The sequence below is a fragment of the Pseudomonas fluorescens genome (genome assembly GCF_000730425.1).
Taxonomy (GTDB): domain Bacteria; phylum Pseudomonadota; class Gammaproteobacteria; order Pseudomonadales; family Pseudomonadaceae; genus Aquipseudomonas; species Aquipseudomonas fluorescens_X.
Genome location: NZ_CP008896.1, coordinates 2,057,088 through 2,287,263 on the forward strand (window position 1 = coordinate 2,057,088; position 230,176 = coordinate 2,287,263).

Here is a 230,176-nt window from a genome sequence, read left to right on the forward strand (position 1 = left end):
GCGACCCGCACCCTGGTTCGCCAGGAAGCTGCCGTCAAGACCGCGCCAGCCCGTGCCAATGCACCGGTACCGGCTGAAGCCGCTGCACCGGTTGCCGCGCCTGCCTCCCTGCCAGAGCCAAGCCTGTTCAAGGGCCTGGTGAAGTCGCTGGTCAGCCTGTTCGCCACCAAGGAAGAGCCTGCAGCTCCAGCCGTGGTCGAGAAGCCAGCTGCTGAACGCCCGGCACGCAACGAAGAGCGTCGCAACGGTCGCCAGCAGAGCCGCAACCGCAACGGTCGCCGTGACGAAGAGCGCAAGCCTCGCGAAGAGCGGGCACCGCGTGAGGAACGCGCACCACGTGAAGAGCGCCAGCGCCGCGAAACCCGTGAAGAAATCCCGGCCGTAGCCCGTGAAGAACGCGCACCGAGTGAAGAGCGTGCACCACGTGAAGAACGCGCACCGCGTGCGCCTCGTGCCCCGCGTGAAGATCGCAAGCCACGTGGCGAGCGTGAAGAACGTGTACGTGAACTGCGCGAGCCACTGGACGCCGCCCCAGCTGTAGCAGCCGTTGCGGTGGATGCCGCAACTGAAGAACGCCCGGCCCGCCAGCCCCGTGAAGAGCGTGCGCCACGCCCACCGCGTGAAGAGCGTCAACCACGCGCCGAACAGGCTGCCGCAGCCAGCGAAGAAGAACTGCTGACCAACGACGAACAGTCACAGGAAGATGGCCAGGACAACGCCGAAGGCGATCGTCCACGCCGCCGCTCTCGTGGCCAGCGTCGTCGCAGTAACCGTCGCGAGCGTCAGCGTGACGCCAACGGCAACGTGATCGAAGGCTCGGAAGAGACCGGCGAAGCCACTGAAGAAACCGCCAACAACGAGCCAACCAGCACCGAACTGGCTGCTGGCCTGGCCGTTACCGCTGCGGTTGCCAGCTCGGTCATCAGCGCTCCTGCCGAAGCCGAAGCCAACCAGCAGGCCGAACACGCCACCGCTGCCGTGCAGGAAACTGCCGTCGTCGAGGCGCCGGTTGTCGAAGCCACCACCGTGGTCGAAACACCTGCCGCTCCGGAAGTGGAAGTTGCACCGGTTCGCGAAGCCCAGCCTGAAGCCGAAGTCGTGGCTGCACCTGCGGTCGTGGTTGAGCCGCAGCCTGTGGTTGAAGCCGTTGTCGAAGCGCCAGCCGCCGAGCCAACCCCGCAAGTGCGTGAAGTTCGCGAAGAACAGACCGCCTTCCAGTGGACTGCCGAACCCGCCATCACCGCTGAAGCACCGGCACCGGCACCGATAGAAGCGCCAGCACCGGTTGCCGAAGTGGTTATCGTCGAACCTGCGGTGGTTGCAGAGCCAGTCGTGGTTGCCGAGCCTGCTGCGGTGGCCGTGCAAACCCCAGTGATTGCCGAAGTGGCCGCACCAGTGGTTGAAGCCCCTGCCAGCGCCCTTACCGAAAACGGCCGTGCGCCTAACGACCCACGTGAAGTGCGTCGTCGCAAGCGTGAAGCCGAGCGTCTGCAAAAAGAAGCCGAAGCAGCAGTGGCCACGGTCGTAGTCGAAGCAGCCCCGGCTGCACCGGCCATCGAAGCCGTAGTTGAGCACACTGCCCCGGCCATCGACGAGAACCTGCGTTCCGTTGACGAAGTGGTAGAGCACAACCCAAAAGCCCTGGAAGAAGAACACGAGCCTAAACCCCTCGCCTGATTCCAACGGCAACTAAAAAGCCCCGCCTGAGCAATCAGGCGGGGCTTTTTTATACGTTCTATCCAACGACAACGATCAAATGTGGGAGCTGGCTTGCCGGCGATGGCGGTAGATAGGGATGCGGTGATCTTGAGGTTGCCATCGCCGGCAAGCCGGCTCCTACAGGGGGTGTGGGAATGTGAGCATTTGCGGTACATCCACATCCCACAACACCCCGGGATCATCCACCGGCACTTCCCGCACATCAGCCTGGGCAAACAACGACCTGGCGCCACGATCCCCGGTCAGCCCCCTCAAGGCCGGACCCAGGGCCTGGCTGAATGCAACGGGGTGGCCCCATCGGCCAGCATGCACTGGCACACTGACTCCGTCCACGCGCTCGATCAGCCGCTCAATACTCGACGACCGAATAAAGGGCATATCCCCTAGAACCACCAGCCAACCCGCTGCCGGGACGCTGGCCGCCACCGCGGCGGCGATACTGTCGCCCATGCCAGGCGAATCCAGCAGTAGCACTTCGCAAGCGTATGCCCTGGCCAGGCGCATGACCTCGCTGCGCTCTGGTGTTGTGACGACCCAACGCCGGGTGATGCTGGCAGGCAAATTGACCAACACCTGCTCGAATACCGGCCGCGTCACCCCATCACGCCCCACGCAAGGGGCCAGCAGTTTGTCCTGGCCGTTCTGCGCGCGGAACCGGCTGCCGTGCCCTGCCGCCAGGACAATTGCAGTGATCGCGCTCGTCAACTGACCGCCTCCCCCACGGGCTTGGCTTGCAACAGCGCCACACCGTTCTTGATCGCAACAATGTGCGCCATCAACGACAAGGCAATCTCTGCCGGCGTGTGGCTGCCAATATGAATACCAATCGGGCCATGCAGCCGCGCAATTGCCTCGGCCGCCAGCCCCAACATCGCCAGGTTCTCCCGGCGTTTACGACTATTGACCCGTGACCCCAGGGCACCAATGTAGAACGCGCGGGAGTTCAATGCGGTCAACAGCGCCATATCGTCCAGGCGAGGATCATGGGTCAGGGCAACAATGGCCGTGCGCTCGTCTGTCTGGATAGTGAGCACCGCCTCATCAGGCATTCCCGGCACAAAGCGCCCATGCTGCGCCTCCCAGCCATGGACAAACTCTTTACGGGGGTCACAGATCAGTACTTCAAAATCCAGCAGGCGCGCGATGTCTGCCACGTAGCGCGACAACTGGCCCGCACCGATCAGCAGCAGGCGCCAGCGCGGGCCGTAGATGGCCCGCAAGCGCTCACCATCAAAACTGACAAGGTCGGACTGGCTCGCCGCACTCAAGCGCACGCCCCCCGTCGCCAAGTCCAACTCCCGCGCCACAATTTCATGGGCCTCGCAACGCGCCAGCAACTCGGCAACCCACCCTGGGTCACCCACCCGCTCCTCCGTCAGACGCAAGGTGCCGCCACAGGGCAGACCAAACCGCGCAGCTTCATCCCGGGTGACACCATAGGTCACCAGTTGCACCGGCGGCCCATCGTCAGGTAAACGGCCATCGTGCAGACGGGCGATCAGATCATCCTCGATGCAACCACCGGATACCGAGCCGATCACCACGCCATCGCCGCGCAAGGCCAGCATCGCCCCTGGCGGCCGTGGCGCGCTGCCCCAGGTCTGGACCACGCTGTACAGCACCACCTGCTGCCCTGCGCGGCGCCACTCCAGCACGCTGCGCAGGACATTCAGATCCACGCTGTCCATCAGGCCTTCGCCTCCTGCTGCCAACCCTGCAACTGATAACGCACTGGCAGACTACGGATGCGCTTGCCAGTGGCGGCAAAGATCGCATTGCACAGCGCCGGCGCAATCGGCGGTACGCCCGGCTCACCGACGCCGCCCAGGGGCACCTCACCGGGTGGCGTGACCAAATGTATGACGATTTCTCGGGGCGCCAGGGACATGCGCGCGACCTCATACATATGGAAATTGTCCTGCTGGACCTTGCCATCCTTGAAGCTGATTTCCCCCAGCACCGCATTACCCAGGCCCATGACGCAGGCACCCTCGAACTGCGAGCGGATGCGCTCCGGGTTGATCTGCGGGCCACAATCCACGGCGATATCGGCCTTGTGTACGATCAACGTGCCATCACCCTTGACCTCCACCTCGATCACCGCCGCCACATAGGTGACAAAACTGTAGTGCACCGCCAGCCCCAAACCGCGTCCCTTGGGCAGCGCTCGACCCCAGCCGGCAGCCTTGGCCGCCGTTTCCAGCACGCCACGCATACGCGCAGTATCAATCGGGTAACGCTCGGGAGACTCGCCGTAGTTCCATTCTTCACTCAAGGTTCGCGGATCGATCTGACGATCCGGGCCCAGCAGCTTGAGCTGATATTTCAGCGGATCCTGGCCAGCCTTGTGCGCCAGTTCATCGACAAAGCTCTGAATGGCAAAACCGTGGGGGATGTTCGACACCGAACGGTACCAGCCCACACGGGTGTGGGCGGCAGCTTCAGGGTTTTCCAGGCGCACATTGGGAATGGCGTAAGCCATGTTGGTAAAGCCCATGCCCAACTCGAACGCAGCCTCATGGTTCATGCCCGGCGCAAACAACGCGGTGATGCTCGGTGCCACGGTGCGGTGCAGCCAGCCGGAGGGCATGCCGTCCTTGTTCAGGCCAGCCTTGAGGTACTCGGCGGAAACGGTATGGAAGTAGGAGTTATGGATATCGTCTTCACGGGTCCACTGCACACGCACGGCCTTGCCGGGAAACTCCTTGGCCAGCACCGCGGCTTCAATGATGAAGTCCGGCTTGGACTTGCGCCCGAAGCCGCCGCCCAACAGGGTGACGTGGATCGTGACGTTATCGAACGGCAGGCCGAGGCGTTCGGCCACCCGCTCGCGCGTGACCTGCGGCGCCTGGCTCGGGGCCCAGGCCTCGCATTGCCCGTCTTGATAACGGGCCACGGCAACCATCGGCTCCATCGGCGACTGCGCCAGGTGTGGCAAGTAATACGCAGCGTCGAACGTGCTGTCGGCATCGCTCAGGGCCTGGTCGATGCTGCCGGTATTGCGCACCACTTTGCCAGGCTGAAGGGCCGCGGCTTCCAGGGTTTTGCGATAGTCGATGGAGTTGTAGCCAGCATTGGCGCCATCCTCCCAGACAATCTGCAACGCCTCGCGGCCCTTGATCGCCGCCCAGGTGTTGCTGGCCACCACTGCTACGCCGCCCAAAGGCTGGAATTCCGAGGGCAAGGGCCGGCTTTCGATTGACAGGACCTTGATCGCCCCGGGGACTTTCAACGCCGCGCTGGCATCGAACGACTTGACCTTGCCGCCATACACTTTGGGCCGCGCAATGGTCGCGAACAACATGCCGTCAAAATGCACATCGGCACCGTACAGCGCCCGGCCGTTGACGATATCGGCACCGTCGATGGCCTTGGTGGCCTCCTTGCCGATATAGCGAAATTCCGACGGCTGCTTGAGCCGCAGGCTATCGCGCGCTGGCACCGCCAGTGCACCGGCGGCGGCGGCCAGGGCGCCATAGCCCAGTTCGCGGCCGCTGGGCTGGTGAATCACTTTATGCAACTGCGCACGACATTCGCCCAGAGGGACTTTCCATTGCTCGGCAGCGGCCTGTTCCAGCATGCTGCGCACGGCTGCGCCGCAACGGCGCATCGGTTCGTACCAATGGCGCATGCTGCGCGAACCGTCGGTATCCTGGTTGCCGAAACGCACTTCATCGCCCGGCGCTTGCTCGACTTTGACCTGGGCCCAATCGGCCTCCAGCTCATCGGCCACCACCATGGCCAAGCTGGTACGAACCCCCTGGCCCATTTCCGAACGGTTGCAGATCACCGTCACGCTGCCGTCGGCAGCAATGCTGACGTAGACCTTGGGATCATCGATCACACCATTGGGCATCGCCTCGGCACCGTACTTCTTCACCTCTTCGGCAAAGGCACCCGGCACGCCCCAACTGGCGGCCACCACCAGGGCAGCGGTGGCGCCAATGCCCTTGAGGAAGCCTCGGCGACTCAGGTTGTTCAGGACGAAATTGCTCGGCAACCGGCTCATGCCTTGGCCCCCTGCAAGTGAGTAGCGGCCTGGCGGATCGCCGTTTTGATGCGGTTATATGTGCCACAACGGCAGATATTGCCGACCATGGCCTCTTCAATCTGCGCATCGCTGGGGTTGGGGTTGGTTTTCAGCAATGCCGTGGCCGACATGATCTGCCCACCCTGACAGTACCCGCATTGGGCCACCGCCGTATCCAGCCACGCTTGCTGTACAACCTGGCCGACCGGGTCATTGTGCAGGTTGTCGATGGTGCTGACGTTCTGCCCTTTGACCGAACCAATAGGCGTGATGCAACTGCGGGCCGGCGAGCCGTCGATATGAATGGTGCAGGCGCCACACAGGCCCATGCCGCACCCGAACTTGGTGCCGTTGTAACCCGCTACGTCGCGGATCGCCCACAACAGGGGCATGTCCTCGGTGACATCCAGCGGATGATCTTGACCGTTGAGTTTGAGAGTAATCATGGGCACGCCCGCATAGTGATTGGAGTATGGGGTCGAGCTATCTGCCGCTTTCAGGGGAGCGGAGTCGGTTCACGCAGATGGCTCAGGCTAATCGGGCTCTCTTGTGAAGACAGGTCTTCACCGGGCCTTTGATAAACAACATCTATCGAACGATAAACAGGCATCGTTAGCCTGCTAAGTTAACCCACCATTCACAAAAAAGCCCTGCAATGCAGGGCTTTTTTCAACACGCTAGAGCGTAGCTCAATAACGATTGGGCTCCATTTCCAGATCGACCTCGAAGCGCTCGGCGATATCACGCTGAATGCGTTGGGCCAGGCTGGAAATATCCAGGCCCGTCGCCGCGCCATAATTGACCAGCACCAGCGCCTGCAGACGATGCACGCCCGCATCACCGTCGCGAAAGCCTTTCCAGCCGGCCTTTTCAATCAACCAGCCCGCTGCCAGTTTCACTTGGCCGTCAGCCTGGGGATAGGCCACCAGATCGGGATATTGCAGCTTTAACTGCGCTGCCTGCACCTGGGACACCAGGGGGTTCTTGAAAAAGCTGCCGGCATTGCCCAAGACCGCAGGGTCGGGCAGTTTTTCACTGCGGATGCTGCAAATGGCCCGGCTGACATCGCTCGGCGTCGCCTGGGTAATCCCCTGTTCGGCCAGGCGTTGTTGCACCGGGCCATAGCCGAGTTTGAGGTGAGAGACGCGGCTCAGGGCAAAACGCACCCGCAGGATCAACCAGCGCCCCACCTCGTGCTTGAACACGCTGTCGCGGTAGGCGAAGTGGCACTCTGACAGGCTGAAATCCCGCAACTCGCCAGTCTGGCGGTCGAGGGCGGTCAGGCCCGCGAACACATCCTTGATCTCGACACCGTAGGCGCCGATGTTCTGCATCGGTGCCGCACCGACAGTACCGGGAATCAAGCTGAGGTTTTCCAGGCCGCAAAACCCTTGCTCAAGGGTCCACAGCACAAAGGGGTGCCAGGCCTCACCCGCCTCGGCTTCCACCACAACCTGCTGCGCATCCTCGTGCAGAATGCGGATCCCCTGGGTCGCCATACGCAATACCAGCGCCGGGATATCCTGGGTCAGCAGCAGGTTGCTGCCGCCCCCGATCACCAGCAATGGCAACTGTTGCGTGGCCGCGCAGGCCAGGGCCTCGCGCACATCCGCATCGCTGTGGGCCTCGGCGAACAACTGCGCGCGCACGTCGATGCCAAAACTGTTGAAGGCCTTCAGGGACACCTGGGGCCGTACATCCAGGCTCATAACCGCCCCTTCAATTCGATCACCAGCAAATCACAAGCCGCCTCGATCAGGTCCAGGACCTGCTCGAAACCCTGCTCGCTGTCGTAATACGGATCCGGCACTTCATCCACCAGACAGTCGTAGCGGCGCAGGAACAGGTCCAGCTCCGCCTTGCCCTGGGCCGGCTGCATGGCCTTGAGGTTGCGCAGGTTGCTCTGGTCCATGGCCAGGATCAGGTCATAGCGCGCAAAATCGGCGCGCGACACCTGCTGGGCACGCTGGGCCGACAGGTCGTAGCCACGGCGCAGGGCCGCGTGTTGGCTGCGTTTGTCCGGCGCCTTGCCGATATGCCATTCGCCGGTACCGGCTGAAGCCACCTCGACCCGGCCCGCCAGCCCGGCTGCCCGCAGTTTGTGGCGCAGGACACCTTCGGCGGTAGGCGAGCGACAGATATTGCCCAGACACACAAACAGGACTTCCATCAAACCCCCAGCAATCGACGCACGCGCTCAAGGTCTTGCGGCGTATCGACGCCAGCCGGTGGAGCTTCCATCGCATCATCGACATGGATCCGCACGCCGTGCCACAGGGCTCGCAACTGCTCCAGGGCCTCGGTGTCTTCCAGCCAGCACGGGCCCCAGCTGACGAAATCATGCAGGAAGCCGGCGCGATAGGCATAGATACCGATATGGCGGCGATATGGCACGCCGGCCGGCAATACCTCACGCTGCCTGGCGAACTCGTCGCGCGCCCAGGGCAGGGTCGAACGGCTGAAGGTCAAGGCCAGGCCGTTGATGTCGCTGACCACCTTGACCACGTTGGGGTTGAACAGCGTCTCAATGTCTTCGATAGGTTCGGCCAGGGTCGCCATGCGTGCCTCGGCATGGGCGGCCAGGTTGGCAGCGACCTGATCGATGACACACGGCGGGATCAGCGGCTCGTCGCCCTGCACATTGACCACGATGGCGTCCGGCGCCAGGCCCAGGTGCGTGGCGACTTCGGCCAGGCGATCGGTGCCGGAATTGTGATCTTCACGGGTCAGCACCGCTTCGGCGCCGAAACCCTTGCAGGCCTCGATGATCCGCAGGTCATCAGTGGCCACCACCACGCGCTGGGCGTTGCTTTTGCAGGCCTGTTCCCAGACCAGCTGGATCATCGGCTTGCCGCCGATCAACTGCAGCGGTTTGCCGGGCAGGCGAGTGGAGGCGTAGCGCGATGGGATGACTACAGTGAAGGCAGTGGTCATTTATCCAGGCGCTCGTCGGTCGTCAGGGTACGGGCTTCGCTTTCCAGCATCACCGGGATGCCATCGCGGATCGGGTAGGCCAGGCCGGCGCCTTTACTGATCAGCTCGGTCTTGTCGGCACTGAGCTTGAGCGGGCCTTTGCAGATCGGGCAAGCGAGGATATCGAGCAGTTTGGTGTCCATGGGGGGTTCCTGGATAAAAACGGTTTAAGGCAAAAGTCGATCAGGCAGCAGACGCATCAGTTGCGTGTCGAACCAGGCGATAAACGCCGGTGACGGTGCCGCATCGACTGCAAGGTACCACCAGTGTGCCTGGGCAAAGGCGCGGCACTTCACCGCGTCCTTTTCGGTCATGACCAGCGGCAGTGACGGCGTAAAATTCAGGACCTCGGCGCTGTAAGGCGCATGGTCGGCAAACGCATGGGGTATCGGCAGCCAGTGTAGCGTTTCGAGGGTATTGAAGAAACGTTGCGGGTTGCCGATGCCGGCGACCGCATGCACCCTTTGGCCCACGGGAAAATGGTCCAGCGGCTGGCGCTCACCGGTTAGCAGGTTGACCAGCGTCGTGGGCAGCAGACGGAAGGCGAAACCATCCTCACGATCCGCCCCGGCGCCGTTGTATAGCAGCGCATCGACACTTTGCAGACGCTCGACCGGTTCGCGCAGCGGCCCGGCGGGCAGGCAACGGCGATTGCCCAGGCCACGTGCATTGTCGATCAGTACCAGTTCCAGGTCACGGGCCAGGCGGTAATGCTGCAAGCCATCGTCGGACAGGATCAGGTCCAGGGTGTCGTTGGCCAACAGGGCCTGTACCGCACGGCTGCGATCAGGGTCGATCACCAGGGGCACGCCGCTGCGTTGCACAATCAGCAAGGGCTCGTCGCCTGCCACTTGCGCGCTATCGCTGGCGTGCACCCGCCATGGCAACTGTGGCGGCTTGGCTGCGTAGCCACGGCTGACCACGCCGACGCGCAGGCCACTGCGCTGGCAATGGTCGATCAGCCACAGGATCAACGGCGTCTTGCCCGTGCCGCCCACGGTGATATTGCCGACGACCACTATGGGCACCGGCGATTGGTAGATCGTCCCCTCACCCGCCAGGAACCGCTCGCGCTTGCGCTTGACCACCCGACGATAGAGCGACTCCAGCGGTTGCAGGAGCTTGAGCGCCGGATGCCCGTCATACCAGGCCTTGAGCAGACGATCGGACAGGGCCATCAGGGTTGCCCCGCCGCCTCGACGGTGGTCATGCGCAAATGGCTGAAGCCGAGCTTGCCGGCAGCATCCATCGCAGTGATCACGGCCTGGTGCGGGGTTTTGCCATCGGCGCTGATGGACAGCGGCAATTGTGTATCACCGCCAGACTCCTTCTGCAGCGCATCCATCACGCTGGCGACGTCGTTCTTCTCAAGCAACTGGTTGTTCACCGAAAACACCCCTTCGGCGCTAATGGTGATATCCAGTTGCTTGAGCGGCTGGTCTTCGGCTGGCGAGCCGCTGACGGCTTCCGGCAATTCGACCCGCAGTTGGGTTTCCCGGGTAAAGGTGGTGGTGACGACAAAAAACAACAACAGGATAAACACCACATCAATCAACGACGCCAGGTTGATATCGACGGTTTCCCGGGGCTTGCGGCGAAATTTCACGCTTTGCCCTCGACCAGGTCGACGTCACGATCGCCCTGGACCACTTCCACCAGCTTGATCGCTTCCTGCTCCATGCCTACCACCAATTCATCGATGCGACGCTGCAGGAACCGGTGGAAAAACACGGCCGGGATGCCGACCATCAGGCCGGCAGCCGTGGTGATCAAGGCCTTGGAGATACCACCGGCCAGTACCGAGGCGTTGGTGGTCATGCCCGAGCCGGTAAAAGCACTGAAGATATCGATCATGCCCAGCACGGTGCCGAGCAAACCGAGCAACGGCGCCATCGCCGCGATGGTGCCCAGGGCATTGATATAGCGCTCCAGCTCGTGGATAACCCGGGCGGCGGCTTCTTCAATGCACTCCTTCATGATCTCGCGACCGTGCTTGGAGTTGGCAAGGCCCGCAGCGAGAATCTCGCCCAGGGGGGAATTGGCCCGGAGCTCCTTGAGCTTTTCCTTGTCCAGTTGCTTGTCCTTGATCCAGCGCCAGACCTGCCCCAGCAGATGATCAGGGGTCACGCGACTGGCGCGCAGGGTCCACAAGCGTTCGGCAACGATGCCGAGTGCGGCGATGGAGCTCAGAATGATCGGCAACATCATCCAGCCGCCGGATTTGACCAATTCCCACACAGTGAATGCCCCCTCGAAAAAGTGCGCCACTCTAGCATATAGGCTGGCGAGGAAGGACCTGCCTGCCGACAGGCATCATGTCGCAGGCACTGGTCTTTGGTAACTGTCAATGACCGGCGCGCGCCAGAAACGGCGCTGGCTGCGCGCCGTCACCGGAGCCTGGAAAGCTCCCAGGCGCAAACGCACGGCGCCCTGTTCGGCGCTGTCATAAATGGCGCTGCGCAAATGTTGGTAACGCGCCAGCACCTGCGGGTGCGGATGGCCAAAGGAATTGCCACGCCCGCGGGAAATCAGCACTGCCTTGGGGGCCAGTTGCTGGACAAACGGCCACGACGATGAACTGCGGCTGCCATGATGGGGGGCTTGCAGCCAATCCGTGGCGACCGCCAAGGGCGTAGTGAGCAAGGCTCGCTCGGCCTCGCGATCGATATCGCCGGTCAGTAACAGCCGTTCACCATTGGCCTGGACCTGCAACACACAAGACTTCGCGTTGCCGTTGCGGGCATCCGCCCATTGCCACAGCCGGAACATTACGCCGTCCCACTCCCACTGTTCACCGCTGACACAGGCCCGGGTATCGAGAAACGCTGGCAGCCCCTGGATTTCCCCGCCCACTATCCGCTTGACCGGCAACCCGAGCGCTACCGCCACGGCGCCCCCTGCGTGATCAGCGTCGGCGTGACTGAGCAGCATCAAATCCAACTGGCTAACCCCCAGCTTGCGCAGCGCCGGCAATACCACACGCTCACCGAGGTCGAAATCCCCCTGCCGTGGCCCGGCGTCATACAACAGCGCATGGTTGCGGGTGCGTAACACTATCGAGAGGCCCTGGCCGACATCCAGTTGCTCCACCGCCACCTGGCCCAATGGGATCGATTCTCGGGGCGGGAACACCGCCAGCAGCAACATGGGCCAACCCAGCAGGCGAAAAGGAACGCCCTTGGGCATCAATAACAACAAAGTCCCCAACAAACTGAGCAACCAGTAGCCAACGGGCACCTCGGCAGGCATCCAGGCCGGTACACGCCCGGCCAGTATTGCCAACGCCTTGAACAATCCATCCAGCGCACCACCGGCCAGCCACAACAAGCCACTGCCCAGCCACGGTACCGCCAGCAACAGCGTGCCCGCCAGCGCCAGCGGCAGCACCAGCAGGCTGATCCAAGGCACGGCGAACAGATTGGCCAGCGGCGCAGTCAAGCTGATGGGCAGGCCCAGAATCAGCAGCAGTGGAAACAGCCCGATAGCGATCAGCCATTGGGCACGGGTCCAGGCCTGCCATGCACGCCATGGTCCCAAACGGCCGCCAAAGGTCAGCACCAACACGGCCACGGCGGCAAATGACAGCCAGAAGCCCGGTTGCAGACTGGCCAATGGTTCAAGGAGCAACACCGCATTCAGGGCCAGCAGCAGTGGCCACCAAACCCCCAGGTGGCGAAACCGCAGGCGCCACAGCAACACCAGCCCCACCATCACACAGGCCCGTTGCACCGGCACGGCAAAACCAGCCAGCAAGCCATAAGCCAGAGCCGCAGCAAATGCCAGGCCACAGGCCCAGGGCAGCCAGGGCAAGCGCCTGGGCCAGCAACCATAGCGGGCCATTGCGGCCACCAGCCCATAGATCAACCCCGACAACAGGCCGATATGCTGACCGGAGATGACCAATAGATGCACGGTGCCGGTGTCCTGCAAAATGCGCCAATCCCCGGCTGCCAAGCCGGAGCCGTCGCCCAGCACCAGTGCGGCCAGCCCCGGTTCGCGGCCCTGGGCGTCGACTGCCAGTAGCCGCTGGCGGATTCCGTCGCGCCAGGCATGCCGGGCCGGTGCCAGGCGCTGGCCGTCCTTGACCGAGCCGATCGCCCCCACACGCTGGGCCAATAGCCAGGCCTCCTGGTCGAAGCCATGAAAATTCAGCCGTCCAGAGGGGCGCTTGAGGGTAACGGCCAAACGCCAGCGCTCACCACTGCGCACTTGCGGGCCGCCCTGCCACGTCACACGGATACGCCGGGGTAGCCGGTCCCGGCGCGACTGGCTGTCGCTCAACTGAAAACGCACCACCCCATCGCCCTGCTGCACCAGCTCGCTGACGCGCCCTTCCAGCCAACGGGTCTGCCCATCCAGGGCCGGAGCGAGCCGGTCGTCCAGTGCCCGCTGCGCGCTGAAACAGGCCCACGCCAGGCCCAGCAGGAAAAACGCCAGCGGATAAGTACGAAACGGCAGCAACATCAACACCACCATCGGCAACACCAGCAACCAACCGACCGGCGGCAAGACGGGCAGCAGGCGCAACGCCAGCAGCCCCAACGCCAGCGCAAACATCCCTGTACGCATGGATCATTCCTTGAAAGTGATCCATTGAGTGTTAGCCGGTTGGTTCAGGGCGAACTATGATTTTTTGTCACAAAGTCTGAATTTCCCGTTCGTAGAATACGGGCATACTTGCCCCTCGAACTGATCTGGACCCCTTATGCCACGGCGCTTATTCAAACGGTACATGCCTGATCCGACCAGCATTCGGGAACACAAGTCCTTACGCTTTCTCGGCACGCTGCTCCATGACCCCAACCTCTGGCACCTCAATCGGCACTCGGTCGCCCGGGCCATGGCTGTCGGCCTGTTTGCTGCCTTCATTCCCATTCCCTTGCAGATGTTGCTGGCGGCTATCCTCGCCATCGCCGTGCGCGGCAATATGCCCATCGCCGTGAGCCTGGTATGGCTGACCAACCCGATCACCATGCCCGTGGTGTTTTTCTGTACCTATATGACCGGCACCTGGCTGATGAACATCCCGGCCCGCACCCTGCCCCATGAACTGACCTGGGAATGGATCAGCGGGCAACTTTCCACGATGTGGCAACCCTTCCTGCTGGGCTCGGTGGTGATGGGCCTGGTATTGGGCGCGCTGGCGTACTGCCTGACCATGGTCTATTGGCGCTGGTGGGTGGGTCATCAGTGGAAAAAGCGCCAGCAGCGCAACCGATAGGAGCCGGCTTGCCGGCGATGGTCGTCAACGATGACGGATGAATACCTGATCCCCCTGAGATCGCGTTACTGACGCCACCGCAGTGACGCGACGCGCCGAAAAGCCAGTTCCTCAATCCCCCCTCAAGCATCTTTTGCAAGATTCCAAGCCCCGCATATGGCTACACTGCGCAGGTGGCGCGGGCCGGATGCCTGCATAGAATGTCGACATCAGTGTGGTAGCGGGAGAGTGGCGTGCTAAGAAGAATGGGGATAAAAGGCCGCGTACTGTTGCTGACCTTATTGCCTACCAGCCTGATGGCATTGCTCCTGGGTGGCTATTTCACCTGGATGCAGCTCTCGGAGCTGCAAACCCAATTGCTCGATCGCGGCGAGATGATCGCTGAACAGTTGGCGCCCCTGGTGGCTCCGGCGCTGGGCAACAAGAACACCGACCTGCTGGAGCGCATCGCCACCCAGTCCCTGGAACAAGTCGATGTACGGGCTGTGTCCTTCCTGGCGCCCGACCGCACCCCCCTGGCCCATGCCGGCCCGACCATGCTCAATCAATCGCCCATTGGCAACAGCTCCCATCTGTTGCAGCGCACCGGCAATGATGCCACCCGCTACCTGCTGCCCGTGTTCGGCCGCCATCGCAACCTCGCTGGCGAGCTGATTCCCGATGAAGCCGACCGCCTGCTGGGCTGGGTCGAGCTGGAGCTGTCCCACAACGGCATGCTGCTGCGCGGCTATCGCAGCCTGTTCGCCAGCCTGCTGTTGATCGCCATCGGCCTGATCTGCACCGCGGCCCTGGCCTTGCGCATCAGCCGCACGATCAACTCGCCCATCGGCCAGATCAAGCAAGCGGTGGCTCAACTCAAGGATGGCAACCTGCAAACCCGTTTGCCGCCGCTGGGCAGCCAGGAGTTGGATCAGTTGGCGTCCGGCATCAACCGCATGGCCGACACCCTGCAAAACGCTCAGGAAGAATTGCAACACAGCATCGACCAGGCCACCGAGGATGTACGCCAGAACCTGGAAACCATCGAGATCCAGAACATCGAGCTGGACCTGGCCCGCAAGGAAGCCCTGGAAGCCAGCCGCATCAAGTCGGAGTTCCTGGCCAACATGAGCCATGAAATCCGTACGCCGCTCAATGGCATCCTCGGTTTCACCCACCTGTTGCAGAAAAGCGAGTTGTCGCCCCGTCAGTTGGATTACCTGGGCACCATCGAAAAATCCGCCGACAACCTGCTGGGCATCATCAACGAAATTCTCGACTTCTCGAAAATAGAAGCCGGCAAGCTGGTACTCGACAACATTCCATTCAACCTGCGCGACCTGCTGCAAGACACCCTGACCATCCTCGCCCCGGCCGCCCACGCCAAACAGCTGGAACTGGTGAGCCTGGTGTACCGCGATACCCCTTTGTGCCTGGTGGGCGACCCGCTGCGCCTCAAGCAGATCCTCACCAACCTGGTCAGCAATGCCATCAAGTTCACCCGTGAAGGCACTATCGTGGCCCGGGCTATGCTCGAAGACGAACAGGAAGACAGCGTGCAATTGCGCATCAGCGTGCAGGACACCGGCATAGGCCTGTCCAACCAGGATGTGCGGGCGCTGTTCCAGGCCTTCAGCCAGGCAGATAACTCGCTGTCCCGGCAACCGGGCGGCACGGGCCTGGGGCTGGTGATTTCCAAGCGCCTGATCGAGCAGATGGGTGGCGAAATTGGCGTCGACAGCACGCCGGGCCAAGGTTCGGAGTTTTGGATCAGCCTCAATCTGCCGAAAACCCGCGACGACATCGAAGACCTGCCGGCCCCGCCGCTGCTGGGCCGGCGTGTGGCGGTGCTGGAGAATCACGAGCTGGCGCGCCAGGCCCTGCAACACCAGTTGGAAGACTGCGGCCTGGAGGTCACCCCGTTCAACAGCCTGGAAAACCTGACCAACGGCATCACCAGTGCGCACCAGACCGAGCAGGCCATCGACCTGGCAGTACTGGGCATCACCGCCAACGATATTCCACCGGAGCGCCTCAACCAACATCTCTGGGACCTTGAACACCTGGGCTGCAAAGTCCTGGTGCTGTGCCCGACCACCGAACAGATGTTGTTCAACCTGTCGGTGCCCAACCCTAATAGCCAGTTGCAGGCCAAACCGGCCTGCACCCGTAAATTGCGCCGGGCGCTGTCCGACCTGATCAGCCCGCGACCATTGCGCAGCGAGCCGGGCGAGCCGTTGTCCAGCCGCGCGCCACGGGTGCTGTGTGTCGACGACAACCCAGCCAACCTGCTGCTGGTACAGACCCTGCTCGAAGATATGGGCGCCAAGGTCCAGGCCGTGGAAAGCGGCTATACCGCCATCGAAGCGGTGAAGAAGGAAGCCTTCGACCTGGTGCTGATGGACGTGCAGATGCCCGGCATGGACGGACGCCAGAGCACCGAAGCAATTCGCCAATGGGAAAGTGAGCGCCACGGTACACCGCTGCCGATTGTCGCGCTGACAGCCCATGCCATGGCCAATGAAAAACGCGCCCTGCTGCAAAGCGGCATGGATGACTACCTGACCAAACCCATCAGCGAACGGCAACTGGCCCAAGTGGTGCTGAAGTGGACCGGCCTGGCCTTGCGCAATCAAGGCTCGGAACGCGCAGTCGAAGGCCACGGTCCCGCCGCCCAACTGCCGGTGCTGGACCATGAGGAAGGCCTGCGCCTGGCGGCCGGCAAGGCTGACTTGGCCGCCGATATGCTGGCCATGCTGCTGGCGTCCCTGGAAGCCGACCGCGAGGCGGTCTGTATCGCCCGCGAAGCCAACGACAACAACGCGCTGATCGAACGGGTCCACCGCCTGCACGGCGCCACTCGCTACTGCGGTGTGCCGCAGCTACGCGCAGCCTGCCAGCGCGCCGAAACCTTGCTCAAGCAGGATGACGCCAAGGCCATGGCCGCCCTCGATGAGCTGGACATGGCCATTGCCCGCCTGGCCAGCGAAGCCCGGGTCAACGCCTGACACAGAACAACACGCCCGCCGCCAATGACGGGCAACCTAGCTGTAGGAGCCGGCGCCTACCGGTACCACACGCAATTTTGCAGGGAGCCCTTCGATGCGCATCATCCTCTTCAGCAGCCAAGCCTATGACCGCGACAGTTTCCTCGCAGAACCCTTGCCTGCAGGCATGGAACTGCAGTTCCAGCCCGCACGCCTGAACCTCGACACCGTGGCCCTGGCCGACAAGCATGAGGTGGTCTGTGCCTTTATCAACGACGACCTCAGCTCCCCAGTGCTCGAACACCTGGCCGCCGGTGGCACACGCTTGATCGCCCTGCGCTCGGCCGGCTACAACCATGTGGACCTGGCCGCCGCCAAACGCCTGGGCCTGACCATCGTGCGGGTGCCCGCCTACTCGCCCCATGCGGTGGCCGAACATGCCGTGGCCCTGGTGCTGGCCCTCAACCGCCGCCTGCATCGCGCCTATAACCGCACCCGCGACGGCGACTTCAGCCTGCACGGCCTGACCGGCTTCGACCTGGTGGGCAAGACCGTTGGCGTGGTGGGCACCGGGCAGATCGGCGCGACCTTTGCCAAGATCATGGCCGGTTTCGGCTGCACCTTGCTGGCCTACGACCCGTTTCCCAACCCTCAGGTCGAAGCCCTTGGCGCACGCTATGTCAGCCTGCCCCACTTGCTGGCCGAGGCGCAGATCATCAGCCTGCACTGCCCGCTGACCGCCGACAGCAAACACCTGATCAATACGCAATCCCTGGCCCATATGCAGCCAGGGGCGATGCTGATCAATACCGGACGCGGCGGCCTGGTGGATACCCCGGCGCTGATTGAAGCGCTCAAGGACGGGCAATTGGGCTACCTGGGGCTGGATGTGTACGAGGAAGAAGCCCAACTGTTCTTTGAAGACCGTTCGGACCTGCCCTTGCAGGACGACGTGCTGGCACGTCTGTTGACCTTCCCCAACGTGATTATCACCGCGCACCAGGCTTTCCTGACCCGCGAAGCGCTGGCGGCGATTGCCGGGACCACCCTCGCCAATATCCAGGCCTGGGCCACTGGCCAGCCACAAAACCTGGTGCACGGATGATCAACGGTCACATACCGCGCGCATGGTAAACAGACGAGCGTGATAGGATGCCGCGCCTATTTGGAGGATCCATGGCCGAACACGATTTCCGCTTCAGTTTGCTGAGCCCACAACACACCCTGATCGAATGCCGCGCCCTGGTGCCGGGCCGATACCAAGTCACCGGCAATGGTGGCTCGATCAAGCATGGCGATGTGCTGATCGTCACCTTGCGTGGAAGCAAGACCCTGTCGATGCGCCTCACTGTCGAAGGCGATGCGCGCTACTCCATCCGCCCGGCCGGGCAGTGGGTCGCCATGGCGCAAGGGCCGAAATTCGGCGAACTGGAGATCCACACCTGGAAGGTCAATTGCGACAGCTGCGACGCCGTGCTGGAGTTTGAGTTCTCGGTGGAAACCAAGCTGACCAAGGAACCGCTACAACCTGCCGCCACGGCGCGCATTGCCGAGTTGGGCTGGGCCACGATCGGCGACAAGCATCGTTGCCCGAAATGCCAGCAGGCCGCGCCATGAAGAGCCTGCTGATGGTCGCAGCGCTGGGCGTCGGCCTTGCCGGCTGCGCCAGCGATGAGGTCAGGCTCAAGCAGGATCACAGCTACATCGTGGAATGGATCGGCGAGCGTCCCCTGATGGACTACGCCCACCTGACCGTGACCCTCGGTGCCGATGGCCGGGCCTATGGCAATGGCGGCTGCAACCACTGGTTCGCGCCATACAGCCTGGACGGTGAAAAGCTCAGCTTCGGCAAGATCGGCAGCACCCGCAAGCTGTGTGCCGAGGCCCTGATGGAACAGGAGCACCGCTTCTTCAAGGCCCTGGAAACCGTGCAGCGCTGGGACATCTCTCCCATCGAACAGACCCGCTTCTGGCCTGCCGAGGGCAAGCCGCTGCGCTTGTGGCTGGAAGAAGGCTGATCGCCCTGCAGGAGCCGGCTTGCCGGCTCCTGCAAGGGGGCTAGCCGCGCAACTCTTTGAGTTTGGCCAATACGCCCGCCGCTGTCTGCTCACCCAACATCTGTGCCCGCACCTTGCCCTTGTCATCGATGATGTAGGTCACCGGCAAGGCTTCGCTGCGCGGGATATCAAAAATCGCCTCGGGGTTCTGCGCCAATACGGTGAACTTGATGCCCAGCTTCTCGCTGGCGCTCTTGAGCTCTTCCCCCTGCACATTATCGAAGTTGACGCCAAACACACTCACCGGCTGGCCCTTGAGCTGCTCGGCCAGGGCGTTGAGTTCGGGAATCTCAATACGGCAAGGGCCGCACCATTCAGCCCAGTAATTGATCACCAGCCATTGCTTGTCGATGCGTTCGGACGCGACTTTCTGGCCGTATTGGTCGACGCCATAGTCATTGCCGCAACCGCTGAGCAGCAGAGTGGTGATAACTGCCAGTGCGCCTATCAGTCGCCGTGTCATGGGGTAATCCTTAGCAAAAAAATGAACGTGGGCTGCGGCCGATCGCCTCTTACGGTTTAAGGACAAGCCGCAGCGCAGGTAGAATACCCGCCACCTTACGCAAGATGCGACCCGCACATGACCGATCTGACGCTTTATCACAACCCGCGCTGCTCGAAATCCCGCGGTGCGCTCGAACTGCTGCAAGCCCGTGGCCTGACGCCCGACGTGGTGCGCTACCTGGAAACCCCACTGGACGCTGCGCAGCTCCAAGCCCTGCTCGGCAAGCTGGGAATCAGTGCCCGGCAATTGCTGCGCACCGGCGAAGACGAATACAAGACCCTCAACCTGGCCGATACCCACCTCAGCGAAGCGCAGTTGATTGCCGCCATCGCCGCCCATCCCAAGCTGATGGAACGGCCGATCCTGGCCACCGCCGACAAGGCCGTGATCGGCCGTCCGCCGGAAAATATCCTGGAGATCCTGCCGTGAGCGCGCCCTACGTCCTGGTGCTGTATTACAGCCGCAACGGCTCGGTCAGCGAAATGGCCCGGCAGATTGCCCGGGGCATCGAGCAAGGCGGCCTGGAAGCGCGCCTGCGCACCGTGCCGGCGATCTCCAGCGAGTGTGAGGCCGTCGCCCCGAGCATCCCGGCCGAAGGCGCGCTGTACGCCAGCCTCGACGACCTGAAGAACTGCGCGGGCCTGGCCCTGGGTAGCCCGACGCGCTTTGGCAACATGGCCGCGCCGTTGAAGTACTTTCTCGACGGCACCAGCAACCTGTGGCTGACCGGCGCCCTCGTCGGCAAGCCGGCTGGGGTCTTCACCTCGACCGCCAGCCTGCACGGTGGCCAGGAAACCACCTTGATGTCGATGCTGCTGCCGCTGCTGCACCACGGCATGCTGATCACTGGCCTGCCTTACAGTGAACAGGCCCTGCTCGACACCCAGGGCGGCGGTACGCCCTACGGGGCCAGCCACCATTCCGGCGCCGACGGCAAGCGAGCCCTGGATCCCCATGAAATCGCCCTGTGTCGCGCCCTGGGCCTGCGCCTGGCGAAGACTGCGGCGAAGCTGGAGAGTGGCCGTGGCCAAGAAGCCTAAAGTCCTGCCGGCCCAGGCCTGGCTGGAGCCCCGGGTCAAGGTGGCACGGGCCTTGAGCCTGCTGGCGTTCCTGGGCCTGGTGGGGTTGCTCTGCGTCTACTACCTGCTGGTCGCCGACCTGCATGGCGCGCGTCCCTGGGTGATCCTGCTGATCGAACTGGTGCCGCTGCTGATCCTTGCGCCTGGCATGCTCATGGGCAGTGCGCGCGGGCATTCATGGATGTGCTTTGTGGTGAACCTGTACTTCATCAAGGGCGCCCTGGCAGCCTATGACCCGAATCGCCAGTGGTTTGGCGTGCTGGAAATGCTGGCGAGCCTGGCGGTGTTCTGCACGGCGCTGCTGTATGTGCGCTGGCGGTTCCAGTTGAACCGGCGGCTGGCGGGGGAAGGCCAGCCGGCCTGAGGGGGTTTGTGGGGCCCGTCAGGCCCCCATCGCTGGCAAGCCAGCGCCTACATTTGGAATGCATTCCCCTGTGGGAGCTGGCTTGCCGGCGATGGCATCACCTCGATCTCAATGATTGACCGTATAAGCCAGCATCATCGACAACTGGCACATCGGCCGCCCGCTCTCGACGTGCCACTGGTTGAATGCTGCCTGCACCGTCGCCAGGTCCCGCAGGCTGGTAGGGGCCTTGTCGACAATCTCCTGTGCATTGAGCGCCGCGACCACGTCATAGCTGGGCACAAACGTGTCCTTGCCCACCATGCGCAAGAAACGCGGCGCCGACAACCCGCCCAACTGGTGGCCGTGCTTGCTCAGGTATTTCCACAAACCGACGATATCGGTCACCGGCCAATCGGCAATCAGTGCACCAAAGCTGCCCTTTTCCTGCGCGACATCGAGGATCATCTGCGCATTGCGCGGCACGCTCTTGAGCTTGCCCAGATGACGGATGATTCGTGTGTCCTGCATCAGGCGCTCAAGGTGCTCGGCGCCCATCAACACGACTTTTTCTGGATCGAAGCCGAAGAACACCTGCTCGAACGCCGGCCACTTGGCATCCACCACACTGTGCTTGAGCCCGGCGCGGAACACCCGCAGCGACAGGGTCGACAGATAACGATCATCGCTGATCTGACGCAACTGCGCCGATGTCTTGGGCACTGGCAGATGGGCTTCCAGCTCGGCCGTCGAACCAAAGCGGTTCAGGCAGTATTCGTGCAGCCATTTGTAATCGCGCATGCCCTCTCCTACGGGTTGAAATGAAAACGGCGCCCATGAGCGCCGTCTGTCAGAGCCTGGAAAAGGCTCAGAGGTTCACAATGTTGACGAAGCGCGAAGCGGCGGTTTCGTCGATGCGCAGGCTGGTGAAGTCAAACAGATTGCGGTCGGCCAGTTGCGACGGGATCACATTCTGCAAGCTGCGAAAGATGCTCTCGCTGCGCCCCGGCGTCTTGCGCTCCCACTCCTGAAGCATGTCCTTGACCACCTGGCGCTGCAGGTTCTCCTGGGAACCGCAGAGGTTGCAGGGGATGATCGGGAATTGCTTGAAGTCGGAGTAGGCCTGGATGTCCTTCTCGTTGCAATACGCCAGCGGGCGGATCACCACGTTGCGCCCGTCATCGGCGCGCAGCTTGGGCGGCATGGCCTTGAGGGAACCGTTGAAGAACATGTTGAGGAAGAAGGTCTCGACGATGTCATCGCGGTGATGACCGAGGGCCATCTTGGTCGCGCCGATTTCATCGGCAAAGGTGTACAGAGTGCCACGGCGCAGGCGCGAGCACAGCGAGCAGGTGGTCTTGCCTTCCGGGATCAGTTCCTTGACCACCGAATAGGTGTCCTTCTCGACGATGTGGTACTCGATGCCCAGGGCCTTGAGGTAGGCCGGCAGCACATCCTCGGGGAAGCCGGGCTGTTTCTGGTCCATGTTGACGGCGACGATGTCGAACTGGATCGGTGCAACCTTTTGCAGGTGCATCAGCACGTCGAGCATGGTGTAGCTGTCTTTGCCTCCAGACAGGCAGACCATGACCTTGTCGCCCTCCTCGATCATGTTGAAGTCAGCGACAGCCTCACCGGCCAGGCGCCGCAGGCGTTTTTGCAGTTTGTTCTGATTGACGGTAAGGGTGCCCATGGCGCTTGGATCCGCGAAAAGGTATGTGACGAAAAGCCCGGTATTTTAGCGGTATGGAGCACCGAGTTCCAATGTGGGAGGGAGCTTGCTCCCGATGGCGGTGGATCGATCAATAAATCCGCTGCCTGACCTACCGCTATCGCGAGCAAGCCCGCTCCCACAGGGGACTGCATTCCACGTCACAGACCCAGGCGCGATTAAGCCCCGTGTTTACAGCGCAATTTGCTCTAAAGCCACACACTTTTTCCGATCATCACTTCCTATACTGCGACTTGAGGTCGCACATATATCCAGACCTTTCAGGCCACTTGGCCGGCGGGCGCTCCGCTTGGGGGGCGATGGTAATAACGACAGGAGTGACTGGCATGATCCATCACGTCGTGGGGCTTTTCACCCATCCCGACCAGGAATGGCGGGAAATTCGTGGCGATAAAGAAGAAAGCATCGGCCACATGTACCTCACTCACACGCTGATTCTTGCGGCGATCCCCGCCGTATCAGCCTTTATCGGCACCACCCAGGTCGGCTGGGTCATCGGCAACCGCTCCCCGGTCATGCTGACCCAGGAAAGTGCGTTGTGGATGACCATCATGTCGTACCTGGCGATGCTCGGCGGCGTTGCGGTAATGGGCGCCTTCATTCACTGGATGGCACGTACCTATGATGCCAATCCGAGCATGGCGCGCTGCGTCGCGTTCGCCACCTACACCGCCACGCCGCTGTTTATCGGCGGGCTGGCGGCGCTGTATCCGCATATGTGGCTGGGCATGGTCGTGGGCACCGCCGCCATCTGCTACACGGTGTACCTGCTGTATGTAGGATTGCCGACCTTCATGAGCATCGACCCGGACGAAGGCTTCCTGTTTTCCAGCTCGGTGCTGGCGGTAGGCCTGGTGGTACTGGTGGCAATCATGGCCTTTACCGTGATCGTCTGGGGCCTCGGCGTGGGGCCGATCTACACCAGCTGACTCGCTTTCAACCGCAGGAAAAGCCACCGCAAGGTGGCTTTTTGCGTTCTGCATGACCATTCGGCGCCTGGCGGATTCGGAAGTGCCCCTGGATGCGGCATACTGGATCTCTCTGGAGATATGTACAGCATGCCCGAGCAACTCAATACCCGCGTCGAAGATTGTTTCCTGCAAGCCGAATCCTTTTTCAAACGAAGTTTCAAACGCCCCCGGGTCAGCCTCAAGCTACGTGGGCAGAAAGCCGGTGTCGCGCATCTGCACGAGAACCTGCTGCGCTTCAACCCCCAGCTGTACCGAGAAAACAGCCAACACTTCCTCAAACAGACGGTGGCCCACGAAGTGGCGCACCTGATCGCCCACCAATTGTTTGGCGAACGTATCCAGCCCCATGGCGAGGAATGGCAGTTGATCATGCGCGGGGTCTACGAACTGCCGCCTGATCGATGCCATACCTATGAGATCCAGCGCCGGCGGGTGACCCGCTACATCTATCGCTGCCCGTGTGCCGACAGTGACTTCCCATTCTCGGCCCAGCGCCATGGGCTGGTGAACCAGGGGCGGCGGTATTTGTGCCGCAGATGTCGGGAGACGTTGGTGTTTACCGGGGAGACTCGGGTGGAGTGAGGTTTCTGGGTGCCTGTTCCGGCCCCTTCGCGAGCAAGCCCACTCCCACATTTTGATTTGTGAATACATTCAGAATGTGGGAGCGGGCTTACTCGCGAAGGGGCCCAAACAGCCACTATCCTACGACCTTGGCACCCCGCAGCTCGGCAATCCGCTGAGTGCTGAAACCCAACTCACCCAACACCTCATCACTGTGCGCCCCTACCGCCACCCCAATATGCCTCGGCTGCGGCAACCCCTCGGAAAATTTCAGCGGGCAGGCCATCTGCGCCTGGAACGAGTCATCCCCACACGGCACCTGGCTGACCAGCTCCCTGGCCTTTAATTGCGGATGCTCCAACGCTTCCCCAAGGCTGAGCACCGGTTCCACGCAAGCGTCTACCCCGGCAAACAACGTACACAGCTCCTCAAAACTGTGCCGCTCAAACTCAATCTGCAATGCCTGCTTGAGGGCCTTCTGCTGCCCAGGCTTGGGCGACAACCCCTTGGCCGCCAGTTCCGGACATCCCAGCGCAGCACACAGTTGCTGCATGAACCCCGGTTCCAGGCTGCCCACCGACAGCCAGCGCCCATCCCGCGAGCGGTAGTAATCGTAGAAGCTGCCGCCATTGAGTACCTGGTCTTCGCGCCCGGGCTCCACGCCACAGGCCAGGTAAGCTGCACCGGCCATGGCGTTGAGGCTGAAGGCACAGTCGGTCATGCTCACATCCAGGTATTGGCCCACCCCGCTGTGCTGGCGCGCAATCACCGCCGCCAGCAGGCCGACCACGGCGTGCAGCGAGCCGCCAGCCACATCCGCCACTTGTACGCCCAGGGGCAACGGGCCGCTGTCCTCGCGCCCGGTGTAGCTGGCGATGCCGGACAGTGCCAGGTAGTTGATGTCGTGTCCGGCGCGGTCCTTGTAGGGGCCGGTCTGGCCGTAGCCAGTGATGGACACATAGATCAGCTTCGGGTTGATCGCCTTCAACGCTTCATAACCCAAGCCCAGGCGCTCCATGACCCCTGGGCGGAACTGCTCCAGTACGATGTCGTAGTCCGCCACCAATTGCCGCACGATCTCCAGCGCCTCGGACTGCTTGAGGTCCAGGGCCAGGCTGCGCTTGTTGCGGTTGAGATAGGCATGGCTGGCCGACACGCCACGGTCGTGGGGCGGCAACACCCGCAGCAGGTCCATGCGCGTGGGGGACTCAATACGCAGCACCTCGGCGCCCATGTCCGCCAACAGCAGCGAAGCGAAAGGCCCCGGCAACAAGGTCGAGAAATCCAGCACTTTGAGGGACGCCAAGGGGCCTGACATGAGAGCTCCGATTCCAGTTCGATGGGGCACAGAGTAGTCAGCCTTGGGCGCCAGCGGCAATTACCACAAGCATCATCGACAGTGACCGTTGTGCTCGCCCGACCATAAAAAAACCCATCCGAAGATGGGTTTTTTAGAGCGCTTGAGCCTTTACTTGATCGCCGGGGCCGGGCCTTCGGCTACGCCCAGGTCGTCCAGTTCACGGGTTTCGGAGATACCGGTACCGCCGGAAGCCAGTTCGCTTTGCAGCTTGTCGGTGTCCAGCTCCTTGACCCACTTGGCGACAACGATGGTCGCCACAGCATTACCGACCAGGTTGGTCAGCGCACGCGCTTCGGACATGAAGCGGTCGATACCGAGGATCAGCGCCAGGCCGGCCACCGGCAGGTGGCCAACGGCCGACAGGGTCGCGGCCAGTACGATGAAACCACTGCCCGTCACGCCGGCAGCGCCTTTGGAGGACAGCAACAGCACCAGCAGCAGGGTGATCTGATGGGTGATGTCCATGTGGGTGTCAGTCGCCTGGGCGATAAACACGGCAGCCATGGTCAGGTAGATCGAAGTACCGTCGAGGTTGAAGGAGTAGCCAGTCGGGATAACCAGGCCAACCACCGATTTCTTCGCGCCCAGGCGCTCCATCTTGATCAGCATGCGCGGCAGTGCGGATTCAGAGGAGGAAGTACCCAGTACGATCAGCAGTTCTTCACGGATGTAGCGCACCAGTTTCAGGATGCTGAAGCCGTGGGCGCGGCAGATGCCACCCAATACGACCAGTACGAACAGAATGCAGGTGATGTAGAAGCAGATCATCAACTGGCCCAGTTGCACCAGCGAGCCAACACCGTAGGCCCCGATGGTGAACGCCATGGCGCCCAGGGCACCAATTGGCGCGAGCTTCATGATCATGTTGATGATGTTGAACATCACGTGGGCGAAGCGATCGATGAAGTCCAGCACCGGCTTGCCATAGGCACCCAGGCGATGCAGGGCGAAACCGAAGATCACCGAGAACATCAGTACTTGCAGGATATCGCCGTTGGCGAAGGCGCCGACGATGGTGTTGGGGATCACGTTGAGGATAAAGCCGACGATGCTCTGGTCTTTACCGGCGGTGACATAAGCGGCCACTTTCGACGCATCCAGGGTGGCGACATCGATGTGCATGCCAACGCCTGGCTGCACCACGTTGACCACGATCAGGCCAATCAGCAGGGCGATGGTGGATACGATTTCGAAGTACAGCAGCGCGTAGCCACCGGTCTTGCCCACCGACTTCATGCTCTGCATGCCGGCGATGCCGCTGACCACGGTACAGAAGATGATGGGGGCGATGACCATTTTGATCAGCTTGATAAAGCCGTCACCCAGGGGCTTGAGGGCCACACCGGTCTGCGGGTAGAAGTGACCGAGCAGGATACCGATAACGATGGCAACGATTACCTGGAAGTACAGGGTTTTGTAGAACGGCTGACGAGTCGTCATTGCAAAGTTTCCTCAAGAGTCCCGTGGGGCAAATATCCGCCATTGCCCACGACACTTGAATTGCGAACCCTCCTGCACTGGAGGGATTTGTTTTGGCGAGCTGCTGGCTGGCAGGTCTGTGCTCCCTATCGCAAACGGCGTGCCACTTTCCTGAAAAACCCCGTAACACCCAAGCCATGGGGGCTGACGACTATTTACAGCTGGTCCAAGGGCTGAAACAGATGGCGGATATCCGCCCGCCACTCCGATCTCGTCCTACAATTTGGCGGATATCCGCCTTGTCCACCCACCGCACGATGGCTACCATCGGCCACTCAATGGACGAGGCCCCTGCATGCGCGAACGCACCATCGCCAGTCATTACGCCCGCGCAGCCTTAGGCGGTGCGCACCGGGCCGGCTACGACTGCTCGACACTGTTGCAGCAACTGGGCATTACCCCGGAACTGCTGGCAGAGCCCCGCGCGCGCATCGCGCCGGAGCAGTTCACGGGGTTGTTGCAAATGCTGTGGCAGGCCCTGGATGACGAGTACCTGGGCTTCGCCGATGGGCCGAGCAAGCGCGGCACCTTCGCCATGATGTGCCACGCGCTGATTCATTGCCGTACCCTGGAAAAGGCGCTGGAGCGTGGCTTGTTGTTCTACAGCCTGTTCCCCCAGGGGCCGCGCTGGCGCCTGAGCCGTGAAGGCGACATGGCTCGCCTGAGCCTGGATGACTCGCAACTGTGGGATCCGGATCACTTTTTGAGCGAAAGCCTGCTGGTGATATGGCATCGCCTCGGCAGTTGGCTGGTTGGCCAGCGTATCCGCCTGGAGCAGGCAACCTTCAGCTACCCGATGCCAGCCCATGCCAGCGAGTACGACTTGCTGTTCCCCTGCCCCCTGGGCTTCGGCGCGGCCAGCAGCAGCCTGTTGTTCCACAGCCGCTACCTGAGCCTGCCACTGCTGCAGGATGAACGCACCCTCAAGCACTTCCTTGAGCGCTCCCCCGCCGACCTGCTGTCCCGGCCGGACGAAGGCGACAGCCTGAGCAGCCAGTTGCGTCGCCTGCTGAGCCGCGACCGCACCCCCTGGCCAGACCTGGAGGCCGTGGCGCAGCACCTGCACATCAGCCCACAGACCCTGCGCCGGCATTTACGCGAGGAAGGCACCAGTTTCCAGGCACTCAAGGATGAGTTGCGCCGGGATATCGCGATTTTTCATCTGGGGCGCGCGGATCTGTCGTTGCAGGAGATTGCCGAGCAGTTGGGGTTTTCCGAGCCTTCGGCCTTTCACCGGGCGTTCAAGAAGTGGACGGGGGTGACGCCGGGGGCGTATCGGGCGCAGGAGAATTAGGGCTTGCCGGCGATGAGGCCCATCAGTCCAACAAAGATCACACCGCCGGAAAATGAATCCTGAACGCCGCGCCCCCTAAAGGCGAATCCCCCAGGGTCAACCGCGCGCCGTAGCTTTCAATGATGTCCTTGACCACCGCCAATCCAATTCCCTGCCCCGGATGCTGGCGATCCAACCGCTCGCCGCGCTGCAGGATCCGCGCGCGCTGGTCGGCGGGCACGCCGGGGCCGTCGTCTTCGATGCATAAGCGCACGCCATCGGCACTTTCATCCAGGGTCACACGCACTTCGCCCAGGCACAGCCGGTAAGCGTTTTCCAGGAGGTTGCCGAGCAATTCCAGCAAGGCGCCCTGCTCGATGGGCACGTCGCATTGCTCCGGCAACGCGAAAGACACCCGCACACGCTTGTCACGGTAGACCTTGTCGAGGGTGTCGCACAGGCTTTGCAACACCGGGCGCAGGCGCACCTGATGGCGCACCAGGCCGCTTTTGCGCAGGCTGGCGCGCTGCAATTGGTAGCTGATCTGCTGGCTCATGCGCTCGATCTGCGACTGCAGCACCCGCGCCTGTTCAAGGTCCTGGGGACGCTGGGCCATGTCTTCACTCACGCCCTGCAACACCGCCAGCGGGGTTTTCAGGCTGTGGGCCAGGTCGTCCAGGGAGTCGCGATAACGGCTACGCTGCTCGCGCTCGCTGTGCAGCAGACGGTTGAGGGAGCCGGTCAGGCGCAGCAACTCCCGGGGGTGTTGCTCGCTGAGGCTTTCACGGGTGCCACCTTCGATTTCATCCAGTTCCTGGCTCAGCCGTCGCAGGGCCTGCAAGCCCCAGGTCAGGCCGATCCACAGCAGGCTCAACAACACCAGCAAGGCCGCGCCGAAGCCCAGGTAGAGGTTTTCCCGCAGGCCTTCAAGGGTCACCTGGTATTCGCGCACCGGCTGCAGGGCGACAATACTGAACGCCGCGCTCTTGCCCCCCAACAGCTTGACCTCGACGTCATAGACGAAGAATTCCTGGCCGTTGGCCTCGCGAATCTTCGCGAATTCGTTGCCGCGCCCATCGTAGCGCGGGCGGTAGTTGATGTTTTCTTCCTGAGTCGCCCGCGAACGCCACACCAGATGGCCTTCGCGGTCATAGATGTAGCCCAGCAGGCGGCTGTCGGTCAGGTTGAAGCGCTCGTCCGGCAGTTGCGCCGGCATCAGCAAGCGGTTGTTATCAACCCGCGCGGCAGAGATCAGCGTGGTCACATCCGACGCCAGGCGCTGCTCGATGGAGTCCTGCAACGCCAGGCTGAATGCCCCCTGCATCGCCGGCAACAGCCCTAGCATGAACAACACGGCCAGGGTGGTGGCCGCCAGCATCAAGCGCACACGCAGCGAACGGATCAACGGCAGCGCTCGTTAAACAGGTAACCCAGGCCGCGCACGGTATCGATGGGCTTGAACCCGGCCGGACCTTCTAGCTTGCGACGCAGACGGCCGACCAGCACTTCAATCACGTTCGGATCACGCTCGTCGTCATCGGGATAGAGTTGCTCCATCAACCGATCCTTGGCCACCACTTGCTGGTGGTGACGCATCAGGTATTCGAGGATTCGGTACTCATACGCCGTCAGCGCCAGGGGCTGCTCATCCAGGGATGCCTGTTTGCGATTGAGGTCGAGCAGCAAGGGGCCGGCGACGATGGTCGATTGGGTAAAGCCGCTGGAGCGGCGCAACAGGGCGTTCATCCGCGCCTCCAGCTCCTCGAACTGGAAGGGTTTGACCACATAGTCGTCAGCCCCGGCAGCCAGGCCTTCGACCTTGTCCTGCCAGTTACCGCGCGCGGTGAGGATCAGGATCGGGAAGGTCTTGGCCTGGGCCCGCAGTTGGCGGATCAAGCCCAGGCCGTCCATGCCCGGCAGCCCCAGGTCGATGATCGCCAGGTCATGATTGAATTGCCCGGTCTGGTACAGGGCCTCTTCGGCGTTGGCCACGGCTTCGACCACGTGGCCACTGTCGCCAAGACGGGTCAACAGGTGATGGCGCAACAACGCCTCATCTTCGACAACCAGCAATTTCATAACGCTCTCCAAGGCCAATCCACTGTCCCGCAGGGAAACATCATAGCGGCCCTGAAGGTATGCCTGCGCAGTTTACGGCCGTTGAACTGAACACTGTCTGAACCGGCGGGCTACCCAGGGGAGTGCCGCCCCGTGCAGAATAGCCGGTATGAACCCGATACCCGCCTGCTGCACCCCACTTGATGATCACTGGCCGCTGCCCACCACCTTGCCCGGCACGGTGTTCCTGAGCACCCGCTTTGAGCCCAAATTGCTGGAAGCCGGCGACTTCCAGCGCTGCGCCGTACCACCACCGGCGAGCATCCAGCGCTCAGTGGCCAAGCGCCAGGCCGAGTTTCTTGCCGGCAGGCTGTGCGCCCGCAGCGCCTTAAAACAATTGGCAGGCCTGGACTTCATTCCCGCCATCGGTGAGGACCGTGCGCCGGTGTGGCCCGGCCATATCAGCGGTTCGATCACCCACAGCACCGGGCATGCGGCGGCCATTGTCGGGCACAAGGCGCAATGGCGCGGGCTGGGCATGGACCTGGAGAACCTGTTGCCCCTTGAGCGGGCCGAGCGCCTGGCCGGGGAAATCCTCACCCCGGATGAAATGCAACGCATGGGCGCCGGGTCACGGGAGCAGATTGCGCAATGGGTGACCCTGACGTTTTCGGCCAAGGAAAGCCTGTTCAAGGCGCTCTACCCGATTGTGCAGAAGCGTTTTTACTTTGAGCACGCGGAGGTGGTGCAGTGGTCGGAGGCCGGCTCGCTGCGCCTGCGGTTGCTGACGGACTTGTCCAGTGAGTGGCGCCATGGCAAAGAGCTGGAGGGGCAGTTTGCGGTGCAAGAGGGGCAGTTGTTGAGCCTGGTGGCGATCAGCGCCTGATCCACTGCATATCCCTGTAGGAGCAGTCAGGTTTTGTCCTGGTCCCGGGGCCAGCTCAGGCTGAAACACGCGCCCCCCAGGTTGTTGCTCTTGCTGATCAACGCTCGCCCACCATGCCAATAGATAATCCGCCGCACAATCGACAAACCCAGCCCATGCCCGCCCGAAGCACGGGTACGGCTGTCATCCAGGCGCAGGAACGGGGTAAAGATCCGCTCCCAGGCACTTTCCGGTACGCCCGGGCCATCGTCTTCAACATCAATGCGGCAACGCACCTGGCCCACCTGGTAGCTGATCAGCACCCGTGACTGGGCATGGCGCATGGCATTGCTCACCAGGTTTTGCAGGGCACGGTGCAGGTAACGCGGCTCGGCGTCGACCCAGGCAGCGTCCAGGTGCGTCGATGACAGGCACACTCCCCGTGCCACCTCGATACCTGGCCGCAAAGGCGCCAGTTCGCTGATCACCTGGTCGAGCAAGGCACTCAGGTCGAGCCGCTGAAAGCTCAAGGCCGGCGACCCCTGCTCCAGGCGGGCATAGGTCAGCATTTCATCCACCAGGCCGTCGAGGTCCTGGATATCGCTGTCCATGCCTTCCATGTATTTACGCCGGGCTTCGGGCGTGGCGGCGTCGCCGATCATCTCCAAGCCAAAGCGCAGGCGCGCCACCGGCGTACGCAACTCATGGGACACCGCACGCACCAGTTCACGCTGGATCGCCAGCAGGCGTTGCAAGTGCTCGGCCATGCCATTGAAGGCCGCAGCCAGGCGCCCTACCGAGTCGGCACCGCGTGCCGGTACCCTGGCCTCCAGGTTGCCTTTGGCGATCCGCGTGGCAGCCGCTTCGAGCCCGCGCAGGCGGCGCTCCAGTTGGCGCACCAGCAAATACACAATCAGGCCGATCAGGGTCAGGCCAATCAAGGCAATCAGCACCAACCACTGCGCAGGATAAGGATTCATCTGGTACAGCGGGCCGATTTCCAACACCCACGGCGTGCCGACCATGCCGGCAAACACGCGGATCGAGTCGCCACCCTTGCCCAGGGCCATCACCGTATCGCCTTCGGCCACGCGACGCCGCTGGTCCTCGTCCATATCGGCGTCGTCAAGCTTGAGCAGATGCATTTCAAAGCCGAAGCCCTTGGCCTCTTTCAGGTCGGCCAGGCGTTGCGGCTGCTCGGCCACCGGAAAACGCACCAGTTCGTCAGCCAGCAAGTAAATGGTGGCCCGGGCCAATTGCTCACTGATCTGCTGTACCTCACCGGTGAGCAGCAGTTGCTCTGTTTCACTGACCAGACGCAGGACCCGGGCCGCATGGGGTCCGGTCTGCTCCACCAGGACCTGGCCGCGTTGCAGGCGATTGCGCTGGCTCAGGTCCAGGCGGGCATCCGCCACCGTCTGCAACTGCAAGGGAATCCCCAGCAAACGCTCCCATACCGCGAGGGCCCGCTTGCGCTCGATGCTGCTCATCGGTTGCAGGTTGTCCCCCATCAGGGCAAAGGTGCCGTGGGCCAGGTGCTCGCGATACTGGCCGCTGCGCACCTCATTGAGTAGGTGCAGGGCCAGTACGCCGAGCAGGGCGACCAGGATCAGCGCCGCACACATGCCGCCATAGATGCGCAGGAAGATCGAGTTCACGACAGCATGTCGGCGGCAGCTTGCGGGACGAACAGGTAGCCTTTGCTGCGGATGGTCTTGATCAGGCGCGGGTGGATCGGGTCGTCGCCGATTTTCGGGCGGATCCGCGAGATGCGTACGTCAATGGAGCGGTCCTGGCCGTCATAGCCGATGCCGCGCAGGGCGGTGAAGATCTCTTCCCGGGACAGGATGCGCCCGGCATTGGCCACCAATAGCCACAACAGGTCGAATTCGGCGCTGGTCAACTCGATGCCGCCGTCGTGCAGCCAGGCTTCACGCAGCGCATTGTCCACCACCAGCGGGCCGAACTGCAGGCGCCGCTGCTTTTCCGGGGCGGCGGGCTCGGTGCTTTCGCTACGCCGCAACAAGGCCTGGATCCGCGCCAGCAGCAGGCGCGGGCGCACCGGTTTGCACACATAGTCGTCGGCGCCCATGTCCAGGCCCAGGACCTGGTCCATGTCGTCGGTACGCGCGGTGAGCATCAGGATCGCCCCGTCGTAGCGCTCGCGTACCTTACGGCAGATGCTCAGGCCATCTTCGCCGGGCAGCATCAGGTCGAGAATTACCAGGTCCGGCTGCTCGGCAATGATCCGCGCCACCGCCAGGGCCCCGTTGCCTTCGATGGAGACCCGCAGGCCGTTGCTTTCCAGGTAGTCACGGGTCAACTCAGCCAGACGCTGGTCGTCCTCGACAATCAATACCTGCCAGGCTTCTTGCTCCACGGGGGGCCTCTTTTTTATAAGTCACTTGCCAGGACTGTGCAGTTTCAAATGTAGGAACGGGCAAGCCCGCTCCCACATTTTGATCTTCACCAGCCATACCTAATTTGTCATGCACAAAGGGCATAACAGTGTAGGAATAAAGGCCGATTGTAGCCATGGCCTGACCCTGCAACACAAGCCAGGAAATGCATTCGGTGATCATGTTTTTTTGTGATAGGGTTCGCGCCCGCAAAAATCCAACCAGGTGTTTTCAGCTTGGAATATTCGGTGACAAACGGTGCGATGCAGCAGTACTGCGGCCTACACGGCTGTTCCGCCTTTCATACACATTTTACCCACAGCGTTATCCACAGCTAGTGCGTTGCTAAGCCTCCGAAAACGCATTATCTTGTAGCTTGTCGCTAAAAAAAACCCTACATGTAGGGTTTCAAGCGAAAAGACCAAACACAAATCAGACAAGAAACTCAAGCGCTTTCTTGCTCCTGTTTGGTGGAACTTAAACCTTTTTCGAAAGCCCAAACCGCGCACGCGGATGGCTGCTGTTTTCCAGCCCGAACGGGAGAAAGCGGTACGGGTGTTGCAATACAAACGACACCCACACAGCAATACGGTAAAGAGCCCAGGGCTTGGAACCGAAGACTTCGGCATGGAAGCGGCGCGAACAGCTCCCTTCCTCCTGTCCCGAGGTTGTTATGCCAGGCCAAGGCCTGTTGTAAGTGCTTCAGGACGGAACGGTGGGCACCGTGATGGTGCCCAAATAAATATAGAATGTGGAGACAACCCCCCATGCAAACCGACACAACTCGCGAGAACCCGCAAGGCTCCGTGCCGCAGGGCGCTGATTCGAATATGGATCTGTCCGCCACCGCGCCCGGCCAATTGCGCGTGATCAAGCGTAACGGCACTGTCGTTCCTTACACCGATGACAAAATCACCGTCGCCATCACCAAAGCGTTTCTTGCAGTTGAAGGCGGCACCGCTGCCGCTTCGTCGCGTATCCATGACACCGTTGCCCGCCTGACCGAACAAGTCACCGCGACCTTCAAGCGTCGCATGCCATCGGGCGGCACCATCCACATCGAAGAAATCCAGGACCAGGTCGAACTGGCCCTGATGCGCGCCGGCGAGCAGAAAGTGGCCCGCGACTACGTGATCTACCGTGATTCGCGCGCCAAGGAGCGTGCCGTACACGCACCGGCCGCCGAAGCCGTGCAAGCGCACCCGTCGATCCGCATTACCCTGGCTGATGGTTCGTTCGCGCCGCTGGACCTGGGCCGCCTGAACACCATCATCACCGAAGCCTGCGAAGGCCTGGAAGAAGTCGACGGCGACCTGATCCAGCGTGAAACCCTGAAGAACCTGTACGACGGCGTGGCCCTGACCGACGTCAACACCGCACTGGTGATGACCGCCCGCACCCTGGTTGAGCGTGAGCCGAACTACTCGTTCGTGACCGCACGCCTGCTGATGGACACCCTGCGTGCCGAAGGCCTGGGTTTCCTGAAAGTCGCCGAAAGCGCTACCCACCACGAAATGGCCGACCTGTACGCCAAGGCCCTGCCGGCCTACATCGCCAAGGGTATCGAATTTGAATTGCTGAACCCGATCCTGGCCACCTTCGACCTGGAAAAACTCGGCAAGGCGATCAACCACGAGCGTGACCAGCAGTTCACCTACCTGGGCCTGCAAACCCTGTACGACCGTTACTTCATCCACAAGGACGGGATCCGCTTCGAACTGCCGCAGGTGTTCTTCATGCGCGTGGCCATGGGCCTGGCGATCGAAGAGAAGCACAAAGAAGACCGTGCCATCGAGTTCTACAACCTGCTGTCGTCCTTCGACTACATGTCGTCGACCCCGACCCTGTTCAACGCCGGCACCCTGCGTCCACAGCTGTCGAGCTGCTACCTGACCACCGTGCCGGATGACCTGTCGGGCATCTACCACGCGATCCACGACAACGCCATGCTGTCCAAATTCGCTGGCGGCCTGGGCAACGACTGGACGCCGGTCCGTGCACTGGGTTCGTACATCAAGGGCACCAACGGCAAGTCCCAGGGCGTCGTGCCGTTCCTCAAGGTCGTGAACGACACCGCCGTGGCAGTAAACCAGGGCGGCAAGCGCAAAGGCGCTGTCTGTGCGTACCTGGAAACCTGGCACATGGACATTGAAGAGTTCATCGAGCTGCGCAAGAACACCGGTGATGATCGTCGTCGCACCCACGACATGAACACCGCCAACTGGATCCCTGACCTGTTCATGAAGCGTGTCTTCGATGACGGCCCGTGGACCCTGTTCTCGCCATCCGAAGTGCCAGACCTGCATGACCTGACCGGCAAGGCCTTCGAAGAGCGCTACGAGTACTACGAAGCCCTGTCCCAGTACCCAGGCAAGATCAAGCTGTTCAAGACCATCCAGGCCAAAGACCTGTGGCGCAAGATGCTGTCCATGCTGTTTGAAACCGGCCATCCATGGCTGACCTTCAAAGACCCATGCAACCTGCGCAGCCCGCAACAGCATGTGGGCGTGGTCCACAGCTCGAACCTGTGCACCGAGATCACCCTGAACACCAACAAGGACGAGATCGCTGTCTGCAACCTGGGCTCGATCAACCTGCCGAACCACATCGTGGGCGGCAAGCTGGACACCGCCAAGCTGGAACGCACTGTCAACACCGCCGTACGCATGCTCGATAACGTGATCGACATCAACTACTACTCGGTACCACAGGCGCAGAACTCCAACTTCAAGCACCGTCCGGTTGGCCTGGGTATCATGGGCTTCCAGGATGCGCTTTACCTGCAGCACATTCCTTACGGTTCGGATGCGGCGGTCGAGTTCGCCGACAAGTCCATGGAAGCGGTCAGCTACTACGCGATCCAGGCTTCCTGCGACCTGGCCGACGAGCGCGGCGCCTACGAGACGTTCCAGGGCTCGCTGTGGTCCAAGGGCATCCTGCCGCTGGATTCGCAACAGATCCTGATCGAAGCCCGTGGCCAGAAGTACATCGACGTTGACCTGAACGAAACCCTGGACTGGGCGCCGGTACGTGCCCGTGTGCAGAAAGGTATTCGTAACTCCAACATCATGGCCATCGCACCGACCGCCACCATCGCCAACATCACCGGCGTCTCGCAGTCGATCGAACCGACCTACCAGAACCTGTATGTGAAATCGAACCTGTCGGGCGAATTCACCGTGATCAACCCGTACCTGGTCCGCGACCTGAAAGCCCGTGGCCTGTGGGACTCGGTGATGATCAACGACCTGAAGTACTACGACGGTTCCGTGCAGCAGATCGAACGCATCCCGCAAGAACTCAAGGAGCTCTACGCGACTGCCTTCGAAGTGGACACCAAGTGGATCGTTGACGCCGCCAGCCGTCGCCAGAAGTGGATCGACCAGGCCCAGTCCCTGAACCTGTACATCGCCGGCGCTTCGGGCAAGAAGCTGGACGTGACCTACCGCATGGCTTGGTACCGTGGCCTGAAAACCACTTACTACCTCCGTGCCCTGGCTGCAACCAGCACCGAGAAGTCGACCATCAACACCGGCAAGCTGAACGCTGTTTCCAGCGGCAACCACGGTGATGATTCGGTACTTGCCGCACCGGCCGGCCCGGCCCCCGTGCCAAAGGCCTGCGCGATTGACGAGCCGGATTGCGAAGCTTGCCAGTAGCAATCATAAGTTTTAAAACGTATACATCCTAAAAAGCAATACCCTCCAACCCCAAGAAAAACAAGGGGTTGGAGGGTTTACTTGCCGTATACCCATCCCTATACTCGCCGGCCTATCTAGCTCACAGGTCGGAAGCGTATACATTGGTCAGTTACTCCATCAGATCTTTCACTGCATCCGACGACCTGCCCATGGCTGTGCTCGTTGATCAGGAAGGTCGCCCCCTCTTCCTTCCCAATATCTATGTAACGCTCAGATATCGAGATGTAGGTCTTGCCGTAACCACAATTGAGAAAGTGCTCCGCTCGTTGGGTATGGCCTACCTGTGGGCAATTTCCCGGAAACTCGATTTCGACCAGATCCTTAAATCAGAGACGTTTCTATCGATTGAACAGTGTGAAGACCTAGCGTTCTTCCTTCGTCTTGATCGCGGTGCCCAAGACCAGATCGTTGAGGAGTCGCTGAATGCTCGACCACGCAAGATTGCGCGATTGGAGCAGGTGCGTAGTGGGGGTACTCCGAACGTACATAGAACAATGATTTCTGCTACGGAAGGTGGTTACCGCATCCGGACTGTGGCGAACTATCTAGAATTCAATCACGAGCGAATCAGCCCAAAGGCATCAGATAAGCCCCGCAAAGACCTCGCCACAGCGCGTGAAAAGGCCATAGCTGCCTTGCGAGCCCAAGAGCCCAGGGCGAAGACCGCCGAGGAAGGTGACGCCCCAGAGGGACTTTCTGAAGACGTGATGGATGCCCTGGACGCCGCGTTTGAGCCAGGATCCGAAACCAACCCATTTCAATCTGATTTTCATCAGTATCGGAATCACTTGATGTACCGGATTTTCTCTGAGACCGCGATCAGACGCAGTGAGCTTCGATACATACGAGTCGATGACATCAATCATGCAGCACGCCGTGTACGTGCCCGAGTATCGAAGACCGTTGCGCGGACGCTGCCCATATCTGAGCAAACCGCATACGACTTTCACGACTTCGTCATGAAGTACTGGAGCCATATTCCAGCTAGGGCGAGGAAACATGGCTATCTCTTCACCACCGCCGATGGCGACCATTTGTCCTTAGGGGCAATCAATCTCGCTTTCAGGGAGCTTCGCCGCAAAAATAACCTGCCCGCCAGCGTGGCTCCGCATGCTCTTCGACGTACGTGGAATGATCGTTTAAGCAGGAAGATAGACAGCCTTCCGCCTGAGAAACGGATGCAAGCGGGCGAAGAGAAGCAGATGAGGAACCGTTTGAATGGTTGGTCGAAAAAGTCTTCCATGGAAGCGCGTTACTCCAGCCGGCACATCCGGGAAAAATCGGACAAGATCGCTGAAAGCCTGGCTAACGAGTTGCGTGAAAAAAATAAAGGTGATTCGAAATGACCGTCACAAGTAACGCTGTCCATAAAGACGAACCGAATTCTAATGCGAAGACCGACAAAGTTGTATTACTCGATGGCCGGATTATCGAACTCAGCATAGGTCGGCTTCTCAAGGTTGTTGATCGCGACGGGAATCTTCGCTCTCTGAACTTCGATATTCTTTCGCTTGGAAACACGCTGCATGAAAGCATGTATCGGGCGATCAAAAACACGCTATCCACACACAGCCTTTCATATAACACCACCATTTTGAGTGCGGTGAGTAATTGGTTTCAACTGCCAGAAATGGCTCGTAAAACTCAAATTGACATTTCGGAGATCAATCGCCTTAACGAGATCTCAGCAAACTACCGACCTTTCGTAATCCCTTTGTTACGCCGAATATCAGCCTTGGGCATGCCCGGCCTGTCAGCTCAGGTCTGTGATTTTCTAGAGCACCCGTTTAAGTGGGAAGAACAAGGCACCGGCGCATACTTCGGGTTGCTCACCAATGATCCTGAAAGAGGCGCGCTCACCGAGCAAGAGATCCACAACATCCACCATCAACTTAATAGGGCATTTTCCAGCGGAGCCATCGACCAAGCCGACTACACAATCTGCTGGTTCTTCATTGGCACTGGCGTCAGGCCCGCCCAAGCTCACAGGATGAAAAAGAAAGACGTCATCATCCATGACAGAGATGGTATGGAGGTGACTCTCAGGGTTCCGTTGGCGAAGGGAGAAATGACCACGTCTCAGGAGTACTGGGTACGTCGAGCCCCTACGGTTCTAGCAGAATGCCTGATCAACTACCTAGATGCATATCCATCGGCAGATGATGCGGGCACCGATGATCCGTTATTCACCGAGCCTTCCTCCAATGCGCTGGGGCAGCGCATGAGCTCGATCATCCGAAAGCTGAATACCTACTCCGAGCGCCTTGGTACGAAGATCGCGATTACACCTTACCGCTTCAGGTACACCCTAGCTACCAGAGCTCTGGCTCAGGGGGCATCAGATTATGAGGTGGCTCGCCTGCTCACGCATCGAAGCACCTCCTGCATTCAGTACTACAGGGCGTCTATGCCAGAGCTTCAGAATCCTATCCGAGAGGCTCTTGGCAAGGAGATGAGCTACTTCGCAAGGGCGTTCCAGGGGAAGGCGATTTCCGGCCTCCATGAGGCCACTAGGGCAGGCGACCCTGATGCCGTAATCAGCGATTTCATGAGGCTCATGGGGATGCCCGTGGGCGCTTGCGGCACGCGCGCTGAATGCCACCAGAACGCCCCAGTTGCGTGTCTGGCGGGATGTGCTCATTTCGAGCCTTTGCTGAGCGCGCCTTGGGAGGCTTTGATGGCTTCTCTGGTGGAAGATCAAGAGCTCGAAACAGAGCCGAGGATCCGCCAAATCAATCACAGTGCAATGTCGGCAATCCAGCAGATCATTACCATCCGCGACACATCGGAAGAAGCAATTTAAATGGGCGAAATCGTACACTTCATTGGTAGAGATGAGCTGACCGCTCAGGAAAACCTGGATTCGTTCATTTCACACGCTAAGGCTAACTTTCCTTTCATCAATGTTATTTGGGAAGATAACAGCTGGGATATCTCGACCTTCATTATCGGAAGAGCCCAGGGTAAAACGAAGAAAATTGCACATTTCAAATCTCTGCGGGACGAATCTGGCAACAAATCAACCGTCCAGATTCCATTCGAGATCGATTTTTTACCATTCGCGAAATCCACATTTAGTGAGGTTATGCGCCGATTGCGCTTAGCCGAATTCAAAAGGCACTTATACGCACTACAGGCGATTGAACAGGCGTTAATTGATTGCAAGCGCAGACCGTGCATCACGCAACTTACTCCGATAGTGCTCGATAAGGCTGCTGACTTGTTGAAAGCCAGATTTACGGATGCTTGGGCGACGGCAAGGGTTCTCGAACGGATTGTGACTGAAGTGGTAAATCCTGCTCGCCTCACTCCAAATCTTTTGGAGTGGAAGAGTCCGATTGGTTACAAGGCACCTGTAAGGAATGACAGGGTTGCGACAAAAGAATCTGAAAAAGCGGTCGCCAGACTCCCTTCTCTCGAATCCATACTGGCATTGGCGGAGATTCATCACACCAGTAGCCATGTGTCAGACAAGCTGACAACCGCATTTGTCTCTCTTGCGATGTATGCCCCAAGCAGGTCGGCCGAAATTCTGAGCCTTCCAGTTGATTGCATCCGATCAGCAGACACCAAAGAAGGCCCTATCATGGGCATTGCCTGGGCACCCGCCAAAGGGGCGGGAGCAATGACGAAATTTGCTGCCTCCGATGAGTTCGAGGCGGTCGTAGAAAAGACAGTCAGTTATCTGGTGGATCTTGGCGCCCCCGCCAGAAAGGCTGCGGGCTGGTATACCGCAAACCCAGCGAAACTCTATCTCCCGCCTGGGACGGAACACCTGCGTAACCAGCCGATAACGCTTTACGAGGCCGCTATCATTTTGGGCAAGACAACCCCGATTCAAGGCTCTCACGCGACCAGATATGCCTTGGTAAAACGTGAGGATCGCACCACTGATAAATCACGAATGGGGCCAGAATCGCAGCAGGCTCGCTGGGTTGCGCTCTACGAATTTGAATCGCTTGAAAACTTCGTTCTGGCAAAGCTTCCAGACGCTTTTCCAATCTTGGATGGCCATACCGGCCTAAAGTGGCACGAGGCACTATGGGTACTGCCTGAAAACATCCTCCGGCCCAACGCCGAGCCTTTACTACATGTGCCTTCGCCGCTGTCGACGAATCAATTCAATAACCAGCTAGGGGCCAATCCTGGCGGGGTTACGATTTTCAGCCGAAACGGCAAGGTGAACTCAGATGGCAGCCCCATCGCGATCACCACACACGATTTTCGCCACTTGTTGAATACTCTCGCCCAGAGCAAGCACTTGAGCGAATCGCTCATTGCATTTTGGTCTGGGCGCAAGAGCGTCAAACAGAACGAATGGTATGACCACCTGCCTCAAGAGGCATTCATTGAGGCTTATCTCAAGCTCGGGGCCAATGAGCGCCCTCTCGTCATTGAAGGTCATCTCGAAGCCAAAGTGGACTCGATAGCCATTGCTCATGGGCTCACCCGCGAGCAGGCCCTTAAAATTGAGCTAGGAGCGACTCACCGCACCCGCTACGGCATTTGCCGTCATGACCATGCACTCACCCCCTGCCCGAAGGACAAGGACTGCGTGAACTGTGGAGAGCACACATTTACGAAGGGCGACAAACGTCATCATGACGAAGCTGAGTTCCAGTTTAAGCTGCATGAAAAAGCTGTAAGAGATGCAAAGAGCGCTCATGAACGAGGTGAGCCTGGGGCCTCTCGCTGGCTTAATCTGCACACTCCGAAGCTCGAACGCTGGCAGCTTGTTCTCAACAAGCTGAATGATCCGGCCATACCAGACGGGGCATTCATCACGTTACCTCCTCCCGAGAATTCGCAGTCGAAGGCCGGCTTGGCCCAGGCTGTCAGGATTATTAACCAAGACGTCCCTTCGCCTGCGCCATTCGTGGCGAGTGCGGATGTAGATTCGGACGCAGATGAGAAACTGTTACTAGATATGGGTTTTTTCTAAATGGGCGCACCAAAGCTAAACGACACCGGAATCGAAAAGGCAGTCCGCCTGCTGGATGGCTGGGCTGGAAAACTGACTTGGGATCGCTACCTCGCAATGCTAGAGGTCGATATTGGGCACAAGTACACCAAGGCGGCAATGCTCCGGCACCCGCGCATCAAATCGGCCTGGGATCACGCTAAGGAGCACGCAAAGGATGACAACGGAGTAAGCGTTTCTCGAAGCGCAGTTGAGACAACTAAGGCTTTGGAGCGCGTCAAGCTCCTGGAGACTCGGGTCGAACGCTTAACTCGTGAAAACAACGCTCTCTTGGAGCAATTTGTGCGGTGGAGCCACAACGCAGTACGGGGAGGTCTCACCCTGGATGACCTCGACCGGCCTCTGCCATATGCCAAGCCAAAAGAAATTCGGTAGCCTCGTTGACGGGAAGGTGTGTTCGCCAGTGAGTCTGCACCGCAGCCTAATGGCGAATAACAAGATCTATGGTAAATCAGACCGGGCCCGTTAATCGCTGGGGTTACAGACCAACCCGCTCCCAAGGTTCCGGTTACCGCCCCTGACATTCCGGCCTGACTACTTAACTATAACCACGCTTCGCAGAGCGTTTCAGCTTGGTTGAGAATCAGCTGAGCCGCTTCCTCGGCTTGATCCGGCGGGTATTTGTACTTGCGCAGAATCCGCCGCACCAGGATGCGCAGTTTGGCCCTCACGCTTTCACGGCTGCTCCAATCGACACTCACGTTGGCCCTTAAGCTAGCGGTCAGTTCGTGGGCAATTTTGGCCAAGATCTCGTCGCCCAGTTCACGCACCGAGGCCTCGTTGTTGGCCAAGGCATCGTAAAACGCCAACTCGTCATCGTTGAGCCCTAGCGCTTCACCACGCTGGCTTGCGGCAGCGAACTTCTTGGCCATTTCGATCAGCTCTTCGATGACCTGGGCGGTCTCGATAGATCGGTTTTGGTATCTTTTAATCACATTGGCCAGTAGCTCGGAAAACTTCTTCTCCTGTGCCAGGTTGGTGCTGTAACGGCTCTTGATTTCGCCTTCAAGCAAGCGCTCCAACAGCTCGACCGCCAGGTTCTTCTCGGGCAGGTTGCGCACCTCGGCGAGAAACGCGTCGTCGAGCAGGCCGATATTGGGCTTATCCAGGCCCACTGCCTCGAAGATGTCCACCACGTCGCCAGAGACCACAGCATTGCCGATGATCTGGCGAATGGCCAACTCACGCTCTTCGTCGGTCTTTTTCTGCTGACTCACTTCGCGCTTGATCAATATCACTTTGATCGCCTGGAAGAACGCCACTTCCTCGCGGACGGCTTTGGCTTCATCCAAGGTGCAGCACAGGGTGAAGGCCTTGCTCATGGCCAGCGCGGTGTCAGCAAAGCGCTTCTTGCCGTCTTCCAAGCCCAACACCTGATTGGCTGCTCCCGCCAGAAGCTTGTGTCCGCCGGTGAGGAAATGGCTGTAATCGAAACCATGCAGCAAGCTGCGCAGGACGTCGAGCTTTTCCTCCAGCACCGCATAGGCTTCATGGGCATCCACAGTTGGCCGCCCTTTGCCCTTGCTGCCGGTGTACTCCTTGAGCGCCGCTTTCAGCTCATTGGCGATACCGATGTAGTCCACCACCAGGCCGCCTTGCTTGTCCTTGAACACTCGGTTGACCCGAGCAATGGCCTGCATCAGGTTGTGGCCCTTCATGGGCTTGTCCACGTACAGGGTATGTACGCAGGGTGCATCGAAACCCGTTAGCCACATGTCACGGACGATCACCAGCTTGAGCGGGTCAAATGGATCCTTGAAGCGCTTTTCCAGGCGTTTTTTAAGCTGTCCAGAATAGATGTGCGGTCGCAGCAAAGCCTTGTCCGACGCGCTGCCCGTCATGATGACCTTGATGGCCCCTTTCTCCGGGTCTTCGTCGTGCCATTCCGGACGCAGGGCGACAATCTCGTTGTAAAGGTGCACGCAAATCTCGCGACTCATAGCCACCACCATGGCTTTGCCCGGCATTTGGCCCACACTCACCATGCCCTGATTACGCTCCTCGAAATGCTTAACCAGGTCGGCGGCGACGCTATTAATACGTGGTTCTGCGCCAACCACTTTTTCCAGTGCGGCCCAGCGACTTTTCAGGCGCGATTGCTGGTCATCTTCTTCGTCTTCGGCCAGCTCATCCACCTGATCGTCAATCGCAGGGAGCTCGCTGTCTTTCAAGGACAGTTTGGCCAACCGCGACTCGTAGTAGATGGCGACGGTTGCACCATCTTCAGTGGCCTGCTGCATATCGTAGACGTGAATGTATTCGCCAAACACCGAGCGGGTGTCACGGTCTTCGCTGGACACCGGGGTGCCGGTAAAGGCCACGAATGTGGCGTTCGGCAGTGCATCACGCAGGTGCTGCGCATAACCGACCTGATAACGGGCTTGGCTTTCGCCGGACTCGGCCCCCTCCGATGCCTTCAACTCGGCGCCAAAGCCATACTGGGTGCGGTGCGCTTCGTCGGCGATGACCACGATGTTTGAGCGGTCAGACAGCACGGGGAAGTTGTCTTCATCCACTCCTGGCATGAACTTCTGGATCGTGGCAAAGATAATGCCGCCACTGGGCCGATTGGCCAGCTTGGTGCGTAAGTCGCCGCGTGACTCAACCTGGATGGGCTGTTCGCGTAGCAGATCCTGCGATAGCGAGAACACCCCGAACAATTGACCATCCAGGTCGTTGCGGTCAGTGATGACCACAATGGTGGGATTCTCCATTGCTGCTTCCTGCATCACCCGAGCGGCGAAACAGGTCATGGTGATGCTCTTGCCTGAGCCCTGGGTGTGCCAGACAACCCCGCCCTTATGCGTCCCACCGGGACGCGAGGCACTAACCACCTGTTGAATGGCGGCGCGTACGGCGTGGAATTGGTGATAGCCCGCAATCTTCTTTACCAGTCGACCGTCATCTTCGAACAACACGAAGTAGCGTAAGTAATCGAGCAGCATCTTCGGAGCCAAAGCACCGCGCACCAAGGTTTCCAGTTCGTTGAACTGACCCAGGGGATCGAGATCTTGGCCATCGATGGTGCGCCAGTTCATGAAGCGTTCGGCATCTGCTGACAACGAGCCCATGCGCGCTTCACTACCGTCGGAGATCACCAGGATTTCGTTGTACTGGAACAGGTCAGGGATCTGTTCCTTGTAGGTCTGAATTTGGTCGAAGGCTTTGCCCAGGTCAGCCTTCACGTCGGCAGGATTCTTTAACTCCAGCAACACCAACGGTAGGCCGTTGACGAACAGGATAATGTCCGGACGCCGGGTGTGTTTTGGCCCCAAAATGCTGAACTGATTGATGGCCAGCCAGTCGTTGGCTTTCACCTCAACCCAGTCGATCAGGCGTACGAAATCGCCACGGGTTTCACCATCTTTTTGATACTGCACCGGTACGCCGCTGACCAACAGTCGATGGAACAGTCGGTTAGCCGACAGCTGTACCGGCAGACCCAGTTCGAGCACCTGTTTGAGTGCATCTTCGCGTGCGGCCAGTGGCACCTTGGTATTGAGCTTGGCTATGGCACTGCGCAGGCGCTCGACCAAGACCACTCGACGATAATGATCGCGCTCAGGGAATTCTCCATCATGGGCGATATCCGGCCCGTACAGGTGGGTATAGCCCACCTCCTTTAGCCAGCCGAGGGTTTCTTGTTCTAATTGGTCTTCGGTCATTCCACGTCACTTCCTGTGTTCAATCCACCAGCCAGTTTTTGGCTCAGGTCGCCTGCCAACCCATCATGCAATAACTTAAGTGTCATCATTCGCTGGCCACCCACTCCCTAGCCGAAACTTCACCGGTCTGGTGGAAGCGACGTATGCGACCGATGAACTCGGCGAAGTCGCCATTCTCTTCAGTCAGCCGATTACACATATCCCAATCGATTTCGCTACGTTCGCGAGCAGGGATCAGAATCTGGCTTTCCGTGGGACTCTGTACGTCTAGCTGAATCACACCAATGCCATGAGCTGCGGCGAGCATGCGTAACTCTTTGAGCGTGCCGTCGCCCTCCACTGTGGCTGCCACCAGGTAGCCGAAATGCGCCCAAGAGGAATTGGACACGGCCTGGAAGAAACTCTTGCGCGCATTGGAACGATTGAGCAGCAGCTTGACCTCGAACGACCAAAGCCGAGCACGACGCTCGCCCAACACACGGACACAGTCACGCAAATCAAGTTTCCAGTCGGCAGTCAGGTCTTCTAGGCCTACCAGATCCGGATGCAACCATTCGTTGCCACCGCTGCCAGCACGGTTGGACGAACGCTTTTCGTTGATCCGCATAGCGTACACACGCTGCTCGTCTGTCAGCAGGTATTCAGCCAAGAACGGATACAGCGCATGCTCCCGTAATGGCGAGGCCTCAGGCAGGCCTGACGGTACAAGCGTGCCCCCTTCAGCCGCCGCCACCTCAGCGTTGGCATCCATGTCCGACCAGTAATAGTGACGTGGCCGTCCTTCAGTGGTTTTCAGTTGATGGTGCATCTGCTGCCAGCGCGGGCGTGAACCAGAGATCTCTGCCACCAATTGCTGTACTAAGTCATTGTCGGTCTGGATGTAGCCGGCACTGCCCGCTTTCTTGATCGCGCATTCTGCAGGGAACTGCTCGAATATCCATTGCGCTAGTTCGCGAGCGCTCTGCTGAGTATCCGGAAGGCTTTGTAAGCGTTCGATGACACGTTGACGCAGATTCAGAGCCATATCAGACAGCCTCCGACAACATATTTTCGATGAAGGTGTCAGTTTCCGGTAGCCGCAGTTGCCCAGAGATCAGACGCGGCAACAGGGTGTCGCGGAGCTGGGTGAGCGTTTGGGCCTGCCTGTTTTTTTCCAGTATCCGTAAGTGGATCGCAGTAGCGATGGCCTCATAAGTATGAACGAGCTCTAGAGGAGGCAGTACGTATGGAAGACCATGGATATGATTACGATTAAGCGTTGGAACGGCTGAGCCTGCATTGAATGATGAGAAGTCCAGTAGCCTCAGGATCTCATATGCATAACAAGGCGTCGCACGTTTAAACTCCTTGACCCACAATGTTGTATTTAAAGGCCAGTAATCCTCCAAGGTCAAAAACACCTTTCCAAGCACCCCTGAACGCCCTGTTACTACCCCTGGGCCTTTCGCCATGGCAATGTTATGTGTACCGCTAGGGCCACTTGCAGCGATCAGAGGGTAGACACCCTCAGTACGCTTGGAGGCGGGAAGATCAAATCCACGCTGGAGTACTAGCAAATCTTGCAGTTCGCCAATCAGCCACCCCTTTGGCACCAACCCCAGTTCAGATTCTTCAAAACTATCGGGAAATAACGCGGCGGCGGTCTCGTCCATGCCTTCTGGTTCCAGCCCTTCCGCCTTGGCCCGCACCGGATCAAAATCGACAAACCAGGACTTAAACAGCGCTTGGGCAATAGCTTCCAAGGTTGTATTTGTTTCGCGTAGCAGGGCAATACGGTCATCGAGGGAGCCAATCAGCTCAATGATCTTTCCACGCTCATACTCAGGAGCCATGGGAACCGGAAGCGCCCGTAAGTCTTTCAGATTAATGGTTGTCTGAACGGTTGTATTCGCTCGGCTCCCAAGCAAATGCTGGGACAAGGGTGATCTGAGACAAAGGGCAAGCCAATTTGGGTCGACATCTTGGGGGTGGATCACTGCCACAGCTCTAGCTACGTTGAAGCCCTTGAGTGCCTCTGAAACTACAGCTACTTGGCCAACGCTACCAACAACCGTGAGCAGAACCTCGCCACCTTGCAATCGAGTTCGACCGTACTTGCTTTCAATCTCAGGCTCAATTCGCATGAGCTCCGATAGCTCAACACGGCCCTCTTTGAAGTTGTTCACTCGAACGATAGGAACACCATGATCAACGTGTGTACCTGGTTGCACGACACCGTAGGTTACGGAGTTTTTTTGAGCTAATTGTTCAAGAGGAACGTAGCTCCAGCCCTGTGGAAGAGTGGGAAGGTCAAAGCTCATACCCCAGCCCTCCCAGCTTCTGCCGGATCAACTGGTCGAGTTCCGCGCCTTTGGCCAACTGTTCACCCAGCAGCGCCGTGAGGTTCTGCATTTTATCGGCAAAGGCTTCGTCGTCATCTTCGACGGCCTCGGCACCGACATAACGGCCCGGGGTCAGCACATGGCCGTGCTCGGCGATTTCAGCGAGGGTAACGCTGCGGCAGAAGCCGGTAACATCGGTGTATTCGGCGATTTCACCACCGACATCAAGTGGTTCGCCACGCCAATTGGCCACAATCTGCGCGATGCGCTCAATGTCGTTGTCGAGCAGTTCGATCTGCACCCGACTGACTTTGGTACCCAGCTTACGGGCGTCGATAAACAGTACTTCGCCAGGGCGGGCGACTTTCTGCTTGGTCAAAAACCATAGGCAGGCCGGGATCTGAGTGTTGAAGAACAACTGGCCCGGCAGTGCGATCATCACTTCAACCACGTCGGCCTCAACCATGGCGCGGCGAATGTCGCCTTCAGTGTTCTGACTGGAGCTCATCGAGCCGTTGGCCAGGACAATGCCGGCACGGCCGCTAGATTTCAGGTGAAACAGCATATGTTGCAGCCACGCGTAGTTGGCATTACCTTGCGGCGGCGGGCCGTAAACCCAGCGCGGGTCACCTTCCAGGGTACGGTGCCACCAGTCACTTATGTTGAACGGCGGGTTAGCCAGGACGAAATCGGCGCGTAAATCGCTGTGCTGGTTGCGGATGAAGGTGTCCGCAGGCTCACGGCCCAGGTTGAAATCAATGCCGCGAATGGCTAGGTTCATCGCTGCCAGACGCCAAGTGGTGGGGTTGGACTCCTGGCCGTAGATGGAGACGTCGCCGAGTTTGCCGCCGTGGGCTTCGATGAATTTTTCCGACTGAACGAACATACCACCGGAGCCGCAGCAAGGATCGTAGACCTTGCCGTGGTGCGGGTTGAGTACCGCGACCAAGGTCTTGACGATGCTGGCCGGGGTGTAGAACTGGCCGCCTTTCTTACCTTCGGCACTTGCAAATTGGCCGAGGAAGTATTCATAGACCTGACCGAGCAGGTCGCGGGCATGGTGGGCGTCGCCGCCAAAGCCGATGATGGAAATCATATCGACCAACTCACCGAGCTTGCCATCGGGCAACTGGGAACGGGCATAACGCTTGTCGAGGATGTTTTTCAGACTGGAGTTTTCCGCCTCGATGGCGGACAGCGCCTCGTCGATGCGCTTGCCTATATCCACCTGTTTGGCGGAGGCACGGATTGACTCCCAGCGGGCTACTTCCGGTACCCAGAACACATTCACTTCTTTGTAATAGTCACGCTCTTCGAGTTCTGCGGCCAGATACGCCGGATCGTCACCTTCCAGGTAGTAGTCATCGCTGGCATCTGTAAAACGACGCTCCAGTTCGACACGGCGGCCTGCAAAGCTGTCGGAGATGTACTTAAGGAAGATCAGGCCGAGGACGATGTGCTTGTATTCGGCGGCGTCCATATTGGCGCGCAACTTATCAGCCGTGGCCCAGAGGGTTTTCTCAAGCTCTTGCAAAGTGCTACTGGACTGGCTGTTGGTGGCTTTGCGGCCCGCCTTTTTCTTTGGTGCGTCAGGTTCGGCGATGGCGACAGTTTCGGGCGCTAAGCGGGCGCGCGCGGCGTTAAGGGCTTGTTCGGCCAGACTGTTGGCGACCTGTTCGGAATCCTTTTGATTCGTCATGCACTGCTCCTGCATCCCACGCAGATGAATAGCGCGGTAAAAAAATGAAAACCCGACCACCGATGGCCTGGGTGAAGATGGGCTTCATGATAACGGGTCGATGGGTTTTCGTCTGACTTCCTCGGTGTATTGCTAGCGATTGGCCACTTCTGGTTTATTTATATGTTGGGTAATGCTTTATCACACTAGGAAGGGATCCCAGCATGAAGCCCGACAAAGACCTTGTGCGCGAAATTCTGCTGGCCATCGAAGCCAGCGACCTAACCCCTGACTCCTGGATCGATCTCACGCTTGGGCAAACCGAGTAGGAAAAATTATGGCTCAGCAATAATTATTGCTGAGCCATAATTTCGAATAATTTGGCCTTCATCGACGTGGTCACCCAGTCGTTGACGAACCGGGCTTCCCCAAGACGCAGGTCGAAGTAGGGCCACTCGGCGCGGAGAGGCGAACTGATATCCCGCACCTTCGATGGCCTACTGCGGAGCAATCATTCAAGACCGCCGTGCGAATTCGATGCCATCAGAGACTTGTGGGGTTGCAGCCGCAACTGAAGGACAAGGACGTGATTGCCCTACGCGCTGGCCTGGACGCATTGCCAAGGGCCATTACACGTCACAATATTGTTACCCCTCCACGAAAGGCACCAAGTATTCAATCAGCCTATCAGCACGTATTGGCGATCGCTCAATCAATTGCTGGCACTGCCCTTCAAGTTCAATGTCGGTGAGCTGAGACTCGCACAGTTCCCTAAGTAGCACTCGCGCATCGGCAACCAGCGCCGTTAGACGGTCAAGCGTTAATGCATGGCTGCCGTGAGCCGCTGCTGCAGCGGTCGCCTTGTTCGTCGGATGAATGACAACGCGCACGCTCGTATATCCATCGTAGTTTTTGTCGAACCATTGCTGGGCAACAAGCAGCTGACCGTGTTCCTCTTTGGTTAACGCGTTCTTGTCCAGCTTGCGACTTTTGGCTTCTAGGATCAGTGCAGTCTTGGTTGGAAGGAGCCAGAGTACATCCGGCCCTTCGCCGCCGTCGTCATGGCGCTCAGTTGACACGCCAATTAGGTCACCAAGGTCTGCCAACGCTTGTTCGAACTGATTGGCAGAAGCGTTGCCATTGAGCTTCGAGGCCACCTGTTCAAAGCGTTGCAGCAGGCCGCGTCGCATACGATACCCACGCAGTTGAGATGCAATAGCAGCACCCTGTGCACCTGGAATAGGCAGAGGTCGGTAAGGAGGGGTGATCCGCGGACGCAAAAGGTTTCGATTCGCGGCAAATGCTGAGCGTTGCAATTCGTCACTGCGCTCGGTTTGCCCCCAGTTGTTCGCTATGCGGCCCGCAAGTTGGAATAGCCAGCCGCGTGTTTGTTCGTCTGGAGCTTCCTGAGCATTAGCCACCTGATCTAACTTGGCTATCGCTTTGTCGTAATAGCCGTCAGCCCAATTGTTGAAAGCCTTACGTTCGGCTGCGGCCATATCAAACCGCTTGGGATCAGGTGCTTCTTGTATGACGTTCTCTGCAAGGGTAGCCGCGTGATATTCAACCCAGCCGGTGTCCCTGTTAATACTCAAAGTGATTGTATTCTCGAGATCATTGACGTCCTTCACTTCTTTACTGACCGTCGACCCCATTTCGAGCTGTGCGCGGGTCGCGCTCGTCAGTAGCTTGAAGTTTGCATCCTTGGCGATCCAACCAGCCAAATCCGAGCCAAGAAGCAGTACGACGCAGTGGTCACCCGCTCCACGAGCCCCGCGCCCGATGCCCTGTTCGATGCGCTGCGCTAGCATGCGGCTGATGGTTGCGCCGCCATAAAGGGTGGCCGCACGCAAAAGTTCATAGTCAGATGTACCGGCAGGAAGGCCCTCCATGATAAGAAGCCTGCACGAGTCCCCTGGTAAGTCGATGCCATCGTAGCGGTTTGCGAAAACAACCGGGCCGCTAGTCTTACGCGACTGCAATGCCTCGATTTTTTTCTCCACTTGATCCGAGCCTTCTGAGAATTCTGCGACGTCTTCCCAAGCCTTAGCCGCATAGTTGGCGTGTACGAGAACGACTGCGCCGAGGTTGTGATCTGCAACCTGCTTAAGAATTGCTTTCGTGACTTTATGTGCGTCGAAGTCGAACTTCATCAGGCTAGGGATCAGGATCATACGTTCGCTGATGCCCGCCAGCGATCTTGAAGTCAAGGCACTATTAACGTGTCGGGGGTCGGCGTCGAATGTACGTACTATTTCACTATCGTCCGCGATAGTGGCGGACATGTAGATTCGGCGCGGCGCATCCGCGAAGGTTGGGAAGCTGTTGACCAGGGGGAGCACAGCAGTAACAGTGAAAGCTTTGCTGCTAATAAGCGCGTGGCACAAGTGTAAATTGTCACGCAATAGGGGCCAAGCGTACGGGGTGTCCTCGCCGTCGCCTCGCAATACTCCTCGAACCGTATCGATTTGCTCATGCCAAGCCCAGTAAGGCACCTCAACTACGCCAGTACTGAGGCCCGAGACGGTATCATCAAAGGTGCCTAGTCGGTCTATCTCCCTGAACGCGGCTCGGAACAGCATACACAGCGCGTCGTACCTTTCCTTGTCGACTTCTGATGAAATCTCGAGCGTGAACGACTCGCGGACTACCGAGAATGCCACATGAGCGTCATCAAGGATTACGGCTCCTGCTTTGATAGGCATCCGTCCCCCACGTACACCGAACTTGCTGTAGCCGTTGAACAGTGCCTTGTAAGACGCCACCATGACGGCTTTGCCATTCACGAAATCGTCCGCCAACGGCTGTCCTCGGACGTAAGGTACTGCGGCAATTCCTAGCGATTGAGCCTTTTCTAAGGTCTGCCTGACCAGCTGTGTTGTCGGTGCCAGATAGAGCACCGGCTCTTTGAGTTCATTCAGCGTCGACTGCGCTATTAGCAGACCAACCAGCGTCTTGCCGCCACCGGTATGCAGTTTCACAATTGTGTCCCGCTCATCCTTGCGCTTGAACCATGCCTCCAGTACCTCGGCCTGGCTGGTATATAGATCATTGATGCCCTGAGGTTTGGGCATACGTCTAAAAATTTCCAGAGGATCTACAGGGGCCGGTCGCAGGGACTGCGACCTGAGTTTATTGAAGTCCACCATCCGTGTTTTCCTCACGTCGTCACTGAGTTTTCGAAGGCCCATGATCGTATGGTTCCTGCTCACCTTCAACGTGTACTTGCTCGGACTTCATATTCGAAGCTCAGAAAGAATCGGCCATTTCACTGCAGGTGTGGATTGCGGAGTTCCCCGCCGTGGTCGAAGCAAGCCTCTGTGCCCGCGTGCCAATCACCGGAGAGTGTTCGATGTAGTTGAGTCGTGTCGACTTCTAACTGGCATCGCAGCCCTATCTCAAACTGACCGTCCGCGAAGGGCAACTATGGGTTATAAAATGGGCACTACCCGACACAAGTCTTCAGGCGTTCAAAAGCATCCAATTTCTTGAACGTCGACCTACCCATCTGACGCTTGAAACTAGCCACGACGTACAAGCTGTTCAGCGTGGTCAGAACCCAGAACCGACCTTCTTTATGCATAGATAAAATGTGGGAGGTTCGAATCATATGCCCATCCTGAAACTGCTCACGAGGCCCTTTTCGTGAGTGATCAAAGACTATGGCGATGCATGTATTGCTTACGAACACAGCGTCGCTAAGGTATCCAGTGATCGGTGAATCGTAAGGCCACTGTTGGGCGCAAATGATCCTTTTGAGTTGAAAGTCAGTCAGGTGGCGGTCATGACGGCCTGCGTCGTTCGTGTCGAGCATGTTAGATCTCCATACACTTTAATGATCGGACGTGGCTGAGGTGTCTCGCCGAGCCAAGCTCTGGTGGCTAGGCGATCATTTCATCGATGCAGATGCACGTTACGAGATCAGATCAAAAAACCACTCTCATTCCTTTCAGGGAATGGACGTTGATTAGTTGTCCAGGCGCATCGGAATAAGCCTTTCCGTCATCTATGTTGTGAAGACAAACCCGACGCCCTGTGGAGTCATACCCCACCAGCAACCCCGAAAGCCCTTCCATAATCCATTTGCCGGCTTTGTTCATCCACCCGGGCGTGACGACCTGAATGTCCGTAACGACAAACTCGCTGGTTTGTTTGGAAAGTATTACTTCGAGCATATCGACGTCACTAATCATCATGGTGCGGGGCCATACCTTGCCCTCCAAGCGCTCTTCAAGGACGACGTGATACCAAGGATGAGCCAAGTGGCGTTCAAACATCCGCCAGTTCGAATACCCATCCCCAAAGATATTAGGAGTGCCCTCGGCAACGGTTTCATGACTTCTAAACATTTCGCATTCCCGTGGATCTACAGACCGCAGTTGCAGCTGACATCATTGATAAAGAGACAGTATCGCGGCGAGACTGGCTGACTTTTCGTCGCCGTCTCCCGCCAAAACGTACACAGTGTTTTTGGTTTCAAAGAGAAAGCCATCTTGGAATGAAATGGCCATGGTGCTGCGAACCCAATTTCCGTAATCGAAGCGTCCTCGGCTGTCTAGGATGACTTTTTCGGCGAAAACGAAGAGCGGCAGATGGCCATGAACGTGGATTTTGGTGAGATCCCCATCGCTCGCTATCGCGCGCACGATCGTCCACTGCTGGACGATGCAAAAGCCTTTGTTTGGGAAGCGGGTCTGCGCGATATGAATTAGCGCTTCTTGGCTTTCTCCAGATCCAGAGCGTGGCTCTCCGATGGTGGAGAGGAGCTCGCTGGCTGCCTGGATTTCTTCAAGTTCCAATCAAAAAATCCTCTGACAATACATGTGATATGTTCGGTGCTGAGTTCCGCTGAAACCGCTTGCTATCTGCCTGAAAACTCTCTTGAGCTTATGACTACGCACCATTGCCCTAAGCGGGCAGTGCTCGACAGTTCCGATACTAACAGAAATTTGGGTTTATCGGAACTGCGGCGTTATGGCTCTATCCTCGCTTTTAGGACAGATCATGTCGCTCAAGAATGAGATTGCCGGGGCGATCAGAGCAATCCGGAGTATTCGAGGCGTCGACTACGGGAACTTGGCAGACGTCATTGCAAAATCCAGTGTCGGCAACCTTGAGCAAGGAAAGCACAGCATCACGCTTGAAAAGCTGATCGAGCTTTCAAATTCACTTCAGTTCGATCCTGTCGCCCTGTTGGCCCTCTGCGTATCCATCCAGAATGACGAACCTGCTGATGCCACCATAGAGCGAGCAAGAGCTCAGTTAGCTTTGTTCAGAGCAGAGGGTGGAGAAGAGCTTTTTCGAAGCCAATTTGTCGGCAAAGAATTAAAGAAGCGGCCTCCAGGTAAGCCTAGGAACTCCAAGAATGCCGCAGCAGTCAGGGAGCTTAAAGCCTCGGGATTGAGTCAGGCAGAGATCGCGCACAAGCTCGGGTTGGCTAAATCAACTGTACATCGGTATTGGCAGTGAGCCCCATATTTCCCAGATCGGTGCTGCTCTTGGTTGTGTCGAAAAAGACATTATTAGTTGTCGCACATCGATGATTATTGGGAACGTATCCCACATGAGGATTTAGCATGATTTCAGTATCTCAAAGCCAGATCGATGACGAAGTTGCCCACGGTTACAAACCGCACGCTGTGGGTACTGGACGTATGCGTCCGGCCAACACACCTTCCTGACCCCGACGCCAAAGGCGATGGTGTCCACCTAATTTAAGTGGACACCATTTCTAGCCTTTTAAGCGGGTCTTTCCATGCAGCCACAACGCCGTTCCTACTCCAAATCCTTCAAGGCCCAGCTCATTCAAGAGTGTGCCCAGCCCGGCGCTTCGATTGCCAGCGTCGCACTCAGCCACAGCCTTAACGCGAACCTCGTCCACAAATGGATTCGAGTGCAAACGCAGAAAGCCATGGCGCTGCAACCTGCTTTCGTTCCGCTACCCTTGCAGCTAGCCGGAGGAAATTCGCAAGCTGCATCATCGAACATCTGCGTTGAAATCCAGCACCCGCGTGGCACCGTCAAAGTGAACTGGCCGACCGAAAGTGCTGCCGCCTGCGCCACCTTTCTGCGAGACCTGTTGCGATGATCCGCATCGACACCATCTGGCTCGCCACCGAGCCCATGGACATGCGCGCCGGCACCGACACTGCGATGGCTCGGGTGGTAGCAGTGTTCGGTGCGGCGCAGCCGCACTGTGCTTATCTGTTTGCCAACCGCCGTGCCAATCGCATGAAAGTGCTGGTGCACGACGGGCTGGGCATCTGGCTGGCGGCGCGCAGGCTGCATCAGGGCAAGTTCTTCTGGCCGGGTTCCCGGCACGGTTCGCAGATAGAATTGGGCTCCGAGCAACTGCATGCTCTGGTGCTAGGTTTGCCTTGGCAAAGGGTCGGGCCAGGCAACGCGATTTCCATCGTATAACTTCTGCCATGCCCCATCTGGCTGTGCAATTGTCCGATCAGCCTATCGTTGGTTTTGACCTGTTCTGGCAAAATCGGCGGCATGACTTCGCTCCCTGATCTCAATCACCTGACCCCTGAACAACTGCGCGCTCTGGCAGCGCAGTTGATGCAGCGTGTCGAGACGCTGGACCAACAAGTCGAAACAATGGGCAAGACCGTCGAGACCATGGGTAAGAGGATCCATCATGGTCAAACGGTGATCGAAAAGTTGAGCCACGAGATCGCGCAGCTCAAGCGCTTCAAATTTGCCAAGCGTAGCGAGCAGTTGAGTCCGGAGCAGGCCAGCTTGCTCGATGACTTGATCGATACCGATATCGCGGCGATTGAGGCTGAGCTTCAGGCCTTGCAAACAGCTCCAACTCCAACCGAGGCAAAGCAAAAGCCCAAGCGCGCTGCGTTGCCGCCGGAGTTTCCACGCACCCTGATCCATCACGAACCGGACAACACTCACTGCCCATGCGGCTGCGCCCTCAAGCGTATCGGTGAAGACGTCAGCGAGAAACTGGACTACACGCCCGGCGTGTTTACCGTGGAGCGTCACATTCGCGGCAAGTGGGTTTGTGATGACTGCGAAACGCTGATCCAGGCGCCGGTTCCGGCGCAGGTCATCGACAAGGGCATCCCCACCGCCGGGCTGCTAGCCCATGTGATGATCGCCAAGTTCGCCGACCATTTGCCGCTCTATCGCCAGGAGTCGATTTTTGGTCGAGCCGGTTTGGCCATCCCACGCTCAACCTTGGCCCAATGGGTTGGCGTTACTGGCGTGCAGTTACAGCCTCTGGTGGATGCGCTGCGCGATGTAGTGCTCGGGCAGCAGGTCATTCACGCCGATGAAACACCCGTGCAGATGCTAATGCCGGGCTCGAAAAAAACTCATCGTTCCTATGTCTGGGCCTACGCCACCAGCCAACTCTGCGAAACAGCGGCTGTCGTCTACGACTTCAGCCCCAGCCGCGCCGGTGAGCATGCTCGTAACTTTCTGCAAGACTGGAAGGGCAAGCTGGTCTGTGATGATTTCGGTGGCTACAAGGCCAGCTTTGAACTCGGCGTAACCGAAATCGGTTGCATGGCCCATGCAAGACGCAAGTTCTTCGAGCTACACGCCACCAACAAGAGCCAGCTCGCCGAGCAGGCCTTGCGCTACATCCAGTTACTTTACGAAATCGAAAGTGAGATCCGCGACCTTGAACCGGATTTTCGCCACCGAATACGGCAGGAAAAAGCTGTGCCGGTGATGGGTGCACTGCATGCCTGGATGATCGCCCAGCGCCTACTTGTGCACGATGGCTCGGCTATCAGCAAAGCACTGGATTACAGCCTGAAACGCTGGACGGCGCTGTCGCGCTATCTCGATGACGGGGCCGTACCCATCGACAATAACTGGTGCGAGAACCAGATCCGGCCATGGGCGTTGGGTCGCAAGAACTGGCTCTTTGCAGGTTCACTGCGCAGCGGCAAACGGGCTGCGGCGATCATGAGCTTGATCCAGTCGGCGCGGCTCAATGGGCATGATCCGTATGCTTATTTGAAGGACGTCCTCACGCGCCTGCCGACGCAGCGGGCGAGTGAGATTGCGGAGCTGCTGCCGCATAGATGGCAACCGGTTTAGTTGCGCAAGGCGGGATGCCCGGACGCATACTACTGGACTACCGATGTTGCCGCTGAACGAGCTCGGGGATCGTGAATTCGAGATGCTGGTGTACTCGCTGATAGAGGCAAGGATTCAGCGCAATGACTATGCGAGCTTCGACCAAGTTGTATTGATGAAAGGAGTGGGTGAGCGTGGAAGGGATTGCCTTCTGTACCGCCAAGGCGATGTGGCCGGGCTAATCCAATGCAAAAAGCTTCAGAAAAAAATGTCGCGACCAGAGGTGATGGAGGAAATAACAAAGTTTTTGATGTTTACCATCTCTGAAGAGGAATTGATGCCTTCGCCTGGGGCATTCGAATATCACCTTTACGCTAGCGGCGGTTACTTCGAGCCCGCTGCCACGCTGCTCTCATCGTTCAAGACTGAAAGCAAAAAGGAAGTTGAGTCCGGCAATGCACTCAGGATTATTCAGGGGCTGAAGGAAAAATACGCTACGTTCAAAGCCTATAACGAGCAGCAGGCACTTGAGCACGTAGCACGAGCGCTAGACGCGATGACGGTGAAGCCGTTTACCGGCGTTGACCTGAATCTTAGCTTGGCTAGCTTCCCAGTCGTGATGTCGAAATTTTTCAGGACGCTGCCAGTCTTGGATGTCACCAGCTTTGAAGAAATTCTTACTCAGAAGCTTGAGGAATCTGGCATAAAATTTCTGACAGATCAAAACCTGAGCGATCTGTACAAGCGTCTGTCTGCGGTGCCTCCTGAATTCCAAGTCGCTTTGGGTAACGTCGATCTCTTTGGTTACTCGGAAAATTATTTCAAGTTTCTTGGCAAAGAAGGCTTTTCTGAACTGATAAAAAAGGTTTCTGACGTACGCCTTTTTCTAGACATCAAAACTCACGACTACGCCGCCTCGCTCATCATGCCTGAAATGGTTAAAAAGCTCACAGAGCCTTACGTCCACACTGGGCGCGTGCTCCCGTTCACACTGAACGTGGTGGCCCAATATCTAAACAAGCGAATTCTGCCTAGTGTTATGTCCAGGGCGAGCCCTAGTGCGTCGCTTAAGCATATGCACCCTCAAATGGGGCTAACTAAGCAAACCTTGATGGATTCGATACTGGAGGAGTGTATTGAGAGCAGTCGGCGTTTCTTTGCCGGTGATTACAGCGGTTTTCCCGATCCCGATCCAGACAGGGAAAAACGTCTAGCACTGTTTGAAGGTATGCATGCCGGATGCAGCACCGATGCACAGCTAAAGGCTAGATTTCTAATCGACCTCCCTCTGATCATGCCAATTGTTGATGAGATTGAACGCACCATAATCGCATCGGTGCCCCAAGTGCGTACCGTGGTGATCAATGACATGGCCTACTTCGACGACCAGGAGAAACTTAAACGGATCCTCACGACCATCAAGGCGATTGAGTAGCGTACGGAGTGTCTGCCACAAAGAATAATTGCGCCCCAAAAATCGAGATAAAATGACTCGGGAAGAAAAAATTCCGGTGAGTGAATTGCCTCGTTTTTTCGTATACTTTCTCGGCTACACGGGGCGAAAAAACTGTAAATGTATACGTTTTTTTAATTGAGACGCGACAGAAAATCTGAAAAACCCTTATGTGTAAGGCGCTAAATCGATGTATACGCCCCTACACATAACGCTTTTGTCAATAAGCTGAGCCCGCCCTGGGTTTAACCACCCAGGGTTGAAAAGCCCCCGATATGCCTACGGTGTATCGGGGGCTTTCTTTTGCCTGTTAATTACTCCGGCGCAACCTAGAACAACACCGTTGCTATACCCGACTGAGGTACACCACCTCGTTTCCCCCACAACTCAATGCGGCCGTTGATCACAGCCATCGAATGACCGTTGTATTCCACCGTCCCCACCTTGCTGCTTCTCAAGTCGGCATCCGTCGCTGGCCGGTAATGCCCTTTCAAGCCCAGGCGATCCAGGCCCTCGCGCGCGACCTCACCATCATTGAGGCTGTCCATTGCTGCCATGAAATCGCGCCCTGCCGTGCCATCATTGTTTTCCATTTGCGCCCGCTTGGCACTGGCGGCGTACAAGAAGTTGGCATCGGTCATCATCGCCGGATCATCACCGTTGAAACGCGCCTGGGTGGCAGCCTGCCGCAGCTCGTCCCTGGACAAAGAAAGTTTGAAACCGTCGCGCATGGTCACTTCGTAACCAGTGCCCGTCTCCCTCACATCCTTGAAAATGTCGGTGGGCTTCTGGCCAAACTGCATCATTGCGGCCTTTATGGCAGAAACCGTTATGCAATTGCCATCAGGCCCCTGGCTGAAACCACTCCAGATATTGTCCGGCTTTTTCCCGGGATTGCTTTTGTCGGGCCTGTAGTTGAAATAGTTAGCGCCGCTGGTGATCGGCTTGTTGCTCATGCGCTCGGCAGGGCCGAAATCAGCGGGATTTACCCCACCACCACCACCACCACCACCACCACCACCACCACCACCTTTGGGTGGCAGTGGGGTAGGCGGCGTTACATCATTGGGGAACCACTCTGCCAATAGCCGTTTGAGAAATTCAAGAAACGCGTCATTCGCTTCCTGGATCAACTTGTTAAGCACTTCCTTGAACTGCTCATCACCCAATTTCTGGCGCAGATCATTCAACTTGTCGCGCAAATCCCGAACCGTCTGGGTCTTGGAGGTCTGCTCGGCCTCGAACAGTTGGTTGAGCAACGTCTTGACCGCAGACACTTCGTTGGCCAGCTCGATAGGAGCACGCTCTTGACGTGCAATAACGGGCACAAAAGCTATACGCCCAGTGCCTGGCGCGGACACTCCTGAGTTCCACATCCTCAGCCCCCCCCGTTGATCGATGCCCCTCTCGGGCTCTTGCCCCGATCAGTGGTGCGGCTGGATTGAAGCGTTCCTTCCCATGCATTTCAGTGCGTAACCCAATGCTGCACCGGTGCTTTTCCTGCACGCACAAAAAAGCCCCTCCTACGAGGGGCTTCTTGTACAGCGCTAGCGCATCAGGTCATCTGAATGATGGTCTGCATGATGGTGCTCTGGGTGGAGATGGTCTTGGCGTTCGCCTGGTAGTTGCTCTGGGCCTTAATCAGGTCCACCAGCTCATTGGTCAGGTTGACGTTGGAGTTCTCCAGGGAGTTGGCCACGATCGAACCCAGGGTGCCGGATTCCGGTGCATCGTAGCCTGGCTGGCCGGAGGCAAAGGTTTCTTTCCACGTGGTTCCACCAGCAGGCTGCAGGCCTTGCTCATTGTTGAAACTGGCCAGGGAGATCTGACCGATAGCCTTGCTTTGCTGGTTGCTGAAGGTGGCGAACAATACACCGCTGCCGTCGATTTTCAGCCCGGTGATTTCGCCGGTGGCGTAGCCATCGGTGATCGGCGGGTTACGGTAGCTGGCCGAGTTGTACTGAGTGATATCGGACATGTTGATCGCGATACCCCCTGGGTTGGCAGCAGCCCCGTTGTCAGGGTTCCACACACCATTTTCCATGACACCCGGCTTCCAGTTGCTGATGGTCAGGGTGGTATTGGACACGGTGCTTGGCGGAGTCACGATGCCCTTCAGGGTGCCTGAGGTATCAAATGTCACGGTGGAGGCTACCGGGGCTACCGCACCCGTTCCCTTGACCCGCGTACCGTCAGGGTTACGTCCATCGATCAGGGTGTAGGACTTCCAGGTATTGGAACCGGTTTTCACCATGTACTGCACCATCTCATGGGCATTGCCTTGAGTGTCATACAGCGTGGTGCCGTATTGCTCGGTAAACGAGGTCGCTACAGTCGGATCAAACGGATTGGTCGTCTGGTCGATCACCGGCTTGGAGGAGTTCAGGTTGCTGCTGGAATCAACCTTGGTCGACGCTTTAGGCGGCAAGTTGGACAGGTTGATCCGCAGGTCGGTCAGGCCGCTCTTGGAGATTTTGCCATCTTCGTCGGCGGCATAACCCTGCAGGCGCGAGGTGCCGGTGTTGTTGGTGATGTAACCGTCCTTGTTCGCCTGGAACGAGCCGTTACGGGTGTACTCCAGCGAACCGTCGCTGCCCTTCTGTACGAAGAAGCCGCCACCCTGGATGCCCATGTCCAACACGCCACCGCTGCCGTTGACTTCACCCTGGGTGAACTGCTGGGAAACCGCCGCCAGGTTCACGCCCGTACCGATGGTTTTATTGCCAGTGCCCAGCCGGGACGCCGCATAAATGTCGCCGAACTCTGCGCGGGACGACTTGAAGCCGGTGGTCGCGACGTTGGCGATGTTGTTGCCGGTCACGTCCAGTTGTTTGTTGGCCGCATAGAGGCCGCTAAGGCCGATATTAAAAGACATGTTTCTCTCCTCTTGCCGTATTTAGCCGGCTCTATGTACCGATAGTCTGAATTTGCGACAGCTTGATACTGCCCATGCCGCCAGAAAGATTGAGCAGCATTTCGCCGCCGGTCTGGCTCAAGGTCACGCTGGTGACCGTGGCCGGCAGCGAGGTTTTCAGGGCAACCGAATCACCGGCGTCATTCTTGGTGCTGGCCGCGAAGGTGTAGGTGCCAGAATCAAGCTGCTCGCCCGCGTCGTTTTTACCGTCCCAGATAAAGTCCGACTTACCGGCACTCTGGGGCCCCAGGTCGATGGTCTTGACCAACTTGCCATCCTTGTCGGTGACTTTGACGGTGACATTGCCCACCGACGATCCCACGGCGACCGAGCCCGTAAAGCTCTTGCTCGTATCCACCAGGGCCTTGTCGGTTTGAATAATCACCGAGCGCCCCACCAGCGAAGAAGCTTGCAGCGCCTGTGACGACTTGTAGTTGCCGGTGATGGTATTCACCGAGTCGTTCAACGTGTTGATGCCTTCCAGGCTGCTGAACTGTGCCAGTTGCGCCACGAACGCGCCGTTGTCCTGGGGCGACAGCGGGTTCTGGTTCTTCAGTTGGGTGACCAGCAGCTGCAGGAATGCATCCTTGCCCAGGGACTGGTTGCCCGAGGCCGCCTTGGCGGTATCGGCCAGGTTGCCCTGGCTGGACTTGGCATCCTTGACCTTGGAGTCGAACAGACTCTGGATCGTCGACTGACTCGACACATCGTTCGTGATGGACATTCTTTAGCGCCCCTTATCACTGACCGAGGGTCAGGACCTTCTGCATCATGGCTTTGGCGGTGTTCATCATTTCCGCGTTGGTCTGGAACGAGCGACTGGCGGAAATCATGTCAGCCATTTCCTCGACCACGTTGACGTTGGGGTAATACACGTAGCCCTTTTCGTTCGCGGCGGGATGATTGGGTTCGTAGCGCGCGTCGAGATTGCTCTGGTCTTCGACCACACCCAACACCTGCACACCCTGACCCGCTGCATCCTGGCTCTGGAACAACGAGTCGCTGCCGCCGTTCTGACCCGCCTGGAACATGGTGGCAAACACCGGGTGCCGGGCACGGTAGGTCTGGTCGATGCTCGACGACACCGTCTCGGCGTTGGCAATGTTACTGGCGACCGTGTTCAGACGCGTGGTCTGGGCGCTCATGCCACTACCGGCAATATTGAAAACACTGGATAGAGACATGGCTTACTCTCCGCGCAGGGCTGCCATCAGCCCTTTGAATTTGCTATTGAGCAGGGTGAAGCTGGCCTGGAAGTTCACCGAGTTCTCGGCGTAGTTCGATTGTTCCAACTGCGCATCGACGGTGTTCTGGTCGATCGAAGGCTGCATCGGCGTGCGGTACATCAGCGACTCATCGCCACTGCCCAGACCCTGCGCTTCGATATGACGGTTATTGGTCATGTTCAAGGCGAAGGCACCGTTCTTGGTCTTGTCGCTCTGTGCAGCGAGCACGGCGGCAAAGTCCAGGTCCCGAGCCTTGTAGTTCGGGGTATCGGCGTTGGCGATGTTGTTAGCCAGGACTTCGGCACGTTGGGCGCGGAAGCCCAGGGCTTGTTCGTGGATACCGAGCGCTTTATCGAAGCTGATGCTCATGGCGGAAACCTTTAGGGGCTGACCTGCTTTTCGTAACAGGGTTATAGCAAGCACCATGCCAGGTTTATCAAGCCCAATAAATCAAGGGGTTATGAAGATATTGCCGCCGGCAATGCCGGAAAAGCGGCAAGCGCTTTCCGCGAAACGCCAGTAAAGCGGCAATCGGGGTTGCCGCTATCGAAGGTGTCGCACAAACCAATGTGGGAGCGGGCTTGCTCGCGAAGGCGGTGTGCCAGCCAGGTATCAACCAACTGACCTACCGCCTTCGCGAGCAAGCCCGCTCCCACACAAGCCCGCTCCCACATTTTGTGGTTGGGTGTTATTTGGCCTGGTAGATGATGCCCGGGCTGCATTGCACCATCTGGTAATGATCCGGCAACCCGTTCAGCGCCTCGGATGCACCAAGGAACAAGTACCCACCGCGCTTGAGCGTGCCATGGATGCGCAACAGGATGTCCTTCTTCACTTCAGCCGAAAAGTAGATCAGGACGTTGCGGCAAAACACGATGTCAAACTTGCCCAGGCTGGCATAGCTGTCCAGCAGGTTGAACGAGCGGAACTCCACCCGGCTCTTGATCGGCGCCTTGACCGCCCAGCGCCCGGCACCCTTGGGGTCGAAGTAGCGCTGCAGCCGTTCCTGGGACAGCCCGCGCCCCAGGGCCAGGCTGTCGTACTCGCCGGTCTTGCAGTTGGTCAGCATGGTGCCGGACAAGTCAGTGGCAACAATTTGCACCCCTGCCTTCAACTGGCCCATGTTGGTCCGTTCGAACTCATCAATGGACATCGACAGCGAATAGGGTTCCTGCCCCGATGAACACGCCGCCGACCAGATGCGCAAGCGCTGGCCAGGGCTGGCCTTGATGGCCTCGGGCAATACCTTGTTCTTGAGCACCTCGAAGGGGTAGGTATCACGAAACCACAGGGTTTCGTTGGTGGTCATGGCATCGACCACCATCTCCTTGAGCCCGCTGCGTGGCTGGCCCTGGATGCGCTGCACCAGCTCGCCCAGGGACTTGATGCCCTGCTGTTCCATCAATTTGTTGAGACGGCTTGATACCAGGTATTGCTTGTTTTCACCAAGCAATATGCCACAGGCTTTTTCCAGGAATACCCGGAACTGTTCGAAATCCAAATTACCCGTAGACAATGAAACCGCCTCTTAACTCGTGTGACCGCCAGGGAGAAAGCCCCTAGCCGTGATCTGCAGATTTGATCCGGTCGACTACCCGGGATGCCAGGTCATCAGGACGGAATTTGGCCAGGAAGTCATCGGCACCGACCTTCTTGACCATCGCCTGATTGAATACACCGGACAACGAAGTATGCAGGATGATATGCAATTTTTGCATGCGTGGATCGTTGCGTATCTCGGCCGTGAGGGTATAGCCGTCCATTTCCGGCATCTCGATGTCGGAAATCATCATCAGGAACTCTTCTTCCGGCTTCTTGCCTTCGTCCACCAGCTTGCGCAGATAGTCCAGCGCCTGGCGGCCGTCATTGAGCGCTACCACTTCCACACCGACGGTCTGCAGGCAACGAGACACCTGCTTGCGCGCCACCGAGGAGTCATCCACCGTCAACACCCGCAGGGACACGGCCTTCTGCTGGGTCTGTTCATCCACCACACCCACCGAAATATGCTCCGAAGTCGGCGCCACTTCTGCGAGGATCTTCTCCACATCGATGATTTCCACCAACTGGTTATCGACCCGCGTCACCGCCGTGAGGTAGTGATCGCGCCCAGTGCCCTTGGGTGGTGGATGGATCTCTTCCCAGTTCATGTTGACGATACGTTCCACCGAGCGCACCAGGAAACCCTGGGTCTTGGTGTTGTACTCGGTGATGATCACAAACGGGCTCTCGCGGTCTTGCAGGCCGGCAGAACCCGTGGCCATCGCCAAGTCAAGAATCGGAATCGTCGAGCCACGGATGTTGGCCACGCCACACACCACCGGGTTGGACTTGGGCATTATGGTGAGCTTGGGGCATTGCAGCACCTCCCGCACCTTGAAGACGTTGATGCCATATAGCTGCTTGCCATCGAGTCGAAACAGCAATAACTCCAGGCGATTCTGCCCTACCAGCTGTGTGCGCTGGTTCACTGAATCCATTACACCCGCCATGCCCAGACTCCTACGCTACAAAACTTACGGGTACGACGCGCACCCAACACGAAACGGCACGCGCTTTGCTTTTTATTGGCCATGGACATCAAAACGACAGTTTCCCGACGCCTTCGTTCGCCACAGTACCGCAGATTGCTCTGTGCCTGGATGGCGTTGCTTGCCTTGGGCACAGGCCACCAGGCCCGTGCCGACAACGTCACCTTGCCTGATCTGCTTATCGGCGTCACTCAAGGCTTTCTTGAGTTCACTGTAGAAGATTATCTGGCGACCACCCAGACGCCGGGCCGGTATGAAATCCAGGTCAACCCGTTGGACCCGCGTTTGCGCATGCCTATGTGCGACAAGGAATTGACAGGCTCCCTGGAAAGCCCAGCCCAACCCATTGGCCGCGTGACCGTGCGCGTGCGCTGCGACGGCAGCTCGCCCTGGACCGTGTTCGTGCCGGCCCAGGTCCGCCTGTTTCGCGACGTAGTGACTGTCACTCGCCCACTCAAGCGCACTGGCATCATCGGTTTTGAAGATGTGGCCTTGCGCGAACGAGACATCAGCCAGATCAGCCAGGGCTACCTCACCTCCGTAGACCAGGCCATCGGGCAGAAACTGACCCGACCAATGGTCACCGACCAGGTCATCACTCTGGTTCATCTGGAACAGGCAGAAGTGGTGCGCAAGGGTGACCAGGTGGTGATATCCGCCAGCAGTGGCGGCCTGAACGTGAAAATGCCGGGGGAAGCCCTGGCCAATGGCGGGATGAGCGAACAGATTCGCGTAAAGAACCTCAACTCCAAGCGCGTGATCAAGGCCCGGGTAACAGCCCCTGGCCAGGTGGAGGTGGCGTTATAGATCACTGGCGTGGGGCGCTGGCTTTTCCTACACTGTGCGCACGATCACGCCGTGCACAGGTTTTATTGTCGATCGAGCCTAAAGTTTGCCCGGGTATGGCCGAAAACATGGCAAGCGTCCAAATACCCAGAGGTTTTTCAACATGGTCATTGATTTCAGCCGATTGAACAGCGCCCAGGCAACGCCCGGCGGTACGCGTACCAACGCGACCAAGGACAGCGTTGAAGCCAAGGCTGCGACACTGCCCGCCAAGGCAGAACAAACCGCCTCGCCCCAAAGTGGCGAATCGGTGCACTTGAGCAACGAGGCTCAACAGTTGCAGAAGATCACGGACTCGCTGCGCGATCAGCCGGTTGTCAATAAAGCCCGTGTGGCCGAGTTGAAGCAGGCGATTGCCGATGGCAGCTATCAGATCGACAACGACCGTTTAGCCGGCAAAATCATCAAAGCCGAGCGCTAGGCAAAGGCCTGCGCCAGGCTTTTGGACGCTTAAAACCCAAGGCCAGCCATGCACGACGAAAATCTGCTGCAACTGATCAATGAAGACCTGGTTCCCGCACAACAGTTGCTGGAGCTGCTTCAAGACGAATTCGTAGCCCTCTGCGGCCGCGACATGCGCCTGCTGGAAGACATCCTGGCACGCAAGCAATCGCTGATCATCCTGCTTGAACAACACGGCCAGAAACGCAGCCAGATCCTGCTCAGCCTGGGCCTGCCCGCTGATCACAGCGGCCTGGAACAACTGGCCAGCCATTCGTCAGTCGGCGACCAGTTGCTGACCCAGAGCGCAGCGCTCAATGAGTTGTTGATCAACTGCCAGCAAGCCAACGTGCTTAATGGCCAGTCGATCCAACTGCAGCAATCCACCACCGCCAACCAGTTGCGCATCCTGCATGGCGGCGAACCCCCAGCCCTGTACAACGCCCAGGGCTCCACCTCACGGCTGGTCAAGCCCAGCACCCTCAGCCAAGCCTGACGCCGGTTTATTGCGCGACCTATCAAGGCGCGCCACATGCTGGCAAAATGCCGGTTCTTGCGTGTAGTCGTATTTTGCCTGGAGATGGAAGAACCGTGTTCAACACCCTTAGCGCGGAAGATGCTCCGCAGCCACCCAAGGTCCTCACCACTCCTCTGGAAATTGCCAGCACCCTGCGGCTGCTGCAAGAAAGCCACGACCCGTTGATCATCACCTTCCACGAACGCAACCAGCGCTTCCAGAGCTACCTGGTGGATGTCGATAAAGACAGTAAGACCCTGAGCCTGGACGAAATGATCCCGCCCGAAGGTGAACGCTACCTGGAAAACGGCGAAGCATTTCGCATCGAAGGCTTTCACGAAGGCGTACGCGTAGCCTGGGAAAGCAATGGCCCCCTGACCATCGGCACCAAGGATGGCCACCGCATCTATAAGGGCAGCCTACCGGAGGAGGTGGTCTACCATCAGCGGCGCAATGCCTTTCGTGCGGCTTTGAAACTGGCGCAACTGGTGAATATCGAATTGGGCGGCGAGAAACTCAAGGCACCTATCAGCGGCAAGTTGCTGGATATCTCCGCCACCGGCTGCAAGCTGCGCTTTGACGGTGACATTTCCGAGCGCCTGCAACTGGGCCAGGTCTATGACCGCTTTATTGCCGCCCTGCCCTTTGGCAGCATGACCACCGCGGTGGAGTTGCGCTACCTGCACTTTGAAGAAAGGATCAACACCACCTTTGCAGGCGTGCGCTTTCACAACATGAGCGGCCTGGTACAGCGCCAGGTTGAGCGCTTTGTCTACCAGTTGCAGCGCGAAGCGCGACGGTTCGACAAAGATGACGACATGTAAGCGCCAAACCTCAGGCACAAAAAACGGGCAGCTCCTTTGGGAGCTGCCCGTTTTTTTGTGTCAGGGGCGGGCCCGGCTCAGGTCGTGCGGGTGGTCATCCGGGTCGGGGTGTTCCGACGGCTCGGACGCGGGCTGAGGCTCCAACTCAGGCTCAAGCTCAGGCTCTGCGTCAGGCGCAGGCTCTGGTGCGGCGGTTTGCATCTGGTCCTGGACCACCTGCCCATCCACACGCGGGTCAAGGGCTGCCACCAATGGAGAGCTGGACATGCTATCGGGCATCGCCACGTGATGCAGTGGTGCGTCATCCACCTGATGCAGGTTGGTCACAGCCTTGGGTCGAATGCGCCAGACGAGGATCAATGCGCACAGGCTGAAGAACGCATAGAGCATCTGGCTGCCAAACAGCTTCATCACCACACCCGCCAGCAAAGGCCCGATACTCGCCCCCACCCCGTAAGTCACCAGCAACATCGCCGTGAGCGATACCCGGCGATCCCCCTCAACATGGTCGTTGGAAAACGCCACGGCCAATGGGTAGAGGCAAAACTGCACCAGCGAGCACAGGAAACCGGCCACAAATAGCACTTCCAGCGGCACCTGGGTCATGATTGCCAGCGGCAATGCCGCCACGGCCAGACACAGAGCGAAACAGCGAATCAACAACGCACGATCATAGCGATCCGATAGCCAGCCCAGCGGCCATTGCACCAACAGGCCGGCAAAAATGCAGCTCCCCATGAACAGACCGACCTGCTCGGTGCTCAGCCCCTGTTGCGCCGCATAAAGTGGCGCCAGGCCGTAGAAAGAGCCGACGATCAGGCCAGCCCCCAACACCGTACTCAGGGACTGCGGCACACGCTTGATAAAGAAGCGCGGCTCCATCGGCGCAGGATGCAAAGGTGCGGGGTGAATGCGCCGGGTCATGGCGACCGGCACCAGGCACAGGGCAAAACACAACGCCACCAGCATCAGCAGCTCAAGCCCCAATTGGGGGTGCATGACCAGAATCAACTGGCCCAGCACCAACCCCAGGTAGGACGCGATCATATAACCGCTGAACACCACACCCCGCTGCCTGGCATCCGCCTGCTCGTTGAGCCAGCTCTCGATGACCATGTACTGGCACATCATGCCCAGGCCGACAATTATCCGCAGTACGATCCAGGCCGGTAGCCAATCCACCAGACCATGGCCCAGCACGGCGGCACCGACAATCCCGGCACAGGTGGCGTAGGCCCGGATATGACCGACCCGGGCGATCAGGCGGTGCCCTATCTTGCCACCCAGCACCAGGCCAAAATAGTTGGCCGCCATCAGCGCACCGACCCACAGGCTGTCGACGTTATCAGCCGCCAAGCGCAGGGCCAGGTAAGTACTGAGCAGGCCGGAGCCGATCAGCATCATCAAGGAGGCAAAATAAAGGGCTCGAAAAGATTTCCAGATCTGGCGCATCGGCGGTCCGAGCGGCTCCTTGCAGTGGGTGTCAGGCTATTCACACTAGCCTGAAGACGAAGCGTCGTTAAGCCCAGCTACCCAACTACACAGGTACCCAGGGACATTTAGATCCGGCACGCAGCACAACCTCGGGATTGCCGAAGCATGCAGCCTTCGATGAACTCGACACCCAACAGTTCCTTCGCTGTTGAGCTTTGTGTCAGACGCACCCTGACAGCGGGCGAGGTACACAGTCTTGACAATATATCTCGCCAACCAGCCCAAAGGCACTGGCCAAACGGCCAAGAAAACCTCCCCCCATAAAAAAACCCCGCCAGAGCGATCTGGTCGGGGCTTTTTACGTCATGGCCGGGCATGGGGCGGCGAGACTGCAGATGGTGTCCCAGGGCCGGTTCGAACGGCCAACCTTCCCCTTAGGAGGCAGATGCTTTGGTGAGTCAGCTTGATTCTGTTCGCTTCCTGAAACTCCACAAATCTCTGTTATTAAAGGGTCTATCTATTCTACTCGTGTCGTGAGGTTTCTCCTTGTAGCGTTCTGCATCATGGGAAGTGGGGACCGAAGTGGGGACTAGAATTGGCCACGAATACTGCTGGCAAAAGCGTGAACGATCAAAAGCTCGAGGGCATGCCGCCAGCATCCAAACCGCCTCGCACAGTCATCCGGGCGCCCTGTTCACGGTTCAGACGACCAGCGTAACACCGTGTGCGCTGATCACCGACCTGCAGATATCCGGCCTCATTTCCATGCCGCTGCCTTTCGTGGTGTCGAACGCATTGAAGATCTGCTCGTGCTCTTGACGTCAGCTCAAAAAGGCTAGAGAGGGTGTTCACTTCAAAATTAGGTGGACACCTTCGCCCCATTCGTTGCGATCAGGAGGGTGTGAGGGCTGGACGGTTACCCAGCTTTAACCCCCACATAAATAGACCGGTATGCGGGGGCGATTAGTGTCGGGAGCTATTGCTTGGTGATGTTTTCACTGCCGGGCCAATTCAACAATCCATGGGTGAAACCATAACTCGCGGCCTGGTAGTAGGTAATCGCACGTGAGACAAGAGGGTCGTCGAGTTGAACCGTCACCTCATGGCTGGCACCCAGCGCGTCATCGTGGCGTCGCAACATCGCTCGCGGGCTGAGAATCGCCAGATCTTTACCATCGAACAGGCCAAGGTGTTGGTAATTGCCTACCAAAACGCGGGGCGGCAAGGTGGAAGGCAGAAGCAAATTGCGACCAAAGAATGTCGATTCGTAATTGAGATTCAACAGGCCAAGCAGGGTTGGAGCCAGGTCGATCTGACTCGCTAGCTGGCCTTCTTCACGTGCCGGAATGAGCTTGGGCGCATAGATGAACAAAGGGATCTGGTAGTTGCGAATCGGAAGGTCTTCCTTGCCCGCGCTGCCAGCGGTGTGGTCAGCGACAAAGACGAAGATAGTGTCGTCGAACCAGGCTTTCTTTCGGGCTGCTTCAAGAAACCTGCCGATTGCATAGTCGGTATATTTCACAGCGCCGTCACGTCCGTCACCGGATGCAATGTCAATCCTGCCTTCAGGGTAAGTGTATGGACGATGGTTGGAGGTGGTCATCAGTTGCAGCAGGAAAGGTGTCTGTTTGGCAAAATTCTGGTCTGCCAGCTTCAGCGTTTGCTGGTAAAGATCTTCATCAGCCATACCCCAGGCATTTTTGAACTGGATCTCAGCTTCATCGACACTGCTTTGATCGACGACCCGATAACCATTTCCGCTGAAGAACGCATTCATGTTGTCAAAGTAGCCACGGCCGCCATACACAAAAACGCTGTCGTAACCGACGTGATTCAGCTGTTGGCCCAAGCTGGCGAAACCACTTTCACGGCCAACCCGTTTGACAATAGAGCGTCCCGGCGTCGGCGGTATAGACAACGTAATGGCTTCCAGGCCGCGGTCCGTCCTGGTGCCAGTGGCATAGAAGTTGTTGAAGTACAGGCTCTCTTTACGCAGTTGGTCGAGGTTGGGCGTCAGGTTACCGACGCCCCCATTGCTGCCCATGTACTTGGCGCTGAAGCTTTCGATTGTCACCAAAATAATATTATGTCGCTGGGTCTTATCGTTCTGGGTCACGATTCGACGGACATCGAGCGAATCCTTACCGATGAACCGCACATCGCCTTCCGCCAACTCTTGGTGGATGTTCTTGCCAAACGCGTCATTGGGCAACGTGCCGTAGAACTTATCGTAATCCAGCTCGTTATTGCGAAATGCGGCAAAGAACTGGTAGGGACCATTGCTGGCCAGCTCATGCTGATAGGTGTTGCCCCCCTTACCACGTGGAGTGTCTTGGTCAACGACCAACAGAACGACAGCACTCAGAGCGAAAATCACTGCGATACTCAGCAGGCGTTGGCGCCAGGACGGCAACGGCGCACCAATCACCCGCTGTAGAGGTTTGTGCAGAGCAATGCAAATGACAACCGCGATCACCGCCAGCCCGCTAAGCAATTTGCCAATTGGGTAGGACTCCAGGATGTTGTTCAACACCTCGTCGGAGTACACCAGATAATCCACGGCAATAAAATTGAAGCGTACGCCGAACTCGTCCCAGAACAGCCATTCAGCCACCGCAGTAAATAACATGGCGAAAACGCTGAGCGTCAGTAGCCCCTGCAAAAACCAGAGGTGACCGCGTAAACGCCACAGCGACGGCGGGCACAGCAGCAGATAAAGGCTCATCGGCGTTGCGGCGTACAGTAAAAAGCTCAGGTCGTATAAGACGCCGATGCCAAAGATCGACGCAAATGCAGTGCCCGACTCTGAAAGATGAGTAGCGAGTAACACTAGGCGGGTGAGGAAAAAAATCACTAGCCACAGGCTTGTGATTATCAGTAGGAAACGCAGAGGGGCTGAAGCGGGCAAACGCATTAAAAAACTCCTTGTTGTGCTCCCCTCCAGATTGCAAATTGCTGTGCCGATTGGCCGACAAGTCATAAGCACTGAGACATTCTTGTCTTCGAACTCACTGAATTACGACTCATTTGGAGGGGAAGTAAATCTATCCGACGAATTAGCAAAATTTCGTCAAAGCAATGAAGAGTACAGGTTATTGAAAAGGTTAGGCTGCAAGCGTTCGGCAAGCCCAACCTCCAGTCATGCAGAGCTTCAATGACGCAGTTTCAAGGTTTGATCTGGCCTTGATTGGCGCACAAAGAGCCCAGCCCGAGCAGCAGGGCCGAACGCTTGGGTCTCAGGTACGACTCGATCCGCGTCAGGGTGCAAGGCGCCAAGGCTTGCAATGCCGCAGGAAGCGGTTCCCGGACAAACAGCAGGCCCGGCGTATGGGCTACGCTGCTGGCTTCCAACTCGGTGATCGAACTGACGGGCCGACCCATGTAATAGACCAGGCGAATGTCCGCAGCTCCCAAGCTATAGGCCGGGAAGTTTGGGTACGCGTCGGTGGCGGCCTTTATCTGCGGAAATCCGTCGATCCGATGGGCGAACACCCGCCCTTCAAGGCCCAGGTAGAACAGCGTGTATCCCGCCAGTACCACGGCCGGAACAACGCGCAGACTCCAGCGCCACCAAGGGTGCCGGGCCTCGGTCAGCAGTTGGCTCCAGTGCCAGGCCAACAAAAGGGCGATGGCCGGGTAAACAGGCAACAAGTACTTGGCGTGCTTTTCGGTGAACAGCGAGAAGACCAGCAGCGGCACCAGAATGCAGCACAGCAACAGGGTCAACTGCGGGCTCAGACGGATGGCGTGCCAGAGTTGCCGCGGCCGCACCAGTAATATCAGCCAGAAGGGAAAGAAATCCCCACCCAAATACAACAGATAGGCATACCAGGCTTCTGCACCCTGGCCATTGATTTTCTTGACGATGTCTTCGTTGATGATGGCCGACCAGACTCCCCAGCCCTCCTGCATGGACACCGCCAGATACCAGGAAATCCCGATCAGCACCGCAAGCATCCAGCCCCGGCTGTCACACAGAAAAGCTCGGGCCAGGCGATCGCGGCTGATCAACGCATAGACCAGTATCGGTGCGGTCACCCACAACAGGCAGACCGGTCCCTTGGTCAGCAAGGCACAGCCGAGCAGCCCGTAACTGAGCCAGACCCAACTGCGACCACCTTGCGCGAACAGAAAGCGCCATGCACAAAACAGTGCCAGCAGACACAGGCCGGTCAAAGGCATTTCTATTTCTGCACGGCGGGCAAACAGGCTGAACCCGGCATTCGCCGCCAGGAACATCACAGCCAGCAGCGCCACTTGTCGCCCGGCGAATGCACGAGCCTGGCGATACAAGGTCAGACAACATACCGTCGCAAACAGCGCCGAAGGCAGGCGCACGCTCCATTCGGAGATGCTGCCCGACAGTGACATGCTGACCAGGGCCAGCCAATAGAACAGCGGCGGTTTGGACAGGTACAGCTCGCCGTTCATGTACGGCAACAGCCATTGGGCAGACTCGTACATTTCCCGTGTCGTCACCGCGCGCCGGGCTTCATTGACGCTCAGAAACGGCAGACTCCCCAGTCCCCAGTAAAACAGCAGCAGGAGCAACACCGCCACGCCCAGGGTTGGCCAGTCCAGCGCACGCCGCGCGGCTTGCATCCGCCGAAATACCTCGCCTTCTGTACTCATACGCGCCTCACTCATCCCAAAGATGCACGAAAATGCGTGAGTCTGCTCAACGGGTCAGCTCATCGTGTTTTCGTGAAAATAACAACGTATTGCGCCTTCAAGTCCGTCCCCGCGAGTTTTATTGGAGGGATAGTCGGGCGCTATAGCCACCCGGGATTTGCTCTTTGGGGGAAACTGAAGAGCTCATCCGGGGAAGCGACTTCAAGGTTTACGCATAAACGAATAGAACAAGTTCGGCTCCGCCACGACATACAAATGGCCTTGCGCATCCATGGTTACGCCTTCCGGATGCACGTTGGGCGAGAAAAAATCCTTCACGCCTTCGAGCAGACTTTTGTAGCTGACAAAGCGGCCTTCTTTATCCAGCTCAATCAATAATTTGGATTGCTCGCTGAGTAAAACGAGATGGCCAGTGCCCGGATCGTAATAAGCGTCGGCGATGTCACGCCCGAAAAAGCTATGGTTCACCCATTCAGTTCGATCGATCAAGTTGATGGACAAGTTTCCATTCAGGCTCTTCGACACTCCACCAATCTCATACAACTGTCGCGGGTCGCGCTCCTTGATCGCAAACAATCGGTCCCCTACAGGGTCATAGGTCACTCCTTCAAAGCCCTTATTGTTTGTGCTCAGGTTGACACCTACGGTGATGAACGGCTCTGCTCCCTTTCGAATAGTCGCGGACTTCTCGGGCAGTTGAATAAACGTCAGGCGCTGGTCACCCTCTTCAGAGACAACGACTCGACCATTGCCCATGTAGGCCAATCCTTCAGTATCGTCAAAGCCCTCAAGCGGATAACGCTCAAGTACATTGCCGGCTCGGTCGAGAGCGACAATTTGCATGAGCCCGCCGTTGGTAATGGTCAGCAACCGGTCATGGTCGTAGTCGTAGGTGATCCCTGAGATGTCTTCTTCAATGCCCTCTATTGGCTTGGCCACTACATCAGGCACAAAGCCTGGCAGCCATAAGCCAGTCGCTTGACTGGCACTGCTCCAGGTTTGCAGTACAGAGTGGTAAAGCTGCTGGTGCCAGTAGAAACGGGAGGAATTCGTCCCAAACACTCCTAACAACAGAAACACAAAAATAAAAATGCGTAGACGATGTCGTCGCTGAGGTCTTCGCAACCCCAGAGCAGCACTCAATTCAATATTCATAGAACAACTCCGCCCCTCACAGGGAACGCTTCCACACGAATGAGTAAACCTTGTCTGGCGCGGGAGACTGGCAACTATGGTTGTCCGCGTCCGCGCCAACCAGGAACCACTCAGCCCTTGAGGTATCGCCAACACTGCGAGCTTTTTGCAGGTCGTAACAACGTTCCAGATCGTGCGCGGGCACTAACGCATAGGCCTGCGGGTGGTTACGAAGCCAGAGGGCTGATTGCTCCAAAGCCCGGTGGTTCGCAAAGCCAAAATGCACAATAGGTTGCTGCGCGAACAACCAGTGTCCTTCACGCCAACCGACCAGCACCAACTCGGAGTTTCCAGTCAGTCGCGCCACTTCACGCATGATCGTTTCGTGAGGGTTAATGCCTTCTTTTCGGGGCTCGATGAAGCCGCGCACGAACCACGCGCCCAACCACACCGCGGTCAATACAACAAATACCGTCCGCCCCCTCGGACGCTTGCTGAACCATCGGCGCAGCATCCAGGGAATAAGTGGCGCCACTAACAGAATCAGTGCGGGCAACGCAGGAAAGATATACAGCTTGCGTTTGCCGCTGCTCAGGCTAAAAAACAACAACACCAGTACCACCCAACCGAGTAGCACCAACACTCGACCGTCATGCTTGGCCAGTTGCTTACGCCAAGCTGGCACTAGCCATGGGAGCATGAAAAAAATCGGCACCCAGTACTTGGGAATAACCTGGACGAAGAAATACCAAAAAGGTTCGCGGTGTTCCCACGCATTGGCGTAACGGCCAGCCGTTTGCTTCAGCAAGATTTCCTGAGCATAAGCCAGGCTATCGGAACTGCCCTGCAACACGATCACCACCAGAGGTCCCAGCCATACCGCAATGGCTGCCAACGCTACCAGCAGCCCCAGCCACCAGGCCCCCGCTTTGCCGGGAATGGGCACCACGCCTTTCCAACCTTTGCGCACCGCATACGCATAGGGGATCAGCATCAACACCGGCAGGAAGCCCACACCTTTGCTGATGATGCCAAACCCCATGGCTGCACAGGCAACGTAGTACCAGCGCCACGCCGGGCCGAGCAATAAATGCCTGCATAGACCGTAGATACCCAGAATTATCCAAAGAGCCAGAAAGCCATCAATCTGCCCCGTCCGTAAAATGCTGTAGGACTGGTAGGTCGCGAGAAACAATATCGCTGCAATTACACCTACTCGCCGGCTCCACAAGCGACGGCCCAGGTCATACAAGCAGGCCGTAGTAACGGCACCTGCTAATAGCGCGGGCAAGTACAGGGCCACTTTTGGCAGGTGAGTAAGCTGCACGAACAGCGCCACAGCCCACATGAAAAGTGGAGGTTTGTCTGCGTAAATTTCGCCAGCCCGATGGGGAATAAACCATGAACCGTTCTGCAGCATTTCCAGGGCTACGCCGAGAAAACGCTCTTCATCGACGTTCAACGGTTGGCGCCAGCCGAGACCCGCTCCCACCATGACCAACGTCAACACCACAAAAGCCAATAGCTCTAACCGCGAAGAAGATAGTCGTATCCGCACCGTCTCAGTCCTTTTTATCCAGTTCGTGGCTTTCCTGCTCACGATGCTTGGCAATCAACTGCAAATTGCGCAGGTACACAATAAAACCGAAGGACTGGCCGACAATAAAAACCGGGTCTTCGCGGTAGATTGCATATGCCAATAGCAGCGCACTACCGACGATGCTCAGGTACCAGAATGCGACAGGGATCACGCTGCGTTTTTTGTATTCGCTGTACAGCCACTGCAGAACAAACCGCCCGGTGAATGCCAACTGACCGACGAAGCCAATGGCCAACCACAAAGATTCTCTACCCATGTCAGACCTCGGACTCTTGTGCGTCGACTTCCAGGCGGGTGCGTTTTACCAGCCACCACACCCCGAACAGATCAACAATGCCCACGAGAGCCCGGTCAAGATTTCCGTAGTTGGAAGCCCCGGCTCCACGCTCACGGTGGTTCACCGGCTGAACCAACATTCGTCCGTTGTGACGGCGGATCAGTGCAGGAATAAAGCGGTGCATGTGATCGAAATACGGCAGGCGTAGAAACGCCTCGCGTTCAATCAACTTAATACCGCAGCCGGTATCGGGGGTCTGGTCTTTCAGCAAGCGACTGCGCAGATTGTTGGCGAATCGCGAAGCCCAGCGTTTGCTCGCCGTATCCCGGCGATTTACGCGATGACCCGCCACCAGCTTGACGCCTGCGGGTTTACCCTCCGAACCACGAACCAGGTCCAGCATTTTCGGTAGATCGGCCGGATCGTTCTGGCCATCGCCATCAAGGGTTGCCAACCAATGCCCACGCGCCACTTCAGCTGCGTGGTAAATCGAGGTGCTCTGCCCGAGGGAACGTGCATGACTGAGCACCCTCAATTGACTGTAACCACTACTTTGTAGCGTTCGTAATTCGATGGCGGTGGCGTCGGTGCTCCCATCGTCAACCACTATGACTTCAAAGGTCTCGTTGGCTAACGCGGCACGCACTTCCTCCAATAGTGGAATGAGGTTACCTGCTTCGTTTTTTGCCGGAATCAGGACCGACACATAAGGAGTTTCTTGCATGACGTTTCCGTAAATAAAGCGAAGAAGTGAGTAGCTAAACGCCGTAATAGTTGCGGTACCAATCCACAAACGACTGCACGCCGACGGACACCGTGATCTGCGGGCGAAAACCCACACGGTCTTCCAGCTCGCGAGTGTCGGCCCACGTGTTAAGAACGTCGCCTGACTGCAACGGCATGAAATTTTTCACTGACCGGATTCCCAGTGCCTCTTCAATGCACTCGACAAACTCCAGAAGCTTCACCGGCGCGCCAAATCCAATGTTGTAAACCTTGTTTCGCGCGCCGGTCTCATCGGTAGGTGGCAGCGGCATCAATCGCATAAGGCCTTCGACAATGTCGTCGATATAGGTGAAATCGCGGGACATTGCGCCATCGTTGTACACATCAATGGGGCGACCTTTCAGGATCGCGTCAGTGAATTTGAACAGCGCCATGTCCGGCCGCCCCCAAGGCCCATAAACGGTGAAAAACCGCAGACCGGTAGTGGGAATGCCGTAGAGATGCGAGTAGGAATGAGCCATAAGTTCATTGGCGCGCTTGGTCGCGGCATAGAACGACATCGGCCGATCGACAGGGTCAGTCGTGGCATACGGTAAATGGTCGTTCAATCCGTATACCGAGCTACTTGAGGCGTAAATCAGATGCGCCGGTCTATGAGCACGACAGGCTTCCAACACGTTAAGGAATCCCACCAGATTGCTTTGCGCATAGGCGTCCGGGTGGTCGATGGAATAGCGCACACCAGCCTGGGCTGCCAGGTGAACGACTTGCTCGAACTCATTTTCAGCAAACAAATCCAGCAGCGCTTGTTTGTCGGCCACATCCAGCAACTTGAACTGGAAATTGCGGCATGCCGCCAGTTGCGAAAGTCGAGCCTGTTTCAGCTCAACGCTGTAGTAGCTGTTGAGGTTGTCGATGCCAATAACCTCGTGGCCATCGCTGCATAGGCGCTTGGCGGTATGAAACCCGATAAAACCTGCAACGCCGGTTACCAGTACTCTCATACGCCTCGTCCTTGCGCGCGACAAACATCTGCTAAGCGGGTTGGCTGTGCCAAACCGACATAGTCACTACAAGGGACGGTCACTTCCATAAATCACTCTGCTAGATGGCAAGGCTTTTCTGTACCTGCAAAGGCTTATAATCAAAAAGAAATGAAAATTTCGTGAGTGGCAAGAGGTAATAGCGGGAAAGGGCTATAAACAACGAATTTTAAAGGAGAACAGGCTTTCTGCAGGCGCTATAGGCCACAACTTTTCTGTGCGTTCGGCTGGTGCGCAAAAGGGATGGATGGAGCGAAGGCGATGATCGTTTGATATCAATCAGAGGGCAATCAGGCGAGTGCCATCTACCGAATGAAAATGACATGTATTAACGGTTTTTTGACGTTTTTTTCTCATTTTGCTCTCTACATTCGCTGCACCTCAAAACATGCAAATGATTCGCATTGATAGCCGGCGAATCTGTGTGCATGACCTCTAAAAAGAATCAGGAGCTGCCACAGAATGATGCCCCCTATCCCCTCGTTCCTCAAAACAGCACTGCTGGCCACCGCGCTGCTGAGCGCCGGCCACGTGTATGCGGCAGAGGCTGATGGCATCGTGGTCTACAACGCTCAACACGAAAGCCTGACCAAAGCCTGGATCGAAGGCTTTACCAAGGAAACCGGAATCAAAGTCACCGTACGCAATGGCGATGATACCGAGATGGGGAATCAGCTTGTGCAGGAAGGCGCTGCGTCTCCGGCCGACGTGTTCCTGACCGAGAACTCCCCGGCCATGGTGCTGGTCGACAACGCGGGGCTGTTTGCGCCTGTTGCGCCGACCACTCTGGAACAAGTCGGTGCAGCCTATCGTCCGGCCCATGGCAAATGGGTGGGAATCGCCGCGCGCTCCACGGTGTTTGTCTACAACCCGGGCAAACTGCTCGAAGCCGAATTGCCGAAGTCGCTGATGGACCTCGCCGATCCGAAATGGAAAGGTCGCTGGGCGGCGTCACCGGCCGGTGCCGACTTCCAGGCCATTGTCGCCGCAGTGCTGGAGCTCAAGGGTGAAACCGCTACCCTCGAATGGTTGAAGGGGATGAAAACCAACTTCACCGCGTACCGGGGCAACAGTTCCGTGTTGAAAGCGGTGAATGCCGGGCAGGTCGACAGCGGCGTGATCTACCACTATTACAGCTTCGGGGATAAAGCAAAGAGCGGCGAAAACAGCAAGGACACTGCCTTGAACTATTTCAAGCACAAGGATCCGGGTGCATTTATCAGTGTCTCGGGTGGCGGCGTACTGGCGTCCAGTAAACACAAAGAACAAGCCCAGGCGTTCCTGAAGTGGGTCACTGGCAAAGACGGTCAGGAAGTGCTCAAGACCGGTAAATCGTTTGAATACGCGGTGGGTAAAAACGCTGAATCCAATCCAAAACTGGTGCCGTTGCAGCAACTCGACGCACCGAACGTCGATGCCTCAAAACTCGACAGTAAAAAAGCCGTGGAGCTTATGACTCAGGCTGGACTGCTTTAATTGATGCCTGAAACCTTGCTGACGGGTGTCGCTGAGGCGATTCCCGCGAATTTGCGGCGACGATCTCGTGGTCTCTTTGCGGGTCGCGGTGGCGAGTGGGTGGTCGGTTTGGCGGTGCTGGTGTCGCTACTGGCGCTGCTGCCGATTGGCTTCGTCATCGGCGTGTCCTATCAGGCCGGCTGGGCAACGCTCGTGCCGCTGGTGTTCCGCCCCCGCGTTGGCGAGTTGTTGATCAACACCGTGTTGCTGGTGGGGCTCACGATTCCCTTGTGCGTCACGCTCGGTGTGGCGCTGGCCTGGCTCACCGAGCGCACCGACCTGCCGGGGCGGCGTTGGTGGTCGTTGTTGGCGACCGCGCCGCTGGCGGTGCCGGCCTTCGTTCACAGCTATGCCTGGGTCAGCCTGGTCCCACCGATTCACGGGTTGTTTGCCGGGGTCCTGGTGTCGGTCATCGCCTACTTCCCGTTCATGTACCTGCCGGTTGCTGCGACGCTGCGTCGTCTCGATCCGGCCATCGAAGACGTTGCCGAATCGCTGGGTCTCAAACCTTGGGCGGTGTTTTTCCGAGTGGTGCTGCCGCAACTGCGCTTGGCCATCTGTGGCGGTGCCTTGCTGGTGGGCCTGCACCTGCTGGCCGAATATGGCCTGTACGCGATGATCCGCTTCGACACCTTCACCACGGCAATCTTCGATCAGTTCAAGTCCACCTTCAACGGCCCCGCCGCAAACATGCTGGCCAGCGTGCTCGCCCTGTGTTGCCTGGTGATGCTGACCGTCGAATCGACTTCTCGCGGCAGTGCGCGTTACGCCCGGGTCGGGTCGGGCAGCGCCCGCGAGCAGCGTGTTATGCGTCTGTCGCCGACCGCAAACACACTCGCGCTGACTTTACAGGTGCTGACATGCGCCCTAGCGCTGGGTGTGCCATTGATTACATTAGGCAAGTGGTTAATCGCCGGAGGTACGCAGGTTTGGCAACTGGACGAATTGATGCCGGCGCTGGAACAGACCCTGCTGTTCGGCGTTGCGGGTGCAGTCCTCACCACCTGCGCTGGCATCCCAATTGCCTGGCTGTCGATTCGCTCGCCGGGCCGGTTGCAACGTGTGCTGGAAAGCTGCAACTACATCACCAGTTCATTGCCCGGGATCGTCGTGGCCCTGGCATTGGTGACCGTCACCATCCATTTCGCCCGGCCGATTTACCAGACGACTATCACGGTGTTGCTGGCGTATCTGCTGATGTTTCTTCCGCGCGCCCTAGTGAGTTTGCGCGCAGGCATCGCACAGGCGCCGGTTGAGCTGGAAAACATGGCCCGCAGCCTAGGCCGCTCGCCCGCCCGTGCATTATGGCTGATCACCTTGCGTCTGGCCGCGCCCGGCGCTGCCGCAGGTGCCGCGCTGATATTTTTGGCGATCACCAATGAATTGACCGCCACCCTGCTGCTCGCCCCAAACGGCACGCGCACCTTGGCCACTGGATTCTGGGCCATGACCAGCGAGATCGATTACGCCGCCGCGGCGCCCTACGCCCTGTTGATGATCCTGCTGTCGCTTCCGTTGACCGGACTTCTTTATCACCAATCCAAACGAACGGCTGGCCGATGAACGCTCTTGAACTCCATTCCATCTGCAAATCCTACGGCGCCCATCAAGCGCTGGAGAGCATCAACCTGTCGGTGCCGACGGGCAGCCGAACAGTCATCGTCGGCCCGTCCGGCTCAGGGAAAACCACTTTGCTGCGAATGATCGCGGGCTTCGAGTTCCCGGATGCGGGGCGCCTTTCGCTCAACGGCCAGACGCTGGTCGACGACACGCACGAAGTACCCGCCCACCAACGCCAGATCGGTTATGTGCCTCAGGACGGCGCCCTGTTCCCGCACATGACCGTGGCCGCCAACATCGGATTCGGGCTTTCGACCAAGGGCGGCGCAAAACAGGAGCGCATCGCGGAGTTGATGGACAGAGTGGCGCTGGATGCGAACATGGCCAACCGTTGGCCCCATGAACTCTCCGGCGGCCAGCAACAGCGCGTGGCGCTGGCGAGGGCGTTGGCGCAACAGCCGCGCTTGATGTTGCTGGATGAACCGTTTTCGGCGCTCGATACCGGCCTGCGCGCCGCCATGCGCAAATTGGTCGCGCGGCTGCTAGGCGACGCTGGCGTCACCACCATTCTGGTCACCCATGACCAGAGCGAAGCTTTGTCGTTTGCCGATCAGCTGGCGGTGATGCGCAACGGTCGGCTGGTGCAGTCAGGCCATCCGCTGGATCTGTACCGTTATCCCGAGAATGAACAAACCGCGCTGTTTCTGGGGGATGCCGTGGTCATGCCCGCCAGAATCGAAGCCGGCTGGGCCCATTGCGATCTCGGTCGTATCCCGGTGAACAATCATCGGAACACCCAATCGGCGCAGATCATGCTGCGTCCCGAGCAACTGCACCTGGTCAGCATCCAACCAGGCCCTTCCGAAGAGGTCGGCTGCCGAGCCGTGGTCACCGAGCGCGATTTCAGCGGCAACACCTGCACCTTGACCGTGCAGTTACAGGCGCATGCAGCCGACGATCTGTCGGGACGATCTTTGATGGTTCGCAGTTCGGGCCTGTATGCACCACCTGCCGGCAGTGCGGTTTACGTCTCGATGATCGGTCATGCCCACGTACTGGGCAAACCTTGAGCTTTCAAAGATCGAAGATCCACCGACCGGCGCATTCTGGCAACTAATCGTATCGGCCGCTGGCCAATCATTTAAACGAAATGACTTCGAATAATAGAGGGTAACGAAAACCTGAATGACTTGAACGTAATACAAAACGACAACCATTCTGTAAGACGTTTCCCATTAAAGGCGTGAGAGAGAGACCAAAATTTTAATAGTGTCTGTCTGGTGCAGATAAACGATTTGCCGACCGGCTTTTTATACTTCTTTCACAATATCGCACTTAACCTCAATGAATACGGGCTGACCCGTTGCGAGCTCTCGCTTGCCTACCCCGGCACGAAAAATCTACTGGAGCGTTTGATCAAGTATTTCAGGTAACTGATTGATGCAGCTTTTCTCTTTTAGCGTCTACGCTGTCATTCAATCCATGTTTTTAGCCTCAAAGGCTATTCACTTTTCAGCCCCGAGGTGCCCATGAGTCAAGCGTTCCTTCCGTTCTCCCGCCCCAGCATCGGCGATGAGGAAATTGCCGCCGCAGAGCAAGTATTGCGCTCTGGCTGGATCACAACCGGGCCGAAAAACCAGCAACTCGAAGAACACTTCGCCAACTACGTGGGATGCCGTCATGCCGTGGCATTGTCCTCGGCCACCGGCGGGATGCACATCACGTTATTGGCATTGGGTATTGGTCCGGGCGACGAAGTCATCACGCCGTCCCAGACCTGGGTGTCCACCGCCAACATGATTTGCTTGTTGGGGGCGACGCCGGTATTCGTCGACGTGGATCGCGACACGTTGATGAGTGGCCTGTCGAGCATCGAAGCGGCGATCACGCCACGCACCAAAGCGATCATTCCGGTGCATTACGCCGGCGCCGCGTTTGATCTCGATCCGCTGTATGCATTGGCCGACAAACACGGCATCCCCGTCATCGAAGATGCCGCTCACGCCGCAGGCACCTTCTACAAAGGTCGTCATGTCGGCGCGAAAGGCACGGCGATCTTCTCGTTCCACGCGATCAAAAACATGACCTGCGCCGAGGGCGCCATGTTCGTCAGCGACGATGAAGCCCTGGCAAGTCGGGTGCGCATGCTCAAGTTTCACGGCCTCGGCGTCGACGCCTATGACCGCCTGACCCACGGCCGCAAACCTCAGGCTCAGGTGATCGAGCCGGGTTTCAAATACAACCTGGCCGACATCAATGCCGCTATCGCGCTGGTGCAACTGGAACGTCTGGACCAGATCAACGCCAAGCGCACCGAACTGGCCAGGCGCTATTTGCAGCGTCTGGAAGGCTCACCGGTGCAACCACTGGCCATTCCGCTTTACCCGCAACAGCACGCCTGGCACTTGTTCATCCTGCGCATCGACGCCGAGCGCTGTGGACTGGATCGCGAAGCCTTCATGAAAGCCTTGCAGGCGCAGAACATCGGCACCGGCATCCACTTCATCGCTACGCACCTGCACACCTACTACCGCCAGTGCTTCCCCAACATCCAATTGCCCAACACCGAATGGAACTCGGCACGGCTGTGCTCGATCCCGTTGTTCCCCGACATGACCAGCGATGACGTCGACCGTGTGGTCGGCGCCATTGAAAACGTTATGGACTCAAGCCTGTGAAACCTTACCCAATCCGTTGCGTGTCAATCGTCATCCCGGTCTACAACGAACAAGACAGCTTGCCCGAGTTGCTCAGGCGCACCGAAGCGGCGTGCCAGCAACTGCACTATGACTACGAAATTGTGCTGGTCGACGATGGCAGTCGGGACGAATCGGCGCAAATATTGGAACAGGCAGCATCGCTCAAAGGAAGCCCGGTGGTAGCGGTCATTCTCAATCGCAACTACGGCCAGCACGCGGCAATCATGGCCGGTTTCGAGCAGTGCAAAGGCGATGTCATCATCACCCTCGACGCCGATCTGCAAAACCCGCCCGAAGAGATCCCACGCCTGGTGGCCCAGGCCGAACTCGGCTATGACGTGGTCGCCACGGTGCGCAGCAACCGCCAGGATTCGGCCTTGCGTCGCTGGCCGTCAAAGCTGATCAACCTCGCCGTGCAGCGTTCCACCGGCGTCGCCATGAGTGATTACGGCTGCATGCTCCGCGCCTATCGTCGATCGATTGTCGACGCGATGCTCGCCTGCCGCGAACGCAGCACCTTCATCCCGATCCTCGCCAACAGCTTCGCCCGGCACACCACGGAAATCCTGGTGACCCACGCCGAACGCGAACACGGTGAATCGAAGTACAGCCCGATGCGCCTGGTCAACCTGATGTTCGACCTGATCACCTGCATGACCACCACGCCCCTGCGATTGCTGAGCATTGTCGGCTTCGCCATGGCGGCCCTCGGCGTGCTGTTTGCCATTGCGCTGATCGTTCTGCGTCTGGCCTTCGGCGCCCATTGGGCCGGCGACGGGACGTTCGTGCTGTTCGCCGTGTTGTTCATCTTCACTGGCGGGCAATTCATCGGCATGGGCCTGTTGGGTGAATACCTGGGGCGGATGTACAGCGACGTCCGTGCGCGCCCGCGGTTCTTTATCGAAAAAGTCCTGCGCAGCCAGCCCGCCACACCCGTTCCCGTGGTCACCGTTGACGGCCTCACTTCCTCTTCTTCCGATCAGGTTCTCTCATGAGTGCAAAAGCAGTTGTTTTCGCTTATCACGATATTGGCTGTGCCGGCATTGAAACCCTGCTCAGCTCGGGCTTCGACATCGCTGCGGTGTTTACCCACGCCGATGATCCTAAGGAAAACGCCTTTTACGGCTCCGTAGCGCAACAGTGTGCGCGCAACGGCATCCCGGTGCATGCCCCGGAAGACGTCAACCACCCGCTCTGGATCGAGCGCATCGCCAAGCTCAATCCGGATTACCTGTTCTCGTTCTACTACCGCCATCTGCTGAGCGAACCGCTGTTGGCCACGGCAGGCAAAGGCGCGTTCAACCTGCACGGTTCATTGCTGCCGCGCTATCGCGGTCGTGCGCCGGCCAATTGGGTGCTGGTCAACGGCGAAAGCGAAACCGGCGTGACCTTGCACCGCATGGTCAAGCGCGCCGATGCTGGTGCCATCCTCGCGCAGAAGAAGGTTGCAATCGAGTGCAGCGACACCGCGCTGAGCCTGCACGACAAACTGCGCGTGGCCGCTACCGACCTGTTGCGTGACACCTTGCCGGCGCTGCTCGCCGGCAAGGTCAGCGAGATCCCTCAGGACGAATCCAAGGCCACGACGTTCGGTCGCCGCACGCCCGCCGACGGTAAGCTGATCTGGCAGAAACCGGCAGAAGAACTGTTCAACCTGGTGCGCGCCGTCACCCAACCTTATCCCGGCGCGTTCTGCGCGGTGGGCGAGCACAAATTGATTGTCTGGAGCGCTGAAGTCGTCAAAGGCAACGAAGGCCAGGCACCGGGCCGGGTCATCAGTGTCGACCCGCTGCGCCTTGCCTGCGGCGAGGACTCGCTGGTGATCAGCGCCGGCCAGCGCAACGACAACGGCTTGTACCTGAGCGGGCCGCAACTGGCCGGCGAACTCGGTCTGGTGGACGGCTCCTTGCTGCGCGGTGCCGAATCCGGACGCACGCCACGCCACACGCGCGTGCTGATCCTCGGCGTCAACGGCTTCATCGGCAATCACTTGTCCGAGCGTTTGCTGCGCGATGACCGCTACGAGGTGTACGGCCTCGACATCGGCTCCGATGCGATCGAGCGTTTGCGCAGCCATCCGAATTTTCATTTTGTCGAAGGCGACATCAGCATCCACTCCGAGTGGATCGAGTACCACATCAAGAAGTGCGACGTGATCCTGCAGCTGGTGGCGATCGCCACGCCCATCGAATACACCCGCAACCCGCTGCGCGTGTTCGAGCTGGATTTCGAAGAGAACCTCAAGCTGGTTCGCTACTGCGTCAAATACAACAAGCGGGTGATTTTTCCGTCGACGTCGGAAGTCTATGGCATGTGCCAGGACGACAAGTTCGACGAGGACACGTCCAACCTCGTGGTCGGGCCGATCAACAAGCAACGCTGGATCTACTCGACCTCCAAGCAACTGCTCGACCGCGTGATCTGGGCCTACGGCCAGAAAGGCCTGAATTTCACCCTGTTCCGCCCCTTCAACTGGATGGGCCCGCGCCTGGACCGTCTGGATTCGGCACGCATCGGCAGTTCCCGGGCCATCACCCAGCTGATCCTCAACCTGGTGGAAGGCACGCCGATTCGTCTGTTCGACGGCGGTGAGCAAAAACGCTGCTTCACCGACATTGCCGACGGCGTCGAAGCGCTGGCGCGAATCATCGACAACGACAACGACGCGTGCAACGGCCAGATCATCAACATCGGCAACCCGGACAACGAAGCCAGCATTCGCCAGTTGGGCGAGGAACTGTTGCGGCAGTTCGAAGCGCACCCGCTGCGCCACAACTTCCCACCGTTCGCCGGGTTCCGCGATGTCGAAAGCAAGGCGTTCTACGGCACCGGGTATCAGGACGTGTCCCACCGTAAACCGAGCATCGCCAACGCCAAGCGTCTGCTGGACTGGACGCCGACCGTAGAGATGAGTGAAACCATCGGCAACACCCTGGATTTCTTCCTGCGTGAAGCCATGCTCGAAATCGCGGACAAACGTTGATGCAGGCAGGCCTTCGAATCGATGTCGACACCTACCGAGGCACCCGTGAGGGGGTGCCGAGGCTGCTGGAAATCCTCGATGAAGCGCAGGTCAAAGCGACGTTTTTCTTCAGTGTCGGGCCGGACAACATGGGCCGGCATTTGTGGCGCCTGATCCGCCCGCAGTTTCTCTGGAAGATGCTGCGCTCCAATGCCGCCGGCCTGTACGGCTGGGATATCTTGCTGGCCGGCACCGCGTGGCCGGGCAAGCCGATTGGCCGCAACCTTGGACATTTGATGCGTCAAACCCTGGCGGCCGGTCATGAAGTCGGTCTGCACGCCTGGGATCACCATGGCTGGCAGGCCAATGTCGGACACTGGAGCGACGCGCAGCTGGTGGAACAGATTCGTCAGGGCGTGGACGAACTCAGCGACATCCTTGGGCAACCCGTCGAGTGCTCGGCGGCCGCCGGTTGGCGGGCGGACGAGAGCGTGATCGAGGCCAAGCAAGGATTCAACTTTCGCTACAACAGCGACTGCCGGGGCCAGAGCCTGTTTCAGCCGACCCTGGCCGGTGGCGGCCTCGGAGCGCCGCAGATCCCGGTGGACCTGCCCACCTTTGATGAGGTGGTCGGCCCCACCGTGGCGGCCAAGGACTTCAACGCCTTCATTCTTGATCGCTTCCACCCCGAAAAACTCAACGTCTACACCATCCATGCCGAAGTAGAAGGGATTCTGATGGCCAACGATTTTCGTCAACTGCTGGCCGATGCGCGCCCGCGAAACATCCGTTTTCAACCTTTGGGCAATCTGCTGCCCGAGGCGCCCGGCACCCTGCCGACCGGTCGCGTGCTGCGTGGCACGCTTGAAGGTCGCGAAGGCTGGCTGGGAGTGCAAGGCGTATGAGCAAGCCCTGGGCATTGCCGCTGTTGCTGGGGATTTTTCTGTTGGCTTACCTGCTGCCATTAGGCAGTCATGGCTTATGGATTCCCGACGAAACCCGCTACGCCCAGATCAGCCAGGACATGCTGCTGAGTGGCAACTGGGTGTCGCCGCATTTCATGAGCCTTCGCTATTTCGAAAAACCGGTGGCCGGTTACTGGATGATCGCCGCCAGTCAGGCGTTGTTTGGCCAGAACCTGTTCGGCGTGCGCTTCGTTTCGGCCCTGAGCACCGGGCTCAGCGTATTGCTGTGTTACCTGATCGCTCGCCGGCTCTGGAACGAACCGCGCAAGAGTTTTGCCTGTGCGCTGCTGTACATGAGCCTCACCGTAGTCGCCGGCGCCGCGGGCTACGCCAACCTCGATCCGCAATTCACCTTTTGGGTCAACCTGAGTCTGGTGGCGTTGTGGTTTTCCCTGGACAGCGTCAGCCGTGGCCAGCGCCTGTTCGGTTGGGCGTTGCTGGGCCTAGCGTGTGGCATGGGGTTCATGACCAAGGGTTTTCTCGCCTGGCTGCTGCCGGTTCTGATCGCCCTGCCCTGGATGGTCTGGCAGAAACGCTGGCGCGAGCTGCTGATCTACGGTCCGTTGGCGATTGTCGTGGCCATCGCCGTGAGCCTGCCCTGGGTCTTGGCGGTGCATGTGCAGGAACCGGATTACTGGCGATTTTTCTTCTGGCACGAACACATTCGCCGCTTTGCCGGGGACGACGCGCAGCACGACGCTCCATGGTGGTACTACCTGCCGTTGCTGGTCGCGTTCAGTCTGCCGTGGGCCGCGTTGTTGCCGTCGGCGCTGAAGCAGGCGTGGCAAACACGTCGTCAGGCCAGCATCGGCTTTCTGCTGTTGTGGTTGCTGATGCCGCTGCTATTTTTCAGCCTGAGCAAAGGCAAACTGCCGAGCTACATCCTGCCGTGCCTGTTGCCAATGGCCTTGTTGTTGGGCAACGCACTGGCGGATCGCTTGCGGCTGGAGCAAGGCCGGGTGCTGGGCATCAATGGCTTGCTCAACCTGCTCCTGGGCCTGATCACCCTGCTTGCGCTGGTCTACCTACAACTGAAAAAACCGCTGTACGACCATGAGCCACACAACCTGGTGCTGATGTTCATCGGTTTGATCGGCTGGATCATGGCCAACCTGCTACAAGCCTTCAGGCCTTTGCGATGCTGGGCGGCGCCGGCGTTTGGCAGCCTGTTGCTGATCGGGCTGCTGCCAGCCGGATTGCCCAAGTCCGTGGTCGCTAACAAGATGCCTGATCAGTTTGTCCTTGAACACGCCGCGGAACTCGGCCAGACCGCCCACTTGCTGAGCAACGATCTGGGCGCTGCGTCGGCCCTGGCCTGGCGCCTGAAACGCCCGGACGTGGCGTTGTACAACACGATAGGCGAGCTGAAATATGGCCTCGCTTACCCTGACGGAATACAGCAGCGGGTCGACCCGAACCAGGTGCAACAGTGGATGCGCGAGGCCCGCCAAAGCGGCTCGGTCGGCGTGGTCATGCGCGTCAAGGGTGACGACGAACTGCAAGAAATCGAACGACTACCCAAGGATGGCAAACGCTATGAACAAGGCAATCTGGTCATTCTGATTATCCCTCAGGGGGCGTCATGAGCCTGTTGCTGCTTTTGGTCGCCTGCCTGCTGACTTGCCTGGGCCAGATTGCCCAGAAGTACGCCGTGGAAAGCTGGCGCGGCAAGGCGTCGGGCTGGGGCGAAAAACTGCGCTCACTGTGGTTATGGCTGGCAATCGCCGCGTTGGGCGCGGGTTTGCTGGTGTGGCTACTGGTGCTGCAGCGTCTTGAAGTCGGCGTCGCGTACCCGATGCTGAGCCTGAATTTCGTGCTGATCACCCTGGTCGCTCGTTTTGTTTTCCACGAAAGCATCGACCGTCGCCACTGGCTGGGCGTGGCATTGGTCATCAGTGGCGTGGCGCTGCTGGGGCAACACACATGAACCTGCGCCGTGGCCTGACCTTCGCCCTCGGCAGTGTGCTGCTGGGCAGCGCCGCGCAGTTGAGCATGCGCTGGAGCATGACGCGCCTGCCGCCACCCGAACACTGGCTGACCGCCCCGATTGATCCGACCGCTGTGGTCGTGGTGCTGGCCGCCATTCTCGCTTATGCCCTGTCGATGCTCTGCTGGCTCGCCGCCCTGCGCGATGTGCCGCTGGGCCGGGCTTATGCGCTGCTGAGCATCAGCTATGCACTGGTGTACCTAATCGCCGCCGCGCTACCGGTGTTCAACGAAGGATTCAGTCTCTCTAAAAGTCTGGGGGTGGCCCTGGTCATCCTCGGCGTCATCACCATCCACTCTCGACCTGCTCACGCGCCCGAACTCAGGAGTGCACCATGAAAATCAGCGTATTCGGAAGCGGCTATGTCGGCCTCGTCCAGGCAACCGTCCTGGCAGAGGTCGGTCATGATGTCGTCTGCATGGACATCGACTACGAAAAAGTGAAAGCCCTTAATCTAGGGCAAGTAAGCATCTTTGAACCTGGCCTGGCTGAATTGGTCAAGGACAATCTGGATAACGGACGGCTACGCTTCACCTGCGAAGAAAAGCTTGCCGTGGAGCATGGTCAGGTTTTGTTTATTGCCGTGGGCACGCCGTCCCAGGAAGACGGCTCAGCCGATTTGAGCAGTGTCTTTTCGGTGGGCGAAGCCATCGCCCGGCACCGCAGTGAGCCAATCATTATCGTTGAGAAATCCACTGTGCCAGTAGGCACGGGTGATGCCCTGCGTGATCGGATTATCGAGGCCCTTCGACGCTACGACCAAACACTGAATTTCGATATCGTCTCCAATCCAGAGTTTCTCAAGGAAGGCTCGGCCGTCGCCGATTGCCGGCGTCCAGACCGGATCATCATCGGCTGCGAGCGCGATGAAGTGCGCGACGTCATGCGCGAGCTTTATGCGCCGTTCAATCGCAACCATGACCGCATCATGTTCATGGACCTGCGCAGCGCCGAGCTGACCAAGTACGCTGCCAACTGCATGCTGGCGACCAAGATCAGCTTCATCAACCAGATCGCCGAATTGGCTGAGCATTTGGGCGCCGACATCGAATCGGTGCGCTTGGGCATCGGTGCCGACTCGCGTATCGGCTACGACTTTATTTATGCCGGTTGCGGTTATGGCGGCTCGTGCTTCCCCAAGGACATGCGCGCCCTGATCCACAGCGCACAACAAGCTCAATGCTCCAATGATCTACTGCAGGCAGTGGAAGCCATCAACCAGCGGCAGAAACACAAGTTGTTCGAACGCATCAACGCGTTCTACAAAGGTGATCTGCGTGGCAGGACCTTTGCCGTGTGGGGCCTGGCGTTCAAACCCAACACCGATGACATGCGAGATGCCCCCAGCCGGGTGCTCATGGAAGCGCTGTGGGAAGTAGGCGCACATGTCCGGGCATTCGATCCTGAGGCGATGCAGCAGACTCAATCGTTGTATCAGGACCAACCCAAGCTGAGTCTGATGGGCACACCGGAAGCAACGCTCAGTGGTGCCGATGCGCTGATCATTTGCACCGAGTGGCAGCAGTTCAAAGCGCCGGATTTCGATCTGATCCACAAACGGCTCAAAGCCCCTGTGATCTTTGACGGCCGCAACCTGTACGACGCAGAACGTCTGGCACACCGGGGTTTTCAGTACTTCCCGATAGGGCGAGGCGATTCGTGCAGGTTGCCCATCCCACACCAAAAGTGGAATGCCAGAGTCGCGCTCTGATTCCTGAAACCCGGGGCTAGTGTTACGTGGTGCAACGTTCACGGCACCGGGTTCATCAGGCAAAGTCGAGGGGATTCACGGAGGATTTGTATAGCCGGCTCGAATCCCTGAAGACAGCTCTGGACACCTTGCTCAGAGTTTAAATCTTGCGCAAAACGTAGACACGCCACATGGCATAAAACGGGATAAAGTCAGACTTGCTATCTATCACGAATCCGGCTTGCTTGAATTCAGCTTCTGCGACGGATCGAGGAATAACAAACCTGTTCTGGTATTCACTCTGCTCGCCTTTGGCTTTACGCCGTTTTTCCTGACGCTTTCGCTTCCATGACTTGAAGTTACCATCTACCCACATCGATAGGATGACGGTGTCTCGCGTCACCCGATGAAACTCTCGCAGCATCGTCAATCGATGCGCGGATTCACCGATATGATGAATCAATCGCATGCTGAAAATACTGTCCACCGAATTATCAGGTAGATCAATGGAGAACGCTGAAGTCTCGAGAGACTTCACACGCTTGACGATATCGGCAGGTTGATTCTCCAGTGCGGTTTTAATCATATCCGGCGAATTGTCTGCGCCAATGATGATTCGATTAGAGTTTTCTGCAAGCAAAGGCCAGAACCGCCCCGCACCGCATGGAAGGTCGAGAACCAGTCCGGGGTCTCCCGCCTCGTGTAACGCATGGCGCGCCATCTGTACGTCCCGATAATGGGACAATTTCCGCGACAGACCATCCTGATGCTTCAGGAAGTATTGTTCTGCGTGATCTTTATCGTATTTTTCGGAAAATTTAAGTTTGACAGGGGCGCTCATTGGCGATCTCCATTGGCCAGGATCGTAGGGTAAACATCCGCCTGTCGCTGAAAGGTCAACCTGATGTGAATTTTCTGTAGTACCGTCCTTTCAAGCCCGCCAAACGATCCACCGCCTAGCCTTTTTTGCAATGTCCAAGCTCAGAAGCGTACTGGACTTATCCGTCCTGTCAGTATCGATTTTTAACGTAGCGCTGAACTAACCCCATGCCAGCAATCGGCAAACCTACCCCTGTAATACAAAGGCTCCAGACCAGGCCTTCGATACCAAAAGCAATCAATGCCCCACCAATGAAAGTCGCGGGCAAAACCGGGAATAACAGAACACAAATCATGAATGCGTGGGCCCCCAGGAGACTTTTCAGTCGGCCCTTGGCATTGAAAATGCAGACCATCCAAAACAACACCCAAAATGCAATGGTCGTCAAATAAAGGGCTAGATGAAGCAAATCCCCCACCATTCCGTAGCCATGCATACCGTGCCTCCTTTCTGCAATTGAGCTTTTTTACCCTGATCGTCTCAGCGTAGGCGACTCAGCTACAAAGCGGCCAGCCGCCCAACGAACAAATGCACGAAAAGTTTATTCTAATCATTCATGTGGCGCCGTCAAAACGCGGCAGAATACAAGATAGAGGAGATGGAACGTTTGCCCTTCCTCCATGATCATCAGAGTGCGGTTAACTTGATTAGAAGCATAAAGGCTATGCAATGAACATTTTGATTATTGAGGACAATCGGGACATTCACGACAATCTGATGGATTTTTTCACGCTGAAGGGGCACACCGTCGAGGGAGCACTTGATGGACTGAGCGGGCTTCATCTAGCCGCCTCGAAAGACTTCGACGCGATTGTTCTGGATGTCATGATCCCTGGCATCGATGGTAACCAGATTTGCCAAAGCTTGCGTCAGAATTCCAAATCCGACGTTGCCATTGTGATGTTGAGTGCGCGAGACCAACTGGAAGATCGATTGACCGGTTTCAAGGTCGGCGCTGATGATTACGTCACCAAGCCATTTGCCATGTCTGAAATTCTTGCCAGGATCGAAGCCGTAGTATCGCGTCGTGTTGGTTACATGAATCGGGTTCTGGTTGTAGCCGATCTCCAGTTTGATTTAGACACATTGGAAATTTCTCGCGCCGGGATCCCCCTCAAGGTGAATCCTACCTGTATGAAACTGCTGGAAACCCTCATGCGCAGAAGCCCGCATGTTGTTAAACGGACGGAACTCGAAGATCTCATTTGGGGGCGACATCCTACTAGCAGCGACAGCCTTCGCAGTAATATCCACATGTTGAGACGTGCGTTGGATAAAGCATTTGATGAACCACTGCTGCACACCGTACATGGAATTGGGTACAAACTCTGCACTCAGAACGGTTCTTACTTATAGCCCCCGACGTCGAACACCGTGAAGGTACGTTGATCAATTTGAATGAGCGTCAGCCAGTGCTTTCCACTGTGCGGCATTCAATGATCCGAGAATCCTGGGTTCGTGACTGCCGTCCACCTGAACAAATATGGTTTGCATGTAAACGCTGGAGCGCTGTCCCGCACGTACCCCCATCAGGCGCTCGAAATGATCGATACAACCGCTGTGGGTGATCAAGATCAGATTCTCATTGCGGCTTTTATGAGTTAACACGGCATCTTTGAATCCATCATCGCACTCAGCCACCCAGTCCTGAGTTGGCACGGCCCGGCCCGATATCAGATCAGCAGTCTGCCGGGTACGAGTCGAAGGACTGGCGATTATCCGGACTTTTTCGAGACCTAATTGTCGTATACCTGTGCCGACTGCTATCGCAGCATTACTGCCATTGACGGTAATGCCTTCGGCGTCGCCCAGACAAGGATTCGCCGATCGATCGCATCGTTCGGCGTGCCTGACCAGGGCCACAACGGAACCTTGCCTCCACTGCTCTTTCAGCCCTGACTTTATCAAGTTGTTGCCCACGCCCAGATCCATCACAGGCGTCGCCGTCGAAAACCATACAAGCACCGCGCCGAGCACAAGAGTGATGATCAACGCGAGATATTTTCCGCGTAATCGCAGAGTGTGCGGGACCAATCTTGAAATTAACGAGCCATTGATATGGGTGTAGGGCATACATCGAACCTGCAGCATCAGGACTCTGGTGCCAGCCAGGGTTACCCCTTAGAACTTCACCATGCCATTAACGCCAAGATAAATGCGCCGCTGTGCGGGAGCGGTGAAAGCGATGTGAAAAAACAGTAAACCCGGAAGTTCATTGACCCAGTCGGTTACGCTCTCACCCTGCCGATTTGCCTCCCCTCAGGCTCAGCTAAGTTTCGTTACGTAGCTTCTCTCCTGCGCACATTCCGCGCTGCTCAGGAGAGGCTACCCGACTATGAAATACGCAATTGCCGGCTGGCTCAACAAGGTGCCCGAAGTGACTCTGTCATTCTGGGTGATCAAGATCTTGTCAACGACCGTAGGTGAAACAGGCGCTGACTTTCTTGCCGTCGATGCCGGCTTCGGCGCGGGCCCGACCAGTATCGGCATGGCGGTTTTACTGGCCATAGCGATGTTCTACCAATTGCGCACCAAAGCCTGCACACCCTGGATTTACTGGCTGACCGTCGTATTGGTGAGCATCGTCGGGACACAAATCACCGATATTTTGACCGACGTACTGGACGTCAGTCTATACACCAGCACGGCAGTATTTTCCGCCTTGTTGGCGATTAACTTCCTAGTCTGGTACCGGACCGAACACAACGTATCGATCCGGGAAATTATCACGCTGCGGCGAGAGTCGTTTTATTGGGCCACGGTTCTCTGCACCTTTGCCCTCGGTACCGCCGCCGGCGACCTAGCTACCGAAGCCTTGGGTCTGGGTTTCACCCTCGGTGCCGTGATCTTCGGAGCGCTGATTGCTGCCACCCTGGTGGCCTGGCGCATGGGCAGCAATAGGGTCCTGACGTTCTGGATCGCCTACATCCTGACCCGCCCGTTCGGCGCCTCCCTCGGCGACTTGCTGACACAAGCCAAAACCTACGGTGGTCTCGGAATGGGTGCCACCTGGACCAGCACAATCTTCCTGTGCGTCATTGTCATTCTGGTTGCGGTCGCGCAAATCAACGTCGGCAATCGCAAAACAGTTACTCAGTAAACGTCAAAAAGTCATTTAAGGAATCGTCATGAGCCAGATTCAAAACATCATTCGCCACGTTGCCATCGTCTCGTCCATTTTTTTGCTCAGCGTCGTCGCCGGTTGTTCGAAACCTGCCGACAAACCCAATGCAGGCACAACCTCAAGTTCGCTGAGCACTCAATCCCGGTCGAATTCAAAATTGGGCGATCTGTCCGAGTTCCGCAACATAGCCGCCGACGTTGCCGTGCTCGTCGACAAAAATGATCTGCCCGGTGCGAAGGTCCGTATCAAGGATCTGGAAACCGCTTGGGACTCGGCCGAAGCCGGGATCAAACCTCGCGCCGCCAGCGACTGGCATGTGGTGGACAAGTCGATCGACCGCGCACTCGATGCCCTGCGCGCTAGTAACCCGCAACAGAACGACTGCAAGGCTATGATGGATGAGCTGTTGAAGGCCTTCGATTCGATGAAGGGCAAATCCTGATCCCGAAGGTGATCCCACAGCTGGCAAACATTTGTACAGGTGCTTCAATACTGGCGTGACGGTCATGACGGTCGCGCTTTTTTCCGGAGCGGCAAATGCGCATATTGCTGGTTGAAGACGACCCGATGATTGGCGATGCGATCCAGGGTGCCCTGAGCGATGCGAGTTATGCCACTGACAGGGTGAAAAACGGTCTCACCGCTCTTGCAACGCTGGACACCCAACACTATGACCTGGTGCTACTGGATCTTGGGTTGCCCGGGAAGGATGGGCTGGATGTACTCGACAGCATTCGCAGGAGCAACAACCCGGTGCCATTGCTGATCATCACCGCACGGGACGACCTAGGTGATCGCCTGCGCGGCCTTGACGGCGGCGCTGACGACTACCTGCTCAAACCGTTCGATATGGCGGAGCTGTTGGCCCGTATGCGAGCCGTGCTTCGTCGTAAAGGTGGCACGGCCCTGTCCGTGCTGGACAATGGCGTAGTGTCGCTGGACTTGATCTCCAAACAAGCCACCACCTTAGAAAATCGCGACATCCAATTATCCAGTCGCGAGTTCGCCCTGTTGCAGGCATTAATGATTCGGCCAGGCGCAATTCTCTCGCGTAGTGAACTCGAAGACCGCCTCTATGGTTGGGGCAATGAAGTGGAAAGCAACGCGGTGGAATTTTTGATCCACTCACTGCGGCGCAAGCTGGGTAGCCATGTCATCAAGAACGTCAGGGGTATGGGATGGATGGTTTCAAAAAGCGTTTGAGGGACTCGGTACAACTACGCCTGTCCGTGACGCTATCGCTGGCCATCCTGATCGTTGCGGTGCTGGCCGGGATTTTTGCGTTTGTCTCTGCGTTCGACGAGGCCCACGAAATGCAGGACGATACCTTGCGTCAGGTGGCCGTCTTATTTGATCGGCAGCAGATGTCCCTACACTATCCCGCATCCCAAGAAGTCGATGGCGACAATGAAGAGTCCAGGGTCATCGTGCAATACCTGGCCGATGGCAGCAAAGCTATCGGCAACGATGACGCCTTGATACCACTGCCCTTCCCCACCACGCTTGCCGATGGCCTCTCGACTTTGAATGTCACCGGCGAAGACTTTCGCGTGCTGGTCAGAACCACAGCCCGCGGTGAACGCATCGTCGTCGCTCAAGAAACCGGAGTGCGCGACAAAGAGGCCCGCGAGAGCGCCTGGCGAAGTTTGCTGCCGTTTCTCATTCTGTTTCCGGTGCTATTGCTGGTGGTGGGCGACCTGGTGCGCAAACTGTTCCGTCCGATTGCCGCCCTTTCGGCTGACATCGATCGACGCGATGAACAGGCACTGCACCCTATCGACGAGCGCCATCTGCCGACCGAGATTCGGCCTTTCGTCGTGGCTATCAATCGCTTGCTCGCGCGTGTCGCGCAGTCCATGGAAAACCAGCGTCGTTTCGTCGCTGATGCTGCCCACGAGCTGCGTTCACCCATGACGGCACTTTCCCTGCAAGCTGAGCGACTGGCCGCCACTGAGATGCCGGGGCCGGCCCGTGAGCGCCTGTTGCCGTTGTCACAGGGGATAGAGCGCGGTAGAAATCTGATCGATCAACTGCTGACCCTGGCTGCCGCACAATCGAGCTCCAATCGACCACAGACAGCCGTTTCAGTCCATGAAATCTATCGACGTGTATTGGAGGATTTATTGCCGTTGGCTGAACGCAAACACATCGATATTGGTGTTGAGAGTATCGAGGACGTGCATGTCTTCATCAACGAGATGGACCTGTTAATCCTGATCAAAAATTTGGTGGACAACGCGATCCGTTATACCGCGCATGGCGGACGGATAGACCTTGCGGTGGAGCAGGTGCAAGAGACTGCAATCCTACAGATCAAAGACTCAGGCCCAGGCATCTCTTTAGAGGAACACACGCGGGTGTTCGATCCATTTTATCGCAGCCTGGGGACCGATGCAGCAGGCTCAGGGCTGGGCCTGTCTATCGTCAAGGCAATAGCAGACCGCACAGGGATGCGCGTTTTATTGAGTTTCTCGGACGAGACGAAGAAGAGCGGTTTATGTGTTTCGGTACGGTTGAAACAGGCAAGTGCTGTAGCACCCGCGGGGGGCTGTTTTTCAGTCTCTCCACTCAAAAAACCACCGAAACAATGACTACTTATTTTTGACTTTTTTACCAAATCAGGTTTTATAGTCACGCAGATTTTGCATGAACAAATAAGCGAAAACCAGTTACAGGCTCAATTGTCTCTACATCTAAGAGGGTGTAGACAAAATAAAGTAAACTTCTTGCCTCCTTTCTATGCAGCATTGAGCCATGCCTAAAACTGGACGCCCACCGGTAATCGCTGCGCACCATTATCCTCTGCTGGCCAGGCTCGCTCATACGCAGCCTTATTCCAGTCAAGCCGAACTGGCGCAAGCATTCCATGCAGAAACGGGCATCACCGCGCATCCCGACACCTTTGCAAAAGCGCTGAGACTGGCCGGGATCGTTCGAGTAAAGGAACGTGCCAAAGGTAGCTTCCAGCCTCCCGAGCCTCGTAAGTCTTATGGCTATACCGAGGCACACCGGCGTCAGTTGCCGGAGCAACGCTACCCCAGTTGCCTGACTGATGCAGAATGGACGTTGGTCGCTGATTTATTTGAAGTCTCGGGAGGTCGAGGCGTACCGCCTCGCTACTCCCGGCGCACTCTTTTGGAAGCCTGCTGTTATGTCGTGCGCACAGGGTGCTCCTGGCGAATGCTGCCTCGCGAGTTTCCCCATTGGGACAATGTCTATAAAACCTTTCGGCGCTGGAGCGCTCAGGGCAAGTTTGAGCAAATGCACGACCGGCTCCGTGCCCAATGGCGAGAGCGGGTGGATCGTGATGAGCGGCCGTCAGCCGCTGTTCTGGATTCCCAATCAACGCGCAGCTCTCCCCAAGGCGGTGAAAGCGGTTACGACGCAGGCAAAAAGGTAAAAGGACGTAAGCGAAGCCTTATCGTAGATACCTTGGGCCTTCTTTTGGCCGTGAGCATCAGCGCAGCCAGTGTGCAGGATCGAGATGCGGCAGACGACGCCGTGACCTCCTCGATGGACAAGTACCCGTCATTAAATACCCTGTTCGTCGACAGTGCCTACGCTGGAAAGTGGGCCCAGCGTATGCAGCACACTCATTCGCTCGAGATCCAGGTCATACGAGGAGCGAACAATCGCCGCACCGGGAAATGGCATTCAGAGCAAGGCGATTTGTTCACGGCAGCGCCGGTTGCGAGCGGCTTTGTGGTCATGCCCAAGCGCTGGGTGGTGGAACGGACTCATGCCTGGAATGAGCGAGCCAGGCGGCTGATCATGCACCACGATCGGTTACTGGATGTGAGTGAGGCTTGGGTATGGCTGGCTGAGGCTCGCATGCTCGCTCGTCGACTTACTACTTGATTTTGTCTACACCCTCTAAGGAAACTCCGAACAAGTCTCCAAGTATGCTGAAATACAGCCTCACCACCTGACCCGAGTGCTTCATGAGCCAGATGAGCTTTTCCGATTTCGAATACGCGGGCAAGCGCAAGCAAACACGCCGCGAACGGTTCCTCGCCGAGATGGATCAGGTCGTGCCCTGGAGCGGTTTACTGGCGTTGATCGAGCCGTATTATCCGAAGGCTGGCGGTGGCCGCAAACCGTATCCGCTGGAAACCATGCTGCGCATTCACTTGCTGCAAAACTGGTTCTCGCTGAGCGATCCTGCCATGGAAGAAGCGCTGTATGAAATCACGCCCATGCGCCAGTTTGCGCACTTGACCCTGAGCGCGCCGATCCCTGAAGACACCACGATCATGAACTTCCGGCACCTGCTGGAGAAACATAAGTTGGCGCCGGCGATCCTGGCGGTCATCAACGGTTATTTGCAGGAGAAAGGCCTCTCGCTGCGCCAGGGCACCATCGTCGATGCGACGATTATCCACGCGCCCAGTTCGACTAAAAACGAGGACGGTAAACGCGATCCAGAGATGCATCAGACGAAGAAAGGCAATCAATATTTCTTCGGAATGAAGGCCCATATTGGTGCCGACGTTGAGTCGGGGCTGGTTCACCACGTTCACGGCACCGCGGCGAATGTAGCCGATGTCACTCAGGTTGCCGAACTGCTGCACGGCGAGGAAAACGCGGTCTACGCCGATGCTGGTTACACCGGTGTCGAGAAGCGCGAAGAGCATGAAAACCGTGAAGTGGTTTGGCAAATCGCCGCGCGACGCAGCACCTATTCCAAGCTGAGCAAGCGCAGCGTGCTGTACAAAGCCAAGCGCAAAATCGAGTACCTCAAAGCCCAGACACGGGCCAAGGTCGAACACCCATTTCGGGTGATCAAACGTCAGTTCGGTTATGTGAAAGTGCGCTTTCGCGGCCTGATGAAAAACACCGCTCAATTGACCACGCTGTTTGCCTTGTCCAATTTATGGATGGCTCGAAAAAAGCTGATGGGTATGGGCTAATTACGCGCGTAACACGGAGAAATGGGCTGACAAGCTCGCCAAGGCGGCGCGTACGGGATATTTCGCGGTCAATAGCGCCAAATTCAGCGGGATTTTCAACTTGCCGCACGGTTGCGGCAAGTTGATCGGAGCTTCCCTAAATACAATATCATTGAGTACCTAGACGATGAACAGCACTAGTTTTCCAGCTGAAATATCTAAAGCTTTTAGCATAGTCATTGTAAATTACAAGACACCAGAAATCACCAAGATATGTTTAGACTTATTGCACCAACATGTAGGCAACCACAGCGTACCAATATGGGTCGTCGACAACTATTCCGCCGATGAAAGCACAGAATACTTGCGAACACTTGATTGGATTAATTTAATAGAACGTTCCGTCTCTGAACCTGAGCCAGGACATATCGCGCACGGTAAAGCACTTGACCTGGTTTTGGAACGAGTTGAAACTGATTATTTATTCCTCATGCACACTGACACATTTGTTTTCGATAAAAACGTTTTCCCGATGATGCTAAATAAATGCATTAAAAATCAAAAAATTGTAGCTGTCGGCTGTGTAGAGCAAATAAATCGCGGAACCACGAGAACTCTTTGGCGCTTTAGCTCACGATTAGTCAAACACCATTTCAGACGCCTGAAAACCTCTATTGGATTACGCTCCAGAGAACCAAAACCATACAGAGAAGTGTATTTGAAGAGTTTCTGTACATTGTGGAACTGCAAACTTATCAAACAGCACAACATGCATTTTTCGATGGATGATCGCGTGCCAGGCTACACCCTCCAAGACCGCATGACCGAGCTTGGCTATGTCGTTGAAATGTTATCACCGCGTAAAATCTTCAGTTATCTGGATCACATCCAGTCCGGCACTGTCGCAGCGGCTGGCGGCTATGAAAAGACTCATAGACGAACCAGAATGTACAACGATATCCTTAAGCGCCTGAAAAAAGAAGACAGCAAAAGTTAAGCTACGAAGAGACACAACGAGCAGTGCACTGGAATCTGCTTGAAGTCAGCCACAAGTCTATATATCAAGTTATTGGAGCGGTAATGGCACCCATCACTCAAGCACTACCTATGACCCCCTCCCCGGAGCTTGATTTCGACCAGAACGCCGCCAGCGCCTTGGGTTACTCATTGGCCAGTCGCTATATTCAGGCTACGCCATTTCCGCACATCGTCATCGATAATTTCTTAGATGAAGAGCTGATTGCGAGTATCTGCTCGTACTTCCCAATCGAGCCAACCAACAACGAAATGCTCTACGAGCGCGGCTATAAAGGTCAACGAAAACGTCAAATCAGTCCCAATGAATGCGCCCCCTACTTGAAGACTATTTTCAACGCCTTTAACTCGGCCCCCATGTTGCAGTTTCTCGAAAAGCTCACAGGTATTGAAGGCTTGATACCCGACCCCTACTTTACTGGTGGCGGCCTGCATGAAACGAAAAGTGGTGGTTTCCTGGGGGTACACTCGGACTTCAGACTCAACAAAAAGCTTAATATTGAGCGCAGATTAAACATCATAATTTATCTAAATGAAGACTGGCGAGAGGAGTACGGCGGCAACCTTGAACTTTGGGATGTCGACATGAAGTCCTGCCTTAAAAAAGTCCTGCCCATTTACAATCGATGTGTCATTTTCAATACAGATAAAGACAGCAATCATGGGCATCCAGAGCCTTTAACAACTCCAGAGCACATCACGCGCAGGTCTATAGCGCTTTATTACTACACTGCAGGAACCATGGCGATCGATCCCGCACAAAGAAACAAAACCCACTACAAGCCAAGACCCAAAGATCGATTAAGCCTCAAGTATTACGTGAATAAATTAATCAGGAAGAAAAAATAAACTACGAAACGCCCATAGAGCAATTTAGCCAATCTGTTGCATCGACCGGTTGACTCCACAGTAGATTGCAGTCCGTCAGTGCTTGGCTAACGACTCACCCTGAGGGCGCCGCCGACATCCACCAACAGCAAACCGCTGATTAGCGTGACGGCAAATGATTCTTAAAGTCGAATGCAAGCGACTGGAGAGTGGCGATGCAATTGGATGCCAGGTGAGACGCACAAACGCACGGAAAGGCCGAGGTGCGCAAAAACTTTCGAATATTGACAATCCCAGAGGTCGGTAAAGGCGTGGCGTCTGAAAGGGATTTTTTCACTAGTCGCCTGTTGCGCCCAAAGGAAATGTGATGGGAGTAGCGATCTTGGATATCCGTAATTATCGGGGTATCTGCGAAGGAAGGGTTCATTTTCAAAGACCATCCGGTTGCCGTGCTTTGCTCCTGCTGCAACCACATCATCAATCCAGTCACCCGAATTGTGATCGGCTAACGCTATGATCTCAATGCCCTGCCCTTTGAACTTAAACATGTAAAATCGAGAAATGCGGTGCGATCATATGACGTTTTGAAATCGAAGTTTTAGTCAGCGCGCAATCGCGCTAACCACCTGATTATATTGGTGTCCCAGGGCAGGTTCGAACTGCCAACCGTCCCCTTAGGGAAGGTCTGAAGTAAGCAGCCGTTTTTAACGGCCTCGCTGTCTGAGGTTCAAAAAACACCGACTTAATCGAAAATCAGACCTTTCCTCCTGTCAGTTCACTGTTTTTTGCGGAATAGCACCTTTTCAGGGCTCATTGTCCACATCACAGGCGCACCTCGCCTGCATTCAACAGTCGTTTTCGCATCATCCACAGGTTCGATAAGGCAAACAGTGTGGTCTGCTGCGCGGTGTTTTTCACCAAGCCTCGGAAGCGGACTTTCGTATAACCAAACTGGCGCTTGATCACCCTGAATGGATGCTCAACCTTGGCCCGGACTTGAGCTTTCGCGTATTCGATTTTGCGGCGCATGCGACCGATCAGGCTCTTTTTTGCATGCTTCTTATAGCTGCTGGGGCGCGCTGCGATCGACCAGATCATCTGGCGATGTTGATGCTCCGCACGCTTCTCCACGCCGGTGTAACCGGCATCGCCAGAGACGTAAGTTTCCTCGCCATGCAGCAACTGATCGACCTGAGTCACGTCCGCCACATTCGCCGCCGTGCCCACCACGCTATGTACCAGACCGGATTCAACATCGACACCGATGTGCGATTTCATCCCGAAATAGTACTGATTTCCTTTCTTTGTCTGGTGCATTTCGGGGTCGCGTTTACCGTCCTTGTTCTTGGTCGAACTGGGCGCATGAATGATCGTCGCATCGACCACAGTTCCCTGACGCAGCAGCAAACCTCGGTCGCCCAAATAGCCGTTGATGACCTGCAAAATCCCACCGGCCAGCTCATGTTTTTCCAACAGCCGGCGGAAGTTGAGGATCGTGGTTTCATCCGGAATCCGATCCAAATGCAGCCCGGCAAACTGGCGCAGAATCGTGGTTTCGTAGAGGGACTCTTCCATCGCCGGATCGCTGTAGCCGAACCAGTTTTGCATCAGATGAACCCGCAGCATGGCCATCAACGGATACGCCGGACGACCGCCTTCACCCTTCGGATAATGCGGCTCGATCAACGCAATCAGGCCTTTCCAGGGCACGACCTGATCCATCTCAATCAGGAAACGCTCACGGCGGGTCTGCTTACGTTTGCCTGCGTACTCGGCATCAGCGAAAGACATTTGCTTCATCGGGGCTCAACCGTTCAGTTCGTGGGACAGCCGTATCTCACCAGATTTGGAAGTCTTTTTCAGAGTTTCCTTAGGAGGTGAGTCAGCTTGATCCTGCTCACTTCCTGAAACACCGCAAACCGCTGCTTTTAAAGGACCTATCTATTTTACTTGTGTCTTGAGGTTTCTCCTTGTAGCGTTCTGCATCATGAGAAGTGGGGACTGGAATTGGCCACCAATACTGCTGACAAAAGCGTGAACGATCAAAAGCTCAAGGGCATGCCGCCTGCATCTAAGTTGACGGAAAGCTTGCCTGGCCGTTCCCGGGGTAGTCTTTTGTTCAAGCGCAGCCAAAGTGGTGCGATCAGCGCCTACTTCCGCTACCGGCTCAACGCAAAGGACACGATGATCTCCCTGGGCCAATATCGCTTGAGCGCCAGAGCGCCCGGGCTGGCGCTGTCCGAGCTCCGCGACAAAGCGGCAGAAATGGCATTGATTGCTTCCGAGCACGGCGACGTTAAGGTGTACTTGGCGGCCAGAGCCGCCGCAGAGAAAACACAACGACAGGCCGTAGTGCTCGCGCAGCAGCTTGCTACGCGGCAAGGTAGCTTTGAAGAACTACTAAATGCATACGTCAAAGATCTGACCGCTCGCGGAAAGGTCAAGGCAAAAGAAGTTGAGCGCCTATTTCAGACACACGTGATCCAGCACCACCCAGATCTGATGGCGCATCCAGCAAAGTCCATCACCGGCGAAGACATTCATTTAGTAATGTGTGCGCTACTCGCCCGCAAGCCCAAAGGGCGTGGTATCGGGAACAAAGCGCAAACTGCCAACACTGACATGCGATCAACAGCTGCCAGTGTCCACCGATACCTAAAGGCTGCATTCAGCTATGGCAGCAAGGCACACCTTTCCTTGGATCGGGATGTAAGCGATTCGAAAATTTTCGATATTGGCGTCAATCCGGCTACCAAGGTCCCTACCCTAGCTAACACCCGCGGCGGCCAGACGGAATCCTTGAGTCCAGAGGAGCTAGGTGAGCTTTTGCGCTACCTGGATACATTGCCTGCGCGGGAAATGGCGATCTGCAAAGGCCTAATCTATATGGGTGGCCAACGTATGGAGCAGTTGCTCCGCGTAACTTGGGAAGATACGTCCGATGACCTTCTGCATCTTACCGACGGTAAAGGACAAAAGGCTCAAGCATGGGATCATCTGCTACCTATCACCGAACGGGTTAAAGAAATCCTAAAGCCTTTGTTTGAAAGCAAGATCGGACCAGGTCCGTTCTGTATTGGCCGGCGCTGCATCCGCCCTGACACTGCCGGTAAACGCTTCAGTAATGCCGGGAAAACTTTGAGTAGCGCAGGCAAGACTCAGTACTTCAGTTACGCGAATGTTCGGGTCAGCACTGAAACGCTGATGGCCTCACTCGGGATTACGAAAGAAATCCGCAGCTGGCTTTTGTCTCACGGACGCAGCGATGTGCAATCGGTTCACTACGACCGATACAGCTACCTGCCAGAGAAAAAGGCTGCACTGGAGTTATGGGGTAGGTACCTAGACTGCTTGTACGCGGAGAAAGAGTGGGAGCAAGGCAAGGTTGTTTTACTCAGTCGGAATCGGCGTCATGAGCACTCCGATAAGAAGGCGCCATAATTCTCGTTCATTTATCCACAGGCCGCCAATGAGCTTGAACAGCGTAACTCGTCTATACGGTCTAGGTTGCCGCGATGCTCCGACACACTCGACGTGGCCCTGCAAATCTTTCCCTCCGCTCTGAGGAAATGTAGCCATGTCGTCCTAACCGGCACATTCTCGAAAAAATCACGAAAACCAGCTCGCGCTTGCCGACGCCATCGAGTCGATAGCGATTTGGATAGACCAGAGAGGTTCCACGGGCGTATCAAGTACAGCTCTTGGAGCCATAGCTACCCTCGACGTGAACGCCGAGTCCATCAGACTGGGAATTGACTCGCTGAGAAAAGCCATCAGATGAACCCGATTCACCAATCCTCTATGTCGCTTCAACTCCATCCTCGGACCTCGAAAGGGTATTAGCTTTTCTGTCTAAGATCGTAGAGGACTAAACATCCGCCCAAAGGGAATCTAGTGATGCAGATCAGAATCTAAGAAGGGAACACACCCGAAGGCTGGCTTGTCTGGATCGACGCCTAGGCTATGTGGAGTGTGCGTTTGCTATCTGCTACTGCTTGAAACCCGCTTTGACTGCTGCAAACCGCACAAATGGCGAGCTATGCACGGTGCATAGGTCCGTCACCCCAATTACGTTTCCGCGACGTAGCCCAGCCATGAGGGCGTGGAGTGATTTAACCTGGCGATTCGCAATCCATTGTTGGCTTCAGCGCAACGGCAACAGTCCCAGCCATTTCCACCAACACATCAACAATCCGCGCATGCTCCCACGGATCATTCGGTGCAACAGCCGTCGCGACGGCCCTCGGGTTTGCCAGCACGGTCTGCAGCGCATCAAGGTCATTTTCGTTCAGGTCTAGGCTGAAGCTCAAGCGTTTAGTCATGATGTAACTCCAAAAGAGGGATCTGGATGCCGATGGCCATCGCCTGTCCTAGGTGCTCAGCATGTTTGATGTAGCTGAATACTTCGACTCGATTGGCTACCGGGCGAGGGCCGTCGTCGAAAAGGCGATTACGAAGATTGAGTATGCCGAGCTCATCAGGGGCGTTTTCCGAAAATAGCACAAGGTGCCAACCACCATTTCCTTCCCAGCATTTCTCATCAGATAGCGAATGGGGAACGACATACGCCTCTTTGATCGGCAACACCTGCTGAGCGATAGTTAACATGAGTACGAAAGGACCAGCGCTTTCGTTAGAAAACGAAGCGCGAAGCTGTTCAAGCTGGGTCGCCAGATTGGAGATTTCTAAAGCACGCATCTGCTTACCAAGAGCTTGGATCTGACAAAGGAATTTTTCATGGTCCCGAGACATTAGATCGATCTCCTGTAGCTATAAGTTGCTTCATCTTCGTCATACGAAGGTTGGGTTTCTGGCTGGGCAACCGGCCTTGTTGTCGGTTCTGCCAGAGCAACGGTTTCAGAATTCTGCACTTCTCGCTGGGCGCTCATCGCTTCAATACGCTTCAGGGCTTCGTTGGGATCTTCGCCAAGTTGCAGACCAACACGCTCGCGAACATCCTCGATCTGCGCACCAGCGAACTGGCTGACGAGTCGAGCATGACGCTTCACCGTAAGGCTATCGCCGCCTTGGTCGCGATCATAAGCAAGCGAAAAGCGCTGGATTTTATAGCGCTCGGCCAGGGCGATGATTGCCCCCTCAGTGTTTGGACCAGGTTCGCCAGTAGTGCCGATGAACAGGATCCGCTGCCGCTCTTCTGGGCTAGCCAACTGGTAGGTGCTCAGGGTGTCGACACCGCCCTCGCTGAAGCGGATTTCGGTGGGGTTCGCGCATTTCGGGTTAGCGAGGTAGACACCTTTTTCAGTTTCTGTCGTAAAACCCTTGAACTCACGTCGTTCGCCATTGATAACCTGAGCGCCGCGGTACTCATACCCGCAGAACTTGGCATTAGCATCAATGTGAGGAAACACGGCGGAGCCATGCCGGCTCGTACGCCAGCGCGTTTCGGCCAACACTTCGGACGAGATACCTCGCTCTTGGCTCAGATAGCTATCACGGCGAGACATGAATCCGAAAGTGCGGTAGTGGTTTTCCGTGCTGGTTGCGATTGTCTCTAGGCGCTCGCGTTCCTTCCTCTGTCGCGACTCTTCGCGTGCCCGATCAATACGGGCCTGCTCTTCCGCTGATTTACCCAGCGAAGGCAGAACGCCCCCCTGAAACGCACGAACATCGTCCTTGGCCTGGATGAAGGTGCCGCCACTGGCTTCCTGATAGAGCTTGAAGATGTCACCGCTCTTGCCCGAATGGCGGTCATGCCAGACCCAATTGTCATCAGCGGCCTGGTAAATGTCGTATTTCCCTGAGCCGTGGCGGAAAACAGCATGTCCTTTGTACGAGGCCTTCTTGTCGTACTCCATGCCAAGGTGAACAGCGTAGTCGGTCAGGTCAACGTCGCGTTTCATCGCGGCCACTTCGCGGGCGTCTGATGCTTTGTCGTATTTCATCGAGCGTGCTACAGCAGAACCAGGAACCTGCCGTCGCACTCGACCAAGAGGCTGTCGATCAGCGAGTGTGTTATCGGGCAATAGACCCTCACGTCCCCTTCCGGAACCTGCTGCCAGATCGCATGTGGACAACGTACGCAGACCGTCTGAGGAAACTCGCCCTGCAGGGCGTTTAATGTTGCCGAGCGGACGGGAGAAGGCTTCTTCGTTTGCGGCGTTACCGGCGCCGGCGGCGCGGTCAAATTGGCCGAGGCTGCCGGCGACTCGCTGGCCTGCGGCGCCGGCTCGGGACTCGGGTCGGGAAACTCCATCGACGGCGGCGACAGGTCGTCCATCAACGCGGGGGTACCGGCCGAGGCCGGCAAGGGTGGCAGGTCGGGCAGGATCAATTCGAACATAGCGGGCCTCCTGAGGCTCAGGCTTGATCAGTTTCAGCTTCGTGGTGAATAAGGCGGGCTTCATTCCCTGGAGCGTTTCGCAAAGGTCGCGGCGTTGCTCTAGGGGCACGGATGAGCCGGGGTTTGTCCAGGGTTCAACTTCAATACCTAGAGCGGGGTTTTCTGCAGCTACAACAGCAACGCGGCGGGCGTCGAGCGGCCAGGTCTGTTCGTTGGCGCGAAGGTCGACCACGGCAGCGCCGAAGGCCTTGGCGTGGTCGATCTCGGTTTGAGCGGGCGGCAGGACCGTGACGGACTGACGGGGCTTTTCTTGAGGTTGTTCCTTCGCTTGGCCGGGGAACTGGAAGAGTGGTGAAACACCCTGGAGGCGATCGAGGACAGACAGTTGTTGAGGGGCTAGCTTGAACGGCTGGCCGGTGTGCACGGATGCGCGAATTGCTTCGCGCACTTGAGGCATGAGATCGAGGGCGTTTTCTTTGTAGATGAATTGCGACGCCGACTTCTTGAATGGGAGCCAGTTCGCTTCACTCAGGTACGTTTTGCAACCGTGGATTCCGCGGGTATAGGCGACATACCAAGCCTGTAGAGAGGCGTAGGAGGACGGCAGGTAGTAGGACTGCATGACAGTCATACCCTGTGCCTTGTGTCCGGTCATGGCGTAGCCGTACTGCAGCGACTCGTACTCGCTGGAGTTGATCTTGACTGACTTCCCATCGTCCCGGGCGATCGTGAACAGAATCTCCTCGATCGGCTCGCCGTCGACTTCGCGGGCGATTCGCTCGATACCCAATACGGTGCCGAGATCCCCGTTATAGATGGGCTCTTTTTGGGCATCCTTGGCCGTTTTGCGTAACAATAGTCGATCGCCAATCGCGACCTGGATCGTGCAACGCTCGCCCGGCAGCACTTCGGTTTCGATGCTAACGCTGCCCCCTACGCTCAATTCACTGCGAGCGAATCGGGCATCGCGGATTTTGTTGTTGAGCGCTCGAACCTGTTCGTTAGTGTCGGCGAGAACGAGGATCTGGGACCAGTCCAACTCTCGAACGACGCCATCTTTTCCTGTTAGGCCGGCTTTCATGTCACCGAAAACATCGCCAACCAGCTCGTCAGCCTCGTTCACACCGTCCGCGAAAACCCTGAGCTGGTCGTCGCGCTGCATATGCCGAATTGCATCGCTCACCTTGCCTTCATACAGGGCCTGGGCAGTCGGTTTGAACTGGTCTACCTGACGGGCGATCGTTTCGATCTTCGCGCAGCGGTCGCCAACAGCGTCATGCAGGAGGCCGAACAGTGCGGCGGTTTCTACGGCGTCATGCTGGTTTCTGTCACCCACGCAGATCAGGCGGGCACCGGCCTGGTGGCAAGCCACTACTAGGTTATGCATCTGATATGTGTCCAGCATGCCGGCCTCATCACACACGACGATATCACCACGTCCAATGAGGTCCTGCTTTTTGACGCGCTCGCCGGCCTGCTGAGCGGCCAAGGCCTCCTGGTGCTTAATGAGCAACGAATGGACAGTCTGAGCCTGGATGCCGGTCGACTTCGCCAACTCCGTCGCCTGCTTGTTTGCAGGCGCAACGCCAATGACGCGGCGCCCCTGCGCCTTGAACGCCTCGGCATATACGCGGAAAGTCGGCGCCATGGTGGCCGACTTGCCCACGCCAGCGGCCCCCTTGAGGTATGTGTACTGGCCTGGCCCAGTCAGATCGTAGGCAGCTTGGCGTTGCTCCAGACTAAGCCTGAAGGGCTTTTCACCCGGTTTCTGGGTCGACTGTTTTTCTTTCTCGTAGCCATCGATCACCAGGTCTACGAGGGTCCGGTCGACGTTCCAACTCGGATCATCAAGGCCGGCATGAACGGCTTTTAGGCAGTCAGCTTCGAGGGTGATTAGCTCTTTCGTCGTGTACCGCTTCGACGGCATCCGGCCGTGTTCGTCGGGCTGCTGGGGGATTTCGATGAGTCCGAGTTGTTTGAAAATCTCCGACTTGGTTGCTTCGATTTCATCGAGTCCACCTTTGCCAATAGTCAGGTGCGCAGCTGCAGAATCGATCGCGAACTCATCGATCACGGTGGATCCACGAAACACCATGCGCTGCAGTTCAGCGAGACTCGGAGCCTGGAGCTCTTTAGCTGTAGATGCTCTCAGCTTGATTGTAGGAATCGCTTCGCGCCAATGGGCATCCAAGCTGTCACCTAGCTCAATGTCCTTCGCATCGCGGCTTCGGACAGCGATCGCCTGAGCTGCAGCTTGGCCAGAGGTGGCCATAGTCTTCTTCTCGGCCTGGATTTGCTCGCTGCGCTTAGAAAATTCGGCAACAAGTTCCTTCGACACTGAAGATTCATTGATGCGCAGGCCGTGACCGCTCCAATCAACGACCATCGCCGATGCCAACTCGGGTAGTTGTGCCTGGAGACGCTGAAAAAAGGCCACGTCAAAGACGGCCCCGAACTCCTTCTGGGTCTTGTATAGCCATCCCGCATCGAGGGTTAGGAACTTGCCGTCGACGGTGCGAACGAAGTTCGGCCGCTCTAGATGTACATGCAACTGGGGATCAGGGAAGTCCTGACCAGGGGCGCGACGTGCTGTGCAATGAGCATATGTCAGGGTGACGCATTCGCCGGTTACAGACTCTGCGCCCTGAGCGCCTTCACGTCCGCGAATCCGACCAGTAAGGTGCTCGCGCTCAATCGCATCGTTGACGGCTCCCATCATGCATTCCTGGATCACGCGACGGGTTTGGTCGTCGGTCTGTGCCCAGTAGATACTGATGGACTTCTGCATGGACACGCACGAGCTGAAGCCAAGGACAGGATCCGTTGCCGATTTTTCTTTGCCCTCCTTCTCCAGTCGCTCCAGATCACCGGCGTCGAGCTGCTTTTTCGAGGACGGGTTTGCCTTCTTTGATTCAGCTTCCTGAATAGCCTTGTCGATGGCGTTTTGGCGCTTCTCATCGAGGAACGCCTCACCAGTGCGCGGATTGATGCCACGGAAAAGAGCTAGGTAATCACCGTCCTGGGGATGCTCACCGAGGTCCAGCTTGTTGGCCAACGGGCCGGCAATACCCGACGCCAAGGTGTCGTTGCCGGACTTGTGGTAGTAGTCCTCGCGCCCTGTGCCCTGGTCGCCTTCCACCTGACTGACGATCGCTGCGATCTCGGCATCGACTTTCGCCAGTTCGGCAGCCATTACTTCATCTGTCACGCCACGCTCTGCGCCCAGAGTAATGCGCTCCTCACGTAAGGCCTGAAGCTCCTTCAGTTTCTTTTCGAAGTAGCTGGCTTTGGCTGCAAAATTGCCGGCCGTGGTCTTCTGATTGCTCATCCCGTAGTGGCTCATCGCTCGATCTCCATGCCTGTCTGCTCGGCAATGAGGCGATCCATAACCATCGGCACGAGCCGATTGAGCATCGGCTCGACGGTGCCGGCGAGCAGTTCAGGCCGGCGTTCAGCCTGGCTGGCGAGAACCTGCAACAGCAGATCAGGAAGAGCAGAGCCCAGAAGGGAAGAAACGGACTGGGTGATTGCGCCTGCCATCGAAGCCACAACCGGACCATCGAGGAGAACGGGAACAGGTCGGGAAGGCTCGGCGCTGAAACGCTGCGCAGCCATGAAGCCGGCGATTTCTTCGTCTGTGCGCAGGGACATGAGGGCATCGAGCACGCGGCCTTGAGCAACGCCCAGGCGAGCCGAAAGGCGTTCCAGACGCACTGCCGCAACTTCATCCAGGTACTGGGTCGAGGTCTTCGCCCCGGCCTTCTTCCGCGCCATTTTCCTTTTCCCTTCTGAGAACGCTTCTCAGGTAGACGGCTTTAGCCGGCGTACCTTGCTTTTGCTTTGTTGCTTTTCCGGCTTGGAGGCCGCGCACAGCGCGGGCTCCGGGCCGACGCGAAGCACCCGAAGGGTGCAGATGTGTTAACGAAAGCTGTATATATACAAGCATATCGCATCACTTTAAGCAAGTTTTGCTTGACTAGCACTAGTTTGCAACTAATATGAACCCTAAGCGGTCAACCTTTGCAGCTTGTTTGCAATAAACCGCCAACTAGAAGCCGAACCTTTGGTAGAGTTAGCAAGCAGTTTTAAACAAACGCAGCGACCATAGGTGAATGCCATGTTTGACCGACGCACAGACGCCGAACGCGCCCGTGATGAGCAGGACCAGCTGGAGTGGATGCGGATGCAGCAGGAAGAGGCCGATCGCAAAACGGCGGCATTGAAAGCCGAGCTGGAGCGTATGAAGGCCGCCGCTGAATCTGGCAGTGGCCAGAAGAACGTAAGGGGAAGCGTCACCAAAGCTTTGCTGCCGAGGATCGAAATCCTCCGCGAGGCAACGCGCTTAGGAACACCGATCACGCAACAGCAGGAAATGCTGGAAAGGGCAGGAATCGTTGTTAGCTACAACAGCTTGCGCAAGTTCATCCAGAAATTCCTGGCTCGCGAGTACCGAGAGTTTCTGGCGAACGTACGAACGACCGGAGCTGATCCTGATTTTGGGCGTGAGTTACACCCTGAAGTCATCCGCACAAACACCCCTGAAGCCTTCGATAAGCGACCAGCAGAAACAACAAGCATTAAGGAAGAAAGCGGTTCAACTGCAGGAAATATTGACTTAGAGCGGGCGGCAACCCTCGAAAGTTTCTCTAGAAATCAACGGGAAAACCCATGAGCAAGAAGGAAGAGAAAATGGCAAAAGCAGCAGCAGTTGCTCACCTGGTGGAAATGGACGACCTTAACCTCGATTCGTCGTGGCTCACTGCATCGCGAATCCGCCCGCTGCAACTCCCAGTTGGTAGTGACCCTGGCGCGTCGATTGAACACCTGATCTACGGCAGCGGGCTGGACAGCTTCGTTTTGGACATCGGTGGCAATGAGACAGCGAGCAAGACCATCACGGCCATCGGTGAGCAGATGTTACTGCGGCACTTCGACCTGACTCTGATTCCCGTACGCGACGAAGGCCAGGATGTTGATAACGCCTTCAAAACCATCAAGCTGATCCGCGAATTCGATAAGCAAACCCCGATTGCCATCCTGCTCAACGACATCACCAGTCGCACCCAGGACACCACGGATCTCGCGCTGCGCGAAGCGTTTGCCGAAGTGTTCGATTTGGCTGAGCAGACCGGCACCGAGCTCCTTGTCATGCCTCGAATCGAACGCTATGGCCGTAGTCGGCGCATCGGCCTGACTCAGTGGGAGATCTCCGAAGAGCGCGAAGCGATCGCTGATCGCCTGCGCAGCATCATCATCGAGGCCGAGCAGGCTGGTGACCTCGACCGCGCCAAGCTTAATACCCGCCTGATGCGTGCCGTGACCGGCTCAAAAACCGTGCGTGAAATGATCAATGTGGTGTTCAAGCGCCTCGATCAGATCCTCGGTCAACGCGATCGTCTGCGCATGATGGTCGTTTCGACCAAGGGCGGGGTCGGCAAATCGTTTACCTCACAGCAGCTGATCGCGCCATACCTGCTCTATTCGTTGGGTGGCCGCCATGAGTGACATCGGCGGCGCAATCCGCTCGATTGATGAGCTCGTTGATGAAGTGACGCGACTCCACGTTCTCCTGCGCGGCAATCGCGATTATCCAGGCATCCTGGAAGAGTCTGTGAAACTCATCGATAGGCTGGACGGTGTTGCTGGCCATCTTGCCAGCGCCTCCCTGTTGAGCGAACAACTGGGGGCCTTGCCTGACCGCCTGCTGCGGTCGGCAGATGACATGCAGTTCAGGGCGGCCTTGCGTGAGTCGATCGCGCAGGTACTGGCTGACTCGATCGTTGACGCCAAACGCCATGTGCAAGACGAAGCGGCTCAGATCGCGATCGATGAGTTGAGCATGAAGATCAACCTTGCCATGGCCAATGTAGGTGAGAGCTCGGCAAATCTGTTTGCCGAGCGGAATCAGCTGAAAGGCAAATTCGAAGCAGAGAGAGAAAAGAACGCCGTGCTGGTCCAACGAATGAAGTACTTCGAGCAGGACAAGGACAACGCACTTCGCTTGATCTCGGCCGACTTTGCCGCCGCGAGCAATCGCGCCGGCAAGGCCCGATTGCTCGACCTATGCGCCGGCCTGGTTATCGGTGTCGTTGTATCTCTGACCACACTTGTGCCGGCGGCTGAGCTGTACCTCAAACAATCTACCCAAAACCACCACCAATAGCGCTAACGCGCAACCACTACTGACGGAGAAAATCGCATGAGCAACCATAGCGATGACGGGGATTTTCGTGCCCGAAAAAAGAAGGTGAGCTTGCTTGGCAGTGACGCGGAGGCGTTTATCCGTGCCCGACGCGAGGAGCGCGAAGAGTTCAAGCGCCTTGAGGGGCGCGACCTTCATGAGCTGGACACACTGGCCAAGGATCCTCGCATGGAGGAGTTGCATAAGCAACATCAGCAGCGGGACGACGCTCCAGCATCCCACGCTGAGCAGCGCAAAGATGCCCAGGAGGTGGTCCAGGAGGAGCAAAAAAAGCTGACTGATCAGCAGGTCAACCAGGAAAAACAGAGCGAATACGCCGGGAGATCAATGTGATGGATAACAGAACCCTCATTGCAGCATCGGCACTGGTCGCAGTTTTTACTGGCCAGGTGGGCGCTTGCCCTCTTGAAGATTGCCTGCCTGGATTGAGCGAGCCTCAGTTTCAGTCTCGTGACCAAGACATGCTCGGTGTGTATGACCTGAAGCAGTCTGGACAAGCGGCAATGCACGTTGGGCTAATCGCCGCTGATTTCAGAATCGCACTACTCGAAACTGAGAATCGCGCTCTTCGTCTGGCCTTGGCAACTGGCACTCCACCTGACGTCAGCAGCCTCAAGCTTTATCCGAGCCTGAACAGTTTTCTAGACGCGATGAAATCGGACCTGATTCAGACAGAAACAACTGGCCGGATGCCGCAATTGCGTCATTTTGAGCAACGGGTCCGCAATGCGGACACCCGAGCAAAAATTGCTGATGCGTCGCGGGCGCTGGTAATCGAGAGCGCTCAAATTGCTGCGGCGGCGAACGCAACTAAGCAAGCGCAGTGAAAGGGTGGCTCACCTGAGCGGCAACTCAGGTGAGCCGGTTTCGCGGCAGGAAAAACCCACGAAAGGAAGAAATTGTATGGTAACGCAATTCCGTAATTACATGGAAAATCTGCTTCTTTGGGTCACAGATCCTGAAGCAGCAAAACGCGCCTGGCGAGAGCGCCGTACCCAGGCCATTCGCATAGCGCTTGGCCCACAACTGAGCGCGGATACTCGCGGTTGGCCGGCCAATCAGATCCTCCACGATGATGTGATAGAGGCCCTCCCATCGGATCGTGCGTCTCTTACGCGCCGCGCCTTCTATGGCCGCGCTGCATTCCATGCGGGCGCTCGACTCCAGAAGCGCCTACGCGCCCGGAATTTCGCGCTGAGCGTCGGTGCGTTCTTCCTGGTATCCGCAACGGCCTACCTCTTGGGTCGCAACGGTTCCAGCCTCGCCTGGCAATGGGGGTCGATCACTGCCGGTCTCTGCATCGCTGTGGCGGGGGGGTACGTTTTCCGTTGCTCACTCGGTCTGACGCCTGCGGCTTGGCGCCTGATAGTCCCTGCCGGCCCGCTGCTGACTGAGGATGAAATCCAGGATGTGAAAAAGTTCGGCTCTCGCGTGTTGCTGCGCGTAACTCCGCCTCGGACTCCTGCCGATCTGGTAGGCTCGTATCGATCATGGACGTACGATCGCGACGGCAATCCTGTTGATGGCCAGATCGTGCCCGATGACCTATCGGTGTCCTACTTGCGCAAAGCCCTGGTTGATGAGTCGATGCCAATGGCTGTCGCCGGAATCGCCATTCTGCTGGCAGGTCTATTCGTCGCTTCAGATTCCCTGAGCTGGTTCATCGCGCCGGTCGCCGCCGGCGGCGCTGCAGCTTGGTCGCTCCTGGCGATCTTCGATCTGTCCTCAATCGCTAAGACCCGAGCTGCGGCGGCCCGCGAGGCCCTGGCGGTCTCTGCCTATCCCAAACTCATTGAGCAGGAAGGTAAGAGCAAATTCGCGGACTTCGATCGCGCATTGAATGAACAGATCGAACGAGCAATGAGCGAAAAGTCTTCGTTCATCAACCTGGGCACTGCAACTGATCTATTTGCTGAACGACGTGATCCGTATAGCCCCGCCCAAGCGGGCATGCCTTTCGGCCTGTCTGTGGGGGACCTTTCGACGCACATGCTTGTACTGGGCCAAACCGGAACCGGTAAAACGGCAGCGGTGATTCGGCCAGTGGTCTGGCAATGGCAAGAGGCGAGAGCAGGCGGCCTGCTGGTACTGGACGGCAAGGGTCAACTTCCGAAAGAGCTCGCCGGCCTGCCCGGTTACCAGGTTATCAGTCCCGAATCGTCGAACTTCAACGCCATCCAAAATCTCCAGCCGGATGAAGTCGCCGATACTCTTTTCCAGCTATTCAGTTCCGATAAAGGTAATGCGGGCGACGTTTCGGGCAGCGAGTGGGAGCAATTCGCCCGTGAGCTACTGCGCAGCACGGCGAAAGTTCTTGCCCTCATGAATGCCTTGGAGCCGGTCGAGTGGCCATGGAATCTCAGCTCAATCTACAAACTCGCATTCGAGCCAAGTAGCCGTGATCGCGCAAAAGAACTGATCGAAGGCGATTGCATGCATCTTCTCCCTGGACACCTGCATCGTGCTTATAACTCGTTCATGGTGCGCCACCTGCAGAAAGCTACCGAAACCCGTTCGTCCATCGAACTCAATTTGGAAACCTGGCTCGGTACTCTAATCAATGATCAAGAGCTTGGTGCGTGGGCTGACTGTGTTGAAGGTGTCGAGATCGAGGACTGCCTCTACGGCGCAATGATTGGGCTGGCTCTACCTGATACCCAGAGTGGCGTTGCCGTTTCGGCGCTGGCCAAGCGTCGCTTCTATAGCGCGATCAAGCGCCGTGGCGACAACTGGAAAACCGAAGGTCAGGAGCCTGTGCTCCTGGTAGTCGACGAGGCACAGGATCTGGTTTCGCATGAAGAGCTGGCGATCCTGCCTAAAGCCCGCTCGCTCGGTCTGTGCGCGTTGTACTCAACTCAGGGCCTCGATGGTCTGCAGGTTGCACTGCAGGACGAGCAGGCCACGATCATGCTCCTGGATCAATACCGTTCTGTGGTGAGCATGCAAGTCGGCTCTGAGATGACCCTCGACTACGTTTCCCAGCGCCTGGGGACTGCGCCTCGCGTGGTGTTTTCTGAGGTCGCTGCGAACACAACTGATCCGGTGGCCACGGCAAACCTTTACGGCGCCAATGCTGGCGGTTACTCCACTGGAACCTTGGCTGCCAAAGCGCAGACATCCGACGAGATGATCAAAGTTGGCCGCTCGTATAGTCATGTCGGCCAAGCTATCAGCACTGTCTCTGAATTGGCGAAGAAACTGGGTGCTGAACAGGCATGGCAGCAGCTGCCTGCCGCAATTCGTCGGGAGCGGCCGGCTGGCAGCGTAAAAATTGGCGAGATCCCGCTCGTGTCGCCGGAGGAGATCCGGTCGCTGACGATGAAAAAATTCACGGCCCTGGCTGCGGTGAATCGTTGCGGCACCGTCCGCCGCGCCCAGATCCGTCTCAATCCGATGTTCACATTCCCGACCGAGCAGCAAATTGAACAGCCCGCTGAGGAGGTAGCAGCATGAAAAACTCTTCCGCACATCTCCTCGCCCAGCATGGCGACCTGCTCCAGGTCGGTTCGGTTATCGTCGGCGAGCCGCTACAACTCAAGTCTGGCCGGTTAATGAAAGCGATCGGTGTCGCGGCGCTCTGCGTCGCAGTTGCCGCCGGCGCGGGGTACTTCACCCAAGGGGTTCGGGAAGAGTCTGCTCGTATTGCTGCTGCCGAGAAGGCAAAGGCTGCACGAGTGGCCGAGGAAAAGCGCATTGCGGCCATCCAGGTGGTGGGCCTACAACAACGCCTGACGGCATTGCAATCTCGGATCAGTTCTAAGCGTGATGCCTTACTGGAACGCTTCGGGCCGCTACTGGCCAATAGAGAAACAGATCCTGACGTGGATTATCTGCTTCAGCGCTATCCAGCACCAATCAAGCCCCTTCAGGGCATTGATCCAGCTGCATTCGAGGTCTTCATCGAACTCGATCGCGACAGCTGGGTTGCGAATGGAACCAGTCCGAAACTGGATGAGCATTATCAAACTGAAAACGCAAAGATCCAGGAAGGCATGAACTACTTGGACAAAATCAACCGCGAGCTACTGCTGATTGCGCAAGGCAAAACGGCCACAGGCTCAAAAACTGAGACTCGGGAGCTGAAAGATGCCGCGTCCCCGGCGAAGCCGGCAGCTTCTCGCTCTGTGCCGGCCGCTCCGGCAGCACCCGAGCCGCTCATGCCGCCGGAAACTTCAGCACCCGTGCCGGCGGCAAAGCCTCGCGCGGCGCCCACGGGCGTGCCTGGCAAGGTCCAGGTCCTGGACTGGTAGTCTTGTCGGCTCGCGCCTTAAAGGATCCCGGCCTCGGCCGGGATCTTTATGCCCGCTGCGCGGGCCAAGCCCAGAAGGGAATACGGTGAGCGCCGGGGCGGGACATGTCCCTGCGCACCAGGGGGAGGCTTTGAAGGATTGCTGGCAAATTCGGCGCCAGAAACGAAAAAACCACCGTGAGGTGGTTTCTTCGTAAAGCAGTTTCATATGTCCGCGGGTGGAGGCTTTCGCCCTCGTTTCCCTCGGCTACTGGATTCAATCTAAGGATATTCGCGGTTGTCGTCAATGCTTGCTCAACCTATCGCGCCTCGACTGCGAATCTGCTCAGTAGCTGGACCATTTGCTCCTGGTACTCGCTGTACTCGTCCAGGAGCACTGGGTCTCCGGCTAACCCTGGTAAATAATCAGGCCCGTACTCAGCCGCAAGAGCACCTTGAAGCATCCAGTCCAGATACAAGGGGCGCAACACCCTCTCAGCCAGCCCGGGTTTGCCGTGCGCCCAATAGAATCGATGCTCGGGGGTAGAGACGAAAGCGCAGCCTTTCGCCCATGCAACATAGTCAACTTCCCAGTAAATTCCGATCGCATCAAGGTGGATCGCGAACCAAAGTGAACCACTGGGTTCTTTCGATGCCTTGGCTCTCCAGGATTGCGGGTAGGCGTTGCAGGCCAAGCCGGCGAAAGCAGAGCCCGGGTAGTAGACCATTCGATCACGGCCGATCTGCAAAACGGGCACGGTGTTAACTATGTGATCTACTACGAGATCAGATAAGTGAGGTGGGATCATGGTAACGACCTTAGAGTTTCACAAGGTTGACAATGACTACAAGCTAGGTGATCTTACGCTGGAGCACCCGGTAGGTGCTTGCCGACCCGAATTGGCATAGCCTAGTGCAACTACCCGAACTCCACTCCTGAAATGCTTGTGCATCTCAACCAGCTGATTTCTCTGATCGGGTCCTGGAAATCCTTACTGGAAGGAGATTCACCGATGAGCATTTCTATTTCTTTGGCAGACATTGCCACCGCAAAAAAGATGGCCAAGCAATCAAGGCCATGCTACCTCACCTGACTTACAATCAAAGACTGAATGAGGCTGCAAAGGATTTTTTCAAGCTGCGGAGTTATCACGAACTCGTACAGTTGCGTGGGGCTACGATTATGTCTCATGTCAAAATATGCGACAGCATAGGAAGCTGCGCCTACTGCGGCTTTACGTTCGCTCCAGACCTTCACGAAGATGTATCCCTCCATCAAGAACATCATGATCAGTACGAAGCGGCAGTCACTGCACTCGGTTACAAACCAGACTTGCAAAGAGAGCGAGAACAATTGAAGAGCGATGGTTACTCCGCTGCATATAGTGGAAAAACTATCGAAGATCGTGTTGAAGGAGCTCTTGCAGCAATGAAGGGGCAGTTCGACCGTTCACTTGAATACGCCATTCATGGTGAATATTGGAAGGAACATCCTTCTTTCGGAAGCTTCGTCGCTATGATGAGTAATCACTACTACCATTTTGCCGACGACACAAAGGCCGAGCTAGCTCGGCGCTTTGGCGTAATTCATGGTGAAATAGGCGAAGAAAGGGCTTACTGGCGGCCACAACGGTAAGTTATAGGTAGAACCAAATCAAACTACAGCAATAATAACTTCATCATTCGCCGCCACCTTGAGGAGGCGGCTGTCTTCCTGGTGGATTGATCATTCGACTGATAGAGCCCGTCAGAATCTGGCGGGTACTCATCGACAGCCCACCCATGATTCCTTGCATGCTGTTCTCGTACGGGTTCAGGCCTGGCTCAGAAAGGCTAATCATGTTGAGGACACTGCGGGGGAAACTTGTGATTAGTTGAGCACTGGTGACGACCACGTTCCATGACAGCAAGATGATGACTATGACCATCAGCAAGCCACCAATCAGGATCCCGCCTAGACTTTCCAATGGGCGCCCGACTTCAGCCACGCCTGGATCAAACATGCCCCAAAGTCCCATGGCCATCGCCTGGACCATCGCCAGACCGACTGCGCTGATCACGATCGCTGCTGCCAGACCACCCACGGCCAAAGCAGGATAGAGGAAGATGAAGATGAAGGCGTTATACCCTTTCGCCGACAGCTGGGAGGTGTGCTCTTCGCCTTTCGGTGCGGCCATACCAGCCGACCAGAGCGTCACTCCGAAAAACGTCGTCGCAACTGCGACGAGCCAGCTAATTGCCCCCATCAGTCCATAGATCGCGAAAAGCAGAGGCATCACGTAACCGAGCAACCCCCCGGAGATAATCATTACTCCGCCGATTGCTTTTGGCAGCGTCCCATCGGTGATTGAGCTCAAACCTGGAATATATTGGGCTATCGTCCCACCCGCAAAAAAGCCAATGCCAGTGCCAACGAGCGAGCGTCCCCAGGCCGCGATGTTGTGGATATTCTGATTCGAGGGCCCGGTCGTGGACTTGAGGATGTCGAGCGAAAAAACTCTAGCCAGCAGCGACTTTTCAGTACCAGTATTACCAGGTTGAATTTGAGCCAGGGCTTCGTTCTCGACCAGCTTTGATAAGTCGTCACCTGCCGTCAGCGTAGACAGTGCCGACTTTGGCATCATCTGAGCTGTAGCTCCTTCCGAGTAGCTCGCGGCACGTGAGAAGTCACTCGCTGCGCGCAGCACAAAAGTGCCACCAAGCATCCAACCCCAATTCTTTACTTCATTAAAATACGCTTCACTGCGAGCAGCCTGGTCGGTAGCAATTGTGGTGGCGATGGTTTGCTCAACCACTTTTTTGTACCAGTCAGCGGACTGACTAGCCCATGTGATGCTGTCTTCAAAAAACTTCTTCGCGTCCCCTGCCCCCACAGTCCCGTCTCGGGCCGAAATTGCCTGCTGGACGGCATGCTCAACCAGACCGATCCAGATTTGACGCTGAGCCGAGGCTATACCGGCCTCGATAGAGGCAGCATTGTTTTTCTTGACCTGTGCGTACTCATCGCTGCAAGTCATTGAAGACAACCAGCCGGCTTGGCAAAACCACCCCTCGGTTTCCATCTCCCTTTCGACCGTGCCAGTAACAGCGTCGGGTTCGATCAGTCCCTGGACACCCATGCTGGCAGCTCGGGCCAATTCGTCACTCGGCGGGATTAACGGTATCTGCAATGATCGGCCAGCGTTTGCGATATACACATCTGCAGCAGCCGTTTCAGTCGAGCCTGCAGCGGGATATTTACTGCCGTAAACCTGGTTCCATCTGATTTTCAGAGCCTCTTCTGCAAGGTCGCGACTCGAAAGTGAGATCATCTGATCGTTAGGATCTCGAAAAATCTTCAGACCGGCGAGTTGAACCGCTGAGATTTTCCAGCTGTTTAACATGTCCAAAGCGACTTTCGCGTCAACTTCAACTCGAAATTTCGGATCGCTAAACAGGTTATGGCGATGCATCAGCTCAAAAGCATTGTGCTGCATAGTGTCGCCAAATTCTGCCGCAGACTTGGAGATACCTGCGACAAGTGCGTGCCCAGGCGTCAAACTGATCGGAATTCCGCCAGCACTAGAGACCGGAATAACTGGTGCAATTAAAGACAAGGCGACGATCACCCGCAGCGGGTAGAAAAATGCCTCGTTTCCATCTCTTGCACCGAAAAAGTTACCATTGTTTTTGAGTCGAAAAATACCGAGAAACATGGCCCAGGCCGCTAGAGCGCCGAACATCGCAAGGCCAAGTGTTGCGAACGCGGACGCAAAGATTGTCAGTGGCGTTACGTCTTGGGCAATGAAATCAGTAACTTCTGACGGGTGAAATATCCAACGCCCAAACATCCAGGACAATACCAACTGTGAAAAACTGGTCATCACTTAGCCCTCACCCGAACTTGGTAATCAGCCGGCAACGTTTTACCGACGAGCAAACTCGGATTACGGATAACATCCCTCAGAAATTTAATTACTGATGGAGCGCTTTGCGAATAGGCCATGTTCACACGATATGCATTTTGGAAAAGCATCATGCACACCATGTTCAGAAAGGCCAAATTTGCAAAAATCATCAGACTACCCCGGTCCCAATTTGCAACCAGATTACCGAGCACCCCAGCTATGCCGAGAATAAGAATCGCGTTCACGAATAAAAGTGACTTATAGGCACGTCGTAATGAATCATTAGTAATCATGCAATCTGTGCACATTTTATCCCAGAGCAGGCGATCATCAGTTTCCGCCAGCTCACGATCACCTTTCGCCTGGTCACGAATAGCCTTGAACCAGCGGTAACCCCCTTTAATAAAGTAGATCGGCAAGCTTACTGAATATTTCAGCTCGCGTGCAGCATTCTTCGTCTGGCTGTAGCCGGTCAAATAACCTGCGACTGTTTTGAGCTTACTCATGATCAGTCTCACTGGTATAAACTGGTGGAACTGGAACCGGCGGAACCTGTATGGCAGCGAATGTATTTGGGTGAGGCATTGGTGTCGCTTCACGCCCTGGAACAACAAGGCCAAAGTAAATAATAAAACCAATCCCAATCGCCCGTGGAATCTTTACTGAGGCCTCTTTAAGCAGCATTTCTAATCTCCTCATCTAAGATTATTTCTACAGTCCCAGCCAGTGCTGCTATTACGTGAGCGTCGTGCTCACAGATTTCAGGTAATTCGCACGCCTTGACTTGAATCTCACGGAGAGCAGCCAAAGCGCGGTTAAGTTTATCCGTTGTAATGCTCATACTCTTTCCTTTCGAATTTCTAATGCTAAATCTTAATAGCCGGCACCAAAACCTTCCAATTGCATATTTCTAATCAGGTAAATATTTTTGCAATTCTGTCAGCATATAATAATCAAACACGAGGAAGAATTTAGCGCCCACAACTCTCAAACCAATAGCTATAAACTATGGCTTGACTATTAATATCCCACCCACAAAAAAACCCCTCATTGAGGGGTTTTTTTGCGAAGCTTGATCAGTACCGGCGAAGTATTCCGGTCATCTCGTTATAGAACTCCTGGGGATGCTCACCATGGGTCTCGATATCCTTCTCAGCTACATATGCCCGCCAAGTGCCATTCTCAAAGACAAACTTAAATCCATCAGTGCTTGCTGTTCGGCGATTGACGCCACCGTAGTTGTCAATGGGACGGACTTTTTCGACGCCATCGACGACCAGGGATAAATAGCCGGTGTCTGGATTGCTTTTCTCATTCCAGAAGGTCAGTACGATTTTTTTTGCCTTGGGTGTGCCGAGTGCATCCTCCAGATATTGAGAGGCTTTCGCACTGTAAACTGCGTCAGTAGTCGCAGCTTTCGGCATGACCTGATTCAACTTCTGTTCGCCACACCCAACCAGGGCGACCAGAGTCAGCACTAGTATGGCGATTTTGATTTTCATGATTTCAGTCCTCTTTACTTCGCAATTTTCAACCGGATCGCATGATTTGTGTATCAGCGGGCTCATAGCTCGATCAGCTGAGGAGTGAGCAAGGCCAAGTAAGCGGCTGCAGTCACGTACAGCAGGCCGAGGACAGCAGATCCAGATATCGTTAGACCGGTGTGAGCGGCGTACGTCAGGCCGGCGATCGCAAACGCCCAGGTCATCGCTGCAGCGCCGCAACCGAACACCAGAGCAAACATCACGAGAGCAGCGAGCCAGCGGAAATCAGAGATCGAAACATAACGACCAAAGTCGACACAGGCCTCCAGGCCGGCAACCAGAAAGCGCACTGGAATGCGAGCGATCCGGCGAGCGGTCGTGAATCCGGGCCAGAAAATACTAAGTGCGTTCATCGTTTATCTCCCGCACCAGGTCCTGCTGCGCTTCGCGCCAGGCCTGGATGATCTGTTTAACCTCAATAGAGCCGTGATGTAGTTTTTCGCGTGTACCTGGAGCAAGCCGGATCCTCGTGCTGGAACCAATCTCGGCATATACGCCAATTTTGATCTTCAGTTCCTCAAGCTCCATCAGGTCAACAGCACCGGACTCAACCATCAGTGCGACCGCTTCCAGGTGCTCGCCCTGCATCAGGAGCAGGGCGACATCCAGGCTTGGCGGTGAAGCCAGGCGCAGGCTCATTACTGAGCCTTATCCATGGCCACGGGCTGGATCGGTGCCTTCAGGCGGATCTCGACCCGGCGGTTTTGTGCCCTGCCCTCCTCCGTGCCGTTGTTTGCGATCGGCTGGGACGGGCCAGCACCGTAGATCTGGATGCGAGTTTTATCGATGCCTTGGGCGATTAGGTGTTTGCCGACGCTGATAGCGCGCTTCTGGCTCAGCTCAATGTTGTTGGAGTTGCTACCAATGCTATCGGTGTGGCCAGTCACCTCAATGTTGTTTTCTCCGTACTGCTTGAAGGAACCAGACAGCTTGTCCAGGTTAAATTGGGCAGCAGGAGACAGTTCGGTCGAGCCATTAGCGAACGTGATCGCACCAGGCATCACCAGCTTGATGTCATCGCCTTGGCGCTGTACGTCGATGCCAGTGCCGGCAGTTGCCTTGCGCAATTCGGCTTCCTGGCGATCCGCATAGACGCCGTAACCCGCGCCGGCCAGACCGCCGATACCGGCACCGATAAGTGCGCCCTTGCCGTGGTTGCCTTTATTGATCAGTGCGCCTGCAGCGGCGCCGGCGATGGTGCCGATACTCCCCCAGGTCAAGGTCTGGTTGCGCGAGCCGTCTTTGTCAGTCGGGGCGAGGTTGGCGCAGCCGGCCAGGGAGAGGATGCTGATGATGAGCGATGCGGAGATGATCTTTTTCATTGTCGAGTCCTTTACTGCGACGGGTTGATTGGGTTTGCACGCAATGGCATGCGAAGCCGCGGGAGCGGCAGATCAACTGGTGTCACAGCGAAGACCCGACTGGGCGTTTCTTTTTATTGCCTCCCCTCCCCTGTCGCTGATCCGAGGAAGTTCAGTGCGCAGCTTATATCTACACCGTACTACTTAAAACTCCAGCCGAGTTGCTGCCCGACTGGATTAGTCTAACTTTAGGGCTGTGGAGGCTCGTAGTCGCGGTACTCACCGCGCCACTCAGCGGCTTCGTCCTGGTCAATCCGACCTTGGCTCAACAGAGCGAGAATATGGATTTCGGTCAACGAACAAGCTGACCGGCTATGGAAAGTGCGGAGCGCGTTGTCCAACAGAAAGTCACGGACATCCACGTCTAATAGAGCGCCCTCGTGCTTAGCGCCCTCCTCAAGCTCTATGGTGGCCTCATCCAAGGTTTTGTCGGCTGACCAGTAATCGGTCAAGCTGCATTGGCCCAAGCTATCAGCATCCCAGATCTGGGCATGAGTATATTCGTCGTCCCCATCTAACTCGACCCGGATCAGGGCTTCCAGCTCTTCTTCAGCAACTTTGGCGTCATCACTCAGCTTGCCGACCCTGTTATTGTCGTCCCAAACATCTTCGGCGCCGCCCACAATACGGGTGGCCAGTACTTGGAACTCGGCACTGCGTAGAAATGCTGCGATGGCCGAGCCACGCACATCGCTGGGAACTCTATAGCGGCGCACCAGGCCATGCCAGACGCTGAACGGGACTCCGTTACCGACCTCGCCATTGACATCCGCCTTAATCTCGCCGCTGCAGATGTCAATGGCAATGTAGGCAGGCTGCGGTTGCAATTGACGATCGTACTTTTGGTACAACGGTGCAATCGAGTCTGCAATGTCTTGTAAATCGTTGAGGATAACAATCACATCTTTCATGTCGGAGCTCCGTAACTCTGTTAATCGAATGATTGAAACGAGAACATTCGAAGGGTGCCAGAAACAACTGGGACACATATGAGTAACAGCGGCCATCCGACAGGACATTTTTAATTATTGCCTAACCTCCCCTACCGCTGTTCGGGGGAAGCTCGGTGCACAGTCATTAACTACAAAGCACTTCTTGAAGACAATTATCCCCCAGCACAACTACATATACAAGCACTTCACTCACGAGCACTCATGATAAATATATATCACAAGCGTAGAACTCATATATAATCAACACTAGCAAATAGCCTTGCAGGCCAACAATGAAAAATTTCGAAAGAGACAACTCACTTGATCTAATTAAGTGGATCGCACTATTTACGATGATCATCGATCACGCCTGGTTCGTGCTACCAAATGAAGTCCACGAAAATCTGTACTGGATGCGAATTATCGGTCGGTTTGCATACCCTTTATTCTGCCTGGCGATTGCGGTAAATGTTGTCCGGCAGCCGGTCGGATATCCGAGCGAGTGGAAATACCTGGGTGGGATATTTCTGTTCGCAATGCTGAGTCAATGGCCTTATTCGAGATTTTTCGACAATGGAAATTTAAACATTTTTTTCACTCTCGCACTCGGCTTGTGTATAGCCCAAGCTGCACATCATAGATCGCCAAGGCTAATTGCAGGCGGGTTACTCGCATTTGCGCTGTCGATAGCTTACAGACCGGTGCTTGGATATGGTGTGACAGGGGGGCTACTGCCTGTTGCCTTAATGTTTGCGCTCAAGGCGCAGGGGCTTGAGTCCAGGATCGCGAGCTGGTCAATAGCAGCACTCTTAGCCGTGTTAGCAAACGGCGGCCTACAAATACTGCTGCTATCTGATCAGCTGCTCAGCGATCAGATTGTGATTGGAGTTGCTGCTATTGCACCGCCGTTCGGCCTGTTACTCCTGCAGGTCCGTGTGCGCCCGCTACGGAAAGTCGGTAGCTGGCTATACCCCCTCTATCCAATCCACCTGATGATACTCAAATCACTGTCGATAGCCTGGACCTGATGCGCCCTTACGATCTACGGGAAGAAGAGTAAATGCTGTACATTTCCAACTATTACGACATCGCCCGGCAAGGCAGGGCGGGGCTTCCAAGGAGAGATTTGCCGTGAGTCAAGGCGAGACCTGGACATGTGGAGATTGCGGTGAGCCGTGCATGCCAATCCGCGTCGGCGAGAAAAAAGCTCCGTGTAGTCGCTGCGGGAGCTTTGCGAAGCATATCCACCTAGTGTTCGTCGACGAGGCTAACCTGACGGTGACAGACTTTTTAGACGTTCAATCCAAAAATGTGAACGTGACGGGCAAGCGGAAAATCCGACGACACCTTCAGACGGGAAGCCAATGGAGCGTTTCCCGGGAAAAGTTTGTTGAAAAGGTGCGAGATATCGATCGAGATGCTGATACTTACTACGAGCGCGTCTTAGATCCCGAGACCGGGGAGGTGCTTAGGCACTGCGAAGAGCCGTTAAGCGAACATTTCGGACGTGGGTCGGCGAAGCCCCGATCGGAGTAGCATCGCGAACGACGAAACGATCGAGCGTTCGTGCGTTCTCCGCACCAAGGCTTGTTAAGAAACTGAAACTTCGAAGCCAATAAAAAAAGGAAGGGACTGTGGACTCCGGCATCGTTTATGTTAAAAGCTACAAGGAAGGATTCGATTTCGTGGACTTTCTCAAAGAGGTCCACAAACATCCAGAGTTCTCGCATTTTCTCGTAACGAGATTCGATGCGATCAACGCTCGCGATTATTTTCGAGAATATATTGTTGAAAACGGATTTTCTTCGTTATTTAATTTTTCGCTGGCTTGCGATGCTGTAATGCATGGGGGTATCCATGTGAATGAAATCGCGGACGTCGTTCTTCAATTCGTTGAAAAACTGAAAGGAGTAAAGGATCTTTTCATTATTGATCCCTATTTTTATTCGGATGATCCTGATTGCGTTGCCCTTTTCGAAAAAATGATGTCCGCACTTTCCGACCAGCTTAGCTCCGTGACATTCTTTACGAACGGTAGAACGGCTAATAAGAGTTCGACTATGCATTCTGCCCTGAAGGCAGTTGCGCCAAATGTTTCGATCAAGGATGTTGTTACCGACGAATTTCATGATCGTTTTTGGATAGATGCTGAAAACATGGCTGGCATTGTTATGGGCACCTCCTTGAACGGGATCGGAAAAAAAATCGCGCTTATTGATCACCTGTCCAAACTTGACGCGCGCGAAATCGCCAAACTGGCGCGCCAATTAATCAAGCCCACGACATAGCGCGCCAACAGTCACCGACAGCAACGAGGCAAATTGCAGACTGTAGGCCGTTCTCTGCCAATTATTGTTACAACGCTTATCGGTCAAACCCGATGCAATCACTGATCAGAACGAATGCAAGTGACTGGTCGGGTCGATTGCACCGGGTGGTCAACTGGAGCGCAATTTCGCACACGGCCCTTCAATCCATTTCCTTCCCTTACGGGGCCTCTCAAGCGCCTCTGGCGCTTGATCAAAGATTGGGCATCCCGTCTCGCAGGCGCGCAGATACCCCGACGATAAGCACTACTATGGGTCGATAGAGAATACGAAAAAATCGTACGCTAAGCGTTTGAGTCCATAGAGCTTGAAGCCTTGAGGCTATGGCTATTCAGGAAATCGGGGGCCAGAAACGGCGAATCCCTCTCTAGGAGGGACTCTCAGCCGTCGAATGCATGCGTTCGACGGGGCAGGTCGTTCTTGCGTCGCGCTGGGCGAACTGCTTTCGCAGTAACGGGGTGCGATCCTTTCGGATCCCTGTGACCACCCTTTGGTACACGACTAAGGCGCAAGTTAATTATGCAAGGATTTACAAGCGTTCAAAAGGCCCACTGATCATTTCTGTTCATCCTGCTCCACGCTGAATAATGGCCCTTGCCATGCTCAAAGCTCGCAGCCACGGACTTCAACTCATAGGCCAGGGTCGCTGGCCTAGTCGGCTCACGCAGCGCCTCAACCTGACAGGCCGCATGGTATTTCCCCTGTCGAATTCCTCTAGCTGAGTCGTAATGCATCCAGGGCTAGATGTTAAATTCATGTTAGGCAGCTCGAACCCGTCTAGAGCTCAAGTTCTCCGGGCCTTCCAGATATCGCCCCGCGCAGATACCCCGACGATAAGCACTCCTATCCCGAGGTTGGAGTTTGGGAGTAACGGAACAGAAAAGTGCACTTAAGCCCAACTGCTGCCCCGTCAGGATGGCTGCTGTGCAGCCTCAAGAGCTTTGAAGCCCTGGATGATGGTGCCTGTCGAGAGTGCCAAGCGTAGAGGGCTTGTGTTGGTCTCTACAAAGTCCAGATCGCGATAGTAGCTTGCTGCCTTTTCGTCCTTGGCATCGACCAGGATGAAAGCCACGCCAGAATGCTTGGAGATCGCGTACACCCGTCGGAAGAAATCGACCATTAGCCGCTTGCCGACTCCTTTACCTTGCTGACCTTTGTCCACAGCCAAACGGCTGAGCAGCACTGCCGGCATCGGGTAGCGGGGCATCTTTTTCATCTGCTCTTCGCTGAGGCCGGACTCCACGACGGAGGCGTTGGCCAGCGTGTAGTAGCCTATCAGCTGGCCATCCTCAACAAGCATGAACGTCCTGGAGACGTTGCGCTTTTCGTCTTGGGTAGCCTGTTGGGCGATATAGGTATTAAGGGCAAAGTGACGACCGCAATCAAAAGCTTTGCGGTCTATCGACTTGTCGTACGGGACAGTGTTGAATTCCATTTCCTAAAGCCTTAGCGCAGTGCGAGCAAGGCCTGGAGTTTGGCGTTTGGCGGAGGGGGATTGTCGAGCATCTCACGAGCGACAGCCGAATTCATAACGGTGAGGCCTTCCAGATCCACCAAGTCAACGACCACGGCTTCTTGCTGGCTGCGTACCAGGGCCTGCATCTGTTGCTGCAGCTCCTTGATCTCCTTCTGCATCGCTGACAAGGACGACTTTTCAACATGCTTGAGCTTTGACCAGCCTCGATGGCGTAGGAAAGACTTCACTCGCAATGCATGAGTAGTCTTGACCTCTTCGTGCTGCGAGGGGTCGCCAGAAAATGCGAGCGTCACAAAGCGACCACTGCCGGCTTCCTGAAACAGGGGCTGGCCTTTTGCGGTTGGTTGGGACTTCGATTTATCGGTCATGGGAACACCTCATTTGTGCCAAGACTACCACATAAAGCTTGACATCGCTTTACCTGAGGATGCTATGAGGCTGAGGTTACGGGCTCTTCAAGCTTTTTGCGGGGCAGGCAGGGGGACTTACAGTGCACTTTCTGTTCCGTTGCTCCCCTAATCCCTACCCCCACTTCGCGCCAGTTGCTTTTCAAAGCCAACTGCAGAGGGGCGGTTACCTGATGTGCACCATAATTAACATCCAAGGTCGCGCTGGTAGGGGCAGCGGAATGATTGCATTCGCTTACTCGATCGCTGGTGCCAGCGACGATTTGTGATTGCATGCAAGGGGATTTAGCCGCGCCCAGGACGGCTATGATCTGCGGCCGCGAGACTTCATCCAGGACGTGGCCATAGTTGGCCACCGTCTGCCGAGCGAGACCCGCAAAGGTGGCTATCGAGGCTTGAGTTAGCTGTTCACCGCGCTCCTGGAGTCCTCTGCACGCCGCTCGGATCTTCGATTCGGTAGCCTTATGCCGCAATTCGTGGGTGCGCCTGGCTGCGAGGCTCTGACGCTCGTTTAGTGGTAATGACTTGTCGAGTTCCATCGCCCCCCGGCAACACTTGGCACTGCCCTCGTAGCGCGTCCACGTCCAACGTGCGACGGATCTGACCGTCGCTCTTACTGAGGACAGCATTAAGTCCTGGGTAAAGCCATTCCTAGCGAACTTGTTATGGTTGTGAGCGAAGGCTTCCAGTCGCCGTGTGAACGTGGCAAGCGTCCCGCGTTCGCGCTCCTGGTTCACGATGCTGTAAGCGAAATAGCGAAGCTGTTCAAACAGGATGCAGTGTCTGGAGTGCGGGAGGTCTTCCAGCTGTGGCCCCGTCTTCCAAGGCGAAACCTCCAGCTCCACATAATCGGCCAGTTCGCCTAGCTCGTAGACGTGGTTATGCAACTCTGATGTCGACCACCACGGATGCCCTGGAGTCTTGGCGACGGGGCCGCTGTTGTAATCGGTATCGGCCTTTAAGCGCAGGGCAAAGGCGGTGTAGACCGCCTTCATGTACTGAATCGGCTTGTCTCGGGCGTTCTCAGTCGTGCAGACCGGGGGAATGGCGTAGAAAAGGTGTGAATGTCCATTATTCCTGTTCCGCACGATCAGATTCGGCGGCGGCAGACCTTCGTCGTCCCAGGCAAGTGAATTAATGTGATCGAGGTCGAAGATCAGCCAAGACACCATCCCTGGACGATTGATCTGCATGTATGGATAGCGAATGGCGTGCTCGCGGGGGCGAACTCGCGCGGCGGTTTTGTTATCGCTACAGCGAGCCAGATACGGGGCCTCTGTCAACACTCGATTGAACACACCGCCGGGCTCAAAGAATCGGGATGGAGGTGTATCGCTAAGTGAAGATGTGCCAAAACAATGAGCTATTGCCGCCATCGACCACCGCCTGATCGGCGGTGAACACGCACGCAGAATTGATGCTTGCAGATCTGCAAAGGCATATACATACTGTGTTCACCGATTGCGTTCCGCAGGTTTCCGCCAAGAAATCAGCTGCTGAACGTAATTAAGGAAAGGCCCGCCTCGTGCGGGCTTTTTTTATGCCCGTTTTTGCGAGGCGTGTCGTTGCTGCGCGTAAAACTCACAAATGTCTGCGAGGTTCCAGCGAATTGCGCGACCGAAATGCAACGGCTGTGGAAAGGTGGGATCGTTCTTCGATAGCCGATAAAGCGTTGAACGTGAAATCTTAAAGATCTCGCAAACCTGCTCAGTAGTTTGAATTTGCATCGCATATATCTCGTTGTCGAAGCCTGTGACGCTGATCATTCGCGACACGAGCTGACACGTCAATCCGCTGAACTTTGGCACTAACTTGCTGTTTTCCCCGTCGTTTTTCTATCGCAATTGCATCTGAATATATTTATGCGGCGCCACAGCGAGGCGCTAACAAACAAAGCGACAGAAATGAATTAAAACACTTGTAATTATAACTAACTAATCTAGGTAAATTTAGATTTACGTCGATTGTGAGCATCACGCCTGGTTGTTACGCCAGTACAGAGGACACCCCAAGCCGATCCGCCGCGATGGGATACAATCTCGGAAAAATCGCTAGTGTTTTTTAGACGCAACAGCACGCTTTCCATTGCCAAGGACCGCCGATGCCCCCGCGAACAGAGAGCCACAGGATGCAGATGAAGGCTGAAGAAAAGGTTGTTTCGCCATCACGGTTCATGCGCCAGTTCCGACCTGAGCTCTATTCGGACTCAACCTCTAGCGTCAAGCATCAGCTCAAAGCCGAGGTCCTGTCGCATCACCTGGACACCATCACCGAGCGTAACCAAACGCATGACTTTGAACTGTTCTGCCGCAAGCTTTGCGAACGGACGATTTGTCCAAACCTAAGGCCGGCAACTGGCCCGGAGGGTGGCGGTGACAGCAAGGCCGACACCGAGACCTCTCCGGTCTCCGATGAGATTAGCAAGCTCACCTTTATCGGTATGGCCAATAGCGGCAGCGAGCGATGGGCTTTCGCCTTCAGCGCGAAAAAAACGTGGGCCGACAAAGCGAGGTCGGACGTGGATGGAATCGTGGCCACAGACCGCGACTACAAAAAGATCTTTTTTGTGACGTCCAGAGCCGCGCGTGCGAAGGATCGAGCCCGAGTGGAAGATGAACTCACCCGTAAGCACGGTGTTCAAGTGATCATCCACGACCGTGCCTGGATCATCAATGAGGTCATCGATAAGAATCGCCGCGATCTTGCGTTTAACTATCTGAAGATCGGTGAAGAAACGAGCGATCTTGATCTTGGCCCATCTGATTATTCGCGAAAGCAGCAACTAGCCGACATAGAGCAGGAACTTGCGGACCCTTCTACGTTTGTCGGGATGAAGATGCAGCGCGCATCCGAAGCGCTTGTGGCAGCAAAGCTGGCGCGAGAACTGGAACTGCCGCGAACTGACGTCGACGGCAGGTTTGTTCGGGCCGTTCGCCTGGCGGACGATGGAGGAACGCTTCGGCAGCAGCTCAACGCGCGCTACGAGTCGCTCTGGACGGCGTTCTGGTGGTTCGACGACATCAAGGCCATCGTCGACGGCTATGATGGCTTTGAAGCCCTTGTCATCGGAAACGAACATGCGACTAATCTTGAGATGCTGTGCAACTTGGCGCAGTTACTATTCAATACCGTCATTCATGAGCACCTCACGTCGGAGCAAGTCCGACTGGAACCCCGAATTGCCCGGTTATCATCAAGGCTTGCTGAACTAGCGAGCGACAGCAGCCGGCCAAACAATGCGCTGGAGGCAAAGACTTCGCTGCTGACCATCCAGCTCAACGAAGCCCTGATTGCCGGCGAGCCAGAACGAATTTCCTCGCTGTGGCCACAGTTTGCAGACATCCTCGTCGAGGCTGACGGCTTGGGGGAGTTTGATGCTAAACGCCTGGTTAGGCTAATTGAGGTGTTCGGCCAGGTCGCCGGCAAAGACCGAGATTACCGGAACCTTGTGGACCAACTCTCCGACTTCGTGTCTAAACGTACGGGGGAGGTTCAAGGCGCGGTGGTATTGCTCAATCGCGCCAAGCAACTCGACTTCGACGAAAACATGGAGATGATCCGGCTTCTTGGCAAAGCCGCCCGGCTTCTTTCCAAAAAGGAGCATGCGGAAAACCTGGTTGACGCCCTGCTTCAACTTTCGGTCGCTTACCAAAGCGCTGGTTTACTCTGGGCGGCACGTGCGAGCTGCACCTCGGCCGCCGCGACCTTGTTCATTGAAGGTGAAGAAAACGGCGAACTCTCGTCAACTCTATTTCCGACGCTGATGAATGCGGCATGGCAAGCGGTCCAGCTTAAGCACTTCCCTGAGTTGCTGGGAATGGTTCAGATCGCGCGCGGATGCCTGAACGCTTTGCCACTCGACGACAAGTCGAAGAGTCGTGCCGCCGCGCAATTGAAGGACTTCGACATGGTCCTAGCCTGTCAACTGACGAACCTCTCCTCGGAGGAGGTACCGCGACTAGAATTGATGCCTGATATCTTGGAAGGGCTGGACCTGAACATCAGCAGGTTCACGCTGCTATACCTGCTGGGATATGAGGACGCTCTGAGGCAGGAAGGATGGATTCCCGAAAGCGAATCTCCCAAGGACGTGCAGAGTTTTTTCAATCAGTTGGCGGGGCAGCCCGCTGGCGACGCACATTGGCGTCCATCAATTTTCAACGGCCAGAATACTCAGGTGTTTGCCACCTCAGTACTTGGCGTTCAGGTAAACGTCATACATGAGCCCACCGACACAGGTATAACCGTCGCCGAAGCCATTGCTGGAACAGTCGAGGCGTTCTTCGCGACCGCGTTCGAACTGGGCGCTTTCGCTCACGCAGAGCGTTTCGATGTCACAGTTGTCGATGCGAGCATCGCGCGTTTCGAGGTGACGGCTGATTTGGACCGTATGAGAGCGACGGTTCGCTGGCCCAATGACGTATTTCCCGGGACCCCGTCGGTGCATGGCGACTTTCTCTCCATGTTGCTGGAAGTCGCCGCCATCATCTTTTCAGCGACTTGCACTGCGAAAAACTTCAAAGAAGCCGCTGATCGGCTATTCAAGACAGACGCAGCAATGGAACGCGTCGCGATGATTGGTTCACTGTGCATCAGCCGCCAGCGCATCTTCGACGGCGTGTCGCGCCTGAACTCCTGGGATAAGCGTTCACCGAAAAGGTTCGAAGCCAAGTTGGAAAGGCCGCAGGTTAGACGAGAGCCGCGGCCAGCCCAAGAAGAAACGCAAGCCAAAGACGAGATCCTTGATGAGAGGGAATTCCCGACGTTGACAGACCACCGCAATGTGAAAGTCCGATCGGTGATCGATGTACACCTCTGGGATCGCGCTGGCTGGATGGGCATAGCTTATGGAGTGGTTAATCCCATGGCGCCGCCCTTCATTGCGATAATGTTTAAGGATAGGGATGCGGCCGTAAAAATATTTGAGCGGTGGCGAGAGCGATTCGGGAAAGTAGACAAAGAGGAGGAAATCCACATAGGCATTGTTCGCCGGTTTTCCATCGAGCATCCGACGCATTACGGAATGGTCATCACCTCAAAGATCCCGAGGGATCAAGGGGATCTACAAGTTGCGATGCTGGCGTCGCGCTCCCTGACCATGGAACCTGCTGATGACGTCAACCTCACAAGGTTTTTGGACGACTACAAGAAGGCTGGTGCTTATCTCTTAATGCCAGTCGTAATGGTGCCTGGGCAACCACCGCAATTCATCGACGGAATCTATCTGCTTAAGAGATCGTTGCAGGTGAAGGACGCTTCCGATGTTGGCCCAAATGACCTAGAAAACATGTTTCTTCAGCCTCGGGGATTTGGGCACAAGCACACATGACTTGTAAGGCTTTATCTCTGTCAGCCGCCCCTACATGGGCGGCTCAAACGTGCCGGCCAATTCTGACGCATAGAGATCAACTGCAGCGCAAATGACTTTTCAATTGGAATGGAATTCAAAGAAATTGAAAACGACTAGCACCAGTTTCGGAAATCGACCAAAAACAATGGTTCCTTGGTGGATCTCTCGATAATGAACGTGCAGAGAAGTGGGGACCAAAGTGGGGACTAGCAACAAGGATAATCGAAAAAGCTAACACCCAGTTTCGCTAACCACTTGATAATTATGGTGTCCCAGGGCAGGTTCGAACTGCCAACCTTCCCCTTAGGAGGGGGATGCTCTATCCAATTGAGCTACTGGGACAAGTGACATGTACAACGCCCAATGGCGCTGCGACAGACGGCGTGCATGTTAACGGCCAAGGTGAGTTTTGTCATGTCGTCCGTCAGCTTTTTAGGCGTAAGCCTTTGTTCCGTACCGCCACTGATTTGCCGCTCCTCGCAGGGCCGCGGCCGGCATCGTGCAAAATGCATTAGCGCTAAAGGCCATCATTGCACATTGCAACGAGCCATACTTTTGAGATCACTATAAATAATTGATTTAAAAGAAATTTAATGAAATTCGCAGCTGGCACGATGACTGCAATCTTTATCCTTACAAATCTGTCCTGCACATGAACACGGGGAAACACCCATGAACAGCACCCTCCTGATTCTGAACGCCATGGCCCTGACCGTCCTGGTGATGTTCCACTTCCAGGCCAGTAGCGACAGCGATGCAGCACAGATCGGCCACACAGGCAGCCATCAGACCCAGCAACGAGCGCAACTGGCGGTGATGACAGCCAATGGGCAACCCTCCGTTCAACTGGCACAAGGTGCACAAGCCACCGGCACTTCTGAGCACTGGGTTTTCTAAGCGAGCCAATGATGACCAAGACCACCTGGCTGTTTTTTATCCTGACCCTAGCCACAGGCATCCTGGGGTTCATCGCCACTTCGACTGCCTGGCAGACCTTTTACCTGGGCGCCTGCGCCGTGTTCGCCAGCGCGTGGGTGGTTTGCGCAATTGTCGGGCGCCGCTTCAAGTTCGACCCGGTCCTGCGCTGAACAGCCCCCCTCTATCACCTGACCTTATGTCGCCCCGTCGCGCAAATCGGCCATTTGCCACTAGTCTTAAAATTAAGGGCAAAAGGCCACATTGCTATAGGATGTGCGCCCGAAAGCCCTCTCGCATCGAGAGCCTACGCTGCGTTTACAGCGTAGAAAAGTTTTCCAACCAGTCCGCAAATTCGAGAATGAGTACTGGCATAAAGCCTGTAGGAAGCTCAATATTTGTCACAGAATTGACGCCAATGAACTGGCAAATTTGAGGCATGATGCGGCCTCTTTGCAATTCAGGTTGAACATTTGTTCGCAAGCCTTGTCCTAACACACATCTTGCGGCCAATTCCAAAAACCGCTCCCCTGAACTAACCGGTTAAATATATGCGCCCATTGAAACAGGCAATTTATTCCAGCCGTACGGCTGACAAGTTCGTCGTACGTCTGCCAGACGGAATGCGGGAACGCATTGCCGAGGTGGCTCGCAATCATCATCGCAGCATGAACTCTGAAATCATCGCGCGCATGGAGCAAAGCCTTATTCAGGAAGGCGCGCTGGGTGACGAACTGAGCATGCGCATGGACAGCCCGGAGCTGTCACTGCACGAGCGCGAGCTGCTACAGCGGTTTCGCCAACTGTCCCACCGCCAGCAAAATGCGCTTGTGTCGCTGATTGCTCATGACGCTGAGGCAGCCGCAGAAGCCGAATAACCGGTAACTGAAAGCTGAAGCCAGCCTTGCGCTGGCTTTTTTTTTGCCTGAAATGCGGGAGCAAGCTCGCTCCTACAAAGGAAAGCGAGCCACGAACCAATACAGCTCAGAGTAGAAAGATTGTAGCCAAGCCCAGGAAGATGAAGAAGCCACCACTGTCGGTCATGGCGGTGATCATCACACTGGCCCCCATCGCCGGATCGCGCCCAAGACGTGCCAGGGTCATGGGGATCAATACCCCCATCAATGCCGCCAGCAACAAGTTGAGGGTCATGGCTGCAGTCATGACCACCCCCAGGGACCAACTGCCATACAGCAGATAGGCCACCACACCAATCACACCGCCCCACACCAGGCCATTGATCAGGCCCACCGCCAATTCCTTGCGCATCAGGCGCGAGGTATTACCCGTACTGACCTGATCCAGAGCCATCGCCCGCACGATCATGGTGATGGTCTGGTTACCCGAGTTACCACCAATACCGGCAACGATAGGCATCAGCGCTGCCAGTGCCACCAACTTCTCGATAGAGCCTTCAAACAGGCCGATCACCCGCGAGGCTATGAATGCAGTAATCAGGTTGACCGCCAGCCACGCCCAACGGTTACTCAGGGATCGCCAGACTGACGCAAAAATATCTTCCTCTTCACGCAGACCCGCCATGTTGAGGACTTCGTTTTCGCTTTCCTCACGGATCAAGTCGACCATCTCATCGATGGTCAAACGGCCGATCAGCTTGCCGTTCTTGTCGACCACAGGGGCCGAGATCAAGTCATAACGCTCGAATGCCTGGGCGGCATCATAGGCATCTTCATCGGGATGAAAACTCACCGGGTCGCTGGCCATGACCTCGGCGACCTGTTTGTCCGGGTCGTTGACCAGCAAGCGCTTGATCGGCAGCACGCCCTTGAGGATACCCTCGTAGTCGACCACAAACAGCTTGTCGGTGTGCCCCGGCAATTCCTTGAGACGCCGCAGGTAACGCAGGACCACTTCCAGGCTCACATCCTCACGGATGGTCACCATTTCGAAGTCCATCAATGCCCCGACCTGCTCCTCGTCATAGGACAACGCGGAGCGCACGCGCTCACGCTGCTGACCGTCAAGGGTCTCCATCAGTTCATGGACAACATCACGGGGCAGCTCAGGGGCCAGGTCGGCCAGTTCGTCGGCGTCCATCTCCTTGGCGGCTGCCAGGAGCTCGTGATCATCCATGTCGGCGATCAGTGTTTCACGCACCGAGTCGGATACTTCAAGGAGGATGTCGCCATCGCGATCAGCCTTGACCAACTGCCAGAGCGTCAGACGGTCGTCCAGCGGCAGGGCTTCAAGGATGTAGGCAACGTCGGCAGAGTGCAGATCATCGAGCTTGCGCTGCAATTCGACGAGATTCTGCCGATGGACCAGGTTCTCGACCCGGTCTTGATGAGGACCTTCCTGGCGATGGGTCAGATCTTCGACCACACGCTGGCGATGCAGCAGCTCAACGACTTGCGCCAGGCGATCCTGCAGGCTTTCTTGTGTTTTCTTTACTTCTACTTCGGTCATAGGCGAACTCCACTCCCAGCAGCGGGGCACGCCGGAAGGATCAATCAGTCAATTCATGATTGGTAAAACGGGGTACTGAGTAACTACTGGGTAAGTCCATGGAGGTATTCCACAAGCCCCGGCGGGGCTGACGGGCGCAATGATACACGCCCGGCCGCTTTAAACGTTAAAAAACTGGAAAGAACAAGCGCTTGCAGGACAAAGCTGAGCATTGGCCATACATATGAAACTGCGACGACAGCAGAAGAAAAGAAAACACATGAGCAAAAGAAAAACCTGCCTGGCCGAGAAGATTCCCACACAGGCCTGCCCAACCGGAAACCAGGAAATAAAAACCCTAGACGGCAAAAAGCCCGCACTTGGCGGGCTTTTTGTTTGTATGGTGCACTCGACAGGATTCGAACCTGTGACCGCTCGGTTCGTAGCCGAGTACTCTATCCAGCTGAGCTACGAGTGCAGGTTGTGGTTTTATACCAGATCACAACTGGTTGAAGCCAAGCTACCTGCATTGCTGCAACTAACTCTTAAATGGTGCACTCGACAGGATTCGAACCTGTGACCGCTCGGTTCGTAGCCGAGTACTCTATCCAGCTGAGCTACGAGTGCATTTGTTGCCGCGCATTATAGGCCGTTCAATCTCTATGTAAAGCTATTTTTTCGTTTAATTTCAATAACTTAGCGAAAAAACCAGATTGCAACGTACTAAGCAAATAATGGCGGAGAACGGGGGATTCGAACCCCCGACACCCTTTTGAGGTGTACTCCCTTAGCAGGGGAGCGCCTTCGGCCACTCGGCCAGCTCTCCGCAACACGGGGCGTATATTAACCAGCTTCCTCCCCGTTTGCAAACATAAAAAACGATAAAAATTAATGGCTTGGTTCGTCGTCCTTCTCTTTCTTGATCCGCAGGTAGATTTCCTCGCGGTGGACGGCCACCTCTTTGGGGGCATTGACCCCAATCCGCACTTGATTGCCTTTGACGCCGAGCACGGTCACGGTGATTTCGCCATCACCAATAATCAGGCTTTCTGCGCATCGACGAGTCAGAATCAGCATACCTTTCTCCTCACGCATTTCATTTCAGGAACAACAGTCTGCAAAAAAGCCTGGGCTATAGCCCTGCATGGCTAAGTATTGTCGAGCATGGGCAAAAGAACAGCCCTGGGCCCTTACCCGACAAAAAAGAAAGGCGCGGATGATCCGCGCCTTTCTCACAACGCATTACTCGCCCTGTCGGGCCGGCGCGTCCAGCTCGAAAGCGGTATGCAATGCGCGCACAGCCAGTTCCAGGTACTTCTCTTCAATCACCACCGACACCTTGATCTCCGAGGTGGAGATCATCTGGATATTGATGGTTTCCTTGGCCAGGGACTCGAACATACGGCTGGCAACGCCCGCATGGGAGCGCATGCCCACGCCGACGATCGACACCTTGGCAATCTTGGTATCACCCACCACTTCACGGGCACCGATCTCCTGGGCCGTGTTCTGCAGGATACGTTCAGCCGCATCGTACTCGTTGCGGTGCACGGTGAAGGTGAAGTCGGTGGTGTTATCGTGCGCAACGTTCTGCACGATCATGTCGACTTCGATGTTCGCGGCACTGATCGGCCCGAGGATCTTGAAGGCCACGCCCGGGGTGTCTGGCACGCCACGGATAGTCAGCTTGGCTTCATCGCGATTGAAGGCGATGCCGGAAATGATCGGCTGTTCCATGGATTCCTCTTCATCAATAGTAATGAGGGTACCCGGACCCTCTTTGAAGCTGTGCAATACGCGCAGCGGTACGTTGTACTTGCCGGCAAACTCCACCGCCCGGATCTGCAGCACCTTGGATCCGAGGCTGGCCATTTCCAGCATCTCTTCGAAGGTGATCTTGTCCAGGCGCTGGGCCACGGACACCACACGCGGATCGGTGGTGTAGACGCCGTCCACATCGGTGTAGATCTGGCATTCGTCAGCCTTCAGGGCTGCAGCCAGCGCCACACCGGTCGTGTCGGAACCGCCACGGCCCAGGGTCGTGATATTGCCGTGTTCGTCAACACCCTGGAAACCGGCGACAACCACCACGCGACCAGCCTTCAGGTCACCACGAATTTTCTGATCGTCGATCTGCAGGATGCGCGCCTTGGTGTGCGCGCTGTCCGTCAGGATTCGGACCTGGGTGCCCGTGTAGGACACTGCCGGCACGCCACGCTTGTTCAGCGCCATGGCCAACAGGGCAATGGTCACCTGCTCACCCGTGGACACGATCACATCCAGCTCACGCGCCAGCGGAGCCTGGTCACCACTGATTTGCTTGGCCAGGTCGATCAGGCGATTGGTCTCGCCGCTCATGGCCGACAGCACCACCACCAGGTCGTCGCCGGCATCGCGGAACTTCTTAACCTTGTCGGCGACCTGCTCGATTCTTTCGACAGAGCCGACCGAGGTGCCTCCAAATTTCTGTACGATCAAAGCCATTTCTAAGCCGCCTCAGCCCGTAAAGGGGCGCCCAATAAACAAATCTTCCAGCACCGAAGCAAGCCCATGACTAGACCATGGGCCCGCCGACTGCGCCTTAAATACCGGCCTCGACAAATGGCACGGTCAGGGCCAGGGCCGCGTCCAGGGCACCGGCGTCTACACCACCGCCTTGCGCCATGTCCGGACGACCACCGCCCTTCCCGCCCACTGCCGCAGCGGCTTGTTTCATCAAATCACCGGCCTTGAGTTGGCCAGTCAGGTCCTTGGTTACACCGGCAACCAGTACGACCTTTTCCTCATGGACACTGCCGAGCAGGATCACTGCGCGGCCGAGTTTGTTCTTCAACTGATCGACCAAGGCCAACAGCGCCTTGCCATCCTGACCGTCCAGGCGTGCAGCCAGAACCTTCACGCCCTTGATGTCCAGCGCCGAAGCCGACAGGTCGTCGCCCGCTGCGCTGGCCGCCTTGGCCTGCAGCTGCTCCAGCTGTTTTTCCAACTGGCGGTTGCGCTCCAGTACGGCAGCGAGCTTGTCGATCAGGTTGTCACGGCTGCCCTTGACCAGGGTCGCCGCTTCCTTGAGTTGTTCTTCGGCCGCATTGAGATAGGCCAGGGCCGCGGCACCGGTCACCGCCTCGATACGCCGCACACCGGAAGCCACGCCGCCTTCGCTAATGATTTTCAGCAGGCCGATATCGCCGGTACGCTTGGCATGGATACCCCCGCACAGTTCCACGGAGAAACTGCCGCCCATGCTCAGCACTCGTACGTTGTCGCCGTATTTCTCGCCGAACAGCGCCATGGCGCCTTTGGCCTTGGCGGTCTCGATGTCGGTTTCTTCGGTTTCCACCGGAGTGTTCTTGCGCACCTCGGCGTTGACGATATCTTCCAGGGCCTTGATCTGCTCAGGCTTGATCGCTTCAAAGTGGCTGAAGTCAAAGCGCAGGCGCTGACTGTCGACCAACGACCCCTTCTGCTGGACGTGCTCGCCCAATACCTGGCGCAGCGCGGCGTGCAGCAAGTGGGTAGCCGAGTGGTTCAGCGAGGTGGCGTGGCGCACGTCGGCGTCCACCTGGGTTTCCACCGGCGCCCCGACAACCAGGCTGCCCGACGCCAGCACGCCATGATGCAGGAACGCGCCGCCGGTCTTGGTGGTGTCACGCACATCAAAGCGACCGGACACGGCCTTGAGGAAACCGCAGTCGCCAATCTGGCCACCGGATTCGGCATAGAACGGCGTCTGATCGAGGATCACCACGCCTTCGTCACCTTCATTCAAGACGTCGACCGACTGCCCATCCTTATAGAGGGCAATCACCTTGGCCGAACCGCTGGTGGCGGTGTAGCCGGTAAATTCGGTGGCCACATCCACCTTCACCAGGCTGTTGTAGTCCATGCCAAAGGAACTGGCCGAACGCGCACGCACGCGCTGGGCTTCCATCTCGCGCTCGAAACCTTCCTCATCGAGAGTCAGGTTGCGCTCACGGGCGATGTCACCGGTCAGGTCCATCGGGAAGCCGTAGGTGTCATAGAGCTTGAACACCACATCACCCGGTACCACGTCGCCTTTGAGTTCGGCGAGGTCTTGCTCGAGGATTTTCAGGCCCTGTTCCAGGGTCTTGGCGAACTGCTCTTCTTCAGCCTTGAGCACGCGCTCGATATGCGCCTGGTTCTGCGCAAGCTCAGGGAACGCCTCGCCCATCTCGGCTACCAGAGCCGCGACGATCTGATAGAAGAAGCTGCCACTGGCACCCAACTTGTTGCCGTGACGGCAGGCGCGGCGAATGATGCGCCGCAGCACATAGCCACGGCCCTCATTGGACGGCAACACACCATCGGCAATCAGGAAGCCGCAGGAACGGATGTGGTCAGCCACAACCTTGAGCGACGCCTGGTCTTCGTTGGCGCAACCAATAGCCTTGGCAGCCGCAGCCAACAGGCTTTGGAACAGATCGATTTCATAGTTGGAGTGTACGTGCTGCATCACCGCACTGATCCGCTCCAGGCCCATGCCCGTATCCACCGACGGCGCTGGCAACGGATGCAACACGCCATCGGCGGTGCGGTTGAACTGCATGAACACGTTGTTCCAGATCTCGATGTAGCGGTCGCCATCTTCCTCTGGCGAGCCCGGCGGGCCACCCCAGATATCGGCGCCGTGATCGTAGAAGATCTCGGTGCACGGGCCACACGGGCCGGTATCACCCATGGTCCAGAAGTTGTCGGAGGCGTACGGGGCGCCTTTGTTGTCGCCGATACGCACCATGCGCTCGGCCGGCACGCCGACTTCCTTGGTCCAGATGTCGTAGGCCTCGTCATCGCTGGCGTAGACCGTGACCCAGAGTTTTTCCTTCGGCAGTTTCAGCACGCCAGTGAGGAAGGTCCAGGCGAAGTTGATCGCGTCTTGCTTGAAATAATCGCCAAAGCTGAAGTTGCCGAGCATTTCGAAAAAGGTGTGGTGACGGGCGGTGTAGCCGACGTTTTCCAGGTCGTTGTGCTTACCACCGGCGCGCACGCACTTCTGGCTGCTGACAGCACGGGTGTAGGCGCGTTTTTCCTGGCCCAGGAAGCAGTCCTTGAACTGGTTCATCCCCGCGTTGGTGAACAGCAGGGTTGGGTCATTGCCTGGGATCAAAGAGCTGGAGGAGACACGGGTGTGACCTTGCTCTTCGAAGAAGCGAAGGAAGGCTTCACGGATTTCTGCGCTTTTCATTAGGTTCTTCCACGGAGGCTGCGGCCAAAGGCCAGTGCGCAACATCATCAGACGAAGCGACGGCAAAGGGCCGCATTATATCGGCCCTTTGCCCGTGGTACAGCGTGTTTATACGATAGAAACAGTCAATTAGACGGTCTGCACTGTCATTTCCGGGAAAACTCGACAAATGTTGCCAACACTTGTTCGATCTGTACCCGGCTGACGTCCAGGTGCGTGACCATGCGCAGGCGCGGCGCGGCGCTCAACTTGATCCCTCGCGCCTCGGCAAAGGCCTTCAGGGCCTGGGCCTGCTCGCCGATCTGCACGTAGACCATATTGGTCTGTACCGGCTCCACGCTGTAGCCGGCCTTGCGCAGTTCGTCCCCCAGCCACTGGGCATTGGCGTGGTCTTGCGCCAGGCGCTCCACCTGATGGTCCAGGGCATACAGCCCCGCCGCCGCCAGCGAACCGGCCTGGCGCATGCCACCGCCGACCATCTTGCGCAAACGGCGCGCCTTGGCGATCAACGCACTGGAGCCACATAGCACCGAGCCCACCGGCGCACCCAGGCCCTTGGACAGGCATACCGAGACCGAGTCGAAATGCTGGGCAATCTCCCGGGCATCGACCCCCAGCTTGACCGCAGCGTTGTACAGGCGCGCGCCGTCCAGGTGCAGGGCCAGCCCATGCTCGCGGGTAAACGTGCGGGCGGCCGCCAGGTAGTTCATGGGCAGCACTTTGCCCTGCATGGTGTTTTCCAGGGCCAGAAGGCGGGTACGGGCGAAGTGGAAGTCGTCCGGCTTGATCGCTTCTGCAACCTGGCTCAGGTCCAATGAGCCATCCGCCTGGACTTCCAGGGGCTGCGGCTGGATCGAGCCCAGCACCGCCGCGCCGCCGCCTTCGTATTTGTAGGTGTGGGCCTGCTGGCCGACGATGTATTCCTCGCCCCGCTCGCAGTGGGCCATCAGCGCCAGCAGGTTGCTCATGGTGCCAGTAGGCACGAACAGCGCGGCGGCAAAGCCCAGGCGCTTGGCCAATTCGGCCTCCAGGTGGTTGACGCTGGGGTCTTCACCATAGACATCATCGCCGCTTGGCGCACTGGCCATGGCATCGCGCATGCCAGGAGTGGGTTGGGTCACGGTGTCACTACGAAGATCAATCACGGACATCAAGCTGGCCTCTGCGTGTGGGGAGTTCCTTGTTGTAACCGATTACTGCGGGCACCACCCACAGATATCAACCCTTCCCCTTGTAGGAGCCGGCTTGCCGGCAATGAGGCCCTTGGATCTGTCGTTAATCTCTGGGACGCCATCGCTGGCAAGCTGAGCTCCTACAGGGCTGCCCGAAAATCTATCGATCGTCGATATTAACCAGCACCCTATGCAGTTTTTCGAAATGTATGGTAAAAACTCTCCGCCGCCAGGGTTCTGGCGGCAACGTTCTCAGGGCGGGGTGTAATTCCCCACCGGCGGTAATTGCGCGCAATGCGCATAGCCCGCGAGCGCTTGGCGCCTTGGACTGCTCACGCAGGACGGCGGCAAGGTCAGCAGACCCGGTGTGATCCCGGGGCCGACGGTCATAGTCCGGATGAAGAGAGAACGGGATTGGCGCCTGAGGGCCGTGCGCGACAAGTCATGCCAGGCATGCTTGATTCGACCGTACCCTTAAATCCCATTCGATTCATAACGCCCTGTTTTTTTCATAAACAGGAGTCAGAACATGCAACCCACCGCAATCGACAGCAAGAGCAAAAACCACCACGGTGAGCGCGTCGCGTTTATCCAGGCTTGCTGGCACAAAGATATTGTTGATCAGAGCCGTAAAGGCTTTCTCGCCGAAATGATCGCCCAGGGCTACCAGGAGTCGGATATCGATTTCTTTGAAGTCGGCGGCGCCTTTGAGATGCCCCTGCACGCCAAGCTGCTGGCCAAGTCCGGCCGTTACGCCGGTATTGTCGCGGCAGCCCTGGTGGTGGACGGTGGGATCTACCGCCATGAGTTCGTCGCCCAATCGGTGGTCAGCGGCCTGATGCAGGTGCAACTGGAAACCGAAGTGCCGGTGTTCTCGGTGTCCCTGACGCCGCATCACTTCCACGCCGGCCAGGAACATCACACGTTCTTCTTTGAACACTTTGTACACAAGGGCAAGGAAGCCGCGCAGACCTGTGCCGATACCCTGCACAAAATCCGCGCAATCCGCCGCAATGAGTCACGCGCCTTAGCAGTCTAAGCCGCACCGCAAAACCAATTGTGGGAGCGGGCTTGCTCGCGAATGCGGTGGATCAGTCAATACATTGGGTGACTGAAACTGCGCATTCGCGAGCAAGCCCGCTCCCACATTTGGATCTAGGCCAGGCCAGCGTCCGTGGTCGGCACAATCAGGATGCCTGCCCGCAGGCCATTCTTGACCTTCGGGTTTGGGAAGATGATGCGCGCGCCCTCCTCCTCGATCACCCAGCGGGTCTTGGCGATGTCTTCCGCCAACAGATAGCCCTTCTCCAACAGCGAAAAGTTTTCCACATCCGCCGGTAAATGCAGGATGAAGGCATCGCTGTGCTTGATGATTTCCCGTGCCACGCTGAACAACTTCAGGCCGTCCAGGCCCTCGGTCGCCGGTTCGTTGCCTTCGATGATCTGCTTGAGGCGGGTTTCCAGGCGCGACACATCCACCCCCTGGTTCTGCCCGAATGGCCGGGCCTTGCCCAACTCCAGGGTGAATGACTCGGCCCCCAGTTGCTCGTAGGTGAACGCCGTGAAGGTGATGGACGTCTTGTTCTGCAACAGCACCGCCTCCATCCCGGCCGCCCGCAGACGGGCCAGTTCGGCGCGGGAGTGCTGGCGCCCCTCCTTGAAGGGGTACAGGGCGAACTGCTCGATCTTCGAGCCCCGGATGGCCGTGTGCAGGTCGTAGTGCAAGCGGCTACGGCCAGGCACGCCGAAGAACGTACGGGCCAACTGCTCAAGCTCGGCAGCGCGCATGGCTTCAGGGCCAATGCTTTGCTCGTGGCGGCCATTGAACAGCCGGTTGACGTCCTGTTCGAGATAACGCTCGCCGCGGCGCATGGCCTCGGGGTTGCCGAACAGGAACAGAATACGGGTGCGGGGCTTGATCTCCCCACGGGCGATGCCATGCAACAAGCGGTCGGCCAATTCGATCGGCGCGGTTTCGTTGCCATGGATGCCGGACGACAGCAACAGATCGCCGCCGTTGTCTCGCGCCTCAGGTGGCCGCACTTCCAATGCGCCCTCACTGAGCCAGCGCATTTGCACGCCGTCGACAGTCAGTTGAATTTTTTGCGCCGGTTCACGACCGGCGAGGGTCAGTTCAAGCAGTTTGCCGAGGGCGAGCATAGAGCAGCTTCCTTAGTGGTTGCAGCCTGGGCCATGGACGTGATCATCGTCATCACCTTCAACGTCGGCCGGTTCCATTTCCAGCTGCAGGCTCATCAGGTTGGTGGCCAGGGGGCGCATCAGCAGGTTGGCGTATTCGGCATCACCTTCTTCCACATCCACGCCGATCAGCAGTTGGCCACGGCCGTCGTGCTGGATCCAGATTTCCTTGCCCTGCCACACCACCGCGAGGCGGGTGCAGGAGGTTTCCAGCTGGGTGCCGTCGGTGTCTTCAAGGATCAGCTTCAGGGTATCGGTGCTCATAAATAGGTCTCAGCCGTGGGGCATTAATTGATCTGGAAAGGATAAACCGCGCCCAGTTTAAGGATTTGCGTCAGTTCATCCAATGCCGTGCGACATTCGAGCAGCAACTGCGGGTCAGCCAGATCGGTTTCGCGCAGGCTGTCGCGGTAGTGCTTGCCGACCCACTGGGTCAACGTTTCGTACAACGGTGCAGTCATGATAACCCCTGGATTGACCGCCGCCAGTTCAGTCTCCTTCAACGCCACGCGCAAACGCAGGCAGGCCGGGCCGCCACCGTTCTGCATGCTTTGCTTGAGGTCGAAGACCTTCACTTCGCCAATCGGCCCGCCAGAGCGGGTCAGGCTTTGCAGGTACTGCCAGACGCGCTCGTTGTTGCGGCACTCTTCGGGCACAATCAGCAGCATGGAACCGTCGGCGCGGCTCAGCAACTGGCTATTGAACAGGTAGGAGCGCACGGCATCTTCAACGCTGACCAGGGCGCGGGGCACGCAGATCGCCTGGAAATTACCACCGACCTTGCCCAGCTTGGCCTGCAGTTCAGCGAGCATCTGTTCGGTATTGAGGAACGCATCCTCGTGATAGAACAGTACTTCACCGTTGCCCACCGCGATCACGTCGTTGTGGAACACCCCGGCATCGATCACGGCCGGGTTCTGCTGGCCGTAGACCACACCGTCATCCCGCAGGCCGTGCAAGCGGGCGACCGCCTGGGATGCTTCGAGGGTCTGGCGCGCCGGGTACTTTTGCGGCGCCGGGTAGCGGGTGTCGAACGCACTGCGGCCAAACACGAAAAACTCCACGCCCGCCTCGCCATATTCACGGCAGAAGCGGGTGTGGTTGGCTGCGCCTTCGTCACCGAACTGCGCCACGGCCGGCAACGCGGCGTGGTGGGCGAAGTGCTGCGGATCGGCAAACATCGCCCCCAGCACGCGGCTGGTGGTCGGGTGCTCGATGCTGCGGTGGTATTTGCAGTTGAGGTTGGCGGCCGTGAAATGCACGCGGCCGTCGAACGTGTCGGCGCTCGGGCTGACAGTGGCGGCGTTGGCCACCCACATGCTCGATGCGGAACAGCTGGCAACCAGCAATGGCATGGCTTGCCTGGCCGCCTGCTCGATCACCTGAGCGTCGCTGCCAGCAAAACCAAGGCGGCGCAGCGCGGCGACATCCGGACGCTCCTGGGGCGCAAGCACGCCTTGCACAAAACCCATGTCCATCAGGGCTTTCATTTTCGCCAGGCCCTGCAGCGCCGCTTCCTTGGGGTTGGAAGATTGCTGGCTGTTGCTCTGGGACGCGACGTTGCCGTAGGACAAACCGCCGTAGTTATGGGTCGGCCCCACGAGACCGTCAAAATTGACTTCACAGGATTTCATCGGCGAGGCTCCACGAACATCTGTTTTTATAAACAATCTTCATCACACCACAGATCGAATGTGGGAGCGGGCTTGCTCGCGAAGGCGGCGGACCAGTTACCTAATCTATCAACTGACAGACTGCATTCGCGAGCAAGCCCGCTCCCACATTTTTAGATCAGCGTAATGCCTGGGGTGAGGGTTGCTGGCAGCACCAAACTCGGTGTTTCCAACGAAGCCACCGGGTACGCGCAGTAATCCGCCGCGTAGTAGGCACTGGCGCGATGATTGCCGGACGCCCCTACCCCACCAAATGGCGCGGTGCTCGCGGCGCCGGTCAGCTGTTTGTTCCAATTGACGATACCGGCACGGCTCTCCAGCCAGAACTGCTGGTAGCGCGCCTCGGAGTCCGACAACAGACCAGCGGCCAGGCCATATTGGGTGTTGTTGGCTTCGCTGATCGCCGCTTCGAAATCTGCGTAGCGAATCACCTGCAGCAGCGGGCCGAACAGCTCTTCGTCTTCGCGCTCGGTCACGGCCGTCACGTCGATGATGCCTGGCGTCAGCAAGGCTGCCTGCGCCTGGGGCTGGGTCATTTCCAGCAACGCCACGGCACCGTTGGCCAGCATCAGCTCCTGGGCATCCATCAAGGCCTTGGCCGCGCCCAGGGAAATCACCGAGCCCATGAACGGCGGCGGTTGCTGGTCGAAGGCACCCACGGCAATCGTCGCGCTGACGGCCACCAGGCGCGCCAGCAATGCATCGCCCCAAGCGCCTTCCGGCACCAGCAGGCGCCGCGCGCAGGTGCAACGCTGGCCGGCAGAAATGAAAGCCGACTGGATAATGGTGTAGACCGCCGCATCGACATCGGCCACCTGGTCCACCACCAGTGGGTTGTTGCCGCCCATCTCCAGCGCGAGGATCTTGTCCGGGCGCCCGGCAAATTGCTGGTGCAGGTGGTTGCCGGTGCGGCTGGAGCCGGTGAAGAACAGGCCGTCGATGCCTGGATTGGCGGCCAGGGCAATCCCGGTCTCCCGCGCGCCTTGCAGCAGGTTCAATACCCCAGCAGGCAGGCCGGCTTCGACCCAGCACTGGACCGTCAGCTCAGCCACTTTAGGGGTCAGCTCGCTCGGTTTGAACAGCACGGTATTACCCGCGAGCAAGGCCGGGACGATATGCCCGTTCGGCAAATGGCCGGGGAAGTTGTAAGGGCCAAACACCGCAACCACACCGTGAGGCTTGTGGCGCAATACGGCGGAGGCGTCACCCAGCGGGCCGTTCTTCTCGCCGGTGCGTTCACGGTAGCTTTGCACCGAGATCGCGATTTTATTGGCCATGCTGGTAACTTCGGTGGCCGACTCCCACAGCGGCTTGCCGGTTTCCTCACCAATGCAGCGGGCGATTTCTTCGGCGCGGCTTTTCAGGGTGGTGGCAAAGGTTTCCAACACGCTGATGCGCTCTTCCAGCGGGCGCTTGGCCCAGGCCGGGAACGCCTGGCGGGCGGCCTGCACGGCGGATTCAACCTGTTCGGCGGTGGCGCCATTGCCGGCCCACACCACTTGCTGGGTCACCGGGTTCAGCGACTCAAAACGCTCACCCTGGCCAGCCAGCCAGCTCCCTGCGATATACAGCGAATTCATTATTTCGACTCCCGGGCAGCAGACAACGGTACGGCACGCACTTGATCACCGGCCACCAGTTGCAGGCGCTTGGCCGTCAGCGGGTCGACCACCAACGTACCGGCAGCCAGGCGGGCCGGTGCGGCGGTAATGCGGCATTCTTCACGTTTACGGTTATGCATCAGGAACGGCGTGGCGTCGTCCCCCGGTGTGCCAATGGCCAGCACCAGCGCCTGGCTGTCACGCACCGCGCGGATCTTGCTGGTCTCACACTCCACTGCCGGGCCGGCGTCGAAGATATCAACGTAGCCCTGGTAGCTGAAGCCTTCGCTCTTGAGCATGCTCAAGGCCGGCTCGGTGTCGGGATGCACCTTGCCGATCACGTTGCGCGCGTCTTCGGACAAAAAGCAGGTGTACAGCGGGAACTTGGGCATCAGTTCGGCGATAAAGGCCTTGTTGCCCACGCCGGTGAGGTAGTCGGCCTGGCTGAACTCCATCTTGAAAAAGTGTCGGCCCAGGCTTTCCCAGAACGGCGAGCGCCCGGCTTCGTTGGACACGCCACGCATCTCGGCAATGATCTTGTTGCCGAACAGTTGCGGGAACTCGGCGATAAACAGCATTCGTGCCTTGGCCAGCATGCGGCCGTTGAGGCCGTTGCGGTAATCGGCGTGCAAGAACAGCGAGCACAGCTCCGAGTTGCCTGTCAGGTCGTTGGCCAGGAACAGCGTCGGGATTTCACGGTAGATGTTCAGCTCCTGGGAGGCGCTGACTGTCAGGCCGACCCGGAAGTTGTACCACGGCTCACGCAGACCAACGGCGCCGGCGATGGCAGAGATTCCCACCACGCGACCTTCGTCGTTTTCCAGCACAAACAGGTAGTCGGCATCGCCGCGCCCGGCTTCGCCGCGAAAGGTCTTTTCAGCCCAGCCAACCCGGTGGGTCAGGCGCTCTTCGTTGGCCGGCAAGGTGGTGAGGCCGGTGCCGGTGCTGCGCGCCAGATCAATCAGGGCCGGTAAATCGCTGCTGCGTACGGGACGAACGATCATGCTATCTCCTCGGACGGGCCGCCTGTTCCAGGCCACCCGTTAAACTCTGCTTTAAACCGCTACCAGACGCACACTGGCGCCTTCGCCGACGCCCAGGGCTTCGGCCGCGTCCAGGTCCAGGGTTACCGGCTTGCCCGGCGCGTAGTCCAGCTCCAGCATCACGGCGCGGTAATCCTGCAACTGCGCGTTGCTCACCAGGTACTGACGGCCCACGCCCTTGGCCATCTCGCCGATCTTCACCGGCACCACGCGGCTCTGGGCGATCGAACGGATACCCGAGACCCGTGCATGCAGGGTCGGGCCACCGTCGAAGATGTCGATGTAATGGTCGGTTTCAAAGCCTTCGCGCATCAGGATGTCGAAGGTGATCTGCGCACGCGGGTGCACCTGGCCCATGGCTTCCTGGGCGGCGTCCGGCAACAGTGGCACGTAGATCGGGTAATGGGGCATCAGCTCGGCGAGGAAGGTACGACTCTTCAACCCGCACAGACGCTCGGCGGCGGCGTAGTTGAGGTCGAAGAAGTTGCGACCGATGGCGTCCCAGAACGGTGAATCACCGTTCTCGTCGCTGTAGCCGACAATCTCGGTCACCACCGAGTCGGCAAAACGCTCGGGGTGGCTGGCGACGAACAGCAGGCGGCCACGGGAATTGAGTTCAGACCAGGCCGACCCTACCAGCTCCGGCACCACGTAGAAGCTGGTCAGCAGGCTGTTGCCGGTCAGGTCGTGGCACTGGGACAGGACGTGGATCTTGTTGTGGATCTTCAGTTCGCGGGATGCGTGGACGAAGGTCTCGTTGCGAAAGCTGTAGAACGGCTCGGAGTAGCCGGCCGAGGCGACGATGGCCGAACAGCCCACCAGATTGCCGGCGACAGTGTCTTCGAGGACAAAGAAATAGCTCTCTTCACCGTTGAAACTCACTTCGGCGGCGAAGGACGCTTCGCTGGCGGCGATCTTGTCGCTCAGGCGTTCAACGTCATCCGGCAGGGAGGTGACACCAATCGGGCTGTCCGCAGCCAGACGCTGTACCTCGCCCAGATCAGCCATTTGCGCGGGGCGCATCACCAGCATGGTGTCACTCCTTAACTCGAAAAACTCACAGAGGAAAAAATGCCGGACACGGGATCTGGATTCACACAGATCCAATGTGGGAGCGGGCTTGCTCGCGATAGCAGTGAGTCAGTTGATGAATCAGGTGACTGATCCACCGCTATCGCGAGCAAGCCCGCTCCCACATTGACCGAGCCCGGCACAAAAATTTTTATCCCATGCTCAATCGCTTGAGCATGGGACGGTCCATCAGGCTTGCGTCAGTGTTTTTACAGCACGCTCGAAACGATCCAGGCCTTCAGTGATATCCGCGTCTTCCACCACCAGGCTCGGGGCAAAACGCACCACGTCCGGACCGGCTTGCAGGATCATCAGGTTTTCACGCTCGCAGGCATTGAACACGTCCTTGGCCTTGCCTTTGAAGGCATCGCTCAAGACGCAACCGAGCAGCAGGCCCATGCCCCGCACTTGGGTGAAGATGCCGTATTGCTTGCCGATCTGCTCCAGGCGAGCCTTGAACAGGTCATGCCTGGCGTTGACACCGGCCAGCACTTCGGGGGTGTTGATCACGTCGATCACGGCTTCGCCCACCGCACACGCCAGCGGGTTACCACCATAAGTGGTGCCGTGGGTGCCGACCACCAGGTGCTTGGCCAGGTCGTCACGGGTCAGCATTGCGGCAATCGGGAAACCACCGCCCAGGCTCTTGGCACTGGTGAGGATGTCGGGCACCACGCCGTAGTGCTGGTAGGCGAACAGCTTGCCGGTACGGCCCATGCCGGTCTGCACTTCGTCGAACACCAGCAGTGCATTGTTGGCGTCGCACAGGTCGCGGGCACCTTGCAGGTACGCAAGCTCGGCTGGCAGTACGCCGCCCTCGCCCTGGATCGGCTCCAGCACCACCGCGCAGGTCTTGTCCGACACGGCGGCTTTCAGCGCCTCCAAGTCGTTGTAAGGAACGTGGGTGATACCGGTGATTTTAGGACCGAAACCATCGGAGTACTTCGACTGGCCACCGACGTTGACGGTAAACAGGGTGCGACCGTGGAAGCTGTTCAGCGCGGCGATGATCTCGTACTTCTCGCTGCCGAAACGGTCGAACGCGACGCGACGGGCCAGCTTGAAGGCGGCCTCGTTGGCTTCGGCGCCGGAGTTGCAGAAAAACACGCGCTCGGCAAAGGTCGCATCGATCAGCTTGTGGGCCAGGCGCAGGGCCGGCTCATTGGTGAAGACGTTGGATACGTGCCACAACTTGTTGGCCTGTGCGGTCAGTGCACCGACCAGCGCCGGGTGGGCATGGCCCAGCACGTTGACTGCGATGCCGCCGGCAAAGTCGATCAGCTCGCGACCGGCCTGGTCCCACACGCGGGAACCTTCGCCACGCACAGGGATGAAAGCGGCAGGCGCATAGTTAGGCACCATGACCTGGTCGAAATCGGCACGTTGCACCGGGGCTTGCTCAACGGACATCGGAGTCTCCTGAAGAGGAACGCCTGCCTGGAACTGGCGGGCGATGCAGGGATTGTAAGGACAGTTTTCAGAGCGGCCTTGCCGCCAAGCGACAACTTCTTATAGCGCCAACCCCGGTTTTACGCGGGTTTACGCCAATGCGACAAATAGCGTCGCAATGGCGCAGTTTAAACCTTGCGCCCGCCTATGGGCAGGCTCACGGCCAGATACCTTCAATGGCGCTTTACTCGCCCCACTAACTGTCTACCGCCGGGGCGTGGCATGGAGCTGGTTTGCTGAAGGGACATCAACGCCATCAAGGACAACCCCATGCCCGAGCAACCCTCCATAAGCCTGAGCGACACCTCAGCGCCCCATGAAATCCTCCAACATGCCTCTGCGCGCTGGCTCGGCGAGGCCTCCCAGGCCAAGCGCAGCACACTGGCCAGCCACACGCCAAGCATTGCCGACTGGTACGCGCACGCCAGCGATACGCAACACACCGAACTCCAGCGCCTGAACAGCGCGGCCTGGACCGCACAAAACCGGGTAGACAAGGCCCTGGCAGGCCTCAAGAGCCCCCGGGATTTCGGTGCCGAACTGTTGCAGCAGGCACTCCAGCGCCAGTACGGGGTCGAGCAGGATGTCCGGCATACCTACCTGCAACTCTATGTTCCGTTGCAGATCGCCGGATTCACCGTCAAACCCGGCGCCGCCCGAACCTGGTCGGTCCCACTGCTGGACGCCGCCCTGCACAACTTCGAACAGGCTGAAACACAGGACCTGGCCTTTGACAGCGACTCCTGTATCACCACCCAACCTACGGCATCGGGGCAGTTCGCCCCCCTCGCGGCGGTCAATGCCAAACTCAGCATTCCCCAGTTCACCCGCCTGTGCCGCCAGTTGGATATCGGCGGGCAATACAAGCGCTATCTCGATGAGTACCTGGACCTGGGCAACCCGGTCGCCGAGGCAAGCTTGCGTCAGTGGGTCATCCACAGCCAGCGGGCATCGCTGAACCTGGCCCTGTACATGGCACTCATCAAGGGTGATCTGCCCCAGGCCGGGTACGATGCAGTCCACAGCCTGATCCAGGGAAATCGCAGCCCGGCCAATGGTTGTCGCACCCTGGAGTGCCATGACCTGCTCATCATGTCGACACGCCTGACCGGGATCGTCCTGTTCGCCGAGGACCTGGAGGCCAGCCGTGAGGTGATACCGGTGATTGCCTATATTCCCGATGACCCGTACCACCCGATCAAACAATACCCCAGCACCCGGGCGTTCACCCTGGCACTGACAGAAAAGCTCCGCGCGCCCCAGTATCAGCAGTTTTTCAGTCGTTTCATCGACCATGCCGATCTAGGGGTGTTTTTTTCCAACCTTACTCAACGCCTCACACAAGTGAGCTGGCATGCCCATACGCCCGGCGATCCACTGCCCAGTTGGCGCGATACCGCCGTTGAGCGACCGAACCTGCAGTTGCGCGCGGCCAAAATCCCCCCTGCCTTGTTTGACCACCTGTATCAACGCAAACTCAGCAAGGTATTCAATGATGCCCGCAACCAAGCGGTCTCCAGCGCCGATGTGGATCAGCAGGCCCGCTGGGAGCGCTGGGCACTGCTTGAAAAAATCGGCGCCATTGTGCTGCAAGTCGTAGCGTTTATTGCCACACCCTTTATCCCGCCCCTGGGCTTGCTGATGCTGGGTTACAGCGCCTACCAACTGCTCGACGATATGTTCGAAGGGGTGATCGACTGGGCTGAAAGCCTGACGCGCGAGGCATTCGGCCACGCGATGTCATGCGTTGAACAACTGGTCCAACTGGGCCTGTTCGCCAGCGGGATCCCGATTGCCGAAAGCGTGTTGCGCAAGGCCCTGCCCACCGAGTTCTGGCAGTTTATCGATCGCCTCAAGCCGGTCTCCATGCCCAGCGGCAAGACTCGCCTGTGGCGTCCGGATCTCACGCCTTACCGCCATGATGTAATCCTGCCCGCCGAAGCCCGCCCCGACGCCCTTGGCCTTTATCTGCACCAAGGCAAAACCCTGTTGCGCCTGGGTGATCAGCATTACAGGCTGCAAAAAGACAACCTCAGCGGCCGCTACTCACTCTTGCACCCTCGCCGCCCCCAGGCCTACCAGCCTCCCGTCCTGACCAACGCCCAGGGTGCCTGGCTCACCGATCTGGAACGCCCCTTGAGCTGGGACACCGTCACTCTGATGCGTCGCCTCGGATACCAGACCGACGGGCTCAGCGACAGCCAGCTACAACAGGCACGCATCGTCAGCGACACCCACGACAATGCCCTGCGCAAAATGCATGTGACCCAGCAAACACCCCCTCCACTACTGGCCGATACCCTCAAGCGCTTCAAGATCGATCAGGACCTGCAAGACTTCATCACTCAGATGAACAGCGATGACCCCGCGATCTACAAACAGGCCGATCCGCAAACCCAACTGCAATTGCTCACCAGCTACGGCTTGTGGCCCTCCACCAAAACCCTGCGTTTTCTGGACAGCACAGGCCAGAGCCTCTGGGAGTTGAGCGGTTCCCAAGGCGCCAGCGTCGTACAAATCCACGATGCCCAGTTAAAGAATGGCGAACTGTTGCACGTACTGGTGGAAAGCCTGGATGAAGCCGACCGAAAAACCCTGCTGGAAGAGCCTTTTGGCACGCCCCCCTCCTCTTCCCTGACTCGCGCCGCGACGCTGAGAAAAAAACTGGCACGAATTGCCGACGACAAGCGTTTCTCGCTCTTCGACTCCCGCTATCGCAGCCTGGAGCACACACGAAACGCGCGAGTACAAAAAATCATCGACGCGGCCCCCAACCGTGGCCTGCCCACCAGCCTTGCCGAGGAACTGCTGGCCGGCTGTAGCGGCGCAGAGCTGCAAGCCATCGACCAGGACCAGATACCAAAACGCCTGATCGAACTGGCAGCCTGGACCCAGCATGAGGTCAGAGTCACCCGGGCCTCAGAAGGTTTGTATCTGCACACCGTCGACAGCCCGGACACTCACATCCTGGCCCTGCACTCCCTGGAAAACCTGCCGGGATGGTCCCCCCTGGTTCGCCTTGAAGTGCGGCAATACCGCCCTGATGGGCCGTTACTGGATGCCATTGGCCCAGAAGACGGCGCGATCAAGAGAATACTGGTTGCAACCGAACAGGGCCTCTATACCCCGCAAGAAGCCACGCAGACGCTGTTCGGTGATACCGATTTCTACACGGCCATTCTCCAGGCCATTCCTGACGCCCAGCGCAACGCGTTGCAGATTCACATCGGCCAGGGCGCGCTTTTGCGCGAGTCGATTGCCGAGCACACCATCAGCCGTTGGCACCTGCGCCAATTGCTGGATGCCGACCCTCAGTACAAACCGGCGTATGACCCCGCCATCATGCGTCTGCGCGGCGGAATGGAGGGCTACCGCGCGAGCGATCCACAACCCGGGCCCAGCCAGGAACCTTCCCTCGAACAGTTGGCTCACGACGTGTACCCGTCGTTCTCCCGCGAACATATCAACGACCTGGTACAAACCTTGGAAGACCGGCCGGGAGGCGCACGGGCAACCCTGGTCTCGCTGAAAAACGAGTACATGAAGCTGGATATAGCCCTTGCCCTGTGGGAGGCCAGTACCCCTCGCTTTTACGCCACCACGGAGCTACCGCTAAGCACCCGCGAGTATGACTACGCACGGCAGAATCGGGCCGCCTGGGCCCAGCAAATTCGACGCGGCTGGCGCCAGGAAACCGAGGCGGACAATTATTTCGAGCCGCCGGCACACAATGGTCAGGTGCTGCATCTGACCATGCCCCTGACGGGTGAGCTGCCGCGGCTGACAGCACGCTTCGAGCATATTTCTGTATTGAAACTGGTGGGCGACCATCGACCGCTGCAGGTCGATGCCTTTTTGCGGCTGTTTCCACGGCTACGCCACTTGAACCTCCAGAACATTGAGCTGGGGCGCTTTGCGCCATACATCACATCGCTGCCCAACCTCAATGAGCTGATCCTCAGCGACTGCAATATCACCCTGACCCACGAAAGCCTGCTTGCCCTCAGTGGCTTGACCCGCCTGGTTACGCTGGATCTTTTCGGCAACCCACTGGGACGGATTCCCAATGTGGAAAACATGCCCGACTTGCACTACCTCGACCTGAGCAACACTGGCATTACCGAACTACCCCGAGGCCTGCTCAGCCGCCAACACCTTGACTTGGTCATGCTTTCGACCAACCACATCAGCGAACTCCCTCCCGCCCTGTTTTACTTGCCCGCCAACGTCAGCGACAAGTTCGACCTGTCTGACAACCCCATCTCAAACGCGTCGCTGGAACAGGTCAAAACCTACTTCCAGCGCACGGGACGGCACTGGGAGATCGACGCAGCCCCACAGGATTTCGACCAAGCCAGACAACTGTACCCAACCCTCAACAAAGTCGAGATCAACCGCTTTATCTTTGGCATACCGGGAAATCTGGACGCCGGCAAAGCGGCCTTGAGCCGCCTGGCAGACGAATACCGCAGCATCGGTGAAGACATGACGCCCTGGGTCACCGACAGACAGGTCTCCAGAACCGAGCGCGCCTCTCGCGTCCGGTTCATGCAGGGCGTGGAGGCGGGCTGGCGCCGGGAAGCGCCACTGGACGCTCAAAGTCATGGCATGGCGCCCAGTTATCACCTGACCCTCGCCATGCCAGTCAGCGGTCGCTTGCCGACACTGCGTACATCCTTCACTCACGTGTCAGCGCTGACGCTGAACGGCAACAGCGCCCACCTGCAGCTGGGGCAATTCCTGCTGGCCTTTCCCGCACTCAAGCGGCTGTCCATCCAGCACTATACCCTCGGTGAATTGCCGCTCACGCTCGCCAGCCTGCACCAACTGACACACCTGAGCCTGGACAATTGTGCGCTGCGCTTGACACCGACGGCGATCAACGCACTGGGGACGATGCTCCATCTTGAGCGCCTGGACCTGAACAACAACCCCCTGGAGCTGACGCCGGATATCAGCCGCCTGACGGCTCTCTCACACATTTCCCTCAGGAACACCCGGCTGAAAGAAATCCCTCCCAGCCTACTGCGACCCAAAGCGTCGCTCACCGCGGTGGACCTGAGCCACAACGCGATCCAGAACATCCCGCAGCAAGCCTTCGACTTGCCGGCCACCTTCAGCGCTGCCTTTGATTTGTCCCATAACCCGCTGTCGATACCTACGCTGCAACAGATCAAAAGCTATTGCCAAACCACCGGTGAACACTGGCTGGCCAGTATCCCGGACGCAGAACTCCAGAACCTGAAGCACCTCTACCCCACCCTGGAAGATGCAGAACTGGGGCACATTTACTTTCAACTACCCGGAGACCTGGAGGCTGCAGCGCCGGGTATCAACCAGTTGGCCAGGGAATGGGAGCAGCTTCAGAGCGATCTTCAGGAATGGACCCAGAACGTGCCTGAGCATGATCCACTACTGGACACCGTCCTCGATACCGGAGCGCGGGCCGAAGAGCAATTGCGACGCAGGCACTTCAAAGCCCTGCTTGAGCAGGCCTGGCGCCGGGAAATCCCATGGGATGAATCAAACAAGACATTTCGCTACCCCCGTAAGCTGGTGTTCCACGGCCAATTGCTGGGCGACTTACCCGAGCTGAACACACGCTTCGAAACGGTCACTCTGCTGGAGCTCGTGGGAGACGGCACTAGCCAGCGGGTCGATGGCCTGCTCAAAGGTTTGCCCAATTTGCAGGACCTGACCATCGAGCGATATGTACTGGGCAACCTTCCCGAATCGCTTTTTACCCTGCGCCGCTTGCAACAATTGGCACTCTCGGACAATCAGATCCGGCTGACCCCTCACAGCACCGAGCTGCTGAGCACCCTGGAAAATCTGGAATACCTAGACCTGAGCGATAATCCGCTGGGGGCAACGCTTGACGTGCGCAACCTATCAAGACTCTCGGTGCTTTACCTGCATAACTGTGGGCTGAGCGAATTGCCAATCGGCACTTTTGACCTGGGGCGCCTGCGAATACTGGACGCCAGCGACAATCAGATTCAGCACCTGCCCAGCGACCTGCTGGAAATGGCCCCGCCCCTCAACGACGACTCAGACCTGAGCGGAAACCCCCTGTCAGACGAAAGCCTTGCGCTGCTACGACGCTATTTCCGGCAAACCGGTTACGAGTTGGGCGTGGAAGAGGCCATGGAAGATGAGCAAGGAAGCCCACTGACCCCGCCCGGCACCCCCGAACCCATGGAGGAGTAATGAAGGTGAATGGGCTCAACCGCGTTCGGAGGGTACCGACGACAACTCAAACGGGCTGCTGCTGCGCCGCTGGTTGCGATCTTCACGAGGCGTAGCGCCAAAGAAATTGCGGTAGGCACTGGAAAAATGCGGCCCCGAGGAAAAACCGCACGATAGACCGATCTGGATGATCGACTTGCTGGTTTGCATCAACATTTGCCGGGCCTTGTTCAGGCGCAGCTCCAGGTAGTACTGGCTGGGAACGCGATTGAGGTATTGCTTGAAGATCCGCTCCAATTGTCGTCGCGACACGCACACATGCTGGGCGATTTCGTCAGTGGTCAACGGTTCTTCAATATTGGCCTCCATCAACAACACCGCCTGGGTCAGCTTCGGATGGCTGGAGCCCAGGCGGTTTTGCAACGGGATACGCTGGCGTTCGCCGCCTTCGCGGATACGCTCCACCACCAACTCTTCGGAGACCGCGCCCGCCAGTTCGGCGCCGTGGTCCCGGGCCAGCACCGCCAGCATCAGATCGAGCACCGACATGCCGCCGCAGGCGCTCAGGCGATCGCGGTCCCAATCGAATAAATGGCTGGTGGCGATGACCTTGGGAAAACGCTCGGCGAAATCATCCTGCCAGCGCCAGTGCACGGCCGCGCGATAACCGTCGAGCAAGCCCAGTTGCGCCAGCGGATACACCCCCGCCGACAAGCCGCCGATCACGCAGCCAGCGCGCACCAGTTGCTTGAGGGCGCTGCCGAGCTGGGAGGCGATCACGGTCGGCGGTTCATCGGCCAGCAGGAACAGTTTCTGGAAGCCTTCGAGCTTGCCGGCCCAAGGTTCGCCGGGCAATTTCCAATCACCTTCGACCGGGGGTTCGGCCTGCAGGAACAACACCTCGTAGACCACATCCGGATGCACCCGCTGGGCAACGCGCAAGGCCTCCTCAGCCAGCGCCAGCGTCAGGGCTTTAGTGCTGGGCCAAATCAGGAAACCGATGCGATGGGCTGTCATGGAGGGCTATCCGAAACGAAAAACAGTAATGAAGACAAGGGCCAATGCTAGCCCGTAAACCGACACAAATCTCACAACTCAATGTAGGAGCTGGCTTGCCAGCTCCTACAGGGATCGAGGCCAATCTCAAGATTGCGAAGCATGCACTACTTCGGTGCGCAAAAGCAGTCTTGATTATTTCAGGCTGCCAGAGAGGAACTGCTGCAACCGCTCGGACTGCGGGTTGACCAACACTTCACGTGGGTTGCCGCACTCTTCGACAAGCCCTTTGTGCAGGAACACCAACTGGTTCGACACTTCACGGGCAAAGCCCATTTCGTGGGTCACCACCACCATGGTCCGGCCCTCCAGGGCCAAGTCCTGCATGACCTTCAAGACCTCACCGACCAGCTCCGGGTCCAGAGCCGAGGTCGGCTCGTCAAACAGCATCACCTCAGGCTCCATCGCCAGTGCCCGGGCAATTGCCACCCGTTGCTGCTCACCACCGGACATATGGCCGGGGAAGGCATCCTTGCGATGGCCCACGCCGACTTTGGCCAGGTAGTGCTCGGCTTTTTCACGGGCGTCTTTTTTCGACATGCCCAACACGTGCACTGGCGCTTCCATGACATTTTCCAACGCGGTCATGTGCGACCACAGGTTGAAATGCTGGAACACCATGGACAGGCGCGAACGCATGCGCTGCAGCTGCTTCGGATCGGCAGCTTTCATCGCACCGTCCTTGTTGGCCACCAGCTTGAGCTCTTCATTGTTGAGCAGGATCTTGCCGGCGTGAGGCTGCTCCAGCAAGTTGATGCAGCGCAAAAAAGTACTTTTGCCCGAACCACTGGAACCGATGATGCTGATCACATCACCGGCCGCGGCGGCCAGGGACACGCCTTTGAGCACTTCATGACTGCCATAGCGTTTATGCAGGTCTTGGACTTCAAGTTTGTACATGCGGTCGGTTCTCACAAAAACAGTGGGTCAGTCATTCAACAAATTGCCATGACGCAGGACTTCACGCCCCGCGACCTTGGCCAGCCAAAAACCTGCTTGGGCATAACGCAGCCGTTCAACGGCAAACAACACCCCGGCCGTTGCGGCACAGACAATGCTGACCTGATCGGACAAGGGATCAATCACTTCAAAAATCGGCTCGCCGACTTCCACCCAACTGCCCGGCACGCGCAGGAAGCTGATAACGCCAGCATGGGGCGCGAACAACACTTCGGTGCCTTCAAACGGCATACCCTCGCAGGGCTCGTGTTGCGGTACCGGCCAATCACCTTTGATCAAGCCTTGCTCGGCGAGAAAGGCCAGGATGCCCTCGGCGTGGAAGACCGCTTCGTCACGACCGGTGTCGGACTGACCACCCAGCTCTAACGTAGTCGCCAAGCAGGCCAATGGGACCTGCGCGTCCGCAAACATCCCGGACAAACGCAGCCAAGGCGTCGAGCAGGCCTCATCAAACGAACTGCCACCGGAGTCTTCCGCCAGCAGGCCGACTTTCACATTCAAATGCGCCGCCAGCGAACGCCACTGCGGCCAATGCTGGGGCAGCGCGTACATGTGCAGCGCGGCTTCGCAGTCGCAATGCAGGTCGAGGACCACGTCAGCGGTACAGGCGTGGCTCAGCAGCACCCGTTGCATGCCTTGCAGTTGACTGCTTGGCGCGGGCAAAGCCTCGAGCGCATCCGTCATGGCCTGGCGGATCAGGCGCACGTTAGCGTGGGGATCATCGCCCAGCTTGCCTTTGAGCAACTCGGCCACCGGCTCACTTAACTCAACGAAATCCCGGTTGAAATTCTTGCCGCTACCCGCCTCGAATCGCCCTTGATGGCTACCTTGCAGCAACTGGCCCAGGCCCATCGGGTTGGCCACCGGTACCAGCTCGATCACCCCGTTGAGGGCGCCCTGCTGCTCCAGCTCGGCCAGGCGTTTTTTCAGTTCCCAGGCCGTGCGCATCCCCGGCAATTCGTCGGCGTGCAGGCTGGCCTGGATATACGCCTTGCGCTCGCCATGGCCAAACCGGAACACCGTCAGTTGGCGCTCGCAGCCCAGGTGCCCCCAGGGCAGTACGTGATCGATACGCTCCATATCAGTGCTTCCGTGGAGCCAGGTAGCTCAACCAGCGGCGCTCGGCCAGCTTGAACAGGCGCACCAGGATGAACGTCAGGCACAGGTAGAACAGGCCGGCAGTGATATAGGCCTCGAACGGCAGGTAGTACTGGGCATTCACCGTGCGCGCGGCACCGGTGATATCGATCAGGGTGACGATGGAGGCCAGGCTGGTGGTCTGCAGCATCATGATCACTTCATTGCTGTACTGCGGCAGCGCCCGGCGCAGGGCCGAGGGCAGCAGGATGCGGCGGTACAGCTTGTAGCGCGACATCCCCATGGCCTTGGCCGCCTCGATCTCGCCATGGGGCGTGGCCTTGAGGCTACCGGCGATAATTTCAGCGGTGTAGGCACTGGTGTTGATGGCAAAGGCCAGGCACGCGCAGAACGTTGCACTGGACAGCCACGGCCAGAGAAAACTCTCGCGCACCGCCTCGAACTGGGCCAGGCCGTAGTAGATCAGGAACAGCTGCACCAGCATCGGCGTGCCGCGGATCACATAGGTGTAGAGCCAGGCCGTCCCATTGATCAAAGGCTGCTTGGACACTCGCATCAGGCCCAGGGGCACGGCAGCGATCAGGCCGAAGAACAGCGAGATCAACAGCAGTTTCAGGGTGGTCAGCAGGCCGCCAAGGTACAGCGGCATGGCCTCCCAGATGACGTTGTAGTCGAAGATCATAGATCAGCCGCCTTTACGCCTACCGAGTAGCGCTTCTCAAGATAACGCAGGGCCAGCAACGAGACGCTGGTAATCACCAGGTACATCGCCGCCACTGCGAGGAAGAAGGTAAAAGGCTCGCGGGTGGCATCTGCCGCCTGCTTGGCCTTGAACATCATGTCTTGCAGGCCCACCACCGAAATCAGCGCAGTGGCCTTGGTCAACACCAGCCAGTTGTTGGTAAAGCCGGGGATCGCCAGCCGGATCATCTGCGGCACCATCACCCGGAAAAACACCTGGAACGGGCTCATGCCGTAGGCCATGCCCGCTTCGGCCTGGCCCTTGGGGATGGCCATGAACGCACCACGGAAGGTTTCCGACAGGTACGCGCCGAAGATGAAACCCAGGGTGCCGATACCGGCGGCCAAGGGGTTCAAGTCAATATAGTCGTCGTAGCCCAGTAGCGGCGCGACGCGGTTGAGCAGGTCCTGGCCGCCGTAGAAAATCAGCAGGATCAGCACCAGGTCGGGGATCCCGCGGATCACCGTGGAATACAGGTCACCCAGCCAAGCCAGCCAGCGTACCGGCGACAGGCGCAATGCAACCCCGATCAGACCCAGAACAATGGCCAAGGCCATGGACGACAAGGCGAGCTGAAGCGTCAACCATGCGCCATCGAGGATAACGGCCCCGTAGCCTTTCAACATGATTCAGGTCCTCGAAAAGACGGATGAAAAAATGGCGCAAACTTCAGAGACCCTGGTGCTTGCGCCATTCTGGACAGACAACTGCGAAGGTTTACTTGGCGTCAGCGCCGTAAATATCGAAGTTGAAATACTTTTTCTCGATTTCTTTGTACTTGCCATTGGCGCGGATCGCGGCGATGGCCGCATTGATGCGGTCCAGGTTGGCCTTGTCGCCCTTACGTACCGCAATACCTATGCCATCACCGAAGTATTTGGCGTCGGTGAACGCAGGACCTACGAACGCATAGCCTTTGCCAGAGTCGGTCTTCAGGAAACCGTCTTCGAGCAGGGTGGCGTCTGCCACGGTGCCATCAAGGCGACCGGCAGCCACGTCCAGGTAGATTTCGTTCTGGGTGCTGTAGGGAACGATGGTCGCACCTTTAGGCGCCAGGACTTCCTTGGCGAAACGATCGTGGATCGAACCGCGCTGTACGCCGATCTTCTTGCCCTTGAGCTCAACCAGGCTGTCGCTGACGGTCGTGCCATCCTTCATCACCAGGCGCGCCGGGGTCAGATAGTAGCGGTTGGTGAAGTCCACGGACTTCTTGCGGTCATCCGTGATGGACATGGACGACAGGATCGCATCGATCTTGCGCACTTTCAGCGCCGGGATCAGGCCGTCGAACTCTTGCTCGACCCAGATGCACTTGACCTTCATCTCTTCGCACAGGGCGTTGCCGATGTCGTAGTCGAAACCGACGATGTTGCCGTCCGGCGCCTTCGAGGCAAACGGAGGGTAGGCTGCTTCAATACCAATTTTCAGCGGTTTCTCTTCAGCGAAGGCCTGCATGGACAGCACGGACAGCGCCAGGGCGCCCAACAGCACGAGTTTCTTCATCTTGGGACTCCATCGGTATAGAACAAAAACAGCAGTATGAGCCATGGCCCACGATGCGACTGAGTGAAACCGAATAGCGGTGCTGCGTCCTACACCGGTTCAACATGGCGACGACGAGCGAGTGATCGGCATTCTAACGACAGGCCGGAAGCCGATATTTCCTCAATGCGACAACAATTTACAGAAGCACCAAGAAAATGACTTCGACACATTGACAGTCTCTGTTTTTTGTGCAGAGACAAAAGATATTAAACCTGTTAACGCTGCAAATTGCGGGCCTATTATTCGCAAACCCTTCTATTCCGGCAAGTGTAGCGTTTGATCTTATTTAGCCGGGCGTCTAAAACGGGCGTTTTCGGGGCAGGGATGTAGCACATTGCCTCATGTTTGGGCGCAAGGTTACACATTTGCACCGCCGGGTAACATTCAGAAACGCCCTACGAGATAAACCGATATTTATTGGTTTGGTGCGCAGTGCAGTCTGTCAGTCCCCGCGAACCGATGTAGGAGCCGGCTTGCCGGCGACAGCGATGGGTCAGTATTCATTTGATTAACTGGCCCACCGCTATCGCCAGCAAGCCAGCGCCTGCAGCGCTGGTGTTTCACAGTGAGATCCCACAAAAAAGCCCCACCCGGCCTACGCCGAATGGGGCTTGGTCCCATAGACCCGCCTACGCGACGTTCATGGTCTTGTGGGTATCGATCAGATGCTGCACCACGCTCGGATCAGCCAGGGTGGAGATATCCCCCAACCCGTCATACTCGGCCGTGGCGATCTTGCGCAGGATACGGCGCATGATTTTCCCCGAACGGGTCTTCGGCAAGCCTGGAGCCCATTGGATCACGTCCGGCGAGGCAATCGGGCCGATCTCCTTGCGCACCCAATTCTTCAGCTCCAGGCGCAGCGCCTCGCTCGGCTCTTCACCGTTTTTCAGGGTGACATACACATAGATGCCCTGGCCCTTGATGTCATGGGGCACACCGACCACAGCGGCTTCGGTGACTTTCGGGTGGGCAACCATGGCGCTTTCGATCTCGGCAGTGCCCATGCGGTGCCCGGAAACGTTGAGCACGTCATCCACGCGGCCGGTGATCCACCAGTAGCCATCTTCATCGCGACGCGCACCGTCGCCGGTGAAATACATGCCACGGAAGGTCTTGAAGTACGTGTCGACGAAACGGTCATGGTCGCCATACAGCGTGCGTGCCTGACCCGGCCACGAATCGAGGATCACCAGGTTGCCTTCGGCTGCGCCCTCGATGATGTTGCCCAGGTTGTCCACCAATGCCGGTACCACGCCAAAGAACGGACGTGCCGCCGAACCCGGCTTGAGCGCGTGGGCGCCCGGCAACGGGCTCATCAGGGTCGCGCCGGTTTCGGTCTGCCACCAGGTATCGACAATCGGGCAACGGGATTGACCGACGTTCTTGTAGTACCAGTCCCACGCTTCCGGGTTGATCGGTTCACCCACCGACCCCAACAGGCGCAAGCTGCTGCCATCGGTGCCTTCGCAGGCGGCGGTGCCGGAGGCCATCATCGCGCGAATGGCGGTAGGCGCGGTGTAGAGGATGTTGACTTTGTGCTTGTCGACGATTTTCCCCACCCGCGTGATATCCGGGTAGTTGGGCACGCCTTCGAACAACAGGGTGGTCGCGCCATTGGCCAGCGGGCCGTAGACAATATAGGTGTGACCAGTGACCCAGCCGACGTCGGCGGTGCACCAGTAGACTTCGCCCGGGCGATAGTCAAACACGCGCTCGTGGGTCAGGGCCGCATACAACAGGTAGCCACCGGTGGTGTGCTGCACCCCCTTGGGTTTGCCGGTGGAGCCGGAGGTATAGAGGATAAACAGCGCTTCTTCAGCGCCCATCTCTTTTGGCGCGCAGACGGTGCCCGCCACTTTCATCAGGTCTTCGTACCAGATGTCGCGATGCTGGTTCCACTTGATCTGGCCATTGGTGCGCTTGCACACGATGACTTTCTGGATGCTGCTGGTTTCCGGGTTGGTCAGGGCGTCGTCGACGTTGGCCTTGAGCGGTACCTTCTTGCCGGCACGAATGCCTTCGTCGGCGGTGATCACCACCTTGGATTTGCAGTCAATGATGCGACCGGCCAGGGCTTCCGGGGAAAAACCGCCAAACACCACCGAGTGGATCGCGCCGATGCGGGTACACGCCAGCATGGCGACCACGGCTTCGGGGATCATCGGCATATAGATGGTCACCACGTCACCGCGGTGCACATCCTGGCCACGCAGGGCGTTGGCGAACTTGCAGACTTGTTCATGCAGCTCGCGGTAGGTGATGGTGCGGCTTTCGGAAGGGTCATCGCCCTCCCAGATGATGGCCGCCTGGTCGCCGCGCTCGGCGAGGTGGCGATCCAGACAGTTATAGGAAACGTTGAGGGTGCCGTCCGCGAACCATTTGATATCGACATGGTGATCGTCGAACGAAGTCTGCTTGACCGTGGTGAAAGGCTTGATCCAGTCAAGACGCTTGGCTTGCTCGCGCCAGAAGCCGTCGGGGTTGACCACCGACTGCTGGTACATGGCCTTGTAGGTCGCCTCGTCGGTCAGCGTGTTGGCTGCTACTTCGGGGCGAACGGGGTACAGGGAAGCCGCACTCATCTTTCTTACCTCGGTGACTATAGTTGTTGTTGTATGGCCCTGTTGTAGCCGGGGCAGGCCTATAGAACCATTCGACGATGGTAGTAACAAGCCCCTACAAATTACCCTGATATCTCCCGACAGCGCCCTGGATCGGGGCTTGCCGCGTGTTTTTCGGCACCGGAAAAAACCTCTCTCGTGGATTGTTACGAAAACCGCCAATAGTGTTTATCAAAAGCACGGGTATATGTATGTAACGCAGGCGCCTAAAATCAACCTCGCCAACAAGGCACCGTGATTAACCAAGTTGCAGCCCCCACGAAGGCACGTTAATCCGAACTCTCTACTCTAGTTGCACACGTGGCCTCACAAGGGTCCCGTGCCCCCCATCGACTGTAAAAAGGTAAATTGCAAATGAAAGCTTTATTAGTTATGGCCCTTGCCAGCTTGTGCGCCACCGCCGCCCTGGCCGACGAGATCCCGACTGACGTAGCCAGCCAGCATGCCGCCGTTGTTGAGGAATACACCTACGCCACAGACCTGGACATTGCCAAGGTGGTGTCCATGAGTTCCATTCCGAATGTCTGCGAAGTTGTTCCAGCACGTATGGAATATGAGGATCACCAAGGCCAGCGTCATATTCTTAATTACAAAGTCATGGGTAATGGTTGCTCTAACGGCTAATTATTTAGTTAGGGAAGGTCTGAAGTAAGCAGCCGTTTTTAACGGCCTCGCTGTCTGAGGTTCAAAAAACACCGACTTAATCGAAAATCAGACCTTTCCTCCTGTCAGTTCACTGTTTTTTGCGGAATAGCACCTTTTCAGGGCTCATTGTCCACATCACAGGCGCACCTCGCCTGCATTCAACAGTCGTTTTCGCATCATCCACAGGTTCGATAAGGCAAACAGTGTGGTCTGCTGCGCGGTGTTTTTCACCAAGCCTCGGAAGCGGACTTTCGTATAACCAAACTGGCGCTTGATCACCCTGAATGGATGCTCAACCTTGGCCCGGACTTGAGCTTTCGCGTATTCGATTTTGCGGCGCATGCGACCGATCAGGCTCTTTTTTGCATGCTTCTTATAGCTGCTGGGGCGCGCTGCGATCGACCAGATCATCTGGCGATGTTGATGCTCCGCACGCTTCTCCACGCCGGTGTAACCGGCATCGCCAGAGACGTAAGTTTCCTCGCCATGCAGCAACTGATCGACCTGAGTCACGTCCGCCACATTCGCCGCCGTGCCCACCACGCTATGTACCAGACCGGATTCAACATCGACACCGATGTGCGATTTCATCCCGAAATAGTACTGATTTCCTTTCTTTGTCTGGTGCATTTCGGGGTCGCGTTTACCGTCCTTGTTCTTGGTCGAACTGGGCGCATGAATGATCGTCGCATCGACCACAGTTCCCTGACGCAGCAGCAAACCTCGGTCGCCCAAATAGCCGTTGATGACCTGCAAAATCCCACCGGCCAGCTCATGTTTTTCCAACAGCCGGCGGAAGTTGAGGATCGTGGTTTCATCCGGAATCCGATCCAAATGCAGCCCGGCAAACTGGCGCAGAATCGTGGTTTCGTAGAGGGACTCTTCCATCGCCGGATCGCTGTAGCCGAACCAGTTTTGCATCAGATGAACCCGCAGCATGGCCATCAACGGATACGCCGGACGACCGCCTTCACCCTTCGGATAATGCGGCTCGATCAACGCAATCAGGCCTTTCCAGGGCACGACCTGATCCATCTCAATCAGGAAACGCTCACGGCGGGTCTGCTTACGTTTGCCTGCGTACTCGGCATCAGCGAAAGACATTTGCTTCATCGGGGCTCAACCGTTCAGTTCGTGGGACAGCCGTATCTCACCAGATTTGGAAGTCTTTTTCAGAGTTTCCTTAGTTAAAAACCACCCAGGCAATGTTCGCCGCAAGAAATCGTTCTTGCGGCAAAGAGCCTTGTTCGCTCCCCTCCTCGCTTGAACCGGATGCTACGATTGTGGCGCCACCACCTCCACCGCAAGGCAGGATGGGTTCATGAGAGCCAGTTTCGAGAAAATCCCCACCGAGGCCAACACTTCCTGGACCCTGCTGAACAGGCGCCTGCCGCAGGCGATCCCGTTTGAGTGGCACCACCACCCCGAGTACGAACTGACCCTCACCCTCAATAGCCGCGGGCACCGTTACATCAGCAACGACGTGGCGCGATACGATGATGGTGACCTGGTGCTGGTGGGCCCGAATGTTCCCCATAGCTGGGCTTCGGCGGAGATCATCGACCCGGCCCAACCGCATATCGCCCTGGTCATCTGGTTTTCCGAAACCTGGGCCGATTCGCTGATGAAGCTGTTCCCGGAAATGGCATCGACCCGCGCCCTGCTGGCGGCCGCGCGGCACGCACTGAGTTTCAGTGACGCCACCTCCCGTGCCCTGCGCCCGGTGATCGAGGCCATGGTCGAACAAGACGCCTCCCAGCGCCTGATCTCGCTGCTGACCGTGCTCAACACCCTGTCGCGGGATGTCGCGGCGCAGCATATCGCCGTGCAAGACGCCCCTCACATCATTGAGGATGCACGCATCCGCCGAGTCCTGGATTACCTGCACGGCCACTATGCACAGCCCCTGAGCATTCCTGAGCTGGCGCAAATGGCCTGTGTCAGCGTTTCCGCCTTCCACCGCATGTTCCGCAGGCACACACGCTGCACGGCATTGGACTACATCGTCCGGCTGCGCATCGGACACGCCTGCGCCCTGCTGATGCAAGGCAGCCTGGCCGTCAGCACCATCGCCGAGCAGGTTGGGTACGCTTCCCAGGCCCTGTTCAACCGGCAGTTCAAGGCGCACAAAGGCATGACGCCGTCTGATTTCCGTGGCCAGCACGGGCATCATTTCCAGTCAGGCATCGCCAGCCCGATTCTTCTTTAGCCTCAGGATAAAACGCCACAATCGTATTACTCAACGCGCCAAATGAGGCTGCCGCCCGGGCCATCCTCAGTGATTCCATACCTGCACGAATAATAAAAAAGCAGGCCACCCCATGAGCAACGCCCCGTCCTTCGCAAGTGCCGAGTTACCTGACGACTACAAGCGCAGCATCGTCGCGATGAAAAAGGCACTGCGTGCACAGATCGGCGACGTACCCACGCTGTTTGCCGAAGTCAGCACCTTTATCGCCACGGAAATCACCTCGATCAAGGCCCAGCAAGCCCTGACCGGCTCCGCCTGGCCAGAACTGGACTTTGCCACCATCGCCAACGGCCAGGTCACAGAAGAACAGCGCGCGCTGATCAAGCGCCGAGGCTGCCTGGTGATCCGTAACCACTTCCCCAGGCAGCAGGTGTTGGGGTGGGACAAGAGCCTGCTGGACTACCTGGACCACAATCAGTTCGACGCGGTGTACCGCGGCCCCGCCGACAATTTCTTCGGCAACCTGGAGGCCTCGCGCCCGGAAATTTTTCCGATTTATTGGTCCGAAGCCCAGATGCAAGCGCGTCAGCACGAACGCATGGGCAGCGCGCAATCGTTCCTGAACCGCCTGTGGACCACCCAGTCCCAGGGCCAGCAGTGGTTCGACCCGGACACCAACGCCTTGTACCCGGACCGTGTGCGGCGACGCCCGCCCGGCACCACGTCCAAGGGGCTGGGCCCGCACACCGATTCCGGGGCGCTGGAGCGTTGGCTGCACCCGGCCTACCTGAAGGTGTTCGAGAAAATTTACCGCAACGACTTCAAGTCCTTCGACCCATGGGACGCTGCCCATCGCACCGAAGTCGATGAATATGCCTACCCTGGCACCAAATGCTCAGCCTTCCGCACCTTTCAGGGCTGGACCGCGCTGTGCGACATGAGCGCCGATCAGGGCGTACTGCATACCTTGCCGATTCCCAAGGCCATGGCCTACCTGCTGCTGCGCCCTCTGCTGGACGACGTGCCCGACGATGAGCTGTGCGGCGTTGCGCCGGGCAAGGTGCTACCGGTCCTGGAGCAGTGGCACCCGTTGCTGGTCCAGGGTATGACACCGATCCCGGACGTGCAGGCTGGCGATTCGGTGTGGTGGCACTGCGATGTAGTCCATAGCGTCGCCCCGGTCGAAAACCAGCAGGGCTGGGGCAATGTGATGTACGTACCCGCCGCGCCCATGTGTCCGAAAAATCTGCGTTATGCCAGGGATGTGCTGCGGGCCTTTGAACAAGGCGTCTCGCCGGATGACTTCCCCCGCGAGGACTACGAAAAGCACTGGGGCAACCGCTTCATGACCTCACAACTGAACGCCCTCGGCCGCAAAGGACTTGGCCTGGAATAAGCACACCCTCTCACCACAAAAACAAAAAGGGCCACCCCATATGAAAACCGTCAATCACCTTGCCGTTGCTCTCTCCTTCGCCAGCCTCTGCACATTCACCGCGCAGGGCGCCCAGAGCAAAGGCAGTGTTGAAGTCGTGCATTACTGGACCTCCGGCGGGGAAGCCAAGTCTGTGGATGTACTCAAGCAACTGATCGAAAAAGACGGCTTCACCTGGCAAAACAGCGCCGTCGCCGGTGGCGGTGGGGCTGCTGCCATGACCGTACTCAAGACCCGTGCGGTATCCGGCAACCCGCCCTCCGCTGCGCAAATCAAGGGCCCGGATATCCAGGAGTGGGGGAATCTGGGCTTGCTGACCAGCATCGACGGTGTAGCCCAGGCCAATCAATGGGACAGTATTCTGCCCCCGAGCATTGCCCGGCTCATGAAATATGACGGCCATTACGTCGCCGTACCACTCAACATTCACCGTATCAACTGGCTCTGGACCAACCCCGCCGTGCTCAAGCAGGCCGGTATCTCCCAGGCGCCGGAAACCCTCGAAGAGCTGTATGCCGCCGGTGACAAACTCAAGGCCGCCGGTTTTATCGCGATTGCCCACGGCGGCCAACCCTGGCAGGACACCACGGTATTTGAAGGCCTGGTGCTGAGCATCCTCGGGGCGGAAGGTTTCAAGAAAGCCTTTATCGATTACGACGAAGCCACCTTCACCGGCCCGAAAATGACCGAAGTGTTTGTCGCGCTGCGTAAGCTCAAGACCTACATCGACCCCGATGGCGCGGGACAGGACTGGAATATGGAAACCGCCAAAGTCATCCAGGGCAAGGCTGGCATGCAGATCATGGGCGATTGGGCCAAGAGCGAGTGGAGCGCGGCCGGCAAGAAGGCCGGTATTGATTATGAATGCGTGCCCTTCCCCGGCTCCCAAGGTATCTATAGCTACACCATCGACTCACTGGCCATGTTCAAGCTGTCCAGCAAAAACGACACGCCAGGCAACAATGCCGCGCGCGACGACCTGGCCAAGATCGCCCTGGAACCGCAATTTCAATCGGTATTCAATCAGAACAAAGGCTCCATCCCGGTCATTACAGGCATGGACATGAGCCAGTTCGACAGGTGCGCCCAGGCGTCCGCCAAGGATTTTGCCGAAGCCGAGAAAACCGGGACCCTGGCGCCAAGCATGGCGTTCAATATGTCGACCTCCCAGGCGGTGCAAGGCGCGGTTTTTGATGTGGTCAGCCACTTCATGAGCGATAAAGACGCGGATCCGGCCAAGGCAGGGAAACAGATGTTTGCCAGTATTCAGGCGGCTGCGCAGTAAGGTCCTGTCGCCAGTTCTTGCGCCAAAGGGCGCAGGAACTGCGGTGCCGAATCTGCCGCTGGCCCAGGCCTTGAAAGCAGCGCCTACCGCCTGTCAAAAAAATCCATGCCTGGCAAACCCTTGCAAACCCGCACTCTGGCCGCAAACACCGTCAATTTGGCCGCCCACCGAGACCATCCGCCGCAACACAAAGCCAAATTTTTCCCTATAATGCGCGGGTAAATCGGGCCTGCAATATCCTTTTACATGGGGTAACCAGCCAGACCTGAGGCCCCGCAGGAGCAAGACACTGTCGCTCCGCCCCTCAGGGCTCATGCAGAGAACCGTAGCCCTATTCCGTTTAGTGCCTGCGCGAGCTGTTGCAACAAACGATTCCTTAAAGATCCACCGCGGCCCTTGGGCCGTGTGAACACCCAACCATCCGGTTTCACACGGGCACCATTGGCCCTCACGCAGGAGACGACACGTCATGCTGAGCTGGGACGAATTCGACAAAGAAGAAGAAGGCGAAGTAGCCGCTAAAGGCGCCAACGCCGGCCACGCCACCGAAGCCAACATGGACCGCCTCGACGGTGCCGGCGCTGCCGCGGCCATCGAAGCCCGCGCCGTGACCGCCAATGACTCCGCCGCCATCGTGCGGGCCAAGGCCGCCCTGGACAAACTCGACATCGCCGAAGGCCTCGCCGAGCTTGAAGGCGCCAGTGCCCGTGTCGCCGTTGACGAAAAACGCATGATCAACTGCCGCGCCGACCTCAACCAGCTCGTGCCCTTCAAGTACGACTGGGCCTGGCAGAAATACCTCGACGGCTGCGCCAACCACTGGATGCCGCAAGAGGTCAACATGACCGCCGACATCGCCCTGTGGAAAAACCCCGAAGGCCTGACTGACGACGAACGTCGCATCGTCATGCGCAACCTGGGCTTCTTCTCCACCGCCGACTCCCTGGTCGCCAACAACCTGGTCCTGGCCGTGTACCGCCTGATCACCAACCCCGAGTGCCGCCAGTACATCCTGCGCCAGGCCTTCGAGGAGGCGATCCACACCCACGCCTACCAGTACTGCATCGAATCGCTGGCCATGGATGAAGGCGAGATCTTCAACATGTACCACGAGATCCCATCGGTCGCCAAAAAGGCCGCCTGGGGCCTGAAATACACCCGCTCGATCTCCGATCCGAAGTTCGAGACCGGCACCGTCGACACCGATAAAGAACTGCTGCGCAACCTGGTCGCCTACTACTGCGTGCTGGAAGGCATCTTCTTCTACTGCGGCTTCACCCAGATCCTGTCCATGGGCCGGCGCAACAAAATGACCGGCGTGGCCGAGCAGTTCCAGTACATCCTGCGCGACGAGTCGATGCACCTGAACTTCGGCATCGACGTGATCAACCAGATCAAAATCGAAAACCCACACCTGTGGGATGCCGAAATGAAGGAAGAAGCGACCCAGATGATCCTGCAAGGGACCCAGCTGGAGATCGAATACGCACGCGACACCATGCCGCGCGGCGTGCTGGGCATGAACGCGGCCATGATGGAGGACTACCTCAAGTTCATCGCCAACCGTCGCCTGTCGCAGATTGGCTTGAAGGAAGAGTACCCAGGGACCACCAACCCGTTCCCGTGGATGAGCGAGATCATGGACTTGAAGAAAGAGAAGAACTTCTTCGAGACGCGAGTGATCGAGTATCAGACAGGTGGGGCGTTGAGCTGGGATTGATCGGTTCATGAGTGCAACGTGAAAAAGCCCTGGGATCGCACCCAGGGCTTTTTTATCGCCGCCGGCTTGCCATTTCTTGAAGTACATCACCTCAAGCACCTGGCCCGGAAGGGTTCGGATCGCATCTCCAATGCTGTAGCCTTATGCCCCAATTGCCATCAGCGTTGTCACCGGTCCAGCGACCGGGATGATTTCACTGCGGGTTTCTACTGGAAAATCGACAGACTGATACCGGACTAGACTCCTGCGATAACAGCTTATGCATTCAAAAAAAATAGTAGACAGGACCGAGGCCACCCCGTGAACCCAGACATGCTAGAAGCCGGCCCAGAGGGCGCCAAGGTACTTTCAGTGTTCGACTTCGACGGCACCCTGACCCGCCACGACAGTTTCGTGCCATTTCTCAAATTTGCTTTCGGCAGGCAGGAATTCAACCGCAGGATGCTCAAGCTGGCACTGCCTGGCCTGCGCTTTCTATTGCGCCGGATGAGCCGGGATGAGCTCAAGGCCCAGTTGATTCGCACCTTTATGACCGGTGTGGAGAAGGCCTGGGTACAGCAGAAAGCCGAGGAATACTGCAAGACCTACTGGAATAAACTGATGCGCCCTGCCGGCTTGCAGTCGGTGGCCGATGAGATTGGTTCCGGTGCCGAGGTGACGCTTTGCTCGGCGTCGCCGGCAATCGTGTTGCAGCCTTTTGCTGATCGGCTGGGGATCAAGTTGATCGGCACCGAGCTTGAAGTGGTCGACGGCGTCTTGAGTGGGCGCCTCACGGGCAACAACTGCCGTTGTGAGAACAAGGTGCTGCGGCTTGAAGCAGTGTATGGCGACCTGGGTGAGTATCGGCTCAGGGCCTGGGGCGACACGCGCGGGGATCGCGAGTTGCTGGCGGCGGCGCAGGATGCCCATTGGCGGCATTTTCATTCGGCCAAGCGTCGGGGCAAGCCGAAACTGAAAGCCCGTTAACACCAGGCACGCCCTTGCAGGAACTGGCCTGCCAGTGATGAGGCCCCTGAATTATCCGGTGAGCTGTCGAACGCCATCGTCGGCAAGCCGGCTCCTACAGAGGGAAATGGATGTTTAAGGCGCGTCCGTTATCCGCTATTAATAGTGAATATTCCCACGGACCCGCTCCCATGAAATTCGACACAGCCTATTGCCTGAGCCTGGACGAAAAGCTGTCGATCTATGACGTGCGCGACCTGAATTTCGACGAAACCGCTGCTTTCGATTCGGACAAGGACAGTTTCTTGTGCCCCAACGATGACTGCCGCGCAGCGTTTGCGGTGGGCAATGTACTGGGTACGTTCAACGGGAAGAACGTCAACTACCTGCGCACCCCGCATTTCAAAAACCTGCCCAGTACCCGCCATATCGACGGTTGTCGCTATGCCAGCCACAAACCCGGCGCAGGAGAAACCGAGAACGAGCGCGAGGAAAATTTCCCGTCAGAATTTGTGCTGACCCGTCGTCAGTACGAACGCAAAGCCCCCATCCCGGAGTCCACAAGAGCTATCGTGCAGGATCCAGCAAAAGCGCCTTCAGCATTTGCTGATACTTCCCATAATTCCAGCGAAACCACACCGGACAAGACCAGCGTCTTCGCCCACCCCGTGGAATGCTACGTGTCCAACATCGACGACAGGGACAAGCTCAAGGGTATGCCGTTGAAGATCGGTGACCAGAGCGCGACCTACTGGGCGTTTTTCAAGAAGATCGAATACCTGCAGGACAACAAGGGCTTGATCTACTGGGGCAGGATCAAAGCGATCAAGGACTACACCAGCAGCTTTCGCATCGACTTCGAAAAGAAGGTGTGGCTCGACAAGAAGCCCTACTCCGTCAACGTGTACCTGAACAAGAAACTGATCGAGAACTACCGCAAGCGCAAGGCGTTCCTGGAGCAGATCAAGGCCGCCGTCGACAGTGAACGCCCGTTGTATTGCTTCTTTTACGGCGTGACGCCGGAGTTGAAACAGGTACCGAGCAAGAAAAACCCCGAGCAGACATTCGGGGTGTTCAGTGCCGATATCCAGAACCTGGATCACCTGCTTATCCGCGAGGCGCCGGGGTTGGAGGAGAAATGACCTGGAGCGCCCGCCAATCGCGGGCCAGTCACCCAGAAAATGATCCAGTTGATGAACGGTCAAAACAACTGTACAAAAACACAGTATAGTTTGCCCTCCCCCGTTGGACTCCTGGAGACCCCCCCATGTCCTCTCTGGCAGTGAGCACCACCGTAGATCAGCAAATAGTCCTTCATCAGTTCACCCCACGGCACAGTGTGCAGGCCCGCGCGCTGCTGGGCTGGAGCCGGGAAGACCTGGCCCGGCACGCCGGGGTTGAGGTGGACGCCATCCAGCGTTTTGAAAGCCATCATGAGGTAGATGACGCCATCCGCATCGCCCTGGCGTTCCGCCTGGAGCACGAAGGCCTGGTGTTTTTCCCAGGATTTGCGCCGGGGTGGGGCATGAGTGGACGCCGCTCCCCAATGCCACAGGCTGATGCCGAACCGGGTCGCCGTGGCCTTATCGCACGGCTGCTGGGCTCGACCTCGTCGAATACACCTCATCCCAACGGCGCATAAGCCCATTGACCGCGCAAAGGGTTCACCTAGCGGACATGCCGGCGCGCACCTGCATCGCCTGTTGATAGACTCGTACCAAGGCCGACAGCGAATCCCGTGCCCAACGAGCACCGTAGAACCAGAGCACGATCCTGGTGCCATGGAGATCGTCGCTGAATATCTGGCACACGCCCGGGTATCCGGTTTTGCAGAAGCCATGAAAGGCGGGGCTTTGACCATCGGACACCAGCGCGTCGAGGCGATGCTCGCTCACCCGCTCATCGATCTCGTTGCTGGACGCCTGGGTGAAACACGCAGCGGTATCCGGCAACTGCGCCAGCACTGGCACCACTTCAGCGCCTGAAGCCTTTAAAACCTCCAAGGCCCGGAGAAATACGCTGGAGTGTTCCACCCTTTCACGCACACCGTTACGTATGTATTCGTCGGCAAAACCGATGCGCCAATCGACCAGGGCAGCAGCAGGTTTAGCGGCGTTGTTTTCCATGACGGGAGGGACTTGCACCATGACCGGTACCGCGGGGTCGAGGCCACTCAGGGCGATGAGCGATAACGACGGATCACGCACGGTCTTCATCATCGGCCCTGGGATATCGAACCTGGGACCCTGGGCAACAGGCGCTGCAGCAGGCTGGAACTCAATGCCACTCCGAGACGCTGTCCCATTGTCCGTAGTCCCAGCCGGGGCGATCGGTGCACAAGGTGCTGTATTAAGGATATTGGGCAGCAAAGGTAGCCCCCCAGAACAGGAAGCACCTGGCGCCGAGACTTTCCTACTTTTGTCCTCCATCAAGCCTGACTCCCAGGAAATGACTTTCCCGAAATCATCGCATCCTTTTTCGGTCACTTCTCAGGGCCGAAATACCTTGAAAAGCCCTTTTACCGACAGGAGATTGCACACACCTTCAACTCACCAACGGCTCCACCGCCAGGGCTTCGACTTCCAACCACCAGGCATGCCCGCGCTCAGGAGCAGTCAGCATGAAAGCCTGGCCCATGGCTGGCGTGGTAATCGAGACGTTGCGCTCCCAGGCCAGGGCCATGATGCGGTCGAACGGCTCATGCCAGGCATGGAATGCCAAGTCAAAGGTGCCATTGTGGATCGGCAGCAACCAGCGCCCCTTCAGATCGATATGGGCCTGCAAGGTTTGTTCGGGCTGCATGTGCACATGGGGCCAGTCGACGTTGTAAGCCCCCGTTTCCATCAGCGTCAGGTCAAACGGTCCGTATTGCTCGCCAATGCGTTTGAAGCCGTCGAAATAACCGGTGTCGCCACTGAAAAAGATGCGCCGGGCGCCATCGATCATCACCCATGACGCCCACAGCGTCTGGTTGCCATCAAACAGGCCACGCCCGGAAAAGTGCTGGGCTGGGGTGGCGACAAAACAGATACCGTCCACCTCGGTGCCCTGCCACCAATCCAACTGCCGCACCTTGTCGGGCGCCACGCCCCATTTGATCAAGGTGTCGCCGACGCCCAGAGGTGCGAGAAAATAGCGAGTCTTGGCGGCCAGTTGCACCACGGCCTGACGGTCCAGATGGTCGTAATGGTTGTGCGACAGAATCACCGCCTCAATCGCCGGCAGTTCTTCAAGGCTGATGGGCGGTTGATGAAAGCGCTTGGGGCCGGCCCAACTGAAGGGCGAGGCACGCTCGGCAAACACCGGATCGGTCAGCCAGAACTTGCCGCGCATCTTCAGCAGCACGGTGGAATGCCCCAGGCGGTAAACACTATGGTCCGGCGCACTGCGCAGTTGCTCGCGTGTCAGGCGCTGTACCGGGATTGCCCCCACGGGCCGCGTACTGCGGGGCTTGTGAAAAAGCATCTTCCAAAAGATCTGCAGGGTTTTGCCAAAGCCTGCGCGGTTGACCGGCGCATGATTGCTGAAGTGACCTTGCTGCTGCTCGGATGGCTTGAGCGCTGCAGAGGGGGTATCGAGACGGTTAGAGATCGTGGCCATTACAAAGTGACTCCGGTACGTTCTGCTGATGCAGATCAACAACTACACTGCACAGTGTAGTTTCAAGATTGCAACAAAACCCTGACCAAGTAAACTACCGAGTGTAATTTTCTCCCAGAGCCGAAAAGCCCCATGACTGCACCTCGACGCCTCACCGACCGTAAACGCGAAGCCATCGTGGCAGCAGCCATCGCCGAGTTTCGCGACAACGGTTTCGAGGTCACCAGCATGGACAAGATCGCCGCCACGGCAGGTGTCTCCAAGCGCACGGTGTACAACCACTTCCCCAGCAAAGAGGAGTTGTTCACCGAGATCCTGCATAAGTTATGGGCCAGCAGCGTGGCACAACTGGATGTCAGCTACAGCCGCGAACACCCCCTGCGCGACCAGTTGCGAGTGTTGCTGGAAGCGAAGATGAAAATGATGTCGGACGCCAACTTCCTCGACCTGGCCCGGGTAGCGATTGCCGCGACCATCCATTCCCCTGAACGCGCCCAGGACATCGTCAACCGCCTGAGCGAGCGCGAAGAGGGGTTCACTTCCTGGGTGCGTGCCGCCCAGGAAGACGGGCGACTCAAGCCCGTCGACCCGTGCTTCGCCGCCCATCAGGTGCAAAGCCTACTCAAGGCATTTGCCTTCTGGCCGCAAATCACCCTCGGCCAGCCCACCCTGGACGCAGCCACCCAGGCCAATGTGGTCGAGTCGGCGATGGACCTGTTCCTGGCCGGCTATGAGATTGCTACCGGCCACCGGTAAGTCCCGCTGTCGCCAATACGACATTGGCAGGTCGTTTTTACCGTAATCCCTCGGGTTCCCCACGTAAATGGCCTGGAAGGACACTGATTATTCCTGCGTAAATCCCTGACAATAATCGCCTGTCATCTGGCGTAAATGGCCTTTGGATAACGCACGCCTTCGCCACTCAAAGAAGAAAAACCTGACGCAGGGATCTATGGAAAACCTTCGAGGCAAAGGGCTGTCATTTGCCCGGCGTATTTATCGGCCGCGCATTATCGGGCTGGGTATTGGCAGCATTTGCGTGTTGGCCGCCCTGTACCCGCTGGCCATGCCCGGATGGGTCTGGGCACTGTGGCTGTTCAACGCATTCATCTGGCCACACCTGGCATACCAGCTGTCGAGCCATGCAGCATTTCCTTACCAGGCCGAGCGTCGCAACCTACTCTATGACTCACTGTCCGGTGGGTTCTGGGCCGCAGCCACGCAATTCACCCCCCTGACCGCAGTGACCATCCTCGCGATGATGACCATGCACAACGTCGCGGCGGGCGGCAAACACTTGATGATCCAGGGCATGCTTGCACAACTGGTGGGCGTGGCGCTGGCCTGGCTGGTATTCGGCCCCTCGTTCAACCCCAATGTCGGATTGATCCAGGTGTATGCCTGCCTGCCGATGCTGATCCTCTATCCCGTCGCCATCGGCATGGCCAGTTATCGCCTGGCAATCAAGCTTTCGGAACACAAGCGCGCCCTGAGTGCCTTGAGCCGTACCGACAGCCTCACCGGCCTGCTCAATCACGGTTCCTGGAAAGACCTGCTGCAACTCAAGTTCCACAAGTGCCAGCAACAACAGTCCCAGGCCACCATCGCGTTGATCGATATCGACCACTTCAAGCAGATCAACGACGCGTACGGCCATATCGTCGGTGACCGAGTACTGCGACAACTGAGCAAGGAATTGCAGCGCAACGTACGGGAAAATGACCTGGCGGGCCGTTACGGCGGCGACGAATTCTGTGTGATTCTCCCGGACGTACCGCTGGAGCAGGCCAGTTATGTGATGGAACGCCTGAGGGAAATGTTCAGCCGCTACCGCGACCCGCAGGCCCCGGAACTGCGGGTGAGCCTGAGCATCGGCCTGGCGGCCTACCAGGTGCAATTTACCCAGGCGCACATGTGGCTCAATGCTGCGGATCAGGCGCTCTATGCCGCCAAGGGCACCGGGCGTAATCGCGTGACGGTCGCCGAATCGCTGATCGCGCGCTCCGCTTGAACAGGCTAATTATCCAGACAGCAGGTTCGTCCACCTTGTAGAAGCCGGCCTGCCGACGATGAAGGACGGTAAATCCCCTGTTGCACCAACGGTTGGCCCGCCAGCCCGCAACGCAAAAATCAAAATGCCACCATTCATCCGATCAAGTGAATTTCTCCAGGTGCAAGGCGAACTTCCATCACAGCCCAAGGCTCTGAGCTCTCAGTTCCACCCCCTGTCGGTATAACGGAAGCCGACAATGAGCAAGTCCGCCGTAGGCCTTGGAGCCCCACGGTGTGCAAGCGCAACCACGGATAACATCTCGCACTTTGCTTTCTCGAGTCCGCGACCATGCTATTTAGCGCCCATAAAAAAACCATCATTGCCCTGCAAGACACACTCAACCAACAAGCCGGCCTGCTCGATGCGATTGAGCGTTCAATGGCGGTGATTGAATTCGACCTGCAGGGCAACGTCCTGCGGGCCAATACCAACTTTCTGCAGACCATGGGCTACCGCGAGGACCAGGTGGTGGGGCAATCTCATCGCCTGTTCTGCCCTACCGCGTTTGCCCGTAGTGCCGAGTACAGCCAGCTGTGGGCACAGTTGAGCAACGGCCGATTCCAGTCCGGAACCTTCGAGCGTGTGGCCGCCGATGGCCATTCGGTGTGGCTGGAAGCCAGCTATAACCCGGTGTGCGACCAATCGGGTCGCGTGGTGAAGGTAGTCAAGTACGCCTTGGATGTGAGCGCCAGAATGCAGGCCGAAAGCGAAACCAATGCCAAGCTTGAAGCGATTGACCGGGCGATGGCCGTGATCGAATTCAACCTCGACGGCAGCATCATTACCGCCAACCAGAACTTCCTTCAGCGCCTGGGTTACAGCCTGGCGCAGATCCAGGGCAAGCATCATCGCCTGTTCTGCAAACCGGAGCTGGCCAACAGCCAGGAATACACCGACTTCTGGCGCCGGCTGAACCAGGGTGAATTATTCAGCGGCCAGTTCGAGCGCATCAACGGCGCCGGCCAGACCCTGTGGCTGGAAGCCAACTACAACCCGGTGTACGACGCCAGCGGCCGTTTGTGCAAGATTGTGAAGTTCGCCTCCGACGTCACTGCCAGGGTGGAAAAACACGCCGAAGATGCCCAGAGCGCAACCCAGGCCTATCACATCTCCCAGCAGACCCGGGACATCGCCGAAAAAGGCGCCGAGGTGATTCAGCAGACCGCCAACGGTATCCATGAGATTGCCGCCGACATCGAAAGCTCATCCAGACTGATTGCCAAGTTGGGCGAGCGCTCGCAACAGATCACCGCCATCGTCAACACCATTCGCGCGATTGCCGACCAGACCAACTTACTGGCCTTGAATGCCGCCATTGAGGCTGCACGCGCGGGTGACCAGGGCCGCGGGTTTGCGGTGGTCGCCGATGAAGTCAGGCAACTGGCTGCACGCACCAGCGGCTCCACGGCGGAGATTTCGCGCATGATCGAGATGATTCAGAGCGAAACCCGCCAGGCCATCGACAGCATGGACAACACCCGCGACCGCGCCGCCCAAGGCGTGGACCTGGCCAACCAGGCCGGCACGGTGATCCTGCAGATTCGCGAAGGCGCCAGCGATGCGGTACGCGCAGTCAGCATGTTTGCCAATGACCGGGTGGAGTCTTAGGCGCCGGCTAGCTGCTGATAAGGCCCTCGAGGTCTACCGGGGGCCACCGCCGGCTAGCCGGCCCCTGCAAGGGGCCAACCATGATCAACCCACCAGGCTGCGCAACGCACTTATCTGCGGGATCTCCGTGCGGCGCATATACACCCGCAGCGGTTCGGTGATGTTGATGCGCTCGTCGATGTTCTGGTCCAGCAGCAACTGGATGTGCTCGCGGGACAGGGTCATGGTTTGCTCAGCCGCGGGCTGCCAGACAAACTCGCTGGTGGGAATGATGCCGTCATCGGCGACGTCCATGCCGAACGAATCCTCGCTGAAACGCACGATGTACTGGCCGGTCTTGCGGTTCAGGCCGACAAAGCCGTTGAGTTGGTCGGCGGCCTGGCAGATGAGTTCTGATGTGATACGCATGCTAAACCTCACTGAAAAATCCCACAGGGGAAGTGAACGATGGTTTACACGCGAGGCGGCGAAATAGGGCAGTGCTGGTTTCCCTCTGCCGGGGAAGCTCGGGCCAAGAGTACTGCATAGCGCGGCACAAAAGCGCAGAAAAATAGCGCCTGCGCACGTTAATGTCGGTTTGGTGATAGCGCGATTTGCATGCAATTGTTAAAAAGGAACCCTTCTTGAAGCTACCTCCACGAAAGGACCTCGCACATGCCTGCTACGTTTACCAAGAGTGCCCTGCTGCTCGCTCTGATGATGGGCCTTGGCCACGCACAGGCTGCAAGCCCCATCAGCCCGGTTGAACTGGCGACCAAGGAGGGCATTCCCCACCCTGCCGTGATCGCCCACCGGGGTGCGTCCTTCGATGCACCGGAGTCCACCGCCGCTGCCTACAAGGTTGCCCGCGACCTGGGTGCCGACTACCTGGAACTGGACCTGCAACGCAGCAAGGACGGCGTGCTGTTCGCCCTGCACGACAACAACCTGCAACGCACCACCGACGTGGCCACCAAGTTCCCGGAGCGCAAGGACAGCCCGGCCAACGAGTTCACCTGGAAAGAACTGCAAACCCTCGATGCCGGCAGTTGGTTCAACGCCGCCTATCCGGACCGCGCCCGCCCAGGCTTTGTCGGGTTGAAAATCCTCAGCCTGGACGAAATCATCAAGATCGCCGAAGGCAACCCCCAGCACAAACCCGGCCTGTACATCGAAACCAAGGAGCCCAAGCAGTTCCCGGGAATCGAAGCCGATCTGAAGGACAAGCTGCTGGACAAGGGCTGGCTGAGCTCCGTCGGTTCCAAGCTGGGCAAAAGCAACACGGGCGTCGGCCAGGGCAAGGGCCGCGTGGTGTTGCAGACCTTCGAGACGGCCAGCCTCAAGGAACTGCAGAAGGAAATGCCCAACACCCCGAAAATCCTGCTGCTGTGGGTGGGTGAAGGCAGCATCGAGCCCAAGTCCAAGGTGACCTTCGCTGAATCCGGCGAACCGACCAAGGCGGCCTACTATGCCAAGCAGGAACCCAAGGATGCTGCCGAATTCGAAAAATGGGTCGAGGAAGCCAAGAACCTCGGTGCGATAGGCACTGGTCCGTCCGCACAACTGACGAACCTGGGCGACCAGAGCTATTCAGACCTGGTCAAACCTGAAATGAACCAACTGACCCACGACAAAGGCCTGCTGGTACACGTCTATACCGTCGACGAGCCGGTGGATTTCGAGAAGGTCATGAACGCCGGGGTCGATGGCATCTTCACCAACCGCGCCGCCGAACTGCTGAAGTTCTACAAGCGCTGGCCGTCGTCCAGCGTGCAGGACCTGCTGCAGGACAACGGTTACTGAGTGACAAACGAGTAGTCACACCATAGGCCGTCGGATAGCCAACGTCATCGTCCACGACCATCGCCGGCAAGCCAGTATCGGTTTCATGTGTGCCTCCTGAAGTTGAGGCACCCGCATGAAATCTCCCGGCACGGGGCGATTGAACAAACAGCGCAAACGTCCTACGCAATTAAGGGTGAATTAAGTTGCGCGGGTTAACCTGATCCCACTTAAACAGCTCACCCCAAAGGACCACATCATGAAAAACCTGACCGCTCTGTTCGCTGCTGCCGCCCTGACCCTGACTGCCGGCCTGGCCCAGGCCGATGTTCGCCCGGACCAGATTCCAAGCCTGCTGCAATCGGGCGCCGTGAAGCCATTTGAACAGTTGAATGCCGCCGCACTGGCCAAACACGCCGGCGCCACCATCAACGATACCGAGCTGGATAACGAAGCCGGGCGCCTGGTCTACGAAGTCGACCTGACCGACACCACGGGCAAGAAGTGGGACGTGAAGCTCGACGCCAAGACCGGCGAAGTGCTGGAAAACAAGCAAGACACTTGAGTTGCCCCGGCAACACAACGCGCCGCCTTCGGGCGGCGCAGTTGTGTCTGCTCAAGCACTCAGGCGTGCGGTGACTTCGTTCAGCTCGGCAGATAAGCCACGCAGGTTATGGCTGGCCGCTTCAGTGCGCTGCACGTTGTCGAGGTTGGCCGTGGCGACGGTGGTGATTTGCGTGATGTTGCGCGAGATATCCTCGGCCACCGAAGTCTGCTCTTCGGCCGCCGTGGCAATCTGGCGGTTCATGTCGCGGATCGCCTCCACCGCCTGGGTGATATGACTGAGCATCGCCCCGGCCTGGGTGACCTTCTCGACACTGTCATCACTGCATGACTGGCCACTGATGATCGCCTCGGCGGCATCCTGCGCCCCCGTCTGCACCGCCTGGATAATCTGGTTGATCTCGATGATCGACGCCGCCGTGCGCTGCGCCAGGCTGCGCACCTCATCCGCCACCACCGCAAACCCACGCCCGGCCTCGCCCGCCCGTGCAGCTTCGATCGCCGCATTGAGCGCCAGCAGGTTGGTCTGTTCGGCGATGCCGCGAATCACCTCCAGCACCGTGCCGATACGCACACTGTCGGCTTCCAGGCGGCGGATGATGCCACCGGTGTTGAGGATCTCATTGCGCATCTGGCCGATAGTGGCGATGGTCACTTGCATCACCTGGCCGCCTTCACGCGCCGAATGATCGGCCTCGTCCGCAGCCCGCGAAGCACTGGCGGCATGGCGCGCGACTTCCTGGGCAGTGGCGGACATTTCGGTCATCGCCGTCGCCACCTGATCGGTACGGCTGAACTGGTCCTGGGTACCCGTTGCCATTTGCCCGGCAATCGAATTGAGCTCGCCACTGGCACTCACCAGGTCCTTGGCACTGCGCTGCAGGCGGCCGAAGGTTTCGGCAAGGAAATCGCGCAAGGTATTGGCCGCCTGGGCCAAATGCCCCAGTTCATCCTGGCGCTGGCTGGCAACACGTTCGGCAAAGCGGCCATGGCTCAACTGGGCCACATAGTCGATCAACCCACGGATCGGCAGAATCAGGTTGCGGTTGATCAGCCACAGACTCAACAGACCGATCAGCCCGCCGGACAGCACCATCACCGCCAAGCCCAGCATCACGGTGCGCTCGGCATAGGCGCTGATCGCCAACGATTGCTGCTTGCCCTGCTCATGCAGTTGCGTGACCAACGCACTCATCTGCTCGCTCACTGCGCGGTCCACGCCCTTGACCGCGCTATCCCCAGCCGCGGCATCGGCCCCGGCCGCGACGTAGGCATCGCGTCCCTTCTGGTAGGCGGAGCCCAGCAACTGGTGCTCCTGACGCAAGGTCTCCAGGCGACGGCTCAAGCCTTGATCGCCTTCGGTGTTGGCCACCAGGCGCGCCAGAATGCCCTGGACTTCCTGTTGCCGATCCTGGAACTGCCCCCAGTATTTGTCCATGTCCTGGGGTTGTTTGCCACGCAGCAGGACGTTTTTCCATTCCTGGACCTGGACCTTGAATTGCAGGTTCGCTTCATCGATCAGTTGTGAGGTCTGCAACGGCCCCTCAAGCAAACTGCGATAACTCTGCACACCACTTGAGAGAAAATGAAAACACGCCAAGGCAATCAACAGCATTGCCAACAAGCTGCCACCGAGCAACGACAGGATCTGTGCCCTCAAGGACTTTCGCAAAAAACTCATCGGGGAAAAGCCTCGAAACAGGGAAATGGGGACCTGCACCGCAACTTCCCTGTCAGTCAACACACCGCCCATCCAAGACAGTGCCTGCGCCTTGAATCGGCCGAGCCAGACGCTTCTTGAGCCGAGCAGATGAGCGGTCACGCGAGTGAGTCCCCTGGCTGACACAAAACGGTCAAATCGCCTTGCAATGATTGCGCGACGCGCGCCTGTCGCCCTCCTCTGCGAGCCCTCATGAACCACAGCATCGACCACGGCCACCAGGACTGCGACCTGTTTGGCCTGCTTTATGGTTTTCGCTTTCGACCCGGTGAGAAAGCCGAGCAGATCGACTCGGCGACCGTACTCAAAGCCCTGCAAGCCCCAGCCGACCCCGATGAATTCCTGTGGCTGCACCTGAACCTGGCGCACGCGGCCTGCCAGCGCTGGATGCAGGCACACCTGGAACTGCCGCCAGAGTTCTTCGAGGCCTTGCATGAAGGCTCGCGCTCGACCCGCATCGAGCACGTGGACTCGGCCCTGCTGGCGGTGGTCAACGACGTGGTGTTCAACTTCAGCAGCATGATGTCATCGGACATTTCCACCTTGTGGGTCTGCGCCCGCAGCCGCCTGCTGATCAGTGCGCGCCTGCAACCGCTGCACTCGGTGGACAAGCTGCGTTCATCGGTAAAGGCCGGCGAACACTTCCGCTCCCCCCTGGAGTTGCTGGTGCATCTGTTGCGTGATCAAGGCGAGGTGCTGACGCAGATCGTGCGCAAGACCAGCCAGAGCGTGGACCAGATCGAAGATCAGTTGCTGTCCTCGCGCCTGTCCACCAACCGCGCGGAACTGGGGGCCATGCGCCGGGTGCTGGTACGCCTGCAACGCCTGCTGGCGCTGGAGCCGGGCTCGCTGTTGCGCCTGCTCAACCGCCCACCGCAGTGGCTGCAAAAGGAGGACGTGAAGGAGCTGCGCAAATCCACCGAAGAGTTCGCCCTGATCATCAACGACCTCACGGCCCTGGGCGAACGGATCAAGTTGTTGCAGGAAGAAATCGCCGCCAACCTCAACGAACAAAGCAACCGCACGCTGTTTACCCTGACGGTGGTGACGGTGCTGGCACTGCCGATCAATATCATTGCCGGTTTTTTTGGCATGAACGTCGGTGGCGTACCGCTTTCCCAGGACCCGGAGGGGTTCTGGATCCTGGTGGCGTTGGTGGCAACGTTCACCTTGATTGCCGGCAGATGGGCGTTTCGCAAACGCCGGGATTACTGACATTGCAATGCAATCAACCTGTGGGAGCTGGCTTGCCTGCGATAGCGGTGGATCAGCCACTTATCAGGTGGCTGTCTGACCGCTATCGCCGGCAAGCCGGCTGCTACAGGGATTTGTGGACCGGCGGTTATCCCAATCCACCAAACACTGATTTGACGCAGTATCTCTGTAACATTTTGCAATGATCATGGGAAACATCCTCCCCACACTGGATGCCCCCGGCATGGCCACCCCTTCCCTGACCGCCTCCCCCCAGGCTCGCGCCACTGACGCAAAACCGCAGTTAGACAAGAAACCCGGCCTGCTTACGGTGATCGTGTTCTTCGCCGTGCTTGCCATGGGCCTGTTGTTCACCGCCTACAGCCTGATGCACGACATGCACGAACTGGGCACGGTGGTCACCACCTGGACCCCGTTCCTGCTGTTGGGCGTGGCGTTGCTGATTGCCTTGGGGTTCGAGTTCGTCAACGGCTTCCATGACACCGCCAACGCCGTGGCGACGGTGATCTACACCAACTCGCTGCCGCCCCATTTCGCCGTGGTCTGGTCGGGGTTCTTCAATTTCCTCGGAGTGCTGCTGTCCAGCGGCGCGGTGGCCTTTGCCATCATTGCCTTGCTGCCGGTGGAGTTGATTTTGCAGGTCGGTTCTTCCGCCGGCTTTGCGATGATCTTCGCCCTGCTGATCGCCGCGATCCTGTGGAACCTGGGCACCTGGTGGCTGGGCTTGCCCGCATCGTCTTCCCATACGCTGATCGGCTCGATCATTGGCGTTGGCGTGGCCAATGCCCTGATGCATGGCCGTGACGGCACCAGCGGCGTGGACTGGGCCCAGGCGATCAAGATCGGCTATGCGTTGCTGCTGTCGCCGATGATCGGTTTCGGCTTTGCGGCCCTGTTGCTGCTGGCGCTGCGGGTCTTTGTGAAAAACCGCTCGCTGTACAAGGCGCCCAAGGGCAACACGCCACCACCGTGGTGGATTCGCGGCATGCTGATCGTGACCTGCACCGGCGTGTCCTTTGCCCACGGCTCCAACGATGGCCAGAAAGGCATGGGCCTGATCATGTTGATCCTGGTAGGCACCCTGCCCATGGCCTACGCGTTGAACCGCACCATGCCGGCCGATCAATCCCTGCAATTTGCCGCCGTGGCCGAAGTCACCCAGCAAGCCCTGGCCAAGAGCGCACCGCAACCGGCGCCAGCCGATCCGCGTCCGGTGCTGTCGACCTATGTGCGCACCAAGGACGTCACCCCAGAGTTGATCCCCGCCCTCGCCGCCCTGACCGGGCACATCGGCGAACAAGTAAAAGGCTACGGTTCCCTGGCCAAGGTGCCCGCCGAAGCCATGGGCAACGTGCGCAACGACATGTACCTGACCAGCGAAACCATTCGCCTGATGGACAAGGGCAAGGTCGGCAGTTTCGATGCCGACACCCAGGGCAAGCTGCAACTGTTCAAGCAACAGATCGACAATGCGACGCGCTTTATCCCACTGTGGGTGAAGATCGCCGTGGCGATCGCCCTGGGCCTGGGCACCATGGTCGGCTGGAAGCGCATTGTGGTGACCGTCGGCGAAAAAATCGGCAAGACCCACCTGACCTACGCCCAGGGCGCTTCGGCAGAAACCGTGGCCATGCTGACCATTGGCGCTGCCGATGTGTTCGGCTTGCCGGTATCCACCACCCACGTGCTGTCCTCGGGCGTGGCCGGGACCATGGTGGCCAATGGCGGGGGCTTGCAGATGAAGACCATCCGCAATCTGCTGATGGCCTGGGTGCTGACATTGCCGGCGGCGATTGTGTTGTCGGGCAGCCTGTACTGGCTGTTCACCCAACTCTTCTGATCCCCAAACCTGTAGGAGCCGGCTTGCCGGCTCCTACAGGTTTCAGCCGAACAAGCTGGCCATTGCCTTGAGGCGCTTCTTGTAGATTCGCCGCGCCTCCAGCGCCTGCTCCAACGTCACCGCGACAAACCCTGCACGCTGGTTGGGTTGCATCTGCCCGATCAGGTCCAGGTCGGCGCTGATCACCGTACCGATCATCGCGTAGCCGCCGCCCGAGACGGCATCGCGGTGCAGCACGATCGGCTCCAGGCCGGCCGGCACCTGGATCGAGCCAATGGGATAGCAGCTGTCGACGATGTTCGACGGATCGGAACCCGCGCCAAATGGCTGCTCCCGTGGCTGGAAGCTCAAGGCACTACCGCCCTTGAATCGGTAACCGATCCGATCGGCCTCGGAGCCCACGGTCCAGGGCTCGGCGAAAAAGCTGCTTTTGGCCCCGCTCGTCAGCCGCTCGTAATACAGCCCCGGTACCACGCGCACTGTCACGTCGCCGCCCACCGAACGGCGCAGGGCCATCGGCAAGCTGTTGCCGGCGCGCCCCTCGCCGCGGCACTCGCCGATGGCCAAGACATCGCCTTCCTGCAAGCGTCGTCCGTGAAACCCGCCCAGCGCACCCAGGGTATAAGTGGAGCGACTGCCCAGCACCAGCGGCACATCGATACCACCGGCCACGGCCAGGTAGGTCCGCGCGCCGGCCACGGGAAACTCAAAGCGCAGCACCTGCCCGGCATGCACCTGGAACGCCGTGTCCTGGTGCACCACGGTGCCATCCAGGCGCGGCGACATCAGCGCGCCGCTCAACGCCACCAACGCATCCTGTTGAAATTCCAGTTCCGGGCCGATCAACGTGCATTCCAGCCCTGCCGCGCCCGCCGGGTTGCCCACCAGGTGGTTGGCCGCACTCAAGGCGTACTGGTCCAGGGCGCCGGACGGCGGGATCCCCAAGTGGTAATACCCTTCGCGCCCCAGGTCCTGCACGGAGGTCGCCAGGCCAGGCTTGAGCACCTTGATCATACGAGCGCCTCCTGCAGGGTTTTCGGGTAGCCGACCGGGTCGGCAAAAAAAGCATCCAGGGAAAACTCCACCGGGCGAATGCGCAAGTCGAACTGTCCGGCTTCGACTTGCGCCACTGCCAGGTCGTAGGCATCACGGTCCATGGGTTTGAACTGCACGATATCGCCGGGGCGGAAGAACACCATGTGCTCCTTGAGGTAGGCCAGTTGCTGGGCCGGGTCGTAGATCGGCGCCGGTGTAACACCGAACATCTGGTAGCCACCCGCGCCGCGTACCGAATAAATGCAGCCGAAACAGCCGCCATGGCCGAGGGTCAGCTTCGGCGTGTCAGTGCGCGGGCGCAGGTATTTGGGCACTTGCAACTGGCGTTCGCGCTCGACCATCTGGAACATGAACGGCAAGCCGGCCACAAAGCCGACCATCGACACAAACCACGGCGCGCCACTGTGGGCCGCGATAAACGCCTCGACATCCGCCAGGCCGTTGATCCGCGCGGCATACTCCAGGTCGGTGCCCGTCGGGTCCTGGTGGCGGTCGCGAAAACGCATCAGGGTTTCATGGGTCCAGGGGTCGTTGTACAGCACCGGAATCTCGATGATCCGCGTGCGCAAGGTCCGCTCGGCCACCGCCAGGGCCTCGGCGCCCTGGACCGCGTCGAGCAGCACATGGGGGGCGATCAGGTCCGGGTCGAAGCGGATCTGGAACGAGGCGTTGGCCAGGCAGATATCCAGCACGCCGGGCAGTTCCAGGCGCTGCACCGCACGGGTGACGGCCATGCCCTTGAAAAACGCCTCCAGGGACATGCTTTCGCTGACCTCGGCGAACAGGTGTTCATCCGCGCCAAAGCTGTAGCGAATCGGGGATGTTTCAGCCATGTCTGTTCCTCTTGGAATCATTGTAGAAAGGCAGGCAAAAATCATGCACAGCGGTGAGGTTCAGCGGGGTGCGCGCACCACGATCCCCGCTTGATCCAGGGCCCTGCGCGTGGCTTGCACCAGGTCCAGAGCCCCTGGCGTATCGCTGTGCAGGCAGATGGAATCGAATTCGATAGACAGGTCATCACCCTCGACAGTGCGCACCCGCCCGGTCTGGCAAGCACGCAGCACCCGCGCGGCCACCGTTGCCGGGTCCAGGGCCCGCACGTTGCGGGTAAACACGATGGAGCCGGACAGGTCGTACTCACGGTCGGCATAGAACTCGCGAACCACCGGTTGCCCCAGTTCACTGGCGATCCGCCAGATCACCGAGCCGGGCATGCAGTACAGCAGCAGCTCAGGCTCCAGGCGTTGCAGGTTTTCCACCAGCAGGCGGGCGGCCTCTTCGTCCCGGGCCAGGTGCATGTACAGCGCGCCGTGGGGCTTGATGTGCTGCAAGTTCACGCCCTGTACCCGCGCCAATTCGCGCAGGGCGCCCAGTTGGTAGAGCATGTCGTCCACCAGTTCCTGGGCCGGGGCGTTGATGTGGCGCCGGCCAAAGCCCACCAGATCGCGAAAGCCCGGGTGTGCGCCAATGGCCACGCCCAATTGTCTGGCGCGCTCAATGGTGCGGCGCATGGTGCCAGGGTCGCCGGCATGGAAGCCGGTGGCCACGTTGGCGGAGCTGATAAACGCCATCAGCTCATGATCCACACCGTCACCGATGGTCCAGGGGCCAAAGCTTTCGCCCATGTCCGAATTGAAATCCACTGTCTGCATCGAGGCTGCTCCGCGAGAGTTCGTGGGATGGAAAGTAGGCCGGCACTTGACCCCTTGGGAAGATCTATTATCAGATAGCCCATCTTCTGAAAATCAGATACCTGCCGTGATGGGAAGCCATTGGCCGGCGATGACAGCCGATAGATGACCTCACCTACCTCTACCGTTATCGCCGGCAAGCCGGCTCCTACAGGGAATGTGTATGTCGCTCACATTGCGCCAGGTTCGCTACTTTGTTGCCACCGCAGAAATCGGCCAGATTTCCCAGGCGGCGATTCACCTGAACATCTCCCAGTCGGCGGTGACCACCGCAATCAAGGAACTGGAAACCATGCTCGGTGCCCAGCTGTTTGTGCGCTCGGCCCGGGGTATGAGCCTGACCGACGCCGGGCGGCACTTTCTCAACCGTGCCTATGTGATTGTGCGCAGTGTCGACGATGCGCTGAACAGCCCGCTGCCGGACTACCGCGCCAGCGGGGTGCTACGGGTCGCGGCCAGCTACACGGTGCTCGGTTACTTCCTGCCGCACCACCTGCAACGCATGGCGCACTGGCATCCGGACGTGACCATCGAGGTCTTCGAGCAAGAACGCCAGGCCATCGAACAGGGACTGCTGGATGGCCAGTTCGACATGGCCGTGGTGCTGACTGCCAACCTCACTCACCCGGATATCGTCTCGGAAACCCTGTTCAACTCCGAACGACGCCTGTGGCTACCCAGCCACCATCCGCTGTGCGAGCGCAGCGCGGTGAGCCTGGCCGATGTGGCCGAGGAGCCCTTCATCCTGCTGACCGTCGATGAGGCCGAACAAAGTGCCATGCGCTATTGGGAACAGGCCGGGCAGATCCCCAAGGTGCGGCTGCGCACCAGTTCGGTGGAGGCCGTGCGCAGCATGGTGGCCAATGGCAGTGGCGTGGCGATTTTGTCTGACCTGGTGCACCGCCCCTGGTCCCTGGAAGGCAAGCGCATCGAGACCCTGAGCGTGACCGACAAAGTCACGCCCATGAGTGTCGGCCTGGCCTGGCACCGCGAGCGTGCGTTTACCCCAGCGATGCAGGCATTCGGCGACTACTTTCACGATGTGTTCCGCGCCTCGCAACAACTGTAAAGCTCAGCCTTCAAGGTCGCCGACAGCCAGTCCATCAACACCCGTACCCGCAGGGGCAAATGCCGCTGGCCGGCATACAACATCGACACCTCCAGCGAGGGCGCGGGATAGTCAGGGAGTACCGCCACCAACTCGCCCTTTTCGAGCAATTCCCGGATGCCCAGCCCCGGCACCTGGATGATCCCGAAACCGGCAAGGCAGGCCGACTGATACGCGTCGGTGCTGCTGACCGTCACCCGCCCGGCCATGGCAATGCGCTGCACTTTGTTGCCTTGTTCATACTCAAAGCCCGCCGAGCGCGCGCCCAACGGCCGCACGTAGTGCACCAACTGATGGGTGGCCAGGTCGGCCAGGGTCTTGGGCTCACCATAGCGTTGCAGGTAGCCGGGGCTGACGCAGTTGACCATCGGCATGCTGCATAACCGGCGCGCCACCACCGATTGATCGGGCTGTGCGCCCACCCGCAGCACACAATCAAAGCCTTCGGCCAGCAGGTCGACCTGACGGTCGGAGCCGCTGATTTCCAATTCGATCAACGGATGCCGGTCCATGAAATCCGGCAGGTGCGGCACGATCACTTTACGTGCCATTACATTGGGCATGTCGATACGGATCCGCCCGGCCAATTGCGCCTCATCCTGGCGAAACAAGCCCTCCAGCTCCTCCATGTGTGCCAGCAGGTCCTTGCTGCGCTCATACAACACCCGCCCGTCCTGGGTGGCCTGGACCTTACGCGTGGTGCGTTGCAACAAGCGCGTGCCCAACAGGTCTTCCAGGGCCCGCACGTGCTCGGACACCGTTGAGCGCGGCAAGCCCAGGCTCTCGCCGGCCTGGATGAAACTCGACAGTTCGGTGACACGGACAAAGGTCCGTAACAGGTCCAGCTTGTTCATGGCGATGGCCCGTGATTGTTCGAATGATCCGACCAGTGATTCCGGATTCGCTCTGTTTATCACGTAATGCACGGACAAATACACTCAGCCCGACACTTACCCACCCGTTCCGAGGACTGCACCATGACCCGTAAAATCGCACTGATCACCGGCGCCAGCCGTGGCTTGGGCAAAAGCACCGCCCTGCATCTGGCCGCGCAAGGCATCGATATTGTCGGGACCTACTACAGCAAGGCCGATGAGGCCCAGGCGGTTGTCGCCCAGATTGAACAACTTGGTGGCCGCGCCGCCATGTTGCAATTGGATGTGAGCCAGAGCGCCACCTTCGACGGATTTGTCAGCCAGGTCGGCCAGGTCTTGCAAGCGCATTTCGCCCAGGCGCATTTCGATTTCCTGATCAACAATGCCGGTATCGGTACACACGCCAGTTTTGTCGAGACCACCGAGCAACAGTTCGATCAAATGGTCGCAATCCACCTCAAGGGCCCGTTCTTCCTGACCCAGAAGTTGTTGCCGCTGATTGTCGATGGCGGGCGCATCATCAATATTTCCAGCGGCCTGGCCCGCTTCAGCCTGCCAGGCTATGCCGCCTACGCCTCAATGAAAGGCGCGGTGGAAGTGCTGACCCGCTACCAGGCCAAGGAATTGGGTGCGCGGGGCATCAGCGTCAACACCCTGGCCCCAGGCGCCATTGAAACCGACTTCGGCGGCGGTGCCGTGCGCGATAACGCCGGCATCAATGCCTTTGTCGCCAGCAACACGGCCCTGGGTCGGGTCGGTTTGCCGGACGACATTGGCGGGGCGATCTCCACGCTGCTGGCCGATGGCAGCAAATGGATCAACGGGCAGCGTATCGAGGCCTCGGGTGGGATGTTCGTCTGACCCTCACGCTTGCTCTGGCGCACGTTGCTGCAGGAACTTTTCCCGCAGCACGTCGTAGCCCCAGTGGTACACATAGGTGTACGGCAGGAAGAACAGCAGCACGCCGATATCCAGGATAAACGCCTGCACCAGGCTGATGTTCAGCCATACGGCAATCAGCGGTACGGCAAACAGAATCAGCCCGCCTTCAAACAACAAGGCGTGCAATACCCGGGTCTTGCCGCCGTTAGCCAGTTGCAGGCGCGCCTTGAGGCGGTCGAACAGGCTGTTGAAAATGATATTCCAGGTCAGCGCCAACAGGCTGATGCCCAGGGTCACCGCGCCCATTTCCAGGGCCGGCCGGCCAGTGATCCAGACCAGCAGCGGAGTACAGATCAACAAGGCCAGGCCTTCAAAGCCAAGGGCCTGGAAAACGCGTTCGGTAATGGACTTGGTGGTGTTCATATGCCTTGCTCTATGAATGTCGAGGGTTGCCATCCTCTACCTATAAACCGATACTTCATAATCAATAACCATCGATCAAGGCGATAGATGATGGCCTCTCATGAAGTGTTGCAAGCGTTTGTGCAGGCGGCGACCCAAGGCTCGTTTTCTGCGGCGGCGCGCAAGCTGGGCAAGAGCCAATCCACCATCAGTGCAGCGGTGGCCAGCCTGGAAATTGATCTGGACGTGGTGCTGTTCGACCGCAGCAGCCGCAAGCCAAGCCTGACCCCGGCCGGGCATGTCCTGCTGCAACGGGCCGAGCAGGTGCTGGAGGCCAGCAGTCGCCTGGAGCTTGCCGCCAGCCAGTTGTCCCAGGGGCTGGAGCCCAAGCTCAGTATTGCCATGTCCGATACCTATCAGTCCGGGCGCTTTGAAACCGCCCTCAGTGCCCTTGAGCAGCGCTATCCGGACCTGGAACTGGAGTGGTTGATTGCCGAATGCGAAGACCTCATCGCCCTGGTACAAAGTGGGCGGGCGCAGCTCGCGTTTATCGAAGCCCAGGAGGTCTACCCGCCAGACCTGACCCACGCCACCGTCGAGGAGCGCGCGCAACTTGCGCTGTTTGTTTCCCCGCTGCATGTACTGGCCAGCCTCGATGGCATCGATCAGCAGATCCTGCAACAACACCGGGAACTGCGCCTGGCAAGCATCATCAACCCCAATGAAAACCGGCCGAGCGGACGGGTCTGGTCCGCCCCCAGCTTTTTGATGCTGATGGAAATGGCCATCCTCGGCTTTGGCTGGGCGCCCTTGCCGCGTTGGTTGGTGGAACGCTTCGCCAATGGCCAACTGGTGGAGCTCCAGGCTCGCGGCTGGCCACGCTCGGTGGCGGTGGATGCCTTGTGGTCACGACAACAGCCGCCGGGCCCGGCCGGCAGCTGGTTGCTGGAAAAGATGCTCGAATAACCCCTGTAGGCACCGGCTTGCCGGCGATAGCGGCCGTGAGATCGTCATCGCCGTCAAGCCGGCGCCTACAAGGGGGGGTTGGTGCAGGTGGCCAGGCGGCGTTCGAGCAAGCGTCTTTCCGGGGCCTGGTGGGTCAAGGCCAAAGCTTTTTCGTAGGCCTGGCGCGCCTCTTTCATACGCCCCAGTTGCCGATAGAACTCCCCACGCGCCGAATGCGCCAGGTGGTAATCCAGCAACTCGCCACGCGCCAGGATGCCCTCCACTTGCCGCAACCCGGCCAATGGTCCATCGCGCATGGCCAGGGCGACAGCACGGTTGAGTTCGATCACCGGGGACGGCAGCATCCTGCGCAGTACGTCATACAGGCCGACAATCTGTGACCAGTCGGTCTGGGCCGCACTGGGTGCCTCGGCGTGCACCGCCGCAATCGCAGCTTGCAGGCAATAAGGGCCAAAACGCCGGGTGGCCAGGGCCTGTTCCACCAACGCGCAGCCTTGAGCAATCAACGATGCATCCCACAGCGTGCGGTCCTGCTCCTCCAGCAGCACCAACTCGGCAGCAGGCGATAGGCGGGCCGGACGTCGGGACTCATGGAGCAGCATCAACGCCAACAGGCCCATGACTTCCGGTTCCGGCAGCAACTCCAGGAGCAGGTGGCCCAGGCGTATGGCCTCGCGGGTCAAATCGTCACGGGTCAGGTCGGCGCCCATGGAGGCCGAATAGCCCTCGTTGAACACCAGGTAAATCACGCGCAGTACGCTGTCCAGGCGCTCGGGCAACTCCACCAGCCCTGGCACTTGAAAGGGGATTTTCGCCTCACGGATCTTGCCCTTGGCCCGCACAATGCGCTGGGCGATGGTGGCCGGTGTGGCCAGGAACGCCCGGGCAATTTCCTCGGTGCTAAGGCCACAAATCTCACGCAGGGTCAGTGGCACCTGGGCATCTGCCGCCAGCGCCGGATGGCAGCAGGTGAAAATCAGGCGCAGGCGATCGTCTTCCACGTCTTCGGTACTCCAGTGCGCCGCTTCCAGCGCATCGGCCTGCCCCTGCAGCAACGGGGTGAAACGGGCCTGGCGCCGCAGACGGTCGATCGCCTTGAAGCGCCCGGTCGACACCAGCCACGCCCGCGGGTTGTCGGGCACGCCGTCCTGCTGCCAACGCTCGACCGCAACGAAGAACGCCTCATGCAGGGCCTCTTCGGCGAGGTCGAAATCGCCCAGCAGGCGAATCAGGGTCGCCAGGATACGCCGCGACTCGCTGCGGTAGAGCGCCTCGACCCGGGCCTTGACCGTCAATCAGGCATGCTCTGGGTCACCAGGGTCACCAGCCGCTCCAGGCTCTCGCCCCAGCCCTGATGAAAGCCCATGGCTTCGTGGGCCTGTTTGTCGGCCTCACTCCAATGCATGGCGCGGGCGGTGTAGCGGGTCTTGCCCTCAAACTCCTCGAAGGTCACTTCGGCGCTCATGAACGGTTTACCTGATGGAATCCAGCCAGGCACAAACGCATCGGTAAACACCAGGCGGCGCGGCGCGTCGATCTCCAGGAACACGCCCTGGGTCGGGTACTCGCTACCATCCGGCGCGCGCATCAGGGTGCGAAACAGGCCACCGACCCACAGGTTCATTTCGCACTCCGGCGTGGTCATGCCGTGGGGGCCCCACCATTGCTGCAACAGCGCAGGTTCGGTCCAGGCGCGGAACACCCGGCTCGGTGGCGCGTCGATCACGCGGCTGATGGACAGTTCAAATGCAGCGGGTTGAGTTTTCATGGGTAAACCTCTTGAGTCTTGTGATTGTTGGGTTCAGAGATTCAATTCACGCACGGGACGCACTTCCACACTGCCGACCCGCGCCGCCGGGATGCCGCCGGCCACCTGCAGCGCCTCATTCAGGTCCTTGGCTTCGATCAGGTAGAAGCCGGCAAGCTGCTCCTTGGTCTCGGCAAACGGCCCATCGGTGATCGCCAGCTTGCCATTGCGCATGCGCACCGTGGTGGCCCTGCTCACCGGTTCCAGGGCCTCGGCCACGAGCATGCGGCCACTGCGGTGGACCGTTTCGGCGTAGGCGTGGCACTCCTCGTCCCTGGGACTGTCAGGCAAGCTGTGCAGCAAGGCTTCGGCGCTATAGACCAGGCACAGGTATTTCATGGCGTCCTCCGTTTTCGGACTAGTGACTATAGTTGGCAGCGCTCAAGGTTTCAGGTCGAACAGACCGGTGCCGGTTTCCATATCGAAGGGCGCGGACCAGTGCTCATGCACCACCCGCCATTGCCCGTTGATCCGCTGATAACCGGCGGTGACACGCATCCAGCAGGTTTTAAGCACCCCGTCCGGCCCGGAGCCGCCGCAGTGGGCAAGCCAGTGGGCAAAGGCGCTGTCGTCGGCAGCCACGATATGCAGTTCATGGAAGTCAAAAACACCGGGCCCCGGGCAACACTCCATGCAGGCCTGCCAATGGGCGCGATAGGCCGCCTTGCCTTTGAACTGCAGGGCAGTGACTGCATCGAACGCGACGATATCGTCGGCGTAAAAGCTGACAATCTGCTCGACGTCCTTGGCGACGACGGCTTGTTTCCATTGCTCGATCAGGGTGTTGATTGCAGTGCTCATGGCGATACTCCTCGGGTGGAAAATCACGAAAGAAAGACAGCCTTAGTCGACTGGGCAGCCGGCTAATCGACAAGCCTACGAAAAATAATTTCGCCAGGGGCAAAACCGCTAGAATTTGCGACTTCCCTGTAGGACTTCGGATATCTGCCCGATGGAAACTCGCCTCGCGCCCTATGAGACGCTGACCGCTGCACAGCAACAGCGACTCGGCACCCTCGAAGTCCATCCCGAGCAACTGCCCTATAGCGGCGAGATCGACTGCGCACTGAACAGCCTGCTGGTCAACCCCAGCCCTGGTATCAAGGGCTTCGCCCTGCTGGCCGATGACATTCCCGTGGCCTTCCTGTTGCTCAAGCGCCCGCCTTGCCTGCCCCATTGGGCCGACGCACACAGCGCCACACTGCATGCCTTGCAAGTCGATCGTCACCAGCAGGGCCGGGGCTTCGGCAAGGCCTGCCTGCAAGCCCTGCCCGCCGCCGCCCGCCTGGCCTGGCCGCAGATCCGCGCCTTGGAGTTGTCAGTGGACAGCGACAATGTGGCGGCGATGGGCTTGTACTTGCAGCAAGGCTGGGTAGACCGGGGCGAGGCCTATAAGGGGCGGGTGGGCTATGAGCGGCGGTTGGCGTTACTGTTTTGAACACGGACAAGGAGATCCCCATGCTAAGCACCCTGGACCAGCTCGAGACCCTCTACGGCAAGCCTCACGAGCGTGCCCTGCGCAAAGAGATTGCGTTTCTCAATGAGGATTACCAGGCGATGGTCAAAGCCTAGCGGCTGGTAATTGTGGTGCAGGTGCAAGCAGCGTATTTCCACTGCTCCAAAGCCTTTGTCCGTGCCGACTGCTGGAACCCGGACAACCACCTGGAGCGCTCGGCGCTGCCGTCAGCGGGGGCCTTTCACAAGCGCTTGAATGATGGGCAGTTTGATGCCGAGGCCTATGATCGGGAAATGCCGGAGCGGGTAAAAAACAGTCTCTATTAAACGCCCGGTACACCAGCCGGATGCATATTGTCTACTGTAAGCCTTCACAGCTATGCGGATTTTACCCATTGGCTTTTACTGATATGCCAAGGTTTTCGCTCATCATTTACGATGAGCAGGCATGGAAACTCATAACTTCCACTATGGAGAATATCCATGAGTATTCCGTCGAACAGCAATACGGTAAACGCCGCAGGAGGCCCAGATCTTTCCTTCGGGAACACAACCCCTAAAGACGGCTCCGTGATCACGACTGAGTCCGGAGGACTTTCTCGCGCACTCAGTGATGGTTCATTTATTACCGCCGGCGTGGCTTACATCGAAAGCAAAAGGTTTATCGCCGTCACCAAACACAACCCCACAGGAGAACTGGATACCAATTTCGGAGTTTGGTACACGCCGACCACAGACTTTGTCACCCTCGTTAACTTGATCATCCAGCCTGACGGAAAGCCTCTGCTATTGGCAGCCCTTGGAAACGAACAAACAGCGTTCATTACTCGATTTAATTCAAACAACGGCCAAGTGGATTTGTCGTTTGGAGTCAACGGCACAACAGTACTGGACAACTCGCTTTACACCGTTTTAATCCCAAGAGGCGGTCTAGCGGTGCAAGCTGATAACGCTATCATCTGTGTATTCCACGACAACACAGACAGTTTTATCTACCAACTTAGCAGCAGCGGCGAACTGACCAACTTTGGAAATACTGAACCGATCAAAGCTCCCAACACCCAACTCAACACAATGCTGGTCACCAACAGCGGTTTTGTCATTGCTGGATCTGCTGCAAGAAAAGCGCACATCATCGGGCTTCTGCACGACGGCCAACTGGACAGTAGCTTTGGTAACAACGGTATTGTCGAACTGCAATTTTCAAACAATAACGACAAGCAGGTCACTGCACTGGCCAAGGGGCAAAATGGCCAAATCGTTGTCGTAGGAGGCACTTACACTCTCCCACCGCAGGTGAACTTCGTCGCCAGTCTACTTGCCAACGGCCAGCCCAACTCGCAATTCCATCAAGGAAAACCGCTTGAGAGCAGCACCCAACATGGAAGCTATACCAGCGTGGCAGTCCAACCTGATAGGAAAATTGTTGTGCTAGCCCGCCTGGGTGTTGGCAATCTCATCCAACTGATAAGGCACACCCTGGCCGGCCAGTTGGACCCCACCTTTGGTACTGGAGGCGTTGCCGAAGCGTGGAGAGACCCGCAGGGAAGACCTTTGCCCTCCGGCATCAATTTTGTGGAGTGGGTAGAACCCAGTAAAACATTGCAAAGCAGTGGCATTTTGAGCACGACAACTGCATCTTTTATTGGCCGACTGCTCAGTCAATAGCCGTATCGGCTGAGCGGCCAACGCCGCTCAGCCGTGTGGCCTCAAGCCGGCACTACGGGCAGCCAGATTTCCACGGAGCCGGTCCCCTTATCCACGTCGAAGTCGGCGCTGTAGCGCTCGAAATCCGGCCCGGCGACCTTGTAGCCCGAAGTCGGCAACCACTCGAACATGATCCGCTCATAGGTCTGCGACAGCGCATACACCGGCCCATAGTGCGCGAAGACCGCATAACGATTGGCCGGCACTTCAATGGACTCAAAGTTGCCCGGCACATCACGCTTGGCCGGCACTTCGACCCCGGCGATGTAATCAAACTCTTCTTGGGTGGCGTTGTAGCAAACGCCGTAGGTCACGCCGCCAATGCGTTTCTCGATGTCCTTGATGCAGGTGTCGAACAACTCCCACAACTTCGGAATGTCCCCCAGCGTAGCCTTGCCGTAATGACCGCCGACCCCGGCGATCACCATGGCCTTGCCCTCTTCCATACGGGGTTCCAGGGGTAGCGTTGCCTGTTGGTTCATCTGCACAATCTCCATGGGTGAGTGACCAAAACCGTACCGAGTATAGGGGGATACGCACTTCACACTCCACACGGAAAAATTTCCTGCGCCATCTGGACAACGGGCTGTCATCGCCCGTATCGTCTGCCCCGCAGGCCACCGCAGTGGCCGACGTCGCTCGGACGGTTCCGGGCGCTTACGTATTCCGAGGCCACAATGGCAGACCAAGGTTCTGCGCGCCGCTTTGCGCGCATAGATCGACTCCCCCCTTACGTGTTCAATATCACTGCCGAGCTGAAGATGGCTGCGCGTCGGCGCGGCGAAGACATCATCGACTTGAGCATGGGTAACCCCGACGGCCCGACTCCACCGCATATCGTGGAAAAACTGGTGACCGTTGCCCAACGCGAAGACACCCACGGTTACTCCACCTCCAAAGGCATCCCACGCCTGCGCCGGGCGATTTCGCGCTGGTACAAGGACCGCTATGAGGTGGATATCGACCCGGAAACCGAGGCCATCGTGACCATCGGTTCCAAGGAAGGCTTGGCGCACTTGATGCTGGCCACCCTGGATCAAGGCGACACGGTGCTGGTGCCCAACCCCAGCTATCCGATTCACATCTACGGTGCCGTGATTGCCGGCGCCCAGGTGCGCTCGGTGCCGTTGATTCCCGGCGTGGACTTCTTCGCCGAGCTGGAACGGGCGATTCGCGGCTCGATCCCCAAGCCCAAAATGATGATCCTCGGTTTCCCGTCCAACCCCACCGCACAGTGCGTGGAGCTGGACTTCTTCGAGCGGGTGATCGCCCTGGCCAAGCAGTACGACGTGCTGGTGATCCACGACCTGGCTTACGCCGATATCGTCTACGACGGCTGGAAAGCGCCGTCGATCATGCAGGTGCCGGGCGCCAAGGACATTGCCGTGGAGTTTTTCACCCTGTCCAAGAGCTACAACATGGCCGGCTGGCGTATTGGCTTTATGGTTGGCAACCCGGAGCTGGTCAACGCCCTGGCGCGGATCAAGAGCTACCACGACTACGGCACCTTCACCCCGCTGCAAGTCGCGGCGATTGCCGCGCTGGAAGGCGACCAGCAATGTGTGAAGGACATTGCCGAGCAGTACCGCCAGCGCCGCAATGTGCTGGTCAAGGGCCTGCATGAACTGGGCTGGATGGTGGAGAACCCGAAGGCGTCGATGTATGTCTGGGCGAAGATTCCCCAGGCGTATGCCGCCATGGGCTCGCTGGAATTTGCCAAGAAACTGCTGCTGGAAGCCAAGGTGTGTGTGTCACCGGGGATCGGCTTTGGCGAGTATGGCGATGATCATGTGCGCTTTGCGCTGATCGAGAACCAGGACCGCATTCGCCAGGCGGTACGCGGGATTAGGACAATGTTCCGGGCGGATGGCCTGGTCCACAAAGCCTGACCGGTCAAACTGTAGGAACCCAATCACTGTAGGAGCTGGCTTGCCGGCTCCTACAGGGACCGCGTTCCGTCAGTGACGGGTTACACCACCAACGACAGCAACATGATAAAGCCCAGTGCCACGATGGACAGGATGGTCTCCATCGCCGTCCACGTCTTGAACGTCTCGGCCACGGTCATGTTGAAGTACTGCTTCACCAGCCAGAAACCTGCATCGTTGACGTGCGACAGAATCAACGAACCCGCCCCCGTTGCCAGCACCAGCAACTCCAGGTTGACTCCAGGCACCATCCCCACCACCGGCACCACAATGCCCGCGCCGGTAATGGTGGCCACGGTCGCCGAGCCGGTGGCAATCCGAATCACCGCCGCCACCAGCCACGCCAGCAGGATCGGGTTGATCTGCGCCGTCACCGCCATATGGCCGATCACGTCACCCACCCCGCTGGTCACCAGCATCTGCTTGAAACCACCCCCTGCACCGATGATCAGGATGATCGCAGCGGTAGGCGCAAGGCTGGCATCCAGCAGCTTGAGGATCTGTTTGGAATGGATACCCTGGCGATGGCCAAAGGTGTACAGCGACAGCAGCAAGGCCAGGAGCAAGGCACTGATCGGGTGGCCGATCATGTCCATCCAGTTGCGCACGATATGGCCTTCGGCCAAGGCGATGTCGGCAAAAGTCTTCAGCAACATCAGGAACACCGGCAGCAGCACGGTGATCAGGGTGATGCTGAAGCTTGGCAGGTTTTTGGTGTCGGACTCGCGGGCCAGTTGGTCCACCAGTTCCTGGGACGGGTTGCCAGGGATGTACTTGGCAATGAACGTACCGAAGATCGGCCCGGCGATGATGGCGGTCGGCAAGGCAACGATCAGGCCGTAGAGAATGGTCTTGCCGATATCCGCGCCAAACACGCCGATGGCCAGCAACGGCCCCGGGTGCGGCGGCACCAGGCCATGAACCGCCGACAGGCCGGCGAGCAGCGGGATGCCGATCTTGATCAGCGAGACCCCGGTGCGCCGGGCAACGATAAACACCAGCGGGATCAGCAACACAAAGCCGATCTCGAAGAACAGCGGGATGCCCACCAGGAAGGCCGCGAACATCATCGCCCACTGCACCTTTTCCTTGCCGAAGGCACGGATCAGGGTTTGGGCGATCTGATCGGCACCGCCGGATTCGGCCATCATCTTGCCGAGCATCGTACCCAGCGCCAGGATTATCCCGACAAAGCCGAGCACGCCGCCGAAACCGTCCTGGAAGGCCTTGATGATCTTGTCCACGGGCATGCCCGAGGTCAGGCCCAGGAAGCCTGCGGCGATGATCAGGGCAATAAAGGGGTGGACCTTGAACCGGGTGATCAAGACGATCAACCCGATGATGGTGACTACTGCATCGAGCAGCAGGTAGGACTCATGGGACATGCCAAACATGGGGGTCGTCTCCTGTTTGTTGTTGTTATTAAAGCGGGTGTTGAATTTCGTGCCGTCGGATAGCGCTATCTTTCGGCCAAAAAATCATCGGGAAGGTTCAAAGCCGTGGGCCAGCCACCAGGCGTGGGTCTGTGCGGCCAGGTCCTGGATGCTGTCTTCACTGGCATTGAGGGCCAGGGTCAGCGGCTCGCCGATGGGCGATTCGAGGGTGGCGAACTGGCTGTCGATCAGGCTGGCCGGCATGAAATGGCCGGGGCGATGGGACACCCGGTCGGCGGCCACTTCGCGGGTCAGTTCGAGGAAGACAAACCCCAGGCCCGGCGCGGCCTCACGCAGGTGATCGCGGTATTTTTTCTTCAACGCCGAACAGGTCAGCACCGGATGCTCGCCGGCCTTGAGCGCGCGGCGCAGCTCATCGCAGAGGATGTCGAGCCAGCCGGCACGGTCGTCGTCGTTGAGGGGATGGCCTGCGCTCATCTTTTCGATATTGGCGGCCGGGTGAAAGCTGTCGCCTTCAATGGCCGTGGCGCCGTTCAACAGGCACAGGGCCTCGCTGACACTGGACTTGCCACAGCCGGAAACACCCATGATGACCAGGGCGGTAACAGGTTGACTCATGAAACACCTCAGGACGCAGATAGCGCTACCTTTGCACGGCCTAAGGCTAGTGCAAAAACAGGCTTTTCCCGCGCCTAATTGTCATTTTTATGGAGTGACGCGTGCATCCTCTCCAACTGTTTGTGCAAGGATCAGGCAACCCTTTGCGCAAGTATTTGCAGGCCTTTGGAGACAGCGCTACCTTAGTGCCTCGATTTTTGTTTGGCAAGCCGCCTGATGACCTCCAAGAACGATAAAAATACCCGCACGACGGGTCGCCCTACCCTTAACGAAGTGGCCCGCCTGGCGGGCGTCAGCCCGATTACCGCCTCCAGGGCCCTGCGCGGCATCAGCACCGTGGCCACCGAACTGGTGGAAAAAGTGCAGAAAGCCGCGGCCGAGCTGAACTACGTGGTCAACCCGGCCGCCCGCGCCCTGGCCTCGGCGCGCAGCCAATCGGTGGTAGTGCTGGTGCCCTCGCTGTCCAACCTGCTGTTCATCGAAACCCTGGAAGCCATTCACCAGGTGTTACGGCCCAAGGGCTTCGAAGTGCTGATCGGCAACACCCACTACTCCAGGGACGAAGAAGAAAACCTGTTGCGCAACTACATGGCCTATCAGCCACGGGGCTTGTTGCTGACCGGCTTTGACCGTACTGAAAGCGCCCGGCGCATGGTGGAATCGAGCAATGTGCCCTGTGTGTACATGATGGACCTGGACCCGGCTGCCGGGGTCAACTGCGTCGGGTTCTCGCAGATCAATGCCGGCGAAACCGCTGCCGCGCACTTGATCTCCCGGGGCCGCAAGCGCCTGGCCTATGTCGGCGCACAACTGGACCAGCGCACCCTGCTGCGTGGCGAAGGTTTCCGTCGCGCTCTGCAACAGGCCGGGCTCTATGACCCGGCGCTGGAACTGCTGACACCGCGCCCTTCTTCAGTGGGCCTGGGTGGAGAGCTGTTCCTGCAACTGCTGGCCAGCCACCCCGATGTGGACGCGATCTTCTTCGGCAACGACGACCTGGCCCACGGCGCCCTGCTCGAAGCCTTGCGCCATGGAATCAAGGTACCCGAGCAAATCGCCGTGCTGGGCTTCAACGACCTGCCCGCGTCCAGCTTCATGGTGCCGCGCCTGAGCAGCATCAGCACCCCGCGCGAAGCCATTGGCCGACGCGCAGCAGAGCATTTGCTGACGGTGATGGCAGGCAACAGGATCGCCAGGCCGGTGGTGGATATGGGGTTTGAGTTGAAGGTGCGCGAGAGTACCTAACCCGGCCTGCCGCATGCGGTCGATGTGGGAGCGGGCGTGCCCCCGATAGCGTACGTTGAGGCAAAACAGCTATCGGCGGGTACACCGTTATCGCCGGCACGCCGGCTCCTACAATTTTTTACTGCGCGCGCCTGGCCGCTGCTAAATTGCCCAACTCATACCAGCCAGGGAAGCACCATGGGACACGCGCTGAAGATCTTGGGTCGCACTTCGTCAATCAATGTACGAAAAGTCCTATGGACCTGCCAGGAACTAGGCATCGTCTACGAACGGGAAGACTGGGGCATCGGTTTCACCCCGACCCAGTCCCCCGAATTCCTCGCCCTGAACCCCAACGCCCAGGTGCCGGTGATCATCGACGACAACGGCGTGTTGTGGGAGTCCAACACCATCTGCCGCTACCTGGTGGGCCTGCACCAACGCCACGACCTGCTGCCCGCCGCCCCCGCGCCACGGGCCGGGGTCGAGCAATGGATGGACTGGCAGGCCACCGAGCTCAACCCATCCTGGGGCTATGCCTTCCATGCCCTGGTGCGCCAGAACCCGGATTTTCAGGACCCGCAACGGATTGCCGCCGGCGTGCGCGGCTGGAACGACAAGATGGGGTTGCTGGAACAGCAGTTGATCAAAACCGGCGCCTATGTGGCCGGTAACGCGTTCACCCTCGCCGATATCCTGGTCGGCCTGTCAGTGCACCGCTGGCGGATGACGCCCATGGTGCGCCCGTCCTACCCAGCGGTGGACACTTACTACACCCTGCTCAGCCAGCGCCCGGGTTTCCAGGCGTTTGCCCTTGACGGTCACAACTGAGGATTGCTCGATGAAAGGACTCAACGTACTGCTCACCGGCGCGTGCGGCAGAATCGGCAAGACATTTTTCGTAGCGTCGAAAGATCGCTACCGCTTTACCCTCACCGATCGCGTCGAACCCGATTTTGCCCTCGACGACCATCACTTCGTGCAGGCCGACCTGAACGACAAAACGGCCCTGGCCGCGTTGCTCGACGGCATCGACGTGATCATGCACCTGTCGGGCATCCCCCATGCCAGCGCCACCTTCGACGAACTGCTGCCCAACAATATCCTCGCCACCACTTATCTGTTTGAAGCCGCCGTGGCCGCCAACGTAAAACGCCTGGTCTTCGCCAGCAGCGCCCAAACCATCGAAGGCTATCCGGTGGACCGACAAATAACCCCGGGCATGCCGGTGCTGCCGGCCAACCTGTATGGCGTGAGCAAGTGCTACGGCGAAGCGCTGTGCGGGTATTACGCCGCCAAAACCCCACTCTCCACCATCGCGTTGCGCATTGGTGCCTTTGAGTTTGCCGAAACCCACGACCTGAACAACGCCCGCGACCTCAGCGCCTGGCTCAGCCCACGGGATGCCGTCCAGCTGTTGCAGCGCTCGGTGGAAGCCGAGGGGGTCAAGCACCTGATCGCCCACGGTATTTCCAATAACCGCTTCAAACGCCTGGATTTAAGCGAGACCACACGGGTCCTGGGTTATCAACCGGTAGATGATGCGTTCCAGCTATTCGAGATTCCCATTACCTACTGAAGCCAATGGCCGCCTATGGCAAACATTGGCCGTTGGCAGCCCAGCTTTTGCCTCGACAATGACCTCATAGCCAATAAATCCGGGGGCTTTAGTTCCCGGCACGCTAATTGCTGAATCCTGTGAACCGTTCAAAACCACAGGTGCCCGATCATGTTGGTCAATACCCAAGTCTCTTCCGTGATCCAACAGTCCAAACGCCCCGACCTGGACCCGGCCAACGCTGCCGCCAGTGCGCTGTACAGCGGCGTGATGCAGAACGTGCAGAACGCCGCCGCGGCAACCCAGGTGCAAGCCACGCAAAAGGCCACCGACACCACGGCCAATAACGTGGATGCCGCCTTCGCCAGGACCCGCCTGCAACTGCAAGCAACACCGCCGACCAGCGCCACGCCAAAAACCGAGGCCAATACCCTGGCCCGCACAGAATTCAATGACTATATGAGCAAGACGCCGGCCGAGCGTATTCGCGATCAGATCCTCAAGGAAAAGGGCCTGACCGAGGAGGATGTAAAAGCGATGCCTATCGAGCAGCAGAACGCCATTGCCCTGGAAGTGGCTGATCGCCTGAAAATGCAGGCCGCGCAGCAGTTCGCCGAAAAGACTGCCGATCCGCAGATCAAGGCGGTCAAAGACACTCTGGCCGCGATCTAACCTTTGTAGGAGCCGGCTTGCCGGCGATAACGGCCTAGAGATCGCTATCGCCGGCAAGCCGGCTCCTACATGGTTATTGCAGTTGCAGGGTGGAGTTGAACTGGCCGATGGCATCCACCACATGCCGCGAGCCTTCCTGGATCTCCAGGATCACCTGCCCCGCTTCATTGGCCAACTCCACCCCCAGCCCGGTACGGCTCAGGCTCGACTGCATGCTCGATACCGCGCTCAGGGACAAGTCGTGGTTCTTGCGCACCACATCGACAATCTCAATCGTCGCCTGGCTGGTACGCGCCGCGAGGCTGCGCACCTCATCCGCCACCACTGCAAAGCCACGCCCGTGCTCACCGGCCCGTGCGGCTTCAATGGCCGCGTTAAGCGCCAGCAGGTTGGTTTGATCGGCAATCCCGCGAATGGTCTGGACGATGGTGCCGATAATGTCCGACTGCTTGCTGACCGCATCGATGCTCAGCGCCGCCTCATTCAGGTCACGGGAGATTTCTTCGATGATCTGCACCGTCTGTTGCACCACTTGCGACCCCTTGCGGGCGCAGGCGTCGTTCTGCACCGAGGTGGCGTGGGCCGAATCGGCAGCGGTACGCAAGGTGGTGACCTGGTCGGTGATATCACTGGCGAACTTCACCACTTTGTACAGGCGGCCGTTGGTATCGAAGATTGGGTTGTAGGAGGCTTCCAGAAAGAGCGTCTGGCCATGCTTGTTGCGCCGTTCAAAACGATGGGAGTGGAACTCGCCTCGGTTGAGCGAGGCCCAGAACGCCTTGTAAGCCGGCGATTCCACCTCGGCGCGGTGACAGAACATGCTGTGGTGCTGGCCAACGATTTCACCGAGGGAATACTGCACCGTCTTCAGGAAGTTCTGATTGGCATTGAGGATCTGCCCCTGGGGCGTGAACTCGATGACTGCCATGGAGCGGCCAATGGCATCGATCAGGCTCTGGTTTTCATGTTCACGGTGGATTCGTTCGGAAATATCCGACGCCACCTTGATCACGCTCTGCACCTGCTTGTCCGGGCCCAACACTGGCATGTAGCTGGCCTCCAGCCACACCTCCTGACCACTTTTGGTCAAGCGCATGAACGTGCCACTGATGGGTTCGCCCTGGGCCAGGTCGCGCCACAACTTGGCGTAGGCATCGCTGCGGTAGTAGGACTCTTCACAGAAGATTCGATGGTGTTTGCCGCGCACTTCCTCGGCGCTGTAACCCATGGTCCTGCAGAAGTTTTCGTTGGCATCCAGTACCACGCCGTCGCGATCGAATTCGATCATCGCCATGGAACGACTGATGGCCGCCAGCTTGGCCTGGGCCTGGGTCAGCGCGCAGGAAAAACGCTCGATTTCCAGCAGGTCGGATTTGTGGTGGAGGTTAAACATGATCGGATCACCTTCAGCGCTGTCTTTGAATGACGGTTAGTTCTTGGATTTGACCCAGTACAACTTTCCACAAAACAGGCAAACGCAGCTGTCCAGAGACAGGACAAGTGTCAGGCGATAGATAAATGATGGCTAATCGGAGAGTCCATGAGGCAACACTCGTTTCAAGGCATCCTTTTCTTGATGGCCCCATCCGGGGCCCGCTTTAACCGACACACGTAAATCCATTTAACCTGAAACTCCTTATTTCCCGGCGCTTTGACATACGCACTCATCTATTCACAGTTTGTATAGTGCTTATCAACCACTATGCAATCGACCACCCGAAACGCTTCATATTGCAAGCGACATAAGTGGTTATGGGTGAGCATAGACAGGGCTTGGCGCTATGCAAGGCCAGTAATCAGCCAGTATTGAGGAACAGGTGCTGGAGGGGGCGTGCGGGGGATGTCAGTGCGCATCTATTATGCCGTGTAGGGGCAAGCTTGCTCACGAAGAACCTGAAAGTGTCGCGTTTAACCTGCAAAACACGCGCTAACCTTAACGCCCTTCGCGAGCAAGCTCGCTCCTACCGTGAAGTACTCAGTGACCGAACAAGCCTGTCTCGGCCTTCTTGGCTTTTTTGTCTGCGCGTTTTTCATCGGCGGTCTTTGCCGGTTTCTTCTTCGCGGCTTTCTTTGAATCCATACCTTTGGCCATGCTGCATGCTCCACTAACAGAGGAAGTAACAAGGGGTATAACACCTATTGTCCAACAGAAGGCGCTTTGCCCGATTTATAATCCCCGGCCCTTGATCACACCTGTCAAACCACCATGCCCGAGTTGCACATCGATCTCCTGGCTGCGCCCCTGTGGCCGCTGCTGAACAAGTTCTACCGCCGCCACAACTCACCGATGAAAGCCCTCAAGGGCGGCCAATTGTGGGTGGCGCGCAATAGCGAGATCGTCGCCGGGCTGTGTCTGAGCCCCGTGGTTGGCGGCCAGTGGCTGACCGGGCTGTTTGTCGATCCGGCGGTACGTGGGCAAGGGCTGGCGGCGCGGCTGGTCGCGCAAGCCATCGCCCCTGTGGAAGGCACGGTGTGGCTGTTGTGCCATCCGGACCTGGAAGGGTTTTATGCAGCCCAAGGCTTCAGCCAGCAGACCGTGTTGCCACAGTCGCTGGCCGAGCGCCTGGTGCGCTATAAGCGCAACAAACCGATGATTGCCATGGGCTTGTGCCGCCAGGGTTAGTCGTCGGCGGCCGGATCCATGTCCGGGAACATCACTTCGATAAACCCGAACTTGCTGAAGTCGGTGATCCGTGAGGGGTATAGGCGGCCAATCAGGTGGTCGCACTCATGCTGCACCACCCGCGCATGGAAGCCTTCGGCAATGCGCACAATCGGCTCGCCCTTGGGGTCAAACCCCTCGTAGCGAATCTGCTGGTAGCGGTCCACCGCACCACGCAACCCGGGCACTGACAGACAACCTTCATAACCCTCCTCCAACACCGGGCTCAGCGGGGTAATCAGCGGGTTGATCAGGATGGTCTGAGGCACCGCAGGGGCATCCGGGTAGCGCTCGCTGCTCTCAAAGCCGAAGATCACCAGTTGCAGGTCGACACCCACCTGCGGCGCGGCCAGGCCGACACCGCCCACATGCTCCATGGTCTGGAACATGTCGTCGATCAGTTGCCACAGCTCGGGGCTGTCGAACATTTCCGGCGGCACCGGTGGCGCGATACGCAGCAAGCGCTCATCGCCCATTTTCAGGATTTCACGAATCATCGGTCAGGCTTCATCAGTGGTGGGTTTGGGAAGCGAATGGTCCCGGCCAAGGCCCGAGACGTGCTGTTTTTCATCGGGGTGGTGTTCGCCAAAGTCCTTTTCCCCCGGATCCTTGCCTTCGGCAGACATATGCTCGATCACCGCATTCATCTCCGCGCCCAGCAACAATACGGCGGCGGAAATGTAGAAGTACAGCAGCAGAACGATGATCGCGCCGATGCTGCCATACATGGCGTTGTAGTCGGCGAAGGTCTTGACGTAATAGCCAAAGCCCAGTGAAGCAACGATCCAGACCACCACCGCCAGTACCGAGCCTGGCGTGATAAAGCGAAACTTCTGCTTCACGTCCGGCATCACGTAGTACATCAAGGCCACAGCAAACATCAGCAGGATCACGATCAAGGGCCAGCGCAGGATGGTCCACAGCGTGACCACGAATTCCTGCATGCCAATCTGCCCGGCCAGCCACTCCATCACTTGCGGCCCCAGGACCATCAGCGCAGCGGCGGCCAGCAACATGCCGGCAATGCCCACGGTATAGAAAATCGACAGAGGGAAGCGTTTCCAGATCGGTCGGCCTTCCACCACATCGTAGGCGGCGTTCATAGCACTCATCATCAGGCGCACACCCGCCGAGGCGGTCCACAGTGCGATGACGATACCCACCGATAACAGTCCACCCTTGGATTGCTGCAACTGGTCGATCACCGGGTTGACTTGCTCCAGGGCCTGGGGCGGCAACACCAGTTCCGATTGCAGGCGCAACCAACTGAAGAAGTCCGGCAGGTGCAGGAAGCCGATCAGGGCAATCAGGAACAGCAGAAAGGGGAACAGTGAAAACAGCATCTGGTAGGCCAGTGCCGAGGCGTAGGTGGGCATCTCGTCGTCGATGAACTCTGTGACGGTGCGCATCAATACGCGGTGCAGCGGCAGATCTTTTAATACCGGAAAAATCATAGCGTCTCCTTTCGCCGCAAAAAGGTTGAGTTCGTGGGCGACTCAGGGGCCGTTTTCTACATCAAGGTAGCCCATTTGACGACCTTGAAACAATTTCGAAACTTTTACCATCGGGCATGACATAAAAACGGCCATCCGTAGATGACCGTTGTACTGCATGTTGGCAGGCGTCTGAATCAGGCTTTGTCGACCGTATTCTTTACCGCATCCTTGACCTTGCCAACCGCTTGCTGGGCCTCGCCCTTTTTCTCTTGAATCTTGCCTTCAGCCTGCAGCTTGGTGTTGTCAGTGGCTTTGCCAACGCCTTGCTTGATGTTGCCGATAGCTTCGTTCACTAAACCTTTTGCCTTATCCGCTGTGCTGCCCATGGTATTTCTCCGTAAGAACAATCAAGGGTTTTGGTCATTACGTAAGGGTTGACCCTGGGTCTTTGCGCAGAGTTTCAATTATTTGCGTAAGGCATTTCATCACCCAATACAGGTTTGGCTTTATGTTTTGCGGCCAACCCCCGAGAATGCCCGGCAGATTCAGGCTCAATCGCTGAATAACAGATCCCGTAGGAAGGTTATGAAACTCAATAAATCACAGGCCATCGCCCGCAGAAACCTGGAACTGGGCGGTGCCGTGCTCGGCGTCAACAACTGCCACTTCACCGACCTGGACCGCAAGCGCAATATCTGGTGGTTCGACCTGCCGGTGGCGCGCATTGCGGTTGGCCAGTACGAGTGGATTCACTTGTTGATGCACAATGCCGAGACCGACCAGCTGCTGCATCTGAAAGTGCCGACGGTGTTCCTGCGTGAAAAGCTTGAAGGGTTGGTGGTACGTAATGCGGGCAAGCGCAAGCCGGAGATTACCCTGGAGCTGAGCGCGGATAAGGATTCGTTCCTGAAAGATGTGCGCCCGGCTGGGGCAGGTGTGGGCTTCGCGCAGTTCGCCCTGTAGCCCCCTTCCCTGTAGGAACCGGCTTGCCGGCGATACGGTGGGTCAATTTGCATCCCTGACACAGGCACACTGCCATCGCCGGCAAGCCGGCTCCTACAGTTGGATCGCATTTCAAATAATGGGATCAGCGCCAATAAAAAGCCCCGCATTCGCGGGGCTTTTCGTTTACTTCTTCAGGCCAAGCTTCTTCAGCTCTTCATCACGCAATTCACGCCGCAGGATCTTGCCCACGTTGGTGGTCGGTAGCGCTTCGCGGAATTCGACAGCCTTCGGCACCTTGTAGCCAGTGACGTTGGCACGCATGTGCTCCATCACCTGCTCCTTGGTCAGGCTCGCACCTGGCTTGACCACAATGAACAGCTTGATGTGCTCGCCCGACTTTTCGTCCGGCACACCAATGGCCGCGCATTGCAGCACGCCTGGCAGGCTTGCCAGCACGTCTTCCAGCTCGTTGGGGTAGACGTTGAAGCCCGAGACCAGAATCATGTCCTTCTTGCGGTCGACGATGCGCATGTAGCCGTCTGGCTGGATGACTGCAATATCACCGGTCTTCAACCAACCTTCGCTGTCGAGGACTTCGGCGGTGGCGTCTTCACGCTGCCAGTAGCCTTTCATCACTTGCGGGCCCTTGACGCACAACTCGCCGATTTCACCCAGGGGCAACTCGACGCCCTCGTCGGAGATGACCTTGCACAGGGTCGAAGGCACCGGAATGCCGATGGTGCCGATCTGGATATTCTGGATCGGGTTGACCGTGGCCACCGGGCTGGTCTCGGTCATGCCATAACCTTCACAGATGCTGCAACCGGTGACGGCTTTCCAACGCTCGGCCGCAGCCAGTTGCAGGGCCATGCCGCCCGACAGGGTGACCTTGAGCGCCGAGAAGTCCAGCTTGCGAAAGCCTTCGTTGTTGCACAAGGCAACGAACAGGGTGTTCAGGCCGACAAAGCCGCTGAACTTCCACTTCGACAGCTCCTTGACCATCGCCGGCAGGTCGCGCGGGTTGCTGATCAGGATGTTGTGGTTGCCGATCAGCATCATCGCCATGCAGTGAAAGGTGAAGGCATAGATGTGGTAAAGCGGCAGCGGTGTGACCAGGATTTCGCAACCTTCATTGAGGTTGGAGCCCATCAGCGCCTTGCACTGCAGCATGTTGGCGACCAGGTTGCGATGGGTCAGCATCGCGCCCTTGGCCACGCCGGTGGTGCCACCGGTGTATTGCAGCACCGCCACGTCTTCGCTGGCAGGACTGGCATCGATGACTGGCTGGCCATGCCCCTTGGCCAGGACGTCGTTGAACTTGATCGCCTGGGGCAAGTGATAGGCCGGGACCATTTTCTTCACGTACTTGATGACGCTGTTGATCAGCAGCCGCTTGAGCGGCGGCAACAGGTCAGCCACTTCAGTGACGATCACATGCTTGACGCCAGTCTTGGGCACGACTTTTTCGGCCAGGTGCGCCATGTTGGCCAGGCAGATCAGGGCCTTGGCCCCGGAGTCGTTGAACTGGTGTTCCATCTCCCGCGCGGTGTACAGCGGGTTGGTATTGACCACGACCAGGCCCGCACGGATCGCACCGAACACCGCGACCGGGTATTGCAGGAGGTTGGGCAATTGCACGGCGATTCGATCACCGGGCTGCAAGTCGGTATGCTGTTGCAGGTATGCGGCAAAGGCACCGGACAGTTCGTACAGCTCACCGTAGGTGATTGTCTTGCCCAGGTTGCTGAAAGCCGGTTTATCGGCGAAGCGCTGGCAGGACTGTTTCAGTACCGCCTGAATATTTTGATACTCGTCTGGATTGATGTCTGCAGCAATCCCGGCGGGGTACTTATCCTTCCAAAAGTCTTCGATCATGGAAGCCCACTCCTCAGCGACGCGAATTCATTCACCGCATTTGATGCGATTATTATTTGTGTGTGTTTTTTTAGGTGATTCTGGCTGTTTCAAGCAGGCCGAGAGGTCACAAAGCGCGCCGAGAGTAGCAGCTTTGCAAAGGGCCGCCTAGAGCCAAAAGAGGGCCCTACAGTCATAAACATGACTCAAGAATATCCAGTAGTCATTTTTAGAGCAAAAATTCTATAAGCCCTGAAACAGCTCTATTTTGCGGAGCTACACGACAAATGTAAGAGCTGGCTTTTCAGCGATGCAGGCACTTCGGTCCATCAGATACACCGAGGTGATGCTATCGCTGGCAAGCCAGCTCCTACACAAGCCTCCTACATTCAGGTCAGGCTATGTCGCGCAGCTCTCTGCGCAAGATCTTGCCTACCGGCGTCATCGGCAGCGAGTCCCGCAACACAATATGCTTGGGCACCTTGTAGCCAGTGAAGTTGGCCTTGCAGTAAGTCTTCAGCTCTTCAAGGCTGACGCCCTGGGCGCGTGCCACCACAAACAGTTTCACCGCCTCGCCGGTACGCTCGTCAGGCACGCCGATCACCGCACAGTTGGCGACGTTCGGGTGGGCCATCACCACGTCTTCGATCTCGTTGGGGTACACATTGAAGCCCGAGACGATAATCAGGTCCTTCTTGCGGTCGACAATGCGCACAAAACCATCCGGGTCGATCACCGCAATATCACCCGTCTTGAGCCAGCCTTCGGCGTCCAGGGTCTCAGCGGTGGCCGCCGGCTGCTGCCAGTAGCCCTTCATGACCTGCGGGCCCTTGATGCACAATTCGCCCCGCTCGCCCAGCGGCAACTCCACGCCATCGTCATCAACGACCTTCATCGCCGTACCCGGCACCGGAATGCCCACGGTGCCCAGGCGCGATTGATCACCGTAAGGGTTGGTACTGGCCACCGGAGACGTCTCGGTCAGGCCGTAGCCTTCGCCAATGGAACAGCCGGTGACCTGCTTCCAGCGTTCGGCGGTGGCCTTGACCAGGGCAGTGCCGCCGGAGTTGGTGATCTTCAGGTGGGAGAAGTCCAGGGTCTTGAAATCAGGGTGTTCCATCAGCGCGACAAACAGCGTGTTGAGCCCCAGCAGCCCGGTAAACCGCCACTTCTTCAGTTCCTTGATAAAGCCGCCAATGTCCCGTGGATTGGTGATCAGCACGTTGTGGTTGCCGGTCACCATCATGCACATGCAGTTCGCGGTGAAGGCATAGATGTGGTACAGCGGCAGCGGCGCGATCATCACCTCCTGCCCTTCCTTGACCAGCGGATGACCGTCTTCGCGCAGTTGTGACATGCAGGCCCGCACCTGCTGCATGTTAGCCACCAGGTTGCCGTGAGTGAGCATGGCGCCCTTGGCCAGGCCGGTGGTGCCGCCGGTGTATTGCAACACCGCGATGTCATCGAGGGTCACCGGATGGCGGGTCACGGCCAAGCCTGCGCCCATGCGCAAGGCACGCTTGAACGAGACCGCCCGGGGCAGGCTATAGGCCGGGACCATCTTCTTCACTTTGTCGACCACGGTGTTGATCAGCCAACCCTTGGCGGCGGGCATGAAGTCGCCCATTTTTGCTTCGATCAGGTATTCGATCTCGGTGTCGGCCGCCACTTCCTGGACCCTGGAACCAAACAGGTTGAGGTAGACCAGGGCACGGATGCCCGCATCCTTGAATTGATGGCGCATTTCCCGTGGGGTGTACAACGGGTTGGTGTTGACCACCACCAGTCCGGCGCGCAAGGCGCCGAACACGGCAATCGGGTAATGCAGGACGTTGGGCATCTGCACCGCAATACGGTCGCCCGGCTTCAGATCGGTGTGGTGTTGCAGGTAGCCAGCGAACGCCGCGCTCTGGCGCTCCAGGTCGGCGTAGGTCAGGGTGATCCCCATGTTGCTGAATGCCGGACGGTCGGCAAAGGCTTTGCAGGAACGTTCGAAGACTTCGATCACTGACTTGTACGCCGACAGGTCAAGCTCGTTGGGAACGCCTGCTGCGCGTTTGTCATTCCAGAAATCAGGTTGCATTATTCTTGTCCTCTGCCTGAGTGTGCCCGACCGCATTCCAAATGCTGATGGGAAGCGGAGCTTCGGGGACGTTAGCAGTTATGGCCAAACAGGCAAATACACAAAAACGTGTCATTGATTGTATGAATCTTGTCCCTGAGGCCAAGGCTGATCAGACGCCGTCCCACGGATGAGCTATACACTGCAACGACCCTGAGCAAAGGAAGCGCCATGAACCACACCCATTTCTGGCTGACCGCGAATGACCGAAGCCGCCTGTACGTCAATCAGTGGCTGCCGGATGGGTCGCCAATCGCACGGGTGATGCTGGCCCATGGCATGGCCGAGCACGGCGGTCGTTATGCGCGCCTGGCCCAGGCTCTGTGTGACGCCGGCTACGGTGTGTACGCCCTGGACCTGCGTGGCCATGGCCGTACCGCCGATGAAGGCACCCTGGGCCTGTTTGCCGAACGCGATGGCTGGAACAAAGTGGTGGGTGACCTGGCTGCGCTCAACCAGCACATCGGCCAGCAAGCCCCTGGTGTACCGATCATTCTGCTGGGCCACAGCATGGGCAGCTACATCGCCCAGGCGTATCTGCTGCACCACAGCGCCAGCCTGCATGGCGCGATTCTCAGTGGCTCGAATTTCCAGCCGGTGGCCCTGTACCGTGCAGCCCAGTTGATCGCCAGGGCCGAGCGCCTGCGCCAGGGCCTGCGAGGGCGCAGCGCGCTGATCGAATTCCTGTCGTTTGGCTCATTCAACAAGGCCTTCAAACCCAACCGCACAGCATTCGACTGGTTGAGCCGCGATCCGGACGAAGTGGACAAGTACATCAACGACCCCCTGTGCGGCTTTCGTTGCACCAATCAGCTGTGGATCGACTTGCTCGGTGGCTTGCAGCAAATCAGCAAAGCGTCCAATCTCAAACAGATCGATCCGGGCCTGCCGATCCTGGTGATGGGCGGTGAATGTGATCCGGTCAGCGAAGGCAAGCGTCTCACCAGCCTGGCCAACGCCCTGCGTGATGGCGGCTGCCAGAACCTGCAATTGAACATTTACCCGCAGGCGCGACACGAACTCTTCAATGAAACCAACCGCGACGCCGTCACCGCCGATGTGCTGGCGTGGCTAGCCCAGGCCGTAAACCGCCGCCGGCCGGCGCGCTGCGAGTGATCGAGTAAATATTTTCGTTTAAAATCAACGAATTAAGAATATTGATTAGCCACAGGATGCACGATTAGATGACCCAGGTTACCAACACTCCGTACGAAGCCCTCGAAGTTGGCCAGAAAGCCACCTACCGCAAAACCGTGGAAGAGCGCGATATCCAGCTGTTCGCGGCGATGTCCGGCGACCATAACCCCGTGCACCTGGACGCCGAATTTGCCAAGGCGACCATGTTCAAGGAGCGTATTGCCCACGGCATGTTCAGCGGTGCACTGATCAGTGCGGCAGTCGCCTGTGAGTTGCCTGGGCCGGGCACCATCTATATCGGCCAGCAGATGAGCTTCCAGAAACCGGTAAAAATCGGCGACACCCTGACCGTACGTCTGGAAATTCTCGAGAAGCTGCCCAAGTTCCGCGTGCGGATTGCCACCCAGGTGTTCAACCAGCGCGATGAGTTGGTGGTGGATGGTGAAGCAGAGATCCTGGCGCCACGCAAGCAACAGGTGGTAACCCTGACCGCGTTGCCGGCCATCAGCATCGGTTGAAAATTCTGGGTCATGTGACATAAAACTGTAGGAGCGGGCTTGCCCGCGATGGCGCTCTGTCAGCCTATGTATATGTCGACTGAGCCACGGCTATCGCTGGCAAGCCAGCTCCTACAATAGTTTTGGGGTATTCAGCCCCCCCTTGTGGGAGCAGGCAAGCCCGCTCCCACATTGGTTACTGCGGCACGGCTCAGGACTGAGCGCGAGCCTGGTTACGCAGGGCCTTCACCTGGTCATGGTTGCGCTGCGCACCATGGTACTGACGCTCAACCAGATCACGAATGCCTACCAGGTTGTGCTTGTTGATCTTCTCGACGGCTTGCTTGTAAGCCTTCAAGGCGTGGTCTTCACCGCGCTCGGCCTCGTTAAGCACCGCTTCTTCATCCTTGCCAGTCACCAGCGACTTCACGTCGACCCAACCACGGTGCAATGCACCGGCCACGCTACCGGAATCTTCCGGGTCACCCCCCAAGGCACGCACGGCAGTCTGCAGTTCGGCAGCTGCCGAGGCGCAGTCAGCTGAACGCTTGACGAACAGCGCCTTGAGCTCTGGATGCTTGATGTCTTCTGCGCAGGTCTTGAAGCCTTCCTGGCCGTCTTTACTGGTCTCGATCAGGTCATTGAGTACAGAGATCGATTCTTTGTTGATGTCAGTCATTTTTCAATTCCTTCGCGGGTTTAGAAACGTATTGGGGGAGTTGCAGCGCCCGTGCCAGGTCATAAATTAAAATTTAACCTTTAATTTTCAACACGTTATGAATACCCAAAAAATCTGCACCCGCTTTATTTGCATGATCTGTCATTTGGCCTTCATGCAGAATGCCTGTATTTTCCCAGGCACCTTCCTGATTGCCTGAAGCCCGTATGAACCCCGAAAAACTCGAACTGCTGATCACCCGCCAAATGCCGTTCGGCAAATACAAGGGCCGGATCATTGCCGACCTGCCCGGCCCTTACCTGAACTGGTTTGCCCGTGAGGGTTTTCCCCACGGCGAGTTGGGCGGCCTGCTGGCACTGATGCAGGAAATCGACCACAACGGCCTGTCCGAACTGCTGGAACCGCTGCGCGCCAAACACGGCAAACCCGCCCCGCGCCACTAATCGAGCCCGACCATGCCCAACACCCGCAACGAAGCCTATTGGCAAGCCATTGCCCAGCGCTATGACAGGGAGCCCGGCCCCATCAACCTGGAAAACGGTTACTTCGGGCGTATGAGCCGGACAGTGCTGGCGCAGTATCAGGAGCACGTTGCGTTTATCAATCGCAGCAACTCCGTGCATGTGCGCCAGCGCTTCGAGCAAGGGGAGAATGAGCAGATTCGCAGGCAACTGGCCGAACTCATCAACACGGGTCCTGAAGCCGTTGCCTTCACCCGCAATGCCACCGAAGCCTTGCAATCGTTGATCCGCAATTACAACCGTCTGCAACCGGGCGACCAGGTGCTGATCAGCGACCTGGAATACGACACGGTCAAGGGTGCCATGCGCTGGCTCGCAGGCTACCGGGGTGTGGAGGTGATCGAAGTGTCCCACGCCCACCCGGCCAGTTTCGACAGCCTGGTGCAGACCTATCGCGACACCTTCAGCCGCTACCCCCGCCTGAAGCTGATGGCGCTGACCCATGTCACCCACCGAACCGGCCTGGTGATGCCAGTCGAGGCCATTGCCCTGGCGGCACGGGAGTATGGCGTCGAGGTGATCCTGGATGGCGCCCATGCGCTTGGCCAGATCGACTTCGACCTGGCCAAGCTAGGCATTTCGTTTGCCGGTTTTAACCTGCACAAGTGGATCGGTGCGCCGCTGACTCTGGGCTTTATGTATATAGCCCCTGAGCGTCTGGCTGACGTCGATCCGGACATGGGCGAGTTCCATTACCCGATCACTGATGTGCGCGCCCGTACGCCCTACAGCACACCGAACTTCCCGGCGCTGATGACCTTACCGCGGGTGCTTGAAGAGCATCGGGCCCTGGGCGGTGCGCAGGCCAAGGGCGCGCGGGTCAATTACCTGCGGGATCTGTGGGTCAGCCAGGTACGGCCATTGCCGGGGATCGAGGTGCTGACCCCGGATGATCCACGGCTGTATTGCGGGATCACGGCGTTCAAGTTCAGCGGGCGCGACCAGCAGGTGATGGCGGACCGATTGCTCGACGAGTACAACCTGTTTACCACCCTGCGCAGTGGGGCAGCATTTGGTACCTGCATACGGGTGACGCCGGGGTTGGTGACCTCGGCGGCGGACATCGGCGTGCTGGTCAACGCGATTACCAAGCTGAATGCCGATTAAAACTGTGGGAGCGGGCTTGCTCGCGAATGCGGTGTGTCATTCAACACATTCAGTGACTGTTACCGCGCATTCGCGAGCAAGCCCGCTCCCACCGTTCGATTGCCGTGATTTCAAGGTTTTCTACAGGCAAAAAAAAGCGGCGCACCGACCAAGTGCACCGCAAACATGCCGTGAAGCACAGCAACAACGATTCGGTAAATCAGATCAATCCAGCAGCGCCAGCGCCTCGGCGGTGACTTCCTGGATGCGGGCCCAGTCGCCGTTCTTGATCCACTGCGGATCAAGCATCCAGCTACCGCCCACGCACATCACGTTTTTCAACGCCATGTAGTGTTTGATGTTGGCCGGGCCAACGCCGCCAGTCGGGCAGAATTTCACTTCGCCAAACGGACCGCCCAGGGCCTTGATTGCCGCTACGCCACCGCTGACTTCCGCCGGGAACAGCTTGAAGCGGCGATAACCCAGGCCATAGCCTTCCATGATGCCGGAGGCATTGCTGATGCCGGGCAGCAGCGGGATCGGGCTGTCGACACTGGCTTCGAGCAGGTCGCGGGTAATGCCGGGGGTGACGATAAATTGCGCACCCGCCGCCTCGGCTGCCGCCAGCATCGTGCGGTCAAGCACCGTGCCCGCACCGGTGACCAGCTCCGGGCGTTGCTCACGCAAAACCTGGATGGCCTTGAGACCGAACTGCGAACGCAGGGTCACTTCCAACGCGCTCAAGCCGCCCGCCGCCAGGGCATCGGCCAAGGGCAGAATGTCCTGTTCGCGGGCAATGGTGATCACCGGCAGGATCCGCGCCTTGGCGCAGAGGCTGTCGATCAGGGCAACTTTATCCGCCATGGACACGGTCGGGTGAGGGCTTTTCATAGCGGCTGATCCTTGGCTCATGGGCACCAGTAAATCTCTAGAGTAGGTTGCAAAAACGCGCGAATCGGCATGCCGGCAACATCGTCGCCAGCCAGCGCTTCGCTCAGGGTGTGGAGTTTCGAATCGCCGGCAATCGACAGCACGGTGTAGCGGGCGGTCGCCAGCAGGGCACGGCTCATGGTCAGGCGCTGATGGGGCACACTGGGCGCCAGCATTGGCCAGCAGCGGCGAGTACCATCAAGCTGCAGCGCTTGGGCCAGGTTCGGGCTGTTGGGGAACAACGATGCGGTATGCCCGTCATCGCCCATGCCCAGCACCAGCACATCGATCGCCGGTAATTCAGCCAGCAGGCGATCGGCCTGTTCGGCGGCGGTGTCCAGGTTCGCGGCGGCACTGTAGAGGCTCAAGAATCTGGCCTTGGCCGCCGGGCCTTGCAGCAGATGTTTCTTCAGCAGGCCGGCGTTGCTGTCGGCATGCTCCACCGGCACCCAGCGCTCGTCGGCCAGGGTGATGGTGACCTTGGACCAGTCCAGGCCCTGCTTGGCCAGGTTCTGGAAAAATGCCACCGGGCTACGGCCACCAGACACCACCAGCGTCGCCTCGCCACGGGCACTGATGGCCCCACGCAGTTGCTCGGCCACGTCATTGGCCAAGCCTTCGGCCAGCAGTACCGGCGTGCGGTACTCATGGGGTGTTACGCCCTGCGGCAGTTTCAAATCAGATATCGCCATACCACGACCTCCCATCCCGCGTGATCAGTGCAATGGAGCTCATCGGCCCCCAGGAACCCGCCGCGTACGGCTTGGGTGCATCACCGGATTTTTTCCACCCGGCGATCAACTGGTCACACCATTTCCACGCGGCTTCGATTTCATCTTTACGGACAAACAGGTTCTGATTGCCGCGCATCACTTCCAACAGCAACCGCTCGTAGGCATCGGGAATCCGCGTACTACGGTAGGTGTCGGAAAAATTCAGTTGCAGTGGCCCGCTGCGCAGTTGCATGCCCTTGTCCAGCCCCTGCTCCTTGGTCATCACGCGCAAGGAAATGCCTTCATCCGGTTGCAGGCGGATGATCAGTTTGTTGCTGATCTGCAAACGCTGCTCAGGGGCGAAGATATAGTGGGACGGTTCCTTGAAGTGGATCACGATCTGCGACAGCTTTTGCGGCATGCGCTTGCCGGTACGCAGGTAGAACGGCACCCCGGCCCAGCGCCAGTTACGGATATCGGCCCGCAAGGCGACGAAGGTTTCAGTGTCGCTCTGGGTGTTGGAATTTTCTTCTTCCAGATAACCCGGCACCGGCTTGCCGGCGCTGTAGCCGGCAATGTACTGGCCGCGCACGACCTGGGTGGTCAGGCCTTCCGGGCTGATCGGCGCCAGGGCCTTGAGCACCTTGACCTTCTCATCGCGGATGCTGTCGGCGGACAAGTCGGCCGGGGGGTCCATGGCGATCAGGCACAGCAGCTGCAGCAGGTGGTTCTGGATCATGTCCCGCAGTTGCCCGGCCTTGTCGAAGTAACCCCAGCGGCCTTCGATACCCACCTGCTCGGCCACGGTGATTTCCACGTGGGAGATGTAGTGCTGGTTCCACTGGGTTTCAAACAGGCTGTTGGCAAAACGCAGGGCGATCAGGTTCTGGACCGTCTCTTTGCCCAGGTAGTGGTCGATGCGATAGGTGCGGTTTTCCGGGAAAAACTGCGCCACGGCATCATTGACCTTGCGTGAAGACTCAAGGTCCGAACCGATGGGTTTTTCCAGGACCACCCGGGTGTTTTCCGCCAGGCCGACCTTGGACAGGTTCTCGCAGATCGCGCCATATACCGCTGCCGGGGTGGCGAAGTAGGCGATCAGGCGTTGTTCGGTGCCGGCCTTGGCGGCCAGGGCCACGTAGTCGTCGGCATTCATGAAATCGACGTGCACATAGGCCAGGCGCGCCAGAAAACGCGCGGCCACGGTCTCATCCAGTTCCTGGCCGACATACTTGCGCAATGCGTGCTCGATGTGGTCCAGGTGCTGCTGCTCGGAACCGGCTTCACGGGCCAGGGCCAGGATGCGGGTGTCGGCGTGCAGGAGCCCGGCGCCATCGAGTTGATAAAGGGCTGGAAATAACTTGCGCAGCGCCAGATCACCCAAGGCGCCAAACAGGGCAAAGGTGCAGGGTTCCACGGTTATCGAAGGCATGATGTTTGTTCTTTTATCAAGTTAAGCTACAAATACCTTTTTTCAAGGCATCACTCAAGGAAAAATGTAGTAATAACCACAACATTTTCCCAAAATACGCATTGCGAGTGGTGGTGTTCAACTACCCTCAGTAGGATAGGCCACCGCCAAGGGCCGCTCGTCGACCTTTTACTGGCCCTTACTTGCATCGTCGCCCGAAGGAAAGACTGAATGGACCGCGTGCGAAATCTTCTGGAACAGATCCGGAACCGCCTCGAAGAATTGAACAAAGCCGAGAAAAAAGTCGCCGAGGTCATCCTGCTCAACCCGCAGCAGGCGACCCGCTTCTCTATCGCCGCCCTCGCCCAAGCCGCCTCGGTCAGTGAACCGACGGTCAACCGTTTCTGCCGCTCGTTCGGTGTCAGTGGCTACCCTGAACTGAAGTTGCAACTGGCGCAAAGCCTGGCCAGTGGTGCCGCCTATGTCAGCCGCGCCGTGGAGGCTGATGATAACCCCGAGGCCTACACGCAGAAGATTTTTGGCAGCGCCATTGCCTCGCTGGACAGTGCCTGCCAAGCCCTGGACCCGAACCTGATCAGCAAGGCCGTGGACTTGCTGATCCAGGCGCGGCAGATCCACTTCTTCGGCCTGGGCGCTTCAGCGCCGGTGGCCATGGATGCGCTGCACAAGTTCTTCCGCTTCAACCTGTCGGTAACGGCCCATGCCGATGTGCTGATGCAACGGATGATTGCCTCGGTGGCGCATACCGGCGAGCTGTTTGTGATCATTTCCTACACCGGCCGCACCCGCGAGCTGGTGGAAGTGGCGCGCATCGCCCGGGAGAACGGCGCCTCGGTACTGGGCGTGACCGCCGAGAACTCGCCACTGGCCAAGGCCAGCACCGTGAGCCTGAACATCCCGTTGCCGGAAGACACCGACATCTATATGCCGATGACCTCGCGGATCATTCAGTTAACCGTGCTCGATGTGTTGGCGACGGGCATGACCTTGCGTCGCGGGGTGGATTTTCAGCCGCATTTGCGCAAGATCAAAGAGAGTTTGAACGACAGCCGGTATCCGGTTGGCGATGAGTTCAACTAAAGCTGGAACCTCCTCAAGCAGGGCCGGCCCTATCGCGGGCAAGCCCGCTCCCACATTTTTGATTTGTGAACACATTCGAATGTGGGAGCGGGCTTGCCCGCGAAGACGCCATCAGCAACACCGCTAAACCCCAGCCCGGGCCTGCAAACTCAAATGCGCCCTCTCCCCCGGCGCCAGGCTGGCCCCGGCCATCGCCGACTCGACACACACAAAGCCCGACGCCTCATTGAAACTCACCCCCAGCAATGGCCGGCTGCCTGGATGCCAGACCACCGTGTCGGCACTGTCGCCAGTATCAATGCACAACTCGCGCTGCCACGCATGGTCCTTGAGCTGCAATTCGCCCTCATGCTGGAACACTCGCTGACAACCGCCATCGACGCGTAGCTCACCTTCCTGCTGGCAAATCCGACGACTCAACTGGTCGTACCCCTGCGCCCCGTCGAGTCCAGACAGCGCTATCTCACCAACATTGCCAAT

General features: G+C 58.1%; 209 protein-coding genes, 4 tRNA genes, 5 pseudogenes and 1 riboswitch (2 of these 219 only partly in view). Of the genes and pseudogenes, 100 read left to right on the top strand and 118 right to left on the bottom strand.

Going from position 1 to position 230,176, the window contains the following annotated elements; genetic code table 11:
• A protein-coding gene (rne, locus tag HZ99_RS08920) for a ribonuclease E (RefSeq protein WP_038442490.1) crosses the window boundary here: on the top strand, positions 1-1,677 show its 3' portion. 1,536 nt of this gene lie to the left of the window's left edge; 1,677 of the gene's 3,213 nt are visible here — the last part of the coding sequence; its start codon lies beyond the left edge, outside the window; it ends in the stop codon at positions 1,675-1,677.
• Between the two features lie 159 nt (positions 1,678-1,836).
• On the opposite strand, the gene HZ99_RS08925 is transcribed toward rne, so the two are convergent.
• From HZ99_RS08925 to HZ99_RS08980, 12 genes are all read right to left on the bottom strand, one after another.
• Positions 1,837-2,424, bottom strand: a complete 588-nt coding sequence (locus tag HZ99_RS08925; RefSeq protein ID WP_051903132.1) for a nucleotidyltransferase family protein — start codon at positions 2,422-2,424, stop codon at positions 1,837-1,839.
• On the bottom strand, positions 2,421-3,407 hold the full coding sequence (locus tag HZ99_RS08930; protein WP_038442491.1) for an XdhC family protein: 987 nt from the start codon (positions 3,405-3,407) through the stop codon (positions 2,421-2,423). Before HZ99_RS08930 ends, HZ99_RS08925 begins: the two co-directional genes overlap by 4 nt.
• Positions 3,407-5,728: a xanthine dehydrogenase family protein molybdopterin-binding subunit gene (locus tag HZ99_RS08935; protein ID WP_038442492.1), complete on the bottom strand. Its 2,322-nt coding sequence runs from the start codon at positions 5,726-5,728 to the stop codon at positions 3,407-3,409. Before HZ99_RS08935 ends, HZ99_RS08930 begins: the two co-directional genes overlap by 1 nt.
• The gene (locus tag HZ99_RS08940) at positions 5,725-6,195 is read right to left on the bottom strand and encodes a (2Fe-2S)-binding protein (protein WP_038442493.1); all 471 of its coding nucleotides are present in this window, start codon (positions 6,193-6,195) and stop codon (positions 5,725-5,727) included. Before HZ99_RS08940 ends, HZ99_RS08935 begins: the two co-directional genes overlap by 4 nt.
• A gap of 243 nt (positions 6,196-6,438) precedes the next feature.
• Positions 6,439-7,458 (bottom strand): UDP-N-acetylmuramate dehydrogenase, encoded by a 1,020-nt coding sequence (gene murB / locus HZ99_RS08945; protein WP_038442494.1) that lies wholly within the window; start codon positions 7,456-7,458, stop codon positions 6,439-6,441.
• Positions 7,455-7,919 carry a low molecular weight protein-tyrosine-phosphatase gene (locus HZ99_RS08950; protein WP_038442495.1) on the bottom strand — a complete coding sequence of 155 codons (465 nt, stop codon included), beginning with the start codon at positions 7,917-7,919 and terminating at the stop codon, positions 7,455-7,457. Before HZ99_RS08950 ends, murB begins: the two co-directional genes overlap by 4 nt.
• A complete protein-coding gene (kdsB, locus tag HZ99_RS08955) occupies positions 7,919-8,683 on the bottom strand; it encodes a 3-deoxy-manno-octulosonate cytidylyltransferase (protein ID WP_038442496.1) in 765 nt (254 codons plus the stop codon). Before kdsB ends, HZ99_RS08950 begins: the two co-directional genes overlap by 1 nt.
• Complete coding sequence (locus tag HZ99_RS08960; RefSeq protein ID WP_003174668.1) at positions 8,680-8,865, bottom strand: Trm112 family protein; 186 nt, start codon at positions 8,863-8,865, stop codon at positions 8,680-8,682. The genes kdsB and HZ99_RS08960 overlap by 4 nt, the downstream gene beginning before the upstream one ends.
• 24 nt (positions 8,866-8,889) lie before the next feature.
• Positions 8,890-9,900, bottom strand: a complete 1,011-nt coding sequence (gene lpxK / locus HZ99_RS08965; protein ID WP_038442497.1) for a tetraacyldisaccharide 4'-kinase — start codon at positions 9,898-9,900, stop codon at positions 8,890-8,892.
• Complete coding sequence (locus HZ99_RS08970; RefSeq protein ID WP_038442498.1) at positions 9,900-10,328, bottom strand: ExbD/TolR family protein; 429 nt, start codon at positions 10,326-10,328, stop codon at positions 9,900-9,902. Before HZ99_RS08970 ends, lpxK begins: the two co-directional genes overlap by 1 nt.
• Positions 10,325-10,960, bottom strand: a complete 636-nt coding sequence (locus tag HZ99_RS08975; RefSeq protein ID WP_029299724.1) for a MotA/TolQ/ExbB proton channel family protein — start codon at positions 10,958-10,960, stop codon at positions 10,325-10,327. Before HZ99_RS08975 ends, HZ99_RS08970 begins: the two co-directional genes overlap by 4 nt.
• Positions 10,961-11,035: 75 nt before the next feature.
• On the bottom strand, positions 11,036-13,291 hold the full coding sequence (locus tag HZ99_RS08980) for a DNA internalization-related competence protein ComEC/Rec2 (protein ID WP_115284338.1): 2,256 nt from the start codon (positions 13,289-13,291) through the stop codon (positions 11,036-11,038).
• A 136-nt stretch (positions 13,292-13,427) separates the two neighbouring features.
• Here HZ99_RS08980 and HZ99_RS08985 point away from each other — a divergent pair, with 136 nt between their 5' ends.
• The 5 genes from HZ99_RS08985 (at position 13,428) to HZ99_RS09005 (ending at position 18,927) form a co-directional block, all read left to right on the top strand.
• Positions 13,428-13,943: a DUF2062 domain-containing protein gene (locus HZ99_RS08985; RefSeq protein WP_038442499.1), complete on the top strand. Its 516-nt coding sequence runs from the start codon at positions 13,428-13,430 to the stop codon at positions 13,941-13,943.
• A 233-nt stretch (positions 13,944-14,176) separates the two neighbouring features.
• Positions 14,177-16,930 carry a response regulator gene (locus HZ99_RS08990; protein WP_038442500.1) on the top strand — a complete coding sequence of 918 codons (2,754 nt, stop codon included), beginning with the start codon at positions 14,177-14,179 and terminating at the stop codon, positions 16,928-16,930.
• 94 nt (positions 16,931-17,024) lie between these two features.
• Positions 17,025-18,014 (top strand): 2-hydroxyacid dehydrogenase, encoded by a 990-nt coding sequence (locus tag HZ99_RS08995; RefSeq protein WP_038442501.1) that lies wholly within the window; start codon positions 17,025-17,027, stop codon positions 18,012-18,014.
• Between the two features lie 71 nt (positions 18,015-18,085).
• Positions 18,086-18,526: a hypothetical protein gene (locus HZ99_RS09000; protein ID WP_038442502.1), complete on the top strand. Its 441-nt coding sequence runs from the start codon at positions 18,086-18,088 to the stop codon at positions 18,524-18,526.
• Positions 18,523-18,927, top strand: coding sequence for an META domain-containing protein (locus tag HZ99_RS09005; protein ID WP_038442503.1), 405 nt, complete (start codon positions 18,523-18,525; stop codon positions 18,925-18,927). The genes HZ99_RS09000 and HZ99_RS09005 overlap by 4 nt, the downstream gene beginning before the upstream one ends.
• Positions 18,928-18,967: 40 nt before the next feature.
• Here HZ99_RS09005 and HZ99_RS09010 read toward each other — a convergent pair whose 3' ends face one another.
• Positions 18,968-19,429, bottom strand: coding sequence for a TlpA disulfide reductase family protein (locus HZ99_RS09010; RefSeq protein ID WP_038442504.1), 462 nt, complete (start codon positions 19,427-19,429; stop codon positions 18,968-18,970).
• A 117-nt stretch (positions 19,430-19,546) separates the two neighbouring features.
• Between HZ99_RS09010 and arsC the strand changes: the two genes are divergently transcribed.
• Genes arsC through HZ99_RS09025 form a run of 3 tightly spaced genes read left to right on the top strand, consistent with a single transcriptional unit; the run spans position 19,547 to position 20,914 of the window.
• On the top strand, positions 19,547-19,900 hold the full coding sequence (gene arsC, locus HZ99_RS09015) for an arsenate reductase (glutaredoxin) (RefSeq protein ID WP_038442505.1): 354 nt from the start codon (positions 19,547-19,549) through the stop codon (positions 19,898-19,900).
• The gene (gene wrbA, locus HZ99_RS09020) at positions 19,897-20,511 is read left to right on the top strand and encodes an NAD(P)H:quinone oxidoreductase (protein ID WP_029299742.1); all 615 of its coding nucleotides are present in this window, start codon (positions 19,897-19,899) and stop codon (positions 20,509-20,511) included. Before arsC ends, wrbA begins: the two co-directional genes overlap by 4 nt.
• A complete protein-coding gene (locus tag HZ99_RS09025; protein ID WP_038442506.1) occupies positions 20,495-20,914 on the top strand; it encodes a DUF2069 domain-containing protein in 420 nt (139 codons plus the stop codon). Before wrbA ends, HZ99_RS09025 begins: the two co-directional genes overlap by 17 nt.
• 108 nt (positions 20,915-21,022) lie before the next feature.
• Here HZ99_RS09025 and HZ99_RS09030 read toward each other — a convergent pair whose 3' ends face one another.
• The gene (locus tag HZ99_RS09030; protein WP_038442507.1) at positions 21,023-21,694 is read right to left on the bottom strand and encodes a DNA-3-methyladenine glycosylase I; all 672 of its coding nucleotides are present in this window, start codon (positions 21,692-21,694) and stop codon (positions 21,023-21,025) included.
• A 67-nt stretch (positions 21,695-21,761) separates the two neighbouring features.
• Entirely contained in the window at positions 21,762-22,586 is an 825-nt protein-coding gene (ttcA, locus tag HZ99_RS09035; protein ID WP_038442508.1) for a tRNA 2-thiocytidine(32) synthetase TtcA, read from the bottom strand.
• A gap of 365 nt (positions 22,587-22,951) precedes the next feature.
• On the opposite strand from ttcA, the gene HZ99_RS09040 reads away from it, so the two are divergent.
• Both HZ99_RS09040 and HZ99_RS09045 read left to right on the top strand, forming a co-directional pair.
• The gene (locus HZ99_RS09040) at positions 22,952-23,554 is read left to right on the top strand and encodes a Yip1 family protein (RefSeq protein ID WP_038442509.1); all 603 of its coding nucleotides are present in this window, start codon (positions 22,952-22,954) and stop codon (positions 23,552-23,554) included.
• Between the two features lie 129 nt (positions 23,555-23,683).
• The gene (locus HZ99_RS09045; protein ID WP_038448024.1) at positions 23,684-24,178 is read left to right on the top strand and encodes a SprT family zinc-dependent metalloprotease; all 495 of its coding nucleotides are present in this window, start codon (positions 23,684-23,686) and stop codon (positions 24,176-24,178) included.
• A gap of 115 nt (positions 24,179-24,293) precedes the next feature.
• Here the strand turns inward: HZ99_RS09045 and HZ99_RS09050 are convergent, their stop codons facing one another.
• Complete coding sequence (locus tag HZ99_RS09050; protein ID WP_038442510.1) at positions 24,294-25,475, bottom strand: CaiB/BaiF CoA transferase family protein; 1,182 nt, start codon at positions 25,473-25,475, stop codon at positions 24,294-24,296.
• Positions 25,476-25,625: 150 nt separating this feature from the next.
• Complete coding sequence (locus HZ99_RS09055; RefSeq protein WP_038442511.1) at positions 25,626-26,957, bottom strand: dicarboxylate/amino acid:cation symporter; 1,332 nt, start codon at positions 26,955-26,957, stop codon at positions 25,626-25,628.
• A gap of 334 nt (positions 26,958-27,291) precedes the next feature.
• On the opposite strand from HZ99_RS09055, the gene HZ99_RS09060 reads away from it, so the two are divergent.
• A complete protein-coding gene (locus HZ99_RS09060; protein WP_038442512.1) occupies positions 27,292-28,290 on the top strand; it encodes an AraC family transcriptional regulator in 999 nt (332 codons plus the stop codon).
• Between the two features lie 37 nt (positions 28,291-28,327).
• On the opposite strand, the gene HZ99_RS09065 is transcribed toward HZ99_RS09060, so the two are convergent.
• Together HZ99_RS09065 and HZ99_RS09070 are read right to left on the bottom strand one after the other, a co-directional pair.
• On the bottom strand, positions 28,328-29,674 hold the full coding sequence (locus tag HZ99_RS09065) for an ATP-binding protein (protein ID WP_038442513.1): 1,347 nt from the start codon (positions 29,672-29,674) through the stop codon (positions 28,328-28,330).
• Complete coding sequence (locus tag HZ99_RS09070; protein ID WP_038442514.1) at positions 29,671-30,348, bottom strand: response regulator transcription factor; 678 nt, start codon at positions 30,346-30,348, stop codon at positions 29,671-29,673. Before HZ99_RS09070 ends, HZ99_RS09065 begins: the two co-directional genes overlap by 4 nt.
• 148 nt (positions 30,349-30,496) lie before the next feature.
• On the opposite strand from HZ99_RS09070, the gene HZ99_RS09075 reads away from it, so the two are divergent.
• Complete coding sequence (locus HZ99_RS09075) at positions 30,497-31,213, top strand: 4'-phosphopantetheinyl transferase family protein (RefSeq protein ID WP_038442515.1); 717 nt, start codon at positions 30,497-30,499, stop codon at positions 31,211-31,213.
• A gap of 26 nt (positions 31,214-31,239) precedes the next feature.
• On the opposite strand, the gene HZ99_RS09080 is transcribed toward HZ99_RS09075, so the two are convergent.
• The gene (locus HZ99_RS09080) at positions 31,240-32,850 is read right to left on the bottom strand and encodes an ATP-binding protein (protein WP_038442516.1); all 1,611 of its coding nucleotides are present in this window, start codon (positions 32,848-32,850) and stop codon (positions 31,240-31,242) included.
• Complete coding sequence (locus HZ99_RS09085) at positions 32,847-33,572, bottom strand: response regulator (RefSeq protein ID WP_038442517.1); 726 nt, start codon at positions 33,570-33,572, stop codon at positions 32,847-32,849. Before HZ99_RS09085 ends, HZ99_RS09080 begins: the two co-directional genes overlap by 4 nt.
• Positions 33,573-34,358: 786 nt before the next feature.
• On the opposite strand from HZ99_RS09085, the gene HZ99_RS09090 reads away from it, so the two are divergent.
• The 5 genes from HZ99_RS09090 (at position 34,359) to HZ99_RS09110 (ending at position 42,648) form a co-directional block, all read left to right on the top strand.
• The gene (locus HZ99_RS09090) at positions 34,359-37,250 is read left to right on the top strand and encodes a ribonucleoside-diphosphate reductase subunit alpha (protein WP_038442518.1); all 2,892 of its coding nucleotides are present in this window, start codon (positions 34,359-34,361) and stop codon (positions 37,248-37,250) included.
• 191 nt (positions 37,251-37,441) lie between these two features.
• Positions 37,442-38,638 carry a tyrosine-type recombinase/integrase gene (locus HZ99_RS09095; protein ID WP_038442519.1) on the top strand — a complete coding sequence of 399 codons (1,197 nt, stop codon included), beginning with the start codon at positions 37,442-37,444 and terminating at the stop codon, positions 38,636-38,638.
• Positions 38,635-40,095: a site-specific integrase gene (locus HZ99_RS09100; protein ID WP_051903133.1), complete on the top strand. Its 1,461-nt coding sequence runs from the start codon at positions 38,635-38,637 to the stop codon at positions 40,093-40,095. Before HZ99_RS09095 ends, HZ99_RS09100 begins: the two co-directional genes overlap by 4 nt.
• Complete coding sequence (locus tag HZ99_RS09105; protein ID WP_200876634.1) at positions 40,096-42,234, top strand: hypothetical protein; 2,139 nt, start codon at positions 40,096-40,098, stop codon at positions 42,232-42,234.
• A complete protein-coding gene (locus HZ99_RS09110; RefSeq protein WP_038442520.1) occupies positions 42,235-42,648 on the top strand; it encodes a hypothetical protein in 414 nt (137 codons plus the stop codon).
• Between the two features lie 167 nt (positions 42,649-42,815).
• On the opposite strand, the gene HZ99_RS09115 is transcribed toward HZ99_RS09110, so the two are convergent.
• The 4 genes from HZ99_RS09115 to HZ99_RS09130 all read right to left on the bottom strand — a co-directional run bounded on the left by HZ99_RS09115 (position 42,816) and on the right by HZ99_RS09130 (position 49,958).
• Positions 42,816-45,938: a type I restriction endonuclease subunit R gene (locus tag HZ99_RS09115; protein ID WP_038442521.1), complete on the bottom strand. Its 3,123-nt coding sequence runs from the start codon at positions 45,936-45,938 to the stop codon at positions 42,816-42,818.
• A gap of 85 nt (positions 45,939-46,023) precedes the next feature.
• Complete coding sequence (locus HZ99_RS09120) at positions 46,024-46,962, bottom strand: COG2958 family protein (protein ID WP_038442522.1); 939 nt, start codon at positions 46,960-46,962, stop codon at positions 46,024-46,026.
• Position 46,963: 1 nt separating this feature from the next.
• Positions 46,964-48,238, bottom strand: coding sequence for a restriction endonuclease subunit S (locus tag HZ99_RS29195; protein WP_051903135.1), 1,275 nt, complete (start codon positions 48,236-48,238; stop codon positions 46,964-46,966).
• Positions 48,228-49,958, bottom strand: coding sequence for a type I restriction-modification system subunit M (locus HZ99_RS09130; RefSeq protein ID WP_038442523.1), 1,731 nt, complete (start codon positions 49,956-49,958; stop codon positions 48,228-48,230). Before HZ99_RS09130 ends, HZ99_RS29195 begins: the two co-directional genes overlap by 11 nt.
• 203 nt (positions 49,959-50,161) lie before the next feature.
• Between HZ99_RS09130 and HZ99_RS29200 the strand changes: the two genes are divergently transcribed.
• Positions 50,162-50,266: a DUF2513 domain-containing protein gene (locus HZ99_RS29200; RefSeq protein WP_235205579.1), complete on the top strand. Its 105-nt coding sequence runs from the start codon at positions 50,162-50,164 to the stop codon at positions 50,264-50,266.
• A 318-nt stretch (positions 50,267-50,584) separates the two neighbouring features.
• On the opposite strand, the gene HZ99_RS09135 is transcribed toward HZ99_RS29200, so the two are convergent.
• The 3 genes from HZ99_RS09135 to HZ99_RS09150 form a co-directional block, all read right to left on the bottom strand.
• Entirely contained in the window at positions 50,585-53,011 is a 2,427-nt protein-coding gene (locus tag HZ99_RS09135; RefSeq protein WP_235205580.1) for a DEAD/DEAH box helicase, read from the bottom strand.
• An 852-nt stretch (positions 53,012-53,863) separates the two neighbouring features.
• Positions 53,864-54,286, bottom strand: coding sequence for a hypothetical protein (locus tag HZ99_RS09145; protein WP_038442525.1), 423 nt, complete (start codon positions 54,284-54,286; stop codon positions 53,864-53,866).
• Between the two features lie 42 nt (positions 54,287-54,328).
• Complete coding sequence (locus HZ99_RS09150; protein ID WP_038442526.1) at positions 54,329-54,736, bottom strand: DUF6957 family protein; 408 nt, start codon at positions 54,734-54,736, stop codon at positions 54,329-54,331.
• Positions 54,737-54,941: 205 nt separating this feature from the next.
• Between HZ99_RS09150 and HZ99_RS09155 the strand changes: the two genes are divergently transcribed.
• The 5 genes from HZ99_RS09155 to HZ99_RS09175 all read left to right on the top strand — a co-directional run bounded on the left by HZ99_RS09155 (position 54,942) and on the right by HZ99_RS09175 (position 59,421).
• On the top strand, positions 54,942-55,406 hold the full coding sequence (locus HZ99_RS09155; protein WP_038448029.1) for a helix-turn-helix domain-containing protein: 465 nt from the start codon (positions 54,942-54,944) through the stop codon (positions 55,404-55,406).
• 286 nt (positions 55,407-55,692) lie between these two features.
• Positions 55,693-56,025, top strand: coding sequence for an IS66-like element accessory protein TnpA (tnpA, locus tag HZ99_RS28455; RefSeq protein ID WP_038441717.1), 333 nt, complete (start codon positions 55,693-55,695; stop codon positions 56,023-56,025).
• Positions 56,022-56,357, top strand: a complete 336-nt coding sequence (tnpB, locus tag HZ99_RS28460; protein WP_038441718.1) for an IS66 family insertion sequence element accessory protein TnpB — start codon at positions 56,022-56,024, stop codon at positions 56,355-56,357. Before tnpA ends, tnpB begins: the two co-directional genes overlap by 4 nt.
• Before the next feature lie 81 nt (positions 56,358-56,438).
• A complete protein-coding gene (gene tnpC, locus HZ99_RS09170) occupies positions 56,439-58,007 on the top strand; it encodes an IS66 family transposase (RefSeq protein WP_038441719.1) in 1,569 nt (522 codons plus the stop codon).
• Between the two features lie 43 nt (positions 58,008-58,050).
• Positions 58,051-59,421, top strand: a complete 1,371-nt coding sequence (locus tag HZ99_RS09175) for a hypothetical protein (RefSeq protein ID WP_038442527.1) — start codon at positions 58,051-58,053, stop codon at positions 59,419-59,421.
• Positions 59,422-59,768: 347 nt separating this feature from the next.
• Here the strand turns inward: HZ99_RS09175 and HZ99_RS09180 are convergent, their stop codons facing one another.
• From HZ99_RS09180 to HZ99_RS09210, 7 genes are all read right to left on the bottom strand, one after another.
• Positions 59,769-60,800, bottom strand: a complete 1,032-nt coding sequence (locus tag HZ99_RS09180; protein WP_235205581.1) for a hypothetical protein — start codon at positions 60,798-60,800, stop codon at positions 59,769-59,771.
• Between the two features lie 194 nt (positions 60,801-60,994).
• On the bottom strand, positions 60,995-62,314 hold the full coding sequence (flgE, locus tag HZ99_RS09185; protein WP_038442529.1) for a flagellar hook protein FlgE: 1,320 nt from the start codon (positions 62,312-62,314) through the stop codon (positions 60,995-60,997).
• Between the two features lie 31 nt (positions 62,315-62,345).
• Positions 62,346-63,077 carry a flagellar hook assembly protein FlgD gene (gene flgD / locus HZ99_RS09190; RefSeq protein ID WP_038442530.1) on the bottom strand — a complete coding sequence of 244 codons (732 nt, stop codon included), beginning with the start codon at positions 63,075-63,077 and terminating at the stop codon, positions 62,346-62,348.
• 16 nt (positions 63,078-63,093) lie between these two features.
• Positions 63,094-63,537, bottom strand: a complete 444-nt coding sequence (gene flgC, locus HZ99_RS09195) for a flagellar basal body rod protein FlgC (protein ID WP_029294486.1) — start codon at positions 63,535-63,537, stop codon at positions 63,094-63,096.
• Between the two features lie 3 nt (positions 63,538-63,540).
• Positions 63,541-63,948, bottom strand: coding sequence for a flagellar basal body rod protein FlgB (gene flgB / locus HZ99_RS09200; protein WP_038442531.1), 408 nt, complete (start codon positions 63,946-63,948; stop codon positions 63,541-63,543).
• Positions 63,949-64,267: 319 nt separating this feature from the next.
• Positions 64,268-65,095, bottom strand: coding sequence for a protein-glutamate O-methyltransferase CheR (gene cheR / locus HZ99_RS09205; RefSeq protein WP_029294484.1), 828 nt, complete (start codon positions 65,093-65,095; stop codon positions 64,268-64,270).
• A 43-nt stretch (positions 65,096-65,138) separates the two neighbouring features.
• Positions 65,139-66,071, bottom strand: coding sequence for a chemotaxis protein CheV (locus HZ99_RS09210; RefSeq protein WP_038442532.1), 933 nt, complete (start codon positions 66,069-66,071; stop codon positions 65,139-65,141).
• Positions 66,072-66,152: 81 nt separating this feature from the next.
• Between HZ99_RS09210 and flgA the strand changes: the two genes are divergently transcribed.
• The 4 genes from flgA to HZ99_RS09230 all read left to right on the top strand — a co-directional run bounded on the left by flgA (position 66,153) and on the right by HZ99_RS09230 (position 68,738).
• Positions 66,153-66,917: a flagellar basal body P-ring formation chaperone FlgA gene (gene flgA / locus HZ99_RS09215; protein WP_038442533.1), complete on the top strand. Its 765-nt coding sequence runs from the start codon at positions 66,153-66,155 to the stop codon at positions 66,915-66,917.
• Between the two features lie 142 nt (positions 66,918-67,059).
• A complete protein-coding gene (flgM, locus tag HZ99_RS09220; protein WP_038442534.1) occupies positions 67,060-67,377 on the top strand; it encodes a flagellar biosynthesis anti-sigma factor FlgM in 318 nt (105 codons plus the stop codon).
• A 48-nt stretch (positions 67,378-67,425) separates the two neighbouring features.
• The gene (locus HZ99_RS09225) at positions 67,426-67,893 is read left to right on the top strand and encodes a flagella synthesis protein FlgN (protein ID WP_038442535.1); all 468 of its coding nucleotides are present in this window, start codon (positions 67,426-67,428) and stop codon (positions 67,891-67,893) included.
• 95 nt (positions 67,894-67,988) lie between these two features.
• Complete coding sequence (locus HZ99_RS09230) at positions 67,989-68,738, top strand: flagellar brake protein (protein ID WP_038442536.1); 750 nt, start codon at positions 67,989-67,991, stop codon at positions 68,736-68,738.
• A 60-nt stretch (positions 68,739-68,798) separates the two neighbouring features.
• On the opposite strand, the gene HZ99_RS09235 is transcribed toward HZ99_RS09230, so the two are convergent.
• The 8 genes from HZ99_RS09235 to HZ99_RS09270 form a co-directional block, all read right to left on the bottom strand.
• Positions 68,799-70,190 (bottom strand): MFS transporter, encoded by a 1,392-nt coding sequence (locus HZ99_RS09235; RefSeq protein WP_038442537.1) that lies wholly within the window; start codon positions 70,188-70,190, stop codon positions 68,799-68,801.
• A 958-nt stretch (positions 70,191-71,148) separates the two neighbouring features.
• Positions 71,149-73,086 (bottom strand): LTA synthase family protein, encoded by a 1,938-nt coding sequence (locus tag HZ99_RS09240; protein WP_038442538.1) that lies wholly within the window; start codon positions 73,084-73,086, stop codon positions 71,149-71,151.
• 251 nt (positions 73,087-73,337) lie between these two features.
• A complete protein-coding gene (locus HZ99_RS09245; RefSeq protein WP_080727695.1) occupies positions 73,338-74,804 on the bottom strand; it encodes an ArnT family glycosyltransferase in 1,467 nt (488 codons plus the stop codon).
• Between the two features lie 201 nt (positions 74,805-75,005).
• Positions 75,006-75,959 (bottom strand): SdiA-regulated domain-containing protein, encoded by a 954-nt coding sequence (locus HZ99_RS09250; protein ID WP_051903141.1) that lies wholly within the window; start codon positions 75,957-75,959, stop codon positions 75,006-75,008.
• Positions 75,960-75,975: 16 nt separating this feature from the next.
• Entirely contained in the window at positions 75,976-77,433 is a 1,458-nt protein-coding gene (locus HZ99_RS09255; RefSeq protein WP_052435191.1) for an ArnT family glycosyltransferase, read from the bottom strand.
• 67 nt (positions 77,434-77,500) lie between these two features.
• Entirely contained in the window at positions 77,501-77,794 is a 294-nt protein-coding gene (locus HZ99_RS09260) for a lipid-A-disaccharide synthase N-terminal domain-containing protein (RefSeq protein ID WP_038442541.1), read from the bottom strand.
• A gap of 1 nt (position 77,795) precedes the next feature.
• On the bottom strand, positions 77,796-78,539 hold the full coding sequence (locus HZ99_RS09265; RefSeq protein ID WP_038442542.1) for a glycosyltransferase family 2 protein: 744 nt from the start codon (positions 78,537-78,539) through the stop codon (positions 77,796-77,798).
• 34 nt (positions 78,540-78,573) lie between these two features.
• Positions 78,574-79,545 (bottom strand): NAD-dependent epimerase, encoded by a 972-nt coding sequence (locus tag HZ99_RS09270; protein ID WP_038442543.1) that lies wholly within the window; start codon positions 79,543-79,545, stop codon positions 78,574-78,576.
• A 501-nt stretch (positions 79,546-80,046) separates the two neighbouring features.
• Between HZ99_RS09270 and HZ99_RS09275 the strand changes: the two genes are divergently transcribed.
• The 11 genes from HZ99_RS09275 to HZ99_RS09325 all read left to right on the top strand — a co-directional run bounded on the left by HZ99_RS09275 (position 80,047) and on the right by HZ99_RS09325 (position 92,983).
• Positions 80,047-81,060 (top strand): iron ABC transporter substrate-binding protein, encoded by a 1,014-nt coding sequence (locus tag HZ99_RS09275; RefSeq protein WP_038442544.1) that lies wholly within the window; start codon positions 80,047-80,049, stop codon positions 81,058-81,060.
• A gap of 3 nt (positions 81,061-81,063) precedes the next feature.
• On the top strand, positions 81,064-82,662 hold the full coding sequence (locus tag HZ99_RS09280) for an ABC transporter permease (protein WP_038442545.1): 1,599 nt from the start codon (positions 81,064-81,066) through the stop codon (positions 82,660-82,662).
• Complete coding sequence (locus tag HZ99_RS09285) at positions 82,659-83,729, top strand: ABC transporter ATP-binding protein (RefSeq protein ID WP_038442546.1); 1,071 nt, start codon at positions 82,659-82,661, stop codon at positions 83,727-83,729. Before HZ99_RS09280 ends, HZ99_RS09285 begins: the two co-directional genes overlap by 4 nt.
• A 459-nt stretch (positions 83,730-84,188) precedes the next feature.
• Entirely contained in the window at positions 84,189-85,337 is a 1,149-nt protein-coding gene (arnB, locus tag HZ99_RS09290) for a UDP-4-amino-4-deoxy-L-arabinose aminotransferase (protein ID WP_038442547.1), read from the top strand.
• Positions 85,334-86,353, top strand: a complete 1,020-nt coding sequence (arnC, locus tag HZ99_RS09295) for an undecaprenyl-phosphate 4-deoxy-4-formamido-L-arabinose transferase (RefSeq protein WP_038442548.1) — start codon at positions 85,334-85,336, stop codon at positions 86,351-86,353. Before arnB ends, arnC begins: the two co-directional genes overlap by 4 nt.
• Positions 86,350-88,341, top strand: coding sequence for a bifunctional UDP-4-amino-4-deoxy-L-arabinose formyltransferase/UDP-glucuronic acid oxidase ArnA (gene arnA, locus HZ99_RS09300; RefSeq protein WP_038442549.1), 1,992 nt, complete (start codon positions 86,350-86,352; stop codon positions 88,339-88,341). The genes arnC and arnA overlap by 4 nt, the downstream gene beginning before the upstream one ends.
• Positions 88,341-89,225: a 4-deoxy-4-formamido-L-arabinose-phosphoundecaprenol deformylase gene (gene arnD, locus HZ99_RS09305; protein WP_038442550.1), complete on the top strand. Its 885-nt coding sequence runs from the start codon at positions 88,341-88,343 to the stop codon at positions 89,223-89,225. The genes arnA and arnD overlap by 1 nt, the downstream gene beginning before the upstream one ends.
• A complete protein-coding gene (gene arnT / locus HZ99_RS09310) occupies positions 89,222-90,871 on the top strand; it encodes a lipid IV(A) 4-amino-4-deoxy-L-arabinosyltransferase (protein ID WP_038442551.1) in 1,650 nt (549 codons plus the stop codon). The genes arnD and arnT overlap by 4 nt, the downstream gene beginning before the upstream one ends.
• Positions 90,868-91,212, top strand: coding sequence for a 4-amino-4-deoxy-L-arabinose-phosphoundecaprenol flippase subunit ArnE (arnE, locus tag HZ99_RS09315; protein WP_038442552.1), 345 nt, complete (start codon positions 90,868-90,870; stop codon positions 91,210-91,212). Before arnT ends, arnE begins: the two co-directional genes overlap by 4 nt.
• Positions 91,209-91,610, top strand: coding sequence for a 4-amino-4-deoxy-L-arabinose-phosphoundecaprenol flippase subunit ArnF (gene arnF, locus HZ99_RS09320; RefSeq protein ID WP_038442553.1), 402 nt, complete (start codon positions 91,209-91,211; stop codon positions 91,608-91,610). The genes arnE and arnF overlap by 4 nt, the downstream gene beginning before the upstream one ends.
• A complete protein-coding gene (locus HZ99_RS09325; RefSeq protein ID WP_038442554.1) occupies positions 91,607-92,983 on the top strand; it encodes a UDP-glucose dehydrogenase family protein in 1,377 nt (458 codons plus the stop codon). The genes arnF and HZ99_RS09325 overlap by 4 nt, the downstream gene beginning before the upstream one ends.
• Before the next feature lie 139 nt (positions 92,984-93,122).
• Here HZ99_RS09325 and HZ99_RS09330 read toward each other — a convergent pair whose 3' ends face one another.
• Together HZ99_RS09330 and HZ99_RS09335 are read right to left on the bottom strand one after the other, a co-directional pair.
• Positions 93,123-93,803: a class I SAM-dependent methyltransferase gene (locus HZ99_RS09330; protein ID WP_038442555.1), complete on the bottom strand. Its 681-nt coding sequence runs from the start codon at positions 93,801-93,803 to the stop codon at positions 93,123-93,125.
• Positions 93,804-93,972: 169 nt separating this feature from the next.
• On the bottom strand, positions 93,973-94,278 hold the full coding sequence (locus HZ99_RS09335; protein ID WP_038442556.1) for a hypothetical protein: 306 nt from the start codon (positions 94,276-94,278) through the stop codon (positions 93,973-93,975).
• A gap of 233 nt (positions 94,279-94,511) precedes the next feature.
• Here HZ99_RS09335 and HZ99_RS09340 point away from each other — a divergent pair, with 233 nt between their 5' ends.
• Complete coding sequence (locus HZ99_RS09340; protein ID WP_038442557.1) at positions 94,512-95,198, top strand: response regulator transcription factor; 687 nt, start codon at positions 94,512-94,514, stop codon at positions 95,196-95,198.
• A gap of 33 nt (positions 95,199-95,231) precedes the next feature.
• On the opposite strand, the gene HZ99_RS09345 is transcribed toward HZ99_RS09340, so the two are convergent.
• Positions 95,232-95,915 (bottom strand): histidine phosphatase family protein, encoded by a 684-nt coding sequence (locus HZ99_RS09345; RefSeq protein WP_038442558.1) that lies wholly within the window; start codon positions 95,913-95,915, stop codon positions 95,232-95,234.
• A gap of 262 nt (positions 95,916-96,177) precedes the next feature.
• Between HZ99_RS09345 and HZ99_RS09350 the strand changes: the two genes are divergently transcribed.
• From HZ99_RS09350 to HZ99_RS09385, 8 genes are all read left to right on the top strand, one after another.
• Complete coding sequence (locus HZ99_RS09350) at positions 96,178-96,942, top strand: membrane protein (RefSeq protein ID WP_038442559.1); 765 nt, start codon at positions 96,178-96,180, stop codon at positions 96,940-96,942.
• A gap of 28 nt (positions 96,943-96,970) precedes the next feature.
• Positions 96,971-97,408, top strand: a complete 438-nt coding sequence (locus HZ99_RS09355) for a hypothetical protein (protein ID WP_038442560.1) — start codon at positions 96,971-96,973, stop codon at positions 97,406-97,408.
• 95 nt (positions 97,409-97,503) lie between these two features.
• Complete coding sequence (locus HZ99_RS09360; RefSeq protein ID WP_038442561.1) at positions 97,504-98,169, top strand: response regulator; 666 nt, start codon at positions 97,504-97,506, stop codon at positions 98,167-98,169.
• Positions 98,145-99,557, top strand: a complete 1,413-nt coding sequence (locus tag HZ99_RS09365; protein WP_235205582.1) for an ATP-binding protein — start codon at positions 98,145-98,147, stop codon at positions 99,555-99,557. Before HZ99_RS09360 ends, HZ99_RS09365 begins: the two co-directional genes overlap by 25 nt.
• Positions 99,558-99,720: 163 nt before the next feature.
• Positions 99,721-100,824 carry an IS5 family transposase gene (locus HZ99_RS09370; protein ID WP_038442562.1) on the top strand — a complete coding sequence of 368 codons (1,104 nt, stop codon included), beginning with the start codon at positions 99,721-99,723 and terminating at the stop codon, positions 100,822-100,824.
• Between the two features lie 83 nt (positions 100,825-100,907).
• Complete coding sequence (locus HZ99_RS09375; RefSeq protein WP_038442563.1) at positions 100,908-101,876, top strand: IS5 family transposase; 969 nt, start codon at positions 100,908-100,910, stop codon at positions 101,874-101,876.
• A gap of 166 nt (positions 101,877-102,042) precedes the next feature.
• Complete coding sequence (locus HZ99_RS09380) at positions 102,043-102,852, top strand: glycosyltransferase (RefSeq protein WP_038442565.1); 810 nt, start codon at positions 102,043-102,045, stop codon at positions 102,850-102,852.
• 83 nt (positions 102,853-102,935) lie between these two features.
• Complete coding sequence (locus tag HZ99_RS09385; RefSeq protein WP_038442566.1) at positions 102,936-103,739, top strand: 2OG-Fe(II) oxygenase; 804 nt, start codon at positions 102,936-102,938, stop codon at positions 103,737-103,739.
• A gap of 161 nt (positions 103,740-103,900) precedes the next feature.
• On the opposite strand, the gene HZ99_RS28470 is transcribed toward HZ99_RS09385, so the two are convergent.
• Both HZ99_RS28470 and HZ99_RS09390 read right to left on the bottom strand, forming a co-directional pair.
• Positions 103,901-104,266: a hypothetical protein gene (locus HZ99_RS28470; protein WP_144243166.1), complete on the bottom strand. Its 366-nt coding sequence runs from the start codon at positions 104,264-104,266 to the stop codon at positions 103,901-103,903.
• 274 nt (positions 104,267-104,540) lie between these two features.
• A complete protein-coding gene (locus HZ99_RS09390) occupies positions 104,541-105,518 on the bottom strand; it encodes an IS5 family transposase (RefSeq protein ID WP_033902000.1) in 978 nt (325 codons plus the stop codon).
• Positions 105,519-105,725: 207 nt separating this feature from the next.
• Here HZ99_RS09390 and HZ99_RS09395 point away from each other — a divergent pair, with 207 nt between their 5' ends.
• Positions 105,726-107,159, top strand: coding sequence for a site-specific integrase (locus HZ99_RS09395; RefSeq protein ID WP_038442568.1), 1,434 nt, complete (start codon positions 105,726-105,728; stop codon positions 107,157-107,159).
• Between the two features lie 671 nt (positions 107,160-107,830).
• On the opposite strand, the gene HZ99_RS09400 is transcribed toward HZ99_RS09395, so the two are convergent.
• The 4 genes from HZ99_RS09400 to HZ99_RS09415 are packed head-to-tail and all read right to left on the bottom strand — an operon-like array spanning position 107,831 to position 113,793.
• On the bottom strand, positions 107,831-108,040 hold the full coding sequence (locus HZ99_RS09400) for a hypothetical protein (protein ID WP_038442570.1): 210 nt from the start codon (positions 108,038-108,040) through the stop codon (positions 107,831-107,833).
• Positions 108,033-108,470, bottom strand: a complete 438-nt coding sequence (locus HZ99_RS09405; protein WP_038442571.1) for a hypothetical protein — start codon at positions 108,468-108,470, stop codon at positions 108,033-108,035. The genes HZ99_RS09400 and HZ99_RS09405 overlap by 8 nt, the downstream gene beginning before the upstream one ends.
• Positions 108,470-113,362, bottom strand: a complete 4,893-nt coding sequence (gene mobF, locus HZ99_RS09410; protein WP_038442573.1) for a MobF family relaxase — start codon at positions 113,360-113,362, stop codon at positions 108,470-108,472. Before mobF ends, HZ99_RS09405 begins: the two co-directional genes overlap by 1 nt.
• Positions 113,359-113,793 carry a hypothetical protein gene (locus HZ99_RS09415; protein ID WP_038442574.1) on the bottom strand — a complete coding sequence of 145 codons (435 nt, stop codon included), beginning with the start codon at positions 113,791-113,793 and terminating at the stop codon, positions 113,359-113,361. The genes mobF and HZ99_RS09415 overlap by 4 nt, the downstream gene beginning before the upstream one ends.
• 343 nt (positions 113,794-114,136) lie before the next feature.
• Here HZ99_RS09415 and HZ99_RS09420 point away from each other — a divergent pair, with 343 nt between their 5' ends.
• The 7 genes from HZ99_RS09420 to HZ99_RS09450 all read left to right on the top strand — a co-directional run bounded on the left by HZ99_RS09420 (position 114,137) and on the right by HZ99_RS09450 (position 120,471).
• Entirely contained in the window at positions 114,137-114,691 is a 555-nt protein-coding gene (locus HZ99_RS09420) for a hypothetical protein (protein ID WP_038442575.1), read from the top strand.
• Positions 114,688-115,524, top strand: coding sequence for a hypothetical protein (locus HZ99_RS09425; RefSeq protein WP_038442576.1), 837 nt, complete (start codon positions 114,688-114,690; stop codon positions 115,522-115,524). The genes HZ99_RS09420 and HZ99_RS09425 overlap by 4 nt, the downstream gene beginning before the upstream one ends.
• Positions 115,517-116,182, top strand: a complete 666-nt coding sequence (locus tag HZ99_RS09430) for a hypothetical protein (RefSeq protein WP_038442577.1) — start codon at positions 115,517-115,519, stop codon at positions 116,180-116,182. The genes HZ99_RS09425 and HZ99_RS09430 overlap by 8 nt, the downstream gene beginning before the upstream one ends.
• A gap of 36 nt (positions 116,183-116,218) precedes the next feature.
• Complete coding sequence (locus tag HZ99_RS09435; RefSeq protein WP_038442579.1) at positions 116,219-116,554, top strand: hypothetical protein; 336 nt, start codon at positions 116,219-116,221, stop codon at positions 116,552-116,554.
• Positions 116,554-117,048, top strand: a complete 495-nt coding sequence (locus HZ99_RS09440) for a hypothetical protein (RefSeq protein ID WP_038442581.1) — start codon at positions 116,554-116,556, stop codon at positions 117,046-117,048. Before HZ99_RS09435 ends, HZ99_RS09440 begins: the two co-directional genes overlap by 1 nt.
• Positions 117,049-117,124: 76 nt before the next feature.
• Positions 117,125-119,674 (top strand): type IV secretory system conjugative DNA transfer family protein, encoded by a 2,550-nt coding sequence (locus tag HZ99_RS29000; protein ID WP_177329266.1) that lies wholly within the window; start codon positions 117,125-117,127, stop codon positions 119,672-119,674.
• Positions 119,671-120,471 (top strand): hypothetical protein, encoded by an 801-nt coding sequence (locus HZ99_RS09450; RefSeq protein ID WP_038442582.1) that lies wholly within the window; start codon positions 119,671-119,673, stop codon positions 120,469-120,471. The genes HZ99_RS29000 and HZ99_RS09450 overlap by 4 nt, the downstream gene beginning before the upstream one ends.
• 298 nt (positions 120,472-120,769) lie before the next feature.
• Here HZ99_RS09450 and HZ99_RS09455 read toward each other — a convergent pair whose 3' ends face one another.
• Positions 120,770-121,258 (bottom strand): hypothetical protein, encoded by a 489-nt coding sequence (locus tag HZ99_RS09455; protein WP_235205583.1) that lies wholly within the window; start codon positions 121,256-121,258, stop codon positions 120,770-120,772.
• A 269-nt stretch (positions 121,259-121,527) separates the two neighbouring features.
• On the opposite strand from HZ99_RS09455, the gene HZ99_RS28475 reads away from it, so the two are divergent.
• Entirely contained in the window at positions 121,528-122,085 is a 558-nt protein-coding gene (locus HZ99_RS28475) for a hypothetical protein (RefSeq protein ID WP_144243167.1), read from the top strand.
• Positions 122,086-122,128: 43 nt separating this feature from the next.
• Here the strand turns inward: HZ99_RS28475 and HZ99_RS09470 are convergent, their stop codons facing one another.
• From HZ99_RS09470 to HZ99_RS09500, 9 genes are all read right to left on the bottom strand, one after another.
• Entirely contained in the window at positions 122,129-124,312 is a 2,184-nt protein-coding gene (locus tag HZ99_RS09470; RefSeq protein ID WP_038442586.1) for a hypothetical protein, read from the bottom strand.
• Positions 124,312-124,842, bottom strand: coding sequence for a hypothetical protein (locus tag HZ99_RS09475; RefSeq protein WP_038448034.1), 531 nt, complete (start codon positions 124,840-124,842; stop codon positions 124,312-124,314). Before HZ99_RS09475 ends, HZ99_RS09470 begins: the two co-directional genes overlap by 1 nt.
• Positions 124,835-125,020 (bottom strand): hypothetical protein, encoded by a 186-nt coding sequence (locus tag HZ99_RS28480; protein ID WP_144243168.1) that lies wholly within the window; start codon positions 125,018-125,020, stop codon positions 124,835-124,837. The genes HZ99_RS09475 and HZ99_RS28480 overlap by 8 nt, the downstream gene beginning before the upstream one ends.
• Positions 125,010-125,177 (bottom strand): hypothetical protein, encoded by a 168-nt coding sequence (locus HZ99_RS28895; RefSeq protein ID WP_156996949.1) that lies wholly within the window; start codon positions 125,175-125,177, stop codon positions 125,010-125,012. Before HZ99_RS28895 ends, HZ99_RS28480 begins: the two co-directional genes overlap by 11 nt.
• Positions 125,178-125,412: 235 nt before the next feature.
• Entirely contained in the window at positions 125,413-125,838 is a 426-nt protein-coding gene (locus HZ99_RS09480) for a hypothetical protein (RefSeq protein WP_038442588.1), read from the bottom strand.
• A gap of 62 nt (positions 125,839-125,900) precedes the next feature.
• Positions 125,901-126,233 carry a hypothetical protein gene (locus HZ99_RS09485; protein ID WP_038442590.1) on the bottom strand — a complete coding sequence of 111 codons (333 nt, stop codon included), beginning with the start codon at positions 126,231-126,233 and terminating at the stop codon, positions 125,901-125,903.
• Positions 126,220-126,519: a hypothetical protein gene (locus HZ99_RS09490; protein ID WP_038442591.1), complete on the bottom strand. Its 300-nt coding sequence runs from the start codon at positions 126,517-126,519 to the stop codon at positions 126,220-126,222. Before HZ99_RS09490 ends, HZ99_RS09485 begins: the two co-directional genes overlap by 14 nt.
• A complete protein-coding gene (locus HZ99_RS09495) occupies positions 126,519-127,202 on the bottom strand; it encodes an OmpA family protein (protein ID WP_038442593.1) in 684 nt (227 codons plus the stop codon). The genes HZ99_RS09490 and HZ99_RS09495 overlap by 1 nt, the downstream gene beginning before the upstream one ends.
• 227 nt (positions 127,203-127,429) lie before the next feature.
• Positions 127,430-128,152 carry a hypothetical protein gene (locus HZ99_RS09500; protein WP_038442595.1) on the bottom strand — a complete coding sequence of 241 codons (723 nt, stop codon included), beginning with the start codon at positions 128,150-128,152 and terminating at the stop codon, positions 127,430-127,432.
• Between the two features lie 314 nt (positions 128,153-128,466).
• Between HZ99_RS09500 and HZ99_RS09505 the strand changes: the two genes are divergently transcribed.
• Together HZ99_RS09505 and HZ99_RS09515 are read left to right on the top strand one after the other, a co-directional pair.
• The gene (locus HZ99_RS09505) at positions 128,467-129,201 is read left to right on the top strand and encodes a TraX family protein (RefSeq protein ID WP_038442596.1); all 735 of its coding nucleotides are present in this window, start codon (positions 128,467-128,469) and stop codon (positions 129,199-129,201) included.
• A gap of 606 nt (positions 129,202-129,807) precedes the next feature.
• Positions 129,808-130,461 (top strand): hypothetical protein, encoded by a 654-nt coding sequence (locus HZ99_RS09515; protein ID WP_038442598.1) that lies wholly within the window; start codon positions 129,808-129,810, stop codon positions 130,459-130,461.
• A 949-nt stretch (positions 130,462-131,410) separates the two neighbouring features.
• Here the strand turns inward: HZ99_RS09515 and HZ99_RS09520 are convergent.
• The 4 genes from HZ99_RS09520 to HZ99_RS29540 form a co-directional block, all read right to left on the bottom strand.
• A complete protein-coding gene (locus HZ99_RS09520; protein WP_038442600.1) occupies positions 131,411-131,935 on the bottom strand; it encodes a GNAT family N-acetyltransferase in 525 nt (174 codons plus the stop codon).
• 11 nt (positions 131,936-131,946) lie between these two features.
• Entirely contained in the window at positions 131,947-132,345 is a 399-nt protein-coding gene (locus HZ99_RS09525) for a hypothetical protein (protein WP_038442601.1), read from the bottom strand.
• Positions 132,346-132,407: 62 nt separating this feature from the next.
• Complete coding sequence (locus tag HZ99_RS09530; RefSeq protein WP_080727696.1) at positions 132,408-133,760, bottom strand: replication initiation protein; 1,353 nt, start codon at positions 133,758-133,760, stop codon at positions 132,408-132,410.
• Positions 133,761-133,922: 162 nt separating this feature from the next.
• Positions 133,923-134,150 (bottom strand): helix-turn-helix transcriptional regulator, encoded by a 228-nt coding sequence (locus tag HZ99_RS29540; protein WP_080727697.1) that lies wholly within the window; start codon positions 134,148-134,150, stop codon positions 133,923-133,925.
• Positions 134,151-134,518: 368 nt separating this feature from the next.
• Here HZ99_RS29540 and HZ99_RS09535 point away from each other — a divergent pair, with 368 nt between their 5' ends.
• Positions 134,519-137,713: a tetratricopeptide repeat protein gene (locus HZ99_RS09535; protein ID WP_235205584.1), complete on the top strand. Its 3,195-nt coding sequence runs from the start codon at positions 134,519-134,521 to the stop codon at positions 137,711-137,713.
• 286 nt (positions 137,714-137,999) lie between these two features.
• On the opposite strand, the gene HZ99_RS09540 is transcribed toward HZ99_RS09535, so the two are convergent.
• Positions 138,000-138,076, bottom strand: a tRNA-Arg gene (locus HZ99_RS09540).
• 330 nt (positions 138,077-138,406) lie between these two features.
• Here HZ99_RS09540 and HZ99_RS09545 point away from each other — a divergent pair.
• The 3 genes from HZ99_RS09545 (at position 138,407) to HZ99_RS09555 (ending at position 139,527) form a co-directional block, all read left to right on the top strand.
• Entirely contained in the window at positions 138,407-138,631 is a 225-nt protein-coding gene (locus HZ99_RS09545; RefSeq protein WP_038442610.1) for a hypothetical protein, read from the top strand.
• 11 nt (positions 138,632-138,642) lie between these two features.
• Positions 138,643-138,822, top strand: a complete 180-nt coding sequence (locus HZ99_RS09550; protein WP_038448037.1) for a PA3371 family protein — start codon at positions 138,643-138,645, stop codon at positions 138,820-138,822.
• A 378-nt stretch (positions 138,823-139,200) separates the two neighbouring features.
• Positions 139,201-139,527, top strand: a complete 327-nt coding sequence (locus tag HZ99_RS09555; RefSeq protein WP_038442611.1) for an Arc family DNA-binding protein — start codon at positions 139,201-139,203, stop codon at positions 139,525-139,527.
• A 106-nt stretch (positions 139,528-139,633) separates the two neighbouring features.
• Here the strand turns inward: HZ99_RS09555 and mgtE are convergent, their stop codons facing one another.
• From mgtE to ltaE, 8 genes are all read right to left on the bottom strand, one after another.
• Entirely contained in the window at positions 139,634-141,076 is a 1,443-nt protein-coding gene (mgtE, locus tag HZ99_RS09560) for a magnesium transporter (RefSeq protein ID WP_038442613.1), read from the bottom strand.
• A gap of 380 nt (positions 141,077-141,456) precedes the next feature.
• Positions 141,457-141,533 (bottom strand) — tRNA-Arg (locus HZ99_RS09565).
• A gap of 72 nt (positions 141,534-141,605) precedes the next feature.
• Positions 141,606-141,682 (bottom strand) — tRNA-Arg (locus tag HZ99_RS09570).
• Between the two features lie 108 nt (positions 141,683-141,790).
• Positions 141,791-141,881, bottom strand: a tRNA-Ser gene (locus HZ99_RS09575).
• A gap of 62 nt (positions 141,882-141,943) precedes the next feature.
• Positions 141,944-142,132, bottom strand: coding sequence for a carbon storage regulator CsrA (csrA, locus tag HZ99_RS09580; protein ID WP_003178872.1), 189 nt, complete (start codon positions 142,130-142,132; stop codon positions 141,944-141,946).
• 165 nt (positions 142,133-142,297) lie between these two features.
• Entirely contained in the window at positions 142,298-143,539 is a 1,242-nt protein-coding gene (locus tag HZ99_RS09585) for an aspartate kinase (protein ID WP_038442619.1), read from the bottom strand.
• Between the two features lie 97 nt (positions 143,540-143,636).
• On the bottom strand, positions 143,637-146,255 hold the full coding sequence (alaS, locus tag HZ99_RS09590) for an alanine--tRNA ligase (RefSeq protein WP_038442622.1): 2,619 nt from the start codon (positions 146,253-146,255) through the stop codon (positions 143,637-143,639).
• A 146-nt stretch (positions 146,256-146,401) separates the two neighbouring features.
• Positions 146,402-147,406 carry a low-specificity L-threonine aldolase gene (gene ltaE / locus HZ99_RS09595; protein ID WP_038442624.1) on the bottom strand — a complete coding sequence of 335 codons (1,005 nt, stop codon included), beginning with the start codon at positions 147,404-147,406 and terminating at the stop codon, positions 146,402-146,404.
• Between the two features lie 265 nt (positions 147,407-147,671).
• Positions 147,672-147,841, top strand: a riboswitch (FMN riboswitch).
• A 115-nt stretch (positions 147,842-147,956) separates the two neighbouring features.
• On the opposite strand from ltaE, the gene HZ99_RS09600 reads away from it, so the two are divergent.
• Positions 147,957-148,466 carry a 6,7-dimethyl-8-ribityllumazine synthase gene (locus HZ99_RS09600; RefSeq protein WP_038442627.1) on the top strand — a complete coding sequence of 170 codons (510 nt, stop codon included), beginning with the start codon at positions 147,957-147,959 and terminating at the stop codon, positions 148,464-148,466.
• A 116-nt stretch (positions 148,467-148,582) separates the two neighbouring features.
• Here the strand turns inward: HZ99_RS09600 and astE are convergent, their stop codons facing one another.
• The 7 genes from astE to HZ99_RS09635 form a co-directional block, all read right to left on the bottom strand.
• Positions 148,583-149,587, bottom strand: a complete 1,005-nt coding sequence (gene astE / locus HZ99_RS09605) for a succinylglutamate desuccinylase (protein WP_038442629.1) — start codon at positions 149,585-149,587, stop codon at positions 148,583-148,585.
• Between the two features lie 12 nt (positions 149,588-149,599).
• A complete protein-coding gene (locus HZ99_RS09610) occupies positions 149,600-149,890 on the bottom strand; it encodes a hypothetical protein (protein ID WP_038442631.1) in 291 nt (96 codons plus the stop codon).
• 23 nt (positions 149,891-149,913) lie between these two features.
• Positions 149,914-151,260 carry an N-succinylarginine dihydrolase gene (gene astB / locus HZ99_RS09615; RefSeq protein WP_038442632.1) on the bottom strand — a complete coding sequence of 449 codons (1,347 nt, stop codon included), beginning with the start codon at positions 151,258-151,260 and terminating at the stop codon, positions 149,914-149,916.
• A 152-nt stretch (positions 151,261-151,412) separates the two neighbouring features.
• A complete protein-coding gene (astD, locus tag HZ99_RS09620) occupies positions 151,413-152,882 on the bottom strand; it encodes a succinylglutamate-semialdehyde dehydrogenase (protein ID WP_162473197.1) in 1,470 nt (489 codons plus the stop codon).
• Positions 152,879-153,904, bottom strand: a complete 1,026-nt coding sequence (astA, locus tag HZ99_RS09625; protein WP_038442635.1) for an arginine N-succinyltransferase — start codon at positions 153,902-153,904, stop codon at positions 152,879-152,881. Before astA ends, astD begins: the two co-directional genes overlap by 4 nt.
• Before the next feature lie 51 nt (positions 153,905-153,955).
• Positions 153,956-154,975, bottom strand: a complete 1,020-nt coding sequence (gene aruF, locus HZ99_RS09630) for an arginine/ornithine succinyltransferase subunit alpha (RefSeq protein WP_038442638.1) — start codon at positions 154,973-154,975, stop codon at positions 153,956-153,958.
• Between the two features lie 228 nt (positions 154,976-155,203).
• Positions 155,204-156,424, bottom strand: a complete 1,221-nt coding sequence (locus tag HZ99_RS09635) for an aspartate aminotransferase family protein (RefSeq protein WP_038442640.1) — start codon at positions 156,422-156,424, stop codon at positions 155,204-155,206.
• Positions 156,425-156,733: 309 nt separating this feature from the next.
• Between HZ99_RS09635 and HZ99_RS09640 the strand changes: the two genes are divergently transcribed.
• A complete protein-coding gene (locus HZ99_RS09640) occupies positions 156,734-162,673 on the top strand; it encodes a leucine-rich repeat domain-containing protein (protein WP_051903142.1) in 5,940 nt (1,979 codons plus the stop codon).
• A gap of 15 nt (positions 162,674-162,688) precedes the next feature.
• Here HZ99_RS09640 and HZ99_RS09645 read toward each other — a convergent pair whose 3' ends face one another.
• The 7 genes from HZ99_RS09645 to acs all read right to left on the bottom strand — a co-directional run bounded on the left by HZ99_RS09645 (position 162,689) and on the right by acs (position 170,638).
• Entirely contained in the window at positions 162,689-163,669 is a 981-nt protein-coding gene (locus HZ99_RS09645) for a GlxA family transcriptional regulator (RefSeq protein WP_038442642.1), read from the bottom strand.
• A 174-nt stretch (positions 163,670-163,843) separates the two neighbouring features.
• The gene (locus HZ99_RS09650) at positions 163,844-164,608 is read right to left on the bottom strand and encodes an ABC transporter ATP-binding protein (RefSeq protein ID WP_038442645.1); all 765 of its coding nucleotides are present in this window, start codon (positions 164,606-164,608) and stop codon (positions 163,844-163,846) included.
• 27 nt (positions 164,609-164,635) lie between these two features.
• Positions 164,636-165,748 (bottom strand): M14 family metallopeptidase, encoded by a 1,113-nt coding sequence (locus HZ99_RS09655; RefSeq protein ID WP_038442647.1) that lies wholly within the window; start codon positions 165,746-165,748, stop codon positions 164,636-164,638.
• A gap of 1 nt (position 165,749) precedes the next feature.
• The gene (locus HZ99_RS09660) at positions 165,750-166,448 is read right to left on the bottom strand and encodes an ABC transporter permease (RefSeq protein ID WP_038442649.1); all 699 of its coding nucleotides are present in this window, start codon (positions 166,446-166,448) and stop codon (positions 165,750-165,752) included.
• Positions 166,445-167,134: an ABC transporter permease gene (locus HZ99_RS09665; RefSeq protein ID WP_029294434.1), complete on the bottom strand. Its 690-nt coding sequence runs from the start codon at positions 167,132-167,134 to the stop codon at positions 166,445-166,447. The genes HZ99_RS09660 and HZ99_RS09665 overlap by 4 nt, the downstream gene beginning before the upstream one ends.
• Before the next feature lie 91 nt (positions 167,135-167,225).
• Positions 167,226-168,011 carry an ABC transporter substrate-binding protein gene (locus tag HZ99_RS09670; RefSeq protein WP_038442652.1) on the bottom strand — a complete coding sequence of 262 codons (786 nt, stop codon included), beginning with the start codon at positions 168,009-168,011 and terminating at the stop codon, positions 167,226-167,228.
• Positions 168,012-168,682: 671 nt separating this feature from the next.
• Positions 168,683-170,638, bottom strand: coding sequence for an acetate--CoA ligase (gene acs / locus HZ99_RS09675; RefSeq protein WP_038442654.1), 1,956 nt, complete (start codon positions 170,636-170,638; stop codon positions 168,683-168,685).
• Positions 170,639-171,031: 393 nt separating this feature from the next.
• Between acs and HZ99_RS09680 the strand changes: the two genes are divergently transcribed.
• Positions 171,032-171,301, top strand: coding sequence for a DUF2790 domain-containing protein (locus HZ99_RS09680; protein WP_038442657.1), 270 nt, complete (start codon positions 171,032-171,034; stop codon positions 171,299-171,301).
• A gap of 156 nt (positions 171,302-171,457) precedes the next feature.
• On the opposite strand, the gene HZ99_RS09685 is transcribed toward HZ99_RS09680, so the two are convergent.
• The gene (locus HZ99_RS09685) at positions 171,458-172,435 is read right to left on the bottom strand and encodes an IS5 family transposase (RefSeq protein ID WP_033902000.1); all 978 of its coding nucleotides are present in this window, start codon (positions 172,433-172,435) and stop codon (positions 171,458-171,460) included.
• A 208-nt stretch (positions 172,436-172,643) separates the two neighbouring features.
• Here HZ99_RS09685 and HZ99_RS09690 point away from each other — a divergent pair, with 208 nt between their 5' ends.
• From HZ99_RS09690 to HZ99_RS09720, 8 genes and pseudogenes are all read left to right on the top strand, one after another.
• Positions 172,644-173,531, top strand: a complete 888-nt coding sequence (locus HZ99_RS09690; protein ID WP_038442659.1) for a helix-turn-helix domain-containing protein — start codon at positions 172,644-172,646, stop codon at positions 173,529-173,531.
• 112 nt (positions 173,532-173,643) lie between these two features.
• Positions 173,644-174,909 carry a DUF1479 domain-containing protein gene (locus HZ99_RS09695; protein ID WP_038442661.1) on the top strand — a complete coding sequence of 422 codons (1,266 nt, stop codon included), beginning with the start codon at positions 173,644-173,646 and terminating at the stop codon, positions 174,907-174,909.
• Between the two features lie 40 nt (positions 174,910-174,949).
• Positions 174,950-176,233 (top strand): ABC transporter substrate-binding protein, encoded by a 1,284-nt coding sequence (locus HZ99_RS09700; protein ID WP_038442664.1) that lies wholly within the window; start codon positions 174,950-174,952, stop codon positions 176,231-176,233.
• Between the two features lie 469 nt (positions 176,234-176,702).
• Positions 176,703-177,953 carry a ribonucleotide-diphosphate reductase subunit beta gene (locus tag HZ99_RS09705; protein WP_038442666.1) on the top strand — a complete coding sequence of 417 codons (1,251 nt, stop codon included), beginning with the start codon at positions 176,703-176,705 and terminating at the stop codon, positions 177,951-177,953.
• Between the two features lie 51 nt (positions 177,954-178,004).
• Positions 178,005-178,193 (top strand): annotated as a pseudogene (locus HZ99_RS27720) (HNH endonuclease); the annotation flags it as partial.
• A gap of 60 nt (positions 178,194-178,253) precedes the next feature.
• Positions 178,254-178,919, top strand: a complete 666-nt coding sequence (locus HZ99_RS09710) for an HAD family hydrolase (protein ID WP_038442667.1) — start codon at positions 178,254-178,256, stop codon at positions 178,917-178,919.
• Positions 178,920-179,089: 170 nt separating this feature from the next.
• Positions 179,090-180,040 (top strand): hypothetical protein, encoded by a 951-nt coding sequence (locus tag HZ99_RS09715; protein WP_038442669.1) that lies wholly within the window; start codon positions 179,090-179,092, stop codon positions 180,038-180,040.
• Positions 180,041-180,165: 125 nt separating this feature from the next.
• Positions 180,166-180,540: a helix-turn-helix domain-containing protein gene (locus HZ99_RS09720; protein ID WP_038442671.1), complete on the top strand. Its 375-nt coding sequence runs from the start codon at positions 180,166-180,168 to the stop codon at positions 180,538-180,540.
• A gap of 22 nt (positions 180,541-180,562) precedes the next feature.
• Here HZ99_RS09720 and HZ99_RS09725 read toward each other — a convergent pair whose 3' ends face one another.
• Together HZ99_RS09725 and HZ99_RS09730 are read right to left on the bottom strand one after the other, a co-directional pair.
• The gene (locus HZ99_RS09725) at positions 180,563-181,114 is read right to left on the bottom strand and encodes a hypothetical protein (RefSeq protein ID WP_309544539.1); all 552 of its coding nucleotides are present in this window, start codon (positions 181,112-181,114) and stop codon (positions 180,563-180,565) included.
• 328 nt (positions 181,115-181,442) lie between these two features.
• Positions 181,443-182,498 carry an MBL fold metallo-hydrolase gene (locus HZ99_RS09730; RefSeq protein ID WP_038442674.1) on the bottom strand — a complete coding sequence of 352 codons (1,056 nt, stop codon included), beginning with the start codon at positions 182,496-182,498 and terminating at the stop codon, positions 181,443-181,445.
• A gap of 132 nt (positions 182,499-182,630) precedes the next feature.
• Between HZ99_RS09730 and HZ99_RS09735 the strand changes: the two genes are divergently transcribed.
• The 4 genes and pseudogenes from HZ99_RS09735 to HZ99_RS29550 all read left to right on the top strand — a co-directional run.
• Positions 182,631-183,254, top strand: a complete 624-nt coding sequence (locus tag HZ99_RS09735; protein WP_038442676.1) for a TetR/AcrR family transcriptional regulator — start codon at positions 182,631-182,633, stop codon at positions 183,252-183,254.
• A 196-nt stretch (positions 183,255-183,450) separates the two neighbouring features.
• Positions 183,451-184,509 carry a diguanylate cyclase gene (locus HZ99_RS09740; protein ID WP_038442678.1) on the top strand — a complete coding sequence of 353 codons (1,059 nt, stop codon included), beginning with the start codon at positions 183,451-183,453 and terminating at the stop codon, positions 184,507-184,509.
• A 330-nt stretch (positions 184,510-184,839) separates the two neighbouring features.
• Positions 184,840-185,607: pseudogene (locus tag HZ99_RS29545) on the top strand (PAS domain-containing protein); the annotation flags it as partial.
• A gap of 111 nt (positions 185,608-185,718) precedes the next feature.
• Positions 185,719-186,159 (top strand): annotated as a pseudogene (locus tag HZ99_RS29550) (methyl-accepting chemotaxis protein); the annotation flags it as partial.
• 84 nt (positions 186,160-186,243) lie between these two features.
• Here HZ99_RS29550 and HZ99_RS09750 read toward each other — a convergent pair.
• Positions 186,244-186,567: a DUF2025 family protein gene (locus HZ99_RS09750; RefSeq protein ID WP_038442683.1), complete on the bottom strand. Its 324-nt coding sequence runs from the start codon at positions 186,565-186,567 to the stop codon at positions 186,244-186,246.
• Between the two features lie 246 nt (positions 186,568-186,813).
• Between HZ99_RS09750 and HZ99_RS09755 the strand changes: the two genes are divergently transcribed.
• Together HZ99_RS09755 and HZ99_RS09760 are read left to right on the top strand one after the other, a co-directional pair.
• Positions 186,814-187,941 carry a glycerophosphodiester phosphodiesterase gene (locus HZ99_RS09755; protein WP_038442686.1) on the top strand — a complete coding sequence of 376 codons (1,128 nt, stop codon included), beginning with the start codon at positions 186,814-186,816 and terminating at the stop codon, positions 187,939-187,941.
• 238 nt (positions 187,942-188,179) lie between these two features.
• The gene (locus HZ99_RS09760) at positions 188,180-188,485 is read left to right on the top strand and encodes a PepSY domain-containing protein (protein ID WP_038442689.1); all 306 of its coding nucleotides are present in this window, start codon (positions 188,180-188,182) and stop codon (positions 188,483-188,485) included.
• A 51-nt stretch (positions 188,486-188,536) separates the two neighbouring features.
• On the opposite strand, the gene HZ99_RS09765 is transcribed toward HZ99_RS09760, so the two are convergent.
• Positions 188,537-190,165 (bottom strand): methyl-accepting chemotaxis protein, encoded by a 1,629-nt coding sequence (locus tag HZ99_RS09765; protein ID WP_038448040.1) that lies wholly within the window; start codon positions 190,163-190,165, stop codon positions 188,537-188,539.
• A 231-nt stretch (positions 190,166-190,396) separates the two neighbouring features.
• Here HZ99_RS09765 and HZ99_RS09770 point away from each other — a divergent pair, with 231 nt between their 5' ends.
• Complete coding sequence (locus tag HZ99_RS09770) at positions 190,397-191,419, top strand: transporter (RefSeq protein WP_038442691.1); 1,023 nt, start codon at positions 190,397-190,399, stop codon at positions 191,417-191,419.
• Between the two features lie 223 nt (positions 191,420-191,642).
• Positions 191,643-193,259: an inorganic phosphate transporter gene (locus HZ99_RS09775; protein ID WP_038442694.1), complete on the top strand. Its 1,617-nt coding sequence runs from the start codon at positions 191,643-191,645 to the stop codon at positions 193,257-193,259.
• Positions 193,260-193,301: 42 nt separating this feature from the next.
• Here HZ99_RS09775 and HZ99_RS09780 read toward each other — a convergent pair whose 3' ends face one another.
• Genes HZ99_RS09780 through HZ99_RS09790 form a run of 3 tightly spaced genes read right to left on the bottom strand, consistent with a single transcriptional unit; the run spans position 193,302 to position 195,967 of the window.
• On the bottom strand, positions 193,302-194,273 hold the full coding sequence (locus HZ99_RS09780; RefSeq protein WP_038442696.1) for a biotin-dependent carboxyltransferase family protein: 972 nt from the start codon (positions 194,271-194,273) through the stop codon (positions 193,302-193,304).
• Positions 194,270-195,148 (bottom strand): 5-oxoprolinase subunit B family protein, encoded by an 879-nt coding sequence (locus HZ99_RS09785; protein ID WP_038442699.1) that lies wholly within the window; start codon positions 195,146-195,148, stop codon positions 194,270-194,272. The genes HZ99_RS09780 and HZ99_RS09785 overlap by 4 nt, the downstream gene beginning before the upstream one ends.
• A 60-nt stretch (positions 195,149-195,208) precedes the next feature.
• Positions 195,209-195,967, bottom strand: a complete 759-nt coding sequence (locus tag HZ99_RS09790) for a 5-oxoprolinase subunit PxpA (protein ID WP_038442702.1) — start codon at positions 195,965-195,967, stop codon at positions 195,209-195,211.
• Between the two features lie 202 nt (positions 195,968-196,169).
• Here HZ99_RS09790 and HZ99_RS09795 point away from each other — a divergent pair, with 202 nt between their 5' ends.
• On the top strand, positions 196,170-197,075 hold the full coding sequence (locus HZ99_RS09795; protein WP_038442705.1) for a LysR family transcriptional regulator: 906 nt from the start codon (positions 196,170-196,172) through the stop codon (positions 197,073-197,075).
• Here the strand turns inward: HZ99_RS09795 and HZ99_RS09800 are convergent.
• A complete protein-coding gene (locus HZ99_RS09800) occupies positions 197,042-197,968 on the bottom strand; it encodes a LysR family transcriptional regulator (RefSeq protein WP_038442708.1) in 927 nt (308 codons plus the stop codon). The two genes, HZ99_RS09795 and HZ99_RS09800, sit on opposite strands and share 34 nt — an antisense overlap.
• 123 nt (positions 197,969-198,091) lie before the next feature.
• On the opposite strand from HZ99_RS09800, the gene HZ99_RS09805 reads away from it, so the two are divergent.
• A complete protein-coding gene (locus HZ99_RS09805) occupies positions 198,092-198,850 on the top strand; it encodes an SDR family NAD(P)-dependent oxidoreductase (protein WP_038442711.1) in 759 nt (252 codons plus the stop codon).
• A gap of 3 nt (positions 198,851-198,853) precedes the next feature.
• Here HZ99_RS09805 and HZ99_RS09810 read toward each other — a convergent pair whose 3' ends face one another.
• On the bottom strand, positions 198,854-199,294 hold the full coding sequence (locus HZ99_RS09810; protein ID WP_038442714.1) for a multidrug/biocide efflux PACE transporter: 441 nt from the start codon (positions 199,292-199,294) through the stop codon (positions 198,854-198,856).
• A gap of 90 nt (positions 199,295-199,384) precedes the next feature.
• Here HZ99_RS09810 and HZ99_RS09815 point away from each other — a divergent pair, with 90 nt between their 5' ends.
• Positions 199,385-200,239 (top strand): LysR family transcriptional regulator, encoded by an 855-nt coding sequence (locus tag HZ99_RS09815; protein WP_038442717.1) that lies wholly within the window; start codon positions 199,385-199,387, stop codon positions 200,237-200,239.
• Positions 200,240-200,304: 65 nt separating this feature from the next.
• Here the strand turns inward: HZ99_RS09815 and HZ99_RS09820 are convergent, their stop codons facing one another.
• Genes HZ99_RS09820 through HZ99_RS09835 form a run of 4 tightly spaced genes read right to left on the bottom strand, consistent with a single transcriptional unit; the run spans position 200,305 to position 202,847 of the window.
• Positions 200,305-201,534, bottom strand: coding sequence for an RNA polymerase sigma factor (locus tag HZ99_RS09820; RefSeq protein WP_038442724.1), 1,230 nt, complete (start codon positions 201,532-201,534; stop codon positions 200,305-200,307).
• A complete protein-coding gene (locus tag HZ99_RS09825; RefSeq protein WP_038442726.1) occupies positions 201,531-202,007 on the bottom strand; it encodes an SRPBCC family protein in 477 nt (158 codons plus the stop codon). The genes HZ99_RS09820 and HZ99_RS09825 overlap by 4 nt, the downstream gene beginning before the upstream one ends.
• 33 nt (positions 202,008-202,040) lie before the next feature.
• On the bottom strand, positions 202,041-202,385 hold the full coding sequence (locus tag HZ99_RS09830; protein WP_038442729.1) for a YciI family protein: 345 nt from the start codon (positions 202,383-202,385) through the stop codon (positions 202,041-202,043).
• A 42-nt stretch (positions 202,386-202,427) separates the two neighbouring features.
• Positions 202,428-202,847, bottom strand: coding sequence for a YybH family protein (locus HZ99_RS09835; RefSeq protein WP_038442731.1), 420 nt, complete (start codon positions 202,845-202,847; stop codon positions 202,428-202,430).
• A gap of 151 nt (positions 202,848-202,998) precedes the next feature.
• Here HZ99_RS09835 and HZ99_RS09840 point away from each other — a divergent pair, with 151 nt between their 5' ends.
• The 3 genes and pseudogenes from HZ99_RS09840 (at position 202,999) to HZ99_RS09850 (ending at position 205,169) form a co-directional block, all read left to right on the top strand.
• Complete coding sequence (locus HZ99_RS09840; protein ID WP_038442732.1) at positions 202,999-203,484, top strand: GNAT family N-acetyltransferase; 486 nt, start codon at positions 202,999-203,001, stop codon at positions 203,482-203,484.
• Between the two features lie 20 nt (positions 203,485-203,504).
• Positions 203,505-203,828, top strand: a pseudogene (locus HZ99_RS27725) (hypothetical protein).
• 156 nt (positions 203,829-203,984) lie between these two features.
• Positions 203,985-205,169: a hypothetical protein gene (locus tag HZ99_RS09850; RefSeq protein ID WP_038442733.1), complete on the top strand. Its 1,185-nt coding sequence runs from the start codon at positions 203,985-203,987 to the stop codon at positions 205,167-205,169.
• Between the two features lie 41 nt (positions 205,170-205,210).
• Here HZ99_RS09850 and HZ99_RS09855 read toward each other — a convergent pair whose 3' ends face one another.
• A complete protein-coding gene (locus HZ99_RS09855) occupies positions 205,211-205,690 on the bottom strand; it encodes a GyrI-like domain-containing protein (RefSeq protein ID WP_038442735.1) in 480 nt (159 codons plus the stop codon).
• A gap of 195 nt (positions 205,691-205,885) precedes the next feature.
• Here HZ99_RS09855 and alaC point away from each other — a divergent pair, with 195 nt between their 5' ends.
• On the top strand, positions 205,886-207,097 hold the full coding sequence (gene alaC / locus HZ99_RS09860) for an alanine transaminase (protein ID WP_038442736.1): 1,212 nt from the start codon (positions 205,886-205,888) through the stop codon (positions 207,095-207,097).
• Between the two features lie 80 nt (positions 207,098-207,177).
• On the opposite strand, the gene HZ99_RS09865 is transcribed toward alaC, so the two are convergent.
• Both HZ99_RS09865 and HZ99_RS09870 read right to left on the bottom strand, forming a co-directional pair.
• Positions 207,178-208,530 (bottom strand): GntP family permease, encoded by a 1,353-nt coding sequence (locus HZ99_RS09865; protein WP_038442737.1) that lies wholly within the window; start codon positions 208,528-208,530, stop codon positions 207,178-207,180.
• Positions 208,531-208,614: 84 nt separating this feature from the next.
• Positions 208,615-209,148: a gluconokinase gene (locus tag HZ99_RS09870; protein ID WP_038442739.1), complete on the bottom strand. Its 534-nt coding sequence runs from the start codon at positions 209,146-209,148 to the stop codon at positions 208,615-208,617.
• 213 nt (positions 209,149-209,361) lie between these two features.
• Here HZ99_RS09870 and HZ99_RS09875 point away from each other — a divergent pair, with 213 nt between their 5' ends.
• The 4 genes from HZ99_RS09875 to HZ99_RS09890 all read left to right on the top strand — a co-directional run bounded on the left by HZ99_RS09875 (position 209,362) and on the right by HZ99_RS09890 (position 212,602).
• Positions 209,362-210,393 (top strand): LacI family DNA-binding transcriptional regulator, encoded by a 1,032-nt coding sequence (locus HZ99_RS09875; RefSeq protein ID WP_162473198.1) that lies wholly within the window; start codon positions 209,362-209,364, stop codon positions 210,391-210,393.
• Positions 210,394-210,570: 177 nt separating this feature from the next.
• Positions 210,571-211,203 carry a glutathione S-transferase family protein gene (locus tag HZ99_RS09880; RefSeq protein WP_038442742.1) on the top strand — a complete coding sequence of 211 codons (633 nt, stop codon included), beginning with the start codon at positions 210,571-210,573 and terminating at the stop codon, positions 211,201-211,203.
• Positions 211,204-211,213: 10 nt separating this feature from the next.
• On the top strand, positions 211,214-211,951 hold the full coding sequence (locus HZ99_RS09885) for an NAD-dependent epimerase/dehydratase family protein (protein WP_038442743.1): 738 nt from the start codon (positions 211,214-211,216) through the stop codon (positions 211,949-211,951).
• Positions 211,952-212,101: 150 nt separating this feature from the next.
• Entirely contained in the window at positions 212,102-212,602 is a 501-nt protein-coding gene (locus HZ99_RS09890) for a hypothetical protein (protein ID WP_038442745.1), read from the top strand.
• A 73-nt stretch (positions 212,603-212,675) separates the two neighbouring features.
• Here HZ99_RS09890 and HZ99_RS29555 read toward each other — a convergent pair whose 3' ends face one another.
• Positions 212,676-213,245: a methyl-accepting chemotaxis protein gene (locus HZ99_RS29555; protein ID WP_404942453.1), complete on the bottom strand. Its 570-nt coding sequence runs from the start codon at positions 213,243-213,245 to the stop codon at positions 212,676-212,678.
• A pseudogene (locus tag HZ99_RS29560) lies at positions 213,219-213,995 on the bottom strand (PAS domain-containing protein); the annotation flags it as partial. The gene HZ99_RS29555 and the pseudogene HZ99_RS29560, both read right to left, overlap by 27 nt.
• A gap of 813 nt (positions 213,996-214,808) precedes the next feature.
• On the opposite strand from HZ99_RS29560, the gene HZ99_RS09900 reads away from it, so the two are divergent.
• Entirely contained in the window at positions 214,809-215,225 is a 417-nt protein-coding gene (locus HZ99_RS09900; RefSeq protein ID WP_038442748.1) for a GNAT family N-acetyltransferase, read from the top strand.
• On the opposite strand, the gene def is transcribed toward HZ99_RS09900, so the two are convergent.
• The 3 genes from def to HZ99_RS09915 all read right to left on the bottom strand — a co-directional run bounded on the left by def (position 215,222) and on the right by HZ99_RS09915 (position 217,086).
• Entirely contained in the window at positions 215,222-215,761 is a 540-nt protein-coding gene (gene def / locus HZ99_RS09905; RefSeq protein ID WP_038442750.1) for a peptide deformylase, read from the bottom strand. The genes HZ99_RS09900 and def overlap by 4 nt on opposite strands.
• A 3-nt stretch (positions 215,762-215,764) precedes the next feature.
• The gene (locus HZ99_RS09910; protein ID WP_038442751.1) at positions 215,765-216,718 is read right to left on the bottom strand and encodes a YihY/virulence factor BrkB family protein; all 954 of its coding nucleotides are present in this window, start codon (positions 216,716-216,718) and stop codon (positions 215,765-215,767) included.
• Between the two features lie 176 nt (positions 216,719-216,894).
• Positions 216,895-217,086 carry a CsbD family protein gene (locus HZ99_RS09915; RefSeq protein ID WP_038442753.1) on the bottom strand — a complete coding sequence of 64 codons (192 nt, stop codon included), beginning with the start codon at positions 217,084-217,086 and terminating at the stop codon, positions 216,895-216,897.
• 199 nt (positions 217,087-217,285) lie between these two features.
• On the opposite strand from HZ99_RS09915, the gene HZ99_RS09920 reads away from it, so the two are divergent.
• Positions 217,286-217,663 (top strand): hypothetical protein, encoded by a 378-nt coding sequence (locus HZ99_RS09920; RefSeq protein ID WP_038442754.1) that lies wholly within the window; start codon positions 217,286-217,288, stop codon positions 217,661-217,663.
• Positions 217,664-217,828: 165 nt separating this feature from the next.
• Here the strand turns inward: HZ99_RS09920 and fadD1 are convergent, their stop codons facing one another.
• Positions 217,829-219,520 carry a long-chain-fatty-acid--CoA ligase FadD1 gene (fadD1, locus tag HZ99_RS09925; protein ID WP_038442756.1) on the bottom strand — a complete coding sequence of 564 codons (1,692 nt, stop codon included), beginning with the start codon at positions 219,518-219,520 and terminating at the stop codon, positions 217,829-217,831.
• A gap of 373 nt (positions 219,521-219,893) precedes the next feature.
• Entirely contained in the window at positions 219,894-221,582 is a 1,689-nt protein-coding gene (gene fadD2, locus HZ99_RS09930; RefSeq protein ID WP_038442757.1) for a long-chain-fatty-acid--CoA ligase FadD2, read from the bottom strand.
• Between the two features lie 210 nt (positions 221,583-221,792).
• On the opposite strand from fadD2, the gene HZ99_RS09935 reads away from it, so the two are divergent.
• Positions 221,793-222,737 (top strand): alpha/beta hydrolase, encoded by a 945-nt coding sequence (locus HZ99_RS09935; protein ID WP_038442758.1) that lies wholly within the window; start codon positions 221,793-221,795, stop codon positions 222,735-222,737.
• A 68-nt stretch (positions 222,738-222,805) separates the two neighbouring features.
• Positions 222,806-223,276, top strand: coding sequence for a MaoC family dehydratase (locus HZ99_RS09940; protein WP_038442760.1), 471 nt, complete (start codon positions 222,806-222,808; stop codon positions 223,274-223,276).
• Between the two features lie 190 nt (positions 223,277-223,466).
• Here the strand turns inward: HZ99_RS09940 and HZ99_RS09945 are convergent, their stop codons facing one another.
• Entirely contained in the window at positions 223,467-223,934 is a 468-nt protein-coding gene (locus HZ99_RS09945) for a ferritin-like domain-containing protein (RefSeq protein ID WP_038442762.1), read from the bottom strand.
• Positions 223,935-224,140: 206 nt separating this feature from the next.
• On the opposite strand from HZ99_RS09945, the gene HZ99_RS09950 reads away from it, so the two are divergent.
• Both HZ99_RS09950 and HZ99_RS09955 read left to right on the top strand, forming a co-directional pair.
• On the top strand, positions 224,141-224,377 hold the full coding sequence (locus HZ99_RS09950; RefSeq protein WP_008056784.1) for a DUF3820 family protein: 237 nt from the start codon (positions 224,141-224,143) through the stop codon (positions 224,375-224,377).
• A gap of 12 nt (positions 224,378-224,389) precedes the next feature.
• Positions 224,390-225,562 (top strand): aminotransferase class V-fold PLP-dependent enzyme, encoded by a 1,173-nt coding sequence (locus HZ99_RS09955; protein WP_038442764.1) that lies wholly within the window; start codon positions 224,390-224,392, stop codon positions 225,560-225,562.
• A 204-nt stretch (positions 225,563-225,766) separates the two neighbouring features.
• On the opposite strand, the gene HZ99_RS09960 is transcribed toward HZ99_RS09955, so the two are convergent.
• From HZ99_RS09960 to zwf, 3 genes are read right to left on the bottom strand one after another with little or no spacing between them, the layout of a single operon-like run.
• Positions 225,767-226,432, bottom strand: a complete 666-nt coding sequence (locus HZ99_RS09960; protein WP_038442766.1) for a bifunctional 4-hydroxy-2-oxoglutarate aldolase/2-dehydro-3-deoxy-phosphogluconate aldolase — start codon at positions 226,430-226,432, stop codon at positions 225,767-225,769.
• Positions 226,433-226,449: 17 nt separating this feature from the next.
• Positions 226,450-227,163, bottom strand: coding sequence for a 6-phosphogluconolactonase (gene pgl, locus HZ99_RS09965; protein WP_038442768.1), 714 nt, complete (start codon positions 227,161-227,163; stop codon positions 226,450-226,452).
• Positions 227,150-228,616 (bottom strand): glucose-6-phosphate dehydrogenase, encoded by a 1,467-nt coding sequence (gene zwf, locus HZ99_RS09970; RefSeq protein ID WP_038442769.1) that lies wholly within the window; start codon positions 228,614-228,616, stop codon positions 227,150-227,152. Before zwf ends, pgl begins: the two co-directional genes overlap by 14 nt.
• A gap of 219 nt (positions 228,617-228,835) precedes the next feature.
• On the opposite strand from zwf, the gene HZ99_RS09975 reads away from it, so the two are divergent.
• The gene (locus HZ99_RS09975; RefSeq protein WP_169851198.1) at positions 228,836-229,696 is read left to right on the top strand and encodes a MurR/RpiR family transcriptional regulator; all 861 of its coding nucleotides are present in this window, start codon (positions 228,836-228,838) and stop codon (positions 229,694-229,696) included.
• Positions 229,697-229,819: 123 nt separating this feature from the next.
• On the opposite strand, the gene HZ99_RS09980 is transcribed toward HZ99_RS09975, so the two are convergent.
• On the bottom strand, positions 229,820-230,176 hold the final stretch of the coding sequence (locus HZ99_RS09980) for a D-hexose-6-phosphate mutarotase (protein WP_038442770.1). The gene runs 489 nt beyond the window's last position; only the last 357 of its 846 coding nucleotides appear in the window; the start codon falls outside the window, past its right edge; its stop codon occupies positions 229,820-229,822.

Bases quoted from the DNA above. Each gene is read 5' to 3' on its own strand.
- HZ99_RS09790 (WP_038442702.1), bottom strand. From the start codon at position 195,967: ATGCAGACAGTGGATTTCAATTCGGACATGGGCGAAAGCTTTGGCCCC.
- HZ99_RS09075 (WP_038442515.1), top strand. From the start codon at position 30,497: ATGAACCCGATACCCGCCTGCTGCACCCCACTTGATGATCACTGGCCG.
- HZ99_RS09770 (WP_038442691.1), top strand. From the start codon at position 190,397: ATGAACCACAGCATCGACCACGGCCACCAGGACTGCGACCTGTTTGGC.
- HZ99_RS08995 (WP_038442501.1), top strand. From the start codon at position 17,025: ATGCGCATCATCCTCTTCAGCAGCCAAGCCTATGACCGCGACAGTTTC.
- HZ99_RS09535 (WP_235205584.1), top strand. From the start codon at position 134,519: ATGAAGGCTGAAGAAAAGGTTGTTTCGCCATCACGGTTCATGCGCCAG.
- HZ99_RS09430 (WP_038442577.1), top strand. From the start codon at position 115,517: ATGAGTGACATCGGCGGCGCAATCCGCTCGATTGATGAGCTCGTTGAT.
- HZ99_RS09685 (WP_033902000.1), bottom strand. From the start codon at position 172,435: ATGAAGCAAATGTCTTTCGCTGATGCCGAGTACGCAGGCAAACGTAAG.
- HZ99_RS09635 (WP_038442640.1), bottom strand. From the start codon at position 156,424: ATGTCCGTTGAGCAAGCCCCGGTGCAACGTGCCGATTTCGACCAGGTC.
- HZ99_RS09920 (WP_038442754.1), top strand. From the start codon at position 217,286: ATGAAACTCAATAAATCACAGGCCATCGCCCGCAGAAACCTGGAACTG.
- zwf (WP_038442769.1), bottom strand. From the start codon at position 228,616: ATGCCTTCGATAACCGTGGAACCCTGCACCTTTGCCCTGTTTGGCGCC.
- HZ99_RS09485 (WP_038442590.1), bottom strand. From the start codon at position 126,233: ATGAACGCACTTAGTATTTTCTGGCCCGGATTCACGACCGCTCGCCGG.
- HZ99_RS09955 (WP_038442764.1), top strand. From the start codon at position 224,390: ATGCCCAACACCCGCAACGAAGCCTATTGGCAAGCCATTGCCCAGCGC.
- HZ99_RS09855 (WP_038442735.1), bottom strand. From the start codon at position 205,690: ATGAACCAACAGGCAACGCTACCCCTGGAACCCCGTATGGAAGAGGGC.
- HZ99_RS09915 (WP_038442753.1), bottom strand. From the start codon at position 217,086: ATGGGCAGCACAGCGGATAAGGCAAAAGGTTTAGTGAACGAAGCTATC.
- HZ99_RS09250 (WP_051903141.1), bottom strand. From the start codon at position 75,959: ATGAATATTGAATTGAGTGCTGCTCTGGGGTTGCGAAGACCTCAGCGA.
- HZ99_RS29000 (WP_177329266.1), top strand. From the start codon at position 117,125: ATGGTAACGCAATTCCGTAATTACATGGAAAATCTGCTTCTTTGGGTC.
- HZ99_RS08960 (WP_003174668.1), bottom strand. From the start codon at position 8,865: ATGGACACCAAACTGCTCGATATCCTCGCTTGCCCGATCTGCAAAGGC.
- HZ99_RS09100 (WP_051903133.1), top strand. From the start codon at position 38,635: ATGACCGTCACAAGTAACGCTGTCCATAAAGACGAACCGAATTCTAAT.
- arnD (WP_038442550.1), top strand. From the start codon at position 88,341: ATGCAGGCAGGCCTTCGAATCGATGTCGACACCTACCGAGGCACCCGT.
- HZ99_RS09345 (WP_038442558.1), bottom strand. From the start codon at position 95,915: ATGCCCTACACCCATATCAATGGCTCGTTAATTTCAAGATTGGTCCCG.
- HZ99_RS09000 (WP_038442502.1), top strand. From the start codon at position 18,086: ATGGCCGAACACGATTTCCGCTTCAGTTTGCTGAGCCCACAACACACC.
- HZ99_RS09475 (WP_038448034.1), bottom strand. From the start codon at position 124,842: ATGAGTAAGCTCAAAACAGTCGCAGGTTATTTGACCGGCTACAGCCAG.
- HZ99_RS09765 (WP_038448040.1), bottom strand. From the start codon at position 190,165: ATGAGTTTTTTGCGAAAGTCCTTGAGGGCACAGATCCTGTCGTTGCTC.
- tnpA (WP_038441717.1), top strand. From the start codon at position 55,693: ATGCAGCCACAACGCCGTTCCTACTCCAAATCCTTCAAGGCCCAGCTC.
- HZ99_RS09640 (WP_051903142.1), top strand. From the start codon at position 156,734: ATGCCCGAGCAACCCTCCATAAGCCTGAGCGACACCTCAGCGCCCCAT.
- arnF (WP_038442553.1), top strand. From the start codon at position 91,209: ATGAACCTGCGCCGTGGCCTGACCTTCGCCCTCGGCAGTGTGCTGCTG.
- HZ99_RS09275 (WP_038442544.1), top strand. From the start codon at position 80,047: ATGATGCCCCCTATCCCCTCGTTCCTCAAAACAGCACTGCTGGCCACC.
- HZ99_RS09880 (WP_038442742.1), top strand. From the start codon at position 210,571: ATGGGACACGCGCTGAAGATCTTGGGTCGCACTTCGTCAATCAATGTA.
- arsC (WP_038442505.1), top strand. From the start codon at position 19,547: ATGACCGATCTGACGCTTTATCACAACCCGCGCTGCTCGAAATCCCGC.
- HZ99_RS09040 (WP_038442509.1), top strand. From the start codon at position 22,952: ATGATCCATCACGTCGTGGGGCTTTTCACCCATCCCGACCAGGAATGG.
- HZ99_RS09750 (WP_038442683.1), bottom strand. From the start codon at position 186,567: ATGCGTATCACATCAGAACTCATCTGCCAGGCCGCCGACCAACTCAAC.
- flgE (WP_038442529.1), bottom strand. From the start codon at position 62,314: ATGTCTTTTAATATCGGCCTTAGCGGCCTCTATGCGGCCAACAAACAA.
- alaS (WP_038442622.1), bottom strand. From the start codon at position 146,255: ATGAAAAGCGCAGAAATCCGTGAAGCCTTCCTTCGCTTCTTCGAAGAG.
- HZ99_RS09830 (WP_038442729.1), bottom strand. From the start codon at position 202,385: ATGAAATACCTGTGCCTGGTCTATAGCGCCGAAGCCTTGCTGCACAGC.
- HZ99_RS28480 (WP_144243168.1), bottom strand. From the start codon at position 125,020: ATGCTGCTTAAAGAGGCCTCAGTAAAGATTCCACGGGCGATTGGGATT.
- HZ99_RS09490 (WP_038442591.1), bottom strand. From the start codon at position 126,519: ATGAGCCTGCGCCTGGCTTCACCGCCAAGCCTGGATGTCGCCCTGCTC.
- HZ99_RS09440 (WP_038442581.1), top strand. From the start codon at position 116,554: ATGGATAACAGAACCCTCATTGCAGCATCGGCACTGGTCGCAGTTTTT.
- HZ99_RS09670 (WP_038442652.1), bottom strand. From the start codon at position 168,011: ATGAAGAAACTCGTGCTGTTGGGCGCCCTGGCGCTGTCCGTGCTGTCC.
- csrA (WP_003178872.1), bottom strand. From the start codon at position 142,132: ATGCTGATTCTGACTCGTCGATGCGCAGAAAGCCTGATTATTGGTGAT.
- HZ99_RS09760 (WP_038442689.1), top strand. From the start codon at position 188,180: ATGAAAAACCTGACCGCTCTGTTCGCTGCTGCCGCCCTGACCCTGACT.
- HZ99_RS28475 (WP_144243167.1), top strand. From the start codon at position 121,528: ATGCTACCTCACCTGACTTACAATCAAAGACTGAATGAGGCTGCAAAG.
- HZ99_RS09435 (WP_038442579.1), top strand. From the start codon at position 116,219: ATGAGCAACCATAGCGATGACGGGGATTTTCGTGCCCGAAAAAAGAAG.
- HZ99_RS09805 (WP_038442711.1), top strand. From the start codon at position 198,092: ATGACCCGTAAAATCGCACTGATCACCGGCGCCAGCCGTGGCTTGGGC.
- HZ99_RS09240 (WP_038442538.1), bottom strand. From the start codon at position 73,086: ATGCGTTTGCCCGCTTCAGCCCCTCTGCGTTTCCTACTGATAATCACA.
- HZ99_RS09480 (WP_038442588.1), bottom strand. From the start codon at position 125,838: ATGAAAATCAAAATCGCCATACTAGTGCTGACTCTGGTCGCCCTGGTT.
- HZ99_RS09390 (WP_033902000.1), bottom strand. From the start codon at position 105,518: ATGAAGCAAATGTCTTTCGCTGATGCCGAGTACGCAGGCAAACGTAAG.
- HZ99_RS08985 (WP_038442499.1), top strand. From the start codon at position 13,428: ATGCCACGGCGCTTATTCAAACGGTACATGCCTGATCCGACCAGCATT.
- HZ99_RS09285 (WP_038442546.1), top strand. From the start codon at position 82,659: ATGAACGCTCTTGAACTCCATTCCATCTGCAAATCCTACGGCGCCCAT.
- fadD2 (WP_038442757.1), bottom strand. From the start codon at position 221,582: ATGCAACCTGATTTCTGGAATGACAAACGCGCAGCAGGCGTTCCCAAC.
- HZ99_RS09210 (WP_038442532.1), bottom strand. From the start codon at position 66,071: ATGGCGGGTGTAATGGATTCAGTGAACCAGCGCACACAGCTGGTAGGG.
- HZ99_RS09330 (WP_038442555.1), bottom strand. From the start codon at position 93,803: ATGAGCGCCCCTGTCAAACTTAAATTTTCCGAAAAATACGATAAAGAT.
- HZ99_RS28470 (WP_144243166.1), bottom strand. From the start codon at position 104,266: ATGTTTAAGTTCAAAGGGCAGGGCATTGAGATCATAGCGTTAGCCGAT.
- HZ99_RS09340 (WP_038442557.1), top strand. From the start codon at position 94,512: ATGAACATTTTGATTATTGAGGACAATCGGGACATTCACGACAATCTG.
- HZ99_RS09030 (WP_038442507.1), bottom strand. From the start codon at position 21,694: ATGCGCGATTACAAATGGCTGCACGAATACTGCCTGAACCGCTTTGGT.
- HZ99_RS09660 (WP_038442649.1), bottom strand. From the start codon at position 166,448: ATGATCTTCGACTACAACGTCATCTGGGAGGCCATGCCGCTGTACCTT.
- HZ99_RS09425 (WP_038442576.1), top strand. From the start codon at position 114,688: ATGAGCAAGAAGGAAGAGAAAATGGCAAAAGCAGCAGCAGTTGCTCAC.
- HZ99_RS09265 (WP_038442542.1), bottom strand. From the start codon at position 78,539: ATGCAAGAAACTCCTTATGTGTCGGTCCTGATTCCGGCAAAAAACGAA.
- HZ99_RS09060 (WP_038442512.1), top strand. From the start codon at position 27,292: ATGCGCGAACGCACCATCGCCAGTCATTACGCCCGCGCAGCCTTAGGC.
- HZ99_RS09495 (WP_038442593.1), bottom strand. From the start codon at position 127,202: ATGAAAAAGATCATCTCCGCATCGCTCATCATCAGCATCCTCTCCCTG.
- HZ99_RS09740 (WP_038442678.1), top strand. From the start codon at position 183,451: ATGGAAAACCTTCGAGGCAAAGGGCTGTCATTTGCCCGGCGTATTTAT.
- HZ99_RS29195 (WP_051903135.1), bottom strand. From the start codon at position 48,238: ATGAGCTTTGACCTTCCCACTCTTCCACAGGGCTGGAGCTACGTTCCT.
- ltaE (WP_038442624.1), bottom strand. From the start codon at position 147,406: ATGTCCGTGATTGATCTTCGTAGTGACACCGTGACCCAACCCACTCCT.
- HZ99_RS09050 (WP_038442510.1), bottom strand. From the start codon at position 25,475: ATGTCAGGCCCCTTGGCGTCCCTCAAAGTGCTGGATTTCTCGACCTTG.
- HZ99_RS09375 (WP_038442563.1), top strand. From the start codon at position 100,908: ATGAGCCAGATGAGCTTTTCCGATTTCGAATACGCGGGCAAGCGCAAG.
- HZ99_RS09325 (WP_038442554.1), top strand. From the start codon at position 91,607: ATGAAAATCAGCGTATTCGGAAGCGGCTATGTCGGCCTCGTCCAGGCA.
- HZ99_RS09870 (WP_038442739.1), bottom strand. From the start codon at position 209,148: ATGAGTCAACCTGTTACCGCCCTGGTCATCATGGGTGTTTCCGGCTGT.
- HZ99_RS09950 (WP_008056784.1), top strand. From the start codon at position 224,141: ATGAACCCCGAAAAACTCGAACTGCTGATCACCCGCCAAATGCCGTTC.
- HZ99_RS09280 (WP_038442545.1), top strand. From the start codon at position 81,064: ATGCCTGAAACCTTGCTGACGGGTGTCGCTGAGGCGATTCCCGCGAAT.
- HZ99_RS09780 (WP_038442696.1), bottom strand. From the start codon at position 194,273: ATGATCAAGGTGCTCAAGCCTGGCCTGGCGACCTCCGTGCAGGACCTG.
- HZ99_RS09945 (WP_038442762.1), bottom strand. From the start codon at position 223,934: ATGACTGACATCAACAAAGAATCGATCTCTGTACTCAATGACCTGATC.
- HZ99_RS09705 (WP_038442666.1), top strand. From the start codon at position 176,703: ATGCTGAGCTGGGACGAATTCGACAAAGAAGAAGAAGGCGAAGTAGCC.
- alaC (WP_038442736.1), top strand. From the start codon at position 205,886: ATGGCAGACCAAGGTTCTGCGCGCCGCTTTGCGCGCATAGATCGACTC.
- HZ99_RS09545 (WP_038442610.1), top strand. From the start codon at position 138,407: ATGAACAGCACCCTCCTGATTCTGAACGCCATGGCCCTGACCGTCCTG.
- HZ99_RS09650 (WP_038442645.1), bottom strand. From the start codon at position 164,608: ATGTACAAACTTGAAGTCCAAGACCTGCATAAACGCTATGGCAGTCAT.
- acs (WP_038442654.1), bottom strand. From the start codon at position 170,638: ATGAGTGCGGCTTCCCTGTACCCCGTTCGCCCCGAAGTAGCAGCCAAC.
- HZ99_RS09720 (WP_038442671.1), top strand. From the start codon at position 180,166: ATGTCCTCTCTGGCAGTGAGCACCACCGTAGATCAGCAAATAGTCCTT.
- HZ99_RS09810 (WP_038442714.1), bottom strand. From the start codon at position 199,294: ATGAACACCACCAAGTCCATTACCGAACGCGTTTTCCAGGCCCTTGGC.
- HZ99_RS09550 (WP_038448037.1), top strand. From the start codon at position 138,643: ATGACCAAGACCACCTGGCTGTTTTTTATCCTGACCCTAGCCACAGGC.
- murB (WP_038442494.1), bottom strand. From the start codon at position 7,458: ATGAGCCTGGATGTACGGCCCCAGGTGTCCCTGAAGGCCTTCAACAGT.
- astA (WP_038442635.1), bottom strand. From the start codon at position 153,904: ATGATCGTTCGTCCCGTACGCAGCAGCGATTTACCGGCCCTGATTGAT.
- arnT (WP_038442551.1), top strand. From the start codon at position 89,222: ATGAGCAAGCCCTGGGCATTGCCGCTGTTGCTGGGGATTTTTCTGTTG.
- HZ99_RS09700 (WP_038442664.1), top strand. From the start codon at position 174,950: ATGAAAACCGTCAATCACCTTGCCGTTGCTCTCTCCTTCGCCAGCCTC.
- HZ99_RS09795 (WP_038442705.1), top strand. From the start codon at position 196,170: ATGTCGCTCACATTGCGCCAGGTTCGCTACTTTGTTGCCACCGCAGAA.
- HZ99_RS09910 (WP_038442751.1), bottom strand. From the start codon at position 216,718: ATGATTTTTCCGGTATTAAAAGATCTGCCGCTGCACCGCGTATTGATG.
- HZ99_RS09695 (WP_038442661.1), top strand. From the start codon at position 173,644: ATGAGCAACGCCCCGTCCTTCGCAAGTGCCGAGTTACCTGACGACTAC.
- HZ99_RS09255 (WP_052435191.1), bottom strand. From the start codon at position 77,433: ATGGTGGGAGCGGGTCTCGGCTGGCGCCAACCGTTGAACGTCGATGAA.
- HZ99_RS09755 (WP_038442686.1), top strand. From the start codon at position 186,814: ATGCCTGCTACGTTTACCAAGAGTGCCCTGCTGCTCGCTCTGATGATG.
- ttcA (WP_038442508.1), bottom strand. From the start codon at position 22,586: ATGGGCACCCTTACCGTCAATCAGAACAAACTGCAAAAACGCCTGCGG.
- HZ99_RS09530 (WP_080727696.1), bottom strand. From the start codon at position 133,760: ATGGCGGCAATAGCTCATTGTTTTGGCACATCTTCACTTAGCGATACA.
- HZ99_RS09825 (WP_038442726.1), bottom strand. From the start codon at position 202,007: ATGAAAACTCAACCCGCTGCATTTGAACTGTCCATCAGCCGCGTGATC.
- kdsB (WP_038442496.1), bottom strand. From the start codon at position 8,683: ATGACCACTGCCTTCACTGTAGTCATCCCATCGCGCTACGCCTCCACT.
- HZ99_RS09470 (WP_038442586.1), bottom strand. From the start codon at position 124,312: ATGACCAGTTTTTCACAGTTGGTATTGTCCTGGATGTTTGGGCGTTGG.
- HZ99_RS09900 (WP_038442748.1), top strand. From the start codon at position 214,809: ATGCCCGAGTTGCACATCGATCTCCTGGCTGCGCCCCTGTGGCCGCTG.
- HZ99_RS09690 (WP_038442659.1), top strand. From the start codon at position 172,644: ATGAGAGCCAGTTTCGAGAAAATCCCCACCGAGGCCAACACTTCCTGG.
- HZ99_RS09110 (WP_038442520.1), top strand. From the start codon at position 42,235: ATGGGCGCACCAAAGCTAAACGACACCGGAATCGAAAAGGCAGTCCGC.
- HZ99_RS09130 (WP_038442523.1), bottom strand. From the start codon at position 49,958: ATGACGAATCAAAAGGATTCCGAACAGGTCGCCAACAGTCTGGCCGAA.
- HZ99_RS08930 (WP_038442491.1), bottom strand. From the start codon at position 3,407: ATGGACAGCGTGGATCTGAATGTCCTGCGCAGCGTGCTGGAGTGGCGC.
- HZ99_RS09380 (WP_038442565.1), top strand. From the start codon at position 102,043: ATGAACAGCACTAGTTTTCCAGCTGAAATATCTAAAGCTTTTAGCATA.
- HZ99_RS09890 (WP_038442745.1), top strand. From the start codon at position 212,102: ATGTTGGTCAATACCCAAGTCTCTTCCGTGATCCAACAGTCCAAACGC.
- HZ99_RS09365 (WP_235205582.1), top strand. From the start codon at position 98,145: ATGGATGGTTTCAAAAAGCGTTTGAGGGACTCGGTACAACTACGCCTG.
- HZ99_RS09455 (WP_235205583.1), bottom strand. From the start codon at position 121,258: ATGATCCCACCTCACTTATCTGATCTCGTAGTAGATCACATAGTTAAC.
- HZ99_RS09370 (WP_038442562.1), top strand. From the start codon at position 99,721: ATGCCTAAAACTGGACGCCCACCGGTAATCGCTGCGCACCATTATCCT.
- HZ99_RS09520 (WP_038442600.1), bottom strand. From the start codon at position 131,935: ATGGAATTCAACACTGTCCCGTACGACAAGTCGATAGACCGCAAAGCT.
- HZ99_RS08980 (WP_115284338.1), bottom strand. From the start codon at position 13,291: ATGCGTACAGGGATGTTTGCGCTGGCGTTGGGGCTGCTGGCGTTGCGC.
- HZ99_RS09115 (WP_038442521.1), bottom strand. From the start codon at position 45,938: ATGACCGAAGACCAATTAGAACAAGAAACCCTCGGCTGGCTAAAGGAG.
- HZ99_RS09235 (WP_038442537.1), bottom strand. From the start codon at position 70,190: ATGCGCCAGATCTGGAAATCTTTTCGAGCCCTTTATTTTGCCTCCTTG.
- fadD1 (WP_038442756.1), bottom strand. From the start codon at position 219,520: ATGATCGAAGACTTTTGGAAGGATAAGTACCCCGCCGGGATTGCTGCA.
- HZ99_RS09500 (WP_038442595.1), bottom strand. From the start codon at position 128,152: ATGAAAGATGTGATTGTTATCCTCAACGATTTACAAGACATTGCAGAC.
- flgA (WP_038442533.1), top strand. From the start codon at position 66,153: ATGGACATCAAAACGACAGTTTCCCGACGCCTTCGTTCGCCACAGTAC.
- HZ99_RS09730 (WP_038442674.1), bottom strand. From the start codon at position 182,498: ATGGCCACGATCTCTAACCGTCTCGATACCCCCTCTGCAGCGCTCAAG.
- HZ99_RS09225 (WP_038442535.1), top strand. From the start codon at position 67,426: ATGCACGACGAAAATCTGCTGCAACTGATCAATGAAGACCTGGTTCCC.
- HZ99_RS09815 (WP_038442717.1), top strand. From the start codon at position 199,385: ATGGCCTCTCATGAAGTGTTGCAAGCGTTTGTGCAGGCGGCGACCCAA.
- HZ99_RS09415 (WP_038442574.1), bottom strand. From the start codon at position 113,793: ATGGCGCGGAAGAAGGCCGGGGCGAAGACCTCGACCCAGTACCTGGAT.
- HZ99_RS09940 (WP_038442760.1), top strand. From the start codon at position 222,806: ATGACCCAGGTTACCAACACTCCGTACGAAGCCCTCGAAGTTGGCCAG.
- HZ99_RS09090 (WP_038442518.1), top strand. From the start codon at position 34,359: ATGCAAACCGACACAACTCGCGAGAACCCGCAAGGCTCCGTGCCGCAG.
- HZ99_RS09775 (WP_038442694.1), top strand. From the start codon at position 191,643: ATGGCCACCCCTTCCCTGACCGCCTCCCCCCAGGCTCGCGCCACTGAC.
- HZ99_RS29540 (WP_080727697.1), bottom strand. From the start codon at position 134,150: ATGATCAGCGTCACAGGCTTCGACAACGAGATATATGCGATGCAAATT.
- lpxK (WP_038442497.1), bottom strand. From the start codon at position 9,900: ATGGCCCTGTCCGATCGTCTGCTCAAGGCCTGGTATGACGGGCATCCG.
- flgB (WP_038442531.1), bottom strand. From the start codon at position 63,948: ATGAGCATCAGCTTCGATAAAGCGCTCGGTATCCACGAACAAGCCCTG.
- HZ99_RS09840 (WP_038442732.1), top strand. From the start codon at position 202,999: ATGGAAACTCGCCTCGCGCCCTATGAGACGCTGACCGCTGCACAGCAA.
- HZ99_RS09400 (WP_038442570.1), bottom strand. From the start codon at position 108,040: ATGACTAAACGCTTGAGCTTCAGCCTAGACCTGAACGAAAATGACCTT.
- HZ99_RS09715 (WP_038442669.1), top strand. From the start codon at position 179,090: ATGAAATTCGACACAGCCTATTGCCTGAGCCTGGACGAAAAGCTGTCG.
- astB (WP_038442632.1), bottom strand. From the start codon at position 151,260: ATGAAATCCTGTGAAGTCAATTTTGACGGTCTCGTGGGGCCGACCCAT.
- HZ99_RS09525 (WP_038442601.1), bottom strand. From the start codon at position 132,345: ATGACCGATAAATCGAAGTCCCAACCAACCGCAAAAGGCCAGCCCCTG.
- HZ99_RS09145 (WP_038442525.1), bottom strand. From the start codon at position 54,286: ATGTTTAGAAGTCATGAAACCGTTGCCGAGGGCACTCCTAATATCTTT.
- HZ99_RS09420 (WP_038442575.1), top strand. From the start codon at position 114,137: ATGTTTGACCGACGCACAGACGCCGAACGCGCCCGTGATGAGCAGGAC.
- HZ99_RS09610 (WP_038442631.1), bottom strand. From the start codon at position 149,890: ATGAGCACCGATACCCTGAAGCTGATCCTTGAAGACACCGACGGCACC.
- HZ99_RS09800 (WP_038442708.1), bottom strand. From the start codon at position 197,968: ATGAACAAGCTGGACCTGTTACGGACCTTTGTCCGTGTCACCGAACTG.
- HZ99_RS08935 (WP_038442492.1), bottom strand. From the start codon at position 5,728: ATGAGCCGGTTGCCGAGCAATTTCGTCCTGAACAACCTGAGTCGCCGA.
- HZ99_RS09360 (WP_038442561.1), top strand. From the start codon at position 97,504: ATGCGCATATTGCTGGTTGAAGACGACCCGATGATTGGCGATGCGATC.
- HZ99_RS09735 (WP_038442676.1), top strand. From the start codon at position 182,631: ATGACTGCACCTCGACGCCTCACCGACCGTAAACGCGAAGCCATCGTG.
- HZ99_RS09335 (WP_038442556.1), bottom strand. From the start codon at position 94,278: ATGCATGGCTACGGAATGGTGGGGGATTTGCTTCATCTAGCCCTTTAT.
- pgl (WP_038442768.1), bottom strand. From the start codon at position 227,163: ATGGCGATATCTGATTTGAAACTGCCGCAGGGCGTAACACCCCATGAG.
- HZ99_RS09350 (WP_038442559.1), top strand. From the start codon at position 96,178: ATGAAATACGCAATTGCCGGCTGGCTCAACAAGGTGCCCGAAGTGACT.
- HZ99_RS09585 (WP_038442619.1), bottom strand. From the start codon at position 143,539: ATGGCTTTGATCGTACAGAAATTTGGAGGCACCTCGGTCGGCTCTGTC.
- flgD (WP_038442530.1), bottom strand. From the start codon at position 63,077: ATGTCCATCACGAACGATGTGTCGAGTCAGTCGACGATCCAGAGTCTG.
- HZ99_RS09260 (WP_038442541.1), bottom strand. From the start codon at position 77,794: ATGGGTAGAGAATCTTTGTGGTTGGCCATTGGCTTCGTCGGTCAGTTG.
- HZ99_RS09885 (WP_038442743.1), top strand. From the start codon at position 211,214: ATGAAAGGACTCAACGTACTGCTCACCGGCGCGTGCGGCAGAATCGGC.
- HZ99_RS09385 (WP_038442566.1), top strand. From the start codon at position 102,936: ATGGCACCCATCACTCAAGCACTACCTATGACCCCCTCCCCGGAGCTT.
- HZ99_RS09785 (WP_038442699.1), bottom strand. From the start codon at position 195,148: ATGGCTGAAACATCCCCGATTCGCTACAGCTTTGGCGCGGATGAACAC.
- arnE (WP_038442552.1), top strand. From the start codon at position 90,868: ATGAGCCTGTTGCTGCTTTTGGTCGCCTGCCTGCTGACTTGCCTGGGC.
- HZ99_RS09010 (WP_038442504.1), bottom strand. From the start codon at position 19,429: ATGACACGGCGACTGATAGGCGCACTGGCAGTTATCACCACTCTGCTG.
- HZ99_RS09135 (WP_235205580.1), bottom strand. From the start codon at position 53,011: ATGCCCAAACCTCAGGGCATCAATGATCTATATACCAGCCAGGCCGAG.
- mobF (WP_038442573.1), bottom strand. From the start codon at position 113,362: ATGAGCCACTACGGGATGAGCAATCAGAAGACCACGGCCGGCAATTTT.
- HZ99_RS09645 (WP_038442642.1), bottom strand. From the start codon at position 163,669: ATGACAGCCCATCGCATCGGTTTCCTGATTTGGCCCAGCACTAAAGCC.
- HZ99_RS09055 (WP_038442511.1), bottom strand. From the start codon at position 26,957: ATGACGACTCGTCAGCCGTTCTACAAAACCCTGTACTTCCAGGTAATC.
- HZ99_RS09850 (WP_038442733.1), top strand. From the start codon at position 203,985: ATGAGTATTCCGTCGAACAGCAATACGGTAAACGCCGCAGGAGGCCCA.
- HZ99_RS09555 (WP_038442611.1), top strand. From the start codon at position 139,201: ATGCGCCCATTGAAACAGGCAATTTATTCCAGCCGTACGGCTGACAAG.
- HZ99_RS09175 (WP_038442527.1), top strand. From the start codon at position 58,051: ATGTTGCCGCTGAACGAGCTCGGGGATCGTGAATTCGAGATGCTGGTG.
- HZ99_RS09070 (WP_038442514.1), bottom strand. From the start codon at position 30,348: ATGAAATTGCTGGTTGTCGAAGATGAGGCGTTGTTGCGCCATCACCTG.
- tnpB (WP_038441718.1), top strand. From the start codon at position 56,022: ATGATCCGCATCGACACCATCTGGCTCGCCACCGAGCCCATGGACATG.
- arnB (WP_038442547.1), top strand. From the start codon at position 84,189: ATGAGTCAAGCGTTCCTTCCGTTCTCCCGCCCCAGCATCGGCGATGAG.
- HZ99_RS09095 (WP_038442519.1), top strand. From the start codon at position 37,442: ATGGCTGTGCTCGTTGATCAGGAAGGTCGCCCCCTCTTCCTTCCCAAT.
- HZ99_RS09405 (WP_038442571.1), bottom strand. From the start codon at position 108,470: ATGTCTCGGGACCATGAAAAATTCCTTTGTCAGATCCAAGCTCTTGGT.
- flgC (WP_029294486.1), bottom strand. From the start codon at position 63,537: ATGTCTCTATCCAGTGTTTTCAATATTGCCGGTAGTGGCATGAGCGCC.
- HZ99_RS09865 (WP_038442737.1), bottom strand. From the start codon at position 208,530: ATGTTTGGCATGTCCCATGAGTCCTACCTGCTGCTCGATGCAGTAGTC.
- HZ99_RS09505 (WP_038442596.1), top strand. From the start codon at position 128,467: ATGAAAAATTTCGAAAGAGACAACTCACTTGATCTAATTAAGTGGATC.
- HZ99_RS09680 (WP_038442657.1), top strand. From the start codon at position 171,032: ATGAAAGCTTTATTAGTTATGGCCCTTGCCAGCTTGTGCGCCACCGCC.
- HZ99_RS09835 (WP_038442731.1), bottom strand. From the start codon at position 202,847: ATGAGCACTGCAATCAACACCCTGATCGAGCAATGGAAACAAGCCGTC.
- aruF (WP_038442638.1), bottom strand. From the start codon at position 154,975: ATGCTGGTGATGCGCCCCGCGCAAATGGCTGATCTGGGCGAGGTACAG.
- arnA (WP_038442549.1), top strand. From the start codon at position 86,350: ATGAGTGCAAAAGCAGTTGTTTTCGCTTATCACGATATTGGCTGTGCC.
- tnpC (WP_038441719.1), top strand. From the start codon at position 56,439: ATGACTTCGCTCCCTGATCTCAATCACCTGACCCCTGAACAACTGCGC.
- HZ99_RS09960 (WP_038442766.1), bottom strand. From the start codon at position 226,432: ATGAAAAGCCCTCACCCGACCGTGTCCATGGCGGATAAAGTTGCCCTG.
- HZ99_RS09725 (WP_309544539.1), bottom strand. From the start codon at position 181,114: ATGAAGACCGTGCGTGATCCGTCGTTATCGCTCATCGCCCTGAGTGGC.
- HZ99_RS09105 (WP_200876634.1), top strand. From the start codon at position 40,096: ATGGGCGAAATCGTACACTTCATTGGTAGAGATGAGCTGACCGCTCAG.
- astE (WP_038442629.1), bottom strand. From the start codon at position 149,587: ATGCTCGCCCTCGGCAAACTGCTTGAACTGACCCTCGCCGGTCGTGAA.
- HZ99_RS09005 (WP_038442503.1), top strand. From the start codon at position 18,523: ATGAAGAGCCTGCTGATGGTCGCAGCGCTGGGCGTCGGCCTTGCCGGC.
- HZ99_RS08940 (WP_038442493.1), bottom strand. From the start codon at position 6,195: ATGATTACTCTCAAACTCAACGGTCAAGATCATCCGCTGGATGTCACC.
- HZ99_RS09450 (WP_038442582.1), top strand. From the start codon at position 119,671: ATGAAAAACTCTTCCGCACATCTCCTCGCCCAGCATGGCGACCTGCTC.
- def (WP_038442750.1), bottom strand. From the start codon at position 215,761: ATGATTCGTGAAATCCTGAAAATGGGCGATGAGCGCTTGCTGCGTATC.
- HZ99_RS09935 (WP_038442758.1), top strand. From the start codon at position 221,793: ATGAACCACACCCATTTCTGGCTGACCGCGAATGACCGAAGCCGCCTG.
- HZ99_RS09245 (WP_080727695.1), bottom strand. From the start codon at position 74,804: ATGAGTACAGAAGGCGAGGTATTTCGGCGGATGCAAGCCGCGCGGCGT.
- HZ99_RS29200 (WP_235205579.1), top strand. From the start codon at position 50,162: ATGAAGCCCGACAAAGACCTTGTGCGCGAAATTCTGCTGGCCATCGAA.
- flgM (WP_038442534.1), top strand. From the start codon at position 67,060: ATGGTCATTGATTTCAGCCGATTGAACAGCGCCCAGGCAACGCCCGGC.
- mgtE (WP_038442613.1), bottom strand. From the start codon at position 141,076: ATGACCGAAGTAGAAGTAAAGAAAACACAAGAAAGCCTGCAGGATCGC.
- HZ99_RS09600 (WP_038442627.1), top strand. From the start codon at position 147,957: ATGCAACCCACCGCAATCGACAGCAAGAGCAAAAACCACCACGGTGAG.
- HZ99_RS09665 (WP_029294434.1), bottom strand. From the start codon at position 167,134: ATGTTGAAAGGCTACGGGGCCGTTATCCTCGATGGCGCATGGTTGACG.
- HZ99_RS09045 (WP_038448024.1), top strand. From the start codon at position 23,684: ATGCCCGAGCAACTCAATACCCGCGTCGAAGATTGTTTCCTGCAAGCC.
- HZ99_RS08950 (WP_038442495.1), bottom strand. From the start codon at position 7,919: ATGGAAGTCCTGTTTGTGTGTCTGGGCAATATCTGTCGCTCGCCTACC.
- HZ99_RS09120 (WP_038442522.1), bottom strand. From the start codon at position 46,962: ATGGCTCTGAATCTGCGTCAACGTGTCATCGAACGCTTACAAAGCCTT.
- HZ99_RS09155 (WP_038448029.1), top strand. From the start codon at position 54,942: ATGTCGCTCAAGAATGAGATTGCCGGGGCGATCAGAGCAATCCGGAGT.
- HZ99_RS28895 (WP_156996949.1), bottom strand. From the start codon at position 125,177: ATGAGCATTACAACGGATAAACTTAACCGCGCTTTGGCTGCTCTCCGT.
- HZ99_RS09355 (WP_038442560.1), top strand. From the start codon at position 96,971: ATGAGCCAGATTCAAAACATCATTCGCCACGTTGCCATCGTCTCGTCC.
- HZ99_RS09655 (WP_038442647.1), bottom strand. From the start codon at position 165,748: ATGGAGCGTATCGATCACGTACTGCCCTGGGGGCACCTGGGCTGCGAG.
- HZ99_RS09270 (WP_038442543.1), bottom strand. From the start codon at position 79,545: ATGAGAGTACTGGTAACCGGCGTTGCAGGTTTTATCGGGTTTCATACC.